The sequence below is a fragment of the Lutibacter holmesii genome, assembly GCF_042679665.1.
Classification (GTDB): domain Bacteria; phylum Bacteroidota; class Bacteroidia; order Flavobacteriales; family Flavobacteriaceae; genus Lutibacter; species Lutibacter holmesii.
The window spans coordinates 459261-689946 of the sequence record NZ_JBHTMV010000003.1 but is presented as its reverse complement, the minus strand read 5'-3'; the positions used below and the strand labels follow the sequence as shown (position 1 = coordinate 689946).

Sequence of the window (230686 nt, the reverse complement as noted above, 5' to 3'; positions counted from 1 at the left end):
AGCTTCATCAATTTCACCTTCTTTCAACATTTTTAAAAACGGATTTGCCAAATAATAGTAATCATACGCATTCTCTGTAGAAGAAGTTAAACCATCAGTTCCTGTTCCCATTTCCATATCCAAACCATAAAGCGCTGCTTCTTTTGTATGGTGTGTTGATCCCCAATCTGAAATTACAACACCATCAAATGCCCAATCTTCTTTTAAAATCCTATTCATTAGAATTTCATTATGTGTGGTATGTTGCCCTCTAAATTGATTGTAAGCACCCATAATTGACCACACTTGACCCTCTTCAACCGCTGCTTTAAAAGCTGGTAAATAAATTTCATACAAGGCACGATCACTTACTTCAACATTTATATGGTTTCTCCATAATTCCTGATTATTTAACGCATAATGTTTTACACAAGCAGCAACACCATTTTGCTGTACGCCTTTAATATAAGGAACTACCATTTTTGAAGCCAAAAATGGATCTTCACCCATATATTCAAAATTTCGACCATTTAAAGGTGTTCGGTATATATTTACACCTGGACCTAATAAAATATCTTTTTTTCGATATCTAGCTTCCTCTCCAACACTAATTCCATAAGCTTTGGCCAAATTTGGATTAAAAGTTGAAGCCAAACATGTTAACGCCGGAAACGCTGTTATATAATCATTTGTCCAATCTGCATAACCCCAATCATCCCAATTAATCTCTCCTCGAACCCCGTGAGGTCCATCAGACATCCAAATTTCTGGAATCCCTAATCTCCCAATTCCTGGTGTTGAAAATTTAGATTGTGCATGACACATTGCTACTTTTTCTTCTAATGTTAATAACGGTAAAATACTATCTATTTTTTCATTTATTTCTACATTAGAAATTTGTTGAGCTTGTATACTTTTAGTTGTAACAACTACAAACACTAGTATAAATAGTCTTAAAAATATTTTTAAATTCTTCATTATTAATTATTTATTAAATATGCACCACCTATCAATTGAACTTCTTTCGTTATTACTTTTTGCACTGTATCTAATTCTTCATTTGGTTGAGATCCACCAACAGAAAATTGTAAAACTTCATTATTCACTACTTGTACATAATTTTCATCAACACTTGCCAGTTGTTTTGGAACAACTTTAAAATTAACCGTTTTAGTTTCTCCTACTTTTAAAAATAGACGTTTAAAACCTACTAGATTACGTGTTGGATTAAATCCATCATCAATTACTTTTGTTGCATATAATTGTACCACTTCTTCACCAGCCACATTACCCGTATTTGTAACCTCAACTGAAACCAATAATTCTTTGTTAGTTTCAATTGAACTTGGAACATTAAAATTAGAATATTCAAATGTTGTAAAACTTAATCCATACCCAAATTGGTATAATGGATTTCCTTTAAAATAACGGTAGGTTTTACCTTTCATATTATAATCTGAAAATGCAGGAATGTCATTAATATCCTTATAAAAAGTTAATGGTAATCTACCTGCCGGATTGTAATCACCAAAAATAACATCAGCAATAGCTGTACCACCCGCCTGTCCAGGGTACCAAGCTTCAATTATTGCAGGAATATGTTCATTTTCCCAATTAATTGCTACTGCACTACCATTTAACAATACCAAAACCATAGGTTTTCCAAGCTTTTGCAGTTTTTTCATTAATTCAGTTTGAGTAGCTGGTAACTTTACATCTAACCGATCTCCACCTGAAAAACCATCTACTTTTACTTTCATTTCTTCACCTTCTAACAGTGGACTAAGCCCCATACAAAGTATAATTACATCAGATTCTTTAGCCAATTGAATAGCCTCTTTTTCTAAACTATCATTTGGAGCCTCCCATAAAAATTTCATAATAGCATAATCCGTATTATTTTGTTTATACTCTAACTTAATTTTGTACGGTATATTAGCTTTTAATGTAACATATTCATATTCTTTTTTAGGATGATGAACATCTTCTCTAGCCACAATTAAACTATCATTTAAATACAATTTCATTCCTGAAAAGGCTTCACCTCCTAACGCGTATTTACCAGTTTTAGGAACCGAAATATAACCTGTCCAACGCGCTGAAAACTGATCGTATTTTATATCTTCAAAAGGGGAAGTTGTTCTCCAAGTAAAATCTACATTGTCATCAATTTGTGTATATAAAGGATTTCCTTCGCATTCCAAATTAGAAAAATATTCAGCATTTAAACCATTTTCTTTTAAAGATTCATCTGTAAATAAAACTGCTGAAGGCACTACTTCAAAAATTGGTAATCCTTTGGCTGTTTTGCAACCTACAGCATAATTTACTTCAGCATTTGGTAATTTTTGTATAATACCATTTAATGGCGTTATAGGGTTTGAAGGATATCCATTATAATTTCCTAATAACACTTCCAAATCGTTTGAATTTGGACCAATAACTGCTACTTTCTTCACATTTTTACTTAAAGGCAATAAATTGTTTTCATTTTTAAGTAACACCAATGATTTACGTGCAGTTTCTAATGCCAATAACCTATGGTTTTCAGAATCAACCACATCATAAGAAATGTTTTCAAATTTCACAGCTCCTTTGGGTGCAAATAAGCCTAATCTTAAACGTGCAACTATTAATCTTTCTACTGAAACATTTAACTCTTCCTCAGTAATATGACCTTTTTTCACAGCTTCAACCAACGCAGGATATGTACTTCCACAATTTAAATCTGTTCCTGCCTTTACCGCCATAGCAGCCGCTTCTTGCTGCGTTTCTGTTACTGCATGAGCATCTTTATTATAAAAATCAACAATTGCCCAACAATCTGAAACAATATACCCATTGAATCCCCAATCATTTCTTAATAAATCGTTCAACTCTGTATTTCCACAACATGGCAAACCGTTGTAACTATTATATGCACACATTACAGAATATACACCTGCCTCTTTTATTACTTTTTCAAAATGAGGGCTATAAGTGTTCAGCATATCAAAAGGTGTAGGTGTTGCATTAAACCTATGCCTATCTATTTCTGGACCACTATGCACCACAAAATGCTTTGCTGTGGCTATTAACTTAAAATAGTTTGTATCATCACCTTGTAAACCTTTTATATATTGAACAGCCAATTCACCTGTTAAATAAGGATCTTCACCATAGGTTTCCATTCCTCTTCCCCAACGTGGATCTCTAAAAATATTGATATTTGGCGTCCAATAGGTAAGCCCTTGATAAATTCCTCTTTTACCTCTTGAAGCAAATTCATGATGCTTAGCTCTTGCTTCATCTGAGACTGCAGTTGCAACTTTAAACATTTGATCTTTATCCCACATAGCTCCCATACCTATTGCCTGTGGAAAAACAGTAGCAATTCCAGCTCTTGCAACTCCATGCAAACATTCATTCCACCAATTATATTCAGGTATTTCTAAACGTGCTATTTCTGGTGATTCATAGCTCATTTGGGATACTTTTTCTTCCAAAGTCATTAACGAAACCAGGTACTTTGCTCGTTCATCAAAACTTTTATGTACGTTTTTGTGAACAGGTATTTCTTTTGAGCAAGACATTGCTAAAATGAGAAATAATGGTAAAATTGTTTTTTTCATAATTATAATATACTCTCTAATTAAACATCTATGATTGAAAATTCCTTATTATTGAATGCTTGCTAATAAGCATAAAGGTTGAAAAATTGTTCAACATTTTTAATATCTTCTTGTGATAAAATCCAACAAACTTCTGAAAGATCTGAAAAGTCTAATCCGCCAGATGAAACTGCTGCATTCATATAACGTTCGTCTTTCCCATTGTATTGATTTGATAAATCTATAGCAAGTTCCCATATTTCGAGTAACTTAGAATCCTTAATTTTTTCTTTCCAATTCACAAACTCAGAATCACGAAAACCTGGTGTTCCGTTTCCAACGGCATTCCCATCAGGAATTTTTTGATAATCAGCATTCGACTTCACATATTGTAGTTCCTGAGGAGTAGTCATATCTTCATTCCAACCACTATGTTGCACTACATGAATGTGCTGTACCGTATTAATTTCAGGTATTTGGGCTTGAATAGTTTTAATCAATTTTGCTGTAAAATTTGACTGCCCCGCTTCTGCAACCCAAACATCACCTTGGTTGTCGAGTATTTTTTTTACAATCATCATAACTTGCTCTAAGGCTTTTTCTTCATTTTCATGGGCATCTGTCCAGTTGTTTTTAAAAGCAAGTTTCAATAAATTATTAGGTGGAACATAAAGTCCTTTTTGATCTCCATAAGTACCAGTAACAACGTGATAATTTACGCTAGAAAAAGTGGAACTATACATTTGAGTAGCTAACGCTGCCGCTGTATGAAGGTCATCAACATCCGTTTTGCAATCCAATTGTACTAACAATAGATCTTTTTTAACATCAAATTTTTTGCGTTGGTAATAACTCTTATCATCAATCTTATTACTAAATGACATAAAAATTAATGTCATTACAATTAATGCTCCTATTTTGAATCTCATTTTTCACTATTTTCTTTATACTCAAACCAATCAAAGCTTGCTTCTCCTATAGTTTTTTGGCCATTACTTGTTGCGTACATTCCTATTCCAGCACCATTAAATTGGTTTCCGTTACCATCAGCAATTACTATTAAACTTTGTGTTTCCCCTATTTGTTTCATTGTATTTTCTGTCTCCCCATAACTAAAAATAACGTTTAAATTATCTCCTTCAACTTTTAACAGAATTTCAGATTTTTTATATGGAATTCTAGTAATTTCTTCTTTTACTCCTTTAAACGATTTTAACAATACCAGTTCCTGTTTTTCTTTCATCAACAAATAAAAATTCTCACTTGTTCTATAAATAACCAAACCTGCCTGTTCATTTTCTTTTGAGGTTTTAAAAGATAATTTAGTACTTGCAGAAAACTGATGATGCTCAATTCTTTGAATTATTATAGATGAATTTACAAGATTATCTATAACTTCTGGTCTTAAGTTAAGATCTAGATTTCCGTTTGAAACTTCATAAAATTTCGTTTTTGGTGTTCTAATTGTACACCATTTTAATGCCAATTCATTGCCACTAAAATCATCTTTTTCAGGTTGTTTAATAACCGGACTCCAAGGTAAATTTGGCCTTTTTTGTTCCATTAACACTTTACCTTCGCCTCTGTTAAAAATAGGTGTTTTATTGTCAAAATCAACTTTAGAAAGAAACGTTTCACGAGCCAATGTGGTTTTTCCTTCCACTACTCTTTTACCTAAAGAAACGCACCACCACTCACCATTTTGTGTTTCAACTAAATCTCCATGTCCAATTGCTTGAATAGGATAATCACTTCCTAATTGTCTATGACTAAGCACTGGATTTATCATATCTGTAACATATGGTCCCATTAAAGAATCACTGTGATGCACAGAAAGAGCATGATATAAACCTGTACCTCCTTCAGATAACATTAACATATATTCTCCATTTATTCGGTATAAATGTGGACCTTCAGTATACGATGCATTATTTGCATGACCATAAGTCACTATTTTTCTTTCGCCTATTAATTTTTTCTTTTCCAAGTTTAATTGTTGTATCCAAATACCACATTGAGTTGGCCAAACTTGTTCTTCTATCCAAGTCATACCTGTGTAATAGCATTTTCCATCATCATCCCACATTAAAGAAGGGTCAATGCCTGGAGCATCTTTTATCCAAATTGGATCAGACCAAGGGCCAGCAGGGTCTTTTGCGGTTATATAAAAATTCCCTTCACATTCAACACACGTTGTTATTAAATAAAATAATCCTTTATGATATCTTATGGTAACTGCATACACTCCTTGCCTATCTTGTAAACCGCTAAGGTCAATTTGATTAGGGCGATGAATTCCATTTCCAATTTGCTCCCAATTCACCAAATCTTTACTGTGGTAAATTGGAATACCTGGATACCAAATAAATGTAGAGTTTACCAAATAATAATCGTTTCCCACTCTACAAATAGATGGATCAGGGTGATATCCTGATAAAATTGGATTTTGAAAAGTATTTGGAATGTCTTGACTTCTTACTATGATTGTTGCAAATAGTAGCATCATTATCCAAAAGATGCCCCCATTTTTTTTAAAAAATTTTCCTTTTTTATTCACTCCTTAAATTTAATACTAATTTACCTTTATAAACTGTAAAAAATCATTATTCTTAACAGCAATTATATATTCTTGACCCTTAATTTTGATTCTGGCTAAATCTTTCACATCACCTGAAGTAAAAAAGCCACTTTTTGTTGGAGGAATTGGCTTAAATGTTCCGTCTCCGTTTCCTTCAAAATAATAACCAAATCCTGCATCGTTTCTTGGAGTTTCAATTTCTGAAACATATAAATTTCCTGCAAAGGCAATATCTAAATTATTATCGTTATTAAAATCTTCTACCAATATTTGATTGATACTTGACAATTGCGCCTCTACAGGTAACGGATGCATTTTAAATTCTCCATTGTTGTTTTCTAAATAAATGCTTGCAAAAGATTTTACTTGGTAATGCAATGAATTTTCTAATTTCTCTTCAGAATAAACATCAACTAGAGTGGCTTCAGAAAAAGTTTCATAATTTTTAAATTTCTGCTTAATAGTTGGTATTTGCTGCGATGAACAAGAGCGACCTCTTACCGGGTATTTTTCACCTTCGCTATAATAACTTAATACAATATCTGAATGTTTATTATTATCAAAATCGTTCACATAAATATCAAAAGTTTCATTTTTATTTGCCTGATATTTATAGTTCATTCCATTATTTCCAACCACATAATCTAAATCTCCATCATTATCAAAATCGCCTTCATTAATGCTCCACCACCAGCCGGTAGTATCACTTAACAATCCTTTTTCCTCTGAAACATCTTTAAATCCGTTGTTTGTATTTTTAAATGCTTTTATAGGCATCCATTCACCAACAATTAAAATATCTAATCTTTTATCATTATCAAAATCAGTAATTACCGCGCTTGTAGCCATTCCTAAATTTAAAAATCCTTTAGCCAATTCTTTTGTTACATCTTTAAATTCAACTTTGTTTTGGGTGCTGTTATTTTGTAATAAATAAGTATTTGTAGGTGTTGGATATTTTCCTGGAACTTGACGCCCAAGTACTAATAAATCTTGTTTTCCATCATTATTAAAATCAATTGGATATGCTTTTGAGCCGCTTACAAACATAGTTGGCAATGCGTTTGTTGATTTTGAAAACGAACCTTTTCCATTGTTTACATACAAACGATCTTGTAACATTTCAGATTCAGGAGCAAATTCATATCCGCCGCTCACTACATACAAATCTTTATCACCATCTGCATCAGCATCAAAAAATAACGCACCAACGTCTTCACTAAACTTATCATTATTAAAAACTTCATTTGTTTGAAGCTCAAAACCATTATTTGTTTGCATATATAAACTTGCACTATGATCAAATGCACCTCCCACAAATAAATCATCTAAACCATCATTATTTACATCTGCAACTGCCACTGCTGGGCCAAATGCAGACATTTTATGAGGTAATAATACTTGCTTTAAAAAGTCATCGTATATATTTTCAATATGTTTATGTTTCGGTAAAAAGTTGCTGTTATCATCAACAAATAACTTAGTGCTTTCTTTTTCTTTTACTGTTTCAGCAATAGCTTCGCTTTGTTTTAATATTAATTGCTGATTTACCTTTACATTTGGTAAAATTTGAACGGTTCCATCTGTCCAAACAACTTTTAATTCATCAATTATTTTTGATTTATGAAGCCCAAAATGTAGTTGAGGTGCCACAGAAGATTGAAAACCTCTTGACAAGGTGAGTTCTTGCATTTGCGTTTTGTTATCTGTTTTAACGTACACTCTGTTTCCTAAACCAAATTTATTTTTTGAGTTCCCTTCAAAACGAATGGTTAAAAAGTTGTTGAAATTTGAGCTTGTATTTTCGTATACAGAAGCAACCTCATCAACATTATTGGTAATTATTTCTAAATCACCGTCATTGTCTAAATCAGCATAGGCAACACCGTGTGAAAAACCTTCATGTTTAATTCCCCATTGACTATTTACTTTTTCAAAGTTTAAATTTCCGTTATTCTTAAACATAAAATTATCTACTTTTTCTGAAGGAATTTTTAGACTTTTCTGCAAGTTTGTTAATCCTGAATTATCATTTTTTGTATAGGTATTAAAAAAATCTCTGTTATTTACTTCACGTCTAATTCCATTGGTAATAAATAAATCTTTATGCCCATCATTATCAAAATCGGCAAAAACGGGTCCCCAACTCCAATCTGTAGAAGAAGAACCTGTTAACCTTGAAATGTTTGAATACTGAGGAATTCCATCAACCAAAACACCCGAATTTAATTGCATGCAATTGTGCATGTATTGAAAATGAAAACCTGTAAATACTGTTTCCCAAAATAAATCAGGATTCATACTTGCCATATTTGCTTTTTGCCTTCTATTATTTCCGGCATCCATATCTGCTTGAAAAATATCTAAAAACCCATCATTATTAAAATCGGCAATATCTAAACCCATTCCGTAAAATGCACTGTGCGAAACGGCCTCTTTAATTACTTCTTTAAAAGTTCCATCTCCATTATTCAAATAAAAATAATCTGGAATACTGTAATCGCTTGATACATATAAATCTTGCCAACCATCATTATTTACATCTCCAACTGTTGCTCCGTACGAAAATCCATAGGTTTTTACACCTGCTTCTTTTGAAACATTTGTAAATGAATCTCCATCATTTCTGTATAATTTATCACAAGTAGCATTTGTAACATTTTTCATTCTATTTAAATAGGTGAAATTTGAAGTGTTCACATTTGAAATTGGATAATTTGCAACATATAAATCTAAATCTCCGTCATTATCATAGTCAAAAAATGTTCCTTGAGTTGAATTAGCACTGTCGTTAACTCCGTATTTTTTAGCTTGTTCAGTAAAGGTACCATCTCCGTTATTTATAAATAACTGGTTACTTCTTTGTTCAAAAATTCCTGAGACAGAACAGTAAATATCTAAAAACCCATCTCCATTTACATCAGCCATTGTTGTGCCTGTATACCATCTATTATCACCGCCAACACCTGCTGTGTTTGTTATATCTTCAAACTGTAGATTTCCTTTGTTTAAATATAATTTGTTTGTTGTTTGATTTCCTGTAAAATACACATCAATTAAACCATCATTATTAATATCACCTGTAGAAACACCTCCACCAGAATATATGGACGTATAATTGAAATAATTTAATGAATCATTTTCAACAATAGTATTGCTAAAGTGAATTCCTGTTGAAGAAGCTTTAAGAGGTTTAAATATTTTTGCTGAAGTAGTTGGTGTTTGGTTTTGGCAACTTACCAAAATTAGTACTAAAATAAAGAGTTGTAGGCGCTTTTGAAACATAAGAATGAAAGAAAAGTGTGTTTATTTATTTTAAAAAATCAAATTTGTTTTAAATAAAAAGCAACGTGTTTTACCACGTCGCTTTTCACCTGTTTTAATATGAAATCACCCTATTAATAACCAGGATTTTGATCAGCTGAAGTTAATGCAGCATTTAAATCAATTTCAGTTACTGGAATAGGAAATAAATCATTTTTAGAAGTATAACCAGTTCCTGCAAGTTCAGTTGAAGCTTTTCCCCAACGAACTAAATCCCAGAAACGTTGTCCTTCGTGGGCAAATTCTAAAAATTTCTCTTCAGCAATTGCATCTAACAAATCATCTCCTGATAATGATGCAGAAACATCATCTAAACCAGCTCTTTGTCTAACTTTATTCAATTCTATTATTGCTTTTCCATCTTGCCCGTCCATATTATAAGCTTCAGCTTGTAATAATAAAACTTCAGCATATCTTAACAATCTCCAGTTAGAAGAGTAGTTTAATTCTCTTACACCACCATCACTTGTATCTGAAGCTCTTGTAGCATATTTTATTCTAATTGCTCCATCATAACCATAAATAGCAATTGGGTTTCCATCTTCATCTTTACTTGTTACAGAACCACCAGCATCAATTAATTCTTGCTCAGTCATAATAGTTGCAGTTCTACGGCTATTCTCACCTGATGCCACAAATTTATCAATACATTTTGAAGAAGGATAGTTAAATCCCCAACCGTTTAGTAAACCTACTGGTGCAATATCAAACTCACCACGAGGTCCCATTAACTGAACATGTAAATTACTTTCCATTCTTCCTCCCCAGGCAACATTCCCCCAATCATAACCGTTTGTAGAAATAAATCCAATTTCTAAAAGAGATCCTATACCAAACTCTCCTTCAACAGACCAAACATCAGTCATTGTAGGTGCTAAATCGTAGTTTGGATTAGAAATTACGTCATTTAAATAAGGAATAGCTTCAGAATATTTTTTCTGAAAAACTAAAACTTTTCCCATTAAAGCTTGCGCTGCTGCTTTAGACACTCTAAAGTTTTGTGCTAAACCGGCTCTAGTTGGTAACCCTGCAATTGCTTCAGTTAAATCTGCTTCAATTTGCGCATGAACTTCAGCTCTTGTGCTTTTAGGAATGGCAAATGCTTCTGAACTTAATTCACTTGGATTTACCAAACGTAATGGTACATCACCCCACATTGTAGTTAATTCAAAATAACACCAAGCTCTCATAAATTTAGCTTCAGCCAATACAAATGCTTTATTTGATAATTCACTTGACTCAACATTTTCAATAATTGTATTTGCCAATGCAATGGTTCTATAATGTAAATTCCAAACACTTGTAATTGCTGCATTTGAAACGGAAACATTTGCATAATCATTAATTTCAACCAATGGAACTTGATCTGTAGCAGAACCTCCACCACAATTTACATCATCACCAGGTAACATTTTTACAAAGTACGCACTGCTCCAATCTTTAGCATAATTATATTGCATTAAATCATATAAACCAATTAAGGCTTGTTCTGCATTTTCCTCATTGTTAAAAAAAGTAGAGGCATCTAGTACTCCCACGGGAGGTATTTCAACAAAATCTTTACTACAAGATACACTTATAAAAAGTATAACTATTGTACTATATATTAATTTTTTCATATTTAAGTCTAATTATTTTTTATTAAAAGTCTACTGACAATCCAAACATTATTTCTCTTGGAATTGGATAAAAACCTCTATCTACTCCAATACTATTATCTGAAAAACTACCTGCTTCAGGATCTAAACCTGAGAATTTAGTAAATGTAAAGTAGTTATCCATAGAAATATACAATCTCAATTTTTTCAAATGAGCTTTCTCAATTAACTGATCTTTAAAAGTGTATCCTAATTGCATTTGTTTAATTCTCATATACGAACCATCTTCAACAACTAAATCTGATTGGTAAGCATCAATTGCATTTGCCGCTCCAGGCATTGAAGCAACATCTCCTGGTTGTGTCCATCTGTCGGTATACCAATTTACTGGCTTATTTGTGAACGGACGTGAAGGTTGGTGATATGCAGCTATAATTTCATTTCCTGAAACTCCTTGGAACATAAGGTTAAAATCGAAATTTTTAAAACCTAAATTAATGTTACCTCCATACGTTAAATCTGCGTGTGGAGACCCAATCATAGTTTTATCATTTGCAGTAATTCCATCAACACCATCAGTATCTACATAAATAGGCGCTCCTGTTACAGCATCAATACCATCAGTTTTGTAACCGTAGAAATACCATAATGGGTATCCTTCTTCAAATCTTGTAATTCCGTCTCCGTTTGAAGGAGAGCTTGCTCCTTGTAAAGGTGCTGGTACAATTACATCTGTCACTTCATTTTTTAAAGTAGACATATTAAAGTTAACTGCGTAACTAAATCCGCTTTCTAATGTATCATTCCAACCAACTTCAAATTCAAATCCTTTGTTAGAAACTGTACCACCATTAATAGCACCAACTGTTTGACCTAATGAAGGTGGAGCAATAATATTTCCGTTTGGAATAATTAAATCTCTTGTAGTTTTATTGTACCAATCTGCTCCAATATTTAATCTTGCATCAAAGGCTCTTAAATCTACACCAATATCAGTTTGTTCAGAACGTTCCCACGTTAAACTTGGGTTTGCTAAATCTCCTGGTGTTACACCTGTAATACCTTCGTATACAACTGAAGTAGAACCATCAACTGTTTGAAATACTTGAATATCTCCATTACCTGCTAAGTTCGCATCAGAACCATTTTGCCCCCAACTTGCACGTAATTTTAAATAATCAACTTTTCCGTCTTCATTCCAAAAATCTTCTTTAGACATTACCCAACCTGCAGAAACTGCTGGAAAATAACCACCTTTGTTAGACTCAGGGAATACACTTGAACTGTCATATCTTAAAGAACCTTCAAACATATATTTATTAGCATAATCATATGAAATTCTACCATAAACTGAATTCATATTTTTTTGATAAATACTTCCTCCAATTTTATCATTATCTCTATTTGTAAAGTCAAAATAAGCAAACTCATCAGATTCTTGAGCTACTTCGCTTCCTTGTAAAGAATAATAAGGATTTTTAATTTTTTCAGCTGAATAACCTAACAATCCTGTAATATTGTGTTCTCCAATTTGCTTGGTGTAATCAGCAAAATTTTCCCACAACCATCTTGAATTTCTACTAATTTCATCATTTAATGTAACTTGTGAGTTTTGCTCTTCAGAAGTTACATAATAAATTGGTGTCCAACTTGTATCTAAAGTATTTGATCTTTCGTACCCTAATCTTGATGTAAAGTTCAATCCTTCATATAATTTAAACTTTGCAAACACTGAAATAATAATTTTATCAGTATCAACTCCACCTCTATATAAATAGTTAGATGAACCTACAGGGTTCACTACTTCACCTGTTGAATATGTTGGATATCCGTAAACATTTCCGTTACTATCTGTCATTGCAGTTCCATTTGCAACACCTTCAGCTGCACGTGGAGGTAAATCACCTGTATAAATAACCGGAGTTAAAGGGTCAATTAACAACATACTATTTATAGGACTTCTATATGAATCATCTTGAGGTACCGTAGAACTACCAATATTTGTATATGTAATATTTGCACCAACTTGAAGCCATTCTTTTACATCACTTTTTAAATTTAAACGTGTTGTATATCTTTTAAAGTTAGTTTCTTCTCCAACTGTACCATCTTGATCTAAATATGATCCTGACAAGTAGTATGATAATTTCTCAGTTGCTCCAGAAAAACTTAAATCATATCGTTGAACAAAAGCGCTATTAAAAGTTTCGTCAATCCAATCAGTATCAATACCATTGTCAACTACTGTAGTTTGACCAGCTTCATTCATATACGTAACAAATTGATCGGCATTCATTAATTCCATTTTAGTATTCACAGATTGTGAACCTAAACTTGAGTTGAAACTAATTACAGATTCACCAATTCTACCTTGTTTTGTTGTAATAATTACAACACCATTTGCTCCCTCAGTACCATAAATTGCAGAAGAAGCGGCATCTTTCAACACTTCAATATTTGCAATATCAGAAGGTGCAATATTATCCATAGAACTAACTTTCATTCCATCAACAATATATAAAGGATCTGAATTTCCGTTAGAACCTGTTCCTCTAATTCTAACTTTTGCTCCTGAACCTGGAGCTCCTGAAGTAGAAACTACAGTTACACCAGAAACCCTACCTTGTAAAATTTGTTCAACACGTGGTGTTGAAACATTTTCAATTTCTTTAGAGTCTAAACTAGAAATTGCACCCGTTACTAAACTCTTCTTTTTAGTTCCGTACCCTACAACAACTACTTGCTCTAATACATCTGATTCTTCAATTAAAATAATTGGAATAACTGACTCGCCATTCACATTCACTTCTTGTGTACCGTACCCCATAAAGGTAACCACTAAAACAGCATCTCCAGCAACATTGTCTAAAGAATAGTTTCCATCAAAATCTGTAGTTGTCCCATTTGAGGTGCCTTTTACAACTATACTTGCTCCTGGCAATGGGCCATTTGCATCAGACACTGTCCCGGAAATACTTTGCGCTTGTGCAACCGCACCCAGCAACAGCATCCCAAGAAAAAAGATGTTTTTTAAAATTTGAATTTTCATAAATATTTGGTTTAATTATTTTTGATATTGTTTGAAGGTGTTCTAAATCACTTCAATACAATCACAAAGCTATACGAGATGTTAAAAATTTGTTAATCAATTTTTGTCAAATTTTTATATATTTACGACAATATTCAACACAAGTTGGTTAAAATTTCACACAAATTTTATGATTGATAATGCACACAGAGAAATAACACGGTTAATTCCTGAAGATAGCTTTTTAGTTGAAGAGCGTATAAAAGATGATTTTGATTTTCCAATTCATTTTCATCCTGAGTATGAATTAAACTTTATATATCGCGGTAAAGGCGTACGAAGAATTATTGGTGACCACTCTGAAGAAATTGAAGATTTAGAACTAGTACTTGTGGGGCCAAATGTTGTACACGGTTGGGAATTGCATAAATGTTCTTGTAAAGAAATTTATGAAATAACGGTACATATTCATGATGATTTACTCAATGAAAAAACCTTATCTCGAAAAATTTTTAAACCTATTAAAGACATGTTTAATAGGGCAAAACACGGAATTTTGTTTTCAAAAGAAACGACTATGCAAATGATGCCAAGATTAATGGCATTGCCACGTGTTACAGGAATTAAATATTACTTAGAGTTTATTTCAATTTTAGACGACTTGGCAAAAACTGAAGACCAGCGATTATTATCTAATTCTTGTGTTGAAAAAATTGATTTTCAAAACAGTGATAAAATTAAAAAAGTATACGATTATATTCAAGAGAACTTTAGCAAAACAATTACCCTAAGTGAAATTTCGGAATTGGTAAATATGAGTCCGGTTTCATTTAACAGGTTTATTAAAAAAAGAACAGGAAAAACCTTTGTAACCTACATAAACCACACAAGAATTAGTTTTGCTGCACGTTGGTTATTAGAAACCGACTTAAGTATTGGTGAAATAAGTTTTATGTGCGGATTTAATAATATAGCCAACTTTAATAGGCTTTTCAAAAAAGAAAAAAAATGCACACCTAAAGAATTTAGAAATGAATTTGTAGGTACTAAAAGAGTATTGTAAAAAGTAAAAACTCCTGTAAAATTAATACAGGAGCTTTTATCAAACACAACTTAAAAACAGAAATATAACTTATCCCATTATTACTTGAATGGTATGTTCTTTTCCTTTTTCTAAAATAGGAACTATAATACCTTCAATTTCTTTACCGTTTACTATTAATTTTTCTACACCTTTACTAATATGCTTTGGATTTGTTACCTCAATTTTATAGGTAGCACCTCTAAATTCTCTTGTCATTTTAAAACCATCCCATTTTGAAGGAATACAAGGGTTGATAGAAAGCCCATCATAATCTGGTTTTACTCCTAAAATATATTGTGTAATTGCATAAAAATTCCAAGATGCCGTTCCTGAAAGCCATGAATTTTTAGCTTCACCAGGTTTAAAAGCTTCTTTACCAGCAATCATTTGACAGTATACATACGGCTCAACTTTATGCAATTCTGAAATATCTTCTAAATAGCTTGGCGCAATTTTAGCATAATAATCGTACGCTTCATCTCCACGTCCAATCATTGTTTCACCAATCATAATCCAAGGGTTGTTGTGGCAAAATATACCTCCATTTTCTTTATACCCGGCAGGATATGTAGAAATTTCTCCGTACTCAATATAATATTTTGTAAACGCCGGACTGTTCAAAACAATTCCGTATTCACAATCTAAATGCTCTTTTACTGAATTTAAAGACTTTTCAACTAAACCGTCGTCTTTTCCAATTTCAGCCATAGCACACCAACCTTGTGACTCAATAAAGATTTTTCCTTCTTCATTTTCGTTTGATCCTATTTTTTTACCGTAATAATCATACGCTCTTAAATACCAATCACCATCCCAACCGTGTTCTTTAACGGCTTCAATCATATTATTTACGTGTACTTCAGCTTCAGCAGCTTCTTCGTTTTTTCCAACACGTTTGCATAATTTCACGTATTCTTTACCGTACATTACAAATAAACCGGCTATCATTAAAGACTCAGCAGTATCACCTTTTTTATTTCCTGTTGTTTGGAAAGATTCATTTGGATCGTTTGAAAAACAGTTTAAGTTTAAACAATCATTCCAATCGGCACGGCCAATTAAAGGCAATTTATGAGGACCTAAATTATTTACAACATGGTAAAATGATGCTTTTAAGTGATCAAAATGTGGCTTTGCTCTAGAAACATCATTATCAAAAGGAACCATTTCATCTAACAACGAAAAATCGCCCGTTTCTTTAATATATTCTGAAGTTGATAAAATTAACCAAAGTGGATCATCGTTAAAATCTCCTCCAATAGCAGCATTTCCTTTTTTAGTTAATGGTTGGTATTGGTGGTAACAAGAACCATCTTCAAACTGAGTAGAAGCAATATCAAAAATACGTTCTCTCGCTCTTTCAGGAATTTGATGTACAAACCCAATTAAATCTTGGTTTGAATCACGAAATCCCATTCCACGTCCAATCCCAGACTCAAAAAAGGAAGCGGAACGAGACATATTAAATGTTACCATACATTGGTATTGATTCCAAATATTTACCATTCTGTCAAGCTTATCTTCACCAGATTGGATATTTATTTTTCCTAATAAATTGTCCCAATACAATCTTAAATCATGATAAGCTGCGTTTACTTTTTCTACCGTATCAAACTTGGCAATCATTTCCTTTGCAGGCTTTTTATTAATTACCAATTTACTTTCCCACTTATCATCTTCATCTACCTCAACATAACCCAACATAAAAACAAAATCTTTTTGTTCTCCTGGCTGTAATTCAATTTCAATATAATGTGAAGCTATTGGAGACCAACCGTGCGCAATAGTATTTTTTGATTTTCCTTCATTTACTACATCTGGATTATCAAAACCATTGTACAAGCCAACAAATGATTCTCTATCGGTATCAAAACCATTTATTGCTTGGTTTACAGCATAAAATGAATAATGATTTCTACGTTCTTTAAACTCTGTTTTGTGGTAAATTACAGCGTCTTCAACTTCAACTTCACCAGTATTAAAATTACGCTGAAAATTAGTCATATCATCTTCAGCATTCCAAAGTGCAAATTCAATAAATGAGAATAATTTTATTTTTTTTACTTCAGAAGAAGTGTTTTTTACACTTACTTTTTGAATTTCGCCCCAAAAACCAAGTGGTATAAATTGAAGCACCTCCGTTTCAATTCCGTTTTTTGCACCTTTAAATTTGGTATAACTCATACCGTGACGGCATTCATAACTATCCAACTCCGTTTTCACAGGTTTCCACCCTGGAGACCAAATAGTATCACCATCTTTTATATAGAAATATTTTCCACCATCATCAACAGGTACATTATTGTATCTGTAACGTGTTAAACGTCTAAATTTAGCATCTTTATAAAATGTATAACCTCCACCTGTGTTTGAAGTTAAAGAGAAAAAATCTTCATTCCCTAAATAGTTAATCCAAGGATATGGTGTTTTGGGGTTTGTAATCACATATTCCCTTTTTGCATCGTCAAAATATCCGTATTTCATGTGTTTGTTATTTATTTATAGTTTTTGAGATTAAAATAATTATGCTGGTTAAACAATTTTAAATTTTAACTCAAAAACTAACTTGTTGGTTTATTTTTATGAACTTTAATTGTATGCTTCAAAATTAAATAAGCCTCTAAATATAATTTGATACTATATTGTCAATTTCCAAAAGATTCTTTTCTAAGTTTTTCTAAATTGATAAATTTTATTCCTAAAATGTAATTATTATATTAATAACTAACTAGTTACAACTTTACCAAATTTACACCCACTAAAAAACCACAATTTCTACAGAATTATATTACTATTTATTTTCAACCATTTTTAAACCTAATCCCTCTCCATAACCTACATTTGGGAAACTGTTTTTATATAAACTATTTTCTAAAAATACATTTAATGCCTTTTGTACTTTTTCAATATTTGGCCTGTTTTCTCTCATTTTTTTATATGAGGACCTATCGCTTTTAGCGTAATTTGTAATTAAAAAGTAATCTTCTGGCTGTTCAAAATTCATTATTCCTTTTGTGTTGTTCATTTTTTTATACGGCCAAAAACACCAATTTACAGCATGTTTATCAAGCAACAACCTAAAATCAAGCACCCATTCATCTGTATTTTCTCCAGTTTCACCAATATAAATTGGCACATTGTGTTTACTTCTAAAGTCTAAATACTTTTGAATTGCCTCTTGATTTACATCAAACCAATATTTATGAAATTCATACACAACATTGTCATCTACCAATGTTTCAAAAACATTAAAATCACCGCTCCAATTTGACCCGTTTAAAAATATCATATGCATTTTATCTACCGCACGAATTTCTTTAATTATTCTATTATACAATAAATACAGCTCATGATTTAAAGCCGTTAACTCATTATTAAAATAATGCGCAATGGGTTCATTTACCAAATCATAGCCAATAATAATTGGTTCATCTTTATATTTTTTTGCAATATCTACCCATATTTTAGTCATTAAATCTTGAGATGATTTACTTTTAAATAAATAAGGGTAGCCATAACTATCATCAATATTATCACCAGTTTGCCCACCTGGAGCACAATGCATATCTAAAAGAATATATAATTGTTCTTCTTTACACCATTTCACTAATTTGTCTACATATTTAAAACCTGCATTTCTTTCACCCATATACAAATCATTGGTAAACATTTTATAATGAAACGGTAGCCTTACATGGTTTACTCCAATTCTTTTTAAATATTTAATATCTTCATGAGTAATGTAATTTGTTAAAAAACCATTCCAAAACACTTGCAAACTATCTGGACCAACCAATTCATACAGCAATTCATCTATTTTGCGAGGTGAATTTACCTGCTCCATTTTAAACATATATCCTTCAGGTACTAACCAATTTCCTAAATTAGTTCCCTTTAACAGTAGTTCATTTCCCTTATCATCAACCAATTTTGACCCTTTAGTTTTTATAAAACTAAGTGTGTTTTGTGATTTATTATCAATTGGTTCAGCTACTTTGCTTTGGCAAGAATAGCCAATTATACAAAGTACAAATACAGAAAAGAAAACTAGATATTGTTTCATTTTATATATATTAATTTGAAGCGCTTTTAGTATCGTAAAAGTTTTTCAACACATAAAAAGCTTTTTTCTTTTTTCCATCTTCAGAAATTAATCCCTTTCTATTGTATCCATCTTGAATTTTAGGTAACATTCTTCTTGGAGATCTAAAATCAACCAATATCCAAGGTGAAAAACCTTGTAATTGTTCTATTCCTTCTAACATTTTTAATGTTTGAATGTATACATCTTCTTGGAATTCTTCTGACCATCGTGTTAATTTATCGCCATGAAAACCAATTTTTGCTCCTGCACCAAATTCAGAAATTAACACTGGTTTATTTTGTAAAATCTTCCAACTAATTTGACCACACTTTTCAGGCAAACCATCATACCAACCTACATACTGATTGAAACTTAAAACGTCAACCACATTTGCAAACTCATCATTTATAGTTCTAATTGTTGGATCTCCATTGTAATCACTTTGTTCTAATGCAGCACTAATTAATCTTGTAGGATCTAATTCACGTGTATGAGCTGCTAATTTTTTTAGGAAAATAAGACGTGGTTCACTAGTTGGCGTTTCATTTGCCATAGACCAAATAATTACAGATGCTCTATTTTTGTCACGATTTATAACTTCAGACAATTGATTTTCTGCATTGTTATACGTAGCTTCATTTTCCCAAGAAATAGTCCAATACACCGGGTTTTCTTCCCAAACTAAAATTCCCATTTTATCAGCCAAACGCAACATATGTTCGTTATGCGGGTAATGCGCCAAACGCACATAATTACATCCTAATTCCTTTGCCCAATTTAACAATTGCTGTGCATCTTCAATTGTACTTCCTCTTCCACCAGTTATTGGACTTTCTTCATGAATAGATATGCCCCTTAAAAAAATACTTTCATCATTCAATAAAATTTCTTTTCCTTTTGTTTTTATGGTTCTAAAACCAATTTGATCGGTAATTTTATCATTTACACTTTTAATATTTACTTGGTATAAATGCGGGTTTTTAGTATCCCAATATTGAATTTTTTTTGAATTCATTTCAAAAACAGCAACTCCTTCAGCATTTGAAATTATGGTTTTACTTAATTTAAGCTCAGGAATGTCAATTTGAATTTCTTTTTTAGCAATTTCTGTTCCATTCAATTTAACATACCCTTTAATTTGGTTTTTGTTTTCTGGATTTAACTGAATGGTATAATTTTCAATAAAATTGTTTGAAACCTCAACTAGCTTTACATCTCTTGTAATTCCTCCATAATTCCACCAATCTGTATTCAGTGTTGGCACACCTTCTTTTTTTCTTTTATTGTCAACTTTTACAACTATAAAATTGTCTTTGTCTTTTAATAAATTAGTTACTTCAAAATTAAACGGAGTAAAACCACCAATATGCTTTCCTAATTTCTTTCCATTAAAATACACATCGGCTTCATAATTAACTGCTTCAAAATATACAAAAACACGATGCTGGTTTTCTGACTTCTTATAATCGAAAGACTTTTTATACCAAACGGTTCCTTCGTAATAGTATAAATTTTCTTTTTGCGTATTCCAATCACTTGGCACTTGAATACTGTCTGAAATATCAAAATCATATTCAATTAAATCAGATTTACTTTTTGGTTTTGCATTTAAAAAAAATGCGCCATTTCCCGGGTTTTCCTGATCTTCAAAAGCCTCTAACCTATAATTATAAAAACCATTCTCATACGGATCTACAATGTAATTCCATTGTCCATTTAAGCTTGTTGTAGCTCGGTTATACACATTTACTATTAAATGTTCTTGAGCTGCTAATTGGCTGCTAACTATAAGCACCATTAGAAATACTATGATTTTTATTTTATGCATTGATTTGCTTTTTATTGTTTCTTATTTGCTTTGTAAATGAATAGTTTGAACTGCTCTAGGTTCAATTTGCATTGTAAAAGTTTTCGTTTCCAATGTTATTGTTAATTCATAAGCCTTCTCATTTTTGTTGAAAACAACAACAGCAATGGAGCCATCAGTGTTTTTTGCCGCGGTATAAATAACTCCATCAATAGCTTCACCTTCTAATCCAATTCTTAGGGCATTTGGACGGATAAACTTACTAAAGTGACTTAGTAAATAATAAAGTGGCGTGTATATTACTTCATCAGTCACTGGATTTATAAGGACTGGTGCGCTATTAAAATTGTTGTAAGGATTTGGTTGCCCTTTATGGCTAAGAATACTACACCATTCAACATATCCTTGCGTTCCGTGATTTAAATCTGTAATTATATCATAAGCGTACGTCTCAAAAGGCACAAAAGTACCAGCATAGTCTGTACTTGCTCTCCAATATTGACCAATAGGTTCATTAGCATCAATATCTATACTTGATTCAGAATGAATCATTGCTTTGTTTGGCCAAGTTTTTTGCAACGTATCTAATTGCTTAGCATAATAGTTATTGTTTTTTAATTCGGAATTTGTATACCAGTGAAACGCAGTTCCCCAAGCGTATTTTGAAGCTTCAGGCTCTAAATAAGTTGCCGATACATAATTATTCATTGTTGACTTATTATGATCGTAAATTAAAACACGTAAACCTGCTTCCAAATTATCAACATTTAAATGACCATCTTTTACAAGTTGCGGACCAAGGTGATCTCTTAAAAAGTCTCTTCCTTGTTCTGGAGTAAATCCGTTACTATCCCATTGCGCATCATGTGCATGCAGCGGTTCATTTTGTGGTGTAATTGCCCACAATTTTATTCCTTTTTCAGCGTAAGCACTCACATATTTTGAAATGTATTCTGCCCAAAGACCGTAATATTTAGGTTGTAGAGTACCGTTTGTCATTTCAGAAGTTTCCCCTGTTTTCATCCACGATGGAGGACTCCAAGGAGAAGCTATAATTTTGAAATCTGCTCCTGGAATACTTGACGCCTCTAAAATCATTGGAATAAGATCATAACTTGGTTCAATTAATTCAATACCACGAACCTGATCATTTTCATCTCCAGAAAATCCTTTCATATCTTCCTCTATGCTAAACGTTGAAAGATCTTCATCTCCTTCCTCAACATAAGAATAGTGGTTGTTTGAATAATCACTACTGTTTATGTGTGTTCTTGTAAGTGTAAATCCTGCACCTTCCGTTGGACTAAACATTTTTGTTAAAACATTTTTACGTGCTGCAACAGGAATTGTAGCTAAATTCCACGCTGAAGATTCTGTAAATGAAGCTCCAAAACCATAATACTTTTGGTATTCCTTATCTGGAAAAAGCTGTAAAGCTACTTTTTCAACTTCTTTAGAAGATGTTTTAACTTCATCTATTGATAATAATTTTAAATTGTCACCAGCATGTGAAGTTTGGTAAACATCAAACTCATAATTTTCATACGCACTTTTAGGTGAACAACTAACAAATACAATACCTATAACTAATAATTGTACCCAAGTAATTTTCCTGTGAATAGGTTTATTTTCAACACTAAATAATCTCATTTTTTATATATATTTTAATATTATAGTACTAAGGTGTATAAGTAAGTCCTTTACATTTTTCAACCAGCTCTTTCACTTGTTTATGCGTAATTTCACCGTGCGTTATGTACGGATATTTAATTATTGGATGTTCAACCATAAAACCTTGGTATTCTCTTATTTCAGCCTCATCACCTTCGGTTACAATACCTCTAATCCAGTTTGGCATATATTCCAATAAAATTTCACGTGTTTGTTTATTGTTCCAATATTCTAAGAAAAAGGTATATTCATCAAACATTAAAGGCACTTGCTGAGTAGATTGTAAATTGATAGTTTCAGACAATTTAATATCTCTTGAAGAAGCTGCAGCAGCAACTACATATTCACCACTTTCAGCAATCCACATATTTCTTTTAGCATCATAATACGAAAAATCACGACGCTCTAATTCAAAAGAAACTTCTTTAGCTTCTCCTGGCGCTAGTTCAATTTTCACAAATTTCTTCAACTCTTTTTCAGGACGTTGTAAAGTGCTTTTTACATCTGAAACATAAATTTGCACCACTTCTTTTCCTGTAACTTTTCCCGTATTTTTTACAGTAACGCTCACTGTTAAACCATCTTCATCTGTAGTATTTTTTGAAGACACTTTTAAATTGCTATACTCAAAAGAAGTATAAGACAATCCATAACCGAATGGAAATAATGGCTCAATTTTACGTTCATCATAGTAACGATATCCAACAAAAATACGTTCGCCATATAGCACATCACCTTGCTCACCTGGGAAATTAAAAAATGCTGGTGTATCTTCTAAACGCATTGGAAATGTTTCTGCTAATTTTCCTGAAGGATTCACTTTTCCAAATAATACATCTGCAATTCCACCTGCTCCAGCTTGTCCGCCTAACCAAGTTTCTAATACTCCTGAAACATTGTTTAACCAAGGCATTGTTACAGCACTTCCATTGGTTAAAACAACAACCGTATTTTTTTGCACTGCACTAATTTCGCTAATTAATTTATTATGTGAAGGAGGCATATTTATATGCGTTCTATCAATTCCTTCTGATTCGTATTGAAGTGGTAAACCTGAAAATACCAACACAACATCTGCTTCAGCTGCCACTTTTTTCGCTTCTGAAATTAATGATACATCATTATCATCTGCTAAATTGTAACCTTGTGCATAAGTTATTTCAATACCTTTTCCATATTCATTTTTTACAATGTCTAAAATATTATCAAGTTTGGTTGGGCGCACTTGCGAACTTCCGTTTCCTTGGTAACGCGGTGCAGCCGCAAACTCACCAATAATAGCAACTTTTTTATATTTATCTTTTGAAATTGGCAATACATCATTTTCATTTTTTAACAACGTAGCTACTTCAGAAGTTACTTTTCTTGCAAAAGCGTGATCTTTTTCTACATTTAATTCTACGCCTTCTTTTTGAAGTGCTTTTGCTTTAAAAACTACCGTTAATATTTCTTTTACCAAGGCATCAACAACGGCAATATCTAATTCTCCATTTTTAACAGCTTCAACAGCAATGGCGTTATTTACAGGACTTACTTTAGGCATTTCTAAGTGCATTCCTGCTTTCATAGCAGCCACACGATCAATAACCGCAAACCAATCTGAAACTACAATTCCTTTAAAACCCCAATCTTTTTTTAAGATTTCAGTTAATAAATAAGGACTTTGTGTTCCATAAACTTCTTGCACTCTATTGTAACAAGCCATCACGGTCCAAGGTTGTGCTTTTTTCACTGCAATTTCAAAAGGTGTTAAATAAATTTCATGCAACGTACGATTGTCTAAATTTGAATTGTTATACATTCGCATAGTTTCAACATTATTTGCTGTAAAATGCTTTAATGAAGTTCCTACACCTTGACTTTGAACTCCGTTGATATAAGCAGCTCCCATTTCACCAGATAAAATTGGATCTTCAGAAAAATATTCAAAATTTCTTCCGCCTAAAACAGATCGTTTAATATTTACTCCCGGACCTAACAATACGCTAACACCTTGCGCTTGCGCTTCGTTTCCTAATGTTTGCCCAACTTTATACACCAAATCTACATCCCAAGTTGCTGCAAGTGCAGAAGCCGTAGGAAAACATGTTGCTAGTAATTGATCTCCATAACCTGGTTTATTTGTTGCTGGTGCACGGCGTAAACCGTGAGGACCATCAGACAACCAAATCCAAGGTATATTTAAGCGTTCAATAGGCATTGTGCTCCAATCATCACGACCAGAACACAATGCTATCTTCTCCTGAATAGTCAAATCAGAAACCAGCTTATTTATTTTACTTTCAAGTAATGCATCTTCTTTAGAAGTTTGTGCATTTAAATTCATAGCAAATAGCACTAAAAATGAAATTAATATTGTTTTTTTCATGGGTTATCCTTTAGATATTTATTTAAAAAATGAAATCTTCTATTTTAGAATAATTGATACTACTATTTTTAAAAACTAAGAAATAGGTTTTGAATTATTTTTATCTTCTATTGCAATTTCAGCTCTACGTTTCACTAAAGCTTCTTTAATTTCATGTGCGCGTTCTTCAGTAATATTATATTTCCAAATTAAAATAATAGCAATTAAAGCTGCGCCTATAGGTATAATAATATCTGCTAAACGTAAATTGGTTAATGTTTCAAATGATTGTACTTTTAAACTTTCATCAAAACCAACAAGTTGCAAAACAACACCACTTGTAAGCATTGCTAAAGCAGTCCCTAATTTTACCATCCACCAGTATACTGCACCAAACATTCCTTCGCGGCGTTCACCGTTCTTTAACTCATCTAAATCACAAACATCAGCAGTCATAGACATCATTAGCGTAAACAAACCTCCAATACCAAATGAAAGAAATGGAATTGGCACAAACATTAACCAAGGATTTCCTGGGTTAAAACCCCACCATTTTAAAACGTATCCAATAATTGAAATTAAAGTGGCCACAATAAAAGCTTTTCGTTTTCCAATTTTTTCGGAAATTCTAGTAACCACAGGAATTACTAAAAACATTGTAGCCAAGGCACTTACAGTTCCAAACCAAGCAGGCCACGAACCAGCTGCAACAGTATCACCTTGAAATAAATAATACACAATAATAAAAAATGAAAATTGTGCAATTGTTTGAAAACCATTAAAAATAAAAAAGGTTGCTCCACATAATTTTACAAACTGTTTATTTTTTACTGTTAATACAATTCCTTTGATAAATTCTTTTGTGTTTGCCGCTAATTCACTTGATGAAAGGTTTTTTAATTTACTTTTATCTACTTCCATTTCTTTATTGAACAGCGCTGGTAAAATTCCTAAAACCATACACAAACCACCTACCCAAATGGCCATTATTTTAGCTCCTTCAGGAGCGCTTTCAAATAATGATTGATCGTAAATAATTACCCAAAACCAAGGTGCAATTACCCAAGCCATTTGTCCCATAAATTGAGAAACAGCCATTAACCTAGTACGCTCATTATAATCGGGTGTCATTTCATAACCTAAGCCAATTAACGGCGTTGCAAAAATGGTATAGCCAATGTAAAAGAAAAGTGACACCACTAAAAAATAAAAGAAATTGTACATCTCAGAGTCTTCAGGATTTAATTGCCACATTATCATATATGCTACACCTGAAATAACGCTTCCAATAAAAATATAAGGTTTTCTTCTACCCCACTTAGATTTTGTGTTGTCTGAAATAAAACCCATTATTGGATCTGTAAGTGCATCCATAAAACGAGGCAATGCTCCCAACAAACCTGCTAAAACAGGATTCATTCCTAATGACATAACCAACACAACCATAAAAACACCTAAGGCTGCCGGAAATAATTGATTTGCTAAATGTCCCGAACCAAATGCTAATTTTTGTCCGAAAGGAACCATATCTTGTGGAGCAATTTTATAGTGTTTCATATTGTTTGGTTTTAATATTGTTTGCGGTTATTGTGTTACTTTAATAAGTGGTTTAAGCTCTAAAGTGTTGTTGTTTTTAAGAAAGTTATTCTTCTTTTTTATTAGCTATTGGAGGTGTAAGTACATCTGTCATTAATGCATTTTTATCTCCTTCATATGTTTTTGTAATTGCTTGTCCGTTTCTTGTAATTCCTTCAAAAACACCTGCATCAACCAGTTCCCACAAAGCAAATTTTGCCTCTCCTTTTAGGTTTATCAACCCAAAATGATTTTCTGAACCTAACGGATTTTCAGCATCTTTCCATTGCTCATCAAACGCTTCAAAATAAAAACATGAAATTTTTTCAGTGTTTGTCCATTCTCTTAAAAGCTTATAATACAATCCTGCTTTGTATTCATCAGCCGCTTTTGAACCATCTTTTCCATAATGACCGTTAGATATTGTTGTCCACCCAGATTCTCCTATATGAATTGTTTTTGTTGAATCAACACTTTTTACATACTTAGAAACATTTTTATAATTTGTTTTTGCAAAATTTAAGGCTCTAAGCATTGCTGCATCAATTTTTTCAACAGCTGAAAGTTCAATTTCATTTTCTGGAACCACCCAAAATTGAGGATTGTAATACGAATTATGCATAGCGTATGAATGCATTGAGACATAATCTACAGCTTTAATTAAAGCTTCTAAATCTTTTGTTTGATAACTTGGATCTCCTCCACCCCACGACGCAAAATCATCAGAACTTGTAACCCATAAATCTGTAGGAAGTTTACCTGATTTTTTTAAATCTTGTAAATAGTTTACCCATTTTAAAATTACGCTAGATTGTACATAATAACTTGTTGCCCATTTCACCATAGCTTCATTACCAACAGCAATTATTTTTACAATTTCTGGGTACTTATTTGCCAATTCAACAGCAGTATTAATTTCAATGGCATTTCGCTCACTTTCTTTATCATGATTTGGCTCTAATTCTGTCCAAGCATTTTCACAATCAATCCAAGCGCCTAACATAACGTACATTTCAAAATTTGCATCGGCTGCTTTCAATTGTTTAATTGCTTCTAATAAATTTGAAGCTTGCTCTAAATGAACATTGTAAGTTCTTAAAACTTTGATATTCATTGCAGACAAAATTTTCATATCTTCTTTCAACTCTGAAATAGTAGGCTGAACATCTCTGGTTATTTCTCTGTAACCACCATATGAAATTGCTAAGTATTCAGGATTTCCTAAAATATCAGCGGCTGTTATATTTGATATTGCTTTTGGTTGTTCAACACAAGAAATAAGTATTGCTAAAACACCAATACAAATTCCTTTTCTTATTAAATTCATCATCACTTTTACTGTTTATAATACACTTGTTTATTTTGTACTTTTTGAGAACTACTTCCTATTTGAAGTTCAAACTCTCCCTCTTCAATTGTCCAATTATTATCCATTCCAATAAATTTCAAATCTGAAGGTTTTATTGTAAACTCAACAGTTTTAGTTTCATTAGGTTGAAGGCTTATTTTTTTAAATCGAATTAGTCTCTTTGAATCAGGTGCTACTGATGCTACAATATCTTTTGCATACAATTGCACTACCTCTTTACCTTGATTTTTTCCAGTGTTTTTAACAGTTACTGAAACTTTAAGGGTTTCATTTTTTGAAAGTGTATCTTTTTGAAGTTTATAATTTGAATACTCAAAAGTGGTATACGAAAGTCCGTACCCAAATTCAAACTGTGTATAAAACCCATCATATCCCCAATTTACATCTCGTATATCTGCTTTTTTATGATAATACGTAACCGTATTTCCAGAGTACATTGGGTATGTGTAAGGTAATTTTCCACTTGGATTTATGTTTCCAAACAATACATCTGAAATTACACGTCCACCTTCTTGACCAGGATAATAGCCCATAATAATTCCATTAGTTAATGGTTCTATTTCTCTAATAATTCTTGGGCGACCTTGCAACATTACCAAAATAATTGGTTTGTTATAAACTGCTAACTTTTTTACCAGTTCTTGTTGTGCTTCTGGCAAGTCTAATTCATTAATGTCTGAAGGCTTTTCTGAAGCAGGTAACTCTCCAACACATACCACAATATAATCGGCATTTTTAGCTTTAGAAACTGCTTTTGAAGTATTGATGTCTTCTGTATAATTGGTTCCTTCAACATAGGTTACATTTTCAGCACCAACTTCTTTTTCAATAGCCTTTAAAACCGTAAGCTTTGTAGGATCGTTGTATTTTGTTTCTTGCCCTAAAAATGTTCTAGACCAAGCTCCATTTAACAAATTCATAGAGTTTGCTCCGTAGCCAGTTACCAATATTTTTTTGTTCTTTTTTAAAGGTAAAATCTCATTTTCATTTTTTAATAAAGTAATTGCTTCACTTGCTATATTGTAATTTTCTTCAATATGCTTTTCACTTCCTAAATCAGGAAAATCTTGTGGGTTGCTGTAAGGGTTTTCAAATAAATTTAATTGAAATTTAAGCCTTAAAATACGTGTAACGGCATCATCAATTCTATCCATTGAAATTTCATTGTTTTCAACCAAATCAACAATATAATCTACAACATCAATATCGTACGGATTCATTAACATATCTAACCCGGCATTGATAGCCATTTTGGTAGCTTCGCGTTTATTTTTAGTTATTTCGTGTGCTTCAATTAAAAATTCAACATCACTAAAATCTGAAATTACAACACCTTTAAAATTTAATTCACCTTTTAAAATAGTTGTGATATATTCTTTATTAATGTGACAAGGAATTCCGTTTACGGCGTTAGAACTAATCATTACTCCCATTGCACCAGCATCAATTGCTTTTTGAAATGGTGGTAAAAAATACTGATGTAAACTATTTTTTGGAATTATTGCATTTGCTCTGTCTTTACCATTTCTACCGGCTCCATATCCAATAAAGTGCTTTAAACAAACTGCTGAACTTGTAGTATTAGAAAGTGTTTCGCCTTGTGATCCTTTTATATATGCATTTCCAATTTCAGAAATTAAATACGGATCTTCTCCAAAACTTTCTGAAATTCTTCCCCACAACGGATTCATAGCTACATCAATATTTGGATTGAAATTCCAAGGTAAAGATGCTGCTCTTGACTCATAAGCTGTTATTTGTCCATTTTTTTCAGAAAGCACTCTATTCCAAGTGGCTGCAACAGCAATTTGATGCGGAAAAAGCACTGAATTTTTCACATAATTTGCTCCGTGAATATTATCAATACCATACAATACAGGAATTCCTAATCGAGTGTTGTTCATGGCAGAATCTTGTATTTTTTTTACAATTTTATACCAATCTTCAGTACCTGCTAAATATTGCGGTGTATTATGAATTGAACCAATTGCATAGTCACTAATAAACTTTTGAAATTTCTTATGATCAAAAACAGTACTATCACGTTTATCCCAATAATCGCCTGTTAACAAAGAAGGCAAACCAACATTTAGCATTTGTCCTGCCTTTTCTTTTAAGGTCATTTTGCTAAGGACCTCTTGAATTTTTAATTCTATTTCTTGATTGGTATTTGTTGAATTTTTGGCAACTTTATTGCTATTATTACAACTAACCATTAATAAGACAACAAAAATTAATAGGAGTTTTTTTAAATGCATACGGAACAAATCTTTGTGTTTTTCTTAAATTATACGTTTTAATAAGCTCCTGAAGAATATGTTAACTCGTAGCTATGCGTGTAAATTTCAAACACTACGCCAAACGGATCTTCAACATACACCATTTTAAAAGGCTTTTCATTAGGGTAATATTCTCTAATTGGCATTCGTTGTTTCCCACCAAATGCAACAATTTTATCAACTAAATTTTCAATATCTGGATCTTGTACACAAAAGTGAAACAACCCTGTTTTAAAAGGTGAAAACTCTGGTTTTTCACTACTCATATTTGGAAAAGAAAACAACTCAACACCTATTCCATCTGAAGTTGACATGTGTGCAATTTCAAAGGTTTCCCAAGCTTCACCAAAAACATCAATACACATTTGACCTATAGCTGTTTCTCTTTCTTTTTTCACTTCTGAAGGTTGCATAATTACATACCAACCCATAACTTCTTGATAAAACTGTACTGCTTTATGAATATCTGGAACAGTAATTCCTATGTGTGAAAACGACCTTGGATAATTATTTTCTTTCATGATTTTTACTTTTTTTACTTAATTTGAACTACAATTTTTTCAATTTCGCCACTTCTTGAAAATATTTTTTCACTAATAACACTATCAATTACTTGACCTTCAATTTCTATTGTATCACCATTTTTAGTTGTCAATTGAATTGCATTTTTTGCGCCTAGTTTATAAATCACAGGGATTTGGCAATAGGTAAAACAAAGTGAATCTTTTTCTAACTTTATTTCTTTTACAGTTTTATCAATTGCAGTGTATTTAAAGTTTTTTGAAGTCTTTAAAAATTCGTCTTTACGTAATAAACTTGGTTTAAATTGTAATTCACCATTTTCAACTACTACACCTAATTCTCCAAATCTGCTTAACACATCTTCTTTTACTTGACCTGTCATTCCTGGTTGTTGTGCTCCTTTACCACCTGGAGTATGTGAGTAAGGATCTGTAGGAATTGCTCCATATAATTCAGGTGATTTATGTACTCCAATTCCTTCATTTATTTCGTAATAATGTTCTAATAACCTACCAATAGTTTCAGCACTTTCATTATCATGCATTGCTTTTAAAGAACACTCTTGCACAGCCAAAACAAGTTTTGAAACCATATGCCAATAAATAGAACCTAAACCTTCATAGCCAAAAAATGTACCTGACCTTCCGGTAAATGATTTATGATCAAAAATTTCTTCAAAAACATCTAATAACAGATTTTTATCTTCTGCAATAAGTTCTTGATATTGATGTTGAGGCAACAATGCTAAAGCTGCTTTTAAACTATCTGCATTGTTAAAATTACCATTGAAATGGAAATTCCCTAATAAGTCTTTTTCAATAATTTGCTTATTTCCGTCTTTTAATAATTGTTTTACCAACTTAGATTTCTCAATTTTTTGGGCAGAAATATTGTTCTTATCAACAAATCTAGACAAGGTTTTATTTGGGTATAAAATGTAACTGTACTGGTCTTCTCTGTACAATGCACTCTTTTTTAAACCATCTAATAAAGCCAAGCTTTCTACTGAAGAAAGGTATCCTGAACTTAACACAGCCACTTGACCTTCTAACATTTCAGATAAGTACGAAATAGACACTTCGTTCTCGTTTTCTACCGTCATTAAATTGTAAGAATGATACAAATTATCTGCTCTTTTATTGGCTTTAATTGTATGCTCTAAAAACTTTTTAGTTAGTTCACAAAAGTGTATAAGTTCTTTTTTATAGATGCTTTTTTTAGAACCCGAATAGCCATTTTTGTAAATAAGTGATCTGTATGTACTGCCCGCATTTCCAACACCGTCTAATACACTTTTTCTATCTTCATCAGAAATTTTACCGTCAAGTATGTGTTCGTGTTTTTCAAAAGTTTGAACAACCTCATCAAAAAATTGTTTTATTTCTTCTGAAACTAACACTAAGTTCATATCATTATTTGCAACAACCTCTTCAAAGAAGGTTAAAAAGCGTCTTAAATAATACAAAGTAACCATAGAAACACCGTTTCCAACCAATGCGTTGTTGGCATCATTCCACTCAGGGCGTTGGGTGTTTAACCAAATTCCTCCTTCAGGAATAAAATTGGAAATCTTTGCCAAAACAGTAGCCATTATTTTTTCAATAAAGTTTACTTTATGAATTGAAAAACTTTCATCTTTTAGCAAAGCACCATCTGCACCTAATTCTTCTTTATTCTCATTTATTTTTGCATCTAACGCTGCATCAAAGTCAATGGTATCTTTAGGGTTTTCTAAAATCTTGGTATAACTTTTAATTTTGTAAGGCACGTTTGCATACACAAATAATTCTTGGTTAAAATAGGTTCCCAATTTATTTGGGTAATATTTTTCAATAAACTCTAAGAATTTTAGCAAATAAATTATTTGATGATCTCCCCAATATCCAATATACGACCAAGGATCATCTGGTTCAATTGTTTCCCAATCAAAACCATCTTTTGTAACTCTGTACGGATTGTAGCCATCAAAAGTAGTAGCATTTAAAAACTTAGCAATCATACTTTCAATAAACGCCGGATATGAATGCGCTAAGGCTTCCCAATTTTGAAAAATATCTCTCCAGTTTCCTTCGTAATCTAATATTTTAGAGCCATCAACTTCACTTCTAGTATTTATTGAAAATTTATTCCAAGGTCTACTAGGATCACCGTGTCTACGACTAAATTTTAATGGCATATATTCAAAACAAAGACGCTTAAAGTTTTTATCTGCATCTTTTTTTGCCAATTCTTTCAACTCAATTAAAGAAAATTTAGCTGGTAATTGTTGAATTACGGCTTCTTTTTCTTTCCAAACATTTTTGTTGGCTTTTTTAATGTATTTATCAAAATCATCTTTTTCAATTTCGTAATTATCATCAAAAATTCCACCTCTCATAATATTGAAAAGTGTGTTTGAAAAATGTCTTGTATTTTGAAGCTTATCAGCTGTTAGTTGCAATCCGTCTGCGTTTCCTGTCAACTCAATTAATTGCTTTGTTCCTTCTTCAATATCATTTTGTACAGTTGCAATTAAATCTTGTTCATTTTTTATGGTTTCTTTAATTTCAGTAATTTGAACTATTGATTTGTTTACATCAGCAACTAAAATCCATTCTTTATTTGAAGTAGGTTCTAAACTAATATCTGCAGCAATGAAATAAGCTCCTTTTTCGGCTTTCATATCAACTTCTTGTTCCAATTTCGCTCCTTTTCTAAAAGCATTTAATTGCAACGACGAGATTAAATATGTTGGATTTTCTAATCCTTTAGACCAAACAATATTTGCTTTTAAAGCTTCACTTGGCTCAGCTTTATCAACAATAATTGCACTTAAAGCATAAATTCCTAAACCTGTATCTGTTTCTAACTCACTTTTCTTGTAAGCATCAACCAAATTACTTGATGCGTTCTGAAAGTCAGAGGAAATTCCGTAAGGAATAATATTTTGAATTCCGTCTAATACGGTTACTTTAATTGTTTTATTTGAGTTATTTACCAATGTTGATTTTTTTACAAAACCAAAACGATCACTTGAATTCCATTGATAGTTGAATGTAACACCTAAATCGTGGTTAATTTCTTCAAAAACCACTTTATTTCCACAGCTATTTTTATATAAATTTCGACTGATTTTATACACACCTTCATACCTATTTGAAAACGGTTCCCATAAAAACGTTTTATCATTTATATGAATTTGAAATAGTGTTTTACTACCAGTAATTTCAGCCGATTCTGTAATTTTATCATCCGTATAATATGGGAATAATGCGTAATTACTATTTTTTCTACCTGCTGATAAACCGCCGTTACTAGAAATAAACATCCAATGATTTGAATGACTAACTATGCTCATAAAGAAAGGTCTCATATCATTTACATTCGAAATTTTATAAAAACTTTCATTTCCTATTTCAACCAGTTTTCCAGTGATTTCGTTTACTTCAAAAGAAGCTTCTTTATCTCCTATATACATTGATTTTTCTTTAATTGTTGTGCCTAAAATTTTATTATAACCTCTTAATAAGAGGCTTTACATCTTTATTATTAATTTACTTTAAACGGAATATTTGCTGTTGCGGCATGCATATTTCCATCTGCTGCATAGCCAAATAATCTATAATTTCCCTTTTCTGTTGGTGCATTAAATTGTAATTCTCCTTCATTTTCACTCAACACTTTAATTTCATAAGCTTTTGGTCTATTTTCAAAATCTCCACCGTCTTTTAAATCGGTACTTTCTGGTAAAACTTCCCAACGATATTGAATTGTATCCTTTTCAGGATCTGTTATTTTTAAACTAGCTTGCATTAGTTCACCTGTTTGTACCATCACATTATCATAGGCTGTTTTACCGTTTACTGTAAAAGATTGTACTTGTGGCGCTCTATTTTTAGGCCAATCACCGCTCCAAACATAATGCATTACATCAACCGATTCTGTAGATGAACCATCTTCTAAAAACACGCCATACCAAGTTGGTGTACGCTCTTGCTTTTGTCCCCAAAGAAACACGTATGAACCAACACATTGCAAAGAGTCTGCTAAAATTCCTTGTTTGTATCTTTTTAAATAATTGGCTGCTTTTGTAGTACTATTTTCTTCAATTGGAGCTTTCCATTCGGTTTTTGGAACTTCCCAATGACCAGTTGCTCCCCATTCTGAAACTATATAAGCTCCTTCCCAACCGTATTCTTGAATTTGCCCTGGTAATTCACCTAATTTCCCATAGATTTGAACACATAACAAATCTAAATCTGAACTTCGTTCTTTAATTAAATCAATTTCATTTTGAGTAATTCCGGCCAATGTAGTTGTAGTTAAGTGATTTGGATCTACTTGGTGAATCATTTTTGAAATATCATTTACGGCATTCCAAACTTTTGGGTTGGTAGCTCTTAAATTTAACTCGTTACCAATTGCCCAAATTAATAAAGCAGGATGGTCTTTTAGTTCCAAAACTTCTTGTTTAATACGTTCTAATTGCGCTGCTACAGCAACCTCATCATTATAATCAAAACCATGACGCTCTCTGGCAACTTCAATTCCCATAGTTACCATCAATCCATTTTTTAGTGCCTCATCTAATACTTCTTTACCGGTTTGCTGTCCATTATTAGTTCTCCAAGTTCTAAATGAATTTCCTTGATGTTTTGGAACAGAAGCTATATTTCCAAATTCTAAACCAGCTCCTTTTATGTAAAAAGGCTCATTATTTACCAATAATTGAAACTGCTTATCCTTCTTTTGAAGTGTAACTTTTACTGGTGTATTTTCGTTTTGTTTCAATTCGGTTTTCTTTAAATTATTAGTACATCCAATTAAAATTGACAAACAAAAAAATAGTGGTATTATAAATATGTTTCGCATTGTATTATTTTTTTTAATTGTTGTTATTTCACAAACTCTAATTCAATTTGTTCTAAAGATTTTCCTTTTGTTTCTGGTAAAATTTTCAATAGGAAAAAGAAACCTCCTAAAGCAATTAATCCAAAAATTAAAAAACTCATGGCGTTTCCAAGGTTTGACAATTCCCACGGAAATACTTGTTGTACCAACCAGCTTACAAAAGAATTTACAAAGCCAATTACGCCAATTGCAAGGCCTCTATATTTTACAGGATATAATTCTGATAGCATTACCCACATTACAGGTCCTAGTGAAAAAGCAAAACAAGCTATAAAGCCCAAAATACCTACTAAAACCAACGTAGCGTTTATGGTTGTAGCAGCTTCTAAAATGGCTCCTTCATTTTTTGCATATACTTGGTTTCCAAGAGCAGATTTCATATCATTTTTAAAATCTAAATCATTGCTATATTTTTTATTGGCAAAAGGAACTAATTTAGTATTGTCAAAATTTTCAAACTGAACTATTTTTTCTGAAGAAAGCTCATAAGTAGCTTCATTAAAACCATAAGCGCACACTAATAAACTTATAGCAATTCCTGCCATACCAACAATTAAAAGTGGGCGTCTTCCCATTTTATCAATTAAAAAAATGGCAATTATGGTAAAAAAAACGGTGGTAAGGCTTAACAAAATACCTGAAGCAAAAGCAGCATCAGTTCCTATACCTGTTTGTTTAAAAATAGAAGTTGCGTAAAAATAAACAGCATTAATTCCTGTAATTTGCTGCAATATTCCTAGTACTAGTCCAACCATTAATATAAATCGTAATGATGGTTTTAATAACTCAACAATGGCAACCTTTTCTTTACTTGTTTCTTCTTTTACATTTGCTTCAATGGCTTCAATTTCAATATTTGCCAACTTTTCACCATACAAGCTTTTTAATACTTTTTTAGCTTCGGCAATATTTCCTTTTGAATACAACCAACGCGGACTTTTAGGAACAAAAATCATGAAAATAAAATACAATATAGCTGGCACAAATTCTACACCTAACATCCATCGCCAAACATTTTCATCTGTTAAAAATGATTCGCCTGAAGTATTTAAAATATTGAAGTAATAATTACTTAAAAAAGCTGCAAAAAATCCAAGCACAATATTTAATTGTTGAATAGAAACCAATTTCCCTCTATTCTCTGCTGAAGAAATTTCAGCAATATAGGTTGGTGCCAAAATAAGTGCTGCACCAAAGGCTAAACCACCTATCATTCTTGCAATGTATAGCATTTCATATGACTCAGCAAAAGCAGAAGCCAATGCTGAAACAGCATACAAAAATGCCACAGCTATTAATATTTTTTTTCTTCCAATCACATCGCTTAATCTACCAGAAACTAACATTGCAATCATTGCTGCAAATGAAGGTGAACTAACTACCCAACCTGTTTGCCCATCGCTTAAATTAAACTCTGGACCGGCATAAGACATAACACCTGAAATAATTCCGGCATCAAAACCAAATAAAAAGCCTCCTAAGGAAACAACAAATGCAATAAATATTATTTTTTTTGACATAATTAATACTCTATAATTTTATTATTTAATTGATTACAATTGTTTGAATTGAGTGTGCTGGCATATTTAAATTTGTAGTTTTTGTATTTAATGAAAGCATATAATTAATTTCATTATCACTATCATTTAACGCAACAACTACTATGCTTCCATCTTTGTTTAAAAAAGACGTGGCACTTAAATGATTTGCTGTGGTTCCTGTAGAAAGTCTTTTAGCTCCAGGGCGAATAAATTTTGAAAAATGTCCAATGTAATAGTAAGAATTTGTGAACGTTAATTCTCCGGTTTGTGTATTTCCGTGAACTGGCGCAAAGCATAAATTTCCTACGTGGTTTGGACCTCCTGTTTGGTCTAATAAAATATTCCAGTCTGTCCAAGCTACGGTTCCATTGTTAAAATCATGAATCATTGCTTTTCCATAACGCTCTGCTAATTTTGGATCTTTAATTCTACTTAGTTCATATTTTTCATTACAACCTTCAGTAAAAATTAATTTTTTATCAGGATAAGCATCATCTACAGCAGCCACATTTTTGTACATAGGGCTACCATCTTTCCAATCTTCATACCAATGAAAACCTGTTCCCCAAACATATTTATTGGCTTCAGGGTCACTTAAAATTACATTTGCTCTTTCAAATAATAAATCGCGGTTATGATCCCAAACAATTATGTTTTTATCTCCTAAACCTTCTTTTTCAAGTGTTGGCCCTAAATAGTTTTTTAAAAAATCGCGTTCTTCTTCAGCAGTATAAATACAAGATTCCCAAATTTGTTTTGCCATTGGTTCATTTTGAATAGACAATCCCCAAATTGGAATACCTTCTTTTTCGTAAGCTTTAATAAATTTTGCATAATAATTTGCCCAAGGTTGGTAAAATTCAGGTTTTAACTTGCCGCCTTGTAGCATATTATTATTAGTTTTCATAAATGCAGGAGGGCTCCAAGGACTTGCAAACATAGTAAGCTCACCTCCAGCAGCAGCAATTGCCAATTTTGTAAAAGGTATTCTAAATTGCTTGTCATGTTCAATGCTAAATGTTTTTAATTTAGTATCACCTTCTTCAATATATGTGTAACTAGCAGATGAAAAATCACAACTATGAATAATTGTTCTAGCTAAAGAATATCCAATTCCTTTATCAATACTATAATAAGCTTCCATAAAAAGATCTTGTTGATCTTTGGATAACTTATAAAATGTTTCTGCAGAAGCATCTGTTAATGCCGCACCAATACCAACAAATGTTTGATGCAATCTTGTGGAGTTCACAAAAATTGATGCTTCAGTTTCTAAAGGTTGTTTAAAATCTGAAAACGCAATATTTGCATTTGTTAATTGCAACTTTACATCACTTGATGCTGATGTTGTATACACAGCAGTTTCTGAAATTTTTAATGAAGTAGCTTCCTCTAAAGAATTTACTACTTCTTTATTTTCTGTTTGATTCATTTGCGAGCAACTTGCCAAAAAACAAGTAATCATGAATAAAAAAGAAATATTGCGAAAGGATATTTTTTGATACATATTTATGAATATAAAAGGTTTATTAATCTACCTATTCAAAAGTAATTTAACACTTTAAGAAGTTATTGTACTATTTTGTCATTCATATAATCATTTATTATGACTTTGTATAATTTTAAAAAACAGCCATCTTTTTATGGTTTAAAAAATGGCTGCCAAAAATTAATAATCACCAAATTAATTATTAAAAAAATTATTCTTGATACACTCTTACATAATCAATTTCCATAGATGAAGTTTCAAAATTTGGATCAATGTCAACCCAAGTACTTCCCATTGCTACATTTAAAATTATAAACTGATTGGCTGTATATGGCCAGTTATCGCTATTTTTTGAAGAAGGACTGTAGGTATAATGAACAACTCCATCAACCGCAAAAACTATTTCTTGATCATCCCATTCTACGGTATAAATATGAAATGCTGTAGAAACATCATCAATTGTTTGCGAACCGTGATTAACTGTATTTCCAGAACTAGAAGTTGTGTGTAAAGCACTTTGCACCACATTTTGATTGTGTCCCCAATGTTCCATTATATCAATTTCACCACAAGCAGGCCAACCTACAGTGCTTATATTTGAACCTAACATCCAAATAGCAGGCCACGTACCTTCACCAAAAGGTAATTTTGCTCTTACTTCAACTTTACCATAGGTGAAATCAAATTTTCCTTGTGTTAATAAACGAGCAGAAGTATATGATGAACCCTCATAGTTTTCTTTTATGGCTTTAATTTTCAAAAATCCATTTTCTACAATTACATTCTCACTTCTATCTGTATAATATTGTTTTTCTCCGTTTCCCCAGCCGTTGTCACCAGTACCAATATTATATCCCCATTTTGTATCATCAGGACTTCCGTCAACATCAAATTCATCTGAAAAAACTAAGTTATCAAACGGTGGTCTAGCAACCAGAATTTTAATTTGTTTAAAAGTACTTATATAATCGTTGGTTTTAGAATATGCATACACACTTACAGTATAATTATTTGTGCCTCTATCTGTATAAGTGTACTCTGCACTTCCTGTAGTATTAGTGACGGTAGTCCCGTCTCCAAAACTAATTTCGTATTTAACAGCATCGGTTGCTTGAGCAACGAATTTCACAACTCCGGCTCCATCTCCATTTGGATTGTCTGTATCTTCTCCAACTATGGTTATATCTAAAGTTAAATTGGTTGGAAGTATTGTTTCTGTTTCAGTTGGTGTAGGTACATAAGGCTCCGAATCTTCACTACTTGTACAAGAAAGAAGAGCTACTAAAAACAAGCCTAATATTGCTAAATTTTTATTGAATTTAATGTAGTTTCCCATAATTATATAACTTAAAATAAGGCATTATTTATTAAAGAAGAGGGTAGTATTTGCCCTCTTCTTTATTGTTTTCTTTAAAATTAAAGCACCTTCCTCTAATTTTAATTGTCTTACTAAATGATTTTACATTGCTTCAGGTACAAACACAAATGTCCAACCTGTTCCATAAGTTTCACTGTTACTTAAATACAGAACCATCTTATCTTCTTCTAAAGTAACAATCTCATAAACACCATCAGCGTTACCGGCATCATGACCTAACAAAGGTGCTCCACTTACCATTAACATTTGATTTGCAACATCTAATACAAAACCACCAGATTCTGGGTCAGAAGAATCATCATTATAATGTGTAAAGTTTGCAGCACCATCTAAATCAAAACGCATTTTTCCATTTACATCACTTGGCGGACAACAAGTACCACCAGCATTCCACCATAAGCTCCAAGCATTGTCTGTACTTCCTGGGGCAGACATAAACCACCACAATCCGTTATCTCCACCAGAACCGTCAAACACCCAAGTTTTACCAGCAACTGTATCATCACCTACCAAATCATACCAATCTTGATCTAATTCATGGTCTAATTGATCAATTTGTACATCAATAGTTTTAGTGAAAAATTCAGCACCTAAAGTTCCTGTATACGTAAATGTAGATTTACCTGGTATTGGATAAATAAAGGTTAACTTATCTGTTAAAGCTTGTCCTAAATTATAATCCCAATAACCTGTTATACCTGGTGTTGCCATTTGCAACGTAATTTCGTTTCCTCCTACTGTACTTTGAGTTGCAATTAATTCAACTCCATCTACATCAGTAGTATTACTCAAATATTGCTCATCTATTGTTGATTCACAAGCTGCAAACATTAGCGCTATAGAAACCAAACATAGATTCTTTATTTTATTAATATTCATATCTTAATGTTTTAAATTTAAATTAATTTTACCAACCTGGGTTTTGCTCATAAACACCATTAGAAAGTCTTACTTCCGTTTCTGGAATTGGAACTAATCCTTTTGTTTCAGATCTATAATTTGCTGTGTAAATTGCTGGAATTCCAGAGTTACTTACATTAATTGTTCCGTTAAAGGCAGTATCTACATCTCCCCAACGTACAATATCAAACCAACGTAAACCTTCAAAAGAAAATTCGTGTAAACGCTCTTCTTTAATTGCATCTAAAGAATATCCAACAGGATCTAATCCAGCTCTATCTCTCACTGCATTTAATCCATCAGCAGTTTCTGAAATTTCAGAATGCATTAATAAAACATCGGCATAACGCATAAAGATAAAATCTTGTGCGTGCATTAATTGCATATCTGAATTTCCCCAATCGTATAATTGAATAAACATACCTTCAGTAGCTCCAGACTCATTTGGATGTTGAATACCAACATATTTTTTATTAAAATATCCTGTTTCGTGATCACCTTTGTCAGCTTCATAATCTCCTGTTCCTTGATCTGCATTTCCTAATTCAAGAATAGAACCTTGTTTTCTAGGATCAGCGTCATCCCAAGAATTCCATAAAGTTGGATTAATTGGGCACCATCCCCAACCTTCACCAAAAGGAACTAAAGAGTTTCCTCTAATACCTGTAAACAATGCCAATCTATTTGTGTAGCTATTTCCATTGCTCCAACCCCAATCTCCAAAAGAGTAACGTTGTACAAACATAGTTTCGTAATTTCCTGTACCAAAAGTTGGATTTACACCATCTTGACCTACCCAAGATAATCCTTCAGTTTCAGCCCAAGGTAACACGGTAGAACCAGCACTTTGATTTACGTAAGAATAAGGCCATAAGTTTCTAAAATCTGGTGTTAATTGGTGACCGCTATTTGCAATACAATCATTTAAATAAGCAGTAACGTCACTTGCGCTTAAAGAAGTACCATCATTTAAAGGAAGTTCAGACGTAGCTTGCCCTTCAATGTTTGTCATATAACCAGTATAGTATAAGTAAACACGTGCTAAATATGCTTCAGCAACCCATTTATTTGCATGTCCATAACTAGATGTTGGAATACTTGGAAAAGACGTATCAGGCATTCTATCAATAGCAACTAATAAATCAGATGCAATTTGTGCATATACTTCAGAATAAGTAGCTCTAGCAATATCTCTAGGTGTATCAATTGTAACAATTAAAGGAACTCCTCCAAAAAATTTGGCCAATCTAAAGAAAAAGAATGCACGCATAAAGTATGCTTCACCAATAGTTTGTTCTTTAAAATCTAATGCTTCTTCAGGAGAATCAAAAAACGAAGTAAAATCAGTTGCTTCAGTTTTTTCAATAATAGCATTTGCTCTAGAAATTCCATTGTAACTTTGTGTCCACATATCACGATATGTATCTTCTGAAGGGTCTTCAAAGTTATCAACCCATTTTGCAGATTTATCATCTGGTCCACCACCACCTAACATCATATCAGACATTAAGTTTGCAGCTACAGATTCGTTACTATGTACACCTGGTGTATAAATTGCATTGTAAACACCAGCAATAGCTTCTTCAATATCAGTAGGAGTTTTATAGTAACTCTCTAAACTTTTACCATAAAGGTTTTCAGTGTCTAATTTATCTTCACAACTGGTTAAAGAAACCATAGCAGTGAAAGCTAAAAAATATATTAATTTTTTCATTCTTTTCTTTTTATTTTAAATTAAAATTCAACACTAAATCCAAACATTACATTTCTTGTTTGAGGATATAGTCCTAGGTCAACACCTGAAGCCCAAGTAGTATTATCGTTACCACTATATCTTACATCAGGATCCATTCCATCATACTTTGTAAAAGTATGTAAGTTGCTTATTGCCATATAAAACTTTAGTTTTGAAATAGGTAAATTTTCAAGTATTTGACCAAATTCATATCCTACAGTTAAATTGTTAATTCTTACATAATCTGCATCTTGCATAAAGATATCAGAAATGTAATTTGTGTTTCTATGTGAAGTTGAACTTAAACGAGGCATTGTGTTAGAAGTACCTTCTCCATGCCAACGATCAAATACACTTGAAGTGTAGTTTTGCGTAAAATTATCAGCAAAAGATCGATAAGATTGCATTACTTGCATTCCAAATTTACCAGACAAAGTAGCGTTTGCATAAACACCTTTGTAAGAGAAATTTAATTGAAGTCCCATTTCAAAATCTGGGTTTGGATCTCCTAAATAGGTTTTATCTAACTCATCAATTGTACCATCTTGGTTTTGATCTACAAAACGAACATCTCCAGGACGTTGATCTGAAAAGTAAGGATCACCATTTGGTGTTACATAAGCATCAACTTCATCTTGATTTTGTAAAATTCCATCAGTTTCATATCCATAAAAGAATCCAATTGGTTGTCCTACTTCTACTCTTGAAATATATGCAGTACCTTGAGAAAGAATAGAGCTTTCACCTTGAATAACACCATCAGTATTATCAATACGTGTTACCGTGTTTTTGTTGTGAGCACCTGTTGCTGTAATACCGTATTTAAAATCGTTGATTTCATCGTTCCAACTTAATACCAATTCAACACCTTTGTTTTCAATATCTCCACCATTAACATAAGGAGCACCTGCACCTGAAGTTCCTAAAATTGGAGCTTCTAATAACCAATCTTTTGTTGTTTTTTGATACCAATCAAATGTAACTCCTAATCTAGATTCTAACATTCTTACATCAAAACCAATATTTAATTGTTCTGAAGTTTCCCAAGTAACATCTGGGTTAACAACTTTTTCAGGATAAGCGGTAGTTCCTGAAACTGGTTTTGTATCTCCAAAGAAATATCCTGGGAATACGTATGCAATTTGTGATGAGTAAATGAAATTATCAATTGATTGATTTCCGTTTTGTCCCCAACTTCCTCTTAATTTTGCAAAGTCAATAACATCAACATCTGACATAAAGTCTTCTTCAGACATTACCCAACCTGCAGAAAATGATGGAAAAGTACCCCATCTGTTTCCTTCAGCAAAATTTGATGAACCATCCATACGAACAGTTGCTGAGAACATATATTTTTCTTTATAGTTGTATTGAGCTCTTGCCATATACGACATTAAACCTCCACCTCCGGCAGACCAGTCAGCACCCCAAGTACTAATATCACTAACTGAACTAGGGCTTTCTGTATTGTTTAAGTATGCATAATCAAAATCTCCTGGAAATAATAAATTACTTTTTGAACCACCAACCTCATTGTTGATTTGGTTTTGTAATAATTCAGTACCAATTAAGGCTTCTATTTCGTGATCCCCAATTTGTTTTCTATAAGAAGCTGTATTTGTCCAAGTCCAATTGTTTCCAAAATATTGACTTTGAGAAGTTCCGTTAGTTGCATTTGTATAAAGTGTTCCTAAACTATAAGTTGGTGTCATTGATCTGTTATGACCAAACCAAGAATCAATACCATAAGAAGATCTAAATTTTAAATCTTTGATTGGTTGAATTTCAACATATACATTTCCAATAATTTTATTTCCTTTTCCATAATTGTAATTGCTTCTGTTATACATTACAGCTAAAGGGTTGTGTTGATTTCCTCCAATTCCTTCTAATGTTGGAGAAAAACCAAATTCATTTATATTACTGTCAATAGATGTTTGCCAGTAAGCAGGCATTAATGGATTTTGTACCAAAGCATTGTGCAAATCATTGTAATAAATATTACCTGTTGCAACACTTCTATTCTCTTCATTTGTATAAGTTAAGTTTTCACCTACAGTAACAATGCTATGTTCATCATTTTTAAATAACGTAAACTCAGTGTTTAATCTAAGTGTTAATCTTTTATATCCTGCATCAGTAATATCTCCACCAATAACACCTTTTTGATCAAAATAAGATGCACCCATAGAATACACAATATCTTCACTACCACCGGTAATGTTTAACGCGTAATTTTGAATTGGAGCGTCTTCACTTGTCATTTCATCAATCCAGTTTGTTCCTTCCCAACCGTTTTGAAGATTGTCCCAAATTTCTTGCCCATATGCTTCATCTAATCCTGGGAAGTTTGTACTTAACCAAGCATTATTTTTAAGGTTTGCTTCCCAATCATTTGGTGCTAAACCATCATTTACACGACCTTCATCCATAATGTACATATACTCTTGTGCATTTAATGGATCTAAGTTTTTGTAAATATTTTGCATTCCGTAATAGCTGTCAAAGGTAACAGTAGCAGGTTTTCCTTTACGACCTTTTATAGTTGTAACTAAAACAACACCGTTAGCAGCACGAGATCCGTAAATAGCGGCAGAAGCGGCATCTTTTAATACATCAATTGACTCAATATCTGAAGAACTCAAATAATCAATATTACCAACGGCAACACCGTCAACAATATATAAAGGGTCTGAATTACCTACGGTACCTAGTCCACGAATAGTTACTCTTGTACCTGCACCTGGAGAACCATTATCTCTAGTAATACTCACACCTGCAGTAGTTCCTTGTAAAGCTTGCATTGCAGTTCCTGTGTTTAATGCTGCAATATCTTCACCTTTTACATTTACACTTGCTCCTGTTACTAAAGCTTTCTTTTGAACACCATACCCAACAACTACGACTTCCTCTAAACTTTGAGTGTCTTCATTAAGTACAACATTCAATGCATTAAAATTACTTACAACAACATCTTTGGTAATAAAACCAAGGTATGAGAATACTAATGTTTCTCCTGTTTTTACTTCTGGTAATACAAAATTACCCTCAAAGTCTGTTGTAATTCCTTTTGTTGTATTTTTTACAACAATAGATACTCCTGGTAAAGGGGTACCGTCCCGATCCGAAACAGTTCCTCTAATTTCATTATTTTGAGCGTATATTCCTATACTTACAAAACATAAAAAAATTGATAATAAAAGTGGTTTCATATATTAATTAATTTTGATTTACATAAAAGTAAGTTTAAAAGTTAAAGAAATCTTAAAACCAACCTATACAAAAAACATACAAAACCTAAAAACAGAGAGGTAATTTAGCATATTAACGAGTTAATTACGCATAATAAATCGTAAAAACTCAATAAATACTTGGGCTTAACTCTTCTTAATTAATTGTTAAAAAAAGTTAATAAAAACAGGGATATTACGTTAAAGTTATCTAAATGTTGTGGTAATGTTGTGGTAAAATTAATTATTGTTGTAGGGCTACAACTCTAAAATATAAGCAACAAGACTCTTTTCATGCTGCAATTCCATTTTTTTTCTTAATCGGTACCTTTTTATCTCAACACTACGCACCGAAATATTTAACAAAGGAGCTATTTCTTTAGAGGATAAATTCAATCTTAAGTACGCACATAAACGCAAATCATTTGGAGTAAGTGATGGGTGTACATTTTTAACTTTTTTAAGGAAATCGCTATCAGCATTATTAAAGGCTTCTTGGAACATTTCCCAATCACCTGTATTTTTAAGATCCTTATTAATTATTCTAATAACAGGTTTTAAACTATCATTATTTAACAACTCCAATTCATTCTTAATTTTATTTAAAATTTCATTCTTTTTAACAATACTCATTGTTGATAGTGACAGTTCTCTTGTTTTACCTTCAATTTCATCTTGTAATTTTTCATTTTTCAATTTCATAATTACTTTATCACTTTCTAATTGACTAAAGGCAAATTCACTTTGCTTTTTTGCTAGCAATAATTTTTTTTGCTTATTAAATTTATACTTATAAATAGAATGAGTTAAAAACAATAAACTAATAAATAACAGCATGTACACCACAATCATTTTATTTGAAAGATACCAAGGTCGTAAAATGGTAAAAGAAAAGGTAGCTACGTTCTCTGAAACTCTATTTCCAATTTGTGATTTCACATTGAAAGTATAATCTCCATAAGGTAAATTTTCAAAAGAAGCTGTTGAAGTGCTTGACCAACCACTCCAATCATCGTACATACCAATTAGTTGATATTGATAATTGACTTCAAAAAACTTATTATACTCAGGCACACTAAATTCAAAAAACATGTTATTTTCAAAAGATTCAAATTCACCTTTTTCATTAAGAAGCACGTCATTTTTTTTATTATCTAACACACTTTTTTGAATAGAATTTATTGCGACACTAAAACTATCTTCACTTAATTTATCTGAATCTAATTTTACATATCCATGAGAAGTACCAAATAAATACATTTCATCAGTTATATGCGATAAACTTTCAAATCCAGGTAAAAAATTTCTTAATTCAGCAGGTAATGAAAATTTATGTGCTCTAAGGTCACTATCTAATTTTCCAGGTGAAAAATAAACGATATTCTTTTTTGTAAAACCCCACAATGTATTTGTTTGGGTATCTACAATTAACTTTCCTGAAATATACTCTGTATCAATTGCTAAACTTTCAGTTAAAAAAGTATCTTTTAAAAATTTATCTTCACTTTTACTATATTCAAAAACCCCTGAATTTGACGCGTAAAATAATTTATTATTATAAGTAGCTATACTAGACTTTACACTTTTGGGAGCGCTACTTATTACCTCATAATTTAAAACACGCTCGTAATTAGCATCAATCTCAAGATTTAATACACCTGTAGCCTCATGATTTACAAAAATTTGATGTGGGTTTACAAACTCAAAAAAACGGCTAGAAATTGTATATCCTTTTAAGGTGTTTCTATACGCCCAACCATTTTCGTTTTTTTCAAGAACGCTTAATCCGTTATAATTTCCCTGCAACAACAATTTGGTATTTTTAATGGGCTTAATATTCCAAGTTCCCATTATGTTGGCAATTAACTTTACTTTATTATTATTCACAATAAAAGTACCTGAATTATGACCACAAAATAAAGTTTCATCAATCACTTTTAAACACCAAACTTGCCCTTTAGTGCCTTCAATAAACTTAAATTCACCATTTGAATTTAGCTTTTTATAAAACAACCCTTGATTGGTTCCTAAATACAAATTTTCTTGAAAAACTGCTGATGTATAAACAGAACCTAAATCGCCATTAAAATCGCTAAAAACGCTAAACGGGGAATTAAAATTTATAACACTTACGCCATTATCTAAACCAACCCAAATATTTTGATCTTTATCTTCATACAATGCAAGAACCGTATTATTATTTAAACCTTTTCCTTGATTTATTGAAGATAAAACATCTCCGTTTTGATTTAAATGAAAAATTCCATCGGATATTGTTCCCAAAACAAGAGAACCGTCTTTTAATTGAATACTACTATAAACACTTAAGTCTTCTAAATATTTGTTTGCTAAAATATTCCATTTAACAATCGAATTATTTACTAGCTTAAAAATTCCTAAATCCTGTGTTTGAAGACACAGCGTATTATTAATAAAGTAAACACCAACTATAATATTTGTTTTTAAAATAGGATTATTAGAAATTAAAACAGGAACTCCATTTTCAATTTTAAAAACTCCCTCTCCTATTTTCTGAAAATAAATACTTCCATCTACTTCAAAAATTTTAGGTAAAGAAACTTCTGAATTAATAATGTTAAAGGATTTCTTATTAGTGTCATAAATATAAATTCGCTGTAAAGATTGAAATAAAACAAAAGATTCAAACTCTATAATATTCCAAAAATCTTCTTCAACCAGTTTATCTTTAATAAGATCACTTAAAGACTGGTAAATTAACTTTCCGAATTTATCTTTTTCCCAATACCCAAACTCCATATAACACCCTGTATAAATTTTAGATCCAATAACATTTACTGATCTTAAAACGGTACTATTTGGTGAAGGGTATAGCTTCCAATCTGCTCCATTATACTCTAACAAACCAGAATTATTAGCTACATAAATATAATCTTGTGCAGATTGTGAAATGGCCCAATTTTGATTTTCAGCTCCGTACATGTTAGGAGTGAAATTTTTAATGGGAGGCAATTCTTGTGCCTTCATAAAGAAGGAAACCAAAAAAATAAATAAAAAATATAATTGTTTCTGCAATTTCAAAAAGTATTGTTTATACAATATTACAACAATTTTAAAATTAAAGCATCTATACAAGAAGTAGACTTCAAATATATATGAACTCTAATTAAAAAAGTTCTTATTCTTTTTACCTAAAAAGTTTATTTTTCTAAAATATGTTTTTCTAACACAAAGCACACAAAAACACCTTCAAAAACCACTTCTTTTTTTGCATTGAAAACATTTACAGACACCATTACTTTTTTACCATTTGAGTTATCTGTTACGTTTGCAATTGCAGTTAATTCATCAGTTTCAATTACTGGTTTTATAAATTTTACCTCGGCTTTTCCTAAAACTACAGTTGGTTCATTTATTGCCACCATAGCAGCATAATCTGCCAATCCAAAAACAAAACCACCATGAACAAGTAAATAATCATCTACAATCATTTCTTTGGTGATTTTTAAACTTACTTCAGCAGCACCTTCTTTAATAGTTACTACTGATCCTACCAACTTTTTAGATGTTAGTAAATGTGTGTTTTGACGAATTTCTCCCATAATTTTTAAGCTAATTTACAATACTTATTATTTGAATATTAAAAAAACCATAAACAAGTGGTTTACGGTTCATAGTTTTTATGTGGAGAAGATGGGAGTCGAACCCACGACCTCTTGACTGCCAGTCAAGCACTCTAGCCAGCTGAGCTACATCCCCAACAATTTCAATATCAAATGTACTAAAAAAGCTTCACTACCAATAAGTAATGAAGCTTTTTATATTTAAAAATTGCTGTAAATTAATATCTATAATATTCAGGTTTAAATGGCCCTTCAACTTTTACACCAATGTATTCTGCTTGATCTTCACGCAACGTTTCTAACTCTACGCCTATTTTATTTAAGTGTAAACGCGCTACTTTTTCATCTAAATGCTTTGGTAACATGTACACTTTGTTTTCGTAAGCATCACGATTATTCCAAAGTTCTAATTGTGCTAATGTTTGGTTTGTAAATGAATTACTCATAACAAAACTTGGGTGACCTGTTGCACAACCTAAGTTTACTAAACGACCTTCAGCCAACACAAGAATTTCATTTTCTCCAATCGTATATTTATCAACTTGTGGTTTAATTTCAACTTTAGTTGAACCATAGTTTTGGTTTAACCAGGCCATATCAATTTCATTATCAAAATGTCCAATGTTACAAACAATAGTTTTGTCTTTCATTTTCTCAAAATGCTTAGACTGTACAATGTCTTTATTTCCTGTAGTTGTAATTACAATATCAGCTTTTTCAACAACTGAATCTAAACGTTTTACTTCAAAACCATCCATAGCCGCTTGTAAAGCACAAATTGGATCAATTTCAGTAATTGTTACAATAGCACCTGTTCCTCTAAATGAAGCTGCAGTTCCTTTACCAACATCACCATAACCACAAACAATAACTCTTTTACCAGCTAACATAATATCTGTAGCTCTACGTATTGCATCAACTGCACTTTCTCTACATCCGTATTTATTATCAAATTTAGATTTTGTTACAGAATCGTTCACATTAATTGCAGGCATTGGTAATGTTCCAGCTTTCATTCTGTCATACAAACGATGCACACCTGTTGTAGTTTCTTCACTTAAACCATTAATTCCAGCAGCTAATTCAGGGTATTTATCTAACACCATATTTGTTAAATCTCCACCATCATCTAAAATTAAGTTCAATGGTTTTTTATCTTCTCCAAAGAATAATGTTTGCTCAATACACCAATCAAATTCTTCTTCAGTCATATCTTTCCAAGCGTATACTGATACTCCTGCAGCAGCAATTGCAGCAGCTGCTTGATCTTGAGTAGAGAAAATATTACAAGAGCTCCAAGTAACCTCAGCACCTAAATCAACCAAAGTTTCAATTAAAACTGCTGTTTGAATTGTCATATGCAAACAACCCGCAATTCTTGCTCCAGCTAAAGGCTTTTGTCCTTTATACTCTTCTCTTAAACTCATTAAACCTGGCATTTCAGCTTCGGCTAATTCAATTTCTTTACGTCCCCAATCAGCAAGATTGATGTCTTTTACTTTATATTTTACGTATGTTGATGTTTCTGTACTCATATTTCTTAAATTTGTTTTTTATTTAAAACAACTAGTTAGCATTGTTTTAATATTTTGCAAAAGTACAAAATACATTTGAGAAACTAAATGCCTTTATTTAAAACCATTAAACCAAATAATCACACTACTATTTATGTGTGGAAAATTGAAGAGTCTTTTGATACACTTTCTAAAGATATGCTTTTAACTGAAAGAAGTAAAAATAGAATTCAATCTATGAAATCTAAATTACATCAACGTGGTTTTTTAAGTGTTCGCCATTTATTGAAAGAAGCTGGTTATAGTGATTTTGATTTGTATTACAACGGTAATGGGAAACCTCATTTAAAAGATGAAAAACACATTTCAATTACCCATTCTTTTACATTTTCGGCGATAATTATTAGTGATATTGAAGTTGGAATTGATATTGAAAAGAATCGCGAAAAAATAAGAATAATTCAAAACAAGTTTGTCAATTTTGAACGTGGTTTTATTCACCAAGATGATGATTACATTCAACAATTAACCGTTATTTGGGGAGCAAAAGAAAGTTTATATAAAATTTATCCGCACGGCGGCTTAACTTTTAAAAATGATATTGATATTGATTCTTTTCAAATTTCAGATAAAAAAACAACGGGTTTTATAAAGGTAAAAGGTTGGAACAAACATTACAATATTTACTTTGAACAACTAGAAAACTTTACATTGGTATACGCTTTAGACCCAACTAACAATGACTAAACCTCTTTTAAACCTAATACAAAGCGCCTCAAAAAAAGGAGAAAAATTATTGGCAATTTTATTAGACCCTGATAAAAGCAGTCCAAATGAAATTTCTTTCATTGTAAAAAGAATAGAAAAACTAAAGGCTGATTTTATTTTTGTAGGTGGAAGTTTTGTTGAAGATGGAGTTACGGCCAGCTTTGTAAAAAAACTAAGAGAAAACACAACAATTCCTATAGTTTTATTTCCTGGTGATTATTCGCAAGTAACCAATTACGCCAATGGTTTATTGTTTTTATCGCTGCTGTCTGGTAGAAACCCAGAATATTTAATTGAGCAGCAAATAAAAGCAGTTCCTTTTTTAAAAAATTCAACGCTAGAAATTATTCCAACAGGCTATATTTTGATTGATGGCGGCACAAATTCTTCGGTTTTAAAAGTGAGTAAAACCACTCCTATTCCACAAGAAAATATTGAATTAGCCGTAGCTACAGCTGTTGCCGGAATGTACAAAGGCAAACAACTAATTTATTTAGAAGCCGGAAGCGGAGCAAAACAAGCTGTAAATTATAAACTAATTTCAGAAGTAAAAAAAAATATATCTATTCCACTCATAGTTGGTGGCGGAATAAAATCAACAGAACAATTAAACAATGCATATAAAAACGGAGCCGATTTAGTAGTAATTGGTACTGCTTTTGAAAATAATAATTTTAATAATGAATGATATAATACAAACACTTTTTGGACAATACAGCGCTTATGAAACAATAGACATTGTACTTGAAATTACAGCTGTAATTTTTGGCTTTCTATCCGTTTGGTATTCCAAAAAGAATAAAATTTGGGTATTTCCAACAGGAATGATTAGCACACTTATTTTTGTATACTTATTACTAAAATGGGAATTATTGGGCGATATGATGATTAACGCCTACTATTTTATAATGAGTGTGTATGGCTGGTATATTTGGACAAGAAAAGTAGATGCATCGCACCACACGCCAATATCTAAAACTACAACCAAAGAAAAAATTACTTCAATTTATATATTTATAGCAACTTTACTATTTGTATTTATTGTTTACAAGTATTTTGACAAATGGACAAGTTGGGTTGCCTATGTAGATACCCTTACAACTGCCATATTTTTTGTGGGAATGTGGTTAATGGCAAAAAGAAAAATAGAAAACTGGATTTACTGGATTATTGGAGATATTATTTCAGCTCCATTGTATTTTTATAAAGGATTTACATTTACCAGCTTTCAATACCTTATATTTACAATAATTGCAATAGCAGGTTATTTATCATGGAAAAAAATCTTAAGCAACAACCAAGCGACTTAATAAAAGTTGTACTTTTTGGTCCTGAAAGCACAGGAAAAACAACAATTTCAAGAATGCTTGCACGCCATTACAATACGGTTTGGGTACAAGAATATGCCCGTGAATATTTGCAAGACAAGTGGAATAATGAACGTAAACTGTGCGATGGTAGTGACCAATTACCAATAGCTTATGGGCAAATAAAATTGGAAAATGAATTGGCAAAAAAAGCCGATAAACTTCAAATTTGCGATACAGATTTACTAGAAACTGTGGTTTATTTTGAAAATTATTACGAAAAAAGTATTGATGCAGATTTAAAAAAAGCTGCTTTATCAAATAAATATGACTTGTATCTTTTAACGTATATTGATACGCCTTGGGAAGCTGATGATATTAGAGAAAATCCTGATAAACGAAAAGAAATGTTTGATACTTTTGAACAAGCATTAATAACACACAAAAAACCTTACCTTTTATTAAAAGGAGATTTAAATACGCGATTAAAAGCGGCTACTCAAAAAATTGATGCATTGTTAGAGCTTAATGAGTCGCTACTAAATCATAACAGAATAAGCGAGTTTGGACATTAAAACCATTATACAAGAATTACAATTTAAAGCTATAAGAAGTAGTGGTGCTGGCGGTCAACACGTAAACAAAGTTTCTTCTAAAGTGGTTTTAAGTTTTAATGTTGAAAATTCAAATGGCTTAACTTTTGAAGAAAAAGAACTTTTACAAAAAAACCTTCAGTCAAAACTATCCAAAGAAGGTTTATTGTTATTACAATGTGATGAAAGTAGAAGTCAGCATACAAATAAAGAGCTAGTTATTGAGCGATTTCTAAAACTTATTACAAACGGGTTAAAAGTTCCTAAAAAACGAAAAGCAACCAAACCAAGTAAATCTAGCATTTTAAAAAGATTAGATAAAAAGAAAAAAACAGCGGTAAAAAAGGCTTTCCGAAGAAAGCCTGAATTGTAAAAATGTATTAAGAAATATCTAATTCTTTTAATAAATCTTCAGCTGAATCTGTTGTTCTTTTATAGTGTTTAAATACCCATTTTGAAAAAAAGTAAAGAAACGCAAACCCAAAAGGAACGTACCATAACCAAACTTTTGATTCTAAAAACAAATCTTTCCCATTCATAAATTTGGCTGAAACAGGTAACGAAACAATTACTAAAATAAAACTTAAATAAAAACTTACTTTTTGAATCCAAACAAATTGTTTTTTACTTTTTGCAAATTTTTCTAATGATTGCTTGTAGTTATTTGTTGAAATATTAATTTTTTGCATTCCAAAAATAGACCTTAAAGAAAGCATTGGTAAAACAATACAAAACAATGCAGTAAAAAGTCCGCTTACTTGTAAATACCAAGTATCTAAAGTGTCAAAATTTGCAAAAATATAAATAGCAGCTGCAAAGCATACAAGCGTACCAATAGTTTCAGGAATTGAAATTGATTTTAATTTATTGTTGTATTTTTCTTGTGTCATATCTATAATTAATTTGTCGGTTAATATTTTTTGTTTGTCTAATTCTATTGACATTTGCTGCCATTCGTTTCTCAATTCATCTAATTCCATACTTCCTTTATTTTTTAATTTGAGATTTTAATTTTTGTTTAATTCTATTTAATCGAGTGCCCACATTACTTGATGTAAAACCTGTTATTGCGGCAATTTCATCATAATTCTTTCCTTCTAAATACAATAAAATCACACCTTTTTCAACGGTATTTAACTGTTTAATATGGCTGTATAAAAGTTTAATTCTATCTTCCATAATGGTATCAATTTGATCTATTCTGTCTAAAAGATCATTATTAAAAGAAACCTGTTCTCCTTTCCGTTTTTCTTTTTTTAAACTAGTTATTGAGGTATTTAAAGCTATTCTATACATCCAAGTACTAATTTTTGAACCTCCACGAAACGAATCAAATGATTTCCATAATTGGTACACAATTTCCTGATATAGATCTTTTTGATCTTCTTCATTAAAAGCGTACACTAGTGTTATTTTATAAATAATACCTTCGTTCTCTTTTATAAGCTTAATAAAGTTTTGTTGTTTTTGCATCTAAAAATGAATTACACCTAATTAGTATTAAAAGATGGCGTTAAATCACAAAATAATTTAATTATTTTAAAAATGTGTGTGAAATCAAAAATATTAATTAGTTTTGTCGCATCTCAAAAGGGGTGCCTATAACGGCTGAGATCACACCCATTGAACCTGAACAGGTAATGCTGTTAAGGGACGTTCAGACAAAAATAATTTGTCTAGGGCTTTAGTAATTTTATCAAAACATCGATTAATTACCTCTTTTTATATCGTTTTATTTAAAAAATGAAACAATATTTAAAACAGAATTTTAAAAAGGCGAAGAACTTAGTAGCTTTTTTAATTATTGCATTTTCAATCAATGCAAACGCGCAAGAATTATTTACAATTACAGGTAAAGTAGTTGACGGTGACAACCCAATTACAGGTGCTTCAATTGTAGTAAAAGGAACAAAAACAGGAACTACTTCAAATTCAGATGGTACTTTTTTATTAAATTTAAAAAAAGGAACGTACACATTACAAGTTAGTTTAATTAGCTCACCTAAAGAAGTAAAAGTTACTTTAACAGAAGCTATGTCCATAACTGTAGATTTATCTGACAATTTTGAAAGTTTAGATGAAGTTTTAGTATCAGCTGTTCGTGTAAAATCAGGAGCACCGGTTACATTTAGCAACGTAAGCAAAGAAGAAATTAAAGACCGTAATTTAGGGCAAGATATTCCTATTTTATTAAACTACTTACCATCAGTTGTTACTACATCTGATGCAGGTGCTGGTGTTGGTTACACAGGAATTAGAGTTCGTGGTAGTGATGCAACAAGAGTAAACGTAACTATTAACGGTATTCCTTATAACGATGCAGAAAGCCAAGGTACTTTTTGGGTGAATATGCCTGATTTTGCTTCTTCAACAGAAAGCTTACAATTACAACGTGGTGTTGGGACTTCAACCAATGGTTCAGGTGCTTTTGGAGCAAGTTTAAACTTATTAACCGATGCTGTTTCAGAAGAAGCCTTTGGAGAGTTAAGTGCTTCAGTTGGTTCGTTTAACACAACAAAATTCACAGGGAAATTTAGCACAGGATTAATAAATGATCATATTGAACTTTCTGGTAGAATCTCTAAAATTGATTCAGACGGATATATTGACAGAGCTTATTCAGACTTAACTTCTTACTTTTTACAAGCTGCTTATGTTGATGACAATACATTGATTAAAGCCATTACTTTTGGCGGTCACGAAAAAACTTACCAAGCTTGGTATGGAGTAACCAAAGAAGAAATGGAAGAGTTTGGAAGAACTTACAATCCATACACATATGACAATGAAATTGACAATTATAACCAAGATCATTATCAATTACACTGGAATGAAACTATTTCAGAAAATTGGTCTACAAACTTAGCTTTTAACTACACAAAAGGAAAAGGTTATTTTGAACAGTTTAAAGATGAAGAAGATTTTGCTGATTATGATTTAGATCCTATTGTTATTGGTGGTGAAACTATAGATCAAACTGATATAATAAGAAGACGTTGGTTAGATAATGATTTTTATGTGTTTAACGCCAACGCAACATACACAAATACAAATTACAACGTAATTTTTGGAGGATCATACAGCAACTACACAGGAGATCACTACGGAGAAATTATTTGGGCTGAATATGCAAGTAATTCTGAAATAAGAGATCAATATTATGATAGTAGCACAAAAAAAACAGATTCAAATATTTTTGCAAAGCTTGATTATAAATTAAACGAAGTTTGGTCTTTATTTGTAGACTTACAAGGACGTTTTGTTTCATTTGAAACCAACGGATTAACTTCAGACAGAGTGCCAATTAATGTTGATGAAAATTATGCTTTCTTTAACCCTAAAGCTGGTATTACGTATCAAGTTAATGATTATAATAGTATGTATTTCTCTTATGCAAGAGCTAACAGAGAACCAAACAGAAATGATTTTGAAAATGGTATTTCAGATCCAGAAAAATTAAACGATTTTGAATTAGGATGGCGTATAAATAAAGAAACATTTAAAGTAAACACCAATGTTTATTATATGTTATACAAAGATCAGTTAGTTTTAACAGGAGCTATTGATGATGTAGGATCTCCAATTAGAGCTACAAGTGAAAAAAGTTACCGTTTAGGGTTAGAAATTGATGCTGCCATAAAACTATCAAGTAAATTTAGTATTATGCCTAATGTTGCTATTAGCAGCAATAAAAATATTGATTTCCCTGCTTACCTTGACGGTGAAGAAACTATAATTGAAAGTACAAACATTGCATTTTCACCAAATTTTATTGCAGGAAACAATTTTGTTTTTCAACCAACATCAAACCTTAAATTATCATTGTTATCAAAATTTGTAGGTGAACAATATATGGGGAATATTGATGCAGAAAATTCAAAATTAGACAGCTATTTTGTAAACGATTTTAATGCTTCTTATGAAATTACACCAAACAAAATTGCAAAATCTATTCGTTTTGATTTATTAGTAAATAACATTTTTAATGTTGAATATATTTCAAACGGATACTATGGCACATATGATGACACTTGGTCTGTACCTGGAGAAACTACTACATTAGATTATGCAGGTTACTACCCACAAGCAACTATCAACTTTTTACTAGGTGCTACTGTACGATTTTAAAAAACTTTTTTAACCTAAAAAGCCTCTTTACTTAATTTTCATTTAGTAAAGAGGCTTTTTTATTTTTAAATTATACTACTTCTTAATTTTACAAGTATTTACCTTTAAAATAGAATATAAAGGACATAAGCCTGTAAATGCAGTTATAAATAAAACTGCAGAAACCACATATAAAACTGTTTGTAACCATACGGCTTCAAAACTAGTTGAATATGCAAAATAGCCAATTACAATGGCCAAAACTATTCTGATAATCTTATCAGTACTTCCAACTGTTTTTTTCATAATTAATCTTGGTTTTAAATAACTTCTTATTAAAAATACAAAAATTAATGATGACCATAAGGAACATTATCCATTTTTCCTTTAAATACTTTATACTGCACAATAACATATACAATAACCAATATAAAAGCAATTACCCACCAATACACACCTACTGATAAACCATACGCATGAGCTGCTGTATTAAATATAGTTAATGAAGGGTTAACGGAATTTGTTGAAGGTAATAAAACAGGAAATAACGCTGCTGCCGTAGATGCAAAAGCTCCAAATAAAAACAAGCTAGAACTTAAAAAACCGGCACCATGTTTTTTGAATTTTTGTACTCTAAATAAATTAAGTAAACCAAACAAACCAATAAAAGGAAAAATAAACAGCAGTGGATATTTTATAAAGTTTTTTAACGGATTTTCATTTACCATTCCCCAAACAAGCACAGAAACCACAATTAAAACACATAATAAAATGTTTAATTTAAAAACAATACCTTTTAATTTTTGATTGATAGTACTATTCGTTTTAAAAATCACCCAATTAGCTCCATGAATTGTTAATGCAACTACAGCCACCAATCCTAATAAAATTGTAAACCAATCTATAATTCCTAAATGTTCAGAAAAAGGAGAGAATTCAGGATTCCATAAAGGCACAAAAAAGTACAAAGGTTCTTGTGTTGATATTCCATTCTCAACAATTCCTAAATTTACACCTCTAACAACATTTCCAAGAGCTAAACCAAAAAATAATGCCAAAAGTAAACTTGCAATTCCAAATGCTTTATCCCATATTTTATGCCACATTGCATTATTAACTTGCCCTCTTAACTCTAAACCAATAGCTCTAAAAATAAGCAACCATAAAATCATCATTAACGGTAAATAAAACCCACTAAAAGAGCTTGCATATAATGTTGGAAAAGCAAAGAACAATACACCTCCTGATGCTATTAACCAAACTTCATTGGCGTCCCAAAAAGGCCCAATACTTCTTGTTATAGCAGCTTTATCTTCTTCAGTTTTTGCAAAAAACAAATGAATAATTCCTGCACCAAAATCATAGCCGTCAAGAATTACGTACATTCCTAACATAAACATTAAAACGATATACCAAAATATTTCCATAAGTTATGCTTTTAGTGTTTTGGGTCCTTTATAAATTATTTTACCAACCAATATTAAAAATAACATACCTAACAACAAATACAATCCAATAAACCCTAGCAAGGTAAACAATGTACTTCCTGCCGAAACTGTTGGAGACGCACCATCAGATACTTTTAATAAATTATAAACTAACCAAGGCTGACGCCCTAATTCTGCCGTATACCAACCAGTAATATTTGCAATGTATGGAAAAGGAACTAAAAACAAAATCATCCACATAATCCATTTTTTTTCATATAGTTTTTTGTAGTATAAAAATATTGCTGCTATTAGTAAAACACCAATAAATATGGTTCCTAAACCAACCATAATATGGTATGAATAATACAATCCTGGTATGTTTGTTGGGTAAATACTTTCATCAAATTCATTCAACCCTTTTACTTCAGCATTCCAATTATTATATGTTAAAAAACTTAAAATATTAGGTACTGCAATTTTATTATCTAAACGTTTTTCTTTGATGTTTGGCTGACCAATCAAAACTATTTCAGCTCCTTGTTCTGAATCAAATAAACCTTCCATAGCAGCAAAAGTAACAGGTTGGTGTTTTGCCACATTTTTAGCTGTTAAATCACCCGTTGGAAAAGCAACTAATAAACTTGAAATCAACCCAAAAACTACACCCGTTTTTAAAAACAATTTTCCAAATTCTTCATGTTTTTTATTCAACACGTAAAAGGCTCCAATACCACCAACTACAAATGAACTTGTTACTAGGGAAGCCGCCTGATTGTGTAAATACGATGGTAACAACCAAGGATTACTAAATAAGGCTGAAAAATTAGTTAATACAAATTTTCCGTTTTCTAAAATTTCATAACCTACGGGATATTGCATCCAAGAATGCGTAGCTATAATTAAATAGCCACTTGCCCAGGATCCTAAAAAAACCAAAAACCCGGTTAAAAAATGAAGCTTGTGACCTAATAATTTTTCACCAAATAGAAACAAACCTAAAAAGCTTGATTCTAAAAAGAATGAAAACATACCTTCCATAGCTAGAGTTTGACCTATAATTCCGCCTGTTAATTCAGAAAACTTTGCCCAATTAGTTCCAAATTGAAATTCCATTGGAATACCTGTTACAACACCCATTGCGAAGTTTACCGCAAATATTTTCATCCAAAAATGTGCCGCATCATTGTACTTATCAAGCTTTGTTTTTAAAAATTTACCTTTAAAATAAATTATAATTAAAGATAATCCCATTGTTAATTGTGGAAACAAATAATGGAACGTGATAGTAAATGCAAATTGCATTCTATCGTAAAAAAGAGCATCATCCATTTTATATTTTTTAAGGAGCAAATTTAATGCTTCTAAAACAAAAAAGTTGCAACATGTATCACATGTTGCAACTTTTTATTAATTAATTTTCTAAAAGGTTAGTCTTCAGAAGTCATTCGGCCAGTTGCACAACTTACAAAAGATTTTGCTTTGTGTAATACTGTATTTGCATCACCAACTTCAGGATAACCCATACTTGATAATTTTTCTTTTACTTTTTGAATTAAAGCTTCATCAACAGTATTTACTGTTACTTTTGAAGTTTCTAAGTCTACTGAAACTTCATCAACTCCTTCAATAGTTAAAATTCCTTTTTTAATTGAATTGGCACATCCGCCACATTTCAAATTTAATATTTCTAACGTTGTCATTCTTTTTTATTTTATTAGTCGTTTTTAAGAGTGTCCCTTTACAACTATCTTCATTACTTTCAAATTTAACTTAAAAAAATTAAACAATTGAATAATAAAACAAGATCTTATAAACTTTACCATTTTTGTTGGTTCAGTTCCATAGGACATATTACTATACGGAATATTTTTTTTGATACTTTCGCTCATAACTTTAATTTTTTATTCAGGAATTAACCACCAAAAAGGTTTTGCTTTTGCTTTATAAATAAACATATAATGCATAAATAATTTCATCCAATGTCCTGCAGTACCAACAACACCAACTGTATCATTAATATTTCTTCCCCATTTTGGGTATTTCTCCCAATCTTGTACAATTGGATTTACTGTCATAACAGCTGCTTGCCCTTTCCTAATTCCATATCCTGCCGAAACAATACAAGCTGCTCCCATTTTTGCCATTGAAGCTTCATGTGGATGGTCTGTTTTCCCTGTTTTTATTTGATGAATTATGTTTTGTGCAACAATTTTACCAATTACACCTGAAGGCATTCCGGTACGTGGTGGCGTTGGAAATATTTTTGTCCCATTAGGGCTTTGCATTGGTTTAGACATGCTGTGTGGTGGTGCAAAAGCAATACCTGCAGCATATATATTTTTATAGCCTGTACTTTGATAAATTAAAGGCCAATCTTTTGCACTCCATTCTTCATAAGGCTTGGCATTGTAATCTGCGTCTACCTTCATCATACCATTTCCTGCAAAAACAGTAGTACTTATGTCATTTCCTTGTTTGTCAAAAGCTTTCATACCAGCACCTGCAAAGCCAGGTATTAACATGGCAAAATCAAATTCTTTAGTACTTAACTCACCGTCCAAAGTTTCGTAATGCACAACGCCTTTTTCAACTTTTGAAACTCCTGCTTGTTTAATCCAACGTACGCCGTATTCTTTTAAAATAGACTCTGTAAATATTTTGGTTGGAGTAATGTAACCGTTTTGTTTTACATAAGCACCTCCCATACCAAAATCACCTAATTCATATTCATTTGTAATCCACCATAAATCTGCCAAATGATTTAATTTTCTCTTATTAATTTCAAAAGCAATGTTTAAAATGTATTCAAAAGCTGCACCTTGACAAGTAGCCATTGGGTGTCCTGTTCCAACCAAAAATGTTTGTCGTTCACCTTTTTCCATTTTATCAAAAGCGGCTTGCAAATTACTCCAGGCATGTGCAGCATGGTCATACGTACAAACCGATTGTGTAAACTTTTTAGGACCTAAACCTTCAGTAGCTTCAAAATTTAATTTAGGACCTGTAGCGTTTACCAAATAATCATAGGTTACTTTTTCTTCAACGTCCTTGTTATCTTCAGAAACATATTTAATTACTACAAATCCTTTTTCATTTTCAGCATCACCTTCCGGATGAATAGCCATTGCCAAAGCTTGTTTATAATCTACACCCATTTTTTTATAAACTGGTGCTAATTTAAATTTCACTTGATCAGGAGTCATTAAACCAACTCCAACCCAAATATTTGAAGGCACCCATTGAAAATTACTGTTGGGTGAAACCATCACCACTTCGTGCCCTTTTTTTAAATACTTGCTTAAATAAGAAACGGAAGTATGCCCTGAAATTCCAGCTCCTAAAACAACAACTTTAGCCATAATATTATTTATTAAATGTGATACTCCAAAGACCTCTTAAATCTCCCTCAGTATAACCCGTAGCAATATCAAATTGATATATAGATTTTATAATTGAATCTGTTTCTACAGTCATGGTTTCATTAACTTTTCCGTGACACACTAAACAGTTTGCTTTTATTTTTATAGGTGCGTAAAAATGTTTCTTTTGATTTTCATCAATTTCAACAATTGGCTTTAACTCTTTATTCTCTAACATTAATTGCTCATAACTATCCATAATTTCAATTTCACGCTCTGATGGATCATTATCACAACTTCTTAATTTGTTTGAAGTTCTTTTAATCTCTACATTGTATTTTTTTGAAAGCGCTTCAGTTATAGGCGAAGCTTCTTGATTGCAAAATGGAATGGCTTGTGCTGGTCCTCCTGCTTTCATTTGGGTCATTAAATTTGTACTTAACTCCTTAAATGTAGCCTGTGCAATCTCTTTTCCTTTTACGGTATATTCTTGTTTTTCTTTTTCAGAAAACTCTGAAGAGCATGATACAAAGCTTATTAATACTGCTAAAATTAAAACCTTTTTAAACATATTATTTCGTTATTTTATAGTTGTTTTTAACCCATTTTTGAAGCCCTCCTTGTAAATCATTTACATTTTCAAAACCTAATTTTGAAGCCTTTTTACTTGCTGTAGCCGTTCTTCTTCCTGATCTACAATAAATAAATACAGGTTTACTTTTATCTAATTTTAATAATTTACTTTCAAAATTTTTATCAAAAAGATTGATATTTATAGCTCCTTCAATATGGCCATTAGCAAATTCTTCAGGTGTTCTAACATCTATAATTACTTGTCCAACTGAATTAGTTTTAAAATCACTAGGTGTAATTACATTTATTACTCCATTTTCTGTCACTGTTTTTGACGGTTTTTTTTCAAGACAACCAATAACTGAAATGGTTAAAAAAATAAATATTACTGATTTTAAAAGTAGTTTCATAAGTATGAAGTGTTGTTTTTAGGTTTTTAATTAATTCCTTAATTTCAAACTAATTAAAAAAATTAACCGCTATTATTTTTGAATCTTACACAAATGTAATTCACATTTATTCGATGGCTGTAACCAAAGTTACTTTTTTAAAACAAAAAAAAGGGAGTTTTTTCAAACTCCCTTTATATTTATTAACAATTATATAAGTTTTATAATAAAGTAGTTGGACAAACATAAGCTGTTAACTCAACTCCTGTATCTTTAATATCTTTAAATCCACCTCTCACATCTGTTACCTTTTTAACTCCGTTTGCTTGAAAAATGGAAGCTGCAATTAAAGAACGATATCCGCTAGCACAATGCAAATAATATTCTTTATTTGAATCTATTTCAGCGAAATTTGAATGTATAAAATCTAACGGAAAATTATTTACTCCAATCACGTGTTCTGATAAATATTCCGATTCTTTTCTAACATCTAACGGGTTTTCTATAACACCTTCTTTTAGTTTGTTTGCAAATTGAGCTGCTGAGATTGAACCAATGGTATCAACTTTATGTCCTGCTGCTTTCCAAGAATGAATTCCACCTCGCAAATATCCTAAAGTATTATCATATCCAACACGAGAAAAACGTACTACAACTTCATGTTCTCTACCTTCTTCTGCAATAAAAATAATTTTTTGATTGATATCTTTTACCAAAGCACCAACCCAAGGAGCAAATCCGCCATCAATACCAATAAACCAAGCACCTGGCACAGTACCCTCTTCTGCATAAACGTCTTTGGCACGTGTGTCAATAACTAAAATATCCTTTTGCTCACTCATTTCTTTAAATGTATCTGCATCAATAGGAACTGTTCCTTGATGAATTACATCATCAATACTAGTATTAACTCCTTTATTCATACGCACATTATTTCCAAAATACTGTGGTGGTGGTTTTAAACCAGTGGTAACTTCAGTAATAAATTCTTCTTTGGTCATGTCAGCTCTTAACGCATAATTGGTTTTCTTTTGATTTCCTAAAGTATCAAAAGTTTCTGAGCTCATATTTTTTCCACAAGCAGACCCCGCTCCGTGGTTTGGATATACAATTATATCATCAGGTAACGTCATTATTTTATTTCGAAGAGAATCAAATAAATGACCTGCTAAATCAGCTTGTGTTAAATCAGATTTTACCGCTAAATCTGGACGACCAACATCGCCAATAAATAAGCAATCACCAGTAAACACATAAGGTTTGTTACCTTTTTCATCAATTAATAAATATGATGACGATTCCATAGTATGCCCTGGTGTATGCAATAATTGAAGTGTTAAATCTCCAATTTTAAATATCTCTCCATCTTTTCCTTGATGAATATCGTATTGAGGGTTTGCATTTGGGCCAAATACAATAGTTGCTCCTGTTTTTTTAGCTAAATCAACTTGACCAGATACAAAATCGGCATGAAAATGAGTTAAAAATACATACTTAATTTTTGCTCCATCAGCTTTCGCCATCTCAATATATGGTTCAGTTTCTCTTAAAGGATCAATTATTGCTGCCTCTCCGTTTGAGTGGATATAGTAGGCCATTTCAGCCAAACATCCTGTAAACAATTGTTCTACTTTCATAATTATCTGAATTTAATTTTGTTAAATCTTTTTTTGAGGTATTTCAAAATTACAAGATAGAATTTTCTTCTTTGTAATCTAAATCACATATAATAAGGTATTTAGAAAATTTTAACTATTCGTTTGTTTTACGTATTTAAAATTCTCACCTCCAATTTCCTTGCTATTTTTCTTGTTTTCAAAAGCATTAACCGCGGCTTGTACACTCAAAAAACAGTTTTCAAATTTGATTTCTGACATGAGCTCTGATTTAAATAAAGCATCTCTTACTGGTCCAATTAGCCCTGTAAAATATAATTCTATATTTTTATTTTTCAAAAATAGCAATATATCTTTTATGACATGTACACCACTACTGTCTACATTATTTAAACTATCAGCATTAATTATTACTAATTTTAATTTAACGCCTTTCTGTCTTACTTTTTCAATAATAGTATCTTCAAAATAAGAGCTATTTGTAAAGTTTAATTGTGAATCAAATCTAATAATTAATACTTCCTCATCAATTTCAAGGTCTTCAAAACGATCAACATTTCTATACATATTTGTTCCTGGAATATGTCCTAAAGTTGCCATATGTGGTTTTGTTGAATTATAAATAACCATCACAATAGATAAAACAACTCCTGTTAAAATTCCTTCTTTAATTCCAAAAGTTATCGTTATTAAAAAGGTTACAAATAAAATAACGGCATCTTTTTTGTCGTATTTCCATAACAAAACTGGGGTTTTATAATCAAACAGTCCAATAACAGCAACAATTATAATAGCTGCTATAACTGCTTTTGGAAGAAAATAAAATACAGGTGTTAAAAATAATAATGTAAATGCCACTACAATTGTTGCGAAAATGGTTGCTAATTGTGTGTTTGCACCAGCATTATTATTTACTGCTGATCTTGAAAAACTTGATGTTGCGACAAAACTTAAAAAAAAGGCGCCTATCATATTACTTAAACCTAAAGCCGTAAATTCTTTATTTGCAGATATTTTAGAGTTATCTTCTCTTTTCTCTAATGATTTTCCAATTGAAAAAGCTTCAGTAAAACCAATTACTGCCAGTGTTAAAGCTAAAGGAAGTAATTCAATTATCGTATTATAATCAAAACTTGGAACAGTAAATTCTGGAAGTCCTTGAGGAATGTTTCCTACTACTGAAACACCATAAGTATGTAAACCCAAAATTTTAACTAAAATAATACCTAAAAAAACAACCACTAATGGAGCTGGTACTTTTTTTAAGTACTTTTTAAACAGTACCAATATAACAATTGCAATTATTCCAACTAATAAATTAAAAACATTAGTGTTTTTAATTTCTCTAAAAAGCGCCATTAGTAACTCTCCTATTCCTTGAACAGAGCCCACTTGTACTCCTAAGATATATTTTATTTGACTTAAAGCTATAATTAACGCGGCCCCTGAAGTGAATCCACTAATTACTGGTTTAGAAATAAAATTCACTAAAAAGCCAATTCTAAACAAACCAAACAAAAGTTGAATAAAACCTACAATAAAACCTAATAAAATAGCAAGCGTTATAAATTGACTTGTACCAACGGTAGCTAGCGCGGCAACTCCTGAAGCTACAATTATAGAATCCATTGCTACCGGGCCTACAGAAATATTTCGAGATGTTCCAAATATTGTATAGACTAAAGGAGGAATTAACGCGGCATATAAACCATAAATTGGAGGTAAACCAGCAATCATTGCATATGCTATACCTTGAGGAACTAGCATTACTCCTACTGTTATACCAGCAACTACATCACCTTTAAACCATTTTTTTTTATAGTTAGGTAACCAACTTAGAATTGGAATTATGTTTTTTAAATTCATTATCTAAATTTACTAATATCCGTTCAAAAATAGCGTGACATTTCTTTTATTTTATGATTAACATCACAAAATAACTTTAAAACAATTCTCCTTGACTTTTACCTTTAGATCTTCCTAAATGTTCATAAGCCAAATGAGTTACTTCTCTTCCACGTGGTGTTCGCATAATAAATCCTTGCTGAATTAAAAAAGGTTCATACACTTCTTCAATTGTTTCTGAATTTTCACTTACCGCTGTTGCCAGTGTACTAATTCCAACAGGACCACCTTTAAATTTGTCTATGATTGTTGTTAGAATTTTATTATCCATTTCGTCTAAACCATGTGCATCAACATTTAGAGCGTTTAAAGCGTACTTTGCAATTTCAATAGATATAAAGCCATCTCCTTTAATTTGAGCAAAATCACGTACTCTACGAAGCAATGCGTTGGCTATACGAGGTGTTCCTCTGCTTCTTCCTGCAATTTCAATAGCTGCCTCCATAGAAATAGACACTTTTAATATGTGTGCACTTCGTTGTACTATGGTAGTCAACAATTCTGTATTGTAATATTGTAATCTGCTACTTATTCCAAAACGAGCACGCATTGGAGCTGTAAGCAATCCGGATCTTGTTGTGGCACCAATTAATGTAAAAGGTTCTAAATCTATTTGAACTGTACGTGCATTTGGCCCAGATTCAATCATTATATCAATTCGGTAATCTTCCATTGCTGAATATAAATACTCTTCAACAATAGGACTTAACCTATGAATTTCATCAATAAACAACACGTCTCTTTCGCTCAAATTGGTTAGCAAGCCAGCCAAATCTCCTGGTTTATCTAAAACCGGTCCTGATGTTATTTTTAACCCAGCATTTAATTCATTTGAAAGAATATGTGCCAAAGTAGTTTTACCTAATCCAGGAGGTCCATGAAATAATGTATGGTCTAAAGCTTCTCCTCTTAAATTAGCCGCTTCAACAAATATTTTTAGGTTCTCTAAAACTTGTTCCTGACCAGTAAAGTCATCAAAACTTAGAGGTCTTAATTTCTTTTCTACATCAAAATCATCAGTTGAAAAATTATCTTTTTCTGGATTCAAGTTTTCGTTCATAAAAACAAAGATAAATAATTCACAATTGAAAATAGGATATAGAAAACTAAAAGTTCAATCTAGTTTAATTTGTTTAAAAAAAAACCAGCACAACAAAATGTACTGGTTTAATTTTTAAGTTTTGAAAGCTTTTAGGATTCTTCTTCTCCTTCTTTTAAAGGTGTCGTTTGTAATACAAAATCTTCATCGTGACCAGGTTTACTGTAATCATAAGCCCAACGGTGTACAGCTGGAATTTCTCCTGGCCAGTTTCCGTGAATATGTTCTACAGGTGTTGTCCACTCTAAAGTATTCGATTTCCAAGGATTTTGTTCTGCTTTCTTTCCTTTATAAATACTAATAAAGAAATTAGCTAAGAAAATTATTTGTGCAGCACCACCTAAAATAGCAAACATTGTAATTACAATATTTACATCAGCAACATCATCAAATAAAGGGAATGCTGTATTTGAATAATATCTTCGTGGTAAACCTGCTAAACCAATAAAATGCATTGGGAAGAACACTCCGTAGGCTGCAACTGCAGTAATCCAAAAATGCCAATACCCTAAAGTTTTATTCATCATTCTACCATACATTTTAGGGAACCAGTGATACACTCCTGCAAACATTCCGTAAATAGCAGATACACCCATTACTAAATGGAAATGCGCTACAACAAAATAGGTGTCGTGTACGTTGATATCTAAAGCACTATCTCCTAAAACCAATCCTGTTAAACCTCCAGAAATAAATGTTGAAACCAGGCCAATAGAAAATAGCATTGCTGGGTTCATTTGTAAATTACCTTTCCAAAGAGTTGTAATATAATTAAAGGCTTTTACTGCTGAAGGAATTGCAATTAATAATGTTGTAAAAGTAAATACCGACCCTAAGAAAGGATTCATACCTGATACAAACATATGGTGCCCCCAAACAATTGTAGACAAAAATGCAATTGCTATAATAGAACCAATCATAGCTCTATAACCAAAAATTGGTTTTCTTGAATTTGTTGAAATAATTTCAGAAGTAATACCTAATGCTGGTAATAATACAATATAAACTTCAGGGTGTCCTAAAAACCAAAATAAGTGTTCAAACAATACTGGAGATCCACCTTGGTAATGTAACACTTCACCTTGAATAAAAATATCCGACAAAAAGAATGAAGTACCAAAACTTCTATCAAAAATTAATAATAAAGCTGCCGATAATAATACTGGAAATGAAACTACACCAATAATTGCAGTTACAAAAAACGCCCAAATTGTTAAAGGTAATCTTGTCATTTTCATACCAACAGTTCTTAAGTTTAAAACTGTAACAATATAGTTAAGTGCTCCAATTAATGAGGATGCAATAAATACCGCCATTGAAACCAACCAAAGTGTCATACCCATTCCTGATCCTGGAATAGCTTGTGGCAATGCACTTAATGGCGGATAAATTGTCCAACCAGCAGAAGCAGGACCTGCTTCAACAAACAATGAAATTACCATGATAACACTTGAAATAAAGAACAACCAATAAGATACCATATTCAAAAATCCTGATGCCATATCACGTGCACCAATTTGCAATGGTATTAATAGGTTACTAAATGTTCCACTTAAACCAGCAGTTAAAACAAAGAATACCATAATGGTTCCGTGAATGGTAACTAATGCTAAGTAAATATCTGGAGACATAACTCCTCCGTCTTGGTGACGTCCTAAAAATGCTTCAATAATACTAAATGAATGATCTGGCCAAGCTATTTGTAAACGAAATAACATAGACATCATAACACCTATTACTCCCATAAAAATACCTGTTACCAAGTATTGCTTAGAAATCATTTTATGATCTGTACTAAAAACGTATTTAGTTATAAACGTTTCTTTATGATGATGATCTGACATATTTTATAATTTAGTTAGTAGTGTAGTAGTTAGTTTTATTTTACAACCTGAGCCATAGTTTGTTGTCCTTTTAACCAAGAGTTAAAAGCTTCTTCTTCTTCAACAACAATTTTCATTTGCATATTGTAGTGAGATGAGCCACAAATTTTATTACATAATAATACATAATCAAACTCATAAGGATCTTCTCCTTTTTCAGCTCTAATTTCATTAATCCCATTTACTTTAGCAATGGTTCCTTCATTCAATCTCATTTCCTCTGTAGTCATACTAGGCGTAAATGCAAATTGCGTTACCATTCCAGGCACACAGTTCATTTGTGCTCTAAAATGAGGCATATATGCAGAGTGCAACACATCTTGCGAACGAAATTTAAAAATTACTTTTCTTCCTTTAGGTAAATGTAACTCTCTAACAGGTACGTCATCTAAAGCATTCTTATCTGTCATATCAACACCCATTGTATTGATACCTTTAATATTTCTAACATTTGCTAAACCTAACTCATTGTCATTTCCAGCATACCTAGCTTCCCATTGAAATTGTTTTGCATATACTTCAACAATTAAAGGGTTTTCTGCATCAGAAGCATCCATAACGTCATTCCAAACAGATAAACCGTATAAAACAATTCCTGAGAGTACTACTGCAGGAATAATAGTCCAAATCATCTCTAATTTATGACTATCGGCATAAAACAAAGCTTTACGCCCATTTATTCCTCTATATTTAAATGCAAAAAAGAATAATAAAAATTGAGTAACTGCTTGTACAAATAAAATTAGTAACATAGTTACTAAATACAAAGTGTCATAGCTTTCTCCTTCAACAGAAGCTGCATCAGGTAAAAGTATTACAGAGTATTTCCAAAAAGAAAATATCATTAACCCATAAAAGAAAACTCCAAAAATTGCAAAAATTATACCTTGCGTGTTGTTGTCTTTCTCAGTAGCTATTACTCCTTTTAAGTTAAAAATACTTGTTATTTGCCATATAGCCACACCAATGACTATTGCCAGTAAAATGTAAAGTATTGCTGTCATTTTTTAGTTAGTTAGTTTAGTAGTTGCCAAATATAAAAAAAATCCTGAATAAAATGTATTCAGGATTCTTTTGAATGTATATTTTTTTGAATTTTAGTAGTGAAAATGTTCACTTTCTTTTATAAATGGGCTTCCTTTAGCTAATAAAGGTGCTTTTGTTAATGCTGTGAATACCACATAAATAAAAATTCCTAACACCAATAATACAGAACTAATCTCTGAAATTCCAAAAAACCATTGGTCTCCAACCGTAGCCGGCATAATCATTACAAAAATATCAACGTAATGTCCTATTAAAATAACAATACCAGTTGTTACAATAAACCAAGGAACACGCTTATAATCGCTATTCATTAATACCAATAATGGGAATAGGAAATTTAACACTAACATTCCTAAAAACGGAATTTTATAGTCGTTAAATCTTGTTGCAAAGTACGTAACCTCTTCAGGAATATTTGCATACCAAATTAACATGAATTGTGAAAACCATAGGTATGTCCAAAATACACTAAATCCAAACATAAACTTTGCTAAATCGTGTAAGTGGCTGTCATTCACAAATTCTAAATATCCTTTTCCTTTAAGGTAAATTGAAATTAAAGCTATTGTTGTAATTGCAGAAACTACCATACTTGCAAATACATACCATCCAAACAAAGTACTAAACCAGTGTGGATCTAAACTCATAATCCAATCCCAAGACAACATAGATTCAGTTACTAAAAAGAACACTAAAAATGCTGCTGAACTTTTAAATAATTTATAGTAATTTTTTAAGTCTGTAGCATTATCTTGAGCAATTGTAAGTTTTCTTGCATATTGACGGTAAACAATCCAACCAATCATATAAATAGCCGCTCTAATTAAAAAGAATGGCACATTTAAATATCCTGATTTATTTTGAATTAACTCATCGTGTGCAACTACATCAGCATCCATCCATACAAATAAATGATTCATATGCATTGAAGAAAGTACAAAGAAAACAAACAATAACACTGCACCTACAGGTAAGTAGGCCGTAATTCCTTCCATTACTCTAAATAATACCACTGGCCATCCTGCTTGTGAAGCATGTTGAATTGCATAAAAAGCTAATGTTGCCAATGAAATCATAAAAAAGAAAAACAATGCAACATATAATGCTGACCAAGGTTTGTTTTTTAATAAATGTAGTACGTGCTCTGCATGTTCATCACCTGAATGTTCAGCTTCTGCAGCACCATGCGCATCAATAGTTGCATCATGACTAGAAGCTTCAGATGCGTGAGCATCATGGCTATCGTGCATCATTACTTTCACATCTTCTACTGTACTTGGAGTAGATAAAAAACCGTAAGCAACACCAATAAGCCCAATAATCATTAAAGCGAAAGAAAGTGTTTTTAATTTACTTGAAAAGGTATACATATTTAAAAATTCTATCTTAGTAAAAGTATTATTTTAATAAATCATTTCTTAACTGCTCAACATACATTGTAGTTTGCCAACGCTCTTTTACAGTTAATTGAGATGCGTGAGATCCCATCATATTTCTACCATACATAATCACTTGGTAAATACTACCTTCCGTAATATCTCTATCTTTATAATTAGGTATTCCTAAAAATTTATCACGTTGTACTAAAACACCGTCACCAGCACCCGTTTTACCATGGCAAGAAACACAATAGATTGTGTACATTTTTTTACCATTTTCTAAATTAGTTTCAGTAACCTCTAACGGGTTTTTTGATTCTAATTTAGCAGCTTCGTATCCTTCATTTGTATTTGGGTAATCGTAAGGTACTTGACCACGAGCAATTGTTCCTTCAACAGGTAACTGAGTTGTCATACCATTTGCATAATTTGGATTTTCTGAATAGGTTTCGTAACCAACAGAATGATACATATCAGGCATATATTGATAGTTTGGCTTAGACTTATCTGTCCAACAAGACGATAAAATCATCATAAAAGCCAATGCGATTGTAATTTTTAAAATGTTTTTCATTTTAATTAATGCTTTTCAGTTACTTTAATTTCTACAGTTCCTGTTTTTTTAAGAAATGAAACTAATTCAGCTTCATCACCTTCAACAGCGACTTCCATAACAAACATATCATCTGTTGTTCTTGGATCTGGATTCTCAGCTTCTTTAAATGGCCATAATCTGCTACGCATATAAAATGTAATTACCATTAAATGCGCTGCGAAAAACACACTTAATTCAAACATAATTGGCACAAAGGCTGGCATGTTTAAAAAGAAACTCATACTTGGTTTACCACCAATATCTTGAGGCCACTGTTCAATCATCATATAGTTCATCATCCAAACTGCGAACGAAAAACCAACACATCCGTACATAAAAGCAGTAATTGCTATTCTTGTACCTTTCAATCCCATAGCCTTGTCTAAACCATGAACTGGGAATGGTGTATAAACTTCTGCGATATGATGATTTGCTGCACGTGTTTCTTTTACGGCATCCATTAGGATATCATCATCGTTATACATTGCTTGTACTACTTTATTACTCATGATTTCCGTCTCTTAATTTTTTATAATTTTCTCCTGATGACTTCAAAATAGATTTTACCTCAGCTTGCGCGATAACAGGGAATGTTCTTGCGTATAATAAAAATAATACAAAGAAAAATCCGATTGTTCCAACATAGATACCAATATCAACAAACGTTGGTGAGAACATTGTCCAAGATGATGGTAAGTAATCTCTATGCAATGAAGTTACAATAATTACAAATCTTTCAAACCACATTCCAATGTTTACAACAATTGAAATTATAAAAGAGAATGTAATACTTTGTCTTAATTTTTTAGACCACATAAATTGTGGAGAGAATACATTACAACTCATCATTAATAAATAAGCCCACCAGTAAGGTCCTGTTGCTCTATTTAAAAATGCATATTGTTCATATTCAACACCTGAATACCAAGCAATAAATAACTCTGTAATATAAGCACAACCTACAATTGAACCAGTAATCATAATTACAATGTTCATTAATTCAATGTGCTGTTTTGTAATATAAGCTTCTAAGTTAGAAACTTTTCTCATGATTATTAACAACGTATTTACCATTGCAAATCCAGAGAAAACTGCTCCTGCCACAAAATAAGGAGGGAAAATTGTTGTATGCCAACCTGGAATAACAGATGTTGCAAAGTCAAAAGATACAATTGTATGTACTGAAAGTACTAAAGGTGTTGCTAAACCAGCTAACACTAATGATACTTCTTCAAAACGTTGCCAATCTTTAGCTCTCCCTGTCCAACCAAAACTTAATAAGCTATAAATTTTCTTTTGAAAAGGTTTTACCGATCTATCACGTAACATTGCAAAATCAGGTAACAAACCAGTCCACCAGAAAACTAATGATACCGATAAATATGTAGAAATTGCAAAAACATCCCATAATAATGGTGAGTTAAAGTTTGTCCAAAGTGAACCAAATTGATTTGGAATTGGCAATACAAAATGTGCATCCCAAACACGTCCCATATGAATTACTGGGAACAAACCTGCTTGCACAACAGAGAAAATTGTCATTGCTTCAGCAGAACGGTTAATACCCATTCTCCATTTTTGACGAAACAATAAAAGTACAGCTGAAATTAATGTACCGGCATGACCAATACCTACCCACCAAACAAAGTTGGTAATATCCCAGGCCCAACCTACGGTTTTATTTAATCCCCAAACTCCAATTCCTGTTCCAATGGTGTAAATAATTGAACCAACTCCCCATAGGAAAGCTAATAGTGCAATTATGAAAACTGTCCACCATAATTTATTTGCTTTACCTTCAACTGGAGCGGCTACTTCTACAGTAATATCATGGTAGCTTTTATCTCCAACAATTAAAGGTCTTCTAATAGGTGCTTCGTAATGAGACGACATAATTCTTATTTAATTATTATCTATTAATATTATTGTTTATGCTTCTTGAGTGTTTCTAACTTTTACTTGGTAAACAACATTAGGCTTAGTTCCAATGTGTTCTAGTAAATGATACGCTCTTTTATCTTGTGTTAACTCAGTAATTGTATCTTCCTTATGATTTACATCACCAAATACCATTGCTCCAGTGCTACAAGCGTTTGAACAAGCGGTTTCAAATTCATTGGTATTTACTGGTCTTCCTTCTTTTTTGGCTTTTAAAATTGTTGCTTGTGTCATTTGAATACACATTGAACATTTTTCCATAACACCACGAGAACGAACAGTCACATCTGGATTTAATACCATTCTACCTAAATCATCATTCATATAGTAATCAAATTCACTATTTTCTGGGTATTTAAACCAGTTGAATCTACGTACTTTATACGGGCAGTTATTTGCACAGTAACGTGTACCTACACAACGGTTATAAGCCATTTGGTTTTGACCTTGACGACCGTGAGATGTAGCGGCAACCGGACAAACTGTTTCACAAGGCGCGTGATTACAGTGTTGACACATTACAGGTTGAAATGCTACAGAAGGATTTTCAGAAGGATCTTCTAATTCTGCCATAGTGTCTTTATAACCCATAACTCCAGTTCCAGCCTCTTTCTTTTCATTATCACCTGCAAAATCTTCTTCGTGAGAATAATATCTATCAATACGCAACCAGTGCATATCTCTTGATTTTCTAATTTCATCTTTACCAACTACCGGTACATTATTTTCTGCGTGACAAGCAATTACACAAGCTCCACATCCTGTACATGCATTCAAGTCGATTGACAAGTTAAAATGATGCCCAACTGTTCTATCAAAAGAATCCCAAAGATCTACTGAAGTAGCTTCAACTTCTTTATGATCCATAGAAACAACAGGAACTTTATTCCATTCTTTTGAATCTTTTGTATTGAACTCTTCTAAGGTAGTTTCTTTAATAATATCTCCTCTACCCATTAAAGTGTTGTGCAATTGTATACAAGCAAACTCGTGAACACCAGCAACAACTTTTACAGAAACATCTGTTTGAGTAGTATTAAAATCTTTATAAAATTTAAATGCATTCTTTCCAGTTTGCATTTCTTCTTTTAATCCTTGAACACGTCCGTAACCAACTGCTAAACCTAAAGAACCAATTGCTTGACCTGGTTGAATTAGCACTGGTAAAACTTCTGAAATACCATTTACGGTTAACTCAACTAAACTTCCGTTTAAGGCACCATTTGCAACATTCTCATTCATTACTCCAAATGTAGCAGCATCAGCTTTAGACATTGTTAAGTAATTATCCCAAGATGTTCTTGTTATTGGATCAGGGAATTCTTGTAACCAAGGGTTACTTGCCATTTGACCATCACCCATTCCAGTTTTTGTGTATAATGACAATTCTAAATCACTAGATTTAGCACTACCCATACCTTTAATTGCTGAAGCAAAGTCAAACTTTGACACTTCTAATTCTTCACTAGAAGGAGCTACATAAATACCATCATGCAACGCTTGATTCCATGACGTTCCATTTAATACCTCAGCAGTCCAATAATTCTTAATAAAATCGTAATAAGAACTTGAGCTACCTGTCCAAGCTAATAAAGCATCTTGAAATTGACGCGTATCAAATAATGGTTTAATTGTTGGTTGCATTAAGCTGTAATGTCCTTTTTTAATTACAACATCACCCCAAGACTCTAAATAGTGAGGAGAAGCTAATGCATATTGAACAGCATTTGCTGTTTCATTATCTTGCATAGAAAATGCAACAGATAATTTTACTTTTTTCAATCCTTCAACAAATTCACTTGAATTAGGTAAAGAATAAACTGGGTTTGAATTATTAATTATAACCGCTCCAATTTTACCAGCATTCATATCTGCTATTAATTGAGCAACAACTTTATCATCTCCCTTTCTAACGTTCTTAGTTTTAACAACATCAATAACCTCACTTTGAATAGCTTGATTAATTGCTAATGCTAATAATTGAGCGTTTTTATCTTGAATTCCTGTTAAAACAACAGCTTTTGTACCTGCTTTTTTAATTTGAGCAGCTACTTTTTGAATAGCACTGTTTAATGGTGAAGCTTCTCTAGTTGAAATTCCTCTTACAACAGCTTGATATAATTTTATTAAAGCTAAGTTTTGCTGAGATGGCTTTAACATAATACGCTCATCTGCATTTGCACCAGATAAAGTCATATTAGATTCAATTTGAATATGGCGAGACATTTTCCCTTTTACAGGAATTCTTCCCTTAGCATATCCAGCTTCAAAGCCTCCACCTTGCCAATCTCCTAAGAAATCTGCACCAATAGATACAATAACATCTGCTTTTTCTAAATCATAATCAGGTAAAGCTCTTTCTCCATAAGCAGTTTCAAAAGCATCTAACGCAGCTGATTCAGAAACAGCATCGTAAACAACATGGTTTACATTTCCAAAAGCTTCATTAAACTTATTTACTATTTTTTTTGTAGACGGACTTGCACAAGTTCCAGTTAAAACTGCAATAGGTAAACCTGCAGCTTTTACTTCATTTAATTTTAAAACAATTCCTTCATTAGCTTTATCCCAAGATATAACCTCTCCATTTGCTTTAGGTCCTTGTAACCTTAAACTATCATACAAAGAAAGTACAGAAGCTTGCACACGTGCATTTGTACTTCCATTTGCTTCTTTATTTGGTTCAATTTTTATTGGACGTCCTTCTCTAACTTTTACCAATACATTTGCAAAGTCAAAACCATCTGCCATTGTTGTTGCATAATATTCTGCAACACCAGGAATAATATCATCTGGCTTAATTACATAAGGAATTGATTTTACCACAGGACCTTCACAGGCCGCTAAAGAAGCTGCAGCTGTGGTAAATCCAACATACTTTAAAAAGTCTCTACGAGTTGTTGATGAAGCCTCTAAGTTTTCTTTGTCACCTAAAAAATCATCTGTTGGAATTTCTTCCACAAACTCGTTATTTTTTAACGTATCAACAATCAAGCTATTTTCCTTAAGCTCTTCAACACTTTTCCAGTATTTTTTGTTTGATGCCATTTTATATATTGTTATTTACTTCGTAATTAATATTAATAGTGACATTTACCACATTCTAAACCTCCCATTTGAGCTTCAGTCACTTTTTCTACACCGTACTTTTTAGCTAATTGATCGTGGATGTTTTTATAATATCCATTTTCAGTCATATCAACTTCAGTTTCTCTATGGCAAGTAATACACCAATCCATTGTTAACGGAGAGTATTGGTAAACTTCGTGCATTTCTTCAACTGGACCGTGACATTTTGAACAATCTAACCCAGCAACTGTTACGTGTTGAGAGTGATTGTAATAAGCAAAGTCTGCTAAATTATGTATACGCACCCACTCAATTGGTTTTTGTTCAAAACCTTCAATATATTGTACATTTTCTTTATCCCAACCAACAGCATCGTAAATTTTTTGTATTTCATTATCTAAATCTTCTTTAGAATGTCCGTCGAATAATTCTCCGTTATATTCTGAAATTGATTTATGACAGTTCATACAAACATTTGCTGTAGGTATTCCTGAAGTTTTACTATGTTTTGCTGAAGAGTGACAGTATTGACAGTCAATTTTATTATCTCCTGCGTGTACTGCGTGTGAAAAAGCAATTGGTTGAATTGGTTGGTAACCTTCGTTTAAATCAACTTGCATAAGCCAGCCAAACACTAACCAAGCACCACCAACAACACAAAATATTACAAATAAGAAACGTAAAAACGGGTTGAAAATCATTGATTTCAACATACTATCTTCTTGTTCCTCACCTTCTACAACAACTTTATTTGTTGTTGCTGCAACAATAAGCGATAATAGTACAAAAGCTAATATTGTTAAACCTAATGTTGGTAATACTCCAAAACCAGGATTCTCAAAAATTTCTTGATCATTTGCTGAAACCGCTCCCGTTGCCGCTGTAGCTTTTACATCTCCAACAGCTAAATAACTTAATAAATCATCTAAATCTTGATCAGATAACTGAGGAAAAGGAGTCATTGCAATAGGAGAATATTCAGAAGCAGTTTTTGCTAACTTATCACCTGAAGCTACTAACGCAGTATTATCCTTAATCCAAGCTTTTAACCAATCTGTCTCGTATTTATCTCCAATTTTCAAAAGCTCAGGGCCAATTAACTTCCCTTCTAACTTGTGACAAGCTGCACAATTTGTTTTGAAAATTTTCTTTCCACGCTCAACACCTGGATCAATTTCTTGAGTTGCCACAGCTTTTGGTGCTATAGGTTCACCTTTTGTGTACGCCAAAATATCAATAATATCCTGATCGGATAATTGAGGGTTAGCTGTCATTGGCAACTTGTTGTTCTCTTCGAAAACTTGAATTGCTAATTTGTCTCCTGACTTAATCATGCCTGGACTATCTTTAATCCAAGCGATTAACCATTCTTGTTCTCTTTTTTCCGTAATTCCCTTCAAGGCCGGACCTACTAACTTCTTATCTAGTTTATGACAAGCAGCACACACAGACTTGAAGAGTTTTTCTCCATTGGCTGCATCGCCTTCTTGAGCCGATAGATTAAGCGAAAAAAATAAAAGGAAAGCAAGACTACTTATGACTAATCTTGATAATGCACTGTGTTGTTTCACACTTTTCATACTTAAAAAAAATATTTTCTTTCTTGTTTGGTACAATTATTTCATTTAAAAAATTATGATTTAAATCATATTTAAACGATTTAACAAAAATACTATTTAAATGCACATCACAAAAAGTAATGAATGGGTATTCCATAATTTATACTCATTCTAAATAATAATATTTCACATAAGGTTTCAAAGAAAACTTTAAATTTGAAAAAAATTAAAAACTTTAGAATGAAGAAAACAAACCTAAACATACTCTTTACAAGCGTTTTAACTTTATTTTTATGTATCACTAATGTATTTTCACAAAGTGAAAGCGAAAAAATATCTGACTTAATTAGTCAAAAAAAAACGTATAATAAAGAGAATAAAAACACCATTGTTTATAAAATTCAATTATACAATGGAAATGAAACTGAAGCATACAAAATAAAGCAAAATTTCTCTTTAACTTTCCCTGAATTTACTCCAGAAGTAGTGTACGATAAGCCTGAATGGAAGACACAAGTTGGTAAGTTTAAAACTCGATTAGATGCTGATAGAGTTGCTTTAATTATAAAAGAAAAGTTTTTAGGAGCTATTGTTTTAGAAGATAAAATATAACAAACTTTATTCCATAAAAAAAGGCGTGCAATGCACGCCTTTTTTGGTTTATATACTATATTATTTTAGTTTCTTTTTAACCTCAACTTCTTGGTAAGCTTCAATAATATCACCAATTTCAATATTGTTATAGTTCTTAATTTGAACCCCACAATCATATCCTTTAGCAACTTCCTTAACATCGTCTTTAAAACGCTTTAAAGCCATTAACTCACCTGAATGAATTACAACGCTATCTCTAATAACTCTAATTTTAGATGATCTCATTATTTTTCCTGTCATAACCATACACCCGGCAATATTACCAACCTTAGAGATTTTATAAATTTCTCTAATCTCAACATTACCAACCACTTCTTCTTTAATTTCAGCAGAAAGCATTCCTTCCATTGCATCACGAAGATCTTCAATAGCTGCGTAAATAATAGAATACGTTCTAATATCAATTTCCTCATTATCTGCAAGCAATCTTGCATTTCCAGAAGGTCTTACATTAAATCCAACAATAATTGCATCAGATGCTGAAGCTAACAATACGTCAGATTCTGTAATTGCACCCACACCTTTATGAATAATATTCACTTGAATCTCATCTGTAGATAATTTTTGGAACGAATCAGTTAACGCTTCAACAGAACCATCAACATCACCTTTCAAAATAATATTCAATTCTTTAAAGTCTCCTAATGCAATTCTACGTCCAATTTCATCTAATGTAATATGGCGTTGAGTTCTAACAGATTGTTCACGTTGTAATTGAGATCTTTTAGAGGCAATTTGTTTTGCTTCTTTTTCATCTTCAAATACGTGAAATTTATCTCCTGCTTGAGGCGCTCCATCTAAACCTAATATAGAAACTGGTGTAGAAGGCCCTGCAGATTTCATATTATTTCCTCTTTCATCAAACATAGCTTTTACTTTTCCGCTATGTTTACCAGCTAACATATAATCTCCAATTTTTAATGTTCCTTCTTGAACTAAAATTGTAGACACATATCCTCGTCCTTTATCTAACAATGCTTCAACAACAGTTCCAACAGAATTTTTGTTTGGATTTGCTTTTAAGTCTAACATTTCTGCTTCAAGCAATACCTTCTCTAATAATTCATCAACACCTTCTCCTGTTTTTGCAGAAATATTGTGTGATTGAATTTTACCACCCCAATCTTCAACCAATAAGTTCATTGCTGAAAGTTGTTCTTTAATTTTATCAGGATTTGCGTGTGGTTTATCAATTTTATTTATTGCGAATACAATTGGAACACCTGCAGCTTGCGCATGGCTAATAGCTTCTTTTGTTTGAGGCATCACATCATCATCAGCCGCCACAACAATAATTACAATATCTGCTACTTGTCCACCACGAGCTCTCATCGCAGTAAAGGCTTCGTGACCTGGTGTATCTAGAAAAGCAATTTTTTGACCACTTTTAAGCTGAACTCCGTACGCACCAATGTGCTGTGTTATTCCTCCTGATTCACCTGCTATTACATTTTCTTCACGGATATGATCTAATAGTGATGTTTTACCGTGATCAACGTGTCCCATTACCGTAATAACCGGAGCTCTAAATTCTAACTCATCTTCCGAATCAACATGCTCTTCAATAGATTCTTCAACCTCAGCACCAATAAAATTAACCGTATAATCAAACTCTTCTGCAACAATAGTTAATGTTTCAGCATCTAAACGCTGATTCATAGTAACCATCATTCCTAATGACATACAAGTAGAAATAATATCAGTAACAGGAATATTCATCATTGTTGCAATTTCACTAACCGTAACAAATTCTGTTACTTTTAATACTTTGCTTTCAATTGCTTGTAATTCTGCATCAATATCAGTTTGCTGACGATGTTGATCTCTTTTATCTCTTCTATATTTTGCTCCTTTACCTTTTTTAGATTTCCCTTGTAATTTCTCTAAGGTTTCTCTAACTTGTTTTTGAACATCAGCTTCAGAAGGCTCTTCTTTTACAATCGGTTTTCTAGGACCGCCACGTTGAGGGCCTCTATTTGGACCTCCTCTATGTTGTGCTGGTCTTACAACTCTTTTTTCACCTGCAGCTGGCGCTTTTTTAATTCTACGACGCTTCTTTTTATTTGCATCATTAGCATTATCTTTTTTAGCAGGGTCAGCTTTTTTAGGTTTTGGTTTTTTCTCAAACTGTTTTAAGTCAATTTTCTCACCTGTAATTTTTGGTCCAGAAAGCTTCTTATATTGAGTTTGTAATGTTTGAGGTTCTGTTGAAGTTTCAGCTGTTTTTTCTTCAGAACTTGATGTAGTTTCTGGCTGCTTTTTAACAGGCTCAACTGGTTTATTAGCAATAGGTTTTGAAGGTTTTGGCGTAGCTTTTTTCTCTACCGACACCTTTTCAACAGGCTTAACAGTTTCTTCAACCTTCTTTACAACATCTTCTTTTGCCACCTTAGGAGTTTCAACTTTTTTAGGAGTTTCTACCTTTGCTTCAGGTTTAACAACAGTTGTTTCTTTAGTTTCAACAACCTTTTTTTCAACTACTGGTTCTTCAACTTTCTTTGCTTCAACAATAGGCTTTTCCTTAACTTCAGGTTCTTTTGCTACTTCTGGTTCTTTAACTTGTGCCTTTTTAGCATCAATATCAATTTTACCAATAGTTTTAACCTCTAATTTTTCGGCTTTAGCTTTGACAACTTCTTTTTTAGCTTCTTCATCAATACGATGCTTTTCAGCTTTTTCTTCAGCAGCAACTCTTAGCGCTTCTTTTTCTTTACGCTTTTCTTCGCCTACTTCTTTTGAAGCTGCTTTTTTATTTCTGTCTGTTTGAAAACCATCCAACAGTACTTCGTACTCTGCGTTAGATATTTTAGTTGTTGGGCGTGCTTCAACCTCAATGCCTTTGCTCGCCAAATGCTCAACAGCTCTATCTAACGAGATATTTAATTCTCGTAATACTTTGTTTAGTCTCAATGTTTTGTTGTCAGCCATATAATTAATTTTTAGCCTATTATTGTTGGATATTTAAAGATTTAATCTTCAAATTCTTCTCTTAATATTTTTTGAACTTCTAAAATAGTTTCCTCTTCTAGATCAGTTCTTTTTACCAATTCAGTTACATCTTTTTCAAGTACACTACGTGCAGTATCTAAACCAATATTTTTAAATTCTTGAATTACCCAAGCTTCTATTTCGTCTGAGAATTCAGTTAATTCAACATCATCTTCCATTTCAACTCCTTCACGTTGAACATCAAGCTCAAATCCGGTTAATTGAGATGCTAAACGAATGTTTACTCCATTTTTACCAATAGCTTTTGAAACTTCTTCTGGCAATAAGAATACATCAACTCTTCCTTTTTTACCATCTTCTCTTCCTTCTTCTTCATGAATTTTCATTGATACTACTTTTGCTGGGCTTAAAGCTCTAGCAATAAATAGTTGTGTGTTTTTAGTATAATTTAACACATCAATATTTTCGTTTCCTAATTCACGTACAATTCCGTGAATACGAGAACCTTTCATACCAACACAAGCTCCAACAGGATCTATTCTATCATCATAAGAATCTACTGCTACTTTTGCTTTTTCACCTGGTATTCTTGCAACACCTTCAATAGTAATTAAACCATCAAAAACTTCAGGAATTTCTTGCTCAAATAATTTTTCTAAGAATTCAGGAGCGGTTCTTGACATAATAATTACAGGCTTATTACCACGTAACTCAACTGTTTTAATAATTCCACGAACTGAATCTCCTTTTCTGAAATAATCTGAACGAATTTGTTCACTTTTTGGCAACACTAACTCGTTTCCTTCATCATCTAACAAAATAATTGCATTGTGACGAATATGGTGCACCTCAGCACTGTAAATATCACCTTCTAATTCTTTAAAGTGCTTAAAAGTGTTTGTACTATCGTGCTCGTATATTTTTGAAATTAAGTTTTGGCGCAATGCTAAAATAGCTCTTCTTCCCAAATCAATTAATTTCACTTCTTCAGACACATCTTCACCAATTTCAAAATCTGGTTCAATTTTTCGTGCTTCTGCAAGTTCTATCTCTTCATTATCATCTTCAGACATACCATCTGCTACAACAACTCTATTTCTCCAAATTTCTAAATCTCCTTTATCTGGGTTTATAATAATATCGAAGTTATCATCAGATCCAAATTTTCTTTTCAAAGCAGCTCTAAAAACTTCTTCAAGAATTGCCATTAGCGTAACTCTATCAATATTTTTATCTCCTTTAAATTCTGAAAATGACTCAATTAATGCTATATTTTCCATGCACTCTAGTAATTAAAATATTATTTTCACTTTTGCTTCTAAAATAGTTGAAAATGGCACTGTTGCATTTTTAACAACAGTAACTTTCCCCTTTCCTATAGGTTTTGGTTCTCTAGCTTTCCACTCTAATTCAATAGAATCTTCATTTACAACTTTCAATGTACCTTCAACCTTTGTATTGTCTTGCAGTTTAATTTCTAAAATACGGTTAATATTTTTAATGTACTGCCTTTTTACTTTCAATGGATTTGCAACATCAGGTGAAGTAACCTCTAAAGAAAAATCTTCTTCTTCTCTATCTAAATTTTGTTCAATCTCGCGGTTTATTCTTATGCAATCTTTTAAAGAAACACCTGTATCGCCATCAATTTCAATGTAAATTTTATTTTCTGGCAAAAATTTCAGTTCAATTAAATACAATGAAGAATTTTCCTCCAAAGCATTATTCAACAAATTTATAACTTTTTCTTTATCCATTATTGTATAAAAAGAGGGGACTTACCGTCCCCTCCTATCTCCTTTTTTGTTTCAAATTCGCTGCAAATATAGTAACATTTTTTGGAATGATAAAAAATCATCCTTTGTTTTTAATATAAAATTGCTAACTTTACGTTAAATCACATTTATTTTTATACTGTTTTATGAAAAGAATATTAGTTCCCATAGATTTTTCGAAACAAGCAGAATACGCTGCAAAGGTAGCCGTTTCTATAGCTAAGCTTACCAATTCAAAAATTTACTTGTTACATATGCTTGAACTTCCTACAGGAGTTATTGATCCTTCAAGTTATGGATCATCAAGCAATACACCAACTGCATTATTATTTTTAAAAAGAGCTTACCAAAAATTTGAAAACTTTAAAAAGCTTCCTTTTTTTGAAGGTGTTGAAATGGAAGATTCTGTTCTTTTCCATAAAGCTTATGACGGAATAATTGATGAAAGTGTTAAAAACGACATTGACTTAATTGTTATGGGGTCAAAAGGAACTTCAGGCCTTGAAGAAATGCTAATTGGCTCAAACACTGAAAAAGTAGTTAGAAATTCAGACATCCCTGTTTTAGTAATAAAACAAGAAATTGAAAACTTTAAAATTAACAATATTGTTTTTGCTTCAAACTTTCATATTGACGCTCGAAAATCATTTCAAAAAATCTTAAATTTCACAACTATTTTTGATGCCCAATTACACTTATTAAAAATAAACACCATTCACAATTTTGAAACTACAAAAGAATCAAGTGATGCTATAAGAAATTTTATAAACGACTTTGATTTAAGCAACTACACTCTTAATATTTACAATGATATTTCTGTAGAAGCTGGTGTGTTAAATTTTGCAAAAGTAATTGACGCTGATGTAATTTTACTAAACACACACGGAAGACGTGGATTAGCACATTTATTTACCGGAAGTATTGGAGAAGATTTAGCAAATCATGCAAAATTACCTGTAGTGACTTTTAAAATATAACCAAACAACAAATATTTCAAACTTTAAAAAGCCTGAAAATTTAATTATTTTCGGGCTTTTTTGCTATCCTAGCAAACAGCTATAAAAACAAAAACCCTTTAAACGCAGTGTTTAAAGGGAATGTTTCAAAATGTTTGTTGACCTACAAGGACTCGAACCTTGACTGACGATACCAAAAACCGGAGTGCTACCATTACACCATAGGTCATTTTGAGCGTGCAAATTTAAGGGAAAGTTTTAATTCCGCAAACATTTTTTAATTTTTTTTCAAAAAAAATCAACTTATCATCTTTAGCACTATATTAACATTCCTTATTGCAGCTACTTAATATATTTAAGATTAATTTTGTTAAATTCGCCACGATAAAAAATTTTATATGAATTCATTTAATTTTTCTAAATGGAACACACTTATTGGGTGGGCCACTTTTGCAATTGCTTTAATCACCTACACACTAACACTAGAACCAACTGTTAGTTATTGGGATTGTGGCGAATACATTTCTACAGCTGTAAAATTAGAAGTTGGACACCCACCAGGAGCTCCGTTATTTCAAATGCTAGGAGCTTTCTTTGCTATGTTCACAAATGATGTTATGGAAATTGCTAAAATGGTAAACTTTATGTCTGCGTTAGCAAGTGCTTTTACCATACTTTTTATGTTTTGGACCATTACTGCATTAGGAAAAAAATTAGTTGAAAAATCTAAAGACTTTAATACCAATTCTTACATTGCAATTTTAGGAAGCGGTGTAGTTGGCGCTTTAACTTATACATTTTCTGATAGTTTTTGGTTTAGTGCGGTTGAAGGAGAAGTATATGCAATGTCTTCATTTTTAATGGCGCTACTTTTTTGGCTAGGATTACGTTGGGAAGCAGAAATGGACAAACCTCAAGGTAATAAGTGGCTATTACTTATAAGCTTTGTTGTTGGTTTATCATTTGGTGTACACATTTTATCGTTGTTGGTAATTCCTTCAATTGTATTTTTATACATCTATAAAAAATACGACAACCTAAATCTAAAACAATTTATTATTGCCAATTTCGCAGCTATTTTAGTTCTTGTTTTTGTTTTTAAAATGCTATTTCCATACACGTTAAAATATTTTAGCGCATTGGAATTATTTTTTGTTAACTCTATTGGACTTCCTTTTAACTCAGGAAGTATTATTGCAGGTATTTTATTAATCGCTCTTTTTTACTTCGGAATTAAATACACGCATAAAAAACAAATGGTTGAAGCCAATACAATAATACTTTCTGTATTATTTATAATTATTGGATTTTCATCTTGGTTAATGCTACCAATAAGAGCCAATGCTAACACAACTATAAACGAAAATAACCCATCAAGTGCACGTGAATTATTAGCTTACTACGATCGTGAGCAATATGGAGATGCCAATGTTTTTTACGACACCTATTATTCTTTAATTTATAATAGAGAACAAGATCGTGAAAACCCATCAAAAGATGACAAACCAAAATACGAAAAAGACGAAAAAACTGGTAAATATATTATTGTAAATAATTACGAAGATGCACTTCCAAACTGGAGCAGTAAACACAAAGGGTTTATCCCTAGAATGGTAAGTACAGATGCTAACGTAATTAAAAACTACAAAGCTATTGCTGGCATTCCTCAAAACAGCAAAAGAAGACCTACATTTATTGAAAACTTAACATTTATGGCCGATTTCCAATTTGGTTATATGTATGGACGATATTTTATGTGGAATTTTGTAGGAAGACAAAATGACGAACAAGGTCAGTTAGATATTCACAATGGAAACTGGCTAAGTGGTATCACATTCATTGATGAAATGCGCTTAGGACCGCAAAGTAACTTACCTTCAGATGTTAAAAATAATAAAGGAAGAAACACATATTACTTTTTACCATTAATCTTAGGAATTATTGGGCTTCTTTTCCACCTAAAGAAAGATAAAAACGATTTTTATGTATTGTTTTTGTTTTTTGCTTTTACAGGATTAGCCATTATTTTTTACACAAACCCAAAGCCATTTGAACCACGAGAAAGAGATTATGCCGTTGTTGGCTCCTTTTACATTTTCGCCATTTGGGTAGGATTTGGAGTATTGGCCATATTTGAAAAATTAAAAAATTATGCCAACCAAAAAACAGTAGCTATTGCCGTTTCAGTAATTTCTTTATTAGCAGTACCAACATTAATGGCTTCTGAAAACTGGGATGATCACGATCGCTCTAATAGATATACTTCGCATTTAAATGCCAAAGCATATTTAGATTCCTGCGATCCAAATGCAATATTATTTACTATTGGAGATAATGATACTTTTCCGCTTTGGTACCTTCAAGAAGTTGAAGATTACAGAACAGACATGAAGCTTATAAACACCAGTTTATTTGCAACCGATTGGTATATTGATCAAATGAAACGAAAAACATATAAAGCTGATCCAATTCCTTCACAATTAACACATGACAAGTACAAATGGGGAACTTTAGATGTTGCTTATTATTTTGAAGAACTGTTTCCGCAGTTAAAAGATTCTGTAGTTGATATTCATAACTTTATGAAGTGGATTGAAAGCGACAGCCCAAGAACTCAATATGATTTAGATGATGACGGAATTTACGAAAAAGTGTTACCTACAAATAAAATTAGAATTCCTGTAGATAAAGAAGCTGTTTTAAGAAATGGAATTGTTGCTGAAAAAGACACAGATTTAATTGTCCCTTATATTGATATTAATTTTGGTAGCAACCTTACTAAAAACAGAATATTAATGCTTGACATTTTAGCAAATAACAATTGGGAAAAACCAATTTATTTTACAGGTGGAGCACAAGCTGATGAAGAATATATTTGGCTAAAAGACTATTTACAACTTGACGGAATGACCTTTAAATTAGTGCCAATTCGCACACCAAACAAAAGTAATTTCTTTGAAATGGGACGTATTAATACCGATTTAATGTATGAAAACGTGAAGAATTGGGATTGGAGAAATATTACCGATGATAATATTTATTTAGATCCAGAAACACGTAAAAACTCTGTTACCTACAGAAATAACATGGAACGATTGGCACGTGCCTTAATAAGCGAAAGAGAAACTGAAAAAGCCAAAGAAGTTCTTTTAACTTCATTAGAAAAAATGCCAGTTCATAAATTTGGACATTACAGCATGCTTATTTCATATATTGATTTATTTTATTTGTTAAATGAAAAAGAAGCAGCACGTAATCTTATTAAAGAACTAACAACCGTTTTCCAAGAAAAATTAGTGTACTACAGCCAATTTGAAGAAAGAGACATAGAAGGCATTTTTGATGAAATTGAACGTAATTTATTAATGTATGATCAAGTGCTTAAAACCGCTATTCAATTTGATGATGAAGACTATGCAACCACTTTAAAAGACGAGTACATTACCTACCTAAAACTTTATGAGTTTTTAATGGCAGAAGAATAAAAATGAAAAACTACTTTATAAAAACTCCAGGCTTAATTAAATTATTTTTTAATAATTGGGTTTGGAGTTTCTCTTCAAAAGAAAAAATATTGTATTTAACTTTTGACGATGGTCCAACGCCTGAAATTACAAATTGGACATTGGAGCAATTACAACAATACAACGCCAAAGCTACTTTTTTTTGTATCGGGAAAAACGTTGTAAATCATCCAGACATTTACCAAAACATTATAAACCACAAACATGCTATTGGTAACCACACAAACAATCATTTAAACGGCTATAACACCAATACAACAACATACCTTAACAACATAAGTTTATGTGAAAAAAACCTTGCCAAAAAACCTACATTATTTAGACCTCCTTATGGAAAATTAAAATTTTCACAAGGTAAAAAACTAAGAAAAAAAGGATACAAAATAATTATGTGGGATGTTTTAAGTGCTGATTTTGATACTTCTATAACACAAGAAAAATGTTTAAAAAATGTGATTGAACACACAAAAAACGGAAGCATTATTGTTTTTCATGACAGTGTAAAAGCTCAAGAAAAGCTAAAATATGTTTTGCCAAAAATTTTAGAGTTTTATTCAAAAAAAGGATATCAATTTAATGCAATACATTAAACATATTGCTGCACCAAATTAATTAACGTATTTGCATCTTGATCACCAGATTGACGCCATTTCATTTCACCATCTTTATAAATAATAAACGTAGGATTTCCTTTAATTCTAAGCGCATTTGCTAAAACTTCATTTTTATCTACATCAATTTTAATTACTTTAGCTCTGTCACCCAATGCTGCCGCAACATCTCTAAGCGTCGCATGAAAACTCTCAGACTCTTCTTCCCATTCTGCATAAAAATCAATTAAAACAGGGATTTCTGAACTTATCAATTCACCAAATTTTGCCATAACTTGTTTGTTTTATATTCAACAAAAACTCAAAAAATGAATACCTATATACTTACAAATGTAACATTTTTAATTAAAAAACCCTTATATGCTTATTTTTCAAGGTAATTGCAGTAAACAAAACCTAAAACTAACACCTAAAAACTAGTGAAAATTAAAAGTGTTTTACACTTAGAAACCATTAGAAAAAAACTAATCTTTGGTATATTCTTGATTGCTTCCATCACTATCTACTTGGTAGTGAAAATCTATTTCTAACAAACCAGCTTCACCACCATAAGTATCAGAACTGGCAGTTGAATTTCTAAAAAGCCTACATACCAGCATACTTGACAATGTTTTTCCACTCCCATTAATCCCTCCACTTCCCAAAGGTGTAATTACATGTTCATACAATTCTAAACTAGTACCATTAGGAGGTACTACATCCGAACCGTAAAAAATATCCGATTCAGGAAACACTTCTCCAACACTTACCCAAGTATACTCTAAACCCCAAGTAACCCTATCACCACCAGGAGCCCCATTCCCATTTTCAAGATACCCTCTATTATCTAACTTTCCTGAGGTCCAATGTACATGAGGGAAAATATTTGTTCCTTCTTTCCAACCGTGAGGCATTTGAACTGTAAAAAGTACTTCTTGTTCATCCTCTTCATCATCATCTTCATTTTTAAACCAAAGTAAACCTAAAGAAGCTCCTTCCCTAAACCCAGCCCATTCAGCTGGCTCAATATCTGTTCCATCTGTTTTTTTCTTTGCTTTTATTTCTACAGCGTTTACAGGCACTTTTAAATCTTCCCACCTTGTAGCATTTCCTACATAACACAAAGAACCATCTGCAGTAATTTTGGTGTAATTTTGTTCGCTCTCATTATCTGAATCAGGAATAGTTGAAGATCCTCTACCACCAAGTTTAATATCTCCATTTGAATTAATTTGCATATATTCTGTTCCGGCAGCTGTAAAACGTATTACATCTTCATCTGTAGTGTTTTCAACTTCAACTTTAGTATCCCTATCAGCATCTGCTATTTCATCTGAAGCACTAGATCCTGAACCCGCCGCTAGCTCAACCCAACCATTGTTGTAATACCAAAAACTTTTTGTGCTTGAATCAAAAACCAACAACCCTTCAACACCCAAAATAAGATCTCTTTGAGAAGTTGTAACTCTAGGAATTAATACACCTTTACTAGTTGACTGTATGTCTAACATAGCAGAATCATCTGGATCTGTTGTTCCAATACCAACTTGTGCCATGGTATTTATTGTTCCCAAAATTAGAATAATTGAGAACATTTTTTTTAAAATAATGTTTTTCATTTTCAACCCCCTTTTAATTAATAACCTTATATGATTTTAAACCTTTATTTGAATGAATATTAATGAGATATACTCCTTTAGGATAATTAAATGGTATATAATTATTTCCTGTTTGGAACATCTCTGTTTTTACTTGAATTAATTGTTGCCCAATAGTATTAAATACTTGAACTTCCTTTACCTCTAAATCTGTTTGATTATTGATTACAATATTTTGATATTTATTACAATATACTTTTAAGCTTTGATCACTTGCCAACTCTTCAGTATTTTGATTTTTTTCTAAAACTACCGATTCAAACACAAGTTGAAACCTATCTAAATAACTCCCAACAGGCAAATTCAATCTTAAACCTTCTTCATTTAAAACATATGTTTTATTTAAAACCTTATCAAAAACATATACCGTTTCAGTAAAATTTTCTACACCATCTAACATAACCATATGCTCTCCAACTTCAGAAATTAATAAACCAAGTGGAATTTTATAGGAATAATCAAAATTTCCTACAGCTTGAATGATATATTTTTTAGTTAAATCATTTTCAATAATAAAAAATAACTCATCATCTCTTGGATCTACCATAAAAGCATCATAACCCGGGTTAAAACTCATATCTGCCGTAGAATTTGGCACAAACCCCAAAACAATTTGCCTATGAGATTCTGAAGGATCTTTATAGCCAATTCTTACAATACTTTTTTCTAAAAGATTTGTTTCTAAGTCTGCAACCTCTGTTTCTTTTGTTGATTTTAAAAATTCTGAATCTCCTTTTTCAGTTTCAAATTCTCTTTGAGAGTTTGTAAAAGCAATTTCTCCATCTCCTGTAGCCTTTACAAAAAAACCTTGTCCAACAGCAATATATTCGCCTGGTATTTTACCAGCCGCATCACCAACATCACTAATTCCTTCTGGAAAAACTGGTGGCGCACCTGCCAAATTATTTCTTGTTGCATACCCACCTTTATAAGAAGCTAATACGTGTGAATTTGAACCACCATCAATCCAAAAATTAACTTGATTGATAATAGCAACGTTTTCTGTAATAAATGTAGAAACATTTAAAGCAGATGGATATGGATTTCCTAACAAAATAGTTTCACCTTCATTTATAAAAGGACTATTATAATTACCATTATTTGGTATACCTTTATAAGTATAATTTTGGCTGCTTGCACCAGTACCCTTCATACTGTAACCAATTCCCGGAGCCAGCTCACTGTTTTTATTTATTTTATCCCAACCGCCGTAGCCGGAACTATTTGGCGAGTATGTATACAACCAAGTCTCATTTATAGTTGCAGCTGTTAATACACTTCCACTAACATCAATTACAGATGGAACACCATTATAAGGCGAACCACTATTAAATAAAATTTGCTTTGGTGAAAATGGATTCAATTCAAAATCTGTACCATCAAATAATCCTCCGTTCAATTTAAAACTTCCAACATTAGTTACAGGAGAAGACCAATAATTATACGCATAGGTTGAAGATGTGCCTTGCTGATCTCGCAACAAACTTCCTGTACCTGAATTTTCAACGTTGTTTTCTTGCAACAATTGTGCTTCTCCAAACAAACGTAAATCACCATTAGTTAAAACAACTTCATTTGTTACAAATAACCCAAAATTATCAGTAACAGTAACACCTAATAATGAATTGTCAATTTCAAGATTATAAAAACTACATTCATTTGAAGAGCCCGAAATAGTTTGAATAACATTAGTAGCACTATTAAAATAAGTTGTTCCTGAAGTGGATGCCGTATAACCGTTATTTATAAAATTATGATTTAAATGTAAACTACCATTATTGTTATGATTTGCAGCACTCTTATTAGTGTACTCATCACCAAAATACACTACAGTATACTCAGTAATTTGCAACTCTCCTTCATTCACAATTTGTCCAAAAAATGAATTTGAAGAAATAAAAATTAAACAGATTAAAACAATGTAGTTTTGTTTCATAACTTTGTAATTAAAGAAATTACTTATCAAATATAAACAAACGGCTTGATATTTTCAATAAAATTCGTCTTTTTTAAAACAAATGGTAGGTTTTTAAAATAAAATACTTTCAAATTTAAACATATGAAACAGAAACGCCTTTTTCTTCTTGATGCCTACGCTTTAATTTTTAGAGGTTATTATGCCCTTATAAAAAACCCAAGAATCAATTCTCAAGGAATGGATACTTCGGCTATTCTAGGATTTACAAACTCATTATTAGACGTGATAAAACGTGAAAAACCAGATCATTTAGCTGTTGCATTTGATAAAGGTGGCTCACATATTAGATCTGAAGCTTTCCCAGAATACAAGTCGAACCGGCAAGAAACACCTGAAGCCATTAAAATTGCTGTTCCATATATTCATAAAATATTGAAAGCAATGCATATTCCAATTATTGAAAAAGAAGGATTTGAAGCTGATGATTTAATTGGAACCCTTTCTAAACAAGCTGAAAAAGCAGGCTACCAAACTTTTATGGTAACACCTGACAAGGATTTTGCCCAATTGGTTTCTGAAAATATTTTCATGTACAAACCTGCTCGTATGGGAAATGGTATTGAAATATGGGGAATTCCTGAAGTACAAGCAAAATTTGAAGTAGAATACCCAGAACAAGTAATAGACTATTTAGGAATGATGGGAGATGCCGTTGACAACATTCCTGGTTTACCTGGTGTTGGTGATAAAACTGCCAAAAAGTTTATAAAACAATACGGCAGCATGGAAAACTTACTTGCAAACACGCAAGACTTAAAGGGAAAAATGAAAGAAAAAGTAGAAGCCAACAAAGAACTAGGTTTGCTATCAAAACAATTGGCCACCATTTTATTAGATTGTCCTGTAGAATTTCATGAAGAAGATTATTTGTTAAATCATCCCGATTTAGCAAAAACAAATGAAGTGTTTAAAGAATTAGAATTCAGACGAATTGCTGAAAGTTTACCTACTATTTTCAAATCATTTCCTTCATACGGAGATGAACAACCGGTAATTAAAAATGACGAAGAAGTAAAAAATACACCAAGTTCTGAAACACATCAATTCGATTTATTTTCAGCTCCTACCACTACAACTGAAATTGTTTCGGGTTACAAAACCATAGAAAACAGCAATCAAGTATACCAATATGTTTCAACTGCTTTTTCTAGAAAATTGTTACTTCAAAAATTACTAAAACAAACAGCAGTTGCTTTTCATATTGAAACTATTGGTAATAATTGTTTTGAAGACACCATTGTAGGTATTTCTTTTTCATACGCAAAAGGAAAAGGTTATTTTATAACTATTCCTACTGAAGAACAAGTAACTATTTTAAATGACTTTAAACTATTTTTTGAAAACTCATCTATTGAAAAAATAGCTTCAAATAGTAAGTATTTCATTAAAACATTACACAAATTCAATATTGAATTAAAAGGAAAATTGTTTGACACCAAGTTAGCACACTACTTATTGCACCCTGATATGAGACATGATATTAATGTGCTTGCCGAAACTTATTTGAATTATCGTCCACAAACACTCGAATCTTTAATTGGTAAAACAGGCAAAAATCAACTTTCAATACCAGAAATTGACCTTACTAAACAAGCCAATTATACTATTGAAATTACAGATATAATTTTTCAACTAAAACAAGTATTTAAAAAAGAATTAGATAAAAATAATTTAACAAAATTATACACAGAAATAGAACTACCAGTACTTAGGGTTTTAGCTGCAATGGAATTAGAAGGTATTAAATTAGATACCAAATTTATAAATTCATTAGCTGAAGACTTAACCAATGATATTCAAAAACTAGAAGATACCATTTACAAAGAAGCTAATATTGAATTTAATTTAGCTTCGCCAAAACAATTAGGAGATGTTTTATTTGAACATTTAAAATTGGTAGAAAAACCAAAAAAAACAAAAACAGGGCAATACGCTACAGGTGAGGAAATTTTATCAAAATTAGCTCCAAAACATCAAATTGTTCAAGATATTTTAAACTGGCGTAGTTTGGTAAAACTAAAAAACACATATGTAGATGCCTTACCTAAAGAAGTAAATGCTATTACAGGAAGAATTCATACAACATATAGCCAAGCAGTTGCCGCAACCGGTAGATTGAGCTCTAACAATCCTAACCTTCAAAACATTCCTATTAGAACAGAAAGAGGAAAACAAGTTAGAAAAGCATTTGTACCAAGAAACGAAGAATACACTTTAGTCGCAGCAGATTACTCTCAAATAGAATTAAGAATTATAGCAGCGCTTAGTGAAGATCAAAGTATGATTGAATCCTTCAACAGAGGCGAAGATATTCACGCAGCAACAGCTGCAAAAGTTTTCAATGTTCCATTAAATGAAGTTACAAGAACACAACGTGGAGATGCAAAAGCTGTAAACTTTGGAATTATTTACGGGCAAGGAGCATTTACTTTAGCGCAACAACTAAATAAATCAAGAGCTGAAGCTAAAGAATTAATTGATAATTATTACAAAACATTTCCATCATTAAAACAATACATTGCAAATCAAATTGAATTTGCACGTGAAAACGGTTATGTAGAAACTATTTTAAATCGTCGTAGATATTTAAAAAATATAAACTCGCAAAACGCTATTGTTCGCTCTGCAGATGAAAGAAATGCTGTAAATGCGCCAATTCAAGGTAGTGCAGCCGATATTATTAAAATAGCCATGATAAAAATTCAAGAACTTCTTGAAAAAGGCAATTACAAAACTAAAATGCTACTACAAGTACATGATGAATTGGTTTTTGATATGCATTGCAGCGAAAAAGAATCTTTAACGAAAATGATTCAACATGAAATGGAACAAGCCTTTAAACTTTCCGTTCCGTTAACGGTAGATTTAGGAGAAGGACAAAACTGGTTAGAAGCACACTAAACAAAAGGTTTTTTAAAAAATTGATAATCAAAATTATAGCTAATTAATCAACAATTAAAATATAAGTAATTTACTATTTGAATTATAAATAATAGTTTGTACATTTGCACTCCCTTTTTAGGGACAAAAAAATAATGTTTAACTATAACAAAGAATTTAATTGTGAGTAAATTAAGTTACAAAACAGTGTCAGCTAACAAAAATACCGTTACTAAAGAGTGGGTATTAGTTGATGCAGACGGCCAAACGTTGGGTCGTCTAGCTTCTAAAGTAGCAATGCTAATTAGAGGTAAATACAAGCCAAATTACACTCCTCACGTAGATTGTGGAGACAACGTAGTGGTTATCAACGCAGAAAAAATCAATTTAACTGGTAAAAAATGGAGTGACAAATCTTACATGCGTCACACAGGTTATCCAGGTGGTCAAAGATCATTAACTGCAACAGAGATGTTTGAAAAAGACCCAACACGTCTTATTGAAAAAGCAGTAAAAGGAATGTTACCTAAAAACATTTTAGGTAGTGCATTGTTCAGAAATTTATATGTTTACGAAGGTGCTGAACATAATCAAACTGCACAAGCTCCAAAAGCTATTAACCTTAACGATCTTAAATAATCATGGATACAATACACAAAATAGGTAGAAGAAAAACAGCTGTTGCCCGTGTTTATGTTTCAGAAGGAAAAGGAAACATTGTGGTTAACAAAAAAGACTATAAAGATTACTTTACTACACCTCACTTGCAATACAAAATTATGCAAGCTTTAGTTTTAACTGATAATGCTGAAGCATTTGACATTAAAATAAATGTATTTGGTGGTGGTATTACTGGACAAGCAGAAGCTATTCGTTTAGCAATCTCTAGAGTTTTAGTTGAACTAAATCCAGATAACAGAACAATTCTTAAACCAGAAGGATTACTTACAAGAGACCCAAGAATGGTTGAGCGTAAAAAATTCGGTCAAAAGAAAGCAAGAAAAAAATTCCAATTCTCAAAACGTTAATCGTTATACAAAATTGGTACACCAAATTATTTGGTGGTTCATTGAAATTAAAAATAAAGTTGTCGTTGATCAGTCAATGACTGTAAAAAGTTTAGCATCCAAATAGGGAAGATCGAACAATCGCTACTTCCCTATTGCTAAGTCTCAACGGAACGTAAACTACATACAAATGGCAAATATTGAAATTAAAGAATTATTAGATGCAGGTGTTCATTTTGGTCACCTAACAAGAAAGTGGAATCCAAACATGGCTCCTTATATTTATGGAGAACGTAATGGTGTTCACATTATTGACCTTTACAAAACTTCTGCAAAAATTGAAGAAGCTGCTGAGGCTTTACAAAAAATAGCAGTTTCTGGAAGAAAAATACTTTTTGTTGCTACAAAAAAACAAGCAAAAGAAATTATTTCAGAAAAATCAAAAAGCGTAAACATGCCTTTCATTACTGAAAGATGGCCAGGTGGTATGTTAACAAACTTCATTACTATTAGAAAAGCTGTTAAAAAAATGGCAACTATTGATAGAATGAAACAAGATGGTTCTTTTGATGCACTTTCGAAAAGAGAAAAATTACAAATTAACCGTCAACGTGAAAAATTAGAAAAGAATTTAGGTTCTATTACTGATATGACACGTTTACCAGGTGCAATTTTTGTAGTTGATGTTAAAAAAGAGCACATTGCTATTGCTGAAGCTCAAAAATTAAACATTCCTATTTTTGCTATGGTTGATACAAACTCTGACCCAAGAGGTATTGATTTTGTAATTCCTTCTAATGATGACGCTTCTAAATCAATTGATAAAGTATTAGGTTACATTATTGATTCTGTTGCTGAAGGTTTATCAGAAAGAAAAGCAGGAAAAGAAAAAGTAGCTGAAGCTGCTCCAGAAGTAAAAAAATAATTAATGTATCATAGTTGAATTTTAAATTCAACAAAAAATATATAAGAAAATGGCAAAAATTACAGCCGCAGAAGTAAATAAGTTAAGAAAATCTACCGGAGCTGGTATGATGGACTGTAAAAATGCACTTGTTGAAGCAGAAGGAGATTTTGACAAAGCAGTGGATATTTTACGTAAAAAAGGACAAAAAGTTGCTGATAAAAGAGCTGACAGAGACACAACTGAAGGAGCTGTTATCGCTAAAGTAAATGATGATAACACACAAGGTGCTATTATTTCATTAAACTGTGAAACTGATTTTGTTGCTAAAAATGACGATTTTGTTGCGCTTGCAACTAAATTTGCTACAATTGCACTTGACGCTGACTCTAAAGAAGCTTTTTTAGCTGCTAATTTTGGAGGAATGACTGTTGCTGAAAAATTAATTGAGCAAACTGGTGTTATTGGTGAAAAATTAGAAATTGGTGCTTTTGAAAAAGTTACTGGTGATTATGTTGGTTCTTACATTCACGTAGGAAACAAAATTGCTTCTGTAACTGCTTTAAATACAAAAGCTGAAGGTGCTGCTGATGTAGCTAAAGACCTTTCTATGCAAGCTGCTGCAATGGGAGCTTCAATTTTATCTTACAAAGATTTCGATCCTGCTTATGTTGCTTCTGAAACTGAAGCTAGAATTGCTGTAATTGAAAAAGATAATATTGAATTAGCACGTTTAGGTAAAACACTTAAAAATGTTCCTTCTTATATTTCAAGAGCTCAATTAACTGATGAAGTTATTGCTCAAGAAAAAGTAAGATTACAAGAAGAATTAAAAGCTGAAGGTAAACCAGAAGCTATTTGGGATAGAATTATTCCAGGTAAAATTGAAAGATTTATTTCTGACAATACTACTTTAGATACTGAACAATGTCTTCTTGACCAAGCTTTTATTAAAGACGAAAAGAAAACTGTTGCTGAGTACGTAAAAACTCTTGGTGACGATGTTGCTGTTGTAGACTTCAAAAGAGTTTCAATAGCATAATTCACAACATATATGTGATTTTAAAACCTCGCTTTTAGCGAGGTTTTTTTTATTAAAAAAAGTAAGGTAAATACACTTTACAAACTGAACTTATAAAGTATTTCATATATTTGTATAACTTTTTAAAATGAATATGGCTTATAAAAGAATTTTACTAAAATTAAGTGGCGAAGCATTAATGGGTGAACGTCAACATGGAATAGATCCAAAACGTTTAGCTGAGTATGCTGAAGAAATAAAAACAATTGTAAACCAAGGCTTAGAAGTAGCCGTTGTTATTGGTGGAGGAAACATTTTTAGAGGTGTAGCCGGTGCAAGTAATGGAATTGACAGAGTGCAAGGAGATTATATGGGAATGCTTGCTACAGCCATTAACGGACTTGCATTACAAAGCGCCATTGAAGCAACAGGAATTAAAACAAGATTACTAACTGCTATTAAAATGGAGCAAGTTGCTGAACCTTTTATTAAAAGAAGAGCAGTACGCCATTTAGAAAAAGGACGCGTAGTTATTTTTGGTTGTGGAACAGGAAATCCTTATTTCACAACAGATACCGCAGCCGTTTTAAGAGCTATTGAAATTGGAGCTGAAGTTATATTAAAAGGAACTCGTGTTGATGGTATTTACAATGTAGATCCTGAAACAAACAAAGATGCCGTAAAATTTGACACCATTACTTATAAAGAAGTTATGGATAAAGGTTTAAAAATTATGGATATGACCGCCTTTGCACTTAGCCAAGAAAATGATTTACCAATCATTGTTTTTGATATGAATACACAAGGTAACCTTGAAAAAGTTATTTCAGGAAAAAACATAGGAACACTAGTTGATAAATAATTTATTAAAATTTTTCAATCATGAATGAAGAATTAGATTTTATAATAGATAGCGCTAACGAGTTAATGCAAAATGCCATAACTCATTTAGAAAAAGAATTCAAAAATATTAGAGCTGGAAAAGCAAGCCCAGCAATGATTAGTAGTGTAACAGTAGATTATTACGGTTCTCAAACACCACTAACACAAATTGCAAACGTAAGCACCATGGACGCGCACACCATTACCGTGCAACCTTGGGAAAAAAATATGCTTCACGAAATTGAAAAAGCAATAATGATTGCCAATTTAGGTTTTAACCCAATGAATAATGGTGATATTATTATTATTAATGTTCCTGCTTTAACTGAAGAACGAAGAAAAGAACTTTCTAAACAAGCTAAAGCTGAAGCTGAGCAAGCAAAAGTAAGTATTAGAAACGACAGAAGAGAAGCAATGCAAGAAATTAAAAAGGCAGATGCTTCAGAAGATATGAAAGCAAATGCTGAAGTTGATATTCAAAAATTAACAGACAAATATAGTCTTGAAGTTGATGAACATTATAAAATAAAAGATAAAGAAATCATGAAAGTATAATTTCATTTAAGTTAAACTTCTCATAAAAAATAAAGCACTCATCAGAGTGCTTTTTTATTCTCTTATATTTACTTTTTGCGAAAATTTAAATAATGAAAAACTTTTTATTTTTCTTTTTAGTTCCTTTAATTTCGTTTTCACAAACACAAATTAAAGGTGTAGTTTTGGATGCCAAAACAAAACAACCATTACCTTTCGCCAACGTAAATTCAAACTCAAAAAATACCACTTTAACTGATGTTGAAGGGCAATTTCAATTAATAGCACCTAACAACATTAAAGAAATTACCATTTCATATGTTGGGTACACTTCAACAAAAATCACTTTAAATTCAAAAAAGAAATTTATTGTAATAGAATTAAAACCAAGCATAGAACAATTAAATGAAGTTTTTATTTCAAGCCACCAAAACCCCGCTGTTGAAATTATAAGAAATACAATTAAAAACAAGTCCAAAAACAATATTGAAAAAGCGCTAAATTCATTCAAATTTAATGCCTATAATAAAATTCTTATAACAGCAAATCCAGATTCTATTCAAGGGAAATTAGATTCTGTTTTTCAAATTACAAATGGAAACAAACAGTTTAAAAAAATAGATTCAACCAACTTTAAATTTAAGAAGGAAATAACCAATCAACATTTATACATTTCAGAAAAAATTTCAGAATTTATTTTTAATAAAGGAAAGAAGAAGAAAGAAGTTATTTTAGCTTCAAGAATGGCCGGTTTAAAACAACCCATTTACGAACTTTTTGCATTATCATTTCAAGGATTTTCATTTTACAATGAAAACTATACAATTGCAGGTACCAATTACACAAACCCAATTGCTGACAAAGCAATAGCACAATACAATTATAAAATTTTAGATACGGTTTCAAATGGTTACGGAAACTCTTATATAATTCATTTTAAACCCATAAAAAAGAAAGAATATTTAGGTATTGAAGGTGTGTTGTATATTGATACCAAAAACTTTTCAATTACAAAAGCAATTGCAGAGTTGAAAGGTTTTATAAACATAAAAGCTATACAGAATTACACTTACAATTCAGAATTTCAAAATTGGTTTCCAAAAGATAAAAAAGTTACTTTGAAAAAAGGAGATACTAATGAAGATGTTGCCTTATTTGGAGGTTTACTAAATTTTAGTGCTAACAATAGCAAAGATTCAATTAGTAACACTCACAAAAACAAACCAGAAGATGTTATTTATATTGTATCTACTTCAGTAAATTCTAACATACAAATAAACAAGCCACAACATGTAAGAAGAGGTTCAGCTACCATTTTGTTTAATGACGATGCCGCAACTAAAACCACTAAATTTTGGAACTTATACAGAATTGATTCCTTAACAACAAGAGGCAAAAACGCCTATTCATATCTTGATAGTATTGCACTAGAAGAAGGTGTTGAGAAAAAAATTAATGTAGCCCGAAACTTATTAAAAGGGTACTTACCTACAAAATATATAAATTTAGATCTTGGAAAAATTTTAAATTTAAACAATCACGAAGGATTTAGAATTGGGTTTGGAGGAATTACAAACACAAACTTTTCACAAAAATTTAAAGTGGAAGCCTATGCTGCGTATGGAACAAAAGACACTAAATTTAAATATAGTATTGGTGGCGCAACCCGATTGAACAAAGATTCAAACACTTGGATTGGTTTAAAATATAGCAATGATATAAAAGAAGCTGCTTCTTTAGACTTTATAGCAGAAAACACTTCTTTTTCTCCAATTAATCCAAGAAATTTAAATATTGATAAGTTTTACAATTATAAAACTACTAGCATACTATTATACCATGACATTCAACCTAATATTGAAGCTAAAATAAGACTAAGCACAGGAGAATACAAAGCCTTATTTAATTACCAATACGTTTCACCAACAACTAATGTAAAAGAATATCATTTGTCAAATGCAGTAATTGGAATAAACTATACTCCTAAAAATGAATATATGAATTCGCCATTAGGAAAAATTAAAGTGAAAAATGGTTACCCTCAATTTGCGTTTCAATTAACAAAAAGTTTAAAAAATGTAGCAGGTGGAGATTTTGATTTCACCCAAGTAAACATAAGAACATCGTATAAAATAGTACGTTTAAGAAGGTCTACTACAAGTTTTTTATTTGAAGGAGGAGTTGTTTTTGGAGAAGTTCCAATTTCACATTTATACAATGCCACACCAAATTACACGTATAAAAATCCTTGGGTAACGCGAATTACGTTTGCAGGAAAAAATAGTTTTGAAACAATGAGTTACAACGAGTTTATTTCAGACAAATTTGTTGCACTTCACCTAAAACATGAATTTAGAGTTTTTAAATTCAATAAAAAGTTTAGACCAAGATTAATTTTAGTTACACGCGCAGCAATTGGAGATATTAATCACCCTGAATACCACAAAGAAATTACTTTTAAAAAAATGAATAAAGGATATTTTGAAAGTGGTTTAGAATTAAACTCACTATTTAAAGGATTTGGAGTAAGTGCTTTTTATAGATATGGCACCTATATTAAACCCGAATGGAGTGATAATTTAGCTGTAAAAATCACCTATAATATTCAATTAGGTTTTTAAAAAAATCATTACAAAAACAAAAACTATTTTTATACCTTTGCCAAAAATATTTTATGGGTTTTTGGGCTCGAGTTTCCAGGTTTATTTTAACAAAAAGATACTTCATCTTAATTCTTATTGCAGTTGCTACATCCTTTTTAGCATCACAAATGCAATACATGCGATTTTCATACACAGAAGCAAATTTACTTCCTGAAAATCATCCAATAAATATTGAATACGACCATTTTTTAGATCTTTTTGGTGAAGAAGGAAACCTAATTATTTTAGCTGTTGAAGATCAGTCTATTTTTACACCAAAAAAATTCAATGATTGGAACAAATTATCTAAAAAATTAGATTCATTTCAAGAAGTTGACTTTACAATTGCGGTTGGTGATATTCAAAAGTTAACAAAAAACACAAAAACTAAATCTTTTGATTTAGAACCTTTGTATGAAAAAGCTCCGGAAACTAATGAAGATGTTTTAGCTATTAAAAAAGAGCTGTTTGAAAACCTTCCGTTTTTTGACAACATTTTATATAATAAAGATTCAAAAGTAGTGAGAACTGTTGTTTACATGGATAAAACCATTGTAAATACAGCTGCTCGTAAAGACTTTATTTTTCAGGAATTAAACCCTTTAATTGAACAATTTGAAATAGATCACAATATTGATGTTCGTGTAAGCGGAATGCCGTATATAAGAACAATGAATGCCCAAAATATTATTGATGAAATTGGCATGTTTGTTGTACTTGCTTTGGGTATTACTGCACTTATTTTCTTTTTCTTTTTTCGATCAATTAGAGCAACTTTTATTACGCTATTAGTAGTAAGTATTGGTGTAATTTGGGCGTTTGGATTTATAGGTTTCTTTAGGTACGAAATTTCAGTTTTAATGGCGTTAATTCCGCCGTTAATTATTGTTATTGGAGTTCCAAATGCAATTTTCCTTATTAATAAATATCAGCAAGAAGTTAAAAAACATGGAAATCAAGCAAGATCTTTACAACGTGTAATTTCTAAAATTGGAAATGCCACACTTTTAACAAATATTACAACTGCATCAGGTTTTGCCACGTTTATTTTTACTAAAAGCCAACTTTTAAGAGAGTTTGGAATTATAGCTTCTATAAATATTATGGCTATTTTTATTTTAGCCTTATTAATTATTCCAATAATTTATAGCTTTTTACCACTACCTAAAGAAAAACATTTAAAACATCTAGAGCGTAAATGGATTGATGCTATTGTAAATTGGATGTCATACGTAGTTAAACACCATAGATTTTCAGTATACGCATCAACAATTGTAATTATTATTTTAAGTATGATTGGTGTTTTTATGGTTAAAATATCAGGAAGTTTAATTGAAGATATGCCAAAAGGCAAACAATTTTTTAAAGATATTGTATTTTTTGAAAAAGAGTTTGGAGGTATAATGCCACTTGAAATTGTAATTGACACCAAACAAGAAAAAGGTGTTATGAAACTTTCTACCTTAAAAAAGATGGAAAAAATTGATGAGGTTATTGAAGAAATACCAGAATTATCAAAACCTCTTTCTATTTTAAATGTAATTAAATATTCTAAACAAGCTTTTTATAGCGGAAAACCACAATATTACCAATTACCAAACAATCAAGAAAAAAACTGGATTTTATCATACGCTAAAAATTCATCTTCAAATTTAGAAATGATGGATAATTTTGTAGATTCTACAGGTCGTTATGCTCGTATCACCACTTTTATGAAAGATATTGGTACAGACAAAATGCAAGTTATTGAAGATCGTTTATCTCAAAAATTAAGCAAAGAATTCCCAAAAGAAAAGTACAACACTTCTATGACAGGAAAAGCATTGGTTTTCTTAAAAGGAACCAACTTTTTAATCAACAATTTAGTAGTTTCATTATCATTGGCTATTTTATTAATTTCATTTTTTATGGCATTTATGTTCCGTTCATTTAGAATGATTATTATTTCGCTAATTCCAAACATATTCCCACTTCTTATAACTGCAGGTTTAATGGGATATTTAGGTATACCTATAAAACCTTCAACAATATTAGTTTTTAGCATTGCTTTTGGTATTTCTGTAGATGATACTATTCACTTTTTAGCAAAATACCGTCAAGAATTAATTGCAAACAATTGGAGAATTAAACCTTCAGTTTACGGTGCTTTAAAAGAAACTGGTGTAAGTATGTTTTACACATCAATAGTACTATTCTTTGGATTTTTAGTATTTACAGTTTCAAGTTTTGGAGGTACAATTGCTTTAGGTGGTTTAGTTTCTGTAACATTACTTTTTGCAATGGTTTCAAATTTATTGTTATTACCTTCATTATTACTTTCATTAGAGAGAAGTATTGCAAACAAAGAAACCTTAAAAAAACCTGTATTAGATATTTTAACGGTTGAAGACCAAAATGAAGATAAATAATCTAACAATCATTCTTCCAAAATAACGTAAATCTTAAAGCTATTTTATTACTTTAGTTTTCCATCTTTCATTAGTTAATGTATCTTTGCATGGCTTAAATTTTTGATTATGATTAAAACTAATGTAGCTGAGCTACTGAGTTCAGATAAATTTTTACAAGAAATAACTTTAAAAGGTTGGGTAAGAACTTTTAGAGCAAATCGTTTTATTGCTTTAAATGATGGTTCTACCATACATAATATACAATGTGTAGTAGACTTTGAAAATACAGATCCTGCACTATTAAAACGCATTACAACCGGTGCAGCAGTTGCAGTAACCGGAACACTTGAAGAAAGTTTAGGAAAAGGTCAAAGCGTTGAAATAAAGGTTGCAACTATTGAAATATTAGGAGATTCAAATCCAGATGAATACCCTATACAACCTAAAAAGCACAGTTTTGAATATTTACGTGAAAATGCACATTTAAGAATTAGAACAAATACTTTTGGTGCTGTAATGAGGTTGCGTTCTGCATTATCATTTGCAGTTCACAAATATTTTACTGAAAATGGTTTTTATAATTTCCACGCTCCAATTATTACAGGCTCAGATGCCGAAGGCGCTGGAGAAATGTTCAATGTTTCAACATTAGACCCTTTAAATCCACCAAAAAAAGAAGACGGAACTATTGATTATTCGCAAAATTTCTTTGGAAGAGAAACCAATTTAACTGTTTCAGGGCAACTAGAAGCTGAAACTTACGCTATGGCTTTAGGAAAAGTTTATACGTTTGGACCAACATTTAGAGCAGAAAATTCCAATACAACACGTCATTTAGCTGAATTTTGGATGATTGAACCAGAGGTAGCATTTAATAATTTAGATGACAATATGGATTTGGCTGAAGATTTTATTAAATCTGTAATATCATATGTATTAAAAAACTGTGAGGATGACATCAAATTTTTAAATGATAGGTTAATTCAAGAAGAAAAAGGAAAACCAGCACTACAACGTAGTGAAATGACTTTAATTGAACGTTTAAATTTTATAGTTGACAATAATTTTAAACGTGTTAGCTATACAGAAGCAATAGATATTTTAAGAAATTGTAAACCTAACAAAAAGAAAAAGTTCCAGTACTTAATAAAAGAATGGGGAGCAGATTTACAAAGTGAACATGAACGTTTTTTAGTTGAAAAACACTTTAAATGTCCTGTAATTTTATTTGATTATCCGGCCAACATTAAAGCATTTTATATGCGCTTAAATGAAGATGGAAAAACGGTAAGAGCAATGGACGTTTTATTCCCAGGAATTGGTGAAATTGTTGGTGGAAGCCAACGTGAAGAACGTTTAGATGTGCTTCAGCAAAAAATTAAAGAATTAAATATCGACGAAAAAGAACTTTGGTGGTATTTAGACACAAGAAAATTTGGTACTGCTGTACATAGTGGTTTTGGTTTAGGTTTTGAGCGCTTAGTTCAATTTACTACCGGAATGGGTAATATTCGTGATGTAATTCCATACCCTAGAACACCTCAAAACGCAGATTTCTAAAAAAGAATTTTAAAAAACATAGTGCCTTGGTACTATGTTTTTTTGTAATTTTATAAAAAGCTCGCACATATACTATATGTTAAAACAAAGTTTAAATTTTAAATTATTACAAAAATTATCTCCACAACAAATACAGTTGATGAAGTTAATTCAACTGCCTACGCAAGCATTTGAACAAAAATTAAAACAAGAACTTGAAGAAAATCCTGCTTTAGAAGGCGGAAAAGAAAATATAGAGGATTACACTAGCCCAGAAGAGGAATATGATGACAGTGGTAATGAAAACATTAATGCTGAAGACATAAATATAGATGAGTACCTAAGTGATGACGAAATTCCTAGTTACAAAACGCAAGCTAACAACTATTCACCTGATGATGAGGACAAACAAATCCCATATGCATCTGGAACATCATTTACACAAACTTTAAAAAATCAAATTAACACCTTTAGACTTACTGAAGAAGAAGAATTAATTACCAACTTTTTAATTGGTAGTATTGATGAAAGTGGTTATTTAAGGCGTGATTTATTAGATATTTTAGATGACTTAGCCTTTACACAAAATCTATTTACTACAATTGAAGAATTAGAACGCTTACTTAAATTAGTGCAACAATTAGATCCACCAGGCGTTGGAGCACGAGATTTAAAAGAATGTTTAATTATTCAATTACATAGAAAACCAGAAAATGCGAGTCGACATTTAGCAATCAATATTTTAGAAAATTCATTTGATCATTTTGTAAAAAAACATTACGCTAAATTATTACTTAAATTTCACGTTTCAGAAGATGAGTTAAAAACTGCCATCAAAGAAATTGAAAAATTAAATCCAAAACCAGGAGGTTCATATGTTGGTAACAACAAAATTGCTGAACAAATTGTTCCAGATTTCACCATAAGAATAGTTGAAGGTGAATTAGAGCTTGTTCTTAACTCTAGAAATGCTCCTGAATTACACATTTCAAACGAATATAACAATTTATTAAAAGGTTATAAGGATTCTAAAAATAAAACAAAATCACAAAAAGATGCAGTAATTTTCATAAAGCAAAAATTAGATGCAGCAAAGTGGTTTATTGACGCTATTAAACAACGGCAGCAAACATTATTGCTAAACATGAACGCCATCATGCAATATCAAAAAGAGTATTTTTTATCTGGAGATGAACGAAAGTTAAAACCAATGATATTAAAAGATATTGCAGATATTATTCAAATGGATGTTTCAACAGTTTCTAGAGTTGCAAGTAGTAAATATGTTACAACACCTTACGGAACAAAACTTATAAAAGATTTCTTTTCTGAATCTATGAAAAATGATCAAGGAGAAGATGTTTCAACAAAAGAGATTAAAAATATATTAGAAAACGTAATTAAAGAAGAAAACAAAAAGAAGCCTCTTACCGATGACAAATTATCGGTTATTTTAAAAGATAAAGGCTATCCAATTGCTAGAAGAACAGTTGCAAAATATAGAGAACAATTAGACATACCAGTAGCTAGATTACGCAAAAAAATATAGCTAATTTCACAAAACCCCTATGAAATTTTCAAAATTAATTTCCTATTTTTTTCATCCAATCAATTTTTCACTTATTGGTACACTACTCTATTTTTTATTTGTACCAAAATATATTTTTATTCAACAAAAGTATATCATATTAGTAGTTCTATTTCTATCAACCTATATTTTCCCTTTAATACTTTTACTTTTAATGAAGCGTTTTGGTCTCATCCAAACCTATCACTTAACAAGTATTGAAGAGCGAAAATTCCCAACAATACTTTTTATTTCAATTTGTATTTTTATTGGTCAATGGTTATTAAAAGCTTCAATTGTAAACATTTTAGCACTATATTATATTGGCTTTGCCTGGTGCTTAATTATAAGTTACATTTTCCTTTATTTTAACAAGAAAATTAGTTTACACACGGCTGCAATTGGAGGCTTAATAGGTTTTCTATTATATTTTAGTTATTACTTTAAAATAAATATTATACTTTTATTGGTAGGCTTTTTCATTTTAAGTGGAATTATAGCAACTGCAAGGTTAGAGTTAAAAGCGCATACAATGATTGAAGTAGTATTAGGTTATATTCTAGGAATACTTACGCAACTGTTGGTATTTGGAATTTATTACATTATAATATATAAAACTTCAATCCTAAGTTAAAGTCTTTCATATTTAACTTTTTATCATCAACAATCACATTATTAAATAACGGACTAAGTCCATAATACACATACAGATTCCAACTACCATAACCTGCGGAAAGAGTTAAACCATATTGAAATTTCTCCAAGGCTTTTATATTTTTAAATTCAAAGAACTCTTCATTTAATTTAAACTTAGAATTAGAATAAAAAAGATACGAAAACTTCATACCGGCATAAATTCTCCAAAAGTGATAAACAGAAGCTGTAGAAGTACGCCATCTTAATTCAATTGGCATTTCAAATAATTGAGTTTTAAACCTGCTAGTTTCATAAGTAGTAAATTTTTCCTCAACATCCAATAAAAAACTATTGCTATAAGAATTATAGGAATATCCTAGACCAATTCCAATCCCAGCATTACGTCTTTTATTCAAAGGAACATCAAGTATATAACCAACATTAAAACCTCCGGAAAATAGTGCATTTGAGTCTGAATCAGGTTTATTATTCATTAAGTTATAACTCAAAGCAATATAAATTTGATCTTCCCTATAACGTGTATCAACAGAATCCACTTTAACTTGAGCATTTACATCAAATAAACAAATAAGAAGACCAATTATAAACCACTTTTTATACATATTAACAAAGATACTTTTTTATACTAAAAAAGGCAATCAAATAACTTTGATTGCCTTTTTAAATGTTATACAATATAATATATATTAATAATTGCTTTTTAAATCTGTTCCTTTTGAAGTAGAAAAACTAACTTTTAAAGCATTAATATCTCTTAATTGTTCTTTAATATCTAAAATAGTACCAACACTTGCTTCTTTATCTGCTTTAATTGAAGTAGTCATAAATTTAACTTCTTCTTCTTTTCTTAAAGCTCTTTCAGCAAAAATAAAACTTGGTACATCATTCACGTCAATAATTTTATCATTAACTTGAATTTTATCACCACCAATTCTTTTATCTTTAGATTTACCTACATAGATAGTACTTACCAAACTTTTCATTTCTAATTTCTTCACTTCCGTAGCTTTTGGTAGTGTAGGCTTAGCAATTAATAAATCTGTTTCCCTCATTGTAGTTGTCACCATAAAAAAGAATAACAACATAAATACAATATCAGGTAAAGATGCTGTAGAAATGGCTGGTAAACCCTTTTTCTTCTTTTTAAACTTACTCATATCGTACTATTATTTTAATGGTTCTGGTTCAGAGATAATTTGAGGATAACTTTCCTTCAAGAAATCAATTTTTTCTTTAACAGCTTCGCTACCTCTATCCTTATAATCTTTTAACAAATCATTATAAGATCTACCATACTTTTTCAAAGATAATCTGTTTCTCAACCCTGTATATGCAGCTTCTATTTCATTTTGAATAGTAATATACATACCATAAGTTGTTCCTCTATCACTCTGTAAAGAAATAATAGCTTTAGTAGGATGATCTGAAGATGCTGGATCCTTAGCTCCCTCACAATAATCACAAGGAGTACCTGCTACATCACCTTTGTCTGCACTTACACCACCACCATTATCAATAAAGGCCATTGCAATATCTTTTACTTCTGTAACTTGTACAAAATCTGTACCTTCAATCAAAATTTGATTTCTTCTATTAACAGTGATATCTAATACATTCTTTTGCTTTACAATTACTTCAACATTTTGATCTGGAGGTGATTTTTCAGGTAATTTACGTGAAATTCCCGAATCAACATCCATGGTCGTAGTAACTAAGAAAAATATTAAAAGCAAGAACGCAATATCTGCCATTGATCCTGCATTAATCTCCGCATTGTCTCTTAACGCCATATTTTTTTATTTATTTTATAAGTCCTTTAACAAAGTCCAAAAGAACAAATACTAAACCTATTGCTCCTAAAATAAAGCTATAGTTAATTAAAGTACTTACCCATTTTGAAACACTTCCAGCTTCACCTTCTGGTAAAACTACACCTATACCATCTGTTACAGCTCCATCAGAGGCTAAAACATAAGATACTCCTAAAAGAACTGCCATAAAAGCAACTCCAATAAGTGATGTTTTTAATACATGTGGATTTTTAATTAAATTCCACATTGAAAACAAAATAGCTATAACTGCTGTTGCTACTAAAATAAAAGAAGCAAAACTAATGAAAGGCGAAACTATGCTAGCTTGCAAATCTGCACTTTCTACGATGGGATCATCTCCCTCCATAACAATTCTAACAAAGAAATAGAAGGCAACAAACCCAATAATCGCAGCTACAATTGTTAATATTCCTGATAATTTCTTACTCATCGTTCTAATTATTTTTTGTATCTAACTAATAGATCTACAAGTGAAATTGAAGCATCTTCCATATTGTTTACAATACTATCAACTTTAGAGATAATGTAGTTGTAAAATACTTGAAGAATAATTGCAACAACTAAACCAAATACTGTAGTTAATAATGCAACTTTAATACCTCCTGCAACAACTGTTGGTGAAATATCACCCGCTGCTTGAATAGAGTCAAATGCACCAATCATACCAATTACAGTTCCCATGAAACCAAGCATTGGTGCTAATGCAATAAATAATGATAACCAAGAGATGTTTTTCTCTAATAATCCCATTTGAACTCCACCGTATCCAACAACTGCTTTTTCAGCTGCTTCTACACCTTCATCCATTCTATCTAAACCTTGGTAGAAAATAGAAGCTACAGGTCCTTTTGTATTTCTACAAACCTCTTTTGCTGCTTCAACTCCACCTGAATTTAAAGCTTCATCAACTTTAGCTACTAATTTCTTAGTATTAGTAGTAGCCATATTAAGATAGATAATTCTTTCAATTGCAATTGCTAAACCTAAGATTAAGGCTACTAATACAATTCCCATAAAGAAAGGTCCACCTTCAATAAAACGTTGTTTTAATTCTTGGTGAAATGTTTTTGCTTCTGCTGCGTCTGCAACTTGCTCAGTTTTTGCTGCATCTTGTGCAAATGCTTTAGGTGCTGCTCCAAATAACAATAATCCTGTAATTGCAAGGATAGTAAATACTCTTTTCATCGTGTAATAGTTAATTTATTAATTTTTTACTGGTTAAATATATATTCAAATTTTAGCAAAACAAAAAAGCCGTAGAAGATAAAGATCTTATTGTCTTTATACCCCACGTAACTCAACGTTTTGTTGCGATTTGCGAATGGCAAGTAACAAAAAATTGTTGAATTCTGAAAATTTTACGCCTACTAAAACTTAAATTTTTAATTTATTCTAATTATTTAATATATCATCAATTATTGTTCCAAAAACTGTTAAATATTTTAATAATTTTTAAATATTTTAATCTTTTTTATAAAATGAGGAATTAATAGTCTGACATTTCACCTCGAAGTGAAGTTTCAAAAAATGATTTAAATTCACTTTTTGGAATATTTTCTCCTAATAAGTACATCAATTTAGCCAAAGCTGATTCAGTTGTTATGTCTTTTCCACTTATTACTCCCATCTTTTCAAGCAAAACACTTGTTTCATAATGCCCCATCATTACACTTCCTCCGGCGCACTGTGTAACATTGATTATTTGCACTCCAGAAGCAATGGATTTTTCTATTAATTTTAAAAACCAAGGTTTAGAAGGGGCATTTCCAGAACCAAAAGTTTCTAAAACAACACCTTTTAACCCTTCTATTTGTAAAATACTTTGAACTACATTTTGAGTTATCCCTGGAAAAATTTTAAGAATCACAACATTTGTGTCTAATTGCTTTCTAATTGTTAAATTTTTAGTCCTATTCGCATTACAAATAGCGCTCTTAAAAAATTTTAAATGAACACCACTTTCAGCTAACGGCGGATAATTAAATGATGAAAATGCTTGAAAATGTTCTGCATTTACTTTTGTTGTTCTATTTGCGCGATATAATTTGTACTCAAAATACAAACATACCTCTGAAATTAATGGAACTCCATGCTCCTGTGCTGAGGCAACTTCTATAGATGTAATTAAATTTTCTTTTGCATCTGTTCTTAAATCACCTATTGGCAATTGTGAACCTGTAAAAATAATTGGTTTTGATAAATTTTCTAACATAAAACTTATGGCTGATGCTGTGTAAGACATCGTATCTGAACCATGCAACACCACAAACCCATCAAAACTCTCATAATTATCTTCAATAATTTCAACTAACCGTACCCATTCTGATGGATTCATATTTGAAGAATCTAAAGGGTCTTCAAATGAAACACTATCAATTGTACAATTTAAATGGTTAAGCTCAGGAACCTGTGTTAATAGTTTATCAAAATTAAAAACTTTCAAAGCTCCAGTTTTAAAATCTTTAACCATTCCAATGGTACCACCAGAATATATTAAAAGTATATGTGGTTTTTTTGCCATTTTGTCTCAAATTTAAATTTGGAATAATTTATGTTATATATTTACGAAACAAAAATACATTAATTAAAAAAAGATATATGGGATTTTATATTTTAATCGGAATAATATCATTAGTAAGTTGGTTAGTAAGTCAACGCTTAAAAAGCAAGGTTAAATACTACTCAAAAATTAGACTACAAAATGGGTTAAGTGGTAAAGAAATTGCTCAAAAAATGTTAGCTGATAATGGCATTTATGATGTAAAGGTTATTTCTACTCCGGGTCAATTAACAGATCATTACAACCCTGTAAATAAAACTGTAAACTTAAGCGAATCTGTTTACAACCAAGTAAACACTTCTGCTGCTGCAGTTGCCGCTCATGAATGTGGGCACGCAGTTCAGCACGCAACAGCTTACCAATGGTTAACTATGCGATCAAAACTTGTTCCTGTTGTTGGAATTTCCTCTAGGTTTTCTCAATGGCTAGTAATTGGAGGCTTAATATTAGGTGCAGCATCAGGGAACACTGGAATTGGATTTACTATTGCAGTGGTTGGACTTGCTTTAATGGCTATTGCAACTTTGTTTAGTTTTATTACACTACCCGTTGAATATGATGCTAGTAACAGAGCATTGGCTTGGTTAAAAACAAATAATATGCTTACAAATAGTGAGCAAGACGGCGCCAAAGATGCTTTAAAATGGGCTGCCAGAACTTATTTAGTAGCAGCATTATCTTCTTTAGCTATGTTACTCTATTGGGGATTACGAATTTTAGGTTCTAGAGATTAACCTAAAAACAAAAAAGGATATGAAAAAATCATATCCTTTTTTTTATTACTATTTAAAATAACGTTAGTCTTCTTCTGGCTGAAGTTCAAAATCTTCCATAAATTTAGTGGTATAATTACCAGCTAAATAATCAGGGTGTTTCATTAATTGTCTGTGAAATGGAATTGTTGTTTTCACTCCTTCAATTACAAATTCATCTAAAGCTCTTCTCATTTTAGCAATTGCTTCTTCACGAGTTTGCGCAGTAGTAATTAACTTTGCAATCATTGAATCATAATTTGGAGGAATTGAGTATCCTGCATAAACGTGTGTATCAACTCTAACTCCATGACCACCAGGAATATGCAATGTTGATATTTTCCCTGGCGAAGGTCTAAAATCGTTAAAAGGATCTTCAGCATTTATTCTACATTCTATAGAATGTAATTTTGGAATATAATTTTTACCTGTAATAGGAATTCCTGAAGCTACTTTAATTTGCTCATAAATTAAATCATAATCAATAACTTGCTCTGTAATTGGGTGCTCCACTTGAATACGCGTATTCATTTCCATGAAATAGAAATTCTTATGCTTATCAACTAAAAACTCAACAGTACCAGCACCTTCATATCCAATAAATTCAGATGCTTTTACAGCAGCTTCTCCCATTTTCTTTCTCAATTGAGTAGTCATAAATGGAGAAGGCGCTTCTTCAGTTAACTTTTGATGACGACGTTGAACAGAACAATCTCTCTCAGATAAATGACAAGCTTTTCCAAATGAATCTCCAATAACTTGAATTTCAATATGGCGAGGTTCTTCAATTAACTTTTCCATATACATTCCGTCATTCCCAAAGCAAGCAAATGCTTCTTGACGGGCGGCATCCCAATGTTCTTTAAGGTTTTCTTTTTCCCAAACCGCACGCATTCCTTTTCCTCCACCTCCAGCAGTAGCTTTTAGCATTACTGGATAACCCATTTCATCTGCAAGCACTTCAGCTTCTTCATAAGTTTCCAATATCCCTTCAGAACCAGGAATTGTTGGTACACCTGCAGCTTTCATAGTAGCACGGGCAGATGCTTTATCTCCCATTCTATTAATCATTTCAGCTGAAGCACCAATAAATTTTATCCCATGCTCTTCACATAATTTCGAGAATTTTGCGTTTTCAGCTAAAAACCCATATCCTGGATGAATAGCATCAGCATTTGTAATTTCTGCAGCAGCTAAAACCGCCGACATTTTCAAATAAGAATCTGCACTTGATGGTGGCCCAATACACACAGCTTCATCTGCAAAACGCACGTGTAAACTATCAGCATCTGCAGTAGAATAAATAGCTACAGTTTTTATTCCAATTTCTTTACACGTCCTAATAATGCGTAAAGCTATTTCCCCTCTATTGGCAATCAATATTTTTTTAAACATAAATTCTTCAATTTTTCAATATTCAAAAAACAAATTCTAATATTACTATTAGATTTTGAGAATTAAAAATTGTGATTTTACATTATGATGGGTCTACTAAATATAAAGGCTGACCAAATTCAACCGGAGTTCCATCTTCAACTAATATTTTTACTATTTTCCCTGAAACTTCAGATTCAATTTCATTGAATAATTTCATTGCTTCAACAATACAAACAACAGTATCTTCACTTACCACATCTCCAACTTCAACAAACATTGGCTTGTCTGGAGATGGTTTTCTATAAAAAGTACCAATAATTGGTGATGTAATCTCAACATATTTTGAAGTTTTTTCAACTTCAACTTTTTCTGCACTTGCAACTTCTGCAACAGGTGCTGGAGCAGCAGCCATAGGCATTTGTTGCATACCCATTGGAGCTTGTTGTAAAATAGTAGTTTCTGTTTTTTCAGATCCAGTTTTAATGGTGATTTTAATATCTTCCATTTCTAACTTTACTTCACTTGCGCCAGACTTGGCAACGAATTTAATCAGATTTTGAATATCTTTTAATTCCATATTCATTTGGTTTTAGTTGTTAATTTGTTATGAATTATATGCCCATTTTAGGTAAATAGATCCCCATGTGAATCCACCTCCAAATGCAGCAAAAATTATTTTATCTCCTTTTTTAAGTTGTTTTTCATAATCTGCAATAACCAATGGTAATGTTGCAGAAGTAGTATTTCCGTAATTTTGAATATTCATCATTACTTTAGAACTATCTAACTTTATTCTATTGGCTGTTGCTTCAATAATTCTTTTATTGGCCTGATGTGCCGCTAACCACGCAATATCATCTTTTGTTAAATTATTTCTTTCTAACATTTTTTCAGCAACATCAGCCATATTAGTTACGGCATTTTTAAAAACTGTTTTCCCATCTTGATATACAAAATGTTCTTTATTTTTAATTACTTCTTCAGTAATTGGATAACAAGATCCACCAGCTTTAGCTCCTAAAAACTCACGTCCCATACCGTCACTTCGCAAATATTCATCTTGCAAGCCAAATCCTTCTTCATTTGGCTCAAACAAAACTGCACCGGCACCATCTCCAAAAATTATACATGTTGCTCTATCCGTATAATCAATCATAGATGAACATTTATCTGCACCAATAAGTAGTACTTTTTTATATTTACCTGACTCTATGTAACGTGCAGCTACAGACATTCCAAACAAAAAGCTAGAACAAGCTGCATCTAAATCAAAACCAAAAGCGTTAATTGCTCCAATTTCAGAAGCTACATATGCAGCTGTTGCGGCTGCTTGCATATCAGGTGTTGCGGTTGCAACAAGAACTAGTTCAATCTCTTTTGGGTCTAACTTTTTCTTCTCAATTAACTCTTGTGCGGCCTTAATAGCCATAAAAGAAGTTCCTTTTCCTTCTCCTTTTAAAATTCTACGTTCTTTTATTCCAGTTCTAGTTGTAATCCATTCATCATTGGTATCAACCATTTTCTCTAACATTTTATTTGTCAAAATATCTTCTGGAACAAATTTTCCAATGGCGGTAATTGCAGCTGTAATTTTCGTCATATTTTATTTCTTTCAGTAAAAAAAGAGTGGCCAAAGTAATGAAATTATTTTTACTTTTTAAGTGTAAATAATCATTTTCTGACCAATTTTAGGGTAATAAATGAAAAAAACCCCCAAAATGGGAGTTTTTTCAATACTTTTATATTTATTGATTATGCTTGAATTTCTTCAGCTGAATCAATAACAATTTGACCTCTATAGTACAATTTTCCTTCGTGCCAGTGAGCTCTGTGGTATAAATGTGCTTCACCAGTTGTTGGATCTACAGCTACTTGAGGAGCAACTGCTTTGTAATGAGTTCTTCTTTTATCTCTTCTAGTTTTCGATATTTTTCTTTTAGGATGTGCCATTACTCTTATTTTTTTCTATTAGTATATTCTTTAACTTACTCCATCTCGGATCAATTTCCTCGTTGGTATTTTCTTCTTGTTGAATTTCTTCCTCAACGTTATTTTCAAACTCTTCTAACTTTTTTAAAACTTCTGACTCCAATGTTCCATCACTAACTCCAGGATGAATTCTTTTAATTGGAACCGCTAACACAATATATTCATAGATGTTTTGTGCTAAATTTAATTTGAATTCTGAATACGGAATTATTAACAATTCATCATTCTCATCATTATATTCATCACCAAACTTTACAATTAAATTTGTATTAGAACTTATAGGTTGTTGAAACTTTTCTCCGGTAACATCGCAGTCAACTTCAACCCAACCATTACAATCAAAATTTAATTCAAACATTGTTGTTTTTTTCAGTAACGATAAAACAACTTTAACATTTGAATTATAAAATTCGTCATAGTTAAAAAAATCAAAGAACTTCTTATCAATTTCATATTCAAATTGATGCATTCCACATTTTAAACCAACAAAAGAAATGTCAAACTCTTTTAAATCTTTCATTTAGAACTTCAATTTGAGCGTGCAAAGATATAAAATAATCTATAAAATTGACAATTTATATATTGAATTTTTAAAGTTTTATTTTTGACGCTGTTTTTTTAAAGTGTTTTTAGTCAAAGTATTATACTCTTTCCTAGTTTTTGAAATTTGAATAGCGCTAAATACGGCCTCCTTAAATGAATTGATATTTGCCAATTCTTTTCCCGCCAATTCGTATGCTGTCCCATGGTCTGGAGATGTACGTATCTTTTCTAAACCTGCTGTATAATTAACTCCTTCACCAAAAGACAAGGTTTTAAATGGTGCTAGGCCTTGGTCATGATACATTGCTAAAATAGCATCGAAATTTTTATAGTTTCCTGAACCAAAAAAGCTATCAGCAGCATATGGTCCGTATACTAATTTTCCTTCATTTTGAATTTCAGAAATAGTTGGCCTTACAATTTCATCATCCTCTTTTCCTATTACACCTTTGTCTCCGCAATGAGGGTTCAATCCCAAAATGGCTATTTTAGGTTTAGAAATAGCAAAATCTTGCACCAAAGTTTTATGCATAATGCTTACTTTTTGCTTTATTAACTCAGGAGAAATTGTAGTTGAAACTTCTGAAATAGGAATATGGCCAGTAATTAATCCTATTCTTAATTTATCAGCCATTAAAATCATTAAACTTTCACCTTCTAATTTAGAATCTAAATATTCCGTATGACCAGGGAATGAAAAATCCTCAGATTGAATATTATCTTTATTTATTGGTGCAGTAACTAACACATCTATTTCTCCTTTTTTTAAGGAATCTGTAGCTGCCTCTAAAGACAAAAACGCATAATTACCAGCTATTTTAGTTTGCTTTCCTAACTCTACTTTAATGTCATCATTCCATAAGTTTACAATATTTAACTTTCCAGGAAGTGATTTTTCAACAAATTTTACACCATTGAATGGCGTATTAATATTCATTGATTTTTTATAAGCTGATACTAACTTTGTGCTACCAAAAATAATAGGTGTACAAAATTCTAACATTCTTTTATCTAAAAATGTTTTTAAAATAATTTCTATACCAATACCATTAAAGTCTCCTATAGAAATTCCTAATTTTATTTTTTCAGAATTGTTCATGAATCAGGTTTATTATTCTTAATTTTGAGACTTCAAAAGTAATCAAATAAATTAACAAAAAGATGTTTACAGGGATAATAGAAACTTTAGGTATTGTTAAAAATATAGTAAAAGAAGGTGAAAATTTTCATATCACTATTGAAAGTGATTTTACTTCAGAGTTAAAAATAGATCAAAGTGTAGCTCACAATGGTGTTTGCCTTACAACTGTTGCTATAAACGGAAACGAATATACGGTAACAGCTATTAAAGAAACCCTAGACAAAACAAACTTTAAACATTTAAAAATAGGAGATAAAATAAACCTGGAACGCGCCATGATTTTAGGAGCTCGATTAGATGGACACATTGTTCAAGGACACGTGGATCAAACTGCTGTTTGTACTAATGTTACTGAAGAAGATGGTAGCTGGGTTTTTGATTTTGAATATGACAGTAGCCTAAACAATGTTACTATTGAGAAAGGTTCTATTACTGTAAACGGAACTAGTTTAACTGTTGTAAACTCTCAAAAAAACAGTTTTTCAGTAGCCATAATCCCTTATACATATGAATTCACTAATTTCCACACTTTTGAAAAAGGTACGGTAATAAATTTAGAATTTGATGTAATTGGAAAGTATGTAGCTAAACTATTAGTAAAATAGATTATTTCTTTTTGAGAAGTTTATATACTCCGTATACAGCTCCAGCAACAACTAAATAACTGATACCACCATCAATTGGTGTTCCCGGAGGAGGTGGTAATCCATCACCATCATCTGACTGTGGATTAGGAGGTGTTTGTGAATACCCTATCATCACAAAAAGCACAAAAAAAACTGATAACAATATCCTGTTAATCTTAAATCTCATTATTTGGGGTTTCATTACTATAAGTTTAAAACTTATATGCAACAAATATACTACATTTAGCTTTACATTAGCAATTCAAAATAAATCTTTAACAATTGACAAGGTTTATTACATAAAAAATATATTTAATGAAATAAAAAGTGTTATTTAGTAATTAACCTTAAGTCAAATAACTCTATTATAAATAGTATTTTAATTTTGACTAACGTCTAAAAACTGTATTCCTTCGTATTGCAATAAATATTCTTCATTAAAATTTGGCGGAAACTCTTTATTTTTTACGTTTCCCAATCCTACACCTGCGAATAAAACTTTTGCCTGTTGTGATTGCGCATGTTTTTTAAAAGTTTCCATCCAAATAACGTCAAAAGTAATAGGCTCCTCAATAATTTTTGACGCCTTTACAATTACAAAATAACGCTGGTTATTTTTATCAATACAAACAAACTGAGGGTGTCTTTTTAATTGACTATTTACAGCAATAAACTCAAACCCTCTTACTTCAAGGTCTTTTCCCACAATATTCATTGCTAAGTTGTGTAATTCTTGATCTGAAAGTGGTTTACTCATGAGTATCGTTTTATGAAATATAATTTGAAAAATAAAAAATCCGATACAAAGGTATCGGATTTTTCTTAACTTATTTTTTTAATTGGTTTTATCCTCCAAAGTCATCAAATCGAATGTTTTCATCAGCTAATCCGAAATCTTCACCCATTTTTTGAACAGCTTTGTTCATTAATGGTGGCCCACAGAAGTATAATTCTAAATCTTCTGGTGCTTCGTGTTTAGATAAGTATTCATCAATTACTGCTTGGTGCACAAACCCTGTAAATCCATCTCCATTAGCATCATCAACATCCGTTTTATTCACCCAATTATCTTCAGGTGCAGGTTCTGATAATACTAAGTAAAACTTAAAGTTCGGGAATTCTTTTTCTAACTCATAAAAGTGTTCTAAATAGAACAATTCTCGTTTAGAACGTCCACCGTACCAATATGTTACTTTTCTACCTGTTTTTAATGTTTTGAATAAGTGATATAAGTGAGAACGCATTGGCGCCATACCTGCTCCACCTCCAACATATAACATTTCAGCATCAGATTCATTAATGAAGAATTCACCGTAAGGTCCAGAAATAGTAACCTTATCTCCTTTTTTACGAGAGAAAATATAAGAAGACGCAACACCTGGATTTACACTCATCCAACCGTTTTTAGCTCTATCCCAAGGCGGCGTAGCAATACGTACATTCAACATAATTTCTCTTCCTTCAGCAGGATAAGAAGCCATAGAATATGCACGTTCAACTGATTCTGTATTTTTCATTTTTAGATCCCACAAACCAAATTTATCCCATTCCATTTGGAATTTATCAGGAGTTTCATGTTCTTCAGGATGTGCTGTAATATCAATATCTTTAAAGTCTATTTCACATTCAGGTATTTCAATTTGAATATATCCTCCTGCTTTGTAGCCCATATCTTCAGGAATTTCAACTACAAATTCTTTAATAAAAGATGCTACGTTATAATTACGAACAACTGTTGCTTCCCATTTCTTAATTCCAAAAACTTCTTCAGGAATAGAAATATCCATATCTTGCTTTACTTTTACTTGACAAGATAAACGAGCTCCTTCTTTTAATTCTTTACGCGTAAAGTGAGGTGTTTCAGTTGGTAAAGCTTCTCCTCCACCTGAATGTACATGACATTCACACTGAATACAAGTTCCACCTCCACCACAAGCAGAAGGTAAAAATATTTTAGCGTTTCCAAGTGTTGTTAATAACGAACTACCTGAAGCCACTTCAATTTCTTTTTCACCATTAATAGTAATCTTAACAGGACCAGATGGTGATAATTTTTGTTTTACAAATAATAATAGAGCAACTAATAATAGTGTTAATACTAAAAACGCGACTACAGTTGCTACAATTGTACCTAAGGTATTTGCTGCTAGTATGATCATTATTTTATAATTTCTTTTTCGTTAGTAGCTTCAATTTTAACTTCTTCAACAGTTGCTAAATTGTCTTCTTTTTCAACCTTAACTACGGCTGTTTGTTCAGTTGCTTCTTCTTCATCTCCACCTGTAAGCATTCCACCAAAACTCATAAAACCAATAGCCATTAATCCAGTTATGATAAAGGTAATTCCTAATCCTCTTAAAGGCGCAGGTACATTTGAATATCTAATTTTTTCACGAATTGCTGCAATTGCTAAAATGGCTAAAAACCATCCAATTCCTGAACTTACCCCATAATTAAATGCCAAACCTAAAGTTTGAATTTCACGAGATTGCATAAATAATGAACCTCCTAAAATTGCACAGTTTACAGCAATTAACGGTAAAAATATTCCTAATGAGTTATATAATGATGGAGAAAATTTCTCTACAATTATTTCAACTAACTGCACCATTGTTGCAATGGTTGCAATAAACATAATAAATGATAAGAAACTAAGGTCGTACGCTGCATATTCTTCGCCTAACCAAACTAACGCTCCGTCTTTTAAAATATATTGATCTAATAACCAGTTTAACGGAACTGTTATTGCCATTACAAAAATAACAGCAGCTCCTAATCCTACGGCAGTTGATACTTTTTTAGATACAGCAAGGTATGAACACATTCCTAAGAATGTTGCAAACACCATGTTATCTACAAATATTGCCTTAAAAAATAATTCTAAATGTTCCATAGTTTAGTTCTCTTCAATTAAATCTGCGTTTCTTGAGCGTTGTACCCAAATTATAATTCCTACGGTAATTAAGGCCATTGGTGCTAATAACATAAAACCATTGTTTTCATATCCAAAAGCATAAACACCTGTTTTTTCAATTGGATCACCTAATACTTTATATCCTAATAAAGATCCAGATCCTAGTAATTCTCTAAAGAAACCAACAATTATTAAAATAACTGCGTATCCAAGTGAATTTCCAATTCCATCTAGAAATGATCTCCAAGGACCATTTGCTAGAGCAAAAGCTTCAAAACGCCCCATAATAATACAGTTGGTAATAATTAACCCAACAAATACGGAAAGTGTTTTACTTAATTCATAAGCAAAAGCTTTTAAAACCAAATCAACAATAATTACTAAAGTTGCAACAACAATTAGTTGAACAATAATTCTAATTTTTGATGGAATTATATTCCTCATTAATGATATAACTACATTTCCCAAACCAAGCACAAATAATACTGCTACAGACATTACAATTGAAGCTTTTAGCTCTGCTGTAATTGCAAGTGCTGAACAAATACCTAATACTTGAATAGTAATTGGGTTGTTATCTGCTAATGGATCCGAAATTAATTTCGCGTCTTTTTTTGATAAAAGTCCCATAAATTATTGCTTTAATGTTTTAAAATAAGGTACATACATTTTTAAATCTTTACGCAACATAGCAGCTAAACCATCACCTGTAATTGTTGCTCCAGCAATTGCATCTACCGCAAAGTCTTCTTTTCTCATATTTTTAGGATCAGCATTACCCTTTGCAACGGCAACACCTTTAAATACATCTCCATCCATAATATGCTCCCCAATAAAATCATCCATAAAGAAACGTTCTTTAATGTTAGATCCTAAACCTGGAGTTTCTCCTGCGTGATCAAAATACACACCTTGAATAACCAATTGATTGTTTAAGGCAACGTATCCCCAAATAGCATCCCATAAACCTTTTCCTCTTACAGGAACTATATAAAAATCTTCACCATCTTTATTACCAATAAACAAAGGTAATTTTCTTACATAAGATGGATCTTTAGCAGAAGCTGCTTCTTTTTTAATATCAATTAAATAAGCATTTTCATTTTCAGTGATTTTTTCACCTTCAATTACAATTTGCTTAGTTATATATGTTGAAAACTCACTTTCAACATTTGCTTTTGCAACAAATTCAACACTACTTTCGTCATTTTCATTGACTCCCATAGCATATAAAATGTTTTGTTGTTTCTCAATACGCTTATTCTCACTAATTTTTCCTTTAAGAGACGAAGCTAAAAATGCAAGTAAGCTACCTACTATAAGTACCATTACAGTTGCAAATATTATTGTATATCCGTTACTATCAGTATTTTTTCCCATTGTTATACTGTTTTTGCTTTTAAACGTTTTAACCTTCTTTTAACGTTACCTTGTACCACATAGTGGTCAATAGTTGGTGCAAATACGTTCATTAATAAAATTGCTAACATAACTCCTTCTGGGTAAGCTGGATTAAATACTCTAATTAAAATTGAAATAAATCCAATTAAAAATCCGTATATCCATTTCCCTTTATTTGTTTGTGAGGCTGTCACCGGATCAGTTGCCATAAACACAACTCCAAATGCAAACCCACCAATTAATAAGTGATGCCAAAATTCAGTACTCATTAGGCTATAAAAACTACTACTTTCTTTCACCCAACCTGCATCTACAACACCGTTAAATATTAACCCCATTACAACTGCTCCAACTACTGCAGAAAGCATAATTCTCCAACTTCCAATTTTTGAGAATATTAAAAATAAACCGGCTAATAAAATTAAGAATGTAGATGTTTCTCCTACAGAACCTGGTATAAAACCAAAGAACATATCTGAAACTGAATAAGCAACTTCATTTCCTTGTGCCAAGGTTCCTAATATTGTTTCACCTGATATGGCATCTAAATTAGCACCTGCTGCAATTTCATTTGCTCTTTCAACAGCTCCTTCAACCCAAACTTTATCTCCACTCATCCAAGTTGGATATGCAAAAAATAAAAAGGCTCTAATTGTAAGTGCTGGATTTAAAATATTCATTCCAGTACCTCCAAAAACTTCTTTACCAATTACAACTCCAAAAATAACTGCAACTGCAAGCATCCATAGTGGAATATCAACTGGCACAATAAGTGGAACTAGCATACCTGTTACCAAATACCCTTCTTCAACTTCGTGACCTTTAATTACTGCAAAAATAAATTCAACTCCTAAACCTACTACATATGAAACAATAATTAATGGAAGAATTTTAATTAATCCTAACGAAAATGCTTCCCAAGATAAAAAAGCTACTGGCTCACCAATTGCTTCAAAATGTTGAAACCCTGTATTGAACATTCCAAATATTAAACATGGAATTAATGCCATTACAACGGTATTCATTGTTCTTTTTAAATCATCTGCCGCTCTAACGTGACCTCCAGAGTGTGTGGTTTCATTAGGCGTATATAAAAAAGTATGAAAGGCGCTAAAAGCAGGCAACCACTTTTTACCTTGACCCTTTTCTTTTATATTATGTAATTTTTCTTTTAATCCCATAATCTATCCTATTTCTTTTAACATTAAGTCTAACCCTTTTCTGATAATTTCTTGATGTGGTTGTTTAGATACACATACAAACTCTGTTAAAGCAAAATCTTCAGGTGCAACTTCGTACATTCCTAAAGCTTCCATTTCATCTAAATCTTTATACATACAAGCTTTTAGAATTTGCATTGGATAAATGTCTAAAGGAAAAACTTCTTCGTAATTTCCTGTAACAACAAAACCTCTATGCTCACCATTTGTATTGGTATTTAAATCGAATTTTTTATTTGGGAACAACCAAGAAAAAGTTAATGCTCTAGAAGTAGAAACTTTATTAAATACAGGCATTGTCCATCCAAACAATTCATAATCATTCCCTTCAGGAATAACTGTTACTAAATCATCATAATAACCTAAGTTACCTTTTAAATTTGTAGCCGATCCTGTTAACACATTTCCGCTTATAATTCTAACATCACCCTCATTTAGTTTCCCTTCAACAATTGAAGAAATATTTGCTCCAATTTTGGTTTTATAATATTTTGGAGATGCAACTGATGAACCTGCCAAAGCAATAGTACGTTCAGCATTAAACTTACCTGTTAACAACAACTCTCCAATAATTACTAAATCTTGTGGAGTAACTGTCCAAACAACTTCACCTTTATTTACGGGATCAATTTTTGCAATTTGAGTTCCAACGTTCCCTGATGGGTGCGGTCCAGAAACTTTATGCAATGTAATGTTATTTAACCCTGAAAATGGCGAATTTGAACTTTTACCAATTGAAACGTGCACATCACCAGAAGTTAATTTACTTAAAGCAGTAACAGCAGCTTGCAATTCATTCTCTTTTCCAGCTAATACATAATCATAATCTGCTGCTAAAGGAGCGCTTGCATAAGCCGAAACAAAAATTGCTTTTGGTGTATTTGCAGGGTCTGCAACCACATCATAAGGTCTTTGTTTAATAAAAGGCCAACAACCTGAAGCCAATAAATGACTTTTTATTTGGTCTCCTTTTAATGCTTTTGGATCTTGTGAACCAAAATCAACAAATTCTTGTGTACTATCAGCCTCAATTTTAAGTGCTAAAATTTTTCTCTTTTCACCACGAATAATATCAACCAACTCACCACTTACTGGCGAAGGAAATTTCATTTCTTCATTAGCTTTATTATAAAAAACAGCTTCACCTGCTTTTAATTTTGAGCCAACTTTAACTGATAATTTTGGAATAATACTGTGGAAATCTTCAGGTTTTAATGTAAATACATTACTAGATTCAGCATTTTCAGTAACCTTTTCAGCATTACCAACAAGCTTAATATCTAAACCTTTTTTTATACGAATGTCCATTGACATATTTTTAGTTAATTTAATAATCTATAAAAAACGAGGCAAAAATAACAATTTCCTAGGTAGTTCGGGACATTTTTTAATACTTTTTTCCACAATATGTTGCTTACTGTTAAAACCATTTTAGTTTTATTACTTTTACAGCAAGCTATACAAGAGATTGTTTGGTATAAAAATTGATATATTTCTATTTAAAATAGTTAATTACTTTGAAGAACAGCCTATTATTTTTTGTGTTTTTATGTTTTCATCAATTATTTTTTGCTCAAATAAGAGATGCACCCAACATTAAAACTGTCATTTTTCAATCATCAAATATTAATAATTACAGCCCTATAATTCAATTGGGTGAAAAAATGATGTTATCTTTTGATGATTTAAACGCCAATGAACAAAACTACTATTACAAAATTAGCCATTGCGAAATAGATTGGACTCCGTCAAAATTAATAGACTCTGAATATATTACAGGTTTTTCAGAAGATAGAATAAGAGAATTCAACAATTCATTTAACACATTGTTACCTTACACAAATTATGAATTAACGATTCCTAATGAAACCACACAAATTAAAATTTCAGGAAACTATATCCTTTCCATTTTAAATGATGCAAGAGAAGTTGTTTTGCAACGAAGATTTATTGTGTATGAATCGCAAGTTACTGTTGCTGTTGGCGTGTATCAAAGTAGAGATCTCAAAAAAATAGAAACCCATCAATCCGTACAATTTACAATTAACAAAGGAAATTTTATAGTAAATAACCCTTATCAAGAAATTAAAACAGTATTAATTCAAAACAACAATTGGAAAACTGCAATTAAGGATTTAAAGCCTCAATTTTTCAGAAATAATCAATTACTTTATTTGTACGATAAAGAAACTAGTTATTGGGCAGGAAATGAATTTTTATATTTTGATTCAAAAGATATTAGAAGCTCAACGCTTAACATTGCCCGATCTGAAATAACAAGAGATATTTACGACACGTATTTATACACAAATGAAGAACGAATAGATAGACCTTACACTTACGCTCCTGACATAAATGGAAATTTCACCATTAGAACATTAGATAGCGACTTACCAAATATTGAAGCAGATTATACTTGGGTATATTTCTCTTTAGAATGTTTAGAAGATTTATCAAACAAAGATGTTTATGTAAGTGGAAAATTTAACAATTGGGCTTTAAATGAAAGTAACAAACTTCAATACAATACAAAAACAGGCTTTTTTGAAGGAACCATTTTAATGAAACAAGGATTCTACAATTATCAATACGTTACAAAAGACAAAAATGGAGTAATAAGCAATCACGATATTGATGGCTCTTATTTTCAAACTGAAAACGACTATACGGTAATTGTATATTATAAAAAATTTGGGTCTAGATACACAAAAGTAATTGGTATGGGTACTGGGAACTCAAAAGTTATTTTAAACTAACCTTATAAATTTCGTATATTTGAATAAACACATAAACAGAAAGACTGTTATGGTACAACAAATTACAAAAGGAATTAAAATTAGCGTTACAACAAATTTTGAAGGCACAAGCTATAGAAATTACAAATTATACTATGCTTTTAGCTACCAAGTTACTATTGAAAATCAAAGCAATGAAACTGTTCAATTATTGCAGAGACATTGGAGAATTTACGATTCACTAAATAAAACTGAAATTGTTGAAGGCTCTGGCGTTATTGGCAAAAAACCAATTTTAAAACCTTCAGAAAAACATACCTATAGTTCAAATTGTTTTTTAACCTCACCAATTGGGGCAATGAGAGGATATTACAATATGGTGGCTTTTTCAACTTCTAAAACATTTAAAGTGCGCATTCCTACATTTCAATTAATGGTTTCTAATATTTATAATTGAAATGAAATTTAAGTTATTGCCATTTAAATACAAATCAAAACGTATTAAAGGATTAGAATGTTTAAACTGTGGAAAACCACTAAATTCAAGTGATAATTTTTGTTCATATTGCGGTCAAAAAAACACCACTAAAAAATTAAGTTTAGCTGTATTTATAAATAATCTTTTTATTGGTTTTTTATCTTACGACTCTAGGTTTTGGACAACGTTTATTCCTTTATTAACGAAACCTGGTAAAGTTTCAAAAGAATATATTGAAGGAAAAAGAGCTCGTTTTGTAAACCCTTTTCAATTATACTTAAATGTTTCAATTGTTTTCTTTTTAATTTTAGGAATTTCAAATAGGGTAGACAACATTTCAATTCCTGTAAACGAAATAGCAAAAACCCCTAAAACTATAGACTCTCTAAAGCAAATAAACCAACCACAAATAGATTCTATTCTTAAAAATGTGCAAGATGAAATTTAAGGAAATTCACCTAATGATTCTACTTCAACAAAAATAATCTCATCATTAGAAAAAACCTCCAACTATTCTGAAAACTACACTTATAAAGAAGATACAATTCCGTATCTATATCATATAAAAAAAGACAGTGCAGCTAGAATTAGTGTTTGGAATAGACTTGAAGATTTTTACAATTATCAAAGTAAAAAACCTAATTCATCAAATTCTGAAGCACTAGATAGTTTAGGTTATAAAAAAACATTTTGGAATCTTTTTTACTACCAAGAAATTATTAATACCAATAAAAATATTAAACAGCTTAAAGAGGATAATGGTAAAACATATTTAAAGAAAATAATATCAACTACTTCTATTTCATTATTTATATTTCTTCCAATTTTCACCTTATTTTTAATGCTTCTGTATTTTAGAAGAGACTTTACTTATATAGAACATTTAGTATTTGTTTTTAACACGCAAACTGTTTTCTTTTTACTGTTAAGTATTTTTTACTTAATAAATTTTGTAATTGATATTGGAAATTTTGCCGGAATATTTATATTAATGTTTTTGATTTATTTGTACAAAGCACTTAGAACTTTTTACCAACAAAGCAACACTAAAACCTTTGTAAAATTTATACTAATAAATAACTTTTATTTACTTTTAGGAACAATTGGAACTATTTTAGTGCTTGCAATTTCATTTGTTTCAACTTAAACTACAAGCGTTGTATTTTTTGAGTGAATTACATCATTATAATTCATTTCAATTACGGCACCTTCTTTTTTTACTGAAGTAATACTAACCGTTTCAACGGTTGAACGTTTCATTAAAACAGATTGCTGTTTATCTCCAATTTCTGAATGGTGAAATTCTAATATAGTTTTGGTTGAAAATGTATTTTTTGCTAACCAATTTTGAAACCAATTCTTTCGTAATTCTTTAATTTTATTTGAATATAAAGTTGAAGATGACCATATATTTGGCTCGTTTTTTAATTTTGAAAAAAACTTTGTTTTTTCGTCCCAAATCAATTCATACAAACCAACTTCATTACTCCAATCAACAAGCACTAAAGTAAAAGGTTCAACTCCTTCTAAATTTATATTTTTAATAAACTCAATTGCATTTTTTTCTTTTAAAATTTCTTTTGCAATAACACCTCTACTTTTGCTATAATTGTCCTTTTTTATATGATTTTCAAATGCCCCATTTAACACACAAACTAACCGTTTTTTTGAGCTTGTTCCAATCCAAGTTCCACCAGCTAATTTATCTTTTGGGAAACACATTTTAACGCCATTTTCAACATAATTATTGGGTGCAATTGTCTCTCTTAAAGGGCTTTCGTCTCTGCTTGAAGTTAATATAAAACCATTTTTAGCTAACGGAAGAAAAGTTACTGTGCACATGCTATTAAAATTGGTTTATTTAGTATCAGTTTCAGTCTGAAATTCTAAAATTGATTTTGTAATTTTGATTGCAAATTTAATCTAAAAAAATTAAAACGATGGCGACAGGATTTTACAATGTACCGAAAGCAATTAATGAACCTATAAACTCATACGCTCCTGGAACTCCAGAACGTAAGGCTTTATTGGACACTTATAAAAAAATGTTCAATGAAAAAGTTGACATCCCTTTTTATATTGGTGGTAAAGAATATAGAACAGGAAATACCGTAGAAATTAACCCTCCACACGATCATAAACACAGTGTTGGTCAATACCATACTGCTGAAAAAGAACATATAGAATTAGCTGTTGAAGCTGCTGCTGAAGCACGTGTAAAATGGGCGGCAACTTCTTGGGAGCACAGAGCTGCAATTTTCTTAAAAGCTGCAGATTTATTAGCTGGACCTTTCCGTTATAAAATGAATGCCGCAACAATGATTGCGCAATCTAAAAATGCTTTTCAGGCTGAAATTGATTCTGCTTGTGAGTTGATAGACTTTTTACGTTTTAACGTACAGTTTATGACTGAAATTTACACAAATCAACCTATTTCTTCTCCTGGTATTTGGAACAGAATGGAATACCGTCCGCTTGAAGGTTTTGTATATGCAATTACTCCTTTTAATTTTACTGCTATTGCTGGTAATTTACCTGCTGCTCCCGCTTTAATGGGGAATGTAGTTATTTGGAAACCTGCAAGGTCTCAAGTTTATTCTGCACAAGTAATTATGGAATTATTTAAAGAGGCTGGTTTACCTGATGGTGTTATTAATATGGTTACTGGTAATTCTGCAACTATTACTGATGTTTTACTAAATAGTGTTGATTTTGCTGGAGTTCACTTTACAGGTTCAACGCCGGTATTTAACAGCTTTTGGGAAACTATTGGTAAAAACGTAGGAAAATACAAATCGTACCCAAGAATTGTTGGTGAAACTGGAGGTAAAGATTTTATTTGGGCGCACCCTTCAGCAAAAGCACAAGAAGTTGCTACAGGAATTTCAAGAGGTGCATTTGAATATCAAGGTCAAAAATGTTCTGCAGCGTCGCGTGCATATTTACCTGCAAGTTTATGGCCTGCAATTAAAGAAAGTGTTTTAAAAGATATTGCTTCTTTTAAAATGGGAACTCCTGAAGACACTACTAATTTTATAAATTCAGTAATTGACGATAGAGCTTTCAAAAAATTATCAAGTTATATTGACCAAGCAAAGGCTGACTCTGATGCTGAAATTATTGCTGGTGGTGGTTATGATGATTCTGTAGGTTACTTTATTGAACCAACAATAATTGTTACAACAAACCCGCAATATAAAACAATGTCAACTGAATTGTTTGGCCCAATTATTACTATTTACATTTATGAAGATGACCAATGGGAAGAAATTTTAGATGTAGTAGATAAAACAGGTGAATTTGCCTTAACAGGTGCTATTTTTAGTGGAGATCGTTATGTAATTGATATTGCAACAAACAAGTTAGAAAATGCTGCTGGTAACTTTTATATTAACGATAAACCAACGGGTGCTGTTGTAGGTCAACAACCATTTGGTGGAGCTCGTGGATCTGGAACTAATGATAAAGCTGGTTCTGTATGGAATTTATTACGTTGGGTAAATGCACGTACTATTAAAGAAACTTTTGTTCCTCCTACAGATTACAGATATCCTTTTTTAGGTGAAACTACTTTAGAAACAGTTGAAAAAGAAGTTGAAGTAGCTATTGATAAAATAAAAGAGTTTGGTAAAGATTTATCAGATAAATTCAAAAAATAATTGAATAAACTCAATAAAAAAGCCCGCTTTTAGCGGGCTTTTTTATTTTAGTAAAGTTTTTAAACTGCTTCAAAAGTATCTGCACCATCAATAAGACCTACTAACTCTTGTGGTTTATGAATAATTGTTGGCATATGTTGCGGGCAAATATAAAACTCACTTTCTTTATAGTAAAATTTAGTTACTGGTATCACTTCTGAAGTTTTTTTACAAACTAAGCATTCTTTTGTTGCGCTCATAATTCTCTTTTTTAATTAAAGACAAAATTACCTTTTATTATTTTAACGCACCATAACAAATATCATACTATCTCTTTTTTAAGGGAATATGTACTACTTTTTTAGTTTCAAAAAATTCATCTTCAAAATAATTAGGTAAATCGTATAACGTTGCATTGGGGAAATTAGCCAATTCTTCAGTTAAATCGCCTCCTTTTAAGTATAAAATACCATTTTTAAGTTCGTGATTTTTTTTCTTTGCTATTTTTTTACGAGTCCATTTTACAAAATCATTCATATTGGTAACTGCTCTACTTACAATAAAGTCAAACTCGCCTTTTACCTTTTCAGCTCTCATGTGTTCAGCTTTCACATTTTTTAAACCTAAAGCTGAAGCAACTTCATTTACAACTTTAATTTTTTTTCCAATAGAATCAACCAAGTAAAAATTAGTCTTAGGAAATAAAATTGCCAATGGAATACCAGGAAAACCACCACCGGTTCCAATATCTAAAACATTAGACTCTGGTAAAAAAGGCTGCACTTTTGCTATTCCTAATGAATGTAATACGTGCCTAAGGTATAACTCATCAATATCTTTTCTTGAAATAACATTTATTTGAGAATTCCATTCTTTATATAATCCTTCTAATTTTCTAAACTGACTGATTTGTAATTCTGTTAAATCAGGGAAGTATTTTAAAATAATATCCATATAATTAATCGTCTGTTGGCAAAATTACTGTTTCTAAAATTAATATAACATCTTTTCAAAAAATGTTATATTTTTCATAAAAGTAGTATTACATAATAAAAATGACTTAATTTTGAAGTATAAATGTCTAGAAAATAGATAAATTATAACAAATGACTACTACTAACACCATAAGCTTTTCAAGAACTGACAAAGCAAAATTTTTTAGAACCCTTAATAAAAGGGTAAATTCTTATTTTAAAGAAAATAAAATAAAACGTACCGGAAACTGGAAATTATATAGCAAAGCAATTGTAATGTTTAGCTTATTTTTAGTACCACTTATTTTAATATTAACCGTTTCTATGCCGCAATGGGCACTGCTATTGCTTACAATTGTTATTGGAATAGGAATGGCTGGCGTAGGTATGAATGTAATGCACGACAGCAACCACGAATCTTTTTCAAGCAAAAAATGGGTAAATAAAATAATGGGAAGCAGTATTTACATTTTAGCTGGTAATGTTTACAATTGGCAGGTACAACACAATGTGTTACACCACACCTTTACTAATATTCAAGGTTATGATGAAGATATTGATGCCGGAAGAATTATTCGATTTTCAAAACACGCAAAATGGATACCAATACACCAATTTCAAAAATTCTATTCCATTTTCTTATATGGTTTATTAACTATAAATTGGGCTATTACAACCGACTTTAAACAAACGTCACGATATTTAAAACGAAAACTTTCTTATGGAAAATTACCAAGTCCTGCAAAACAATGGAGTGTTTTAATAATTACTAAAATACTTTACTATGCAATTTGGATAGTTTTACCGTTGTTAATTTTAGATATTGCCTGGTGGAAAGTTTTAATAGGCTTTTTTGTAATGCACTACACAGCCGGAATGATTTTAAGTGTTACTTTTCAATTAGCACACGTAGTACCACAAACTGATATGCCTTTACCCGATAAAAATGGAAAGATGGAACATACTTGGGCTATACACCAACTATTTACAACTTCTAATTTTGCGCCAAAAAACAAATTAATATCGTATTACACTGGCGGATTAAATCACCAAGTTGAACATCATATTTTTCCACATATATCGCACATACATTACGGTAAATTAGCAAAAATTGTAAAAGAAACAGCTAAAGAATTTAATTTACCTTATCACGAATATAAAACAATGCGAAAAGCATTTCTTGAACATTTCAATCAATTAAAAACGCTAGGTTTAAAACCTGCACACGCTTAATCAATTTTTATGAAAAATCAACTATCAAACAGAATTAACAGTTTACCTGTTTCAGCAACTTTAGCAATGGCTGCTAAAGCAAGAGAGTTAAAAGGACAAGGAAAAGATATTATTGGTCTCAGCTTAGGAGAACCAGATTTTAATACTCCTGATTTTATTAAAGATGCTGCCAAACAAGCTATAGATGACAACTACAACTCTTATACTCCGGTTGATGGATATGCAGAATTAAAAGAAGCAATTATCACCAAATTTAAACGTGATAATAATTTAGATTACAAACCTAGTCAAATTGTGGTTTCAACAGGTGCAAAACAATCTATTGCAAATGCATTGCAAGTATTGTTAAATCCTGGTGATGAAGTATTATTACCTGCTCCTTACTGGGTAAGTTACTCTGCCTTAGCTACTTTTTCTGAAGCTACTTACAAAGAAATTCCGTCTTCAATTGACACCGATTTTAAAATTACTCCAGCACAATTAGAAGCTGCCATAACGCCTAAAACAAAATTAATTTTATTCAATTCGCCAAATAATCCAAGTGGAACTATTTATACTGAAGAAGATTACAAAGCGTTGGCTGCAGTTTTAGAAAAATACCCAAACATATATGTGCTTTCTGATGAAATTTATGAACATATTAATTATGGTATAAAAAACTTTAGTTTTGCTGCAATTCCAAGCATGTATGATAGAACTATTACCGTAAATGGTGTAGCAAAAGCATTTGCCATGACTGGTTGGAGAATTGGTTATATTGGCGCGCCTGAATGGATTGCAAAAGCCTGTACTAAAATGCAAGGTCAAATTACTTCTGGAGCAAATTGTATTGCACAAAGAGCAACAATAGCTGCATTAGAAGCACCTGTTTCTAAAATAGATTATATGGTGACTGAATTTCATAAAAGAAGAGACATTGTTTTAGAATTGTTAGGAGAAATTGAAGGTTTTAAACTAAATGTACCACAAGGAGCATTTTACGTATTTCCAGATATTTCTGCGTTCTTTGGAAAAGAATTTAATGGTGTTAAAATTGAAAACGCTTCTGATTTTGCATTGTATTTATTAGAATATGCAAATGTTGCAACCGTTACTGGTGAAGCATTTGGAGCTCCTGATTGCATTAGAATTTCATATGCTGCTTCTGAAGCGCAAATAAGAGAAGCTATTGGTAGAATTAAAAAAGCATTAAGCTAAAATTATTTAAAATAAAATATTAAAAAAAGGTCGAAACTATAAGTTTCGACCTTTTTTAATTACTTATAAAACTTCTTTTTAGTAAAATCAAAATTGTAGGTGTAAACTACGTTAAAAATATGATCTCCCCAATAAACTCCATTTCCAGCATTGTAATAATCATGCCTATAACCTACGTACAATTTTGAATTATCTAAAAGCGGGTAACCAAATGAAATAATAAAATTATTTTGATCAAAATTAGGGTTACTTATACCCTTACTAAAACGAATTCTAATTTCTTCTGAAACATTTCCTAATAAATATTTATTGTTTTTGAATCTTAATATATTAAAATCAAAATTCATTCTATATCGTAACCTATTGCTATAAACTTCATCTTTATTCAACCTAGTTTTAAAACGTTCTTCAAACATAAAACGTTGATTCATTCTCACTTTTCCTAAATCTGAATACAACGTTACATGCTGCCAAATTCTATTTTCATAATCTAAAGACGGAGGATAAATACCAGCTAAACTATAATTTGAATAATTATACCCAACACCAACACTAACTCTATTGCTAAATTTATAATTAATAAAAGGCATTACTAAAAATATTCTTGTGTATTTCATTTGCTCAACAAATCGCCATTGAGCAACATTTACCACCGAAACCCTATCTGAAATTTTAAATTTATTAATTGCTGTAAACCAAACACCGCCTTCGTTATCTTGAACTTCTTGAGCTTGTGCACTAAAAAATAGCAACGCAATAACCACATTCAAAATATATTTCTTCATTTTATCCTTTTAAAAAATTCTTGAACAAATTTAAGTAAGCCATTTATTTTAATTGAATTTTAGTTTTGAAAATTAAAAAAACGTTTTAGTAATTAAAAAAAGCACTAAAACCTTTATACTTTCATTATATTTAGCAAAACAATTTTCTAAATGAAAAAACTAATATTTACCTTATCAATACTTTGTATTATAAGTTGTAAAAATAACAATAAACCAAAAATGGAACACCACGCATATACCAATAGTTTAATAAATGAAACAAGCCCTTATTTATTGCAACACGCACACAATCCTGTAGACTGGATGGCTTGGAATAATGAGACTTTAGAACTTGCAAAAAAAGAAAACAAACTAATATTAATTTCAATTGGCTACTCATCTTGCCATTGGTGTCACGTAATGGAGCATGAAAGTTTTGAAAATGATTCTGTAGCAGCTGTTATGAATGAACATTTTATAAATATAAAAGTTGATAGAGAAGAACGCCCAGATATTGATCAAGTTTATATGAACGCTGTTCAATTAATGACAGGAAGAGGCGGTTGGCCTTTAAATTGTATTGCTTTACCTGACGGAAGACCGGTTTGGGGCGGCACCTATTTTCCAAAAGAAAACTGGATAAGTGCTTTGGAGCAACTAAGCAAAATGTATCAAGAAAAACCAGAGGAAATGATTTCTTATGCTGAAAAATTAACTGAAGGTGTACAAAATTCAGATTTGGTACATTTTAACAATGAAGCAACTAATTTTTCAGTAGTAGATTTAAACGCTACTATTGAAGAATGGACTGAAAATATGGATGCTGATTTAGGTGGAAAAAGAGGAGCTCCTAAGTTTCCAATGCCAAATAACTACCAATTTTTATTGAGATATGCCATTCAAGGAAACAATACTAAGATTTTAGATTACGTAAACACATCTCTTACACGTATGGCTTATGGTGGAATTTACGATCAAATTGGAGGTGGATTTTCACGATATTCAGTAGATATAAAATGGCATGTTCCTCATTTTGAAAAAATGTTATATGACAATGGACAACTTGTGAGTTTATATGCTGAAGCATATCAAGCCACAAAAAATGAGTTATACAAAAAAACAGTATATCAAACATTAGAATTTATTGAGCGAGAATTAACAACAAAAGAAGGAGCCTTTTATTCTTCATTAGATGCAGATAGTGTAAATAACGAAGGAACATTAGAAGAAGGTGCTTTTTACGTATGGAAATCATTAGAATTACAAGCTATTTTAAAAGATGACTATCAACTATTTGCAGATTACTACAACATTAACCATTATGGATATTGGGAACATGAAAATTATGTTTTAATTAGAAATAAATCAGACGAAGAAATTGCAGAAAAACATTCAATTTCAGTTTCAGAATTAAACCAAAAAGTTGACCAATGGAACAAAATTCTTTTGAAAGAACGCAATAAAAAAGAAAGACCTCGCTTAGATGATAAATCATTAACTTCTTGGAATGCATTAATGTTAAAAGGGTACATTAATGCTTATAGTGTTTTTAACGACCCTCATTTTTTAGATGTTGCCTTAAAAAACGCCAAATTTATATTGAGTAAACAATTGCAGGAAACAGGAAATTTAAACCATAGTTACAAAAATGGTAAAAGCACAATTAATGGCTATTTAGAAGATTACGCTACGGTAATTGATGCTTTTATTCTGTTATATGAAGCTACTTTAAATGAAGTTTGGCTAACAACCGCTAAACAATTAACCGATTATACTTTTGACCACTTTTTTGACGCAGATAAACATATGTTTTATTTCACATCAAATGAAGACACAAATTTAATAACTCGAAAAATGGAAATTGAAGACAATGTAATTCCGTCATCAAATTCTATTATGGCAAATAACTTATTTAAACTCAGCCATTATTATTCTAATAATTATTATTTAAAAGTGAGTACGCAAATGTTAAATAACATTAAAGAACGTACGCAACAATATGGCTCTGGTTATTCAAATTGGTTACAATTAATGTGTAACTTTTCAGGAGATTATTATGAAATTGCTATTTCAGGAAAAGAAGCATTTGAAAAATTAAAAGAAATTAACAAAAGTTATATTCCAAATAAATTAATAGCAGGGAGCACAACAAAAAGTAATTTACCTTTAATGGAAGGACGTTATACTGAAAATGAGACCTACATTTACATATGTGTTGATGGCGCTTGTAAACTTCCAGAAAAAGATACGCAACAAGCAATTAACACAATAAACATTGCATTTTAATTATGAAATACCTACAACTTTTTTTTGTTGCCTTAGTAGCTGCAGAGCATATTTACTTTATGATTTTAGAAATATTTTATTGGGACAAACCACGTGGTTTAAAAGCTTTTGGAAACACGCCCGAAGCAGCAAAAGCCACCAAGGTTTTAGCCAAAAATCAAGGGTTATATAATGGTTTTTTAGCAGCCGGTTTAATATGGTCATTAATCAATACAAATAATCCTTTGCAAATAGCATTATTCTTTTTAATTTGCGTTGCTATTGCAGGCTTGTATGGAGCATACACTACTAAACAACTAAAAATATTCTATGTTCAATTTATTCCTGCATTTATTGGAATTATTTTAACATTATTATTAAATTAAAAATCTATGGAAACAAAAGATTACACAGAAACTATTTTAAGCTTTATTCACGAATACAAATTGTTAGATTACGCTTTAAAATTAGCTTTTGCACTAGTTATACTAATTGTAGGACTTTGGTTAACTAAAAAAATTGTAAAAATTACTCAAAAATTAATGGATAAAAGAGGTGTTGACATTACACTTCAAAAATTCTTAGGAGATTTATTAAGTTGGGCTTTAAAAATATTAGTATTTATTACTGCTGTTTCACAAGTTGGAGTTGAAACTACTTCATTTGTAGCTATTTTAGGAGCCGCTGGTTTGGCTGTTGGTTTAGCACTTCAAGGTTCTTTAGCAAATTTTGCAGGTGGTGCATTAATTATGATTTTTAAACCTTTTAAAGTAGGTGATTTAATTGAAGCGCAAGGTGAAATTGGTGTTGTAAAAGAAATTCAAATTTTTGTTACAAAAATAACTTCTCCTGGAAACAAATTAGTAATTGTACCAAACGGAACATTATCTAATGGAAATATTAAAAACTATACTGAACTTGGTATGTTACGTGTAGACTTAACTTTTGGTGTTAGTTATGATGCCGACATTAAACAAACTAAAGAAGTTTTAATGGAAGTTTTAACATCTAATGATAAGGTTTTAAAAGATCCTGCTCCAGCTGTTTTAGTTTCTGAACTAGCTGATAGCTCTGTTAATTTTGCAGTTCGTCCTTGGGCAACTCCAGCAGATTATTGGGATGTTTACTTTTCAACAATTGAGGCTACTAAATATGCATTAGACAAAGCCGGTATTGAAATTCCTTACCCACACCAAGTTGAAATTAAAAAAGAAGCATAATTTTTTAATACTATTGAGTTTTACATTTATAACTCAACAACTTTTTAGAAAACTTAAAACAAATGGTATTTTTTTAAATACCATTTGTTTTATATAACATCTAAATTTTATGAAAGCGTCATATTTTAAATTAATTGTTGCACTCATAATTCTTCACAATTCAAACGTGTATTGCCAATACGTAAGTCCGCCATCACTTCAACATAAAACGGTTAAAAAAGGTAAATTTGATTTAAGCTATAAAGATTTGGTTGGAACAATTTATATTGATAACGAATATAAAATGGCCACATCTTCTATCTCTAAAACTGCATATAGCACACGTTATGATGCCTATCATGATCAAATGGAAATTGAGGTAGACAACAAACAATATTATTTACCTAAAACATTAAAATCTCAAGTTATTTTCAATAACAAAACCTATGAAGTATACCGCTATAATAATGAAAATTCATTTTTTAAAATAGGCTTTACATCTGCTAAAATTAAACTATTAATTAAGGAAACTATAAAGTTAAACCAAGAAGTTGAAAGCAACGGAATGGTTGCATACAAACCAAAAACCCTAAAACGAATAAAAGATCAATACTTTTACGCATTTGAAAATAGTGTAGCTTTCAAACTTCCAAAGAACAAGAAACATTTCTATGCGATTTTTAAAGAAAACTCAAAAACTATACAAAAGTTTGTAAAAACAACTAAATTAGACCTAAAAAACAATCAAGATTTGGTTAAAATTTTCAGTTATTATACTACTTTAAAGTAATTTACGTTTACATAAAAAAGGTTATTTTAATCAAACCAAAAATTAACATTCCAACAAATTCAAAAATTGAATTTACACGCTTAATATGTAATACTAAAAACAAGCTCAATTTATTTGGAATGATTATTGATAACTATTTAACCAACATTTAATATCTATTTATGAAAAATTTACTACTAAAAGCCTTTATAGTTTGTACTATTTTAGGAAGCAATGCTGCAATGAGCCAAGAAGTTGAAAACAATGAAACTATAAACATTTCAAGAAGTTTAACTTCGTTTGATTCAACATCAAAAAAATTAGTTGGAAGCAGCTATATTCAAAAAGAATTTTTACCTGCAAAAGTTATAGAAAGTGATGTAACATATGCCACTAGATTTAATGTGTACCAAGATGAAATGGAAATTAAAAAAGATGGTGAAGATTATTCTTTGCCAAAAACTTCTAATTATACCTTAGTTTTTCAAGGAACCAACAAAACTTACAGAGTATATAAATATATGGTTGAAAACACAGAGAAACCAGGTTTTTTTGTAGAACTATTTAAAGGAGATAAAATTATATTATTGTTAAAAGAACGTATTATACTTCAAGAAGAAGTTAAACCAAGTACTGGTTACGAAAAATACAAGCCACCAACATTAAAACACATAAAAGATAAATTATATATAGGTTATAAAAACAACACTACAGCAGAAGTACCTAGTAAGAAAAAAGATTTCTTTAATTTATTCTCAAGCAAATCTAGCGAAGTTGAAAAATTTGCAAAATCTAATCGTCTTGGAATTAAAGATCCTGAAGATGTAACTAAAATATTTAGCTATTACAATTCTTTAAAATAAATTCTTTTTAGATTTTATAGCTACAAAATCTTTTAAATAAAAAGGTTCAAAATAAGCGACATCTTCGATGTCGTTTTTTTTGTACTTTATAAATGACAATGCGCTCATTTCATTTGATGAAGGAAATTTACCTTCTAAAAAAATTGCATGCTCGTGTGTAATTACTCCTTTACATTTTTCAGCACCATCACCTAAAAAATAACATTTATTTTTATGTAAAACTTCTTGAAATGAACTTTCTGAAATAATCTCAGCTTCAATACCTCTAATTAGTGTAGTGCTTTCATTAAAAATACTACTATAAACCTCCATTCTTCTGGCATCTAAAAGAGGTATAATATAACCTTCAGAAATTGAAATAGATTGCGCAAGAGATTCTAAAGTATTAATTGCAATTAACGGTATATTTAACGCAAAACAAAGTCCTTTTGCTGCTGAAACTCCAATTCTTAATCCAGTATAAGATCCAGGACCTTTACTAACAGCCACAGCCTTTAAATCTGAAAATTCTACTTTTGCTTCTTTAAGAACTTCTTCAATAAATACATGTAATTTTTCAGCGTGTGAATAACCACCTTCATTAAATTCTCTTATCGCAATTGTTTTTCCTTCATTTGCTAAGCTAACAGAACAATTTTTTGTTGCTGTTTCTATGTTTAATATAAATGCCAATTCGTAAAATTTTAAAACACAAAGATACTTAATTTGAAAGCTATAAAACAAAACATCCAACGCAAAGGTTGGATGTTTCATTTAAATATTTAAAAAAATGTTATTCCATAACAATTGGAATTCCGTAATAATATTCTAATAATTTAGTTTTAAAAACAAAATTGTACTTCGCATTAATCATTGTAGATTGTGCATTTACCAATCTATTTCTAACTTGATCAAAATCATAAGAAGTCATAACTCCTGAATTGTAACTCTCTTGAGCATTTTTAAACAATTCTTCTTGCGCTTCTAAAGATTTCTCAGAAGATCTAAACTGGTCTAATGCTGCTTTTGCATCAGCATACGCTTTTTCTATACTTTCTCTAAGTTGTAATTGCTTATCTAATAATTGTAATTCAGTTCTTTTTTGATTTACAATAGCTCTATTTACATTTGATTTTGTTTGAAATTTATTAAAAATAGGAACACTTAAAGAAAATCCTAAGTTGTAACCCAAGTTATTTTTTAATTGCTCACCAAAACCATTATCAACCCACGTAATATTTGTTGGATCATCAGGATCAATTACAGGTCTTAAATCGTCTTCTCCTTTTGCGTGTTGATATGAAGTACCTAAACCTGCTCCAAATGAAAGTGTTGGTTGATAAGCTCCTTTTGCAATTTGAACATTTAACTCTGAACTTTCTACAGCAAGTTGAGCACTTTTAATTTCAGGCAAAATACTTACAGCTTTTTCAAAAATATCGTCAGTACTTGTATATTTTAATGATTCTGAAGTCATATCTAACAACACGTCTTCAACATCAAACCCTTTGTGTGAAATTTGTAATAATTGCGCTAAACTTAATAATGAAAGATCTAATGTGTTTTTTGCAGCAGTTAATTGTTGATTATTTGTAGCTAAAGTTGCTTCAGCCTCTAATAAAACGGCTCTTGCTTGTACTCCAGACTCTACCAATCCTTTAGATTTCTCAACTTGATTTTTACTTATTACAATTTGGTCTTCTGAAATTTTTAGGCTCTCTTTATTTAAAAGTACATTTAAATAAGAGTTAACAATAAATAACATAATGGTATTTTTGCTCTCTTCTAAATCGTAACCTGCAGCTTCTAAGTCTTTTTTGGCTTGTGCTAAAATATTTTTATTTCTATTACCGTTGTACAAATTAACTCCAGAATTTAATCCAAAGGTGTTACCACGTGTATCGTTAGAAATTCGAATACCTGTTTGTCCAATATAAGAACCAAAATTCCAGTTTTGACTTGCTGAACCGTACAGTGATGGATAAAAGTTTCCACGAGCTGTTAGTACATCTTCTTCAACAAGTTCAGCATTTAGTTCTTGTTGTTTAATTGAAATATTATTATCTAATGCGTATTGCACACATTCTTCTAACGTCCACTTTTTATCTTGAGCATTTACCGTAATAAAAAATACGAACGCTAACATTGTAATAATTTTTGTTCTCATTTAAGTAAGTTGAGTTTGATTAATTACTTCATTTTTAATATCACTAATTGGCTTAAATTTCAATAAATAATTTAAACTCTTTTTAGCTACTATTTTTATATGACGATTAAAATTATTATTTGTTACACTTTTAACCTCTTATAGAAACGTTAAATTTTGTTTTTCCTTTTATTCTTAATAATAAAGTACAACAATGCACCAACCAAAAGGTAGGGAAAGATCATTAAATACACTATTCCAGAATTAAGCCCTTCAGCTTGGGAAGGATCACCACTTTCAACCACAGCCTTACACATAGCACATTGTGCATTTGCCATTTGCATTAGCAACAAAAATACAATGAAGACTAGTTTTTTCATTTTAATAATAAGGTGAAATCATTACATACACAACTACACCACTTACGGCAACATATAACCACAACGGAAAAGTAATTCTTGCAATTTTTTTATGCAATTCAATATTATTTGTAATTCCTCTTACAAAAGTGATTAATACAAAAGGAATAACTGCAATAGACAATAATATATGAGAAATTAAAATAGCATAATACACGTAGGCAATAACACCCTCTCCTTCAAATTTTGTTGAATTTGAAGTCATATGGTAAGCCACATACAACACCAAAAATATAGCCGAAAAAGCAATTGCCAATTTCATTAATTTTTCATGTGCTTTTATATTTCCTCTTTTCACAGACAAAACAGCTGCTATTAAAACTACAGCGGTTAACGCGTTAATTGTTGCATAAATTGGCGGCAAAAAAACGGGCAATTCAACATCTAATTTTACACCAAATAAAATGGCAACTACCACCGGAATTGCAACAGATAAAATCACAATCCATTTGTTATATTTTTTTGAATTTGTTTCCATTACTCTTTTAATAAAATTGCAATATCTTCTATAATCATTTGTACGCCTTTTGGATCTAAACCATCATAAAAGGCAATTGGGTTTCCTAATTCATCTAATCTTGATCGAATATTTCCTTCTTTATCAATTAAAGCAAACATACCTGAGTGCTCAAAACCACCTTCAGCTTCACTATTTTCACCTGCAAATAACGTAAAACCTGTATTTGCTAATTGATAAATTACCTCTTGGTTACCTGTTAAAAAGTGCCAATTTTTTAAGGTAGCTCCGTGTGCATTTGCATAGGCTTTCAAAATTTCAGGAGTATCATGTTTTGGGTTAATACTAAATGATGCCAAACCAAAGTCTAAATTAGCATAATATTCATTTTGAATTTTCACCATATTCGCATTCATTTTTGGGCAAATTGTTGGACAGGTTGTAAAAAAGAACTCAACCACCCAAACTTTATCTTCATAAAAAGAATTTGAAATTAAATTTCCGTCTTGATTTGTAAATTCAAAATTGGGCACCTCTCCTATTTTTACCAAAGTTGGTGTTTGAAATTTGCTTACAATTTTTGGAACAGCATAAATACCAAATATTAAAATAATAAACGCAACTCCTATGTATGAATACTTTTTCATAATATTATATTTCTCTTTTTCTTCTGGCTTCTTTTTCAGCAGATTTTTTTAACTGATAATAAATAATTGAAATATCATCTTTCATTTTATTTTTTAAAACTGCTATAGATTTCATATTGTATCCGTATAATTTGCCATCTTCTGTATCGTCATCATCTTTTCTACCACGTAAACGCAATTTCCTATCAATTATATATGCATTATCTGAATACAAATTTTCATTTAATTGAAAAGGCGTATCAAAGCTATTAAAAAGAGTGTTGATTTGAGTTTTATTGGCATATATAAAACGCCAATTACTTGTATTTGTAAATGCTGAAAGTTCTTCAATAACACTTTTATACTGTTCTTGGGTGCCTTCGGGTAAAATTGCCACCATTTGAAAATAAGGCTTTTGATAAAAACGCTTGTAAATAGTTTCATTTAAATTGAAGACACTTCCTTTAGCGGTATTAATATCATTTCCTAAAAAACAAATTACAGATAAATGCTCATTAAAAGTAGCTGTTGAATCTCCTAAACTATGAATATCAACCACTTCTGAAGTTAAAATTGGCAAATTTGAATATTTATAAATTCCTTTTGAAAGAAAAATATAAAAGACCAATGGTAAAATAAATAAACTAAATAATACCCCAAATTTTTTCATATCACAAAGTTAAAATAAAAAAGGTGGTTAAAAACCACCTTTTTAAATAATGTTATTTCATTTTTTTAGTAGTTCCATTTTACCAAAGGACCTAAAACATCGTTTAAGTAACTTCCTTCAATTAACAGTAATGTTGACAAATAAATAACTAAGAATACTCCTGTCCAAACAACAGATCTTCTTAAACTTTTTGTTTCATCAGCCATATGCATAAAAAACCAAGTAATATAATATGCTTTTACCAATGTTAATACTAAAAATATAATGTTTAACGGGCTTGTACCAAAAATTGTAGTTAAGTGTAACATTTCAGGTTTCCAAATTCCTAAAGCAACTTCAACAATTGTTACTACAGAAAGTATAATAAAAACTTTCCAAATTAGCCAAGTATGTGATGTATGTTCCTGTGCGTGTGTTGTCATTTTTACAATATTTTAAAGATTAAACTAAGTAGAAGAAAGTGAATACAAATACCCAAACTAAGTCTACAAAGTGCCAATACAATCCAACTTTTTCAACCATTTCATAGCTTTTTCTTTTTTCATAAGTACCTATGACAACGTTGAAAAAGATAATAATATTGATAACAACTCCTGATAATACGTGAAATCCGTGGAACCCAGTAATAAAGAAAAAGAAATCTGCAAATAGCGTATTTCCATATTCGTTCACTTTTAAATTTGCACCAACAACAACTGCTTTTGCCTCATTTAAATAAGCCATTGCTTGTTCACGAGGAACAATTGTTTTTGTTTTAGTTTCAGTATTTAACTTTTCAGTTCTAATGGTTATTTCTGGGTTTGCTTCAAATCCTGCAATAACTTCATTTACTGTATATGCTGGTAATGCTGCTTCTTCAACAAACCATAAACCTTTACTTTTTGTATGCTGTGTTCTTTCTGAATGAGAAGATTTTGCAAAGCTCTCTAAAGCAACTTGATGTCCAGAGGCATCAACAAACTGAATTATTTTCCCATCGTTTAATTGTAAAGCTCCGTAAGAACCATTGATGAAGTTTTTCCATTCCCAAGCTTGTGACCCTAAGAAAATAATACCTCCAATTATAGTTAAAAACATATAAAAGGTAACTTTTGCTTTTTTTAGTTGGTGACCTGCATCAACAGCTAACACCATAGTTACTGATGAAAATATTAAAATAAAGGTCATTAACGCCACATAATACATAGGAGCGTGTGCACCGTGAGCAAATGGAAAGTGTGTAAATACTTCGTCAGCAATAGGCCAAGAATCGATAAATTTAAAACGCATTAAGCCATATGCGCCTAGAAAACCTGAAAAAGTAAGAGCGTCTGATAAAATGAAGAACCACATCATCATTTTACCGTAACCTGCACCTAATGGTTTATTGTTCCCTCCAGCCCAAGTTTGCGCACTGGATTTAGTAGCAATAGTTGCATCCATAAAGTTTGTATTTGAATTTTTAGTTAGTTATAGTTCCGCCAAAAATACATTTTTTTTTATTATCTAACCAAATAGAAGAAGAAAAACAAGTAAATCCACAGAATATCAACAAAATGCCAAAAAATTGCACCTAGTTCTAAACCTAAAAAATTGGTATTGGAATATTTACCTACAAGTTGATTATACAACACCACAACAAGTACTATTAACCCTGCAAAAATATGGGCTAAATGCGCCAATGTAATACCATAAATAAATGAAGATTTTACGGTACTTTGAGCTCCTGCAAAAACATAACCTGCGTTAAACATTTCATTAAAACCTTCAAACTGAAAATACACAAAACCAAGCCCTAAAACAAATGTAACTGCTAAAAAAGTTGTTGTTAATTGGCGGTTATTATTCTTAATAAAGTATTTTGCCAACATAAAAGTAATACTACTTAACACAATTAAAATAGTACTTGTGTAAAACGCTGTAGGCAAATCAAAAGAAACCCAATCAGTTCTTTTTCTACTCACTACATAAGCACTTGTTAATCCTGCAAACATCATAGTCATACTTATCATTGAAACCCACAACATAGGTTTTGCCGATTTACGTTTTGCTTGCTTGTATTCTTGTTCTAATGATTGTTTCATTTTTTAATGTAAAAATTTATCGATGACGTAAATAATTTGAATTAACGTAATATACAATACGCTTGACAGCATTAATTGACGCGCTTCTTTATTTGTTTGAAACTTGTACAATTTTATCGCATAGTACAACATTACACCTCCTAAAACAACTAAAATTACAGCTGTTAATGGATAAATATAAAAACTACCTGTTTTTTGTAATACTGGAATTATAGAAACTATAATTAAACAAACAGTATAAATAATAATTTGAATAACAGCCTTCTTATTTTTTTGCCCCATAGGCATTAAATTAAAGCCTGCTTTTTTATACTCATCATATTGCAACCAAGCAATTGCCCAAAAATGAGGGAACTGCCAAAAAAACTGAATTAAAAATAACATTCCTGGCTCTATAGAAAAGTCATTTGTAGCAGCAACCCAACCTAACATAAAAGGTATAGCTCCTGGAATTGCACCAACAAAAACAGCTAATGGTGTAACCGATTTTAATGGTGTGTACACACTGGTATACAAAAAAATAGAAATTGCCCCAAATAAAGCACTTTTAGGATTTATACTATATAAAATAGCTAAACCAACAATTGTAAAGGAAACTGCAACCACTAACGCCATAGAAACATGCATTCTGCCAGTTGGTAATGGCCTGTTCATAGTACGTTTCATTAAAGCATCAGTATCTTTTTCAATAATTTGATTAAATGCATTGGAAGCACCTACCATTAAATAACCACCAATTGCCAATAAAACTAAAATAGAGTATTGAATTTCATCAACAGCTAAAAGATATCCTGCCAAAGATGAAAATACCACACTTAATGATAATCCTACTTTTGTTAATTGTTTAAAATCATTAAAAACTAAAGAAAAATTCATTTTTTTATGGATAGAGTTTGATTTTATCTGCATTAATTTGAATTAAATTGCTACAAAGATATTTTATTATTACACATTTACAACCTTATAATAAGGAGATTAAGAAAAAGTTTTAAAAAAAATTAAAAAAAGCCTTTGTAGTTTGTATAATTGTGTTAAATTTGCACTCGCATTTGGGAATAACAAGTGCCACGATCATTAAAATATGACTGCGAAAGTAGCTCAGGGGTAGAGCATCACCTTGCCAAGGTGAGGGTCGCGGGTTCAAATCCCGTCTTTCGCTCTACAACATATAAAAAATACCAATGCTCGAGTGGTGGAATTGGTAGACACGCTGGACTTAAAATCCAGTGGACTGTAAGGTCCGTATGGGTTCAAGTCCCATCTCGAGTACCAAGAAAATCCGTAACAAACTTTTAATTAAGCAGTTACGGATTTCTTATTTTTATAATACATCTTCAAAAACTACATAAAATACGTTCATTTAGGAATACTTTTACACCCTTTATCAATTACTTTTTTCTATATAAAATAACTTCAAATTAACTGACAAATTACTCCTTTATATAATTGGTAAAATAAAAATTATTTAATAATTTGGTAAACCAAATTGGTAAACCAAAAAAACATGGATAAAAAACTACATTTCAAACATTTAACTCTTTGCGACTCCGCAAATAAAAAAACTTTTCTCAAGCCTACTCTCACAAATTTAGTAGGTAATAAAAGTAATTCTCTATTAAAATCGTTATCATTTTATTTAGTTATGATAACTTTTTTATTGTTTACACAAACTACATTTTCACAAACAGTATATTATATTGATGATCCAGAAAAATTAGAAGATCAAACTTATGTTCCTGGAGATACAATTATATTATTAAATGGTGTTTATGATACTGATGAGCGTATAACGTTTATTGGAGATGGTACTGAAGATGCCCCAATTACTTTTAGAGCTGAATCACCAGGTGGTGTAATTTTCACTGGAGGTTTAAAAATGAATATTGGTGGTGATTACGTTGTTGTTGATGGTTTTCACTGGAAAGGCGGATATGGAGCCAGTAACTTTATACAATTTAGAGATGGATATGATTACGCCAACCACAGTACTATGCAAAATTGTGCAATTGATGGTTTAGGCGTTGAACCTGATGAATTAGCAGAAGATTTAGCTGACGGTCAAATTTCAAAACACCGCTGGATTGTACTTTACGGAACATATAACACCGTAATAAACTGTACATTTATGAATAAAGTTACTTCAGGAGCTTTAATTCTTGGAGAATATTCTTACAATGCATTCCCTGCTGGTGATGATGGAGTAAACGAAAGTTGTAATGTAGTTGGACACCGTATAATGAACAACTATTTTTATAATTTCGAAAAAATGGATGACCTTTATGCTGAGTATGGAGGTGATTCTTTATCAAATGCAGGAGATTGTGAAACTATTCGATTAGGTACTAGTTCATATCAAATGGTAAATAGTAATTCTGTTGTTAGCAATAACTATTTTGTGAAATCTGACGGTGAAAATGAAATTATCACCAACAAAAGTAAAGGTAACACCTATACAAACAACACATTTAGAAGTTGTAGAGGATCTTTAGTACTTAGACACGGTTCTTATGGAACCATAGAAGGTAACTACTTTTTAGGTGAAAATGTTGATGGAACAGGAGGTATTAGAATTACAGATAGTTACCACTCAATTACCAATAATTATATTCAAGATTGTACTGCTGTTATAAACGCTGCTAAGTGGAACAATGGTATTACATTTATTGGTGGTAGCGCTAATAATGATGTTGCTTGTACTTCTGACGATGTTTCGAATGGCTATCAAAAAACTGTAGGTATAACCGTTTCAAACAATTCAATAGTAAACACAAATGCACCTTTATATTATAATAACGATAAAGGTTCAACTGATCCAACTGGGTCAGTAACAAATAATTTAATTTATTTTGCAGATGGAAATCAGAATGTTTCCGAAGTTATTTCTGGAGATGTTGATAACGCTTATGAAAACCTAGGAACTGCATTATCATATTCTGGAAATGTTTATACAGGAACAACTTTAGGTGCAACAAACACAGGTTTTTCTGAAGACACAGGAATTACAGCTACTGCAAGTGGTGAAATTTTCACATTTTCAGGTGCAAATGGTAAAGGAGCAGATATGGGCGCTTACAAACCTACAACTGATGATATGGTAGGTTATGGAATTGGAGCTTGCTTTTTAGATTTTACAGGATCAAACATTACTGATGGAGATTGTACTATTGAAATTATTGAATCAATTTCTGTTGGAGTATTATCAAAAGTTTCTGCAGATGCTGGTAACTATGATGTTACCGTAACAGCAAACGTAGGTTGGACTGCAGAGTCTAATGATTCTTGGATTACAATAGATCCTAGTGAAGGAACAGGAAATGCAACAGTAGTTGTTTCTGTTACTGAAAATGTTGAAAAAGTTGAAAGAACCGGTACTGTAACGTTCACTCAAGTTCCAGGAGGTGATGATATTGTAAAAACATTAACTGTGAATCAAGAAGCTGCAGACGTAACAGCTGGACTTACACTTATTAATGACGGAACAGACAATGACAATGTTGTTGTGCACTCTGTTTTCCATGAAGAAATAACCGATACAAAAAATAATATTGCCATAAATAGTTTAGATAAAAACACTGGCACACAATGGTCTGGTAATAATGCCATAGATGCTGCAGACATGAATCCAGGAACAAATGTTGGTGAAATTATTTACGACTTAGGCGGAAGCTTTGATTTACAGTTAGTAGATTATATGGCTACAAATGGTAAAACTTATGAATTTCAAATTTTAGTATCATCTACAACTACAGATGATAACGCTTTTACAAACCCTTTTGGAGCAGATAATTTAGAATGTGCTACTGAAGATAGTGAATTCACACATTTCTTATTACCATCAGCTGCAACAGCAACTAAATACGTGAAAATAATTGGTTATGGACAACCAAAGAGACCAAGTACTTGGAATACAATTGTTGAAATTGAATTTTATGGCACACTATTAGACACTGAAGGAGATGATGATAATGATGGCGTAATGAATAACGTTGATTTATGTCCAAACACTGCTGCAGGTGCAGCTGTTGATGCAAACGGATGTTCTGCAGACCAACAAGATGATGATAACGACGGCGTGCAAAATGGCGATGATATATGTCCTGATACTCCAGAAGGAGAAGATGTAAATGATTCAGGTTGTTCTGATAGTCAAATTGATGATGATAATGACGGTGTTATGAACAATGTTGATTTATGTCCTGACACTGCTGCAGGTGAAGCTGTTGATGCAAACGGATGTTCTGCAGACCAACAAGATGATGACAACGACGGCGTGCAAAATGGCGATGATATATGTCCTGATACTCCAGAAGGAGAAGATGTAAACGATTCAGGTTGTTCTGATAGTCAAATTGATGATGATAATGATGGTGTAATGAATAACGTTGATGCCTGTCCAAACACTCCTGCGGGTGAAGCAGTTGACGCAACCGGATGTGCAGATAGCCAGTTAGATGACGATGGTGATGGTGTTATGAATAATGTAGACCAATGTCCAAATACACCTGCCGGAGAAGCAGTTGATACTGACGGATGTGGAGACAGTCAATTAGATGATGATGGTGATGGTGTAATGAACAATGTAGACCAATGTCCTGAAACTCCAGCAGGAGAAGCAGTTGATACTGACGGATGTGGAGACAGCCAATTAGATGATGACGGTGATGGTGTAATGAATAACATGGATCAATGTCCAAGTACACCAGCAGGAACAACAGTAAATTCAGTAGGTTGTTTTACACTTTCTTCAACTAACTTTAGCATTGAAACAGTTGGTGAAAGTTGCCCAGGAAAATCAAATGGAAAAATTATAATTACAGCAACTGAAAGCTTTAACTATAAAGTTACTATTGACAATGTGTTATACAACTTTACAGATGTTTTAGAAATTGAGAATTTAGCTCCAAGCAGCTATGATTTCTGCATTTCAGTAGAAAACGAAACCTATGAGCAATGTTTTACAGCAAATATTGTAGAAGGTATCTCAATTTTAGCAAAAGCTAATGTTAAATCAAATAAAGCAAGTATAACAATTTCACAAGGAACTGCTCCATTTAACATATTTGTAAATGGTAAAGAAGTTTTTGAAACAATGGATTCAACTTTCTCTGTAGATGTAGCAAATGGCGATTCAATTGAAGTAAAAACAAGTGTAGATTGTGAAGGTGTATTCGCGAAAGAAATTGATTTATTTGAGAATATGACAGCATATCCAAACCCAACAACTGGAAGTTTTGAAATAGGAATCCCTGTAGCTCAAAATGAAGTTATTATTGAATTGTATAACATGCAGTCACAATTAATTTCATCTAAAAGTTACACAGTTAAATACGGTAAGGTATCATTAAACATTGAAAGCTTAAAAACTGGAATGTACTTTGCTAAAATTAAATTAGAAAAACCACAAACTATAAAAATTATGAAAAAATAGTTTAGGTAACTAATAAAATTCTACACAAACTAATTTTTAGTTTTGTGTATGTAATTCCCCAATATTATAAACTTATATTTTATAGTATTGGGGAATTTTTTATCTATTAGGAAAATCTATTTCATATACAACAATGTTATACATTATTTTAGTATGTTTGTTGAAATATAAAAGTCTAAATAACTTATTTTATAAAAATATCAATTATGAAAAAATTAATATACGCATTAACATTTTTAACAATTTCTACATTATTTTATAGCTGTGCAAGCAGTATTAATGTTGTTAATAAATGGACTGCAGAAAACTCTGAAGGAACTTTAAAAGACAAAAATATATTAGTAATTGCAAGAGCTGCAAATGAGAAGGTTAGAATGGCTTTTGAAGATGAAATGGCAAAACAATTAAGAGCTAAAGGTTTTAATGCTACAGAAAGCTATAAAAAACACCCAAACCTTAAGAGTGATCAAAAAATGACTGCCGAAAAAAAAGTTAAAGTTAAAAAAGTTTTAGAAGAAGAAGGTTATAATAGCGTTGTGTTAAGTGTTTTAAAAGACAAACTTGAAAACATAAAATCAACCGAAGGAGGTGGTTATTACGCAGGACAATCGTTAAAATCATATTACCCTCCATATATTCCAGTATATTCTTATGGATTCTATGGTGGATATGGATTCTCTTCAGGATACCTTTACAATACAAAAACATACCAAGATTATGGTACATATGTTGAATCTTCTGTAGAAACTGAAACAACAAATAGTTATGTTTTAGAAACCCTAGCGTATAATTTAGAATTAGCTGAAGACAAACAATTAGTAGCATATGTTACCACAAGAATTGATGAGCCAGATAACTATAAAAGTGCAGCAAAAGGAAATACACAAAAAATATTAGAAAGTTTTAAAAAATAAAATTCTATTTCTTTAAAAAAAGGGCTACTTGATATATCAAGTAGCCCTTTTTTTTGATTTACCTCACTAAAAATTTAAAAAATAATTTTCCTAAATTCATTATAAACACCTAAATTTGAGTAACTAACAACTATTTTGGTTGTTAACAACTCAAACTTTAAAATTTATGAAAAAATTAGTAGCCGAATTTATCGGGACATTATGGTTAGTATTAGGTGGATGTGGTAGCGCTGTTTTAGCAGCTGGTTACCCAGAATTAGGAATTGGATTTGTAGGTGTAGCTTTTGCTTTTGGTTTAACTGTTTTAACCATGGCGTATGCAATTGGGCATATTTCAGGTTGCCATTTAAATCCAGCAGTTTCAATAGGACTTTGGGTAGGCGGACGATTTGATAAAAAAGAATTGATTCCATACATCATAGCACAAGTATTAGGTGGAATTGCAGGTGCTGGTATTTTATACTTAATTGCAACAGGAAAAGAAGGTTTTAGCCTTAGCAGTGGCTTTGCAGCAAATGGGTATGGAGAACACTCACCAGATGGATACGTTATGGTTTCAGCGTTAGTAACTGAAATTGTAATGACTTTTATGTTTCTAATCATTATTTTAGGAGCTACACATTCAAAAGCTCCAAAAGGCTTTGGTGGTTTAGCAATAGGTCTTGGACTAACACTTATTCATTTAATTAGTATTCCTGTAACTAACACTTCTGTAAACCCTGCTCGTAGTACTAGTCAGGCCATATTTGTTGGTGATTGGGCTACAAGTCAGTTATGGTTATTTTGGGTAGCACCTATTATTGGAGCTGTAATAGCTGGTTTGGTATACAAATTTATATCTCCTGAAACTGAATAACTTCATTTTAATTCTATATAAAAAAAAGAGGCAATTAGCCTCTTTTTTTTATATAGAATTGGTTTTTAGCAAAATGGGAAACATTAAGTAATATTCTTTTAGCTTAACTAAAACAGTACAACTAACAACCTTTAAAAAGAATATTTTTACAGTATTTTAAAAATCGAAATACCAATTAAATAAATCTGCCTTTAAACCAATTGAAACCCAAGTAGAGTTTGAATTGTACACATTTTCAGTATTTATGGTAGGCTGAAAGTTTCTATAAGCAACTCGCCCATATAACTTTAAATTAGTAGCAGGGTTTATTAAGTAGCCCGCTTGAACTTCACCAATAAAAACATTTGCTTTATTACCTTGCCCTATTGAATTTCCATAATCAGATGCTCTGTCATCATTATCTCTAAATATATCTCCTCCATAGCTGTAAGAGTCGGCAGTTGTATTATAATCAAAACCTTTGGTTCCAATAACTGCTTTTGCATCAAAAAACCATCGGTCAAAAGAATAACGACCAATTGCAACAAACTCTCTAAAATTGGAACCCCATAAATGAGCCATTGGTTGATTGTTATGACCAAAATTATAGTTCAACTCATCATGCGAATAAGTGTAAGGTCTTACTGAATTAAATTCAGCTTGTAAATACAATTTATCAATATTGAAGGCATTGAAATATTTAGCCCCTAATTGAAATCCAAATTTATTAGCCCACCAACCACTACTACTTGTAATTTCAGAAGTTCTTAATTCATCTAATACTAATTGGCCGTATAAAGAGAAATTATCAAATTTATACTTCAAATTCATTCCAAGCAATACATTTCCTGCACGAGAACCAGTAGAGAACTCAACAGCTGTATAAAATATAATTGGGTTCAAATAATTCACATCAAAACCTCTCCCATTGGTATCATCCCAAATAACTGTTTCAAACAATCCAATATTAAATTTCTTTGTAACGTTCCAACTTAAATAATGAAGTGACATAAATTTTTGTTTATAAGCTCCATCAACTGTTAATTCAGGGCGTACATCTTGTCCCCACATCCAAATATTGGTGTATTTAATTTTCCAAAAACTGGTGTTAATTTTAAAAAAAGGTAAAGGCGAAGCCACATCTGAAAGCAATAATGAGCGATACCCATCACCAATAAAATTTTTCCCATTTCCAAATTGAAAACTAAAGTGTTTATTAGGTGAATATGATAAATATGCTTCAGCAACCGGATAATCGTACGCATCAGACTTATATTCTTTTGCAATTCCTCGGCCAGGAATTAACGCCGGATTACCACCATCAGGTTTAATAAGTTCAGCATATTCATTAAAATATTTGGCAAACCTTCCTTGGCTTTCATAAAAAGTAGTGGAGAAATTAAATTTCTTACCAATTCCACCATTAATTTGAAGTGCGCGTGTATTATTAAAAGTATTCACACCTTCACTATCTTTTCCAATTTGTAAATCAAGAGGTAAATCTAAAGTAAACCAAAAATCTTTCCCTTGAACATTCACCAAATGCTCATTCCAAAGTTTACGTCCAACCCAAGTTTTTCTATCATGTAACAATGTTGTTTTTTGGGCATCTAAATCTAAATACGGCATAACTTCTGAATACATATATGGCTTCATAGATGTATGCGTATTAGCACCACTATTTAAATATTCTTCAAATTCATTGTATGCTGAATGCACAAAAGGAACATTTAACTCGCTACGATGCTCTGGAAATAATGCCTTTTTTTGAGAAAAAATTACGGTGTCTTTTTCAACTAACTCAATTTTTGAAGCTACAACTACCTCTATTTCTTCATTTAAATTATCTTCTAATGGTATTTTTAGAGGTAAAACAAACTGCATTTCTACAGCATGATTGTTATATTTTGCCGGTACAATTGTAGGTAGCGTTAAAAACACACGCTCAATTTCAGTTTTCAATTCTTTGTAAGGTGAATTCACATAAATCAACTTAAAATCACCGTTGGTAGTAACTACAAAAACAGTATTTAAAGTTCCCTTATAATTTTCATTTAAAACAACTTCAGGCACTTTAAATTCACTAATTACAGCATTTTTAATCTCGTATTTAAAACAGTTTGACATTTGATCTACTGAAGTAGAATCACAAGCATCAAAAACAGGATATTTTTCCATTTGGGAATAACCTGACAATGAACATAATAAAATTAAAAAGATTAAAACTGTTTTATTCATATGGGGTAATTACTGAATTTTAATAACTTCATTATTCTTTAATTGATATTTTTGGCCGCTCTCAAAACAAGTAGCCTCACCGTTTTCATCAAAATTTAAACGATGTCCGTACTCACTAACCCATCCTATTTGCTTTGAAGGATTACCCATAACCAATGCGTAAGGCGGTACAGGTTTTGTAACCACTGTACCAGCACCAATTAGAGCATATGCACCAATTTCATTTCCACAAATAATAGTTGCATTTGCACCAATACTTGCTCCCTTTTTTACTAATGTTGGTTGGTATTTATCTCTTCTAATTATTGCGCTTCTAGGATTTATAATATTGGTAAAAACCATTGAAGGTCCTAAAAACACATCATCTTCACAAATAACTCCCGTATAAATAGAAACATTATTTTGAACTTTTACATTGTTACCTAAAACAACATTAGGCGAAACTACCACATTTTGACCAAGATTACAGGATTTACCAATTGTAGCATTTTGCATAATATGACTAAAATGCCAAATTTTAGTTGCCTCTCCTATTTTACATCCTTCATCAATAACAGCAGTTTCGTGCGCAAAATAACTTTTCATACTAGTATCCTTCTGCGGCTTGACCTCCATCGGCAATAGATTTTGCAGATGAAGTTCCAATTCTAGTTACACCTAAGTTCACCATTTTTACGGCATCGTCATAATTACGAACACCTCCTGCAGCTTTTGCTGGTAGTGGCTTTGCGTTTTCTACAATCAGTTCCATTGCTTCAAAAGTAGCACCATTTGGTTTTCCATCTTCAGTTTTATAAAACCCTGTTGAAGACTTCACAAATACGTTTGACGCTTGTTCTTCTCCAAATTTTTCTAAAACAATATCTCTTATTAACTGGGTTAACACAACAATTTCTTCATTAGTTAGGGCAGCAATTTCAATAATCCACTTCACAACTTTTCCTGCTTCAAGCCCTAATTTACTCCCTTTATAAACTTCAGCTTTCACTAAATTAATTTGCCCGCTTTTAAAAGCTTCATAATTTATAACATAATCTAATTCATCAACATTAGCATCAATGGCTTTTTGTGCTTCAATTAGCTTTTCACTTGTTTCATTTGTTCCCTCGTGAAATCCAATAACTGTCCCAATTAACACCTCTGAGTTGGCTTTTTCAACCATTTCTTTAGCCATAGCAACAAACTTTGGACGAATCATTGCTAATTTGAAATTATTCTCAATACACTCGTTTACTAAATTTACAACCTGTTCTTTTGTTGCTTCTTCAGAAATATTTGCTTGTTCAGCTGTTTTTAAATAAGTTGAATCTAAATATTGATTGATATTCATTTGTGATAGTTTTTTGTTGAAAGTAAAAAATACATCACAAATATAATGTATTAATTAGCAAAACAACATAAAAAAATCCTGCAGTTGCAGGATTTTGAGTTAAGCTTATTTATTCAATTCTAAAGGTTATTGGTAATGCATATTTTACTCCCACCGGCATACCTCTTTGTTTCCCTGGAATCATTTTTGGCAATGAATTTACCACTCTAATAGCTTCAGTTTGTAGTCTTTTATGAGGTGCTCTTGCTTTAACATCAACAATATCACCATTTTTATCAATTCTAAACATTACAAATATTTTTTGAATACTTCCTCTTGGCAACCCAAGATCTGCAGCTAAATGAGGATTAAATTCTTTATTAACTAACTTTGAAACCTTTCGAGAAAAACAAGCTCTTAATTCTTCATTTGTACCTGTACAACCTGGAAATATTGGTACATTTTCAATAACCATAAATGGAACATCTTCAACAACCTCTTCAACCTCTTCAATTTCAACAACTTCATTCTCTATATCAGCAACTATTATTGCTTCAGACTCATCAGTTTCAGTAGATTCAATTATTGTTTCATTAACTTCCACTTCGTCATCAACCTTTAATATTTTATCAGGAATAACAGACTGAACAACTTTTGGTGGAACAATTTCAATTTTTTTAAATTCAACAATTTGCTCGTTATCATCAACGGCAACAAACGTACCTACAAGCTCTTTCACTTCTTTTGGGTACGATTTAAGTTCTATAGATTCATAAACTATAAAAAGGGATAAAACTAAACCTAATTGCATTAATATTTTACTGTAATTCTCAAGAGCGGCATGTGGATATTTTTTAACTTGCATAACTTTATTTGTTAAGTGAAACAAGAACATTAAAAAGTAAACTGTATAATTAACAGTCAAAAGCACCGCAAGGTTTGGGTGAGTTTCGTTAAGAATTTAAAATTCGCCTTGCATTAAAAGATCATATTAAAGTTACAACTTTTATGAATTAATTGCAATAAATAGTAAGGATAGTTCATAAAAAAACCCAATCATAAAAATGATTGGGTTTTAACTTTGTATATTTTAAAGCTTACTCTACTTTAAAAGCAATTGGTAAACTATATTTTACACCTACTGGACGTCCACGTTGTTTACCTGGAGTCATTTTAGGTAATAATTTTACAACTCTAATAGCTTCTTCTTGTAACCTTTTGTGAGGTGCACGTGCCATTACATCAGTAATATTACCACTTTTATCAATTTTAAACATTACAAAAATACGCTTAATCCCTGGAGATAAACCTAAATCTGATGCTAATTCAGAATTAAACTTTCTATTTACGTGTTTTGTAATTTTTTCTTGTAAACAAGCTCTTAACTTTGCTTTGTTTCCTTTACAACCAGGGTAAACTGGTACATCTTCAATAATTGCAAAAGGTACGTCTTCTTCAACTTCTTCAACTTCTTCTATCTCAACAATCTCTTCAACTTCAACAGCTTCGTCCTCATCAGTTTCAGTAGACTCAATTACTGTCTCTTCAACTTCAACCTCATCTTCAACAACTTCAATTTTATCTGGTGTTGGTGGTGGTGGAGTTTTAACCTCTGGCGGCTTAATTTGTTCAATTTCTACTGTTTGCTCCTCATCTTCCATATTTAAAACTACGGGACCAAGATCTGCAATTACTCTATCATACGTCTTTTTTTCAATGGCTAAATACACCACTAAAAGTGCTAACACTAGACCTAACTGCATAAATATCTTTGTGTAGTTTTCTAGGTTTGCTTTTGGATTTTTTTTGATTTGCATCTGTTTATTTTTATAGTTCGCTAATTTAATAATTTTAATATAACTTTTGCAAGAATATTTTTTATTTCATTTAATTTTTTTTGTAAAAAGTATACAAAAACAATAAATGCTGTTGAAACCCCGATAAAATTGGCTAAAACATCATAAATATCAGCTTGCCTTTGGTTTGTTATTGCTCCTTGTAACACCTCAATAATTATGCCATAAACAAATACTAAAAAAGCAATTGAAAAGGCATTCTTTAATGATGTCCTACTAATTTTTACACCTATTAGCCAACTAGTTGTCAGTAAAAAATATGCAGAAGTATGCACAATCTTGTCAAAATAGGTTAACTTAGGAACACCTGCATTAGGTATTGATGTTAAACTTCCAACTGTAATAAATACTGTAAAAAAAAGGGCGATATAAAAAAAATAATTACGCGCCAATTAACTCTTTATAATCATCAGCTGAAAGTAAACTTTCTAATTCCGACTCATCAGAAAGCTCAATTTTAATCATCCAACCTTCTCCATACGGGTCTGAATTTACTTTTTCAGGTTCATCTTCTAAACCTTCGTTAAATTCAATTACTTCACCAGAAAGAGGCATAAATAAATCTGACACTGTTTTTACAGCTTCTACTGATCCAAAAACTTCATCTTTACTTACAGTTTCATCTACGGTATCAACATCAACATATACAATATCTCCCAATTCACTTTGGGCAAAATTTGTAATTCCTACAGTTGCTATATTACCTTCTATACTTACCCATTCATGGTCTTTTGTATATTTTAAATTTGCTGGTATACTCATTATTCTAAATTTATTGTTGTTATAATTAATTTCCTAAAATATATCTTACACTAATTCCCGAACTAACTGATTGACGAGGGAATGTTGTTGAAACCGCATATCTTGAAGAACTTTGATCAAAATAAAACGATGTGGTTAAATTACGAGAAACTGCATAATCTGCAAATAATTTGAAAGATAATAATCTTTGACCTGCAGTTACTTGGCTATTATCAGTATCAATTGCGCTAATAATAGTTTTATTATCTCTAAGTGCCAAATCTGCACGTATATTTAAATCTCCTTTTAAACGAGTTAGCTGCCCTCCAAATCTAAACTTCATTGCTAAATCTTTAATACGGTATCCTACTCCAACAATATATTCAATTCCTTTTAATTGAGTTACAGTATTGTTATTTAAGTTTAAAGTTAATCCTCTGTCCTTATTAATTACACCTGTAAAAGAAACTGAGTTTTTCATTTTCATGTCTACTTTTACCAAAGGAGCAAATTCTTCTATAAGGTTTACATTGGTAAATAATGTTTTATTATAGTAGTTTCCTGAAACATCAGTTTCACCATAAGGATTACTTGCATTATACTCTAAATTATTACTAAAACTTGTTATTGAATACAATGAATTATAAGCGTGTGATAGAGAGAAACTTCTAAAATTTTGTTTAAACCAACTAAGTTTCATTAATCCTTTATAAGTAATACCCCAACTAGGAATTGGAACATCTCTAAAAGCTGTTAACTTAATATCGTTAGCATCTTTTCCTGAATAAGAAGCCAAAAATGCTGGAATCATAACTTGTTGACTTGTGTCTCCAAAACCGTCTATTGGTTGTCCTGACTCTTCAGATAATCTTTGAGCAATAATTGCACGGTTTTCTTTGAATTTATCAAAATTTTCTAGCGTACTACCAAACACTGACCCTAACATATTATAGTTTATGCTAAAATTACCAAATTGAGACAAAGGAGAATCTGTTGATAACACATTATTTACCACATCTAATTGTTGTGATGATGTTTTTGTGTAAGTTTTGCTTCCTCTTAAATCAATATCAAAACTAGGTGCTGGCTTTAATGTTACTGCCAAGTCTAATTTATTTAAGTGTGTTTTTTTAAAGGTTCTGTTATAATACGGATCATCATTATCTCTTGACACCAACCATCCGTTTTCAACAGCTCGTTGTTTAATATCAACTTGACTACCAAATACAAAACCAAAAGAAGGAGCTAAACTTCCGTCATAATTATCTCTTCCTAAGAAACCTACTTCAGGAACATAACCTGGTAAATAAGTACCATTGTTTTCTATATAGTTAATTCTGGCACTCTTTGTCATTGTAAGTATATCATACAAAACATTTCCAATTTTTGCACCTGTACTTCTTTTACGTTTAGAAACTGCAGAAGCTTGGTTTTTGGTAGGATTTGGGGTGTTAATATTTGCACGAACACTTCCTTTATTTACCAATCTATCCAATCCTGTAGTGTTATAAAGTTTATTAAAATCTATATTTACACTTAACGCTTGCGTATTGGCATTTTGTATAACATTCCCAATTTTATCAACGTAAGATTGTGAAGCCGCTTGCCAATCAAAATCAGCTGTATAAGAATAATCAGCAGAAATAAATCCTAAATATGGTATTTTATCAATTGGCAGTCTATAAGTTCCGCTTAATGCTTGGTGGTAATTTTCTGCTCTTCCTGTTGTAAAAAACTTATCATAGATTTGAACTTCCTCATCAGTTCCAAATTGATCGTAAATATTATTATTAGATGCTCTAAAATCTAATTGCAAGGATTTTGTTAAATTAAAACTTAAATTATAATTCCAATTAAACGCATATGTTCTTTGTGTTAATGTAGGCAATTCAGACAAACCTTCAACCAAACTTCGAGATAACTGCTCGTTATAATTTCTAATAATATTTGAATTTATAGATACTGAGGTTGGAACAATATTTATATTAATATCTTTAATTAGTTGTAAAAATTTATTACTAAACGTTGTTGAATACTTAAATGGTTCAAGTTCCCAAGGTTCAAAATTAAAATTATAACCTGCTGAAGCTCTCACATTTTGATCTACAAATTTTTGAACATTGTAATCTTTATGATACACTTCATTATGTGCATATGAAACTGATAGGTTTTCAACATTATAAAATTTTGGTTTTTTTCCGCCCTCAGGATTGTACCCTTTTCTAACATTTATTAAACTTATACTTGTTCGCTTTGTATAATCTCTAGATTCATTGCTATTATCATCAATACTTTTAGCATCACTAAATAAAACATCTTGATATTGAGGATCGTATTTTGGGTCACTAAATTCTTCAGAAATACTGTAATTAAATGGTATTTGTACCGCCCAATCTTTTGGTAACAGTTGGCCAACATTTACGTTGGTTACCACGTCATACAATTTGGTGTCATTTTGTGTTCGCTCATTTAAACGTTGTTCAACACCTCCAAAACCAATAGTTTCCATTCTTCCTGTTACGGCAACATTTGCAAAATCAGCAACATTTAAATCGGCATTTACAACGGCAGACCAACCACCATCATTATCAAACTCTGAAGCTCTTAATTCATTAAACCATACTTCACCACTTTGCAATGAGTTAGAAACGTTTTGAACTCCTAACATAATTGTTTTAATATTTCCAAGGTTAGGGTTCCCTTTTAATCTAATTTCATAACCATCAAGTTCAGGAATAGGTTCGCTTCCTTCAATTGGATATAAAATATTTGATGCAACACCTTCATCAAACCTAGACAACTTTAATTGAGTTAAATATTCTAGCACCACTGCCAAATTATTTTCTTCGGGCCAAATTTCAAGTTGAGTGGTAGCATCGTAATCTGTAACATTTAATAACTTTTCTAATTGATAAAAGTTATCTGTCATATCACTACCAATTCTAACTATTGCCTTAAAATCTTCATTTTGAACTTGAGGTTTTGTTTGAATACCTTCTAAATGTAAAAACATTTTTAACTGCTTATACATTCTTAAATCAACGCTCACATTTTTAAAAATTGCTCTGGTTTCATTCGGCTCTAAATCACTCACTTTTAAAGAAAGTGATTGCTCATTTTGCTCTTGAAGTGTAGTAGATCCACGTAATATTTCACGATCAATTCCTGGAGGTAACACATACGGAATTGGTTTTCTATCTTCGTTTTGTTCAATATTAACAACTCCTACTTCAAAATTTTGTAATTCATCTGCATCTAAATCTTGTGAAGGTTGAATATCTTCATCAATGGTTTTTGTATAACGTCTCCAATCACCTCTCACCAATTCTAACTCTCCAAAACGCAATACTACAGGCATTTTAAATTTTGTTAAAAATATTCGCATAAAACGAATAGAATTAAATCCTGAAATATTGTTTATTACCTCATCTGGTGTTGAAACTTGAATTCTAAACTGTAACCATCTATACTGTTTTTCACTTCCATCATCTAATGTTACGGTAACATTTTTTTCATCAACAATATGATTTCTACCAACTTCTAAATCGCTTTTATTTAAAGAAACTTTATATTGATAGTAACTTTCAACGGCAGTCATAGTTTGATCTTTATCAATATCTTCAACATCAGGATATGTTGTTGCAGCTGTTGGATAATTTTCAGGTGATAAATTACTAGTTGGCGAATTTCCTTGTGTGTTGTTATATTTTTTATATCTAGTTAAAATAGATGCATCACTATTATCATAATTTGAACTTCTAAAATACTCGTAATTATCATTTGAAGGGTCTTCTCCAAAACTAGAACCAAATTTTTCTATTTCTTCTTCATCGTTCAAACCGTCAAAACCAATATCTTGATTTAACCGATCACTATCACTATCTGTAAACGTATATAATAAAGATTGGTTGGTTGGTACTTTACCCCAAACAGTATTGGCCGTATTTGTATCGCTTAAAGCATCTTCAGGAAGTCCGTTTTCATACATTTTTCTTCCGTCCTTTAATACATCTTCTGAAACATTTCCTAAGTTAAAATACACATCTCCAACTTGATTAGATGGGTCTGAAGGGTCAATACCAACAGGTAATCCTTCTTCATTTGTTATAGAATAATGTTCGTAAGGATCCATTAACCAAAACTGAATATATTCAACGTTAGATTGTTGAAAGTTTGTAGTAGTTAAAGCTCTTGTAATACCAGCCCAACGATCTTCAGGGTCTGTAAACTCTCCATTTGCATCAACATTATTTGTGTCGTAGTTGTAACTACCACGTTGATTTGGATAAAAAGCCATGTCAAAAGTTCTTACTACTGTTGATTGTGTTAAATCTAAGTCTTGCTCAGGAAACAATTCACTGTATCTTACACGACGAACTTCTTGTCTTGAAAGCTCACTACTATCAATATTATCTGGTTGTAATGAGGATCCACCATAAAACAGCGGGTCAATAATATACCAAGCTAATTTTGCTCTTTTGTAACCATATGCTAAATCTGATGCATTTCCTCCCAAATCAAATTGTGTTTGATATTGTGGTGTACTTGCCAAATGCCATTGTTGAATTGAACGAATATCTAACGGAATTTGAGAACTCTCAAAATCATCAATATAAGAAGTAGCCTCACCTCCTAAATCAATTCGGCTAGATGAACCCGGAAGCAAATACGCAAAATCACCTCTTACAGATAAATTTGAAGGAACATCAGTATCAATATTTGGTAATTTATTTATCCATTTAGTAAGCTTTGGAACTTCTGTACTATAACTGGCATTTAAACCAAAAATGGTGTTATTAAACGGTTCGTACCCCAAAGAAACTTTTTGAGTTACCGGCCTTTCACTTAAATTTAATATGGTTGCTCCAACAATAAAATTATCTGAAAATTTATGTTCAATATCAACACCTAAAAACAGTTTAGTTTGAAGATTAAATGTAGAATTATTTTCAACTGACACTTCAATTGGCGCATTGGAAGCTTCTAAACTTGGATTTACAATTTGAACACGTCCCATTTGATAATCTACCACGTAGTCAACACCTTCTACCAACTCTCGCCCACCTGTTGTTACCGTTACAGAACCTTGAGGAACGTTAAAAGCACCTAAAGAAATTCCATCTGTAGCTTCAGATTTGTGGTATCCTTTTAAATAATATTTATCTTTTGTTTGATAATTATTTTTTGCTTCAGACTGTGTTTCTCTATACATTTCTTCAAATACGTACACCTCATCTGCCGTATCTGTTAATTTATTAGCTAAGTCTTCTCCAAATGGTTCAACCGTTGGAAAAATAATAATCCCTTTTTCTGAATTAACCGTAATACCTTCAATATAATCAAAATATCCATCTCCTTCAGATGTGTAATTTTGTGTTTGATCTAATTGGTCAACTTCTAACAAATTCAATAAAGTACGGTCTGATATTCCTGGTGTTGCCGCATTTTGCAATACGTTTGTAGAAACTCCTGTAGCATCATCAGCATATAATACATCTAATCTAAACCCATCTTGCTGCATTCTAAAGGTTTGTAAAGAATATATATTCTTCATCATTAAATCCCACATTGGAATTTCAGTACTAATTATTTCACTTCGTAATAATTTTACCACAAGATTTGAAGGAGCCGTAATACCATCACTGGCAAATTCACCAACTCTATACACTTCAGACTCTCCGTTTACGGTATATTCATAAGCTACTGCTAAAACATCAGTCTCAGCCAACCTACTATTCAATGTAATATATCCTAATTGCGGGTGTATGTAAAAATCTGTAGTTGGATCTAATTTTAATGCATTTTCAAGTACTGAATAATCACGTCCTTGTTGCATATCAAAAGGCGCTAAACCTGTTGCAACCGTTGCAATATCACGCACAGGATTTGTGGTTGTTAATATTGACGATAAGTTATTTGCTTCATTTGTAGGTAACAACTCTCCTGAAACTGGAATAACATTTGCTGGGCCAATATTTGAAGGATCTGCTTCTGCCAAATCTGCCAAACCAACAATATTTCTTACGTCTTGTATAGTACTGCTTCTATTGGTTACCCAAACTTCAATTCTTGTAATGTTAATTGGACTATTTACAAGCGGATTATCTTTTAAAGCATTGTTATACTCATCTCTAAAGTATTGTGATAAAAAGAAATGTCGGTTTACATCATAATCAGTAGTTTGTAATTCAAATTCTTGAATAGTTGAGCCTCCTTCTGCTGTAACAGAGCGTGTTTCTGATTTTTGTTCAGCAATAACTCCTGTAACTCTAGTTTTACCAAACTGAAGTTCTGTTTTAAAACCAAACAAACTTTGCGCTCCAACAATTAAGGAGTTTTTTACCGGCATACTAATATTACCAACTTCAATTTTTTGAATAATATCATCTTCATTTGGCACATATTCTAACTTTACCTGATTTTGAAAGTTAAACGTTGATTGTGTATCAAATTGAGCGGCAAAACGCAATCTTGTTCCAACTTTAGCTACAACACTTGCACTAATTTGTTGATTAAAATCAAACGTTAAACTACTTCTATTTCGCTCGGATAATTGTGGATTGTCTACTTTTTGATATAACAAACCTAAATCTACTTGAATAGAACCTTGCGGATTAACCTCTACAGTGTTTCCGCCAAAAATAGATTCAAAAAAGTCTGAATTTACATAATACGTTGGCAACAAGTTTTTTTGAGCTTCTTCACTTCCTTTCTTTTTACTATTAGTTGAACTGATTTTAGATTGGTAATAATCTAACATATCTCTTTTCAACTTATAATCCATATACTCTTGCTGCGTCATATAAACCGGACGATCAACATAATAATCACCTATTTTTTCGGTAATTATATATTGCCCCAACTCTTCGTCAAAAACAATTTCTACTGATGGATCTCCTAAAAATAAACTTCCTGCTTGGTTGTTTTTAAATGGATATTTTAATTTAATGGTATCATTGGCTTTAGATACTTTTGCAGTATCAACAGCAACTAAAACTTTTGTTGAATCAAGTGGTTTAAGAGCGGGAGGCATTTGTGCCATTACTGTTGAAGTAAAAAACAACAATAAACATAATAGAAAATAAGGAATATGTATTAATCTACTCTTTTTCAAACGTTTATAAATTTTTAAGCGCTGTTTTAATAATGGCTTCTACGCTCAATGCTTTATCCTCTTTCAAAATCTTATCAATTACTTTTTCAGATTGTTTTTTATTGAAACCTAACACCTCTAAAGCAGTTAACGCTTCATTTTTATTGGTATTGCTTTCAGATAAAGAAACTTCATCTATAGCATATGTTTTTGAAATTTTATCTTTCAAATCAATCAAAACACGTTGTGCTGTTTTTAAACCAATTCCTTTTACAGATTGAATTACAGCAATATCACCCGAAGCTATTGCGTGTTGAATTTCATCTGTTGTCATAGAAGAAATCATAGTTCTAGCAATACTTGGCCCAACGCCTGAAACTGAAATTAATAATTTAAAAATTTCACGCTCAATTTTAGAGATAAAACCATACAGTGTATGTGCATCTTCCCTTACAGATAAAAAGGTGTATAAAAATACAGCCTCTTCATCTGGAAGTTCAGAAAATGTGTTTAGTGAAATATTCAACCAATAGCCAATGCCATTAGCCTCTACCACTACATATGTTGGATTTTTTTCTACTAATTTACCTCTAATATGTGTGATCATTTTATTTGGATATTTTAATCTCCAAATGTAGTAAAATAATCTGTATTATTGTTAGCATTTTCTTGTGCATCTAGCACTGCTACACAAACCATATTTACCATCTCATCAACACTTGCACCTAATTGTAAAATATGCACAGGTTTTTTTAATCCCATTACAATTGGCCCAATAGATTCTATGTTATTTAATTCTTTTATTAGTTTGTAGCTAATATTGGCAGAATTCAAGTCTGGAAATATCAATCCATTTACTTTTCTATTCATTAATTTAGAAAAAGGAAATTTCTCAGCTCTCATTGCATTATTTAAGGCAAAATCTGCTTGAATTTCTCCATCAATAACAATTTCAGGGTGATGTTTATGTGTATAAGCTACCGCAGCCGCACCTTTGTTATGTGATTTTAAATTTGCTGAACCAAAGTTTGAATAGGACAGCATAGCCAAATGAGGTATTACTCCAAATATTTTCATAACTCTATCAGTCATTCTAATAATTTGAGCTAATTCTTTTTCACTAGGATTTATATTAAAAGCAGTATCTGAAAAGAACATTGGACCGCTATCAGTCATCATAATATTTGTTCCTGCAACTCTTTCAACACCATCAGCTTTTCCAATTAAATCAATAATTGGTTTTGCAACTGTAGGATAACTTCTTGAATAACCTGTAACTAAAGAATCGGCTTCATTTTCATTCACCATCATTGCAGCAAAATAATTACGCTCGCGCATCCATTTTCTTGCATCTAATAAGGTAATTCCATCTCGTTGATTTTTTTCCCAATACACTTGTGCAAATCGATGTCTTCTTTCTTTTTCCTCGTCTGATTTTGGATCAATTATTTGTAAATCTGCATCAAAATTCAATTCGGCCATCAACTCTTTAATAACTTCTTTCTTTCCAAGTAAAATTGGAATTCCAATACCGTCTTCATGTACAATTTGTGCCGCTTTCAACACATCTAAATGGTCTGCTTCAGCAAAAATAACTGTTTTAGGATCAGCTTTTGCACGCTCACGAATCATTCGCATTAGCTTACTTCCTGCACCTAAACGTTCAGCTAATTGTTCTTTATATCCGTCCCAATCAATAATTGGTTCTTTTGCTACTCCTGAATCCATTGCTGCTTTAGCAATAGCTGGCGGAACTTCAGTAATTAAACGTTGATCAAATGGTTTAGGAATAATATAGTCTCTACCAAACTGTAAATGTTTTTCACCGTAGGTTATATTTACTTGCTCTGGCACTGTTTCCTTTGCTAAGTTTGCTAACGCATGTACAGCTGCCATTTTCATTTCTTCATTAATTTTTGTAGCTCTAACATCTAAAGCTCCTCTAAAAATAAATGGAAATCCAAGTACATTATTCACTTGGTTAGGATGGTCTGATCTTCCTGTTGCCATAATCACATCTTTTCGTGTTTGCACAGCCAAATCATATCCAATTTCTGGATCAGGGTTTGCCATAGCAAATACAATTGGATCTTTTGCCATAGACAACAACATTTCAGGTGTAAATACATCAGCAACCGACAGTCCAACAAAAGCATCAGCATCTACCATTGCATCTTCAAGTGTATAAATATCTCTATCTGTTGCAAATTCAGCTTTTTGAGGTGAAAGCCCTTCAATATCTTTGCGTATAACACCTTTGCTATCGCACATTACAACATTTTCAATTTTCACTCCTAAAGCTAAATACAAACGTGTACAAGAAACCGCTGCGGCACCTGCTCCGTTCACAACTACTTTTACTTTAGAAATATCTTTTTTTGTTATTTCAATTGCATTTTTTAAAGCTGCTGCAGAAATAATTGCTGTTCCATGCTGGTCATCATGCATTACCGGAATATCCAATTCTTCTTTTAACCTTCTTTCAATTTCAAAGGCTTCAGGAGCTTTTATATCTTCTAAATTTATACCTCCAAAAGTTGGCGCAATATTTTTTACTGTTTCAATAAATTTATCAACATCAGTGGTATCAACTTCAATATCAAACACATCAATATCAGCAAAGATTTTAAATAATAACCCTTTCCCTTCCATTACAGGTTTCCCTGCTAGTGCGCCAATATTTCCTAATCCAAGTACTGCAGTACCATTTGATATTACAGCTACTAAATTTCCTTTTGAAGTATATTTATACGCATCATTTGGGTTTGCTTCAATTGCCAAACACGGCTCTGCTACTCCTGGTGAATAGGCTAAGGATAAGTCTTTTTGTGTTGCGTATTTTTTTGTTGGAACAACCTGAATTTTTCCTGGTGATGGAAACTGGTGATAATTTAATGCTTCACTCTTTTTTTTTGTGGTACTCATAAAAATATTTATTATAAATAAAGAGCCAAATTTACTAATTATTAAGATAAAACAACCCTTTTTACATTGTTTCCTTTTAAAAAGCAATAAAAGTTACAACCTATTAAACTTCGTACAAATTTATTGCAGATTATTTATTTTGATAAAAATGAAATATTTCGCTGCAATCCTAAAAACTTGGTACGTTTTACAGCTGATTTTTTAAAAACCTTTTTAAAAACACTTTCAGTAATTTCTTCCCATTCTTGTTTTTCCATCTGCAACAAATTAGACTGTGGAAGAAACTGTTTTTCAGTATGTTGTTTCGAAAATCTATTCCACGGACAAACATCTTGACATATATCACAGCCAAACATCCAATCTTCAAATTTACCTTTCATAATGGAGGGTAACTCTTCTTTTAGCTCAATTGTGAAATAAGAAATGCATTTACTTCCATCAACTGTATTATTTGATAAAATAGCTTCTGTAGGGCAAGCATCAATACATTTTGTACAAGTACCACAATGATTTGTTTCAAAAGAATTATCATATTCTAGGGCTACATCTACAATTAATTCAGCTAAAAAAAAGAATGAGCCTTTATTTTTTTGAATTAATAATGAATTTTTACCTCGCCAACCTAAACCACTTTTTTGAGCCCATGCACGCTCCATAACAGGTGCCGAATCTACAAAGGCTCTTCCGTTCACCTCACCTATTTCATTTTGAATAAAAAAACTAAGTTCTTTTAGTTTTGATTTTAATACGTGATGATAATCTTCTCCGTACGCATATTTTGCAATTTTATATGAATTTTTATTTTGAACATGCTCTGGAAAATAATTAAAAGACAAACTAATTACAGATTTTGCATTATCAACCAACAATCTAGGATCTAATCTTTTGTCAAAATAATTTTCTAAATAACTCATTTCACCTTGATATCCACTTTTTAACCAAGACTCCAAATTAGAGGCTTCTTCTTCTAAAAAGCTTGCTTTTGAAATACCACAACTTTCAAAACCTAACCTTTTAGCTTCTTGTTTTATTAAATTTGAATATGTTTGTTGTAAATTCATAATTCACAAAAATACTTGAATTTTTTCATCATAAAGCTTTAATTAACTTCAACAGATAAAAACTTTATACTAGTTGTCTTTTATTTTATATATTCACTTCAAAATTTAATTAACTATGATGAAAAAAACATGGCTTTTTTTTGCGGTAACATTCATCTTTGTTAATTCAATTTGCGCAACTAATTTCAAAAAGAAAGATACGCTTATACGTCCGGCGCAACTTTTAGACTCCTTAATATTTAGTGAAAAATTAGACTGGTCTTTACGGTTGGTATCTAACTTTAAACAACAATCATTTAGACTTAGAAATGATGACAATAAACTAAAATACATTCCAAACAATCCTTTTGGTATAGGTATTGGTATTGCAAATCAAAAATTAATTATTGATATAATTTTTAACCTTAAAACTGGAAATGGAGAGCATACCAAAAAATTTGCTGCAGAAGGAGCTCTTGTGATTAAGCGAAATTTATTCAATTTTGCTTTACAAAATGTGAACGGTTATAAAATTTCAAACAACAAAAATGACGCTAGCATTTTTAGAAGTGATATGTCTATATCTTCAATTGCTTTAGGATATTTACGCATATTAAGTAAAGATGAATTTACCGTTAGAGGTATGAAATCAGGATATACCACACAAGATAAAACAACCATTACTTTTGGTGCCGGAGGATTTTTAATTGTAAATAATATGAGAGCCGATGGCTCCATAATTCCTCCTGAAGCTGAACCTTATTTTAATGTTAATGCGCAAATTCATAAAATATACTCATACGGCGCAGGAGTTTCTGCCGGAATTTCAAGCTACTTTGCTTTACCTGCTAATTTTTTCACTTCGTTTTACATTGCTCCAGGAATTGGATTAGAGTATAAAGAAATTAAACTTGAAGAAGACTCATATGTTCCTTCAAAACCTATCATTTATAAAACCGATTTTTTTGCTTCAGCAGGTTACAATAGAAAAAAGTTTTACATTCATTTTACTTTTGGCACAAATATTTACGGCACTAGTTTTGACTTTAACAATACTGGTGTTTTAAGCATCACTAAATCTAAATTAGTTTTTGGCTACAATATTGGAAAAATTAATTTCCCTCGAAAAATATTTTAGTGCAACTAGTAACCTTAAAATTACTTATATTCTATTCTTCCTTCTCAATATAATATGTTGAATCATCAGGTCTAAAAGCTCTATCAAACCACAACGGTCTTCTTTCTCCATTCGGACCAGGAGCTGGACGAGTCATTGCCAACCACTCTTTAAAAACTTCATGAGATTTGTTAGTATCTACAAAAATATCACCGTAGTTTTCTCCTTCTTTTGGTTTTTCAATTCGCACACGTTGATGCCAACAATGCATTCCACTAATTGGATCTGGATGCACGGCGTGTGTTATATTTTGATGCACTCCACCATCTTTCCAAAAAATACGTTTCGAATCTTTATCGTGTGAATCAAAAGGTTTAATACCAGAAATAGTATTCATTTTCCAAACACCTTTACCATCGCTTTCAATATTTACAGTATTTGTTGCCCATCTGTTTCCAATTTTATCTTGCGGTCTACGCCATCGACCAATATGGTGTGAACAAGCTACAACTCCCGGCTTCATACTTTGTGTTACCCAAACTTTATCTATAAAGTAACCAATATCTGTATTTAATTTTACCAAATCTCCTGTTTGAAAGCCCCATTTTTTTGCATCATCTGGATGCATCCAAATTGGATTTCTATTAGAAATTTCAACCAACCATTTTGCATTTCCTGATCGAGAATGAATTAATGTTGGTAATCTAAATGTTGGCACTAATACATATTCACTTTTAGATTTATCTAGTTTTTCATTATGAATATGGCTTTTAATATAGGTCGGCGTTGCATATTCAGGCCATTTCCAATCTACCATAGTTTGTGAATAAAACTCGTTTTTACGCGATGGTGTAGGAAAACCTACACAAGCTTTTCCTTTTACCATAACACCAATTGCCTTGCCATTTTTTGAAATTACATCAGTTACCGGATCAACTGTTGAACCTTTTAACTGTTCTTCTGAAAGTTCATTTTCATTTACTTTATACGACTCTCCTTTTTCTATTTCAAAAGCACCATATTTTTGCATGTATTGCAGTTCTGTTAAACCTTCAGATTTTGCTTTTTCTGGCAAACCTTTTACACGCTCAAAAATATATTGGTAGTATTCATCAATAGTAATTTTTTCTCCAGGACGGTATGGCGATTCAAAATGTTTACGTATTCCCATACTTCCATCTGGATCAATTCTCCAAGACAATTCAATAAAAAACTCATCTTCTTCCCAAACTTCACCTGGATTTGACTCATAAGTTAATTTTACAGGTTTACCATTTCTTCTTGCTGCTTCGCGTAATACTGGTTGACGAAAAGCAACCCAAGTTCCTCCGTGAGTAGCATAACTATTTAAATCGTGACGCTCTGAAGCCAATCCCATTGGCAATACAAAATCGGCATAAAAAGCTGTTTCATTCCAAGTTGGTGTTAATGCTGAGTGTAATCCAAATTTAGATTCATCGGCATACATTTCCATCCAAGTAAATCCATCAGGATACGTCCAAACAGGGTTAAAAACTCTTGAAAAATAAACATCCATTTTACCTCTTCCTTCCTTTAAAAAGTGTGGTAATAATTGGCTCATTTCAAAAAATGCCAAAGGATATTCTTTTGGAAAATGCAATTCGTTCCATTTTTTTTGAGGCTTTGGCGGATTTGGTTGTGTTGGCTTAAATTTATTCCAACTATTTGGCGATGTTCCTCCTTTTGCTCCAACTGCTCCTGTTAAGGTTGTTAAAAAGTGTAATGCTCTTGCAACACACCAACCTCCTAAATTTGAAGCGCCTGCAGCTCGCCAATTATGTGACGCAAAACGTTCACCGGCTTCACCAATTTTATGAGCAATTTCTACAATCATATCAGCTTTTACACCAGATTCTTTTTCAGCATACTCAGGCGTAAATTCTTTATACTCCTCAATCATTGCAGCAATATAATTCTCAAAAGTTATTTCTTTATCTGAATGTCTTGCTCTCAAATATTCTTTCCAATTTGTCCAATTCTCTAAATATTCTCTGTTATACAATCCTTCTTGAAGAATAATTAATGCCATTGCCAATAAAACAGCAGCTTCAGTTCCTGGATAGGATGGCAACCAATAATCAGACATAGAAGCAGTGTTTGACAAACGCGGATCCATAGTTGCCAACTTGGCTCCTTTCATTTTACCTTCAATAATACGTTGCGCATGTGGATTGAAATAATGTCCAGATTCTAAATGAGCTGATACCAATAAAATGAATTTAGCATTTGCGTGATCTGGTGAAGGACGATTGTAACCGTACCATAAATTATAACCAAAACGAGCTCCTGAAGAACAAATATTTGTGTGTGAATTATGTCCATCAATTCCCCAACCTTGCAAAATCCAATTCATAAATTTTTCTTTTCCGGGTCTTCCAACATGGTAGGCAATTTCATTATGACGATCTTCTAAAATGGCTTTTCGAATTCTGTTTGCAATTGTGTCTAAAACTTCATCCCAAGAAACACGTTCCCATTCACCTTCACCACGTTTTCCTTTTCTTTTTAAAGGAAATAAAATACGATCGGGATCTGTAATTTGATTGATTGATGCCGGACCTTTAGCACAATTTCTTCCTCTACTTCCAGGGTGATACGGATTTCCCTCAAATTTTTTAACTTCTTGTGTTTCCTTATCAATAAAAGCCGTTAAACCACAAGCACTTTCACAATTAAAACATGTAGTTGGTACAATTTGATAGGTTTTCTTATCTTTTTTAGGCCACACTTTTGGGTCATACTCAACCCAATTGTCCCATTTTTCTGGAGGCGGAAAGTTCTCATACATTTGAGCAACTTCCTCATTAGAAAAATGACGCATATCTTGATCAAATTCCTGATAACCTTCTTTATGCAGATTTGGAATTAATCCAATTTTCTCTGCAATATTTTCTATAAATGATGGTTTTTTATATCCCATGACTTTTAAATTTTAAATTATGCTAACGGAATTCTTTGAGGGGCTTCCACCCAAATTTTCTCAGTTGCTACAATTCCTATTAAAACTAACACAGCCGATCCAACTACTAATGGCTCAGAATTTCCAAGGATTAAAAATAATAATGGAATTATATTTCCTATGATTACTGATACTATCCAAAATAGATTTCTATAACGTCCTTTAGTAATCATTTCAACCACTTTTTTTACTGAAGTTGTTGGATGCGTAATAGTTAACTCTGTAATTAAAGTGAATAAATTAACAACCAATGCAAAAATCATGGTGTTCTTTAAAATACCCATCCAATTTTCAGTTCCAAAAATTAAAGAAGCAACAATAAAAATAGCTGCTCCTGCCATTATGCTATGCACTAACATATGCAATGGTAACGTTGGACTTTGCCAAAAATCGCGGCCTTTTGCTTGTGCAAATAAAAATGCCGTATACACAGCTAGCAAAATTGCTGAAACTGCTGTTACCCATAACAAAATTGTTTCTCCTGTTTGTATTTCAAAAAAGGTCATTGCTCCCCAAACAGTTACTAGCAACCCAAAAATTGAAATTGTGTAACCTCCTTTAACCAACCAAGAGTTCCATTGTGGACGTAATAAAACGTTTAAAAATCTATCTGGTCTATCTAAATCCATAACTAAGAACAACCCTGTTAAAGCCAAGCCAACTAACGATATTCCTGCTGACCATAACTTAGCTGTAGAAGAAACTTCATACCCTAAAATAATTGCTATAAACGGAATTAAAAAAGCGCCAGCTGCAATGGCTTTTGTAAACACATATGCCGAAACTTCCCAGCCCCACAAAATCCCTTTATCAGGTGTATCATAAACTCTTCGTGCTTTTCCTGTTAACACATCAATATAGTTTGGGTTTTCTGAATCTTTTCGTTGATATGCCGCTTCAATATCATTGTCAATCGTCATTTGTAACAAATCAATATCATCATTGGTATTTAACATTTTTTCTGCAGCTTTCGCAAAATGACCAACACCACGTGCTTGAGAGTTCCATAACCCAGGTCCCGATTTAGCAGTTGCTTCAGGAATTAATGAAGCATCATCTCCATCAATGTAAAACAAGTTTGGATTGGTGCCTTTTTCAGGCTTTCTAACTTTTACTGCCTGACGCGCTAATAATTGTGAAATTTCTGTTTCTGGATTGTGAATATCCCCGGCAATAATTGCATGTTCAGGGCAAACCGAAACACAAGCAGGTTCACGACCAACGTCAACCCTATGTGCACAATAATTACATTTTGCAGCAGTATTGTTATCCGGATCAATATACAAAGCATCATAAGGACACGCTTGCATACAAGATTTACAACCAATACAACGGTTGTTGTCAAAATCAACTATACCATCTTCACGTGTATAGAGAGCTTCCACAGGACAAATTTCAACGCAAGGAGCATCTGTACAATGATTGCATCGCATTACTGAAAAAATTCGTCGTGTATTGGGGAATTCTCCTTTTTCAACTTGTTTAACATACGTCCTGTTAACTCCAACAGCAACATCATGCTCAGATTTACAGGCAGTTGTACAAGCATGACAACCAATACATTTTCGGTTGTCAATTATAAAACCGTACCTCATTTTTTATAAAATAGTTTGATGTTTAACAAATTTAAGCAATGAAAAAATTAGTTTTGTAATCAACATCACACGTAAACTATTTATAATTAATTTAAATAATTAAGAAATATTATAACCAGAAATACATTATTTTTACATTTAAATTTAGAAACTAAAATGAAAATTCAACTTTTGTTTTTTGGAATAACTACAGATTTAGTAGGAACAAATTCTATGACTTTTGAAGTTCTTGAAAATAGCTCTGTACATAATTTAAAGACTCAACTAATTACTCAGTTCTCTTCATTAAAAAATATAAATGACTTTGCAATTGCCGTAAATGAGGAATATGCTACAGACGATTTAAAACTAACAAACGGAGATGTAGTTGCCATTATTCCGCCAGTTAGTGGAGGTTAATCTCTCAAATATTTTTTATCAATATAAAATGTTCCAAAAGGAATAATTGAAGCTACCAAAATTATAAGGAACTTTTTAGTTTCCCATTTAAGTTCAAACTTTAACATTACAGCTAAAACAACGTAAACCAAGAACAATATACCGTGTGGCATTCCAAGCATTTTAACAAACATTTCATTGCCTGCCAAATATTTAATAGGTGTTGCTATAAATAACAATAACAAATAAGAAACTCCTTCTAAAACACTTACGATTCTAAATATTTTCTTCATTAAAAAATTGAATATAATTTGTGATCTCGCAAAAGTACATTTTTGATTTGTTAACTTTGTAAAAGATTTAGTTAAAAGCATGGAAAATAGAACTTCAGTTAAAATAACCTCCGCTGCATTAAACCAAGAAGATTGTTACAATTTTGTGGAAGATGCTTCTTGTGGTGGTATTGTAGTATTTGTAGGCACCGTTAGAAACGCTACTAAAAACAAAGAAGTTACTTTATTAGATTTTAGTGCTTATGAGCCCATGGCATTGAAAGAAATGCAAAAAATTGCAAACTTGGCTTTGGAAAAGTTTGCAATACATAAAATTGCCATTCACCACGCAGTTGGAAAACTTAAAATTAAGGAAATACCTGTAATTATTGCAGTTTCATCAGCACATAGAAAAGCTGCTTTTGATGCTTGTGAATTTGCAATAGACACTTTAAAAGAGACGGTTCCTATTTGGAAAAAAGAGCATTTTGAAGATGGTGAAGTTTGGGTAAATGCACACCCTTAAAAAATCAAAATACACTAGCTAAACAGATGTTAGTTTTTTAATTTTTTGAAGAAGTTCTTCTTTATTTATTGGTTTTAAAATAAAATCATTGCAACCTACTTCTATAGATTTTTTCTTTATTTCAGAAAAGGTAAAAGCGGTTTGTGCAATAATAATTATTTCTTTATTAAATTTTCTAATTTCTTTAGCTGCCTCGTACCCATTAATTCCATGCATTTTTATGTCCATTAAAACTATGTCAACATCAGCATTAGATTTACAAAATTCAATAGCATCTTCACCATTTTTAACATGAATTACTTTAGCATTTTCATTTTTCAAAATTTCATTTAAGTAAACAGCAGATATTTCATCATCTTCAACAATAAGTATTTTTTTACTAGAATTAGTGTTATCCTTTTCTATTACAATCTCTTTGTGTAAAGCGTTTTTTTGTAACGAATTTACATACGGGAGTGTAAAATAAAACTGGGAACCAACACCTTCTGTTGACTCAACCCAAATTTTACCTCCTTGCATTTCAATATAAGATTTAGAAATAGTTAATCCCAAACCTGAACCTTGATACGCCAATTGATCTTCAATATCTGCCTGCTCAAAACGATTAAATATTGCTTCAATTCTGTTTGATGGAATTCCTATTCCTGTATCTTTTACAAAAAACTGCAAATACTCTTTTTCGCCTTCCGTAATCAATTCATACCCAAAATCTATCTGTCCTTTATGCGTAAATTTTAAGGCATTTTTTACCAAGTTAGACACTATAGAATCAAATTTAGGCTTGTCTGTTTTTATATTTGCCAATTCATTTGACAAACCAACAGTGTAATTTAAAGCTAGTTGTTTTTGAGCTGCTTCAAGTTTAAAAAAGTTAAACAAATTAGCAATTCTTTCATTCACATTTACTTCTGAAACAACAAAATTCATTTGGTTTGTTTCAATTTTAGAAATATCAATTAAATCATTAACGGTATTTAACATTCTACTACCACTTTGCTTAATAATTTTTAAAAAATTATGTCGTTTATCAGCATTAAGGTTAGGATCACTTAACAACTCTGTAAATCCTAAAATACCATTCATTGGAGTTCTAATTTCATGACTCATATTTGCCAAAAAAGCTGACTTTAAACGATCACTTTCTTCAGCTTTTTCCTTTGCCTTAATCAATTCTATCTCTTTAATCTTTCTATCGGTAATGTCATGAACAATTCCTTGAATAGCATAACTATTTCCGTATAATAAATAGCTAATAGAAACTTCAACAAAAAGCTTTTGTTTGCTTTTTGAAATACACACCAACTCATATTTAAATGGTTTTTTTAGCTTATCAAATTTTTCTTTTTTAGCTCTAACATCAAGTAGATTATTAGGATCTAATAATTGACTTGAATCAAAATTAGGAGCAAACAGTTCTTTTTCTGAATATCCAAAAAGGCTCACAAATTCTTTATTAACTAATTTAAACTTTTTATCCTGCTGAATAAAAATAGCATCGTATGAATTTGCTATAAGTTTTCTATATTTTGTTTCACTTTCTTTTATTAAATCTGTTTTTATCTTTACCTGTTTTCTTAAACTTATCAGCCACAACCATAACGCTAACATTAAAAATAACACGCTACCAACTATCCATAAAATTATGTGCATATACCTTTTTGGCAACTCACTTGATGTTGCAAAAATCCATTTATTATAAATTTCTTTTTTTCGGAATTCGTCAATATGATCAACCGTTTTATTTAAAATATTAAATAACTTTTGATTGCCTTTTGGAACGGCAACTGATAACGCATTGAAATACCCAATTTCATCAACAATTTTTAAATTACTTATTCCTTTATCATCAATTTGATACGTAGCATACATTTGATTTGTAATAAAAGCATCGTACGTATTTATAGAAACCTCTCTTAAACCCTGGTAATTATCATTAACTTCAAAAGGCTTTAAATTTGGATAGTTTTCTAACAAAAATTCTTTAACGGCATAATTTTTTACAACACAAATTTTCTTGCTACTTAAATCATCCAATCCATAAATTTCGCCTTCTTTTCTGGTAATTAAAACATACGGTACTCTAATAAATGAATTGGTAAAGTTTAAATAAGTATTTCGCTCTTCAGATTGAGCAATTCCAACAATAATAAAATTTTTGGCTGTTTTTGAGTACGCCATTAACTCGTCCCAATTATTAAAGTATCGTACTTTAATTTTAACTTGTAATTGTTTTTCAATTTCTTTTGAAAAATCTACCAAAAAGCCTTCGTACTCACCTTCATCATTATAAAAAGCATTTGGAGGTGCATTGTAACCAAATAAAATTTCAATGTTTTCACTATTGTTTTGAATCCATTCTTTTTCAGTCTCAGTTAAAAAGTCTTGCTGATTATTACAAGAAATAAACAGGAGTAATAGAAAAAAACTTACTGTTTTTACACAACAGCGTAAAAATAACTTAAGAAGATTTTTAATACTTTTCAAAATAAAAAGGGGTTAACAATATCTAAAAATACGTTGTTTTTTTAGATTATAAAAAAAGAATGTTACACAATTTCCATTTTTTTCAATAAAAATGACGCGTTCATGTTTTTACAAATACCATTTTTCAATTGGTAGTCAAAATGTAATTCGTTATTAATAATTTCAGCATCAAAATAATAATTTTTAACAGCTGTTAATTCTTGCTCAACCTCACATAAACTTAAATCATGGGTAGCAATAATTCCGGTTGAATTTGATGCCACCAACTTTTGAACAAATTTTTTAGATCCAATTGCTTTATCAGTACTATTGGTACCTTTTAAAATTTCATCTAATATAATAAAGTAATTATCGTTTTTAATTTCATCTACAATAAACTTCAATCGCTTTAATTCTGAAAAAAAGTACGATTCATCATCAGCCAACGAATCTGTGGTTCGCATACTTGTAATTAGTTTTATTGGATTGTATTCAAAACGTTTAGCACACACAGGTAATCCCATATTTGCCATTACTATTGCTAATGAAACGGTACGTAAAAATGTACTTTTACCAGCCATATTTGCACCGGTAACAATAAAAAATTGTTGATTTTCAATCGTAAAATTATTATCAACACGCTGTTTTTCTTTTAACAAAGCATGTCCTAAATTATTAGCTTTAATAAGCTCAATATTTTTAGTAATCTCAGGAAAAACATACGCTGGATGGTTAAACTTAAAATTAGCCAATGAGTTTTGAGCATCAAAAAAAGCAATTACCTTAAACCATTTCTCAACGTTATTTTTATACGTTTCAATCCACTTTTCAATTTTAAAAGCAATGTTGGTGTCTCTTAAAAAAAGGCCGTTCCCTACAATACCAATCAGTAAATTATTTCGTTGGTCAAAATCATCTAACAATTTAGAGTATCTTTTAAAAATAATGGACGCCTTTTGGCTTTCATTTTGAATTTCTTGCTGTTTTCTTTTTAAAATTTTAGAAGTAAAAGAAGCTGTTTCAATTTCATTTAATAGCTTATGATATTGTTGAAATGTTTCTTTTGCATTGCAAGCTTTTGTATACAAATTGTTGACTCTTTTTAAATAAACTCCTGAAATTGCAAGTCCTAAAAAAAACCAAATTAGTAGAATTACATCTGGAATTAATCGCATTGCAACCAATACAATTAAAACTACAGAAATAATAGAAACTACTAATGGAATATACGCCAACTGCTTTGGAAAAACCGATTTGTAATTATGTATCCAACTTACAATTTCTTTTGCTGAATGTTGTACTTTTACCAAATTAGCAATAGCCGAAAAATGCTGTCTCCAAATTGGTTTATCAGCTAATTCATGAATTCCTTCTTGTTTTTCTTCAATGGCATCAATTTTATTTGAAGTCAATTCTTTTACCAATTTGTTTGTACCTTCAAGCGTTACTGTTCTGTTACTATATTGAAAAAAAGAACCTCTTCCAAACAAATCAATATCAAAACTATACGGATGCTTCGGATTCAAAAACTGGCTTCCATCATCCAAATCCAAATAATCTCTTTTTAAAACTTTCAGTTCTGTTTTATTAATATCAATTAAAGCTTTTTTTAGCTTAAAACTGTATTGTAAATTAGTGTGTTTGTACAATAAAAACACAAAAATAAGTACGCCAACAGCCACAATTGAAAGTACCACAGGAATATTTCCAAAAAATAAATAAACCCCAAAAAGGGTTCCTAAAAAAACAATTAACCTCAACAAACTTGAGACGGCTAACTTGCTTTTTAATTTAGATGACGCTTGCTCAAATAAAGCTTGTTGTTCTTTATAAAATTCTTTAGGTTGTTGCATTTAATATTTTTCTATTCCTTCAGCCAAACTCAAAACTTGCAGTGAAGGAAATTTTTCTTTTAGTTTTAACGTAATATCATAACTACTTATTCCCTTTTTACAAACTACTACATAACACTTGTTGAAATTAGGTGTAAACGCTTCAATATTGAATGTTTTATACGGAATTTTTTGATGTACTTTAAACGGAATTGGAATATCTGTATGATTTAAAACACTAATTATTTCTATATTTTCTGAAGTTATTTTTTTCTTGAATTCTAAATTTGAAATCAATAGTGAAGGCTCTTGAGTTTCACAAAATACTTCAGTATAATTTGAATTGTTAAAAATTTCTTCAATAACAATGGTTTCATTTTTTCGCAATTTCATTTTAAACTGCGAATTATCCAACGCATTATAAATTAATAATTGATTTATTAAAAGTTGCCCGGTATTTGTAATTAGTTTTAGCACTTCATTCACTTGTAACAACGCTATAAGTCCAACAATAGGATTCATTGTTCCAGCCTCTTCACAGTTGGGAACATCAGTTGCTATTTTAGGAAAAGCATCACGTAAATTACAACTAAAAGTTCCGTCGTCAAGCTGCTTGTTAAACGTAGCTACATAACCATCAAATTTATACAAAGAGCCATATACCAATGGCTTTTTTAACAATACACAAGCATCATTAATTAAATATTTAATAGGCAAGCTATCTGTACCGTCAACTACAACATCATATTTTGAAACCAGCTCTAAAACATTGTTTTTTGAAACGGCTTCTGCTAAAAAAGTAACGTTGGTAAAAGGTGCTTTTTGTTGAATTTCAGAAGCTAAAACTGCTGCTTTAGATTTTCCAACATCATTCGTTTTATAAAAAACTTGTCTATGCAGGTTTGAAATAGAAACCGTATCAAAATCTACCAAATGTAACTCGCCAACACCACTTGTAGCCAAATAAATTGCAATTGGACTTCCTAAACCTCCGCAACCAATCACCAAAACTTTTGCTTTTTGCAATTGCTTTTGACCTTCTTCTCCTATTTCTGGTAACGTAGTTTGACGTTTAAAGTATGCTGATTTTGATATGTTCATTCTATTGTTAGTAGCTTTGTTGCCTTTGTAGTTACACTATATTTTGAATCTTTTATGGTGTAATATTCTTGTAATTTTTTTAGCGCTTCAATATATTGTAAATCACCAAAACCATAAACTGTTTCGGTATGTTGCCAAATCAATAGTTTTTGAATGATTTCTTTTTCTGTTAAGGCTTCAGAAGCAATAATTTCAATTATTTTTTGCTGAATTTCATTCAGTCCGTTTTCAGTAGGAAAGCGTTTTAAATGTTGATGCATTGCTGCTTGTAAATACATAAATTTTCTATTTTTAAAATTAAATTCCTTTAATTTTTCAATATCATTTTCAACATACGCTTGCCAACAACTATCTGCAAATTCTAAATTTACTTTAGACAAAGTGACTCTTTTTTTGTACAACTCCGGATATTCACTTGGTAAAAAATCAGACAGTGACTGTAATCTATCTTTTCCTTTTACATAACCGGTACAAACTAAGCTATACGTAACTTCTTTTTTAAAATTTTGAAGGATAAATGAACAAAGCGCCATTAAATTTACCTGACAAAACAAATCAAATTCAAACCATAAAACAATTTCAGTTTGTTTAGGAACATCTGTTAATTTTAAAATTTCTTTAATGGTTTTATCAAAATATTCTATTCGGGCAACATTTAATTCATTTTCAAAAAAATCGTAACGTTTTTTCCAAAACTCATCACTACCAACCTCATTACAAGTTGGTCCTTCGCATAATAATTCTCTCCAAACTATTATATCTCCTTCAAGTGTTGTATTCTTTAAAATTTCAGCAGTATGATCTCCGTTTGCAATGTGAAGTATATTAGCCATTTATTTCTTTGTAAGCGTTTTTAAATTCTTCTGGTGTATTAATATTTCGTATAAAGCTATCATCAATTTCAACAATTTCAACTTCTGAATTGATCAATACTTTACGCGGACAAGAATATCCTTGTGCCAAATAATTTAATAATAATGTGTAACTTTTAGGTTCCCAAATTGTAATTAAAGGCTCTGGAAATTGCTTGTCTTTTCCTTTAATTGTAGTTGCTATTTTTGATGGATTTCTATGTTTTAACAACAACTGAATAACCTCATCTGTTACAAAAGGTAAATCTGTTGCAATTACCAACCAAGCCACATCAGGATTTTCTTGAAAAGCAGAACATATAGCGCCAAAAGGTCCAAGGCCAACAAACTTATCGGTAATTTTATTGTTTATTGAAATTTCTTGCTCTTCTCTAACTGATAAATACGTTTTTAAATTGTTTTTTTCTAACAATTCAATAGCAACATCTCGCTGGTTTTTCCCAAAGAAATTTAAAACACCTTTATCTTTCCCCATTCGGGTACTTTTTCCGCCAGCCAACACTAAACCTTGAATAGGTGCTATTTTTTCTTGAATTAAATTCTCAATGTGTTTTGAAATTTTTTCAATTTCATGAATATGGTAACACATCAAATTTTTAATTTGTGGATTGTGTGCTTCTAAAAAATCAAAATAAGTAGCTTCCTCATTCAATTTTATCACAAATTGAATGTTATTTAACTGCTCTAATCGCTTTTTTACCGAAGCTTCTTTTTGGTTATCTAAAATTAAAATTTGTTTTTCACCTTGGTAATGGTTTCCATTAATAAACACAAAATCATGTTGCGAAAACTGAATACGTTGGTTGAATTTATTTACTTTAGAATTTAATGAAAAAGCAGCTGTTCCTTTATGTTGAAATGTATACGTTTCAACAGGTAACACCAGCGCTTCTTTACTATGTGAAGCATCAAAATACCCCAATTTATAGGATGATAATTTTTCAGAAATAGATGTCACTAATTCTGAAATTACACCACAATTTGTACCAACCAATGAAATTTCATTAGGTGCAAAATTGTTATTATCACGAAGCTTTAATTTTGCGTGTTTTTGATGTTTACCCATTTTTAATATCGCTTTTTCCTCCAGATTTCTCTATCAGCTTTATTTCTTTAATAATCATTTTTTGTGAAATAGCTTTGCACATATCATACACCGTTAAAGCCGCAATATTAGCACCTGTTAAAGCTTCCATTTCAACACCTGTTTTACCTTCAATAGCAACTGTGCATAAAATTTCAATATGTTCACTATCTACAATATCAATTGTAACATCAACACCATTAATTAATAGCGGATGGCACATTGGAATTAATTCTGAAGTTTTTTTAACCGCTTGAATCCCGGCAATAATTGCAGTTTGAAAAACCGGACCTTTTTTAGTACGTAATTCATCATTTTGAAAATGCGCAATAATTTCAGAACCCAAAAACATGGTTGCTTTTGCCGTTGCTTTTCGTTTGGTAATTTTTTTATCACCAACATTCACCATTTTTGGTTGGTTGTTTTTATTGATATGAGAAAATTTATTTTCCATAAGTCTCTAAATTATTTTTTCCTGAACACCAACGTAATTCACTTTGAAACAACTTGCCATTCTAACTTCAAATATACGTTTTTTGAATTCTTTTTTAAGCACTACAAACCTTACAAAGTATATTTAAAATAAAAACCGTAAGTATTTTCTTTGTACTGTGGAAAGAATGAAATGTCTTTTGATTTTTTAAACGGATTGAAATTTTTTAAAGGTTTAAAATGATAAACCAACTGAGTTACAAAAACTCCAATTCCTGCGCCCACCAACACATCAGATAAATAATGCTTATTGTTTAACATTCTAAAAACACCTGTTGTAGCCGCAAATGCATAACCACTGTAGGCAAAAACAGGAGCGGTTTCCTGAAACTCATTTTGCAAAACCGCTGCATTTGTAAACGCAATAGTTGTATGCCCTGAGGGAAATGACTGACTAATTCCATCGGGTCTTGTTTTTGTAATGGTTCGTTTTAAAAGTTCTGAAATTGAGGTTGAAATGACATTTGAAATAAATAAATATTTTGACTGATCAAACCAATGGTTTTTAGCTTTTACACCTAACACATCTGCAGCATACATTTGTGCAACAGGCATAAACAAAATGTAATCATCAATTGGAAATTCGTAATCTTCTCCCACTTTATCACGTATATCACTTTGAAGGTTTCGTTCAAAATCACTATTATTTATGAGTAAACCTAAACCTATTAAACTTGCAGGCACAATACTTTTTTGCAATAGTGTTCGCGTTTTTTTAGGATACACATCTATTTTTGCTTGTATAGAATCAGTTCCTTTTACGGTTTGAGCATTCAAACTCAATAAACTTAAAAACAAGAAACAGAAAAGTACGTTTGAACTAATTTTCATTTTAATACAATTTTTACTCAAAACAAATGTACACTTCAAAAGTAAATAACAATGCTTTTTAGAAATTTTATCTATAAGAAATAACAGGGAACACTTCTCCTTTACTAAAATTAGCTTTATCAGCTGGTAACTCTATAAATGCATCAGCATCTACTAAATTTACCAAATCTCCAGATCCTTTTCCAGTAACTGGAGTTGCAATTAATTTTCCATTTTGCTGCGCTAATTTCACTTGTAAAAAATATGTTAAACCGGGCTTAAAAAAGAAATCTTCAGAAAGTATTGCTTGCTGACTGTTTTCAAAAGTAACACCCATACTTTTTTGATACCAAGGTGTAAAATATTTTAAACAACTTACAAAAGTAGACACCGGATTTCCTGGAAATGCAAACACTGTTTTATTAGCTTTTTTCCCAAACCAAAACGGTTTTCCAGGACGCTGTTTCACTTTATGAAATAATTTTTTAACACCTAAATTATCCAATACTTCAGGAATAAAATCAAATTTACCTTTAGATACAGCTCCGCTAAAAATAAACACATCGTATGTATTTAAAAACCCTTCAATTTTTGTTTGCAATACGTGTTTATCATCTAAAATATGAGCCGTTTCAGCTTTAATATGTAATTTTTCTAGTATAGAAATCAAGGTGAAAACGTTACTTCGTCTTATTTGATGTGCCGCCGGATTCTCATTAACTTCAACCAATTCATTTCCAGTGGAAACTATCATAACTTTAGGTTGTTTTGCTACTTTTACTTTATATTTACCAACTGTTGCCAACACACCAATTTCTGCAGAAGTAATTAAGGTGTTTTTTTGTATTAATACTTCATTAGCACCGCGGTCTAAACCTTTTTTATGAATGTTTTGAAAAAATTTAACATTATCTAAATGAACCGTTGCTTCACCATTTTCAATAGTTACCAACTCATATTGAATAACAACATCACAACCATTTGGCAGCACGGCACCTGTCATAGCTTCAATACAATGCTGCTTATTTTGCAAAGTCATTTGTTCACTACCTGCTGCTTGTACACCTTCAATTTTAAAAGTACGCTGACCACTATTAAAAGCTTCTGAAGAAAAAGCAATACCGTCCATACTTACTCTATTAAACGGTGGAAAATCTCTATCGGCAACTATATTTTCTTTTAATACGCGACCCATAGATTTTAAAAAGTCTACTTCTTCAATTCCAAAATCTTCAGCATTATTTAAAATAATTGCTAATGCTTCTTTTACGGTTGTTAATTCCATTTAAACAAATTATGAATTCCTTTATCCTCCAATTGTTGACATGCTTTCTGACACATTATTATCTCGGTTAGCTTCAGCAACAAATCCATTTTCGGGCTTATTATGCACTGTTGAAATAAACAGTTCTTTTAAATCATTATCACTTGCACCGTTTCTAATAAAATCACGAACATTAAACACACCACCATCAAACAAACAATTTTTAAACATACCGGTTGCGGTAATTCTTATTCTATTACAATCGTTACAAATGGTTCTTGTAAATGCAGGAATAATTCCAAACGTACCTTTGTAATTTGGAATTTTAAAGTTTTTTGAAGTTGAAGATTTTTTAGATTGAAGTGGATTAATTTCTGGATAATGATTTTGAATATGGTTTATTATTTTGGTGTAATTCCACTCTTCGTTCATTTCTCGCTGTCCTTTTCCATTAAAAGGCATTTCTTCAATAAAACGAACTGCAATGTTTTTATTTTTTGAAAGCTCAACAAAATCAATAATTTCATCGGTATTAAAACCAGACTGAACCACAACATTTAATTTCAAATTTAAATTACTTTTTGCTAACAATTTAAAAGTGTCAAATACATTTTCAAATACATCGCGTCTTGTAATTTGTGCAAATTTTTCTTTATGTAAACTATCAATACTTAAATTAATTGATTTGATTTTTAGCTCTTCAAGCTTTTCAATATGCTTAGAAATTAAAGCTCCGTTTGTTGTAATATTAATTTCATCTAACTTATCATTAAACGCTAATGATTCTAAAAGGTTTATAAATTTTTTTCGAACAAAAGGTTCTCCACCGGTTAATCGCACTTTATTTACACCTAATTCTGAAAGTACCCGAGTAATTCTATACATTTCTTTATAAGTTAGCAGCTCTTTTCTTTCAACAATATTAATACCTTGAGCTGGCATACAATATTGGCAACGCAAGTTACAACGGTCTGTTACCGCTAATCGTAAATACGAAATTTTTCTACCAAACTTATCTGTTAACTGCATTAATTTAGTGTAATTTTATTTCTTCCCAATGTAATAATTTCTTCCTTTTCTAATTTTTTTAATAACCTTGAAATAGCTTCTCTTGAAACTCTTAAATCTCTTGCAATATCAAAATGTTTTCTATGAATGGTGGTACTATTATGAACCAAGCTTGTATATTCTATATACTTAACCAATCTAAATTCTAAATTTTCAAAAGCAATATCATTGATATCCTCTAATAAAAGTGACGTTTGCTTATGATTCATTTTTAAATAAAATGCTCGCCAAGAATCATATTTTTGAAACCATGAATTTACTACTTTCACTGGCACAGAAATATAAGTTATATTACTTTCTGCTTTTAACCTAATTTCACTTTTTTTATTTTCTAAGGCATAAGAAATAGCAATGGCACTTGTTTGGTTTTCAGACAAATAATATAAAAATAATCCTTTCCCTTTACCATCTCTTCGCATCACTTTTACAACGCCTGAAGTTACTAATGGTATAAAATGAATTTCCCTTCGTATCTCTAAAATTATTTGATCCTCTTCAGCATGTTTTAACAATCCGTAATCACACAATTCTTTCAACAATTTCGTTTCAAAAATGTTCGAAAAATTAGTAGCGACTATTTCATGTATTTTCATTTCAACACTGTTTAATGAGGTAATTTATCTTTAAATAGTCCATAAAAAAACGCACCTAAAGTAGCTCCAAAAATAACCACTAAAATAGATACTACACCTTTACCTACAAGCACAAACATTGGTCCTGGGCAAGCACCTGCCAATGCCCAACCTAAGCCAAATAAAATTCCACCTAATAAATTTCGGTACAATCCTTTCTTTTTTGGTGCTATATGTATTTCTTGACCTTCAAAGGTTTTTACCACTTTTTTTCGAAACAAGAACATGCTTACCATTCCAATTAACACAGCTGAACCAATAATTCCATACATATGAAATGATTGAAATTTAAACATTTCATAGATTCTATACCACGAAATTATTTCGGCTTTACTCATTATTATTCCGAAGAGTATCCCTACCAAAAAAAACTTTACGTATTTCATAATTCTTCTTTTAAAATATTAATGGTAAAATAAACCAAGTCATTACTAGACCTCCAATAAAAAATCCAATAACTGATATTAACGATGGTAATTCTAAGTTACTCAGTCCTACAATAGCATGACCTGATGTACAACCGCCGGCCCAACGGGCTCCAAAACCAACCATAATACCAGCTAACAGTAATATTACAAAGCCTTTTAAGGTCAACATAGTTTCTACGCTAAAAATCTCATCAGGTAAATAAGTTGCTCCAGCATTTTTAATTCCAATGTCTGCTAAATCTTGAACTGTTTGCGGATTTAACGCTACTGCATCACTAGGTGACAACCAATGACCAGCAATAAAACCGCCCGTTATTGCCCCAGCAACAAAAATTAAATTCCAAGAGTTTTGCTTCCAATCAATTTTAAAGTAATCTGTAAATTTTCCAGCTCCACCAATTGAACAAAAAGTTTCTAAATTGGATGAAACACCAAAACGTTCGCCAAAATAATATAGTAAAAACATGACCAACGCAATAAGGGGTCCAGCAATATACCAAGCCCAAGGTTGTGTTATAAATTCCATAATTTATTAATTAGTTAGTTTTATAAAAATATGGTATAAATTATGCCGCTATGTAACTTTAGTTACTTTTAATTAAAATTGTAAAATTTCAATTTTGTTTCTATGCAACTTAATTTTTCCTTCATTCTCTAATTGTTTTAACAATCTTGAAATTACAACTCGAGATGTATGCATATCATATGCAATGTCTTGATGCGTAGTATTTAGGGTAGTTTCACGCATAATTTGAGCCTTGTCTGTTAAATATTTATACAAACGCTCATCCATTCGCATAAAAGCCAATGTATCAATAGTTTCCATCATTTCATTCAAACGAATATTATAACTATCAATTACGAAGTTACGCCATGATTTGTATTTCACCAACCATTCATCCAATTTTTCTTTTGGAAGAAATATAATTTCACTTTCTTTCTCTGCAATTGCTCGTATACCACATTTTCCGTTTGAAATTGCACTTGCAAAAGAACTTGCACAGGTATCACCTTTTTCTAAAAAATAAAGCAATATCTCTTCACCATTTTTATCTTCTCTAACAATTTTTATAGCTCCTTCTAACAATAAAGGAACACCTTTCATTTGATCACCTAAATCAACCAATAATTCATTATCGCGTAATTTTTTATATACACCAACTTGTTCAATTTCATCCATTAATTCTTTTTCAAACACGAACGAATAATAGTTGTCTAGTTTTTCTCTTATCATTTTATGAAATTTAATATTTTAGAAGTAGCTCCTTTTTTGCTTACCACATAATTATAGGCATTACTACCTGCCTGCTCTCTTTTTTGTTTTTCTTGAAAAAATTCGTTTAAAAGTACGGATAATTTTTGAGAATTATCAACCACAAAACAAGCCTCGTTTTTCACCAAATCTATAGCTTCATTAAACTTATAATAATTAGGGCCAATAACAACAGGAACACCAAAAGTTGCCGGTTCTAACACATTGTGAATTCCAGATTTTGTATAACCACCACCTACGTATGCTACAGAAGCATAACTGTATATTTTTGTTAAAATTCCAACAGTATCAATAATAAAAACCTGGTACTCTTTTAAGTTTTCACCCTCCTTTTCAGAAAACAAAACTACCTTTTTAGAAATTGTATTTTTTAATGCTTCAATATCTTTTGAATTTATATTATGAGGCGCTATAATAAATTTTTCATTTTCAGAAGCGTGCTTATTTATATAATTCACCAATAATTCCTCATCTTCTTTCCAAGTACTTCCTGCAACTAAGGTGTATTGATTATTTTTAAATTCAGAAATAAAACGCAACTCGTTATTTTGTTGTGTAATTTCAAAAACCCTATCAAAACGTGTATCTCCACTTACCGTTACATTTTCAAAATTTATTTTTCGTAATAACTGCGCTGAACTTTCATCCTGTACAAAAAAATGTGTAAACGCTGTTAAAGATTTACGCATCCAACCGCCATACCATTTAAAAAATGCTTGGTCTTTTCTAAAAATACCCGAAACCAATATGGTTTTAATATTTCTACATTTTAACACTCTTAAAAAGTTTGGCCAAAATTCATACTTTACAAAAATAGCGAGTTCAGGATGTACAATATCTAAGAATTGTTTTACCTTTTTATTAGAGTCTAAAGGCAAATAACAAACCACATCTACTTCGTTATAATTTTTACGAACTTCATAACCTGAAGGTGAAAAAAACGTAAGTATTAATTTATGCAATGGATATTGTGTTTTTAATTTTTCAATAATTGGACGCCCTTGTTCAAACTCTCCTAAAGAAGCACAATGTATCCAAATAACCTTATCTTTTGGCTGTATAGCTTTTGTTAATTTAGGAAATGTTTCTTTTCTACCTTCCACAAAAAGATTTATTTTTTTATGAAATAATGCTATTAGTTTTAGGAATAAACTAACTATTAAAATAAGAATATTATAAATAAAGTACATAAATTCAAAGATACAAAATACGGGTAAAAAAAAGCTCCCAAACAAAAATGTTTGAGAGCTTTATATTTTAAAGAAATTGTTTCTTAAGCTTCAAAAGGCTCAATAGAAACATAAGATCTATTATCTCTTCTCTTTTGGAATTTTACCAAACCATCCACTTTTGCGTGTAAAGTATGATCTTTTCCCATGTATACGTTTTCACCTGGGTGATGTGTAGTACCTCTTTGACGGATGATAATGTTTCCTGCAATTGCAGCTTGTCCACCAAATATTTTTACTCCTAGACGTTTCGATTCTGATTCTCTACCATTCTTCGAACTACCTACTCCTTTTTTATGTGCCATGATATTATGGTTTTAAGTTATTATAGATTAAACAATGACGATTTATTTTTCTACGCCTCCGTCTAACTTATCTTGTAATTCTTTTAATTCATCCCACTTACCATCAACTGCTAATTGTGCTTGTTGTGGCCAAGTATCAGTTACGTGATTTCCACGAACTCCTGCAATAATCTCAGCAATTTTTGCTGGTTCAGATTTTGCTAAGTCAGCAAAAGAAACAACTCCTGCTGCAACTAAAGTTTCAGCAATTTTTGGTCCAATTCCTTCAATTTTCTTTAAATCATCTGCTTTAGGTGCTGCTTTTTTAGCTGAAGCCTTTTTTGGCGCTGCTTTTTTCTTAGCTCCACTTGCTGCGATTGATTCAATTTGGATTTCAGTTAAAGCTTGGCGGTGACCATTCTTTTTTCTGTATCCTTTTCTACGTTTCTTTTTGAAAACGATTACTTTATCACCTTGTAAGTGACCTAAGATTTTAGCCGTTACTTCGGCTCCTTCGATAGCTGGGGCGCCAACAGTTACAGTACCATCACTTTCTAAAAGAAGAACATTACTAAAAGAAACTTGCGCTCCTTCTTCTTCTTGTAAGCGGTGTACGTAAACCTTTTGGTCTTTCGCTACTTTAAATTGCTGCCCTGCTATTTCTACAATTGCATACATAAGTATTGTGTTTTATTCGCTTTATAATTAATTTACCTTTTAAATAAGGCGGGTGCAAATATAAAGCTTTTTTCTTACTGAACAAAACTATTTTAAAACAAAAAATACACTCATTTTCAGCTGATTAAAAGCTATTTACAAACCAAATTTTGCCAACACTTTATTTATAAATCAACTTAGCATTCCACACAAAAGCTAAATAATGTTATTTGGTTCTACAAAAAATTATTACTTTTCAAGAGTGTAACAATGTTAAAATAACGCGTCAAATACACAAATAACAATTATAAAACCATTTATGAAAATGAAAAAAATGTATTATCTAAGTTTCTTAGGTCTTCTATTTAGTGCTAGTTTATATGCGCAGCAAGTAGATTTCCAAGAATACGATTTAAGCAACGGAATGCATGTTGTATTGCATCAAGACAATTCGGCACCAATCGTAACAACATCAGTAATGTACCACGTTGGAGCCAAAGATGAAAACCCTGAAAGAACAGGATTTGCACACTTTTTTGAGCACCTTTTGTTTGAAGGCACAGAAAACATTGAAAGAGGAGAATGGTTTAAAATTGTTTCATCTAACGGTGGTACAAACAATGCAAACACAACGCAAGATAGAACTTACTACTACGAGGTTTTTCCTTCAAATAATTTAGAGTTAGGATTATGGATGGAATCTGAACGTTTACTGCACCCTGTAATTAATCAAATTGGTGTTGACACGCAAAATGAAGTAGTAAAAGAAGAAAAAAGATTACGTTATGACAATTCTCCTTACGGGCAATGGACGGGTGAAGTTTTTAAAAATTTATTTAAAGAACACCCATACAGATGGACAACTATTGGTTCTTTAGACCATTTAGATGCTGCTTCATTAGAAGAGTTTCAAGCATTTAACAAAAAGTTTTATGTACCAAACAATGCTGTATTAGTAGTTGCTGGAGATATTGAAATTGAAAAAACAAAAGAATTAATTGAAGCATACTTTGGAAGTATTCCTAGAGGTGAAGACATTGTTCGTGAAGCTATTGTTGAAAAGCCAATCACTTCAGAAATTGAAGTTACTTTTGAAGATCCAAATATTCAAATTCCTGCTGTATTTACAGTGTACAGAACACCTGCAATGACCACTAGAGATACTAGAGTTTTAGATATGATTTCATCTATTTTAAGTGATGGAAAAAGTTCAAGACTGTATAAAAAACTAGTTGATGATGAGAAAAAAGCAATGCAAGTTGCTGCTTTTAATTATTCATTAGAAGATTATGGTGCGTATATTGTTTTAGCACTACCTTTAGGTGACAATACTTTAGATGACTTGGTTGATGAAATGAATGAAGAAATTGTAAAACTTCAAACTGAGTTAATTTCAGAAAAAGAACTTCAAAAACTTAGAAACAAGTTTGAAAACCAATTTGTAAATGCAAATGCAAGCGTTGAAGGAATTGCCAATTCTTTAGCTAGATATTATATGCTTTATGATGATATTAACTTGATTAATACTGAAATTGAAATATATGAATCAATTACAAAAGAAGAAATTAGAGACGTTGCAAAAAAATATCTAAATACAAATCAACGATTGGTATTAGATTATTTACCTAAACTAGAAAAAGAACAAAACTAAAAATAATATGAAAACAAAATTTATATATATCATAGCGCTATTTTTTCTGGCAACTTCAGTTTCAGCACAAATAGACAGATCTGTTCAACCAAAACCAGGACCTGCTCCTAAAGTAAATTTAGGAAAACCACAAACCTTTGAACTAAAAAACGGTTTAAAAGTATTGGTTGTTGAAAATCATAAATTACCACGCGTATCCGCAACTTTAACTATTGACAATGCACCAATTTTTGAAGGAGAAAAAGCAGGTGTTTCAAGCTTAACAGCAAGTCTTTTAGGCTCAGGATCTAAAAACATTGCTAAAGATGATTTTAATGAAGAAGTTGATTATTTAGGTGCCAGAATTTCTTTTGGAAGCCAAAGTGCCCGAATGAGTTCATTATCAAAATACTTCCCTAGAGTTTTAGAATTAATGGCTGATGCTGCGCAACACCCAATTTTTTCGCAAGAAGATTTTGACAAAGAAGTTAACATTTTAAAAGACGGAATTAAATCTGGAGAAAAAAGTGTTGCATCTATTTCAAGTAGAATTCAAAATTTATTGGCTTACGGAAAAAATCACCCTTACGGAGAATATACAAGTATTGCAACAGTTGAAAACGTAACTTTAGCTGACGTTGAAAACTTTTACAATACCTATTTTAAACCAAACAATGCCTATTTAATTGTTGTTGGAGATGTAAACTTTAAAGAGGTTAAAAAATTAATAACCAAAAATTTTAGTAAATGGGAAAAAGGAACATTGCCATCTTATGAAATTCCGGCAGTTTCAAATGTTGCTGCTACTGAAATTGATTTTGTAAATATGCCAAACGCAGTACAATCAGACGTTACTGTTTTAAGCACTGTTGAATTTAAAATGACCGACCCAGATTATTATGCTGTGCTATTAGCCAATCAAATTTTTGGAGGTGACTTCAACAGCTATTTAAATATGAATTTAAGAGAAGCACACGGGTACACTTATGGCGCAAGATCAGGTATTAGAACTGATAAAAACACAGCAGCTCTTTTTTCTGCAGGAGCACAAGTTAGGAATGCAGTTACAGATAGTACTGTAGTTGAAACTATGAAAGAACTAACTAAAATTAGATCTACAAAAGTAACTGCTGAAGAATTAGCAATTGTAAAAGCAACCTATGTTGGAAGCTTTGTAAGAAATGTTGAAAAACCAGAAACAATTGCAAGATATTCTCTAAATGTTGAAACCAATAATTTACCAGAAAACTTTTATGAAACATATTTAGATAAAATTAATGCTGTAACGGTTGAAGATATTCAGCGTGTGGCTCAAAAATATTTTAGCGCAGATAATGCACGTATTGTAATTGTTGGAAAAGCGTTAGATGTTTTACCTAATTTAGAAAAAACTGGATATACAATCAATTATTTTGACAAAGAAGGAAATCCAACTTCTAAACCAGAACTAACAAAACCAATTCCAGCAGGAGTTACAAAAGCTACTGTAATTGATAATTATTTCAACGCAATTGGCGGAGCAGATAAAATTAAAGCTATAGAAAGTACTTTAGTTTCTTATGAAGCTTCAGCAATGGGAAGCACTATTTTATCAACTGAAAAAAGAACCGCTTCAAAATATGCAAATGAAATGAGTATGGGTGGAAATGTTTTGGCTAAAATTATTATGACCAAAGATGCTGTTACTATGAACAAACAACCTTTACCAGCAGCAATGGCAAACGAAATGAACTACACTTTAGGAACTTTCACTGAAATGGGCGTACTTACAAATGAAAACTCAATTCTTACTGGAATTGAAAATGTTGACGGTAAAGATATGTATGTAATTGCAACCAAAGGTGAAATAATATCTTCAACTATTTTCTTTGATGTAGAAACAGGTTTAAAAGTTAAAGAAACCCAAGTAACAGCAATGCAAGGACAAACACAAACTCAAGAGTCTAATTATAGCGACTACAAAGAGTTTAATGGTGTATTATTTCCAACAACTAAATCAGGTAATTTAGGTCCGCAAGTAGTGACTTTTAAATTAATTGATGCTAAAGTAAATGAAGGTGTTACAGCAAGTGATTTTGAATAATATTTTTTCAACATAAATACAAAACGACTCAAGAAATTGGGTCGTTTTTTATTTGGCTTTATTTACAATATAAACACCCAACAATATTATAAATGCAGCAACAAACTGTATAAATGATATAGTTTCACCATCTAAAATACCCCAAGTAATAGCAACTATTGGAATGATATATGTAACTGATGAAGAAAATATTGCTGATGATATTTGAATTAATCTATTGAACATTAACTTTGCCAAACCAGTACCTAAAACAGCCAATATTGTTAAGTAAAAAAGTCCTTTTAAACTACTTTCATTCAATTCAAATGTGGTAAAAAAACCTGTAAAAGCTAATAAAAGAATACTTGGAACTATTAAAATTACAAAATTAGCTACGGTAATACTAAGCGCATCCAAATCATACAAATACTTTTTCAAAATATTAATATTTAACGCATAGCAAATAGAAGCAACCAAAATAAAACTAGAGTAAAAATAATTTTGGTTTGGGTTTAATTCAGCACCTTTTAAAATAAGTATCAACGTACCAACCAACCCAATTAACACCCCCAAAAGCTGTTTTCTTCTAAAAGCAAATCCAAACACTAAAGAACCAAAAATTAATGTATTTAAAGGAGTTAATGAATTTAAAATAGATACCACAGCACTATCCATTTTTTCAACAGTATATGACATTAAAAATGCCGGAAAAAAGGAACCTATAAAACCATTTAAAGTTAAATAGTACCAATGCTTTTGTTGAATTTTAAAAAGTCGCCTAAAGCCAATAATCAATAAAAAAATTGCGGTAATTAAAACCCTTAAAGCTCCAACTTGCATTGCCGTTAAACCAACCAAAGCATATTTCATTAAAATAAATGAACTTCCCCAAATTAATGAAAGTAAACCCAAATAAACCCAACGTAGCTGTTTGTGTTGCATATTTTAAATAAAATGCAAAAGTCGCATAAAATTTTAGATATACTTAATTAGTTTAAAAATTAATTCTACATTCAAACTATATTAAAACCCAACTCTATTCCATTGAAAATTCTATTCAAATTAAAAAATGTAACAAATAAGTCATTCAATAAAAATAATAGTTGCTAAATTCGCTTACAAAACATAACTACAAATCATTATGAAAAAAATTATAACACTTTTATTTGCTGTCTTCATTTTTGTTTCATGCCAAGAAACTAAAAAAGAAACTCCTGTAGAAAAACAAGAAGTTAACACCGAACAAGTTACTGCAGATTATAAAAGTATTGAAGTAGAAATAGAAGGTATGACTTGTGAAATTGGATGCGCAAGAACAATTCAATCAAAACTATCAAAATTTGACGGCGTTACCTATGCAAAAGTAGACTTTGAATCTAAAAAAGGGCAATTCACCTATGACGCGAATAAAGTTAGCAAAAGTGATATTATCAAAAAAATTGATGGAATTGCCGGCGGCGATGTTTATTCTGTAACAAAAACAAACGATTTACCAAAAATTATTAATTAAATTTATTTATTTAATTTTATTCTTAACAAAAGTTATCGTTTCTTTGTGTTTAATTAAAATCAATCTACAAAAAATGAAAACAATTAAATTTTTTATCGCAATCGCATTGGTAAGTGTTATTGCTGTTTCTTGTAAAGAAACAAAAAAGGAAGACGTAATGGATGCAGTAAAAACTGAAGTTGAAGCTGCAAAAGAAGGTGTTGAAGCTGCTGCTGGTGACGCAACTGACGCTGTAACTGAAGCTGCTGGTGAGGCAACTGACGCTGTAACTGAGGCTGCTGGTGAAGCAACTGATGCTGTAACTGAAGCTGCTAGTGATGCAACTGACGCTGTAACTGAAGCTGCAGATAGCATTGTAAAAACTGTTAAAACCGAAACAAAAAAAGGTACTGATGCAGTAAAAGACTTGACAAAACAATAATCTTCAAGTAATATATTAAAAACTCCGATGAAAAATCATCGGAGTTTTTTTATGCCTTTTTTCGAAGTTTATAATTTAAAAACAGTAAGCTTATAAAAAATAACAAACCTACCAATTGGTGACTTACACCATAAAACAAAGGTATTTTTCCTTCCACATTCAAAACAGTTAGAACACCTAACAACACCTGTAACAACATTAATACTAATGTTAAACTCAACCATCTTTTTGAAAATAAATCAACCTTATTTTTCAATTTCACAAACATAAACAACACCAATACCAACAACAAATAAGCCAACATTCTATGCGTAAACTGAATTAATGCTGGTGCAAATAAATACGAGTCATAATTGATCATATTTCCCCAATTCCAATGAGAACTATCTTGTAAAACACCAGGCACAAATTCACCATTCATACTTGGCCAAGAAGGATAATACAAACCTGCTTTCATTCCTGCCATTAAACCAGCAAATATCATTTGAACTAAGGTTACACCAATAATAACTGGCACTATTTTTTTTGAAGCTATTTTTTTTGAAGTTCCAAAATTATACGCATCAGCCACAGTTTTTGTCATTGCCCAAATCACTAAAATGGCAAGCATAAAATGAATGGTTAATTTATATGCATTTACCCAAGGCCTGTTTACCAAACCACTTTGCACCATTATCCAACCAGCAGAAGCGGTTAACACAGTTAAAAACACCACCAAAGCCAATTGTTTTATCAAATAAAAATTGATGCTTTTTTTTATAACAAAAAACACAAAAGGAATTAAAAATATAAAGCCTAAAGTACGCACCCAAAGTCTGTGAAAATATTCCCAGAAATAGATAAATTTAAAATCGTGTAATGATATGGTAGAATTAATTTTATGAAATTGAGGTGTTTCTTTATACAAATCAAAAGCAGCGATCCACTCTTGTGCATTTAATGGCGGAATTACACCAGTTACAATATCCCAACGAGTAATTGAAAGCCCTGATCCTGTTAAACGTGTAATACCTCCTAAAACAACTTGACCAATTAACATTACTAAACCTGTTAAAAGCCAAAATCGTATGGTTTTATTGTATTTAAATTTAAGTGCAGTTTTCATTTATTTCCAAGCTAAAGTTTCCACTAATTTCACCATGTCTTTTTCAATATACTTAATAGCTGGTACTATTGAATCGTAATTTGGCTTTGCATAAAAATACAAGGCTCCTGAAAGTACATGATTTAAACTATCTGTAGCTCTAAATTGAACATTTGTAGCTACGTTTCCTTCAATATTATACAACTTTGCATATACTTTTTTATCAACATCATCATAAGGAATATCACTAATAACATCTGCTTTTATAGTATGTTCAAATGTTAATTTTTCAACTTCCTTTAAAATAGCATTTAAATTACCATCAACTTCTCTATACGTAATATGTATGGTAGCCTTTAAATTAGGGTATTCAATTTTTGCCCAACAATTATTTTTAATAGCAACATTAGCATAAGTTGATGCTTCAAAAGTATAAGGACAATTAGAGCTTATCTTTTGATATTTTGCTGAAGGATATTGCAATTTTAAATACGATTTAGGTTTTGGAAGCGTTTCTTCTCCACAAGAAAAACACAGTATAGCAATAATAAAAATAAGTGTGATTTTTTTCATAGCAGCATTAATTAGGAAGCGTCACTTTTATTTTTTTTATTCTTTTTTTCTCCATTGCTTCAATTTTAAACGCGTAATTTTTAAATGGAATTACTTGATTTTTTTTAGGAAATTTTCCATAAATCTCTAAAACAAACCCTGCAACGGTCTCAGACTCACCTTTATTATCATCAAACAACTCTGTATCGTCTAAATCTAAAATTTTATAAAAATCTTTTAAATTGGTTTTTCCTTCAAATAAATAATTATGAGCATCAATTTTTGTGTAAAACAAATCATCATCGTCAAACTCATCACTAATATCACCAACAATTTCTTCAATAACATCTTCTAAAGTTACAATTCCGTTGGTACCACCATATTCATCAACAACAACTGCCAAATGATTTTTCATTTCCTGAAACTCCTTTAACAAATCATCTAGTTTTTTATTTTCAGGTACAAAATAAGGTTCTCTTATTATTTTTTGCCACTCAAAAGATTTCTTATTTAAATGAGGCAACAAATCCTTGGCGTATAAAACACCAACAATCTCGTCAATATTTTCTTTATAAACCGGGTTTCTTGAAAATCCGTTTTTAACAATTTTTGAAATTACATCTTCATACGATTCTTCATTTGAAAGTGCAAAAATGTCTATTCTTGGAGTCATAATTTGACTTGTTTCGGTATTTCCAAAACTAACAATACCTTCTAATATTTTTTGCTCTTCTTTTGTGGTAGCCTCATTAGATGTTAATTCTAATGCTTGCGATAATTTTTCTACAGAAAGGTTTGATTGTTTTTTGGCCAATTTATTCTCAATTACATTGGTTAAATTCATTAAAGGCAAACTTAAAACCGACAAAAGAGAGTTTAAAATTTTAAGCGGAATTGCCATAAATGCCGCAAATTTTAAAGCGTTTCTTGATGCATAAACTTTTGGTAAAACCTCACCAAACAACAAAATTAGAAATGTTACTAAAACTACTTCAATTAAAAATTTTAAAACTTCAGAAGTAATTCTATCAAAAATAGCTTCACCAATAAAAGCAAAAATTAGTACTATTAAAATATTAATAAAGTTGTTAGAAATTAAAATTGTAGCTAACAATTTTTGTGGATTTTCTAATAAAGAAACCACTGTTTTTTGCTGTGATGATTTAGACTCTTCAGCAACATCTAATTCAACTTTTGATAATGAGAAAAAAGCAACTTCAGCACCTGAAATAAGAGCCGACAATAGCAATAGTAAAAATAAAATTCCTACACTTAAAAACAGCCAAATATTAATTGCTTTGGCTAAAAATATAAATAAAAACGTGGGTTCAGGATCCAATTACTTCTAATTTAATTAAACTTAAAATGGTAAATCATTCTCTTCAACTTTTGGAATTGAAGTTTTGGTAGGCTCAGGAGTTGTAGGTTTTGGCGCATTTAAATCTTTTTTAGTAGTTAAAAACGTCATTTCTGTTACTTGAATTTCAGAAGTATATCTTTTAGAGCCATCGTCTCCATCCCATTGGCGTGTTTTAATACGGCCTTCGCAATAAATTTTATCTCCTTTACTCAAATATTTCTCACAAATTTCAGCTAATTTATTTCTTACAACCAAGTTATGCCACTCTGTTGTAGTTACTTTTTCTCCTGTTTGTTTATTGGTATATGTTTCATTTGTTGCCAATGGAAAACGCCCAATAGCATTTCCACCCTCAAAATAATGCATTTTAACTTCATCACCTAAGTGCCCAATAAGAATAACTTTATTAACTGTACCTGCCATTTTTCAATAGATTTATAATCAAAAGTACTAAAAAAATTAGTTGCTTCTATATTGCTTTAAAAAATTATTAACCAAGGTAGAAACAGGAAAATCTTGAACCGAATTCCAATCAATATTAAATTGATTAGAATTTTCAGTTTTTACAATCCAAAAATTGGTGTAAATATGCTGATGTGATAACTTATGCACCATAACCTTTGTATTAAACAACTGTACCGAAACATTTAAAGAATGAAATAACTTTTTAAAATTTTGGTGCGCAACCAATTCAGTTTCATCAATTATAGAAGAGGTTTCAATTAATGGAAATTCATATAAATTTAACCAAATGCCTTTTTCACGTTTTACCAGTTTTGTTGTATCATTTGCGGTATGAACAACCAAATAATTAAAATACCTATTTCTAATTTTTATTTTTTTCTCTTTAAAAGGTAATTCTTTCACCTTATTAGTAGCAAGAGAAGCGCAACTTGAATTCAACGGACATATTTCACAATCAGGATTTTGAGGTTTACACATACGCGCACCAAATTCCATAACCGCTTGGTTATGCGTTCCTGGTATTTTAACATCAATTAATTCTTGGGCTAATTGTTTAAACTGTTTAATACCTTTGGTACTATTAATTGCACTCTCTATTCCAAAATAACGAGCCAACACTCTATAAACATTTCCATCAACAACGGCTGTTGGTTCATTAAAACAAATTGAAGCAACTGCAGAAGCTGTGTAATCACCAACTCCTTTTAATTTAAGTATACTATTATATGTAGTAGGAAATTTACCTTCTAAGGTTGTTACAATATATTTTGCTGAAAAATGAAGATTTCTAGCTCTTGAGTAATAACCCAATCCTTGCCAAAGTTTTAATACCTGTTCTTCACTAGCCGAAGCCAACTCAAAAACAGTAGGAAAATGTTCAACAAACTTAAAATAATACGCCATTCCTTGATCAACTCGGGTTTGTTGTAAAATAATTTCAGAGAGCCATATGTAATAAGGATTGCTAGTTTGCCTCCAAGGCAAATCTCTCTTATTTTGTAAATACCACTGTACTAATGTGTTAGAAAATTTCATTACTGTTTCATTAAAATGCAATGATACATTATTTAAACGATTAAATTTTAGTTAATTAACGTTTTGAAATTGATTATTATATACTATATTTGCCGTCTTAAAAATATTATAACAACAATAACACGAATAGAAATGACGAAGGCAGAAATCGTATCAAGTATTTCAGATAAATCTGGGATTGAAAAAGCAGATGTTTTAGCAACTGTTGAAGCTTTTATGGAAGAAGTGAAAACATCACTTGAACAAGGTGATAATGTATACTTAAGAGGTTTTGGAAGTTTTATTATAAAAACAAGAGCGGAAAAAACAGGAAGAAACATTTCAAAAAATACAACAATTAAAATTCCTGCACACAATATTCCTTCATTTAAACCTGCAAAAGTATTTGTAGAAGGAGTAAAAACAAAAGTGTCAGTAAAATAATTAGGTTCAAAAGAATTATTAACAAAAACAACATTTTATTATGCCAAGCGGTAAAAAAAGAAAAAGAGCTAAAATCTCTACTCACAAACGTAAAAAAAGAGCAAGAGCAAATAGACACAAAAAGAAAAAGTAAGCTTAGCTTACTTTTTCTTTAACTTTTAATTAAGTTCATTGAAATAGATATTTGCATACTGCAAATATTGTTGGGTAAATCCTGTAAATTTATTAATAGTTCAAGTAATTTTTACTTGAACATAAAACAATACAGAGTGAAAACAGAATTAATTATAAGATCGAACTCCTCTGGTATTGATTTTGCCTTATTAAAAGACGGTAAACTAACAGCACTTAATAATGAATCAAACGGAAACAAGTTTTCTGTGGGAGATGTTTTTCTTGCAAAAATAGGAAAAGTACTTTCAGGCTTAAATGCCTCATTTGTAAACGTAGGCTATCCTAAAGATGGTTTTTTACATTATCATGATTTAGGAGCACAGTTAAACTCTTTAAATAATTTTATTAAAGGAATAAGTACAGGTAAAATTAAAGATTACACTTTAAAAAATTTTAAACTTGAAAATGACATTGACAAAAACGGAAGTATTGTTGATGTTTTAAAAACAGGTCAAAATTCGTTAGTACAAATTGTAAAAGAACCAATATCTACCAAAGGACCTCGTATGAGTTCTGAAATTTCAATTGCAGGTAGATATTTAGTTTTAGTTCCATTTTCAAATAGAGTATCCGTTTCTCAAAAAATTAACGACTCAAACGAAAAAGAACGTTTAAAAAGACTCGTAAAAAGTATTAAACCTAAAGGTTTTGGAGTTATTATTAGAACTGTTGCCGAAGGTAAAAAAGTAGCAGAACTTGATAAAGATTTACAAAACTCTTTAGAAAGATGGGTGTTAATGTGTAAAAAGATAAAAGATCTTAAAACACAAAAAACACCAATAAAAGTATTAAGTGAATTAAACAGAGCCTCTTCAATTTTAAGAGATTTGTTTAATGATTCTTTTACAAGTATTGTTACAAACGACGAAATACTGTTTTTAGAAATTAAAGAGTATTTACAAGAAATTGCACCAGACAAAGAGTCTATTGTAAAATTATACAAATCTAAAGTTCCTATGTTCGAAAAATTTGGAATTGAACGCCAATTAAAAACATCATTTGGCCGCACAGTTTCAATGAGTAAAGGCGCTTATTTGGTAATTGAGCATACAGAAGCACTGCATGTAATTGATGTAAATAGTGGTAACCGTTCAAATAAGGCATCGTCTCAAGCCGATACTGCCCTAGAGGTTAATTTAATTGCGGCAACAGAAATAGCCAGACAATTACAACTACGTGATATGGGAGGTATTATTGTTGTAGATTTTATTGATATGCACACAGCAGAACATAGACAAAAACTCTATGATCATATGAAAGCTGAAATGGCATATGATAGAACAAAACATAAAATACTGCCACCAAGCAAATTTGGTCTTGTACAAATTACAAGACAACGCGTAAGACCTGAATTAGTTATAAAAACACAAGAACCTAATCCAAGTGGAGCAGGTGAAGTAGAAGCTCCAATTGTTTTAATTGACAAAATTGAAGCTGAATTAGACAAACTTATTATTTTAAAAGAGCATAAAAAGATTGTTTTAAATACACATCCTTTTATTGCTGCTTATTTAAAAAAAGGTATTCCATCTATTCAACAAAGATGGTTTGCTAAATACAAAAAGTGGATTAAAATTTTACCAAGAGATGCTTATCAATATTTAAGATTTGACTTTACCGATAAAAACGGAAAGTTACTTAAATAGGCATTACACAATATCATAAAAAGTCCTGCATACATTGCAGGGCTTTTTTTTAAAACCAAAACCCAACATTAAAATACCAATAATTCTCTTTATGATCTGGAGACCAAGCATAATTAACTTCAATTGGTCCTATAAAAGTTTCTATACCATAACCAGCCATATATCCAGATTTGGTATCCTCAAATAATTTCCCATCCTTAAATATATCATCACTTACCCTCGCATAGTTTGCTGTTAAAGAAATATAATTTTTCTTTACAAACTCATATCGCGCCGTTAATCCTGATAATAAAAATCCATTTCCTTCAAGTTCAGCAAAATCATACCCATAAAATGGTATAAAATTGTTTATGAAATTTTTACCGTAACCTCCTACATTATAATCTAAGGTTCTGTTTTCATTTTCACCTACAGTAATTCCGGCTTTAGAGAACAATTGAAAAGTTAAACTATCAAAAGTTGTTAAGGCCATTCCAAAATCAGCTTTTAACTGAGAAAAAGGTTCAAACGTATTAAGATAATCTGATGATGATAAATAAAAACGTGCGCTAGCATCAAAAAACAATCCTTCTTTAGGGAAGTAAGCTTTATCATAAGTATCAATTTTTAAATACCCAAACAAATTAAAATAATTAGATTTATCAAAATAAATTTTACCCTCATCGTTAGCTGTAATTTTACCACCATCTAACTCTGAAGTAGTCTCAGAAGAAGCAATAATTCTTTTAAACTCTGCTCCACCACCAAGTGCAAATTTTCTTCCAAAAACAGTTTGAACGTAAACTTGATTGGTAAAATCTTCATAATCAATACTTAATTTATTAATTAAAGAATCTTCGTATCTAATATCTTCATTAAAGTTATTGTATCTAAAACGCATTCCAAAACTCCAATAAAAACCATTATCAATAAAATAATTAATGTTGTATCGCACATTATCGCCTAAAATAAGATCTCCAGAAAAAATATCATTTTTCACCAATAAATGTTTCGCTGTAAAATTTACCAACACACCCGTTTTATATAAATTATCGTAGTGAATTCCGAATTTCACAGTATTTTCACCTTCTGTCTCTTTCACTTTAAACTTTACTGCACTTCCATTTTCAATTTCATCAATTTTATACTGAATCAATTCAAAATTTCCTGTAGATGACAAATTTTCAATACTTTCAATTAAACTTTTATAGTTTGTAGAATCTCTTTTTTTTAAATTTAACTTTCCTAAAATATAAGCCCTAGTATAATCTTCATTTCCTGAGATTTGTATTTCTGAAATATGGAACTTTTTAAAAATATCTTTTTTAATAGTGTGTGGCTTACTTTTAACTTGCTGCTGTGCAATTTCACGAAATTTATTCATATTTTGTTGCCCAGCAATTTCACCAATCTTCATAATTTCTTCCATTTTATCAAATGAAACTACATTGTAGTTTTCAAGATTTGGCTTTACTAAAACATCAACTGTTTTGTACTTTTCATTTAAGGTATTATACATTTGAAAACCTACAATTTGGTTCAATATTTTTAATGCAGAATTTAATTGCTCTTTGTCATTTAAACCATTTTGAATATCAACACCAATTATAACATCAGCTCCCATTGCTTTTACCTCATCAACAGGAAAATTATTAACAACACCACCGTCTGTATACAATTCGCCATCAATTTCAACAGGAGCTAAAAGTGTAGGAAAAGAACCGCTTGCCATCATTGCAATAGGCAAAAAACCTTTATTTAAAACTTCTTGTGTTCCTGTTTCTAAATTAGTTGCCATACATAAAAATGGAATTGGAAGTTTCGTGAAATCGTTAATATTACTTACGTGTTGCGTTAAAGTTGTAAATAAATTAAGTACATTTTGACCTTCAGTTACTGCCATTGGAATTCCAACGCTTCGTTTTCTAATTGGTAAAGAAATGGCATATTTTTCTCCTTCTTCTTTTTCATAAAAAGGTTTTGATTTTCTAGGAAAATCATTAGACAAAATAGTTTCGTAATTTATAGATTTCATTATTGAATCTAATTCAGAAGCCGAATAACCTGAAGCATACAAACCACCAATAATTGCGCCCATGCTTGTACCTCCAATATAATCTACACGCACACCTGCATCTTCAATAGCTTTTAAAACAGCAATATGAGCAAAACCTTTTGCGCCTCCACCACTTAACACCACACCAACTTTTAAATCTTTCTTTTCAGCTGGTTGTTGCGAAAAAGAAAAACTTACAAAAAGTAAAAAAAATATGTAAATTAATTTTTTCATTTCTTTTTATTCTTCTGAAAATGGTCAAATACTTTTGTAGCTCTTGATTTTCCAACTACTTTCTCTAAATCTATTAACGAAGCTTCAGATACTCTTTTAGCCGATTTAAAATGTGATAATAAAGATACTACAGTTTGTTTACCAATCCCAGAAATTTGCTCTAATTGGTTGTTTAAAGCACTTTTACTACGTTTATTACGGTGATGCGTTATTCCAAAACGGTGCGCTTCATTTCTTAAATGCTGAATTATTTTTAAACTTTCAGACTTTTTATCTAAATACAACGGTACAGGATCATCTGGATAATATATTTCTTCCAAACGTTTTGCAATTCCAATTATTGCTATTTTATTTCTTAAACCTAAAACATCCAAACTTTTTAATGCAGATGATAATTGCCCTTTTCCTCCATCAATTACAATTAACTGAGGTAATTGTTCACCTTCATCTTGTAAGCGCTTATAACGCCTAAAAACAACTTCTTCCATAGATGCAAAATCATCTGGACCTTCAACTGTTTTTATATTAAAATTTCGATATTCTTTTTTGCTAGGTTTTCCATTTCTAAACACTACACAAGCTGCCACAGGATGTGTACCTTGAATGTTTGAATTGTCAAAACACTCAATATGTCGTGGTTGTTTTCCCAATCGTAAATCCTTTTGCATTTGTTCCATAATTCGGTTTACATGCCTTTCAGGATCTACAATTTTAATTTGTTTTAATTTATCTTGTCTAAAGTATTTTGCATTTCGAATACTCAACTCAACTATGCGCAATTTATCTCCTAATTTTGGAACAGTTACTTTTATATTTTCACCTAAATCTACTGTAAAAGGCACATAAATTTCTTTGGATTGCGAATTGAATCGTTGTCTAATTTCAATAATTGAAAGCTCTAATAATTGTTTGTCACTTTCATCTAATTTCTTTTTAATTTCAGAAGTATGTGATTGAATAATTGAACCATTTGAAATTTTAAAGAAATTTACATAGCTGTAACTTTCATCTGAAACAATTGAAAATACATCAACATTTGTTATAGACGGATTTACCACAGTTGATTTGGCCTGATAATTAGCTAATAAATCTATCTTTTCTTTAATTTTTTGTGCTTCCTCAAATTCTAATTCTTCGGCAAATCGCATCATTAATTCTTGAAAAGAAACAATAGCATCTTTAAAATTTCCTTTTACAATATTTCTAATTGCAGTAATATCACGGTTGTAATCATCTTCAGTTTGCAAGCCTTCACAAGGCCCTTTACAGTTTCCAATATGATAATCTAAACAAACTCCATATTTTCCGTTTGCAACATTTTTTTCACTTAAATCATAATTACATGAACGCAACAAATACAACTCTTTAATTAAATCTAACAAAGCTCTTGCCGTACGAACGGAAGTATACGGGCCGTAATATTCTGAGCCGTCTTTAATTACATTTCTAGTTAAAAACAAACGCGGAAAACGCTCTTTTTTAATACAAATCCAAGGATACGTTTTATCATCTTTTAGCATTACATTGTAACGCGGCTGATATTTTTTAATCAAATTATTTTCCAACAGCAACGCATCGGTTTCTGTATTTACAACAATGTGTTTTATGTTGGCAATTTTTTTAACCAGTACACGTGTTTTACCATCATCATGGTTTTTATTAAAATACGAAGCGACTCTTTTTTTTAAATTTTTCGCTTTTCCTACGTAAATAATTACCTCATCTTTATCAAAATATTGATAAACACCTGGCTGATTTGGGAGTGATTTTATTTGAACTTCTAATTCCAACGGCTGCAATTTGTTTAAAAAATAAAATTAATCTTTTTTTATGGAACTCAACACAAAAGAAATGAGTCGTTTTTAAACAGTTTGACCAACATATTTTGCGTACTTTTGCGAAAAGCATAAAAAACATACTTTTTTAAATGCTTATTTTACATATAATTTAAAATAATACACATGAAATATTGGAAAAAACTATCGAAGCCACAATTGATCCAAAAAATCGATCAAGCTTTAGCTTCAACAGTAAATTTTGAAAGTAGCAAATACTTGGGTTATCCTGTTTCACATTTAGATGAAAATGTATTTAACACAAGCGGAACATCGCTAGACAATGCACCTATTTTAAAATCATTTATTGCAAATCCAAATAATATTGGCTGCCATACTTTAGGAAAAAGTGAAGAGGCATTTAAAGGTTCACAAGAGTTAGAAAAAGAAGTAATTCGCGTATTAGCTGTTGATATTTTTAAAGCAAAAGAAAACCAATACGACGGTTATATTGCTACTGGTGGAACCGAAGCAAACATTCAAGCATTATGGATTTATAGAAACTTATTCAAAAAAGAATACAACGCATCTTTAGATGAGATGGTAATTTTATCTTCAGAAGACACACACTACTCTGTACACAAAGGATCTAATTTATTAAGTGTAGAAAATGTTTCAATTCCGGTTGATTTTAATTCAAGAGAAATAATTGTTGAAGAGTTAGATGCTATTGTTAAAAAATTAGTTGCTGAAGGCAAAAAATACTTTATGGTAATTTCAAACATGGCTACAACTATGTTTGGTTCTGTTGATAATCCAGACGTTTATGCTGAAATTCTTAAAAAACACCAAGTAGTTTTTAAAATTCATGTAGACGGCGCTTTTGGCGGGTTTATTTACCCAATTACAAACAAAAAATCTACAATTAATTTTGAAAATGAAAATGTAACTTCAATTACTATTGATGCACATAAAATGTTACAAGCACCTTACGGAACTGGTGTCTTTTTATGCCGAAAAGGATATATTGAAAACGCATTAACTAAAGAAGCTCAATATGTTGACGGAATGGATTTAACACTTTCAGGAAGTAGATCAGGCGCCAATGCCATTGCTGTCTGGATGATTTTATTTAGCTATGGTTATTACGGTTGGTTTGAAAAAATTAACACGCTTTTATTAAGAACCGAATGGTTTTGTGACCAACTAAATAACTTAAATATTGAGTATTTTAGAAATCCATTTATGAATATTGTAACGCTAAAATCAAGCTTTATTCCAGATGATCTAGCGCATAAATTTGGATTGGTACCTGATACACACAATGGCGAACACAGTTGGTTTAAAGTAATTATGATGGATCATGTTGAAATTGATGATTTATTAAAATTTGTCACCGAATTAGAAAACCTGAAATAATAAAAAAGCTCGAGAATAACTCGAGCTTTTTTATTTTAATTTCCAAACAAAAATGCCTTTATAGCATCCCAGTTTGCAAAAACTTCTCTTGACAGCAAAAACGAAAGCAAAAATACCATTGCTGCAATTATTAATTGTTTTTTATTAATTCCGTTTTCCATGTTGCGATTCTTAATTAAATAATTCCTGTAAATATAAGAACATAATATATTCCAACTAAAATAAATACCACACCAGCAATTGTACGCATCCATTTTTCAATGGTTTTTATTTTATTATAAAACAAGCCAATACTGCCAGTTGCAAATGCTAACAAATAAGTAAATAGCAAAACAGGCAAACCGGTTCCAATAGCAAATACAATAGGTAAATACAATCCTTCAACACTAGAAATTGTCATTGGTATTAACATTCCAAAGTACAAAGCACCACTGTAAGGGCAAAAAGCTAACGCAAATATTGCGCCTATTATAAAAGAACCTAAAACACCTTTATTAGCTATTTTTTGAGACAATTTTTCAGTAAAATTACTTTTCTCAATAAAATTTAGCTTAATAATATTCAACATAATTAAACCTACAACAATAAGTAACGGACCTAAATATTTTTCTCCGTTTTGCTGAAAAAAACGTGCTATGTGAAATTTACTAGCTCCAAAATATAAAATTAATCCAATTAAAGTATAGCTAAAAGCTCTTCCTAAGGAATACATAATTCCGCTTAAAAAAACCTTTTTTTTACTACTTATATTTTTAGCAATAAATGCTGTAGCTGTTATATTTGTAGCCAATGGGCACGGACTAATTGCCGTCATTAAACCCAAAATAAAAGCTGATAGAATTGGGATATTATAATTTTCTAAAAGCGCTTTTAAAAATTCCATTTAAATTTTAGCTAATTCAACTTCAAGTTTAGATTTTAACTCATTAGAAAACTCTTCTTGATTGTTTCCGCTCATAAAAGCAAATTCTGTTAAATCTATTTGAGTTTCTTTTCCATCAACTATCACGTTTAAAAACAAAGCTGTACCGGTTGCCTCAAACTTTTCGGCAATTTTTAAATTCATTTCCTCATCAACATTAATAGCTTGAAATGTAATTTTTTTAGCTGCAACTTCTGAGGAAAAATAAGTATCTAATGTATATTTTGTATTTGCTTCAATAGCATTACAGGTCATACAACGATGTGTTGAATGAAAATCAATTACTTCAATTTGGTTGACTAATTTTTCAACTTCTATTTCATTTTTTTGAGTTTTCTCTTTGCAAGAAAATAGCACTCCAACTACTAAAACTATTAAACTTAACTTTTTCATTTATTATGAATTTAATTATTAAAATATGATATTAAAAAGGTATCCTGAAATTATGATACACACTGTTACTACTGAAAAGAAAATTGCAATTAACTTAAATGTCATTACTTTTTTTAACAACATAGCTTCTGGCAATGAAAGTCCAACAACTCCCATCATAAATGCAATTGCTGTTCCTAACGGAATTCCTTTTGAAACCAACACTTGTGCAATTGGTAATACTCCTGAAGCGTTTGAATACATTGGCACAGCTAACAAGGTTGCTATTGGCACTGCAAACCAATTATCGGCTCCCATATATTGCTCAAAAAAACCTTCTGGAATATAACCGTGCATTAAACCGCCAATTGCAATTCCAATTATTACGTACGGTAAAATTCCTTTTAAAATGGTTTTTGTTTCTTTCCAAATTGAAGGTAAACGATCTTTTAATGACGAATGTTCCAATTCAAATTTCTCCGTTTCTTTTTGGCTATTTTCTAAAACTTTTAGCACCCAAGGCGATAAATATTTCTCTAATTTTAATTGTTGAAGAATCATTCCTGAAATGGTTCCTAACAAAACACCACTTACCACATAAATTACAGTTGTTTTCAATCCAAAAAGACCAATAAATAAACCTATAGCAACTTCATTAACCAAAGGTGAAGTAATTAAAAAAGCAAATGTTACTCCTAATGGAATTCCTCCTTTTACAAAACCAATAAATAATGGTACTGATGAGCAAGAACAAAACGGAGTTACTGTTCCAAATAACGAAGCCATTAAGTATTCAAAACCATATAATTTTTTACGTGACAAATAGTTTCTTACCTTTTCTACAGGAAAGTAACTATTAACAATTCCCATAAAAAATATAACTACAAAAACTAATAGTAAAATTTTGATAGTATCGTAAATAAAAAAGTGCAAGGCCTCAGCCATATGACTTTCTTCTTCTAACTTTAAAATAGAAAACACAAACCACGTTGCTAAAGTATCAATCCAATCAAACATACTTATCTCTTCTTTTTTCCAATAAAACGAATTACAGAACCTTTTCCTTTATGATGAATTCCTTCATTTAAATCTACCATCTCTTCACTCAACTCAACAGTTTCTAAAACTGAAAAATCTTGTTGAATTTCATTTTTGGAGTATAACATTTCCATGTTTTTAGGCCCAAAAGATTGTTTATATTCTGTATTAATTTCAAATTGCTTTTTGCTAAAACCTTCTAAAATTAAAACTCCATCTTTCTTTAAATAGCTCGCTAATTTTTTATGATATTCTGATTTTACTTTGGGCGGAAAATGCGCATAAATTAAAGCAATAACATCAAATGAATTTTCTTTAAAATCCATTTCTAAAAACTCACCAACTTTATAATTAATAGTAACGTTATTTAATTTGGCCAATTTTTGAGCTTTAACCTTACCTTGCGAACTCATATCAAAACAAGTAACATCTAACCCCATTTTAGCTGCAAAAACGGCGTTTCTACCTTCTCCTTCTGCAGGTAATAAAATTGTTCCGCTTAACTGCTGCTCTTTTATTATTTTTTCAAAATATGCGTTTGGCTCAGTGCCATATGCAAAACCTGCCTCGCTATATCTTTCGTCCCAAAACTCTTTCATTGCAATTTAATTTAATAGTATTTTTTCTTCAGCCAAAGTGAAACATTAACCAAACCAATTAACACAGGAACCTCAACTAAAGGACCAATAACACCTGTAAATGCTTGTTGAGAATTAATTCCAAAAACTGCAATTGCCACTGCTATTGCCAATTCAAAATTGTTTCCTGTAGCTGTAAAAGCAACTGCTGCATTTCGCTTATAATCAATTCCCATAGTTTTTCCTGTGAAAAAACTAACAAAAAACATTAACACAAAATAAATAACCAAAGGCACCGCAATTTTAAATACATCAAAAGGGATTTCAACAATTAAATCTCCTTTTAAACTAAACATTAAAACAATAGTTGCTAACAAAGCAATAAGCGTAATTGGAGAAATAAACGGAATAAATTTACGATTGTACCAATCTTCACCTTTTAATTTGGTTAGGTATTTTCTACTTAAATACCCAGCAACTAATGGTATTCCCAAATAAATTAAAACACTCTCAGCAACTTCAAAAATGGTTACATTTACATCTAAACCTTCCATTCCAAAATATTGTGGCAATACTGTTATAAATAACCACGCATAAAAACTGTAAGTGAAAATTTGAAACACACTATTTAGCGCTATTAAGGTAGCTCCGTATTCACGGCTTGCACCTGCCAAATCATTCCAAACAATAACCATGGCTATGCAACGCGCTAAACCAATTAAAATTAAACCAGACATATAACCTGGTTCGTCTCTTAAAAAGATAATGGCCAAAGCAAACATTAAAACAGGACCAACAATCCAGTTTAAAAATAAAGACATAGACATTAATTTAGTGTCTTTAAACACTGTTGGAATTAAGCTATAATCAACTTTTGCTAACGGAGGATACATCATTAAAATTAAACCTATAGCCAACGGAATATTGGTAGTACCAACCGACAATGATTCTGTTATTGTAGAAACCTGTGGAAAGAAATAACCAATTGATACACCTAGTGCCATTGCTAAAAAAATCCATAAGGTTAAAAACCTATCTAAAAATTTCAATCGTTTTTTCATTACTTTTTAATTTGAGAAAATACATATAACATTTCTGAAGCTATTTGATTGCTTCGCTCTGTATATTTTTCAGCTTGTTGAGGTGTATTATCAAATGCTTTTGGATCTTCATAACGCACTGCAATTCTTTGTTCACATCCAAAAATAAAAGGACAATTTTCATCGGCGTGATCACAGGTCATTAAAGCAGCAAATTCACCTTTCGGATTAAAGTCATTATCATATGTTTTTGAAAAACCAATTAAAGGGTGTTCATTTTCAGCATATTTAATACTGTAAACTGGATTTTCTTCATTCGATAATTTTACTATTTGAAAACCTGCAGTTTCTAGTGTTTTTGCCGCCATTGGAAACATAGCAGTAGCTTCAGTACCACCAGAATAACAGTACACATTTTTAATACCATTAAAATACGCAGCTGTTTGTGCCCAAATTTGAGATAAATGGCTTCTACGTGAATTATGTGTACAAATAAAATTTAGATTCACATTTTTATTTGCTGAAACTTTAGCCTGAACATAATCAACAAAAGGTTGTAATGCTAACTTTCGGTCATTTGAAACTTCTAAATTTTTTAAAGAAGCTATTGTATTGTTTATTTCTTGAAATACCATTGTTTAAATTGGTTTTTATTTTAAAAAATTGTTGTTTTGAGTGAAACAATAATGGTTTAGCAACAACCAGATTCTTTATCATCAGTAGAACAACAAGAATCTTCTACATTTTCATCAGAGCAACATGCATTGTTGGCAAAGTTATCAACTAACAAAGCCTTCATTTCGTCTTTACTTGGCACTTTTCCTTTTATTACTACTTTTTCATCAATCACAATTGCTGGTGTACTCATAACATCGTACATCATAATATCCATGATTTCAGTAACTTTAATAATTTGAGCATCAATATTTAATTCGCTCACTACGTCTTCCACTACTTTTTCTGCACTTACACAACTTGGACAACCTGTTCCTAATACTTTAATTATTTTCATATTCTATAATTTTAAATGCTTATTTACACGAAATTTCGTTCATGTTTTTACTAAAAAACTCATTAAACAAAGCTTTTGCTTTCATCCAATTTTCTTGATTTATACAGTATTTAATTTTTGGAGGGTTCACTGTTCCTTGAATTAACCCTGCAGCTTTCAACTCCTTTAAATGTTGAGAAATTGTTGATTGTGCCAAAGGCAAAACATCTAACAAATCACCTGTATAACAACAACTTGCATTGTCTAAATGATTTAATATTTTAATACGTGTTGGATGCCCCAAAGCTTTAGCAAACTTTGCTATTTCTTCAGTTTCAACTTCATAAACGATATCTTCTTTTGTTCTTTTCATAAGTTCATCGCAAATATACGATTAATGTTTAATTGTAAAAAAAATATTAAACCTTTCTTCTTATCAGCAGTCAAAACAGCAACCTAAAATAAAATGATCAACTAAAAACAAACCATATGAAATTAAATAAATTTACCCTACTAGGATTGTTATGTGTATTCTTTATTTCTTGCGAAAACAGTAATAATGATAACGGATCTAATGAAGAACAAGAAATAATTGAATTACCAACTCCAAACAAACCTTACAGTATTGTTGATACAGGTGTAACAGACTATTATAGCAATGATGCTTTAATTTCAAAACCAAGCACAAGTAATTCATTTTATGGTCAAGATGCTTCTTATACTGGAAATCAACCGTCTTATACCAATAACAACAATGGTACTATAACCGACAATGTTACCGGGTTAATGTGGGAGCAAGATATGGGAGAAAAAATTTCTTTTACTGAAGCTTTTACAAAAGCTGCCAACTCAAATTTAGGAGGTTATACTGATTGGAGAGTTCCAACCTTAAAAGAATTGTATTCATTAATATTATTTACCGGAAATGTAAAAGGTGAAGTTGCCATTGATTTGTTTATAGATACCAATTATTTTTATCAAGAATTAGGAGATACTTCCATTGGAGATCGTGAAATAGATGCTCAAACTTGGTCTTCAACAGCATATGTGAGCACTACAATGAATTCAGATGAAACAATTTTTGGAGTGAATTTTATTGATGGCCGTATAAAAGGATATCCAAAGTACAAAGCTGGATCAACTACTGCAAATACCATGTATTTTAGAATGGTTAGAGGAAATACGACATACGGAACAAATAATTTTGTAGATAACGGAGATGGTACAATTAGCGATTTAGCAACTGGCCTAATGTGGCAAAAAGCTGATGACGGAATTTCAAGAGATTGGGAAGCATCTTTGCTTTATGCTGAAGATCTCACCCTAGCAAACAAATCTGACTGGCGTTTGCCAAACGCAAAAGAACTACAAAGTATTGTAGATTATACCAGATCCCCAAAAACAACAAATTCACCAGCAATAGACCCGCTATTTGAGTGTACTGAAATTACAGATCCAGAAGGAAATACAGGAAATTATCCATTTTACTGGACCGGAACTAGCCATTTAGATGGTGCAAATCCATATGCAACAGGTGTTTACATTGCCTTTGGTGAAGGACAAGGAATAATGAACGGCGTATTAATGGATGTTCATGGTGCTGGTTGCCAACGTAGTGATCCTAAAAGTGGAGACAAAGAAGATTACCCACAATATTTTGGTCCGCAAGGTGATGTTAGGTATGTATATAATTACGTTCGCTGTGTTAGAAACATTGAATAGAAACCTTCAATTACTATGCGTTATATTAAAAAAGTAGCCTTATTTATTACATTAACTATTCTGGTTTCTTGTTCAGACAACACTAATGACTTTATTGAGCTTGACACAGTTATAACAACCTCACAACCAAATATCTTATTGGTAATTGCTGATGATATGGGTTTAGATGCCTCTCCGGGCTATTCCATTGGAACAACAAAACCAGTAATGCCAAATCTTCAAACTTTAATAAATACAGGCATTACTTATAACAATGTTTGGGCTAACCCAACATGTTCACCAACAAGAGCCACCATTTTAACAGGTAAATACGGTATTAATAATGGTGTTTTGATTGTTAATAACACGTTAAGCACTACAGAAACATCACTTCAAACCTATATAGACACCAATTTAAATGGCACCTATGCTTCTGCCGTAATTGGTAAATGGCATTTGTCAAACAATAAAAATCACCCTGAAAATATGGGCGTTAAATATTATGCAGGAACATTAAATGGCGCAATAAGTGATTATTGGAACTGGAAATTTACAGAAAACGGAACACAATCAGTTTCAACAACCTACAATACCACTGCATATACAAACACAGCCATTAATTGGATTGAACAACAAACAAAACCATGGTTTTTATGGCTAGCATACAGCGCTCCACACGACCCATTTCACTTACCACCATCAAATTTACACACACAAGGAAATTTACCTACCGACCAAATAAGTATTGACACCAATCCGCTGCCTTATTACTTAGCAGCTCTTGAAGCGGTAGACACAGAATTTGGAAGACTTTTAAGCACTTTAACTGAAGAAGCAAAAGAAAATACCGTTATTATTTTTATTGGTGATAACGGTACTCCAAATCAAGTTGCACAAGAATATAATACAAGAAGAGTTAAAGGTTCTTTATACCAAGGTGGAATTAACATTCCAATGATAATTGCAGGTAAAAACGTAACAAGAGTAAATACGGTAGAAAATACATTAATAAATACAACAGATTTATTTGCAACTATTGCAAACATTGCAGGAATAAAAGTTGATAAAATTCACGATAGTCAAAGTTTTTATACAACCTTTTCAAATTCATCTTCTGAAACTAGAGAATTTGCATATGCTGAAGATGATTTAAATGCAACCATTAGAAATAACACACATAAATACATGATATTTAATGATGGTTCAGAAGCTTTATACAATTTAAATGAAGATCCTTTTGAAACTATAAATTTACTTAGCCAAAATAGATTGCCTTTAAGTACTTCAAACGAAGCCATAAAAACACAATTGGTTAAAAAACTAAAAGAAATTAGACCTTAACATACTCTATTTAGAAAAGATTTTTATTGAAAATGAATCATATTAACATAAATATATTTTTATTCTAAAATAAATTTAAACGTTCATTTTATTTAATTATATTTAACCTTTTCTTAGATTACCCTGTTTTATCAAAACAAAATTGACGTTTCATTATGATTATCACAATAAAAAAATTAATCAGCGTAAGCATTTTCAGCCTATTTTTAATCAACATAATTTCAGCACAAGATAAAACCCAAGACGTTTTAAACAGTTTGGATCTTAAAAGCGAATCTTATGGTGAAATTGCTCAAACCATTTGGGATTTAGCCGAAATGGGATACAAAGAAGAAAAAAGTAGTGCTTTATTGCAAAAAACATTAAAAGATGAAGGATTTAAAATTGAAAAAGGTGTTGCTGGAATTCCTACCGCATTTATAGCTGAATATGGAAGTGGATCTCCTGTGATAGGTATTTTAGGAGAGTTTGACGCTTTACCAGGTTTATCTCAAGAACGTGTTGCAGAGAAAAAAACAGCTCATAAAGAAGCTGGTCACGCGTGTGGGCATCATTTATTTGGTACTGCTTCAACAGCGGCGGCCATAGCTATAAAAAATTGGATGAAAGAGACCAACACAAAAGGAACCATTCGGTTTTATGGGACACCTGCTGAAGAAGGTGGCTCTGGAAAGGTTTATATGGTTCGTGAAGGCCTTTTTAATGATGCTGATGTGGTTTTACACTGGCATCCAGGATCTCAAAACTCCGCTAATGCAGGAGCGGCTTTGGCAAATAAATCTGCTAAATTTCGTTTTCATGGTGTTTCCGCTCACGCTGCAGCAGCACCGCACAAAGGACGTTCGGCGTTAGATGCTGTTGAAGCTATGAATTATATGGTAAATATGATGCGCGAGCACATTCCTGAAACAACAAGAATACATTATGTAATTACAGATGGTGGAAAAGCACCAAATGTAGTTCCAGATTTTGCCGAGGTATACTATTACGTTCGCCACGAAAAAAGAGATGTGGTAATGGGTATTTTTGATCGTATGGTAAAAGCTGCAGAAGGTGCTGCTTTGGGTACAGGAACAACAATGGATTATGAAATGATTGGTGGTACACACGAATTATTACCTAACCTAACACTTCAAAAATTAATGTACGACAACCTTACTAAAATAGGCGGAATTGAATACACTCCAGAAGAAAAAATATTCGCTGATAAAATTGCAAAAACTTTAGGTTATGAAGAAGTTAACGAAGCGAAAGCAAAAGATATTCAACCTTATAAAACAGAAGCAAAAGCTTTTGCCTCTACCGATGTTGGTGATGTAAGTTTTACCGTTCCAACAGCAGGAATGTCTACTGCAACCTGGGTTCCTGGAACTCCAGCACATAGTTGGCAAGCGGTTGCTACTGGTGGTACAAGCATTGGTAATAAAGGTATGATGGTTGCTGCTAAAACTATTGCTCTTACCGCAATAGAATTATTTGAAAATCCAGTATTAATTGAAAAGGCTAAAAAAGAATTCTTAGAAAAAAGAGGGCCAGATTTTAAATATATACCGCTATTAGGAACAAGAGCTCCTGCCTTAAACTATAGAGATTAAGATTTTACAATGTGCTGTAACTAATCTTCTTTTGGAAATGCTTTTTTATTAAAAATAACTAATAATCCAACACCTATAGAAATTGCAGTATCAGCTACATTAAAAATAGCATTAAAAAAAGTAAATGGTTTTCCTCCCCAAAAAGGAATCCAACTTGGTAAATCTCCGCTCCAAATAGGGAAATATAGCATATCAACTACTTTTCCAAAAAATAGTTCACCGTAAGGTTTTTCAGGAAACAAGGTTGCTACTTCGTTATAAGGTGTATTAAAAATAACACCGTAAAAAACAGAGTCAATTATGTTTCCCATTGCACCAGCAAAAATTAGAGAAACAGCAATTATTAAAACTGTATGCGCCTGGTTTTTTATAGATTTATACAACCAATATCCAATACCAGTTATGGCACATAATCTAAAAATTGTTAAAAATAATTTTCCTGCTCTTCCGCCAAATTCAGCGCCCCAAGCCATTCCATTATTTTCAATAAAATGAATTTTAAACCAGTCAAAAACCACCACTTCTTCACCGTATAAAAAATTAGTTTTTATATAAATTTTACTAATTTGATCAATGGCTAAAATTAGAATTATAAGTATGATTGATTTTTTCAATGGAATAAATTTTCTTAAATAACATAAAAAGAAAGCCTTCGTTTTTTGAAAGCTTTCTTTTAAAATATTTTACTATTAATAATTATTGCATTCTTTTAGCTTCAATACTTAAAGTTGCATGAGGAACTAATTTTAAACGCTCCTTTTGAATTAACTTACCTGTAACACGGCAAACGCCATACGTTTTATTTTCAATACGCATTAAGGCATTTTTTAGATCTCTTATAAACTTTTCTTGTCTAATAGCTAACTGTACATTCGCTTCTTTAGACATTGTTTCAGAACCTTCTTCAAAGGCTTTAAATGTAGGTGAAGTATCGTCTGTACCGTTATTACTGTCGTTTTTAAATGCACTCTTAATCAAAGCTAGATCTTGTTCTGCATTTGCTATTTTTTGTTGAATTATTTCTTTAAACTCGGCCAAGTCGTTTTCGCTATATCTATTGTTTTCGTCCATAATTTACAATTTTTCAATTAATATTTTGGTATTCACATCATCAAAGATAATCTCAGTACCTTCTTCTATTTCTTCCAAAAAGACTAACTCATTTGTAAGAGTTTCTGCTTTTATATATGCTTCATTCGCTGCAATTGAGTTTTCTAAAATCTCATTTTTTTGAATGCTTAATTTTATTCTGTCATTTACTTCTAAACCAGAATCTTTACGTAAGTTTTGAACTCTGTTTATCAACTCACGTGCGTTTCCTTCTTTTCGTAAATCATCAGTAATTGTAACATCTAAAGCAACTGTTAAACCACCTTGATTTGCTACTAGCCAACCTTCAATATCTTGTGAAGTAATCTCCACATCAGCTTGCGTTAAATTTACAACTTTTTCATTGATCTCTATAGAAATTTCTCCTTGTTTTTCAACAATTGCAATATCTTCTTGTGTTAAATTTTGAACAGCTTGAGCAACAAACCTCATGTCTTTACCAAATCGTGGTCCAAGTACCTTAAAATTAGGCTTTATGGTCTTCACTAAAATTCCTGAAGCATCATCAATTAGCTCAATTTCTTTTACGTTTACTTCCGATTTTATTAAGTTTTCAACAGCTAAAATTTCTTCTCTATCTTTTTCATCTAATATAGGAATCATTATACGTTGCAACGGCTGACGCACTTTTATCATCTCTTTTTTACGCAATGATAATACCATTGATGAGATTTTTTGAGCTTGTTGCATTTTGTGTTCTAACTTGCTATCAACCAAACTTTCATTGTATGCAGGAAATTCACCTAAATGTACAGACTCAAAGTTTTCTTTTTCTGAAACTGAGATTAAATCTTTATATAAATTATCCATAAAGAAAGGAGCTATAGGTGCACCTAACTTTGCAACTGTTAATAAACAAGTATATAATGTTTGATAAGCTGAGATTTTATCTTGACCATAATCACCTTTCCAAAAACGTCTTCTACTTAAACGAACAAACCAGTTACTTAAATTTTCACCTACAAATTCTTGAATTGCACGTGCTGCTTTTGTTGGTTCATATTCTTCGTAAAACTTCTCTACATTTTTTATCAATGTATTTAATTCAGATAAAATCCAACGGTCAATTTCTGGTCTTTCTTGTATTGCTATTTCATCTTCAGCATACGTAAAGTTATCTAAATTTGCGTATAATGAGAAGAATGAATAAGTGTTGTATAAAGTTCCAAAGAATTTTCTACGAACCTCATCAATTCCATCAATATCAAACTTTAAGTTATCCCAAGGATTTGCATTTGAAATCATATACCAACGTGTAGCATCTGCACCGTATTTATCCATGGTTTCAAAAGGATCAATGGCATTTCCTAAACGCTTGCTCATTTTTTTACCTTCTTTATCTAACACCAAACCGTTAGACACCACGTTTTTATAGGCTACAGAATCAAATACCATTGTTCCAATGGCGTGTAGCGTATAAAACCATCCACGTGTTTGATCTACTCCTTCAGCAATAAAATCTGCAGGGAAAAATTTCTTTTCGTCAATTAATTCTTTATTTTCAAACGGGTAATGCCATTGTGCATAAGGCATAGAACCAGAATCAAACCAAACGTCAATTAAATCGCTTTCACGTTTCATTGGTTGACCTTTTGCAGAAACCAACGTTACGCCATCCACAACATTTTTATGAAGATCTATTTTATCATAGTTTTCTTCACTCATATTTCCAACTTCAAATTCAGCAAAAATATCTTCTTTCATAAAACCAGCCGCTACTGATTTTTTCATTTCGGCTTTTAGTTCTTCAACAGAACCAATAATAATTTCTTCGGTTCCATCCTCAGTTCTCCAAATTGGCAAAGGTATTCCCCAATAACGTGAACGAGATAAATTCCAATCGTTTGCGTTTTTCAACCAGTTTCCAAAACGACCTTCTCCGGTAGATTTTGGTTTCCAGTTAATAGTTTCATTCAAATCAAACATTTGGTCTCGTTTATCAGTCACTTTAATAAACCAAGAATCTAGCGGGTAATACAAAATTGGCTTATCAGTTCTCCAACAATGTGGATAACTGTGACGATACTTTTCTACGTGAAATGCTTTATTTTCTTCTTTTAATTGAATTGAAATTTCAACATCTAATGAACGCTCAGGAGCTTCACCATCATTGTAATATTCATTTTTTACATATTTACCTGCTAAATCACCCATATGTTTGGTGAATTTACCTTGTAAATCAACTAAAGGAACAGGGTTTCCATTATCATCTAACACCAACATTGGTGGTACTTCAGGACTTGCTTGTTTTGCTACCAAAGCATCATCTGCACCAAAAGTTGGAGCGGTATGTACAATACCTGTACCATCTTCAGTAGTTACAAAATCTCCGGCAATTACTCTAAATGCATTTTCTGCATTTTGATAAGGAAGCACGTATGGCAATAACTGCTCATATCTAGATTCTAAAATATCAGCACCTTTAAATTCTTGAACTACAATGAATGGAATTTTTTTATCGTTTGCTTTATAAGTAGCTAAATCTGCTTCATTTTCAACTGCTACAAACTTTTTACCAAACTGTTTTCCAACTAAATTCTTCGCTAAAATAACTGTAATAGGCTCAAAAGTGTATTGGTTAAAAGATTTTACCAATACATAATCTATTTTTTTACCAACGGTTAAAGCGGTGTTTGAAGGTAAGGTCCAAGGTGTTGTTGTCCAAGCTAAAAAGTGAATATCACCTTCAACATTTTGCAACATTGCAGGCAAGGTATTTTTTACGGCTTTAAATTGTGCAACAGCTGTGGTATCTGTAACATCTTGGTACGTTCCTGGTTGGTTTAATTCGTGAGAACTTAAACCTGTACCAGCTTTTGGTGAATAAGGCTGAATTGTATATCCTTTATAAATCAATCCTTTCTTATGCATTTGAGCTAATAACCACCAAACAGTTTCCATGTATTTTGGTTTGTATGTTACATATGGATCTTCCATATCTACCCAATACCCAACACGTTTTGTAAGGTCATTCCAAACATCAGTATAACGCATTACAGCAGTTCTACATGCTTGGTTGTACTCTTCAACCGTTATTTTTTTTCCAATGTCTTCTTTGGTAATTCCTAATTCTTTTTCAACACCTAATTCAATTGGCAATCCGTGTGTATCCCAACCGGCTTTACGCTTTACTTGAAAACCTTGTAAGGTTTTATAACGACAAAAAATATCTTTTATCGCACGTGCCATAACGTGGTGTATTCCTGGCAAACCGTTTGCTGAAGGTGGTCCTTCAAAAAATACGAATGGTTTATTTTCATCTCTTGTTGAAATACTTTTTTCAAAAATATTTTCTTTTTCCCAAAACGCTAAAGTCTCATCTGCTACCTTAGTGAGGTTCAAACCCTTATATTCTCTGAATTTTTTACTCATTTTTACCTTGAATTCAATTAGTTTGCGAAATTACGTATTTTCTTCAAAATATCATTGTTATAAATAGCAAAAAATTATTAAGACAAATCATTGAATTTTGTAGCTTTAACTCACTGTTTATTTAAGCTTCAAAACAATGTATAGAATTCTAAAAAAAATACTTTCAAGAGCCTATAGCAATGCAAAAAAAATACCGATAAATTCTAACTCGAAATTTATACTATTTAGTGATATTCATAAGGGAAATAACAACTATGCTGATGACTTTGCGCACAATAGAAATATTTTTCATCACGCATTAAGAACTTACAATGAGCAGGGTTATACTTATGCACAATTGGGCGATGGTATTGAGCTATGGGAAAACAATAGTTTTAAAGATATTTTTGAAGCGCACAAAGATATATTTCTTCTTATGAAAAAATTTCATTTAGATGATAGGTTGCATATTATTTGGGGAAACCACGATATGGTTTTACGAAAACCAAAAATGGCAAAAAAAATGTTTGACAGTTATGTAGACCATCAAACTAATGAAACTATTGATTTACTAAAAAATAGCACATTTGAAGAAAGTATTATTTTAAAAGTTGAAGGACTAAAAAAAGATATTTTATTAATTCACGGTCATCAAGCCGATTTATTTAATTATGTTTTTTGGAAATTCAATCGGTTTTTAGTTAAAGTTTTATGGTCGCCACTTCAAATTGTAGGAATTAAAAATCCGGCAAGCCCTGCAAAAAACTATAGAGATTTAGTGCGTGTAGAACGTAATTTAGAACGATGGATTGCTACAAATAATAACCAAATGGTTATTGCTGGTCACACGCACAGGCCAAAGTTTCCTAAACCTGGGGAATTGCCATATTTTAATGATGGAAGCTGTGTTCACCCAAGATTTATTACCGGAATTGAAATCGTAAACTTGCAAATATCACTTATAAAATGGCATACCATTACTTCACAAAATGGAATGCTTCAAATTGTAAAAACCGTAATTGAAGGCCCTGTAGATATTTCAACATATTTAACATGAAAAAAGCACCTTTAAAAGGTGCTTTTCAAATTTTTTGGGGCTACAATTTTTGGGGTCCCACATTTACTCCATTATTTAACCAACTACTTATATGACACCACTTTATTTAAAAGGTCACACTAAATTTAAAAAAATTACAATCCTCTTTCTTTTTGTATTTGCTCATACGCTTTTTGAACTTGCTTAAATTTATCTTCAGCACCTTTTACGTGTTCATCACCTAAATGCTGCAACTTATCTGGATGGTATTTTTTCACCATTTTTCTATAAGCTTTTTTAAGTTCATCATTTGAAGCTGTTTTATCAATCTCTAATATTTTATAAGCACTATCTGAACTATTGTAAAACATAGCTTTTATAGATTCAAAATCATGTTGACTAATGTATAAATAACCTGCAATTGTTTTAATAGCCTGTACTTCGTTTTCACTTACATTTCCATCAGCTTTGGCAATTCCAAATAAAAAATGTAACAATTGTAAACGAGATGCATGTGTTAAGTTTTGTCGGATTTGTAAACAAACTTGTCTAACTGAAATTTTATTATTCTTAATAAACCCTTTAAACAATTTAAACGCGTGGTTTGCACGTTCTGCACCATACATTCGTTTAAAGTGATCTCTTACAAACGCTAATTCACGCTCATCTACTTTTCCATCAGCTTTAATAACTTCAGCAGAAAGTAATAATAAACTTATTTCAAAATCTCCAGATTGCACATTTCTACTAGAAGAACTAAATTGTTTAGCTTGCTCAATATCGGCCTTTGAAAAACCATCAATAAAATTTCCAACCACAAAACCTAAAATACTACCTATTGGCCCTGCAACTGCAAAACCTAATCCGGCACCTAACCATTTTATAAAATTTCCCATATTTTTTTTAAATAATTTTCAAATATACATGTTATAGTTAGCAATCATAAAATGTTTCAACACTACAGTTGTTAAAGTATTTATAAACTTTAACATTAACAGCTATAACTATTTCATATCAAATCATTTAAAAAACCTATAAAAACCAGTGTTGTTCAATACAAAAAATTATGTACGTTTGTAGCAATAATTACGTCTAACTAAAAAAAACAAAAATATGTACCCACCAGAATTAGTAAAACCAATGCAAGAAGAATTAGAAAACAAAGGTTTTACATCATTACATACAGCGCAAGAAGTTGATGCCGTATTAGAAAAAGAAGGAACTACATTGGTAGTTGTAAACTCTGTTTGTGGTTGCGCAGCAGGAACGTGTCGTCCAGGAGCAATTGCTTCATTAGAGTTTGACAAAGTACCAAACAATTTAGTTACAGTATTTGCAGGAGTAGATGCAGAAGCTACACAAAAAGCACGCGAACATATGATTCCTTTTCCTCCATCTTCACCAGCAATTGCATTGTTTAAAGACGGAGTTTTAGTACATATGCTAGAACGTCACCATATTGAAGGAAGATCAGCAGAAGTTATTGCTGCAAATTTAGCAGGAGCTTACGATGAGTTTTGTTAAAAAACAGTATTGATATTTCAATATAAAGTATTGAGAAAAATCCATTCATAATTGAATGGATTTTTTATTTTTAACCTATGAATAAAAAAGAGATAATTGCCAATACTGAAACTTTTGTAAAAACTACTTTAGAACATGCTGAAGGCGGTCACGACTGGTTTCATATTTTACGCGTTTGGAACAATTCAAAATTAATTGCTAAAAATGAACAAGTTGATGAATTTATTGTTGAATTAGGTGCGCTTTTACATGATATTGCCGATTCTAAATTTCATAATGGAGACGAAACTATTGGTCCAAAAGTAGCACGTGAATTTTTAGAAAGTCAACAAGTAGAAGAAACTGTTATTGTTCACGTACAACAAATTATTTCAAATATTTCTTACAAAGGCGGTAATTTTACACAAACCTTTAAATCTGCAGAATTAGATGTTGTGCAAGATGCAGATAGATTAGATGCTATTGGGGCAATTGGTATTGCGCGTTGTTTTAATTACGGTGGATTTAAAAATAGAGCTTTATACAATCCTGAAATTCAACCAAATTTGAATATGACCAAAGAAGAGTATAAAAAATCTGATGCACCAACAATCAATCATTTTTATGAAAAACTACTTTTACTAAAAGATAAAATGAACACCAAATCTGGTAAAAAAATTGCCGAAGAACGCCACCAATACATGGAAACTTTTCTTCAGCAGTTTTATAATGAATGGAATGGTTTAAAATAACCTCTCCTATTTTATTTTGTGTTTTTTATTCAAAATTAGGTTTTCGCTTTTCTAAAAAAGCGGTTGTTCCTTCTTTAAAATCATTGGTACCAAAACTCAATCCAAAGTTCTCTATTTCTACACTATAT

The 230686-nt window shown here is 31.3% G+C and carries 193 protein-coding genes and 4 tRNA genes (2 of these 197 only partly in view); 57 read left to right on the top strand and 140 right to left on the bottom strand.

Annotated features, from left to right (window positions below):
• The 7 genes from ACFQ5N_RS05770 to ACFQ5N_RS05740 form a co-directional block, all read right to left on the bottom strand.
• A protein-coding gene (locus tag ACFQ5N_RS05770) for a beta-glucosidase family protein (RefSeq protein WP_386808537.1) crosses the window boundary here: on the bottom strand, positions 1-957 show its 5' end (the start). The gene continues 1251 nt to the left of window position 1, outside the view; 957 of the gene's 2208 nt are visible here — the first part of the coding sequence; the start codon lies at positions 955-957; its stop codon lies off the left edge, out of view.
• Between the two features lie 2 nt (positions 958-959).
• Positions 960-3590, bottom strand: coding sequence for a glycoside hydrolase family 3 protein (locus ACFQ5N_RS05765; protein ID WP_386808535.1), 2631 nt, complete (start codon positions 3588-3590; stop codon positions 960-962).
• Between the two features lie 62 nt (positions 3591-3652).
• Complete coding sequence (locus ACFQ5N_RS05760) at positions 3653-4498, bottom strand: hypothetical protein (RefSeq protein ID WP_386808533.1); 846 nt, start codon at positions 4496-4498, stop codon at positions 3653-3655.
• Positions 4495-6075, bottom strand: coding sequence for a glycoside hydrolase family 43 protein (locus ACFQ5N_RS05755; RefSeq protein ID WP_386808531.1), 1581 nt, complete (start codon positions 6073-6075; stop codon positions 4495-4497). The genes ACFQ5N_RS05760 and ACFQ5N_RS05755 overlap by 4 nt, the downstream gene beginning before the upstream one ends.
• Positions 6076-6141: 66 nt before the next feature.
• Positions 6142-9432, bottom strand: a complete 3291-nt coding sequence (locus tag ACFQ5N_RS05750; protein ID WP_386808529.1) for a VCBS repeat-containing protein — start codon at positions 9430-9432, stop codon at positions 6142-6144.
• 113 nt (positions 9433-9545) lie between these two features.
• Complete coding sequence (locus tag ACFQ5N_RS05745; RefSeq protein ID WP_386808527.1) at positions 9546-11090, bottom strand: RagB/SusD family nutrient uptake outer membrane protein; 1545 nt, start codon at positions 11088-11090, stop codon at positions 9546-9548.
• 22 nt (positions 11091-11112) lie between these two features.
• On the bottom strand, positions 11113-14118 hold the full coding sequence (locus tag ACFQ5N_RS05740) for a SusC/RagA family TonB-linked outer membrane protein (protein ID WP_386808525.1): 3006 nt from the start codon (positions 14116-14118) through the stop codon (positions 11113-11115).
• Positions 14119-14287: 169 nt separating this feature from the next.
• Here ACFQ5N_RS05740 and ACFQ5N_RS05735 point away from each other — a divergent pair, with 169 nt between their 5' ends.
• Entirely contained in the window at positions 14288-15160 is an 873-nt protein-coding gene (locus ACFQ5N_RS05735) for an AraC family transcriptional regulator (RefSeq protein WP_386808523.1), read from the top strand.
• A gap of 69 nt (positions 15161-15229) precedes the next feature.
• On the opposite strand, the gene ACFQ5N_RS05730 is transcribed toward ACFQ5N_RS05735, so the two are convergent.
• The 21 genes from ACFQ5N_RS05730 to ahcY all read right to left on the bottom strand — a co-directional run bounded on the left by ACFQ5N_RS05730 (position 15230) and on the right by ahcY (position 51135).
• Complete coding sequence (locus tag ACFQ5N_RS05730) at positions 15230-17665, bottom strand: GH36-type glycosyl hydrolase domain-containing protein (protein WP_386808521.1); 2436 nt, start codon at positions 17663-17665, stop codon at positions 15230-15232.
• Positions 17666-17972: 307 nt separating this feature from the next.
• Complete coding sequence (locus tag ACFQ5N_RS05725; RefSeq protein WP_386808519.1) at positions 17973-19244, bottom strand: glycoside hydrolase family 5 protein; 1272 nt, start codon at positions 19242-19244, stop codon at positions 17973-17975.
• A 10-nt stretch (positions 19245-19254) separates the two neighbouring features.
• A complete protein-coding gene (locus ACFQ5N_RS05720; protein ID WP_386808517.1) occupies positions 19255-21093 on the bottom strand; it encodes a glycoside hydrolase family 2 protein in 1839 nt (612 codons plus the stop codon).
• A gap of 21 nt (positions 21094-21114) precedes the next feature.
• Positions 21115-22722: a glycoside hydrolase family 30 protein gene (locus ACFQ5N_RS05715; RefSeq protein ID WP_386808516.1), complete on the bottom strand. Its 1608-nt coding sequence runs from the start codon at positions 22720-22722 to the stop codon at positions 21115-21117.
• 28 nt (positions 22723-22750) lie between these two features.
• Positions 22751-25111, bottom strand: coding sequence for a glycoside hydrolase family 3 C-terminal domain-containing protein (locus tag ACFQ5N_RS05710; RefSeq protein ID WP_386808514.1), 2361 nt, complete (start codon positions 25109-25111; stop codon positions 22751-22753).
• A 75-nt stretch (positions 25112-25186) separates the two neighbouring features.
• Entirely contained in the window at positions 25187-26647 is a 1461-nt protein-coding gene (locus ACFQ5N_RS05705; RefSeq protein ID WP_386808512.1) for an MFS transporter, read from the bottom strand.
• Positions 26648-26732: 85 nt separating this feature from the next.
• Entirely contained in the window at positions 26733-27992 is a 1260-nt protein-coding gene (locus tag ACFQ5N_RS05700; protein ID WP_386809028.1) for a glycosyl hydrolase family 17, read from the bottom strand.
• Between the two features lie 8 nt (positions 27993-28000).
• Positions 28001-30292, bottom strand: a complete 2292-nt coding sequence (locus ACFQ5N_RS05695; protein WP_386808510.1) for a glycoside hydrolase family 3 N-terminal domain-containing protein — start codon at positions 30290-30292, stop codon at positions 28001-28003.
• Positions 30293-30330: 38 nt separating this feature from the next.
• Positions 30331-30834: a lactoylglutathione lyase family protein gene (locus ACFQ5N_RS05690; protein WP_386808508.1), complete on the bottom strand. Its 504-nt coding sequence runs from the start codon at positions 30832-30834 to the stop codon at positions 30331-30333.
• 14 nt (positions 30835-30848) lie between these two features.
• A complete protein-coding gene (locus tag ACFQ5N_RS05685; RefSeq protein WP_386808506.1) occupies positions 30849-34292 on the bottom strand; it encodes a hypothetical protein in 3444 nt (1147 codons plus the stop codon).
• Positions 34293-34363: 71 nt separating this feature from the next.
• Positions 34364-35605 (bottom strand): glycoside hydrolase family 2 TIM barrel-domain containing protein, encoded by a 1242-nt coding sequence (locus tag ACFQ5N_RS05680; protein ID WP_386808504.1) that lies wholly within the window; start codon positions 35603-35605, stop codon positions 34364-34366.
• Between the two features lie 104 nt (positions 35606-35709).
• Positions 35710-37245: a sugar porter family MFS transporter gene (locus ACFQ5N_RS05675; protein WP_386808502.1), complete on the bottom strand. Its 1536-nt coding sequence runs from the start codon at positions 37243-37245 to the stop codon at positions 35710-35712.
• Positions 37246-37270: 25 nt separating this feature from the next.
• A complete protein-coding gene (locus ACFQ5N_RS05670) occupies positions 37271-38698 on the bottom strand; it encodes a glycoside hydrolase family 30 protein (RefSeq protein ID WP_386808501.1) in 1428 nt (475 codons plus the stop codon).
• A gap of 268 nt (positions 38699-38966) precedes the next feature.
• The gene (locus tag ACFQ5N_RS05665) at positions 38967-40091 is read right to left on the bottom strand and encodes a glycoside hydrolase family 16 protein (RefSeq protein ID WP_386808500.1); all 1125 of its coding nucleotides are present in this window, start codon (positions 40089-40091) and stop codon (positions 38967-38969) included.
• Between the two features lie 123 nt (positions 40092-40214).
• Positions 40215-41012: a hypothetical protein gene (locus tag ACFQ5N_RS05660; RefSeq protein ID WP_386808498.1), complete on the bottom strand. Its 798-nt coding sequence runs from the start codon at positions 41010-41012 to the stop codon at positions 40215-40217.
• 28 nt (positions 41013-41040) lie between these two features.
• Complete coding sequence (locus tag ACFQ5N_RS05655; protein ID WP_386808496.1) at positions 41041-42747, bottom strand: RagB/SusD family nutrient uptake outer membrane protein; 1707 nt, start codon at positions 42745-42747, stop codon at positions 41041-41043.
• A gap of 20 nt (positions 42748-42767) precedes the next feature.
• Positions 42768-45980 (bottom strand): SusC/RagA family TonB-linked outer membrane protein, encoded by a 3213-nt coding sequence (locus ACFQ5N_RS05650; protein ID WP_386808494.1) that lies wholly within the window; start codon positions 45978-45980, stop codon positions 42768-42770.
• Between the two features lie 276 nt (positions 45981-46256).
• Positions 46257-49004, bottom strand: coding sequence for a helix-turn-helix and ligand-binding sensor domain-containing protein (locus ACFQ5N_RS05645; RefSeq protein WP_386808493.1), 2748 nt, complete (start codon positions 49002-49004; stop codon positions 46257-46259).
• A 173-nt stretch (positions 49005-49177) separates the two neighbouring features.
• Positions 49178-49579: a hotdog domain-containing protein gene (locus tag ACFQ5N_RS05640; RefSeq protein WP_386808491.1), complete on the bottom strand. Its 402-nt coding sequence runs from the start codon at positions 49577-49579 to the stop codon at positions 49178-49180.
• Positions 49580-49662: 83 nt separating this feature from the next.
• Positions 49663-49736, bottom strand: a tRNA-Ala gene (locus ACFQ5N_RS05635).
• A gap of 82 nt (positions 49737-49818) precedes the next feature.
• The gene (ahcY, locus tag ACFQ5N_RS05630; RefSeq protein ID WP_386808489.1) at positions 49819-51135 is read right to left on the bottom strand and encodes an adenosylhomocysteinase; all 1317 of its coding nucleotides are present in this window, start codon (positions 51133-51135) and stop codon (positions 49819-49821) included.
• An 87-nt stretch (positions 51136-51222) separates the two neighbouring features.
• Between ahcY and ACFQ5N_RS05625 the strand changes: the two genes are divergently transcribed.
• From ACFQ5N_RS05625 to arfB, 5 genes are read left to right on the top strand one after another with little or no spacing between them, the layout of a single operon-like run.
• Positions 51223-51861, top strand: a complete 639-nt coding sequence (locus ACFQ5N_RS05625; protein ID WP_386808487.1) for a 4'-phosphopantetheinyl transferase family protein — start codon at positions 51223-51225, stop codon at positions 51859-51861.
• Positions 51854-52570, top strand: a complete 717-nt coding sequence (locus ACFQ5N_RS05620; RefSeq protein WP_386808485.1) for a geranylgeranylglyceryl/heptaprenylglyceryl phosphate synthase — start codon at positions 51854-51856, stop codon at positions 52568-52570. Before ACFQ5N_RS05625 ends, ACFQ5N_RS05620 begins: the two co-directional genes overlap by 8 nt.
• Entirely contained in the window at positions 52563-53192 is a 630-nt protein-coding gene (gene pnuC / locus ACFQ5N_RS05615; RefSeq protein WP_386808483.1) for a nicotinamide riboside transporter PnuC, read from the top strand. Before ACFQ5N_RS05620 ends, pnuC begins: the two co-directional genes overlap by 8 nt.
• Positions 53156-53764 carry an AAA family ATPase gene (locus tag ACFQ5N_RS05610; protein ID WP_386808481.1) on the top strand — a complete coding sequence of 203 codons (609 nt, stop codon included), beginning with the start codon at positions 53156-53158 and terminating at the stop codon, positions 53762-53764. The genes pnuC and ACFQ5N_RS05610 overlap by 37 nt, the downstream gene beginning before the upstream one ends.
• Positions 53754-54155: an alternative ribosome rescue aminoacyl-tRNA hydrolase ArfB gene (arfB, locus tag ACFQ5N_RS05605; protein WP_386808479.1), complete on the top strand. Its 402-nt coding sequence runs from the start codon at positions 53754-53756 to the stop codon at positions 54153-54155. Before ACFQ5N_RS05610 ends, arfB begins: the two co-directional genes overlap by 11 nt.
• Before the next feature lie 7 nt (positions 54156-54162).
• On the opposite strand, the gene ACFQ5N_RS05600 is transcribed toward arfB, so the two are convergent.
• Both ACFQ5N_RS05600 and ACFQ5N_RS05595 read right to left on the bottom strand, forming a co-directional pair.
• Positions 54163-54762 (bottom strand): hypothetical protein, encoded by a 600-nt coding sequence (locus ACFQ5N_RS05600; RefSeq protein WP_386808477.1) that lies wholly within the window; start codon positions 54760-54762, stop codon positions 54163-54165.
• 7 nt (positions 54763-54769) lie between these two features.
• The gene (locus tag ACFQ5N_RS05595) at positions 54770-55255 is read right to left on the bottom strand and encodes an RNA polymerase sigma factor (RefSeq protein WP_386808475.1); all 486 of its coding nucleotides are present in this window, start codon (positions 55253-55255) and stop codon (positions 54770-54772) included.
• Positions 55256-55525: 270 nt separating this feature from the next.
• On the opposite strand from ACFQ5N_RS05595, the gene ACFQ5N_RS05590 reads away from it, so the two are divergent.
• On the top strand, positions 55526-57910 hold the full coding sequence (locus ACFQ5N_RS05590; protein WP_386808473.1) for a TonB-dependent receptor: 2385 nt from the start codon (positions 55526-55528) through the stop codon (positions 57908-57910).
• Between the two features lie 75 nt (positions 57911-57985).
• Here the strand turns inward: ACFQ5N_RS05590 and ACFQ5N_RS05585 are convergent, their stop codons facing one another.
• The 18 genes from ACFQ5N_RS05585 to ACFQ5N_RS05500 form a co-directional block, all read right to left on the bottom strand.
• A complete protein-coding gene (locus ACFQ5N_RS05585; protein WP_386808472.1) occupies positions 57986-58195 on the bottom strand; it encodes a YgaP family membrane protein in 210 nt (69 codons plus the stop codon).
• Between the two features lie 44 nt (positions 58196-58239).
• On the bottom strand, positions 58240-59316 hold the full coding sequence (cydB, locus tag ACFQ5N_RS05580) for a cytochrome d ubiquinol oxidase subunit II (protein ID WP_386808470.1): 1077 nt from the start codon (positions 59314-59316) through the stop codon (positions 58240-58242).
• A 3-nt stretch (positions 59317-59319) separates the two neighbouring features.
• A complete protein-coding gene (locus tag ACFQ5N_RS05575) occupies positions 59320-60648 on the bottom strand; it encodes a cytochrome ubiquinol oxidase subunit I (RefSeq protein ID WP_386808469.1) in 1329 nt (442 codons plus the stop codon).
• Between the two features lie 98 nt (positions 60649-60746).
• A complete protein-coding gene (locus ACFQ5N_RS05570; RefSeq protein ID WP_386808467.1) occupies positions 60747-61019 on the bottom strand; it encodes a heavy-metal-associated domain-containing protein in 273 nt (90 codons plus the stop codon).
• 201 nt (positions 61020-61220) lie between these two features.
• On the bottom strand, positions 61221-62678 hold the full coding sequence (locus ACFQ5N_RS05565; RefSeq protein ID WP_386808465.1) for an NAD(P)/FAD-dependent oxidoreductase: 1458 nt from the start codon (positions 62676-62678) through the stop codon (positions 61221-61223).
• Positions 62679-62682: 4 nt separating this feature from the next.
• A complete protein-coding gene (locus ACFQ5N_RS05560; protein ID WP_386808463.1) occupies positions 62683-63249 on the bottom strand; it encodes a Tll0287-like domain-containing protein in 567 nt (188 codons plus the stop codon).
• Between the two features lies 1 nt (position 63250).
• Complete coding sequence (locus ACFQ5N_RS05555) at positions 63251-63661, bottom strand: rhodanese-like domain-containing protein (protein ID WP_386808461.1); 411 nt, start codon at positions 63659-63661, stop codon at positions 63251-63253.
• A gap of 200 nt (positions 63662-63861) precedes the next feature.
• Positions 63862-65277, bottom strand: a complete 1416-nt coding sequence (locus tag ACFQ5N_RS05550; RefSeq protein WP_386808460.1) for an MBL fold metallo-hydrolase — start codon at positions 65275-65277, stop codon at positions 63862-63864.
• 111 nt (positions 65278-65388) lie between these two features.
• Positions 65389-67122 (bottom strand): SulP family inorganic anion transporter, encoded by a 1734-nt coding sequence (locus ACFQ5N_RS05545; protein ID WP_386808458.1) that lies wholly within the window; start codon positions 67120-67122, stop codon positions 65389-65391.
• A 76-nt stretch (positions 67123-67198) separates the two neighbouring features.
• On the bottom strand, positions 67199-68221 hold the full coding sequence (gene ruvB, locus ACFQ5N_RS05540; protein ID WP_386808456.1) for a Holliday junction branch migration DNA helicase RuvB: 1023 nt from the start codon (positions 68219-68221) through the stop codon (positions 67199-67201).
• A gap of 131 nt (positions 68222-68352) precedes the next feature.
• A complete protein-coding gene (locus tag ACFQ5N_RS05535; protein ID WP_386808455.1) occupies positions 68353-70104 on the bottom strand; it encodes a cytochrome c oxidase subunit I in 1752 nt (583 codons plus the stop codon).
• A 35-nt stretch (positions 70105-70139) separates the two neighbouring features.
• Positions 70140-71147, bottom strand: a complete 1008-nt coding sequence (locus tag ACFQ5N_RS05530; RefSeq protein WP_386808453.1) for a cytochrome c oxidase subunit II — start codon at positions 71145-71147, stop codon at positions 70140-70142.
• Positions 71148-71240: 93 nt separating this feature from the next.
• Positions 71241-72560 carry a quinol:cytochrome C oxidoreductase gene (locus ACFQ5N_RS05525; RefSeq protein ID WP_386808451.1) on the bottom strand — a complete coding sequence of 440 codons (1320 nt, stop codon included), beginning with the start codon at positions 72558-72560 and terminating at the stop codon, positions 71241-71243.
• A gap of 28 nt (positions 72561-72588) precedes the next feature.
• Entirely contained in the window at positions 72589-73143 is a 555-nt protein-coding gene (locus tag ACFQ5N_RS05520; RefSeq protein ID WP_386808449.1) for a c-type cytochrome, read from the bottom strand.
• A gap of 5 nt (positions 73144-73148) precedes the next feature.
• Entirely contained in the window at positions 73149-73673 is a 525-nt protein-coding gene (locus tag ACFQ5N_RS05515; RefSeq protein ID WP_386808447.1) for a DUF3341 domain-containing protein, read from the bottom strand.
• The gene (gene nrfD / locus ACFQ5N_RS05510; protein ID WP_386808445.1) at positions 73666-75057 is read right to left on the bottom strand and encodes an NrfD/PsrC family molybdoenzyme membrane anchor subunit; all 1392 of its coding nucleotides are present in this window, start codon (positions 75055-75057) and stop codon (positions 73666-73668) included. Before nrfD (ACFQ5N_RS05510) ends, ACFQ5N_RS05515 begins: the two co-directional genes overlap by 8 nt.
• Before the next feature lie 36 nt (positions 75058-75093).
• Positions 75094-78150: a TAT-variant-translocated molybdopterin oxidoreductase gene (locus ACFQ5N_RS05505; protein ID WP_386808443.1), complete on the bottom strand. Its 3057-nt coding sequence runs from the start codon at positions 78148-78150 to the stop codon at positions 75094-75096.
• A gap of 32 nt (positions 78151-78182) precedes the next feature.
• Complete coding sequence (locus ACFQ5N_RS05500; protein WP_386808442.1) at positions 78183-79751, bottom strand: c-type cytochrome; 1569 nt, start codon at positions 79749-79751, stop codon at positions 78183-78185.
• A gap of 219 nt (positions 79752-79970) precedes the next feature.
• Here ACFQ5N_RS05500 and ACFQ5N_RS05495 point away from each other — a divergent pair, with 219 nt between their 5' ends.
• A complete protein-coding gene (locus ACFQ5N_RS05495) occupies positions 79971-80342 on the top strand; it encodes an SPOR domain-containing protein (protein WP_386808440.1) in 372 nt (123 codons plus the stop codon).
• A 60-nt stretch (positions 80343-80402) separates the two neighbouring features.
• On the opposite strand, the gene infB is transcribed toward ACFQ5N_RS05495, so the two are convergent.
• Genes infB through rimP form a run of 3 tightly spaced genes read right to left on the bottom strand, consistent with a single transcriptional unit; the run spans position 80403 to position 85090 of the window.
• Positions 80403-83312, bottom strand: a complete 2910-nt coding sequence (gene infB, locus ACFQ5N_RS05490) for a translation initiation factor IF-2 (RefSeq protein ID WP_386808438.1) — start codon at positions 83310-83312, stop codon at positions 80403-80405.
• A 41-nt stretch (positions 83313-83353) separates the two neighbouring features.
• Positions 83354-84613 carry a transcription termination factor NusA gene (nusA, locus tag ACFQ5N_RS05485; RefSeq protein ID WP_386808436.1) on the bottom strand — a complete coding sequence of 420 codons (1260 nt, stop codon included), beginning with the start codon at positions 84611-84613 and terminating at the stop codon, positions 83354-83356.
• Between the two features lie 12 nt (positions 84614-84625).
• Entirely contained in the window at positions 84626-85090 is a 465-nt protein-coding gene (gene rimP / locus ACFQ5N_RS05480; protein ID WP_386808434.1) for a ribosome assembly cofactor RimP, read from the bottom strand.
• A gap of 164 nt (positions 85091-85254) precedes the next feature.
• Here rimP and ACFQ5N_RS05475 point away from each other — a divergent pair, with 164 nt between their 5' ends.
• Positions 85255-86085 carry a universal stress protein gene (locus ACFQ5N_RS05475; protein WP_386808432.1) on the top strand — a complete coding sequence of 277 codons (831 nt, stop codon included), beginning with the start codon at positions 85255-85257 and terminating at the stop codon, positions 86083-86085.
• A 137-nt stretch (positions 86086-86222) separates the two neighbouring features.
• Here ACFQ5N_RS05475 and ACFQ5N_RS05470 read toward each other — a convergent pair.
• Positions 86223-86293, bottom strand: a tRNA-Gln gene (locus ACFQ5N_RS05470).
• A gap of 169 nt (positions 86294-86462) precedes the next feature.
• Between ACFQ5N_RS05470 and ACFQ5N_RS05465 the strand changes: the two genes are divergently transcribed.
• Both ACFQ5N_RS05465 and ACFQ5N_RS05460 read left to right on the top strand, forming a co-directional pair.
• The gene (locus tag ACFQ5N_RS05465; protein ID WP_386808431.1) at positions 86463-89549 is read left to right on the top strand and encodes a glycosyltransferase family 117 protein; all 3087 of its coding nucleotides are present in this window, start codon (positions 86463-86465) and stop codon (positions 89547-89549) included.
• 2 nt (positions 89550-89551) lie between these two features.
• A complete protein-coding gene (locus ACFQ5N_RS05460; protein ID WP_386808429.1) occupies positions 89552-90178 on the top strand; it encodes a polysaccharide deacetylase family protein in 627 nt (208 codons plus the stop codon).
• Here ACFQ5N_RS05460 and ACFQ5N_RS05455 read toward each other — a convergent pair.
• From ACFQ5N_RS05455 to ACFQ5N_RS05445, 3 genes are all read right to left on the bottom strand, one after another.
• Positions 90175-90471 (bottom strand): thioredoxin family protein, encoded by a 297-nt coding sequence (locus tag ACFQ5N_RS05455; RefSeq protein ID WP_386808428.1) that lies wholly within the window; start codon positions 90469-90471, stop codon positions 90175-90177. The two genes, ACFQ5N_RS05460 and ACFQ5N_RS05455, sit on opposite strands and share 4 nt — an antisense overlap.
• A 192-nt stretch (positions 90472-90663) precedes the next feature.
• Positions 90664-91797, bottom strand: a complete 1134-nt coding sequence (locus tag ACFQ5N_RS05450; protein ID WP_386808426.1) for a hypothetical protein — start codon at positions 91795-91797, stop codon at positions 90664-90666.
• Positions 91798-91810: 13 nt separating this feature from the next.
• Complete coding sequence (locus tag ACFQ5N_RS05445; protein ID WP_386808425.1) at positions 91811-93772, bottom strand: T9SS type A sorting domain-containing protein; 1962 nt, start codon at positions 93770-93772, stop codon at positions 91811-91813.
• A 123-nt stretch (positions 93773-93895) separates the two neighbouring features.
• Between ACFQ5N_RS05445 and polA the strand changes: the two genes are divergently transcribed.
• From polA to ACFQ5N_RS05385, 12 genes are all read left to right on the top strand, one after another.
• A complete protein-coding gene (gene polA / locus ACFQ5N_RS05440; RefSeq protein WP_386808423.1) occupies positions 93896-96715 on the top strand; it encodes a DNA polymerase I in 2820 nt (939 codons plus the stop codon).
• Positions 96716-96877: 162 nt separating this feature from the next.
• Positions 96878-97333 (top strand): 50S ribosomal protein L13, encoded by a 456-nt coding sequence (rplM, locus tag ACFQ5N_RS05435; protein ID WP_386808421.1) that lies wholly within the window; start codon positions 96878-96880, stop codon positions 97331-97333.
• A gap of 2 nt (positions 97334-97335) precedes the next feature.
• On the top strand, positions 97336-97722 hold the full coding sequence (gene rpsI / locus ACFQ5N_RS05430; RefSeq protein ID WP_386808419.1) for a 30S ribosomal protein S9: 387 nt from the start codon (positions 97336-97338) through the stop codon (positions 97720-97722).
• 169 nt (positions 97723-97891) lie between these two features.
• On the top strand, positions 97892-98626 hold the full coding sequence (rpsB, locus tag ACFQ5N_RS05425; protein WP_386808417.1) for a 30S ribosomal protein S2: 735 nt from the start codon (positions 97892-97894) through the stop codon (positions 98624-98626).
• A gap of 49 nt (positions 98627-98675) precedes the next feature.
• A complete protein-coding gene (gene tsf / locus ACFQ5N_RS05420) occupies positions 98676-99647 on the top strand; it encodes a translation elongation factor Ts (RefSeq protein ID WP_386808415.1) in 972 nt (323 codons plus the stop codon).
• Positions 99648-99780: 133 nt separating this feature from the next.
• Positions 99781-100488, top strand: a complete 708-nt coding sequence (gene pyrH, locus ACFQ5N_RS05415) for a UMP kinase (RefSeq protein WP_386808413.1) — start codon at positions 99781-99783, stop codon at positions 100486-100488.
• 20 nt (positions 100489-100508) lie between these two features.
• On the top strand, positions 100509-101063 hold the full coding sequence (gene frr / locus ACFQ5N_RS05410; RefSeq protein WP_386808411.1) for a ribosome recycling factor: 555 nt from the start codon (positions 100509-100511) through the stop codon (positions 101061-101063).
• Positions 101064-101155: 92 nt separating this feature from the next.
• On the top strand, positions 101156-103663 hold the full coding sequence (locus ACFQ5N_RS05405) for a DUF5686 and carboxypeptidase-like regulatory domain-containing protein (RefSeq protein ID WP_386808410.1): 2508 nt from the start codon (positions 101156-101158) through the stop codon (positions 103661-103663).
• Positions 103664-103716: 53 nt separating this feature from the next.
• On the top strand, positions 103717-106092 hold the full coding sequence (locus ACFQ5N_RS05400; protein ID WP_386808408.1) for an efflux RND transporter permease subunit: 2376 nt from the start codon (positions 103717-103719) through the stop codon (positions 106090-106092).
• Positions 106093-106200: 108 nt separating this feature from the next.
• Entirely contained in the window at positions 106201-107634 is a 1434-nt protein-coding gene (gene asnS, locus ACFQ5N_RS05395) for an asparagine--tRNA ligase (RefSeq protein ID WP_386808407.1), read from the top strand.
• Between the two features lie 76 nt (positions 107635-107710).
• Positions 107711-109162, top strand: coding sequence for an RNA polymerase factor sigma-54 (gene rpoN, locus ACFQ5N_RS05390; RefSeq protein ID WP_386808405.1), 1452 nt, complete (start codon positions 107711-107713; stop codon positions 109160-109162).
• A gap of 19 nt (positions 109163-109181) precedes the next feature.
• Positions 109182-109814: a hypothetical protein gene (locus ACFQ5N_RS05385; protein WP_386808403.1), complete on the top strand. Its 633-nt coding sequence runs from the start codon at positions 109182-109184 to the stop codon at positions 109812-109814.
• On the opposite strand, the gene ACFQ5N_RS05380 is transcribed toward ACFQ5N_RS05385, so the two are convergent.
• The 6 genes from ACFQ5N_RS05380 to ACFQ5N_RS05355 all read right to left on the bottom strand — a co-directional run bounded on the left by ACFQ5N_RS05380 (position 109783) and on the right by ACFQ5N_RS05355 (position 114190).
• Positions 109783-110439 (bottom strand): porin family protein, encoded by a 657-nt coding sequence (locus ACFQ5N_RS05380; protein WP_386808401.1) that lies wholly within the window; start codon positions 110437-110439, stop codon positions 109783-109785. The two genes, ACFQ5N_RS05385 and ACFQ5N_RS05380, sit on opposite strands and share 32 nt — an antisense overlap.
• Positions 110440-110523: 84 nt before the next feature.
• Positions 110524-110994: an ExbD/TolR family protein gene (locus ACFQ5N_RS05375; protein ID WP_386808399.1), complete on the bottom strand. Its 471-nt coding sequence runs from the start codon at positions 110992-110994 to the stop codon at positions 110524-110526.
• Between the two features lie 9 nt (positions 110995-111003).
• Positions 111004-111627 carry an ExbD/TolR family protein gene (locus ACFQ5N_RS05370; RefSeq protein WP_386808397.1) on the bottom strand — a complete coding sequence of 208 codons (624 nt, stop codon included), beginning with the start codon at positions 111625-111627 and terminating at the stop codon, positions 111004-111006.
• Positions 111628-111637: 10 nt separating this feature from the next.
• On the bottom strand, positions 111638-112099 hold the full coding sequence (locus ACFQ5N_RS05365; protein ID WP_386808395.1) for a hypothetical protein: 462 nt from the start codon (positions 112097-112099) through the stop codon (positions 111638-111640).
• A gap of 8 nt (positions 112100-112107) precedes the next feature.
• Entirely contained in the window at positions 112108-112854 is a 747-nt protein-coding gene (locus tag ACFQ5N_RS05360; RefSeq protein WP_386808393.1) for a MotA/TolQ/ExbB proton channel family protein, read from the bottom strand.
• A 301-nt stretch (positions 112855-113155) separates the two neighbouring features.
• Positions 113156-114190 (bottom strand): asparaginase, encoded by a 1035-nt coding sequence (locus tag ACFQ5N_RS05355; protein WP_386808391.1) that lies wholly within the window; start codon positions 114188-114190, stop codon positions 113156-113158.
• A 77-nt stretch (positions 114191-114267) separates the two neighbouring features.
• Between ACFQ5N_RS05355 and ACFQ5N_RS05350 the strand changes: the two genes are divergently transcribed.
• On the top strand, positions 114268-114963 hold the full coding sequence (locus ACFQ5N_RS05350) for a zinc metallopeptidase (RefSeq protein WP_386808389.1): 696 nt from the start codon (positions 114268-114270) through the stop codon (positions 114961-114963).
• Between the two features lie 63 nt (positions 114964-115026).
• Here the strand turns inward: ACFQ5N_RS05350 and accC are convergent, their stop codons facing one another.
• The 6 genes from accC to pdxA form a co-directional block, all read right to left on the bottom strand.
• Entirely contained in the window at positions 115027-116376 is a 1350-nt protein-coding gene (gene accC / locus ACFQ5N_RS05345) for an acetyl-CoA carboxylase biotin carboxylase subunit (protein ID WP_386808387.1), read from the bottom strand.
• 82 nt (positions 116377-116458) lie between these two features.
• Positions 116459-116935, bottom strand: coding sequence for an acetyl-CoA carboxylase biotin carboxyl carrier protein (gene accB, locus ACFQ5N_RS05340; RefSeq protein ID WP_386808385.1), 477 nt, complete (start codon positions 116933-116935; stop codon positions 116459-116461).
• 27 nt (positions 116936-116962) lie between these two features.
• Positions 116963-117958 (bottom strand): beta-ketoacyl-ACP synthase III, encoded by a 996-nt coding sequence (locus ACFQ5N_RS05335; RefSeq protein WP_386808384.1) that lies wholly within the window; start codon positions 117956-117958, stop codon positions 116963-116965.
• 152 nt (positions 117959-118110) lie between these two features.
• Complete coding sequence (gene rpmF / locus ACFQ5N_RS05330) at positions 118111-118308, bottom strand: 50S ribosomal protein L32 (protein WP_386808382.1); 198 nt, start codon at positions 118306-118308, stop codon at positions 118111-118113.
• Complete coding sequence (locus ACFQ5N_RS05325) at positions 118295-118867, bottom strand: YceD family protein (RefSeq protein ID WP_386808381.1); 573 nt, start codon at positions 118865-118867, stop codon at positions 118295-118297. The genes rpmF and ACFQ5N_RS05325 overlap by 14 nt, the downstream gene beginning before the upstream one ends.
• 78 nt (positions 118868-118945) lie before the next feature.
• Complete coding sequence (pdxA, locus tag ACFQ5N_RS05320) at positions 118946-119989, bottom strand: 4-hydroxythreonine-4-phosphate dehydrogenase PdxA (RefSeq protein WP_386808380.1); 1044 nt, start codon at positions 119987-119989, stop codon at positions 118946-118948.
• Between the two features lie 62 nt (positions 119990-120051).
• On the opposite strand from pdxA, the gene ACFQ5N_RS05315 reads away from it, so the two are divergent.
• Positions 120052-120636, top strand: coding sequence for a riboflavin synthase (locus tag ACFQ5N_RS05315; RefSeq protein WP_386808378.1), 585 nt, complete (start codon positions 120052-120054; stop codon positions 120634-120636).
• Position 120637: 1 nt separating this feature from the next.
• Here the strand turns inward: ACFQ5N_RS05315 and ACFQ5N_RS05310 are convergent, their stop codons facing one another.
• The 8 genes from ACFQ5N_RS05310 to ACFQ5N_RS05275 form a co-directional block, all read right to left on the bottom strand.
• Positions 120638-120790: a PID-CTERM protein-sorting domain-containing protein gene (locus tag ACFQ5N_RS05310; RefSeq protein ID WP_386808376.1), complete on the bottom strand. Its 153-nt coding sequence runs from the start codon at positions 120788-120790 to the stop codon at positions 120638-120640.
• Positions 120791-121036: 246 nt separating this feature from the next.
• The gene (locus ACFQ5N_RS05305) at positions 121037-121414 is read right to left on the bottom strand and encodes a Na(+)-translocating NADH-quinone reductase subunit F (RefSeq protein WP_386808375.1); all 378 of its coding nucleotides are present in this window, start codon (positions 121412-121414) and stop codon (positions 121037-121039) included.
• An 88-nt stretch (positions 121415-121502) separates the two neighbouring features.
• A complete protein-coding gene (gene nqrF / locus ACFQ5N_RS05300; RefSeq protein ID WP_386809027.1) occupies positions 121503-122813 on the bottom strand; it encodes an NADH:ubiquinone reductase (Na(+)-transporting) subunit F in 1311 nt (436 codons plus the stop codon).
• A 2-nt stretch (positions 122814-122815) separates the two neighbouring features.
• Positions 122816-123550, bottom strand: coding sequence for an NADH:ubiquinone reductase (Na(+)-transporting) subunit E (gene nqrE / locus ACFQ5N_RS05295; protein ID WP_386808373.1), 735 nt, complete (start codon positions 123548-123550; stop codon positions 122816-122818).
• A 3-nt stretch (positions 123551-123553) separates the two neighbouring features.
• Positions 123554-124201 (bottom strand): NADH:ubiquinone reductase (Na(+)-transporting) subunit D, encoded by a 648-nt coding sequence (locus ACFQ5N_RS05290; RefSeq protein WP_386808371.1) that lies wholly within the window; start codon positions 124199-124201, stop codon positions 123554-123556.
• A 3-nt stretch (positions 124202-124204) separates the two neighbouring features.
• The gene (locus ACFQ5N_RS05285; RefSeq protein WP_386808369.1) at positions 124205-124951 is read right to left on the bottom strand and encodes a Na(+)-translocating NADH-quinone reductase subunit C; all 747 of its coding nucleotides are present in this window, start codon (positions 124949-124951) and stop codon (positions 124205-124207) included.
• Positions 124952-124953: 2 nt separating this feature from the next.
• Entirely contained in the window at positions 124954-126153 is a 1200-nt protein-coding gene (locus ACFQ5N_RS05280) for an NADH:ubiquinone reductase (Na(+)-transporting) subunit B (RefSeq protein ID WP_386808367.1), read from the bottom strand.
• 3 nt (positions 126154-126156) lie between these two features.
• Positions 126157-127506, bottom strand: coding sequence for a Na(+)-translocating NADH-quinone reductase subunit A (locus tag ACFQ5N_RS05275; protein ID WP_386808366.1), 1350 nt, complete (start codon positions 127504-127506; stop codon positions 126157-126159).
• A 227-nt stretch (positions 127507-127733) separates the two neighbouring features.
• Here ACFQ5N_RS05275 and ACFQ5N_RS05270 point away from each other — a divergent pair, with 227 nt between their 5' ends.
• Genes ACFQ5N_RS05270 through ACFQ5N_RS05260 form a run of 3 tightly spaced genes read left to right on the top strand, consistent with a single transcriptional unit; the run spans position 127734 to position 129853 of the window.
• The gene (locus tag ACFQ5N_RS05270; RefSeq protein WP_386809026.1) at positions 127734-128948 is read left to right on the top strand and encodes a type IX secretion system plug protein; all 1215 of its coding nucleotides are present in this window, start codon (positions 127734-127736) and stop codon (positions 128946-128948) included.
• A 49-nt stretch (positions 128949-128997) separates the two neighbouring features.
• A complete protein-coding gene (gene apaG, locus ACFQ5N_RS05265) occupies positions 128998-129384 on the top strand; it encodes a Co2+/Mg2+ efflux protein ApaG (protein WP_386808364.1) in 387 nt (128 codons plus the stop codon).
• Position 129385: 1 nt separating this feature from the next.
• Complete coding sequence (locus ACFQ5N_RS05260; protein ID WP_386808363.1) at positions 129386-129853, top strand: DUF3667 domain-containing protein; 468 nt, start codon at positions 129386-129388, stop codon at positions 129851-129853.
• A gap of 695 nt (positions 129854-130548) precedes the next feature.
• Here ACFQ5N_RS05260 and ACFQ5N_RS05255 read toward each other — a convergent pair.
• The gene (locus ACFQ5N_RS05255; RefSeq protein ID WP_386808361.1) at positions 130549-131247 is read right to left on the bottom strand and encodes an NRDE family protein; all 699 of its coding nucleotides are present in this window, start codon (positions 131245-131247) and stop codon (positions 130549-130551) included.
• Between the two features lie 98 nt (positions 131248-131345).
• Between ACFQ5N_RS05255 and pruA the strand changes: the two genes are divergently transcribed.
• Positions 131346-133064, top strand: coding sequence for an L-glutamate gamma-semialdehyde dehydrogenase (gene pruA / locus ACFQ5N_RS05250; protein ID WP_386808359.1), 1719 nt, complete (start codon positions 131346-131348; stop codon positions 133062-133064).
• 59 nt (positions 133065-133123) lie between these two features.
• Here the strand turns inward: pruA and ACFQ5N_RS05245 are convergent, their stop codons facing one another.
• Together ACFQ5N_RS05245 and rsmG are read right to left on the bottom strand one after the other, a co-directional pair.
• The gene (locus ACFQ5N_RS05245; RefSeq protein WP_386808357.1) at positions 133124-133303 is read right to left on the bottom strand and encodes a hypothetical protein; all 180 of its coding nucleotides are present in this window, start codon (positions 133301-133303) and stop codon (positions 133124-133126) included.
• 67 nt (positions 133304-133370) lie between these two features.
• Positions 133371-133997 (bottom strand): 16S rRNA (guanine(527)-N(7))-methyltransferase RsmG, encoded by a 627-nt coding sequence (rsmG, locus tag ACFQ5N_RS05240; RefSeq protein ID WP_386808355.1) that lies wholly within the window; start codon positions 133995-133997, stop codon positions 133371-133373.
• A 152-nt stretch (positions 133998-134149) separates the two neighbouring features.
• Between rsmG and ACFQ5N_RS05235 the strand changes: the two genes are divergently transcribed.
• The gene (locus ACFQ5N_RS05235; protein WP_386808353.1) at positions 134150-135250 is read left to right on the top strand and encodes a fatty acid desaturase family protein; all 1101 of its coding nucleotides are present in this window, start codon (positions 134150-134152) and stop codon (positions 135248-135250) included.
• Between the two features lie 9 nt (positions 135251-135259).
• The gene (locus ACFQ5N_RS05230; protein WP_386808351.1) at positions 135260-136447 is read left to right on the top strand and encodes a pyridoxal phosphate-dependent aminotransferase; all 1188 of its coding nucleotides are present in this window, start codon (positions 135260-135262) and stop codon (positions 136445-136447) included.
• Between the two features lie 59 nt (positions 136448-136506).
• Here ACFQ5N_RS05230 and ACFQ5N_RS05225 read toward each other — a convergent pair whose 3' ends face one another.
• On the bottom strand, positions 136507-137232 hold the full coding sequence (locus ACFQ5N_RS05225; RefSeq protein ID WP_386808349.1) for a DUF2490 domain-containing protein: 726 nt from the start codon (positions 137230-137232) through the stop codon (positions 136507-136509).
• 150 nt (positions 137233-137382) lie between these two features.
• On the opposite strand from ACFQ5N_RS05225, the gene ACFQ5N_RS05220 reads away from it, so the two are divergent.
• From ACFQ5N_RS05220 to ACFQ5N_RS05200, 5 genes are all read left to right on the top strand, one after another.
• A complete protein-coding gene (locus ACFQ5N_RS05220; protein ID WP_386808347.1) occupies positions 137383-139497 on the top strand; it encodes a thioredoxin domain-containing protein in 2115 nt (704 codons plus the stop codon).
• Positions 139498-139499: 2 nt separating this feature from the next.
• Positions 139500-139862, top strand: a complete 363-nt coding sequence (locus tag ACFQ5N_RS05215; RefSeq protein WP_386808345.1) for a DUF1304 domain-containing protein — start codon at positions 139500-139502, stop codon at positions 139860-139862.
• A gap of 6 nt (positions 139863-139868) precedes the next feature.
• A complete protein-coding gene (locus tag ACFQ5N_RS05210) occupies positions 139869-140696 on the top strand; it encodes a mechanosensitive ion channel family protein (RefSeq protein ID WP_386808343.1) in 828 nt (275 codons plus the stop codon).
• A 109-nt stretch (positions 140697-140805) separates the two neighbouring features.
• Positions 140806-141465, top strand: coding sequence for a hypothetical protein (locus ACFQ5N_RS05205; RefSeq protein WP_386808341.1), 660 nt, complete (start codon positions 140806-140808; stop codon positions 141463-141465).
• A gap of 161 nt (positions 141466-141626) precedes the next feature.
• The gene (locus ACFQ5N_RS05200; protein ID WP_386808339.1) at positions 141627-142307 is read left to right on the top strand and encodes a hypothetical protein; all 681 of its coding nucleotides are present in this window, start codon (positions 141627-141629) and stop codon (positions 142305-142307) included.
• Here the strand turns inward: ACFQ5N_RS05200 and tsaB are convergent.
• From tsaB to cyoE, 9 genes are all read right to left on the bottom strand, one after another.
• Positions 142299-142979 carry a tRNA (adenosine(37)-N6)-threonylcarbamoyltransferase complex dimerization subunit type 1 TsaB gene (tsaB, locus tag ACFQ5N_RS05195; RefSeq protein WP_386808337.1) on the bottom strand — a complete coding sequence of 227 codons (681 nt, stop codon included), beginning with the start codon at positions 142977-142979 and terminating at the stop codon, positions 142299-142301. The two genes, ACFQ5N_RS05200 and tsaB, sit on opposite strands and share 9 nt — an antisense overlap.
• 100 nt (positions 142980-143079) lie before the next feature.
• A complete protein-coding gene (locus ACFQ5N_RS05190; protein WP_386808334.1) occupies positions 143080-144453 on the bottom strand; it encodes a TolC family protein in 1374 nt (457 codons plus the stop codon).
• 360 nt (positions 144454-144813) lie between these two features.
• A complete protein-coding gene (locus tag ACFQ5N_RS05185; RefSeq protein WP_386808332.1) occupies positions 144814-145329 on the bottom strand; it encodes a DUF420 domain-containing protein in 516 nt (171 codons plus the stop codon).
• Complete coding sequence (locus ACFQ5N_RS05180; RefSeq protein ID WP_386809025.1) at positions 145329-145958, bottom strand: SCO family protein; 630 nt, start codon at positions 145956-145958, stop codon at positions 145329-145331. Before ACFQ5N_RS05180 ends, ACFQ5N_RS05185 begins: the two co-directional genes overlap by 1 nt.
• A gap of 1 nt (position 145959) precedes the next feature.
• On the bottom strand, positions 145960-146604 hold the full coding sequence (locus ACFQ5N_RS05175) for a hypothetical protein (protein ID WP_386808330.1): 645 nt from the start codon (positions 146602-146604) through the stop codon (positions 145960-145962).
• A gap of 65 nt (positions 146605-146669) precedes the next feature.
• Positions 146670-147026, bottom strand: coding sequence for a cytochrome C oxidase subunit IV family protein (locus ACFQ5N_RS05170; protein WP_386808328.1), 357 nt, complete (start codon positions 147024-147026; stop codon positions 146670-146672).
• 19 nt (positions 147027-147045) lie between these two features.
• Positions 147046-148026 (bottom strand): cytochrome c oxidase subunit 3, encoded by a 981-nt coding sequence (locus ACFQ5N_RS05165; RefSeq protein WP_386808326.1) that lies wholly within the window; start codon positions 148024-148026, stop codon positions 147046-147048.
• Positions 148027-148085: 59 nt separating this feature from the next.
• Positions 148086-148667 carry a cytochrome c oxidase subunit 3 gene (locus ACFQ5N_RS05160; protein ID WP_386808324.1) on the bottom strand — a complete coding sequence of 194 codons (582 nt, stop codon included), beginning with the start codon at positions 148665-148667 and terminating at the stop codon, positions 148086-148088.
• Between the two features lie 3 nt (positions 148668-148670).
• A complete protein-coding gene (gene cyoE, locus ACFQ5N_RS05155) occupies positions 148671-149543 on the bottom strand; it encodes a heme o synthase (protein WP_386808323.1) in 873 nt (290 codons plus the stop codon).
• 211 nt (positions 149544-149754) lie between these two features.
• On the opposite strand from cyoE, the gene ACFQ5N_RS05150 reads away from it, so the two are divergent.
• The 5 genes from ACFQ5N_RS05150 (at position 149755) to aqpZ (ending at position 155865) form a co-directional block, all read left to right on the top strand.
• Positions 149755-149826 (top strand) — tRNA-Gly (locus ACFQ5N_RS05150).
• Positions 149827-149850: 24 nt separating this feature from the next.
• Positions 149851-149939, top strand: a tRNA-Leu gene (locus ACFQ5N_RS05145).
• A gap of 370 nt (positions 149940-150309) precedes the next feature.
• Positions 150310-154095, top strand: a complete 3786-nt coding sequence (locus ACFQ5N_RS05140) for a chondroitinase-B domain-containing protein (protein WP_386808321.1) — start codon at positions 150310-150312, stop codon at positions 154093-154095.
• A 206-nt stretch (positions 154096-154301) separates the two neighbouring features.
• A complete protein-coding gene (locus ACFQ5N_RS05135) occupies positions 154302-155009 on the top strand; it encodes a hypothetical protein (RefSeq protein ID WP_386808320.1) in 708 nt (235 codons plus the stop codon).
• Positions 155010-155148: 139 nt separating this feature from the next.
• On the top strand, positions 155149-155865 hold the full coding sequence (gene aqpZ / locus ACFQ5N_RS05130) for an aquaporin Z (RefSeq protein WP_386808318.1): 717 nt from the start codon (positions 155149-155151) through the stop codon (positions 155863-155865).
• A 156-nt stretch (positions 155866-156021) separates the two neighbouring features.
• Here aqpZ and ACFQ5N_RS05125 read toward each other — a convergent pair whose 3' ends face one another.
• The 11 genes from ACFQ5N_RS05125 to queG form a co-directional block, all read right to left on the bottom strand.
• Positions 156022-158082, bottom strand: a complete 2061-nt coding sequence (locus ACFQ5N_RS05125; protein ID WP_386808316.1) for a gliding motility protein RemB — start codon at positions 158080-158082, stop codon at positions 156022-156024.
• 9 nt (positions 158083-158091) lie between these two features.
• Positions 158092-158667 carry an acyltransferase gene (locus ACFQ5N_RS05120; protein WP_386808315.1) on the bottom strand — a complete coding sequence of 192 codons (576 nt, stop codon included), beginning with the start codon at positions 158665-158667 and terminating at the stop codon, positions 158092-158094.
• 1 nt (position 158668) lies between these two features.
• Positions 158669-159412: a deoxyribose-phosphate aldolase gene (gene deoC, locus ACFQ5N_RS05115; protein WP_386808314.1), complete on the bottom strand. Its 744-nt coding sequence runs from the start codon at positions 159410-159412 to the stop codon at positions 158669-158671.
• A gap of 109 nt (positions 159413-159521) precedes the next feature.
• Entirely contained in the window at positions 159522-160256 is a 735-nt protein-coding gene (locus ACFQ5N_RS05110; protein ID WP_386808313.1) for an energy transducer TonB, read from the bottom strand.
• A 232-nt stretch (positions 160257-160488) separates the two neighbouring features.
• Positions 160489-161208: an energy transducer TonB gene (locus ACFQ5N_RS05105; RefSeq protein WP_386808311.1), complete on the bottom strand. Its 720-nt coding sequence runs from the start codon at positions 161206-161208 to the stop codon at positions 160489-160491.
• Between the two features lie 20 nt (positions 161209-161228).
• On the bottom strand, positions 161229-161639 hold the full coding sequence (locus tag ACFQ5N_RS05100; protein ID WP_386808309.1) for a VanZ family protein: 411 nt from the start codon (positions 161637-161639) through the stop codon (positions 161229-161231).
• Positions 161629-162009, bottom strand: coding sequence for a glycine cleavage system protein GcvH (gene gcvH, locus ACFQ5N_RS05095; protein ID WP_386808307.1), 381 nt, complete (start codon positions 162007-162009; stop codon positions 161629-161631). The genes ACFQ5N_RS05100 and gcvH overlap by 11 nt, the downstream gene beginning before the upstream one ends.
• Before the next feature lie 25 nt (positions 162010-162034).
• Positions 162035-169102, bottom strand: coding sequence for a T9SS outer membrane translocon Sov/SprA (gene sov, locus ACFQ5N_RS05090; RefSeq protein ID WP_386808305.1), 7068 nt, complete (start codon positions 169100-169102; stop codon positions 162035-162037).
• Positions 169103-169106: 4 nt separating this feature from the next.
• On the bottom strand, positions 169107-169688 hold the full coding sequence (gene ruvA, locus ACFQ5N_RS05085; RefSeq protein WP_386808304.1) for a Holliday junction branch migration protein RuvA: 582 nt from the start codon (positions 169686-169688) through the stop codon (positions 169107-169109).
• 14 nt (positions 169689-169702) lie between these two features.
• Positions 169703-172006, bottom strand: coding sequence for an NADP-dependent malic enzyme (locus ACFQ5N_RS05080; RefSeq protein WP_386808302.1), 2304 nt, complete (start codon positions 172004-172006; stop codon positions 169703-169705).
• Between the two features lie 134 nt (positions 172007-172140).
• Complete coding sequence (gene queG / locus ACFQ5N_RS05075; protein WP_386808300.1) at positions 172141-173067, bottom strand: tRNA epoxyqueuosine(34) reductase QueG; 927 nt, start codon at positions 173065-173067, stop codon at positions 172141-172143.
• 115 nt (positions 173068-173182) lie between these two features.
• Between queG and ACFQ5N_RS05070 the strand changes: the two genes are divergently transcribed.
• Positions 173183-174184, top strand: coding sequence for a DUF4421 family protein (locus ACFQ5N_RS05070; RefSeq protein WP_386808298.1), 1002 nt, complete (start codon positions 173183-173185; stop codon positions 174182-174184).
• A gap of 31 nt (positions 174185-174215) precedes the next feature.
• Here ACFQ5N_RS05070 and ACFQ5N_RS05065 read toward each other — a convergent pair whose 3' ends face one another.
• Both ACFQ5N_RS05065 and nrfD (ACFQ5N_RS05060) read right to left on the bottom strand, forming a co-directional pair.
• On the bottom strand, positions 174216-177104 hold the full coding sequence (locus ACFQ5N_RS05065) for a molybdopterin-dependent oxidoreductase (protein ID WP_386808296.1): 2889 nt from the start codon (positions 177102-177104) through the stop codon (positions 174216-174218).
• Between the two features lie 17 nt (positions 177105-177121).
• The gene (nrfD, locus tag ACFQ5N_RS05060) at positions 177122-178738 is read right to left on the bottom strand and encodes an NrfD/PsrC family molybdoenzyme membrane anchor subunit (protein ID WP_386808294.1); all 1617 of its coding nucleotides are present in this window, start codon (positions 178736-178738) and stop codon (positions 177122-177124) included.
• A 156-nt stretch (positions 178739-178894) separates the two neighbouring features.
• Here nrfD (ACFQ5N_RS05060) and ACFQ5N_RS05055 point away from each other — a divergent pair, with 156 nt between their 5' ends.
• Positions 178895-179137 carry a MoaD/ThiS family protein gene (locus tag ACFQ5N_RS05055; RefSeq protein WP_386808292.1) on the top strand — a complete coding sequence of 81 codons (243 nt, stop codon included), beginning with the start codon at positions 178895-178897 and terminating at the stop codon, positions 179135-179137.
• On the opposite strand, the gene ACFQ5N_RS05050 is transcribed toward ACFQ5N_RS05055, so the two are convergent.
• Positions 179134-179409: a DUF3817 domain-containing protein gene (locus ACFQ5N_RS05050; protein WP_386808290.1), complete on the bottom strand. Its 276-nt coding sequence runs from the start codon at positions 179407-179409 to the stop codon at positions 179134-179136. The genes ACFQ5N_RS05055 and ACFQ5N_RS05050 overlap by 4 nt on opposite strands.
• Positions 179410-179488: 79 nt before the next feature.
• On the opposite strand from ACFQ5N_RS05050, the gene ACFQ5N_RS05045 reads away from it, so the two are divergent.
• Positions 179489-179914 carry a molybdenum cofactor biosynthesis protein MoaE gene (locus ACFQ5N_RS05045; RefSeq protein ID WP_386808288.1) on the top strand — a complete coding sequence of 142 codons (426 nt, stop codon included), beginning with the start codon at positions 179489-179491 and terminating at the stop codon, positions 179912-179914.
• Between the two features lie 18 nt (positions 179915-179932).
• Here ACFQ5N_RS05045 and ACFQ5N_RS05040 read toward each other — a convergent pair whose 3' ends face one another.
• The 16 genes from ACFQ5N_RS05040 to rplU all read right to left on the bottom strand — a co-directional run bounded on the left by ACFQ5N_RS05040 (position 179933) and on the right by rplU (position 195424).
• Entirely contained in the window at positions 179933-182398 is a 2466-nt protein-coding gene (locus tag ACFQ5N_RS05040; RefSeq protein WP_386808286.1) for a response regulator, read from the bottom strand.
• 62 nt (positions 182399-182460) lie between these two features.
• The gene (locus ACFQ5N_RS05035) at positions 182461-184230 is read right to left on the bottom strand and encodes a MutS-related protein (protein ID WP_386808284.1); all 1770 of its coding nucleotides are present in this window, start codon (positions 184228-184230) and stop codon (positions 182461-182463) included.
• Positions 184231-185310 (bottom strand): HesA/MoeB/ThiF family protein, encoded by a 1080-nt coding sequence (locus tag ACFQ5N_RS05030; protein WP_386808282.1) that lies wholly within the window; start codon positions 185308-185310, stop codon positions 184231-184233. It abuts the gene before it with no gap.
• Positions 185307-186143: a DUF1835 domain-containing protein gene (locus tag ACFQ5N_RS05025; protein WP_386808280.1), complete on the bottom strand. Its 837-nt coding sequence runs from the start codon at positions 186141-186143 to the stop codon at positions 185307-185309. The genes ACFQ5N_RS05030 and ACFQ5N_RS05025 overlap by 4 nt, the downstream gene beginning before the upstream one ends.
• A complete protein-coding gene (locus ACFQ5N_RS05020) occupies positions 186136-187248 on the bottom strand; it encodes an NTP transferase domain-containing protein (RefSeq protein WP_386808279.1) in 1113 nt (370 codons plus the stop codon). Before ACFQ5N_RS05020 ends, ACFQ5N_RS05025 begins: the two co-directional genes overlap by 8 nt.
• Positions 187241-187720: a cyclic pyranopterin monophosphate synthase MoaC gene (gene moaC / locus ACFQ5N_RS05015; RefSeq protein ID WP_386808277.1), complete on the bottom strand. Its 480-nt coding sequence runs from the start codon at positions 187718-187720 to the stop codon at positions 187241-187243. Before moaC ends, ACFQ5N_RS05020 begins: the two co-directional genes overlap by 8 nt.
• A 110-nt stretch (positions 187721-187830) precedes the next feature.
• Positions 187831-188589: a phosphatase PAP2 family protein gene (locus tag ACFQ5N_RS05010; protein WP_386808275.1), complete on the bottom strand. Its 759-nt coding sequence runs from the start codon at positions 188587-188589 to the stop codon at positions 187831-187833.
• Between the two features lie 67 nt (positions 188590-188656).
• Positions 188657-189853 (bottom strand): molybdopterin molybdotransferase MoeA, encoded by a 1197-nt coding sequence (locus ACFQ5N_RS05005; RefSeq protein ID WP_386808273.1) that lies wholly within the window; start codon positions 189851-189853, stop codon positions 188657-188659.
• A gap of 21 nt (positions 189854-189874) precedes the next feature.
• Positions 189875-190861, bottom strand: coding sequence for a GTP 3',8-cyclase MoaA (moaA, locus tag ACFQ5N_RS05000; protein ID WP_386808271.1), 987 nt, complete (start codon positions 190859-190861; stop codon positions 189875-189877).
• Positions 190861-191493, bottom strand: coding sequence for a Crp/Fnr family transcriptional regulator (locus ACFQ5N_RS04995; protein ID WP_386808269.1), 633 nt, complete (start codon positions 191491-191493; stop codon positions 190861-190863). Before ACFQ5N_RS04995 ends, moaA begins: the two co-directional genes overlap by 1 nt.
• 11 nt (positions 191494-191504) lie before the next feature.
• Positions 191505-191918 carry a DUF6691 family protein gene (locus ACFQ5N_RS04990; protein ID WP_386808267.1) on the bottom strand — a complete coding sequence of 138 codons (414 nt, stop codon included), beginning with the start codon at positions 191916-191918 and terminating at the stop codon, positions 191505-191507.
• 10 nt (positions 191919-191928) lie between these two features.
• Complete coding sequence (locus ACFQ5N_RS04985) at positions 191929-192486, bottom strand: YeeE/YedE family protein (RefSeq protein WP_386808265.1); 558 nt, start codon at positions 192484-192486, stop codon at positions 191929-191931.
• A 72-nt stretch (positions 192487-192558) separates the two neighbouring features.
• Complete coding sequence (locus tag ACFQ5N_RS04980) at positions 192559-193194, bottom strand: Crp/Fnr family transcriptional regulator (RefSeq protein WP_386808263.1); 636 nt, start codon at positions 193192-193194, stop codon at positions 192559-192561.
• Complete coding sequence (locus tag ACFQ5N_RS04975; RefSeq protein WP_386808261.1) at positions 193191-194336, bottom strand: 3-deoxy-D-manno-octulosonic acid transferase; 1146 nt, start codon at positions 194334-194336, stop codon at positions 193191-193193. Before ACFQ5N_RS04975 ends, ACFQ5N_RS04980 begins: the two co-directional genes overlap by 4 nt.
• A gap of 170 nt (positions 194337-194506) precedes the next feature.
• A complete protein-coding gene (gene rpmA, locus ACFQ5N_RS04970) occupies positions 194507-194767 on the bottom strand; it encodes a 50S ribosomal protein L27 (RefSeq protein WP_386808259.1) in 261 nt (86 codons plus the stop codon).
• Between the two features lie 42 nt (positions 194768-194809).
• On the bottom strand, positions 194810-195424 hold the full coding sequence (rplU, locus tag ACFQ5N_RS04965) for a 50S ribosomal protein L21 (RefSeq protein ID WP_386808258.1): 615 nt from the start codon (positions 195422-195424) through the stop codon (positions 194810-194812).
• A gap of 304 nt (positions 195425-195728) precedes the next feature.
• On the opposite strand from rplU, the gene ACFQ5N_RS04960 reads away from it, so the two are divergent.
• Together ACFQ5N_RS04960 and ACFQ5N_RS04955 are read left to right on the top strand one after the other, a co-directional pair.
• Positions 195729-197054, top strand: coding sequence for a M16 family metallopeptidase (locus ACFQ5N_RS04960; RefSeq protein WP_386808256.1), 1326 nt, complete (start codon positions 195729-195731; stop codon positions 197052-197054).
• 7 nt (positions 197055-197061) lie between these two features.
• The gene (locus tag ACFQ5N_RS04955; protein ID WP_386808255.1) at positions 197062-199116 is read left to right on the top strand and encodes a M16 family metallopeptidase; all 2055 of its coding nucleotides are present in this window, start codon (positions 197062-197064) and stop codon (positions 199114-199116) included.
• Between the two features lie 48 nt (positions 199117-199164).
• Here ACFQ5N_RS04955 and ACFQ5N_RS04950 read toward each other — a convergent pair whose 3' ends face one another.
• On the bottom strand, positions 199165-200037 hold the full coding sequence (locus ACFQ5N_RS04950; protein WP_386808253.1) for a DMT family transporter: 873 nt from the start codon (positions 200035-200037) through the stop codon (positions 199165-199167).
• Between the two features lie 199 nt (positions 200038-200236).
• Between ACFQ5N_RS04950 and ACFQ5N_RS04945 the strand changes: the two genes are divergently transcribed.
• Positions 200237-200605 (top strand): heavy-metal-associated domain-containing protein, encoded by a 369-nt coding sequence (locus tag ACFQ5N_RS04945; protein ID WP_386808251.1) that lies wholly within the window; start codon positions 200237-200239, stop codon positions 200603-200605.
• Positions 200606-200678: 73 nt separating this feature from the next.
• Entirely contained in the window at positions 200679-201026 is a 348-nt protein-coding gene (locus ACFQ5N_RS04940) for a hypothetical protein (protein ID WP_386808249.1), read from the top strand.
• Positions 201027-201075: 49 nt separating this feature from the next.
• Here ACFQ5N_RS04940 and ACFQ5N_RS04935 read toward each other — a convergent pair whose 3' ends face one another.
• Genes ACFQ5N_RS04935 through mutY form a run of 5 tightly spaced genes read right to left on the bottom strand, consistent with a single transcriptional unit; the run spans position 201076 to position 205522 of the window.
• Complete coding sequence (locus tag ACFQ5N_RS04935) at positions 201076-202131, bottom strand: COX15/CtaA family protein (protein WP_386808247.1); 1056 nt, start codon at positions 202129-202131, stop codon at positions 201076-201078.
• Entirely contained in the window at positions 202132-202683 is a 552-nt protein-coding gene (gene gldD / locus ACFQ5N_RS04930; RefSeq protein ID WP_386808245.1) for a gliding motility lipoprotein GldD, read from the bottom strand.
• A 7-nt stretch (positions 202684-202690) separates the two neighbouring features.
• Positions 202691-204001, bottom strand: a complete 1311-nt coding sequence (gene gldE, locus ACFQ5N_RS04925; RefSeq protein ID WP_386808243.1) for a gliding motility-associated protein GldE — start codon at positions 203999-204001, stop codon at positions 202691-202693.
• Between the two features lie 21 nt (positions 204002-204022).
• A complete protein-coding gene (locus ACFQ5N_RS04920) occupies positions 204023-204445 on the bottom strand; it encodes a single-stranded DNA-binding protein (RefSeq protein WP_386808241.1) in 423 nt (140 codons plus the stop codon).
• A 36-nt stretch (positions 204446-204481) separates the two neighbouring features.
• Positions 204482-205522: an A/G-specific adenine glycosylase gene (gene mutY / locus ACFQ5N_RS04915; RefSeq protein ID WP_386808239.1), complete on the bottom strand. Its 1041-nt coding sequence runs from the start codon at positions 205520-205522 to the stop codon at positions 204482-204484.
• A 132-nt stretch (positions 205523-205654) separates the two neighbouring features.
• Between mutY and ACFQ5N_RS04910 the strand changes: the two genes are divergently transcribed.
• Positions 205655-205945, top strand: a complete 291-nt coding sequence (locus ACFQ5N_RS04910; RefSeq protein ID WP_386808236.1) for an HU family DNA-binding protein — start codon at positions 205655-205657, stop codon at positions 205943-205945.
• A 269-nt stretch (positions 205946-206214) separates the two neighbouring features.
• Complete coding sequence (locus ACFQ5N_RS04905) at positions 206215-207765, top strand: Rne/Rng family ribonuclease (RefSeq protein ID WP_386808234.1); 1551 nt, start codon at positions 206215-206217, stop codon at positions 207763-207765.
• 49 nt (positions 207766-207814) lie between these two features.
• Here the strand turns inward: ACFQ5N_RS04905 and ACFQ5N_RS04900 are convergent, their stop codons facing one another.
• Positions 207815-210034 (bottom strand): patatin-like phospholipase family protein, encoded by a 2220-nt coding sequence (locus ACFQ5N_RS04900; RefSeq protein ID WP_386808231.1) that lies wholly within the window; start codon positions 210032-210034, stop codon positions 207815-207817.
• The gene (gene uvrC / locus ACFQ5N_RS04895; RefSeq protein ID WP_386808229.1) at positions 210031-211833 is read right to left on the bottom strand and encodes an excinuclease ABC subunit UvrC; all 1803 of its coding nucleotides are present in this window, start codon (positions 211831-211833) and stop codon (positions 210031-210033) included. Before uvrC ends, ACFQ5N_RS04900 begins: the two co-directional genes overlap by 4 nt.
• A gap of 162 nt (positions 211834-211995) precedes the next feature.
• Between uvrC and ACFQ5N_RS04890 the strand changes: the two genes are divergently transcribed.
• Positions 211996-213228 (top strand): pyridoxal phosphate-dependent decarboxylase family protein, encoded by a 1233-nt coding sequence (locus ACFQ5N_RS04890; protein ID WP_386808227.1) that lies wholly within the window; start codon positions 211996-211998, stop codon positions 213226-213228.
• Positions 213229-213263: 35 nt separating this feature from the next.
• Here the strand turns inward: ACFQ5N_RS04890 and ACFQ5N_RS04885 are convergent, their stop codons facing one another.
• From ACFQ5N_RS04885 to ACFQ5N_RS04845, 9 genes are read right to left on the bottom strand one after another with little or no spacing between them, the layout of a single operon-like run.
• Positions 213264-213389: a hypothetical protein gene (locus ACFQ5N_RS04885; protein ID WP_386808225.1), complete on the bottom strand. Its 126-nt coding sequence runs from the start codon at positions 213387-213389 to the stop codon at positions 213264-213266.
• Between the two features lie 14 nt (positions 213390-213403).
• A complete protein-coding gene (locus ACFQ5N_RS04880; RefSeq protein WP_386808223.1) occupies positions 213404-214111 on the bottom strand; it encodes an aromatic aminobenezylarsenical efflux permease ArsG family transporter in 708 nt (235 codons plus the stop codon).
• Entirely contained in the window at positions 214112-214543 is a 432-nt protein-coding gene (locus tag ACFQ5N_RS04875) for a nitrophenyl compound nitroreductase subunit ArsF family protein (RefSeq protein WP_386808221.1), read from the bottom strand.
• 18 nt (positions 214544-214561) lie between these two features.
• The gene (locus tag ACFQ5N_RS04870) at positions 214562-215539 is read right to left on the bottom strand and encodes a permease (RefSeq protein WP_386808220.1); all 978 of its coding nucleotides are present in this window, start codon (positions 215537-215539) and stop codon (positions 214562-214564) included.
• A gap of 2 nt (positions 215540-215541) precedes the next feature.
• The gene (locus ACFQ5N_RS04865) at positions 215542-216159 is read right to left on the bottom strand and encodes a class I SAM-dependent methyltransferase (protein WP_386808218.1); all 618 of its coding nucleotides are present in this window, start codon (positions 216157-216159) and stop codon (positions 215542-215544) included.
• Between the two features lie 11 nt (positions 216160-216170).
• Positions 216171-217199: an ACR3 family arsenite efflux transporter gene (gene arsB / locus ACFQ5N_RS04860; protein ID WP_386808217.1), complete on the bottom strand. Its 1029-nt coding sequence runs from the start codon at positions 217197-217199 to the stop codon at positions 216171-216173.
• Positions 217199-217813, bottom strand: a complete 615-nt coding sequence (locus ACFQ5N_RS04855; RefSeq protein ID WP_386808215.1) for a protein-tyrosine-phosphatase — start codon at positions 217811-217813, stop codon at positions 217199-217201. Before ACFQ5N_RS04855 ends, arsB begins: the two co-directional genes overlap by 1 nt.
• Positions 217814-217869: 56 nt before the next feature.
• Positions 217870-218190: a thioredoxin family protein gene (locus ACFQ5N_RS04850; protein WP_386808213.1), complete on the bottom strand. Its 321-nt coding sequence runs from the start codon at positions 218188-218190 to the stop codon at positions 217870-217872.
• A gap of 19 nt (positions 218191-218209) precedes the next feature.
• Positions 218210-218542, bottom strand: coding sequence for an ArsR/SmtB family transcription factor (locus tag ACFQ5N_RS04845; RefSeq protein ID WP_386808212.1), 333 nt, complete (start codon positions 218540-218542; stop codon positions 218210-218212).
• A gap of 116 nt (positions 218543-218658) precedes the next feature.
• Between ACFQ5N_RS04845 and ACFQ5N_RS04840 the strand changes: the two genes are divergently transcribed.
• The 3 genes from ACFQ5N_RS04840 (at position 218659) to ACFQ5N_RS04830 (ending at position 222806) form a co-directional block, all read left to right on the top strand.
• A complete protein-coding gene (locus tag ACFQ5N_RS04840) occupies positions 218659-219891 on the top strand; it encodes an Lcl C-terminal domain-containing protein (RefSeq protein ID WP_386808211.1) in 1233 nt (410 codons plus the stop codon).
• A gap of 15 nt (positions 219892-219906) precedes the next feature.
• Complete coding sequence (locus tag ACFQ5N_RS04835) at positions 219907-221211, top strand: sulfatase-like hydrolase/transferase (protein WP_386808209.1); 1305 nt, start codon at positions 219907-219909, stop codon at positions 221209-221211.
• Positions 221212-221366: 155 nt separating this feature from the next.
• Positions 221367-222806, top strand: a complete 1440-nt coding sequence (locus ACFQ5N_RS04830) for an amidohydrolase (protein ID WP_386808208.1) — start codon at positions 221367-221369, stop codon at positions 222804-222806.
• A gap of 20 nt (positions 222807-222826) precedes the next feature.
• On the opposite strand, the gene ACFQ5N_RS04825 is transcribed toward ACFQ5N_RS04830, so the two are convergent.
• The 3 genes from ACFQ5N_RS04825 to ileS all read right to left on the bottom strand — a co-directional run bounded on the left by ACFQ5N_RS04825 (position 222827) and on the right by ileS (position 227288).
• Positions 222827-223426, bottom strand: coding sequence for a lipoprotein signal peptidase (locus tag ACFQ5N_RS04825; protein ID WP_386809024.1), 600 nt, complete (start codon positions 223424-223426; stop codon positions 222827-222829).
• A gap of 76 nt (positions 223427-223502) precedes the next feature.
• The gene (locus tag ACFQ5N_RS04820) at positions 223503-223877 is read right to left on the bottom strand and encodes a TraR/DksA family transcriptional regulator (RefSeq protein ID WP_386808207.1); all 375 of its coding nucleotides are present in this window, start codon (positions 223875-223877) and stop codon (positions 223503-223505) included.
• Between the two features lie 3 nt (positions 223878-223880).
• The gene (ileS, locus tag ACFQ5N_RS04815; RefSeq protein ID WP_386808206.1) at positions 223881-227288 is read right to left on the bottom strand and encodes an isoleucine--tRNA ligase; all 3408 of its coding nucleotides are present in this window, start codon (positions 227286-227288) and stop codon (positions 223881-223883) included.
• Positions 227289-227424: 136 nt separating this feature from the next.
• On the opposite strand from ileS, the gene ACFQ5N_RS04810 reads away from it, so the two are divergent.
• The gene (locus ACFQ5N_RS04810) at positions 227425-228324 is read left to right on the top strand and encodes a metallophosphoesterase (RefSeq protein ID WP_386808205.1); all 900 of its coding nucleotides are present in this window, start codon (positions 227425-227427) and stop codon (positions 228322-228324) included.
• A 134-nt stretch (positions 228325-228458) separates the two neighbouring features.
• Here ACFQ5N_RS04810 and ACFQ5N_RS04805 read toward each other — a convergent pair whose 3' ends face one another.
• Positions 228459-229199, bottom strand: coding sequence for a TerB family tellurite resistance protein (locus ACFQ5N_RS04805; RefSeq protein WP_386808203.1), 741 nt, complete (start codon positions 229197-229199; stop codon positions 228459-228461).
• A gap of 217 nt (positions 229200-229416) precedes the next feature.
• On the opposite strand from ACFQ5N_RS04805, the gene ACFQ5N_RS04800 reads away from it, so the two are divergent.
• Positions 229417-229827 (top strand): BrxA/BrxB family bacilliredoxin, encoded by a 411-nt coding sequence (locus ACFQ5N_RS04800; RefSeq protein ID WP_386808201.1) that lies wholly within the window; start codon positions 229417-229419, stop codon positions 229825-229827.
• Between the two features lie 77 nt (positions 229828-229904).
• The gene (locus ACFQ5N_RS04795) at positions 229905-230558 is read left to right on the top strand and encodes an HD domain-containing protein (protein ID WP_386808199.1); all 654 of its coding nucleotides are present in this window, start codon (positions 229905-229907) and stop codon (positions 230556-230558) included.
• A 25-nt stretch (positions 230559-230583) separates the two neighbouring features.
• On the opposite strand, the gene ACFQ5N_RS04790 is transcribed toward ACFQ5N_RS04795, so the two are convergent.
• Positions 230584-230686 carry the end of an enoyl-CoA hydratase/isomerase family protein gene (locus tag ACFQ5N_RS04790; RefSeq protein ID WP_386808197.1) on the bottom strand. Its footprint extends 674 nt past the window's final position, so only the last 103 of its 777 coding nucleotides appear in the window; its start codon lies beyond the right edge, outside the window; the stop codon is at positions 230584-230586.

Bases quoted from the DNA above. Each gene is read 5' to 3' on its own strand.
- ACFQ5N_RS05765 (WP_386808535.1), bottom strand. From the start codon at position 3,590: ATGAAAAAAACAATTTTACCATTATTTCTCATTTTAGCAATGTCTTGC.
- ACFQ5N_RS05760 (WP_386808533.1), bottom strand. From the start codon at position 4,498: ATGAGATTCAAAATAGGAGCATTAATTGTAATGACATTAATTTTTATG.
- ACFQ5N_RS05755 (WP_386808531.1), bottom strand. From the start codon at position 6,075: ATGATGCTACTATTTGCAACAATCATAGTAAGAAGTCAAGACATTCCA.
- ACFQ5N_RS05750 (WP_386808529.1), bottom strand. From the start codon at position 9,432: ATGTTTCAAAAGCGCCTACAACTCTTTATTTTAGTACTAATTTTGGTA.
- ACFQ5N_RS05745 (WP_386808527.1), bottom strand. From the start codon at position 11,090: ATGAAAAAATTAATATATAGTACAATAGTTATACTTTTTATAAGTGTA.
- ACFQ5N_RS05740 (WP_386808525.1), bottom strand. From the start codon at position 14,118: ATGAAAATTCAAATTTTAAAAAACATCTTTTTTCTTGGGATGCTGTTG.
- ACFQ5N_RS05735 (WP_386808523.1), top strand. From the start codon at position 14,288: ATGATTGATAATGCACACAGAGAAATAACACGGTTAATTCCTGAAGAT.
- ACFQ5N_RS05730 (WP_386808521.1), bottom strand. From the start codon at position 17,665: ATGAAATACGGATATTTTGACGATGCAAAAAGGGAATATGTGATTACA.
- ACFQ5N_RS05725 (WP_386808519.1), bottom strand. From the start codon at position 19,244: ATGAAACAATATCTAGTTTTCTTTTCTGTATTTGTACTTTGTATAATT.
- ACFQ5N_RS05720 (WP_386808517.1), bottom strand. From the start codon at position 21,093: ATGCATAAAATAAAAATCATAGTATTTCTAATGGTGCTTATAGTTAGC.
- ACFQ5N_RS05715 (WP_386808516.1), bottom strand. From the start codon at position 22,722: ATGAGATTATTTAGTGTTGAAAATAAACCTATTCACAGGAAAATTACT.
- ACFQ5N_RS05710 (WP_386808514.1), bottom strand. From the start codon at position 25,111: ATGAAAAAAACAATATTAATTTCATTTTTAGTGCTATTTGCTATGAAT.
- ACFQ5N_RS05705 (WP_386808512.1), bottom strand. From the start codon at position 26,647: ATGAAACACTATAAAATTGCTCCACAAGATATGGTTCCTTTCGGACAA.
- ACFQ5N_RS05700 (WP_386809028.1), bottom strand. From the start codon at position 27,992: ATGAATTTAATAAGAAAAGGAATTTGTATTGGTGTTTTAGCAATACTT.
- ACFQ5N_RS05695 (WP_386808510.1), bottom strand. From the start codon at position 30,292: ATGCATTTAAAAAAACTCCTATTAATTTTTGTTGTCTTATTAATGGTT.
- ACFQ5N_RS05690 (WP_386808508.1), bottom strand. From the start codon at position 30,834: ATGAAAGAAAATAATTATCCAAGGTCGTTTTCACACATAGGAATTACT.
- ACFQ5N_RS05685 (WP_386808506.1), bottom strand. From the start codon at position 34,292: ATGTATATAGGAGATAAAGAAGCTTCTTTTGAAGTAAACGAAATCACT.
- ACFQ5N_RS05675 (WP_386808502.1), bottom strand. From the start codon at position 37,245: ATGTCAAAAAAAATAATATTTATTGCATTTGTTGTTTCCTTAGGAGGC.
- ACFQ5N_RS05670 (WP_386808501.1), bottom strand. From the start codon at position 38,698: ATGAATCAAACAGAAAATAAAGAAGTAGTAAATTCTTTAGAGGAAGCT.
- ACFQ5N_RS05665 (WP_386808500.1), bottom strand. From the start codon at position 40,091: ATGGGAAACTACATTAAATTCAATAAAAATTTAGCAATATTAGGCTTG.
- ACFQ5N_RS05660 (WP_386808498.1), bottom strand. From the start codon at position 41,012: ATGAATATTAATAAAATAAAGAATCTATGTTTGGTTTCTATAGCGCTA.
- ACFQ5N_RS05655 (WP_386808496.1), bottom strand. From the start codon at position 42,747: ATGAAAAAATTAATATATTTTTTAGCTTTCACTGCTATGGTTTCTTTA.
- ACFQ5N_RS05650 (WP_386808494.1), bottom strand. From the start codon at position 45,980: ATGAAACCACTTTTATTATCAATTTTTTTATGTTTTGTAAGTATAGGA.
- ACFQ5N_RS05645 (WP_386808493.1), bottom strand. From the start codon at position 49,004: ATGAAGGCACAAGAATTGCCTCCCATTAAAAATTTCACTCCTAACATG.
- ACFQ5N_RS05640 (WP_386808491.1), bottom strand. From the start codon at position 49,579: ATGGGAGAAATTCGTCAAAACACACATTTACTAACATCTAAAAAGTTG.
- ahcY (WP_386808489.1), bottom strand. From the start codon at position 51,135: ATGAGTACAGAAACATCAACATACGTAAAATATAAAGTAAAAGACATC.
- ACFQ5N_RS05625 (WP_386808487.1), top strand. From the start codon at position 51,223: ATGCCTTTATTTAAAACCATTAAACCAAATAATCACACTACTATTTAT.
- ACFQ5N_RS05620 (WP_386808485.1), top strand. From the start codon at position 51,854: ATGACTAAACCTCTTTTAAACCTAATACAAAGCGCCTCAAAAAAAGGA.
- pnuC (WP_386808483.1), top strand. From the start codon at position 52,563: ATGAATGATATAATACAAACACTTTTTGGACAATACAGCGCTTATGAA.
- ACFQ5N_RS05610 (WP_386808481.1), top strand. From the start codon at position 53,156: ATGGAAAAAAATCTTAAGCAACAACCAAGCGACTTAATAAAAGTTGTA.
- ACFQ5N_RS05600 (WP_386808477.1), bottom strand. From the start codon at position 54,762: ATGGAATTAGATGAATTGAGAAACGAATGGCAGCAAATGTCAATAGAA.
- ACFQ5N_RS05595 (WP_386808475.1), bottom strand. From the start codon at position 55,255: ATGCAAAAACAACAAAACTTTATTAAGCTTATAAAAGAGAACGAAGGT.
- ACFQ5N_RS05590 (WP_386808473.1), top strand. From the start codon at position 55,526: ATGAAACAATATTTAAAACAGAATTTTAAAAAGGCGAAGAACTTAGTA.
- ACFQ5N_RS05585 (WP_386808472.1), bottom strand. From the start codon at position 58,195: ATGAAAAAAACAGTTGGAAGTACTGATAAGATTATCAGAATAGTTTTG.
- cydB (WP_386808470.1), bottom strand. From the start codon at position 59,316: ATGGAAATATTTTGGTATATCGTTTTAATGTTTATGTTAGGAATGTAC.
- ACFQ5N_RS05575 (WP_386808469.1), bottom strand. From the start codon at position 60,648: ATGGATGATGCTCTTTTTTACGATAGAATGCAATTTGCATTTACTATC.
- ACFQ5N_RS05570 (WP_386808467.1), bottom strand. From the start codon at position 61,019: ATGACAACGTTAGAAATATTAAATTTGAAATGTGGCGGATGTGCCAAT.
- ACFQ5N_RS05565 (WP_386808465.1), bottom strand. From the start codon at position 62,678: ATGGCTAAAGTTGTTGTTTTAGGAGCTGGAATTTCAGGGCATACTTCC.
- ACFQ5N_RS05560 (WP_386808463.1), bottom strand. From the start codon at position 63,249: ATGTTTAAAAAGGTTTTAATTTTAGCAGTATTAATAAGCTTTGTATCA.
- ACFQ5N_RS05555 (WP_386808461.1), bottom strand. From the start codon at position 63,661: ATGAAACTACTTTTAAAATCAGTAATATTTATTTTTTTAACCATTTCA.
- ACFQ5N_RS05550 (WP_386808460.1), bottom strand. From the start codon at position 65,277: ATGAAAGTAGAACAATTGTTTACAGGATGTTTGGCTGAAATGGCCTAC.
- ACFQ5N_RS05545 (WP_386808458.1), bottom strand. From the start codon at position 67,122: ATGAATTTAAAAAACATAATTCCAATTCTAAGTTGGTTACCTAACTAT.
- ruvB (WP_386808456.1), bottom strand. From the start codon at position 68,221: ATGAACGAAAACTTGAATCCAGAAAAAGATAATTTTTCAACTGATGAT.
- ACFQ5N_RS05535 (WP_386808455.1), bottom strand. From the start codon at position 70,104: ATGTCAGATCATCATCATAAAGAAACGTTTATAACTAAATACGTTTTT.
- ACFQ5N_RS05530 (WP_386808453.1), bottom strand. From the start codon at position 71,147: ATGACAGCAATACTTTACATTTTACTGGCAATAGTCATTGGTGTGGCT.
- ACFQ5N_RS05525 (WP_386808451.1), bottom strand. From the start codon at position 72,560: ATGTATACCTTTTCAAGTAAATTAAAAACACTTTCTTTCGCTTTAATG.
- ACFQ5N_RS05520 (WP_386808449.1), bottom strand. From the start codon at position 73,143: ATGAAAAACATTTTAAAAATTACAATCGCATTGGCTTTTATGATGATT.
- ACFQ5N_RS05515 (WP_386808447.1), bottom strand. From the start codon at position 73,673: ATGAGTAATAAAGTAGTACAAGCAATGTATAACGATGATGATATCCTA.
- nrfD (WP_386808445.1), bottom strand. From the start codon at position 75,057: ATGTCGTCTCATTACGAAGCACCTATTAGAAGACCTTTAATTGTTGGA.
- ACFQ5N_RS05505 (WP_386808443.1), bottom strand. From the start codon at position 78,150: ATGGCATCAAACAAAAAATACTGGAAAAGTGTTGAAGAGCTTAAGGAA.
- ACFQ5N_RS05500 (WP_386808442.1), bottom strand. From the start codon at position 79,751: ATGAAAAGTGTGAAACAACACAGTGCATTATCAAGATTAGTCATAAGT.
- ACFQ5N_RS05495 (WP_386808440.1), top strand. From the start codon at position 79,971: ATGAAGAAAACAAACCTAAACATACTCTTTACAAGCGTTTTAACTTTA.
- infB (WP_386808438.1), bottom strand. From the start codon at position 83,312: ATGGCTGACAACAAAACATTGAGACTAAACAAAGTATTACGAGAATTA.
- nusA (WP_386808436.1), bottom strand. From the start codon at position 84,613: ATGGAAAATATAGCATTAATTGAGTCATTTTCAGAATTTAAAGGAGAT.
- rimP (WP_386808434.1), bottom strand. From the start codon at position 85,090: ATGGATAAAGAAAAAGTTATAAATTTGTTGAATAATGCTTTGGAGGAA.
- ACFQ5N_RS05475 (WP_386808432.1), top strand. From the start codon at position 85,255: ATGAAAAGAATATTAGTTCCCATAGATTTTTCGAAACAAGCAGAATAC.
- ACFQ5N_RS05465 (WP_386808431.1), top strand. From the start codon at position 86,463: ATGAATTCATTTAATTTTTCTAAATGGAACACACTTATTGGGTGGGCC.
- ACFQ5N_RS05460 (WP_386808429.1), top strand. From the start codon at position 89,552: ATGAAAAACTACTTTATAAAAACTCCAGGCTTAATTAAATTATTTTTT.
- ACFQ5N_RS05455 (WP_386808428.1), bottom strand. From the start codon at position 90,471: ATGGCAAAATTTGGTGAATTGATAAGTTCAGAAATCCCTGTTTTAATT.
- ACFQ5N_RS05450 (WP_386808426.1), bottom strand. From the start codon at position 91,797: ATGAAAAACATTATTTTAAAAAAAATGTTCTCAATTATTCTAATTTTG.
- ACFQ5N_RS05445 (WP_386808425.1), bottom strand. From the start codon at position 93,772: ATGAAACAAAACTACATTGTTTTAATCTGTTTAATTTTTATTTCTTCA.
- polA (WP_386808423.1), top strand. From the start codon at position 93,896: ATGAAACAGAAACGCCTTTTTCTTCTTGATGCCTACGCTTTAATTTTT.
- rpsI (WP_386808419.1), top strand. From the start codon at position 97,336: ATGGATACAATACACAAAATAGGTAGAAGAAAAACAGCTGTTGCCCGT.
- rpsB (WP_386808417.1), top strand. From the start codon at position 97,892: ATGGCAAATATTGAAATTAAAGAATTATTAGATGCAGGTGTTCATTTT.
- tsf (WP_386808415.1), top strand. From the start codon at position 98,676: ATGGCAAAAATTACAGCCGCAGAAGTAAATAAGTTAAGAAAATCTACC.
- pyrH (WP_386808413.1), top strand. From the start codon at position 99,781: ATGGCTTATAAAAGAATTTTACTAAAATTAAGTGGCGAAGCATTAATG.
- frr (WP_386808411.1), top strand. From the start codon at position 100,509: ATGAATGAAGAATTAGATTTTATAATAGATAGCGCTAACGAGTTAATG.
- ACFQ5N_RS05405 (WP_386808410.1), top strand. From the start codon at position 101,156: ATGAAAAACTTTTTATTTTTCTTTTTAGTTCCTTTAATTTCGTTTTCA.
- ACFQ5N_RS05400 (WP_386808408.1), top strand. From the start codon at position 103,717: ATGGGTTTTTGGGCTCGAGTTTCCAGGTTTATTTTAACAAAAAGATAC.
- asnS (WP_386808407.1), top strand. From the start codon at position 106,201: ATGATTAAAACTAATGTAGCTGAGCTACTGAGTTCAGATAAATTTTTA.
- rpoN (WP_386808405.1), top strand. From the start codon at position 107,711: ATGTTAAAACAAAGTTTAAATTTTAAATTATTACAAAAATTATCTCCA.
- ACFQ5N_RS05385 (WP_386808403.1), top strand. From the start codon at position 109,182: ATGAAATTTTCAAAATTAATTTCCTATTTTTTTCATCCAATCAATTTT.
- ACFQ5N_RS05380 (WP_386808401.1), bottom strand. From the start codon at position 110,439: ATGTATAAAAAGTGGTTTATAATTGGTCTTCTTATTTGTTTATTTGAT.
- ACFQ5N_RS05375 (WP_386808399.1), bottom strand. From the start codon at position 110,994: ATGAGTAAGTTTAAAAAGAAGAAAAAGGGTTTACCAGCCATTTCTACA.
- ACFQ5N_RS05370 (WP_386808397.1), bottom strand. From the start codon at position 111,627: ATGGCGTTAAGAGACAATGCGGAGATTAATGCAGGATCAATGGCAGAT.
- ACFQ5N_RS05365 (WP_386808395.1), bottom strand. From the start codon at position 112,099: ATGAGTAAGAAATTATCAGGAATATTAACAATTGTAGCTGCGATTATT.
- ACFQ5N_RS05360 (WP_386808393.1), bottom strand. From the start codon at position 112,854: ATGAAAAGAGTATTTACTATCCTTGCAATTACAGGATTATTGTTATTT.
- ACFQ5N_RS05355 (WP_386808391.1), bottom strand. From the start codon at position 114,190: ATGGCAAAAAAACCACATATACTTTTAATATATTCTGGTGGTACCATT.
- ACFQ5N_RS05350 (WP_386808389.1), top strand. From the start codon at position 114,268: ATGGGATTTTATATTTTAATCGGAATAATATCATTAGTAAGTTGGTTA.
- accC (WP_386808387.1), bottom strand. From the start codon at position 116,376: ATGTTTAAAAAAATATTGATTGCCAATAGAGGGGAAATAGCTTTACGC.
- accB (WP_386808385.1), bottom strand. From the start codon at position 116,935: ATGGAATTAAAAGATATTCAAAATCTGATTAAATTCGTTGCCAAGTCT.
- ACFQ5N_RS05335 (WP_386808384.1), bottom strand. From the start codon at position 117,958: ATGACGAAAATTACAGCTGCAATTACCGCCATTGGAAAATTTGTTCCA.
- rpmF (WP_386808382.1), bottom strand. From the start codon at position 118,308: ATGGCACATCCTAAAAGAAAAATATCGAAAACTAGAAGAGATAAAAGA.
- ACFQ5N_RS05325 (WP_386808381.1), bottom strand. From the start codon at position 118,867: ATGAAAGATTTAAAAGAGTTTGACATTTCTTTTGTTGGTTTAAAATGT.
- pdxA (WP_386808380.1), bottom strand. From the start codon at position 119,989: ATGAACAATTCTGAAAAAATAAAATTAGGAATTTCTATAGGAGACTTT.
- ACFQ5N_RS05315 (WP_386808378.1), top strand. From the start codon at position 120,052: ATGTTTACAGGGATAATAGAAACTTTAGGTATTGTTAAAAATATAGTA.
- ACFQ5N_RS05310 (WP_386808376.1), bottom strand. From the start codon at position 120,790: ATGATAGGGTATTCACAAACACCTCCTAATCCACAGTCAGATGATGGT.
- ACFQ5N_RS05305 (WP_386808375.1), bottom strand. From the start codon at position 121,414: ATGAGTAAACCACTTTCAGATCAAGAATTACACAACTTAGCAATGAAT.
- nqrE (WP_386808373.1), bottom strand. From the start codon at position 123,550: ATGGAACATTTAGAATTATTTTTTAAGGCAATATTTGTAGATAACATG.
- ACFQ5N_RS05290 (WP_386808371.1), bottom strand. From the start codon at position 124,201: ATGGGACTTTTATCAAAAAAAGACGCGAAATTAATTTCGGATCCATTA.
- ACFQ5N_RS05285 (WP_386808369.1), bottom strand. From the start codon at position 124,951: ATGGGAAAAAATACTGATAGTAACGGATATACAATAATATTTGCAACT.
- ACFQ5N_RS05280 (WP_386808367.1), bottom strand. From the start codon at position 126,153: ATGGGATTAAAAGAAAAATTACATAATATAAAAGAAAAGGGTCAAGGT.
- ACFQ5N_RS05275 (WP_386808366.1), bottom strand. From the start codon at position 127,506: ATGTCAATGGACATTCGTATAAAAAAAGGTTTAGATATTAAGCTTGTT.
- apaG (WP_386808364.1), top strand. From the start codon at position 128,998: ATGGTACAACAAATTACAAAAGGAATTAAAATTAGCGTTACAACAAAT.
- ACFQ5N_RS05260 (WP_386808363.1), top strand. From the start codon at position 129,386: ATGAAATTTAAGTTATTGCCATTTAAATACAAATCAAAACGTATTAAA.
- ACFQ5N_RS05255 (WP_386808361.1), bottom strand. From the start codon at position 131,247: ATGTGCACAGTAACTTTTCTTCCGTTAGCTAAAAATGGTTTTATATTA.
- pruA (WP_386808359.1), top strand. From the start codon at position 131,346: ATGGCGACAGGATTTTACAATGTACCGAAAGCAATTAATGAACCTATA.
- ACFQ5N_RS05245 (WP_386808357.1), bottom strand. From the start codon at position 133,303: ATGAGCGCAACAAAAGAATGCTTAGTTTGTAAAAAAACTTCAGAAGTG.
- rsmG (WP_386808355.1), bottom strand. From the start codon at position 133,997: ATGGATATTATTTTAAAATACTTCCCTGATTTAACAGAATTACAAATC.
- ACFQ5N_RS05235 (WP_386808353.1), top strand. From the start codon at position 134,150: ATGACTACTACTAACACCATAAGCTTTTCAAGAACTGACAAAGCAAAA.
- ACFQ5N_RS05230 (WP_386808351.1), top strand. From the start codon at position 135,260: ATGAAAAATCAACTATCAAACAGAATTAACAGTTTACCTGTTTCAGCA.
- ACFQ5N_RS05225 (WP_386808349.1), bottom strand. From the start codon at position 137,232: ATGAAGAAATATATTTTGAATGTGGTTATTGCGTTGCTATTTTTTAGT.
- ACFQ5N_RS05220 (WP_386808347.1), top strand. From the start codon at position 137,383: ATGAAAAAACTAATATTTACCTTATCAATACTTTGTATTATAAGTTGT.
- ACFQ5N_RS05215 (WP_386808345.1), top strand. From the start codon at position 139,500: ATGAAATACCTACAACTTTTTTTTGTTGCCTTAGTAGCTGCAGAGCAT.
- ACFQ5N_RS05210 (WP_386808343.1), top strand. From the start codon at position 139,869: ATGGAAACAAAAGATTACACAGAAACTATTTTAAGCTTTATTCACGAA.
- ACFQ5N_RS05205 (WP_386808341.1), top strand. From the start codon at position 140,806: ATGAAAGCGTCATATTTTAAATTAATTGTTGCACTCATAATTCTTCAC.
- ACFQ5N_RS05200 (WP_386808339.1), top strand. From the start codon at position 141,627: ATGAAAAATTTACTACTAAAAGCCTTTATAGTTTGTACTATTTTAGGA.
- ACFQ5N_RS05190 (WP_386808334.1), bottom strand. From the start codon at position 144,453: ATGAGAACAAAAATTATTACAATGTTAGCGTTCGTATTTTTTATTACG.
- ACFQ5N_RS05185 (WP_386808332.1), bottom strand. From the start codon at position 145,329: ATGGAAACAAATTCAAAAAAATATAACAAATGGATTGTGATTTTATCT.
- ACFQ5N_RS05175 (WP_386808330.1), bottom strand. From the start codon at position 146,604: ATGAAAAAATTTGGGGTATTATTTAGTTTATTTATTTTACCATTGGTC.
- ACFQ5N_RS05170 (WP_386808328.1), bottom strand. From the start codon at position 147,026: ATGACAACACACGCACAGGAACATACATCACATACTTGGCTAATTTGG.
- ACFQ5N_RS05165 (WP_386808326.1), bottom strand. From the start codon at position 148,026: ATGGATGCAACTATTGCTACTAAATCCAGTGCGCAAACTTGGGCTGGA.
- ACFQ5N_RS05160 (WP_386808324.1), bottom strand. From the start codon at position 148,667: ATGAAACAATCATTAGAACAAGAATACAAGCAAGCAAAACGTAAATCG.
- cyoE (WP_386808323.1), bottom strand. From the start codon at position 149,543: ATGAATTTTTCTTTAGTTTTTAATGATTTTAAACAATTAACAAAAGTA.
- ACFQ5N_RS05140 (WP_386808321.1), top strand. From the start codon at position 150,310: ATGATAACTTTTTTATTGTTTACACAAACTACATTTTCACAAACAGTA.
- ACFQ5N_RS05135 (WP_386808320.1), top strand. From the start codon at position 154,302: ATGAAAAAATTAATATACGCATTAACATTTTTAACAATTTCTACATTA.
- ACFQ5N_RS05125 (WP_386808316.1), bottom strand. From the start codon at position 158,082: ATGAATAAAACAGTTTTAATCTTTTTAATTTTATTATGTTCATTGTCA.
- ACFQ5N_RS05120 (WP_386808315.1), bottom strand. From the start codon at position 158,667: ATGAAAAGTTATTTTGCGCACGAAACTGCTGTTATTGATGAAGGATGT.
- deoC (WP_386808314.1), bottom strand. From the start codon at position 159,412: ATGAATATCAATCAATATTTAGATTCAACTTATTTAAAAACAGCTGAA.
- ACFQ5N_RS05110 (WP_386808313.1), bottom strand. From the start codon at position 160,256: ATGCAAGTTAAAAAATATCCACATGCCGCTCTTGAGAATTACAGTAAA.
- ACFQ5N_RS05105 (WP_386808311.1), bottom strand. From the start codon at position 161,208: ATGCAAATCAAAAAAAATCCAAAAGCAAACCTAGAAAACTACACAAAG.
- gcvH (WP_386808307.1), bottom strand. From the start codon at position 162,009: ATGAGTATACCAGCAAATTTAAAATATACAAAAGACCATGAATGGGTA.
- ruvA (WP_386808304.1), bottom strand. From the start codon at position 169,688: ATGATCACACATATTAGAGGTAAATTAGTAGAAAAAAATCCAACATAT.
- ACFQ5N_RS05080 (WP_386808302.1), bottom strand. From the start codon at position 172,006: ATGAGTACCACAAAAAAAAAGAGTGAAGCATTAAATTATCACCAGTTT.
- queG (WP_386808300.1), bottom strand. From the start codon at position 173,067: ATGAATTTACAACAAACATATTCAAATTTAATAAAACAAGAAGCTAAA.
- ACFQ5N_RS05070 (WP_386808298.1), top strand. From the start codon at position 173,183: ATGATGAAAAAAACATGGCTTTTTTTTGCGGTAACATTCATCTTTGTT.
- ACFQ5N_RS05065 (WP_386808296.1), bottom strand. From the start codon at position 177,104: ATGGGATATAAAAAACCATCATTTATAGAAAATATTGCAGAGAAAATT.
- nrfD (WP_386808294.1), bottom strand. From the start codon at position 178,738: ATGAGGTACGGTTTTATAATTGACAACCGAAAATGTATTGGTTGTCAT.
- ACFQ5N_RS05055 (WP_386808292.1), top strand. From the start codon at position 178,895: ATGAAAATTCAACTTTTGTTTTTTGGAATAACTACAGATTTAGTAGGA.
- ACFQ5N_RS05050 (WP_386808290.1), bottom strand. From the start codon at position 179,409: ATGAAGAAAATATTTAGAATCGTAAGTGTTTTAGAAGGAGTTTCTTAT.
- ACFQ5N_RS05045 (WP_386808288.1), top strand. From the start codon at position 179,489: ATGGAAAATAGAACTTCAGTTAAAATAACCTCCGCTGCATTAAACCAA.
- ACFQ5N_RS05035 (WP_386808284.1), bottom strand. From the start codon at position 184,230: ATGCAACAACCTAAAGAATTTTATAAAGAACAACAAGCTTTATTTGAG.
- ACFQ5N_RS05030 (WP_386808282.1), bottom strand. From the start codon at position 185,310: ATGAACATATCAAAATCAGCATACTTTAAACGTCAAACTACGTTACCA.
- ACFQ5N_RS05025 (WP_386808280.1), bottom strand. From the start codon at position 186,143: ATGGCTAATATACTTCACATTGCAAACGGAGATCATACTGCTGAAATT.
- ACFQ5N_RS05020 (WP_386808279.1), bottom strand. From the start codon at position 187,248: ATGGGTAAACATCAAAAACACGCAAAATTAAAGCTTCGTGATAATAAC.
- moaC (WP_386808277.1), bottom strand. From the start codon at position 187,720: ATGGAAAATAAATTTTCTCATATCAATAAAAACAACCAACCAAAAATG.
- ACFQ5N_RS05010 (WP_386808275.1), bottom strand. From the start codon at position 188,589: ATGAAAATTAGTTCAAACGTACTTTTCTGTTTCTTGTTTTTAAGTTTA.
- ACFQ5N_RS05005 (WP_386808273.1), bottom strand. From the start codon at position 189,853: ATGGAATTAACAACCGTAAAAGAAGCATTAGCAATTATTTTAAATAAT.
- moaA (WP_386808271.1), bottom strand. From the start codon at position 190,861: ATGCAGTTAACAGATAAGTTTGGTAGAAAAATTTCGTATTTACGATTA.
- ACFQ5N_RS04995 (WP_386808269.1), bottom strand. From the start codon at position 191,493: ATGAAAATACATGAAATAGTCGCTACTAATTTTTCGAACATTTTTGAA.
- ACFQ5N_RS04990 (WP_386808267.1), bottom strand. From the start codon at position 191,918: ATGAAATACGTAAAGTTTTTTTTGGTAGGGATACTCTTCGGAATAATA.
- ACFQ5N_RS04985 (WP_386808265.1), bottom strand. From the start codon at position 192,486: ATGGAATTTATAACACAACCTTGGGCTTGGTATATTGCTGGACCCCTT.
- ACFQ5N_RS04980 (WP_386808263.1), bottom strand. From the start codon at position 193,194: ATGATAAGAGAAAAACTAGACAACTATTATTCGTTCGTGTTTGAAAAA.
- rpmA (WP_386808259.1), bottom strand. From the start codon at position 194,767: ATGGCACATAAAAAAGGAGTAGGTAGTTCGAAGAATGGTAGAGAATCA.
- rplU (WP_386808258.1), bottom strand. From the start codon at position 195,424: ATGTATGCAATTGTAGAAATAGCAGGGCAGCAATTTAAAGTAGCGAAA.
- ACFQ5N_RS04960 (WP_386808256.1), top strand. From the start codon at position 195,729: ATGAAAAAAATGTATTATCTAAGTTTCTTAGGTCTTCTATTTAGTGCT.
- ACFQ5N_RS04955 (WP_386808255.1), top strand. From the start codon at position 197,062: ATGAAAACAAAATTTATATATATCATAGCGCTATTTTTTCTGGCAACT.
- ACFQ5N_RS04950 (WP_386808253.1), bottom strand. From the start codon at position 200,037: ATGCAACACAAACAGCTACGTTGGGTTTATTTGGGTTTACTTTCATTA.
- ACFQ5N_RS04945 (WP_386808251.1), top strand. From the start codon at position 200,237: ATGAAAAAAATTATAACACTTTTATTTGCTGTCTTCATTTTTGTTTCA.
- ACFQ5N_RS04940 (WP_386808249.1), top strand. From the start codon at position 200,679: ATGAAAACAATTAAATTTTTTATCGCAATCGCATTGGTAAGTGTTATT.
- ACFQ5N_RS04935 (WP_386808247.1), bottom strand. From the start codon at position 202,131: ATGAAAACTGCACTTAAATTTAAATACAATAAAACCATACGATTTTGG.
- gldD (WP_386808245.1), bottom strand. From the start codon at position 202,683: ATGAAAAAAATCACACTTATTTTTATTATTGCTATACTGTGTTTTTCT.
- ACFQ5N_RS04920 (WP_386808241.1), bottom strand. From the start codon at position 204,445: ATGGCAGGTACAGTTAATAAAGTTATTCTTATTGGGCACTTAGGTGAT.
- mutY (WP_386808239.1), bottom strand. From the start codon at position 205,522: ATGAAATTTTCTAACACATTAGTACAGTGGTATTTACAAAATAAGAGA.
- ACFQ5N_RS04910 (WP_386808236.1), top strand. From the start codon at position 205,655: ATGACGAAGGCAGAAATCGTATCAAGTATTTCAGATAAATCTGGGATT.
- ACFQ5N_RS04900 (WP_386808231.1), bottom strand. From the start codon at position 210,034: ATGAAAAAATTAATTTACATATTTTTTTTACTTTTTGTAAGTTTTTCT.
- ACFQ5N_RS04890 (WP_386808227.1), top strand. From the start codon at position 211,996: ATGAAATATTGGAAAAAACTATCGAAGCCACAATTGATCCAAAAAATC.
- ACFQ5N_RS04885 (WP_386808225.1), bottom strand. From the start codon at position 213,389: ATGGAAAACGGAATTAATAAAAAACAATTAATAATTGCAGCAATGGTA.
- ACFQ5N_RS04880 (WP_386808223.1), bottom strand. From the start codon at position 214,111: ATGGAATTTTTAAAAGCGCTTTTAGAAAATTATAATATCCCAATTCTA.
- ACFQ5N_RS04875 (WP_386808221.1), bottom strand. From the start codon at position 214,543: ATGAAAAAGTTAAGTTTAATAGTTTTAGTAGTTGGAGTGCTATTTTCT.
- ACFQ5N_RS04870 (WP_386808220.1), bottom strand. From the start codon at position 215,539: ATGTTTGATTGGATTGATACTTTAGCAACGTGGTTTGTGTTTTCTATT.
- ACFQ5N_RS04865 (WP_386808218.1), bottom strand. From the start codon at position 216,159: ATGAAAGAGTTTTGGGACGAAAGATATAGCGAGGCAGGTTTTGCATAT.
- arsB (WP_386808217.1), bottom strand. From the start codon at position 217,199: ATGAAAAAACGATTGAAATTTTTAGATAGGTTTTTAACCTTATGGATT.
- ACFQ5N_RS04855 (WP_386808215.1), bottom strand. From the start codon at position 217,813: ATGGTATTTCAAGAAATAAACAATACAATAGCTTCTTTAAAAAATTTA.
- ACFQ5N_RS04850 (WP_386808213.1), bottom strand. From the start codon at position 218,190: ATGAAAATAATTAAAGTATTAGGAACAGGTTGTCCAAGTTGTGTAAGT.
- ACFQ5N_RS04845 (WP_386808212.1), bottom strand. From the start codon at position 218,542: ATGAAAAGAACAAAAGAAGATATCGTTTATGAAGTTGAAACTGAAGAA.
- ACFQ5N_RS04840 (WP_386808211.1), top strand. From the start codon at position 218,659: ATGAAATTAAATAAATTTACCCTACTAGGATTGTTATGTGTATTCTTT.
- ACFQ5N_RS04835 (WP_386808209.1), top strand. From the start codon at position 219,907: ATGCGTTATATTAAAAAAGTAGCCTTATTTATTACATTAACTATTCTG.
- ACFQ5N_RS04830 (WP_386808208.1), top strand. From the start codon at position 221,367: ATGATTATCACAATAAAAAAATTAATCAGCGTAAGCATTTTCAGCCTA.
- ACFQ5N_RS04820 (WP_386808207.1), bottom strand. From the start codon at position 223,877: ATGGACGAAAACAATAGATATAGCGAAAACGACTTGGCCGAGTTTAAA.
- ileS (WP_386808206.1), bottom strand. From the start codon at position 227,288: ATGAGTAAAAAATTCAGAGAATATAAGGGTTTGAACCTCACTAAGGTA.
- ACFQ5N_RS04810 (WP_386808205.1), top strand. From the start codon at position 227,425: ATGTATAGAATTCTAAAAAAAATACTTTCAAGAGCCTATAGCAATGCA.
- ACFQ5N_RS04805 (WP_386808203.1), bottom strand. From the start codon at position 229,199: ATGGGAAATTTTATAAAATGGTTAGGTGCCGGATTAGGTTTTGCAGTT.
- ACFQ5N_RS04800 (WP_386808201.1), top strand. From the start codon at position 229,417: ATGTACCCACCAGAATTAGTAAAACCAATGCAAGAAGAATTAGAAAAC.
- ACFQ5N_RS04795 (WP_386808199.1), top strand. From the start codon at position 229,905: ATGAATAAAAAAGAGATAATTGCCAATACTGAAACTTTTGTAAAAACT.